Annotated in this window: 220 protein-coding genes, 4 tRNA genes, 1 other RNA gene and 2 pseudogenes (2 of these 227 cut by a window edge); 100 read left to right on the forward strand and 127 right to left on the reverse strand. The window is 55.9% G+C overall.

What is annotated here, in order from left to right:
- From rpsI to AC2FH0_RS03470, 4 genes are all read right to left on the reverse strand, one after another.
- Window positions 1-339, reverse strand: the 5' portion of a protein-coding gene (gene rpsI / locus AC2FH0_RS03455) for a 30S ribosomal protein S9 (protein ID WP_058271904.1). It extends 147 nt beyond the left edge of the window; the window shows 339 of its 486 coding nt (coding positions 1-339); its start codon is at window positions 337-339; the stop codon falls past the left edge of the window.
- A 5-nt stretch (window positions 340-344) separates the two neighbouring features.
- Window positions 345-803 (reverse strand): 50S ribosomal protein L13, encoded by a 459-nt coding sequence (rplM, locus tag AC2FH0_RS03460; RefSeq protein WP_058271592.1) that lies wholly within the window; start codon window positions 801-803, stop codon window positions 345-347.
- 147 nt (window positions 804-950) lie between these two features.
- Window positions 951-1,481, reverse strand: a complete 531-nt coding sequence (locus AC2FH0_RS03465; RefSeq protein ID WP_496691253.1) for a GNAT family N-acetyltransferase — start codon at window positions 1,479-1,481, stop codon at window positions 951-953.
- Window positions 1,482-1,492: 11 nt separating this feature from the next.
- A complete protein-coding gene (locus tag AC2FH0_RS03470; protein ID WP_496691254.1) occupies window positions 1,493-2,896 on the reverse strand; it encodes an aminotransferase-like domain-containing protein in 1,404 nt (467 codons plus the stop codon).
- Window positions 2,897-2,995: 99 nt separating this feature from the next.
- On the opposite strand from AC2FH0_RS03470, the gene AC2FH0_RS03475 reads away from it, so the two are divergent.
- Window positions 2,996-3,223, forward strand: a complete 228-nt coding sequence (locus AC2FH0_RS03475; protein ID WP_142633870.1) for a DUF1127 domain-containing protein — start codon at window positions 2,996-2,998, stop codon at window positions 3,221-3,223.
- A gap of 59 nt (window positions 3,224-3,282) precedes the next feature.
- On the opposite strand, the gene AC2FH0_RS03480 is transcribed toward AC2FH0_RS03475, so the two are convergent.
- Entirely contained in the window at window positions 3,283-3,726 is a 444-nt protein-coding gene (locus AC2FH0_RS03480) for a PaaI family thioesterase (RefSeq protein ID WP_142633872.1), read from the reverse strand.
- 58 nt (window positions 3,727-3,784) lie between these two features.
- Here AC2FH0_RS03480 and AC2FH0_RS03485 point away from each other — a divergent pair, with 58 nt between their 5' ends.
- The 4 genes from AC2FH0_RS03485 (at window position 3,785) to gluQRS (ending at window position 7,717) form a co-directional block, all read left to right on the forward strand.
- On the forward strand, window positions 3,785-4,570 hold the full coding sequence (locus tag AC2FH0_RS03485; RefSeq protein WP_282021264.1) for an enoyl-CoA hydratase: 786 nt from the start codon (window positions 3,785-3,787) through the stop codon (window positions 4,568-4,570).
- 261 nt (window positions 4,571-4,831) lie between these two features.
- Window positions 4,832-6,172 (forward strand): methylenetetrahydrofolate--tRNA-(uracil(54)-C(5))-methyltransferase (FADH(2)-oxidizing) TrmFO, encoded by a 1,341-nt coding sequence (gene trmFO, locus AC2FH0_RS03490; RefSeq protein WP_496700997.1) that lies wholly within the window; start codon window positions 4,832-4,834, stop codon window positions 6,170-6,172.
- 37 nt (window positions 6,173-6,209) lie between these two features.
- Window positions 6,210-6,824 (forward strand): class I SAM-dependent DNA methyltransferase, encoded by a 615-nt coding sequence (locus tag AC2FH0_RS03495; RefSeq protein ID WP_496707808.1) that lies wholly within the window; start codon window positions 6,210-6,212, stop codon window positions 6,822-6,824.
- The gene (gluQRS, locus tag AC2FH0_RS03500) at window positions 6,821-7,717 is read left to right on the forward strand and encodes a tRNA glutamyl-Q(34) synthetase GluQRS (protein ID WP_496788584.1); all 897 of its coding nucleotides are present in this window, start codon (window positions 6,821-6,823) and stop codon (window positions 7,715-7,717) included. Before AC2FH0_RS03495 ends, gluQRS begins: the two co-directional genes overlap by 4 nt.
- A gap of 4 nt (window positions 7,718-7,721) precedes the next feature.
- On the opposite strand, the gene hisI is transcribed toward gluQRS, so the two are convergent.
- Window positions 7,722-8,111 (reverse strand): phosphoribosyl-AMP cyclohydrolase, encoded by a 390-nt coding sequence (gene hisI, locus AC2FH0_RS03505; protein WP_496788587.1) that lies wholly within the window; start codon window positions 8,109-8,111, stop codon window positions 7,722-7,724.
- A 48-nt stretch (window positions 8,112-8,159) separates the two neighbouring features.
- Here hisI and AC2FH0_RS03510 point away from each other — a divergent pair, with 48 nt between their 5' ends.
- Window positions 8,160-8,612 carry an iron-sulfur cluster assembly scaffold protein gene (locus tag AC2FH0_RS03510; protein ID WP_496788589.1) on the forward strand — a complete coding sequence of 151 codons (453 nt, stop codon included), beginning with the start codon at window positions 8,160-8,162 and terminating at the stop codon, window positions 8,610-8,612.
- 60 nt (window positions 8,613-8,672) lie between these two features.
- Entirely contained in the window at window positions 8,673-9,311 is a 639-nt protein-coding gene (locus AC2FH0_RS03515) for a MarC family protein (RefSeq protein ID WP_496788590.1), read from the forward strand.
- A 186-nt stretch (window positions 9,312-9,497) separates the two neighbouring features.
- Here the strand turns inward: AC2FH0_RS03515 and AC2FH0_RS03520 are convergent, their stop codons facing one another.
- The 5 genes from AC2FH0_RS03520 to sciP form a co-directional block, all read right to left on the reverse strand.
- Window positions 9,498-9,782, reverse strand: coding sequence for a hypothetical protein (locus AC2FH0_RS03520; RefSeq protein WP_496788591.1), 285 nt, complete (start codon window positions 9,780-9,782; stop codon window positions 9,498-9,500).
- Window positions 9,734-11,824 carry an ATP-dependent DNA helicase RecG gene (gene recG, locus AC2FH0_RS03525; RefSeq protein ID WP_496788593.1) on the reverse strand — a complete coding sequence of 697 codons (2,091 nt, stop codon included), beginning with the start codon at window positions 11,822-11,824 and terminating at the stop codon, window positions 9,734-9,736. Before recG ends, AC2FH0_RS03520 begins: the two co-directional genes overlap by 49 nt.
- Window positions 11,821-13,947, reverse strand: coding sequence for an NAD-dependent DNA ligase LigA (ligA, locus tag AC2FH0_RS03530; protein WP_496700260.1), 2,127 nt, complete (start codon window positions 13,945-13,947; stop codon window positions 11,821-11,823). Before ligA ends, recG begins: the two co-directional genes overlap by 4 nt.
- Before the next feature lie 123 nt (window positions 13,948-14,070).
- Window positions 14,071-14,787: a response regulator transcription factor CtrA gene (ctrA, locus tag AC2FH0_RS03535; RefSeq protein WP_496691262.1), complete on the reverse strand. Its 717-nt coding sequence runs from the start codon at window positions 14,785-14,787 to the stop codon at window positions 14,071-14,073.
- Window positions 14,788-14,869: 82 nt separating this feature from the next.
- Complete coding sequence (gene sciP / locus AC2FH0_RS03540) at window positions 14,870-15,163, reverse strand: CtrA inhibitor SciP (RefSeq protein WP_281994636.1); 294 nt, start codon at window positions 15,161-15,163, stop codon at window positions 14,870-14,872.
- Window positions 15,164-15,292: 129 nt separating this feature from the next.
- On the opposite strand from sciP, the gene mnmA reads away from it, so the two are divergent.
- Window positions 15,293-16,438 (forward strand): tRNA 2-thiouridine(34) synthase MnmA, encoded by a 1,146-nt coding sequence (gene mnmA / locus AC2FH0_RS03545; protein ID WP_281994637.1) that lies wholly within the window; start codon window positions 15,293-15,295, stop codon window positions 16,436-16,438.
- Here mnmA and AC2FH0_RS03550 read toward each other — a convergent pair.
- From AC2FH0_RS03550 to AC2FH0_RS03630, 17 genes are all read right to left on the reverse strand, one after another.
- The gene (locus AC2FH0_RS03550; protein WP_496691263.1) at window positions 16,435-17,016 is read right to left on the reverse strand and encodes a hypothetical protein; all 582 of its coding nucleotides are present in this window, start codon (window positions 17,014-17,016) and stop codon (window positions 16,435-16,437) included. The two genes, mnmA and AC2FH0_RS03550, sit on opposite strands and share 4 nt — an antisense overlap.
- On the reverse strand, window positions 17,016-18,173 hold the full coding sequence (gene lpxB / locus AC2FH0_RS03555; protein WP_496788594.1) for a lipid-A-disaccharide synthase: 1,158 nt from the start codon (window positions 18,171-18,173) through the stop codon (window positions 17,016-17,018). Before lpxB ends, AC2FH0_RS03550 begins: the two co-directional genes overlap by 1 nt.
- Window positions 18,173-18,967, reverse strand: coding sequence for an LpxI family protein (locus AC2FH0_RS03560; RefSeq protein ID WP_496691265.1), 795 nt, complete (start codon window positions 18,965-18,967; stop codon window positions 18,173-18,175). The genes lpxB and AC2FH0_RS03560 overlap by 1 nt, the downstream gene beginning before the upstream one ends.
- 4 nt (window positions 18,968-18,971) lie before the next feature.
- Window positions 18,972-19,757 (reverse strand): acyl-ACP--UDP-N-acetylglucosamine O-acyltransferase, encoded by a 786-nt coding sequence (gene lpxA, locus AC2FH0_RS03565; RefSeq protein WP_271947043.1) that lies wholly within the window; start codon window positions 19,755-19,757, stop codon window positions 18,972-18,974.
- Complete coding sequence (gene fabZ, locus AC2FH0_RS03570) at window positions 19,754-20,227, reverse strand: 3-hydroxyacyl-ACP dehydratase FabZ (protein WP_496691266.1); 474 nt, start codon at window positions 20,225-20,227, stop codon at window positions 19,754-19,756. Before fabZ ends, lpxA begins: the two co-directional genes overlap by 4 nt.
- Before the next feature lie 72 nt (window positions 20,228-20,299).
- Window positions 20,300-20,884: an OmpH family outer membrane protein gene (locus AC2FH0_RS03575; protein ID WP_496691267.1), complete on the reverse strand. Its 585-nt coding sequence runs from the start codon at window positions 20,882-20,884 to the stop codon at window positions 20,300-20,302.
- Between the two features lie 6 nt (window positions 20,885-20,890).
- Window positions 20,891-23,251, reverse strand: a complete 2,361-nt coding sequence (gene bamA / locus AC2FH0_RS03580; protein ID WP_281972129.1) for an outer membrane protein assembly factor BamA — start codon at window positions 23,249-23,251, stop codon at window positions 20,891-20,893.
- 128 nt (window positions 23,252-23,379) lie between these two features.
- Entirely contained in the window at window positions 23,380-23,508 is a 129-nt protein-coding gene (locus AC2FH0_RS03585) for a hypothetical protein (protein ID WP_271947040.1), read from the reverse strand.
- A gap of 92 nt (window positions 23,509-23,600) precedes the next feature.
- Complete coding sequence (gene rseP / locus AC2FH0_RS03590; protein ID WP_496788596.1) at window positions 23,601-24,953, reverse strand: RIP metalloprotease RseP; 1,353 nt, start codon at window positions 24,951-24,953, stop codon at window positions 23,601-23,603.
- A 1-nt stretch (window position 24,954) separates the two neighbouring features.
- Window positions 24,955-26,130, reverse strand: a complete 1,176-nt coding sequence (dxr, locus tag AC2FH0_RS03595; protein WP_496700256.1) for a 1-deoxy-D-xylulose-5-phosphate reductoisomerase — start codon at window positions 26,128-26,130, stop codon at window positions 24,955-24,957.
- The gene (locus tag AC2FH0_RS03600; protein WP_496788597.1) at window positions 26,130-26,912 is read right to left on the reverse strand and encodes a phosphatidate cytidylyltransferase; all 783 of its coding nucleotides are present in this window, start codon (window positions 26,910-26,912) and stop codon (window positions 26,130-26,132) included. Before AC2FH0_RS03600 ends, dxr begins: the two co-directional genes overlap by 1 nt.
- Window positions 26,909-27,619, reverse strand: coding sequence for an undecaprenyl pyrophosphate synthase (gene uppS / locus AC2FH0_RS03605; RefSeq protein WP_496788598.1), 711 nt, complete (start codon window positions 27,617-27,619; stop codon window positions 26,909-26,911). Before uppS ends, AC2FH0_RS03600 begins: the two co-directional genes overlap by 4 nt.
- A 30-nt stretch (window positions 27,620-27,649) precedes the next feature.
- Window positions 27,650-28,213 carry a ribosome recycling factor gene (gene frr, locus AC2FH0_RS03610; protein ID WP_142633921.1) on the reverse strand — a complete coding sequence of 188 codons (564 nt, stop codon included), beginning with the start codon at window positions 28,211-28,213 and terminating at the stop codon, window positions 27,650-27,652.
- A gap of 186 nt (window positions 28,214-28,399) precedes the next feature.
- Entirely contained in the window at window positions 28,400-29,395 is a 996-nt protein-coding gene (gene acuI, locus AC2FH0_RS03615) for an acryloyl-CoA reductase (protein WP_496691270.1), read from the reverse strand.
- 85 nt (window positions 29,396-29,480) lie between these two features.
- Entirely contained in the window at window positions 29,481-30,584 is a 1,104-nt protein-coding gene (locus tag AC2FH0_RS03620) for a dimethylsulfoniopropionate demethylase (RefSeq protein WP_496788600.1), read from the reverse strand.
- Window positions 30,585-30,724: 140 nt separating this feature from the next.
- On the reverse strand, window positions 30,725-31,429 hold the full coding sequence (locus AC2FH0_RS03625; RefSeq protein WP_281994647.1) for a DUF1326 domain-containing protein: 705 nt from the start codon (window positions 31,427-31,429) through the stop codon (window positions 30,725-30,727).
- A 4-nt stretch (window positions 31,430-31,433) separates the two neighbouring features.
- Complete coding sequence (locus AC2FH0_RS03630) at window positions 31,434-32,225, reverse strand: DUF2182 domain-containing protein (protein ID WP_496688004.1); 792 nt, start codon at window positions 32,223-32,225, stop codon at window positions 31,434-31,436.
- A gap of 87 nt (window positions 32,226-32,312) precedes the next feature.
- On the opposite strand from AC2FH0_RS03630, the gene AC2FH0_RS03635 reads away from it, so the two are divergent.
- The 7 genes from AC2FH0_RS03635 to AC2FH0_RS03665 all read left to right on the forward strand — a co-directional run bounded on the left by AC2FH0_RS03635 (window position 32,313) and on the right by AC2FH0_RS03665 (window position 37,053).
- Window positions 32,313-33,047 (forward strand): FadR/GntR family transcriptional regulator, encoded by a 735-nt coding sequence (locus AC2FH0_RS03635; RefSeq protein ID WP_142633929.1) that lies wholly within the window; start codon window positions 32,313-32,315, stop codon window positions 33,045-33,047.
- A gap of 7 nt (window positions 33,048-33,054) precedes the next feature.
- Window positions 33,055-33,417 carry a DUF4345 family protein gene (locus AC2FH0_RS03640; RefSeq protein WP_496695385.1) on the forward strand — a complete coding sequence of 121 codons (363 nt, stop codon included), beginning with the start codon at window positions 33,055-33,057 and terminating at the stop codon, window positions 33,415-33,417.
- A 37-nt stretch (window positions 33,418-33,454) separates the two neighbouring features.
- Window positions 33,455-33,800, forward strand: a transfer-messenger RNA (tmRNA) gene (gene ssrA / locus AC2FH0_RS03645).
- A gap of 100 nt (window positions 33,801-33,900) precedes the next feature.
- Complete coding sequence (locus AC2FH0_RS03650) at window positions 33,901-34,332, forward strand: ester cyclase (protein ID WP_142633933.1); 432 nt, start codon at window positions 33,901-33,903, stop codon at window positions 34,330-34,332.
- Window positions 34,333-34,461: 129 nt separating this feature from the next.
- Window positions 34,462-35,265: a chromate resistance protein ChrB domain-containing protein gene (locus AC2FH0_RS03655; RefSeq protein WP_496788601.1), complete on the forward strand. Its 804-nt coding sequence runs from the start codon at window positions 34,462-34,464 to the stop codon at window positions 35,263-35,265.
- Entirely contained in the window at window positions 35,262-36,518 is a 1,257-nt protein-coding gene (gene chrA / locus AC2FH0_RS03660; protein ID WP_496708426.1) for a chromate efflux transporter, read from the forward strand. Before AC2FH0_RS03655 ends, chrA begins: the two co-directional genes overlap by 4 nt.
- A gap of 76 nt (window positions 36,519-36,594) precedes the next feature.
- Complete coding sequence (locus tag AC2FH0_RS03665) at window positions 36,595-37,053, forward strand: SspB family protein (protein WP_271947008.1); 459 nt, start codon at window positions 36,595-36,597, stop codon at window positions 37,051-37,053.
- Window positions 37,054-37,087: 34 nt separating this feature from the next.
- Here AC2FH0_RS03665 and AC2FH0_RS03670 read toward each other — a convergent pair whose 3' ends face one another.
- Complete coding sequence (locus AC2FH0_RS03670) at window positions 37,088-37,651, reverse strand: hypothetical protein (RefSeq protein WP_281972138.1); 564 nt, start codon at window positions 37,649-37,651, stop codon at window positions 37,088-37,090.
- A gap of 206 nt (window positions 37,652-37,857) precedes the next feature.
- Here AC2FH0_RS03670 and fumC point away from each other — a divergent pair, with 206 nt between their 5' ends.
- From fumC to AC2FH0_RS03690, 4 genes are all read left to right on the forward strand, one after another.
- Window positions 37,858-39,252 (forward strand): class II fumarate hydratase, encoded by a 1,395-nt coding sequence (gene fumC, locus AC2FH0_RS03675; RefSeq protein ID WP_496708425.1) that lies wholly within the window; start codon window positions 37,858-37,860, stop codon window positions 39,250-39,252.
- The gene (locus AC2FH0_RS03680) at window positions 39,252-39,428 is read left to right on the forward strand and encodes a DUF4169 family protein (RefSeq protein WP_281972139.1); all 177 of its coding nucleotides are present in this window, start codon (window positions 39,252-39,254) and stop codon (window positions 39,426-39,428) included. Before fumC ends, AC2FH0_RS03680 begins: the two co-directional genes overlap by 1 nt.
- Window positions 39,425-39,640: a ribbon-helix-helix domain-containing protein gene (locus tag AC2FH0_RS03685; protein ID WP_271947000.1), complete on the forward strand. Its 216-nt coding sequence runs from the start codon at window positions 39,425-39,427 to the stop codon at window positions 39,638-39,640. The genes AC2FH0_RS03680 and AC2FH0_RS03685 overlap by 4 nt, the downstream gene beginning before the upstream one ends.
- Before the next feature lie 68 nt (window positions 39,641-39,708).
- Window positions 39,709-40,311 (forward strand): DNA-3-methyladenine glycosylase I, encoded by a 603-nt coding sequence (locus AC2FH0_RS03690; RefSeq protein ID WP_496788602.1) that lies wholly within the window; start codon window positions 39,709-39,711, stop codon window positions 40,309-40,311.
- A gap of 6 nt (window positions 40,312-40,317) precedes the next feature.
- On the opposite strand, the gene AC2FH0_RS03695 is transcribed toward AC2FH0_RS03690, so the two are convergent.
- The 4 genes from AC2FH0_RS03695 to AC2FH0_RS03710 all read right to left on the reverse strand — a co-directional run bounded on the left by AC2FH0_RS03695 (window position 40,318) and on the right by AC2FH0_RS03710 (window position 44,648).
- Window positions 40,318-41,199: a fructose bisphosphate aldolase gene (locus AC2FH0_RS03695; protein WP_496691277.1), complete on the reverse strand. Its 882-nt coding sequence runs from the start codon at window positions 41,197-41,199 to the stop codon at window positions 40,318-40,320.
- A 72-nt stretch (window positions 41,200-41,271) separates the two neighbouring features.
- A complete protein-coding gene (locus AC2FH0_RS03700; protein WP_496788604.1) occupies window positions 41,272-42,621 on the reverse strand; it encodes a cytochrome P450 in 1,350 nt (449 codons plus the stop codon).
- Window positions 42,618-43,832, reverse strand: a complete 1,215-nt coding sequence (locus AC2FH0_RS03705) for a hypothetical protein (protein ID WP_496788605.1) — start codon at window positions 43,830-43,832, stop codon at window positions 42,618-42,620. The genes AC2FH0_RS03700 and AC2FH0_RS03705 overlap by 4 nt, the downstream gene beginning before the upstream one ends.
- Before the next feature lie 63 nt (window positions 43,833-43,895).
- Entirely contained in the window at window positions 43,896-44,648 is a 753-nt protein-coding gene (locus AC2FH0_RS03710; protein WP_271946989.1) for a cytochrome c biogenesis CcdA family protein, read from the reverse strand.
- A gap of 105 nt (window positions 44,649-44,753) precedes the next feature.
- Here AC2FH0_RS03710 and AC2FH0_RS03715 point away from each other — a divergent pair, with 105 nt between their 5' ends.
- Complete coding sequence (locus AC2FH0_RS03715) at window positions 44,754-44,987, forward strand: sulfurtransferase TusA family protein (RefSeq protein WP_271946987.1); 234 nt, start codon at window positions 44,754-44,756, stop codon at window positions 44,985-44,987.
- Between the two features lie 45 nt (window positions 44,988-45,032).
- Here AC2FH0_RS03715 and AC2FH0_RS03720 read toward each other — a convergent pair whose 3' ends face one another.
- The 7 genes from AC2FH0_RS03720 to purC form a co-directional block, all read right to left on the reverse strand.
- A complete protein-coding gene (locus AC2FH0_RS03720) occupies window positions 45,033-47,768 on the reverse strand; it encodes an Rne/Rng family ribonuclease (RefSeq protein ID WP_496788606.1) in 2,736 nt (911 codons plus the stop codon).
- Between the two features lie 505 nt (window positions 47,769-48,273).
- A complete protein-coding gene (locus AC2FH0_RS03725; RefSeq protein WP_142633961.1) occupies window positions 48,274-49,608 on the reverse strand; it encodes a sigma-54-dependent transcriptional regulator in 1,335 nt (444 codons plus the stop codon).
- Between the two features lie 12 nt (window positions 49,609-49,620).
- The gene (locus tag AC2FH0_RS03730) at window positions 49,621-51,399 is read right to left on the reverse strand and encodes a sensor histidine kinase (RefSeq protein WP_496788608.1); all 1,779 of its coding nucleotides are present in this window, start codon (window positions 51,397-51,399) and stop codon (window positions 49,621-49,623) included.
- A gap of 36 nt (window positions 51,400-51,435) precedes the next feature.
- The gene (purQ, locus tag AC2FH0_RS03735) at window positions 51,436-52,104 is read right to left on the reverse strand and encodes a phosphoribosylformylglycinamidine synthase subunit PurQ (RefSeq protein ID WP_496748984.1); all 669 of its coding nucleotides are present in this window, start codon (window positions 52,102-52,104) and stop codon (window positions 51,436-51,438) included.
- A 22-nt stretch (window positions 52,105-52,126) separates the two neighbouring features.
- Entirely contained in the window at window positions 52,127-52,357 is a 231-nt protein-coding gene (gene purS / locus AC2FH0_RS03740) for a phosphoribosylformylglycinamidine synthase subunit PurS (protein ID WP_142633967.1), read from the reverse strand.
- Window positions 52,358-52,452: 95 nt separating this feature from the next.
- A complete protein-coding gene (locus tag AC2FH0_RS03745; protein ID WP_496691286.1) occupies window positions 52,453-53,112 on the reverse strand; it encodes a MarC family protein in 660 nt (219 codons plus the stop codon).
- A 130-nt stretch (window positions 53,113-53,242) separates the two neighbouring features.
- Window positions 53,243-53,998: a phosphoribosylaminoimidazolesuccinocarboxamide synthase gene (gene purC / locus AC2FH0_RS03750; RefSeq protein ID WP_496708419.1), complete on the reverse strand. Its 756-nt coding sequence runs from the start codon at window positions 53,996-53,998 to the stop codon at window positions 53,243-53,245.
- Window positions 53,999-54,184: 186 nt separating this feature from the next.
- Here purC and AC2FH0_RS03755 point away from each other — a divergent pair, with 186 nt between their 5' ends.
- Complete coding sequence (locus AC2FH0_RS03755) at window positions 54,185-54,502, forward strand: DUF1476 domain-containing protein (protein ID WP_142633973.1); 318 nt, start codon at window positions 54,185-54,187, stop codon at window positions 54,500-54,502.
- A 118-nt stretch (window positions 54,503-54,620) separates the two neighbouring features.
- Window positions 54,621-55,634 carry a betaine--homocysteine S-methyltransferase gene (gene bmt, locus AC2FH0_RS03760; RefSeq protein WP_496788609.1) on the forward strand — a complete coding sequence of 338 codons (1,014 nt, stop codon included), beginning with the start codon at window positions 54,621-54,623 and terminating at the stop codon, window positions 55,632-55,634.
- A gap of 5 nt (window positions 55,635-55,639) precedes the next feature.
- On the opposite strand, the gene AC2FH0_RS03765 is transcribed toward bmt, so the two are convergent.
- The 10 genes from AC2FH0_RS03765 to AC2FH0_RS03810 all read right to left on the reverse strand — a co-directional run bounded on the left by AC2FH0_RS03765 (window position 55,640) and on the right by AC2FH0_RS03810 (window position 67,056).
- Window positions 55,640-56,416 (reverse strand): enoyl-CoA hydratase-related protein, encoded by a 777-nt coding sequence (locus AC2FH0_RS03765; protein ID WP_142633977.1) that lies wholly within the window; start codon window positions 56,414-56,416, stop codon window positions 55,640-55,642.
- 71 nt (window positions 56,417-56,487) lie between these two features.
- Window positions 56,488-56,946, reverse strand: coding sequence for a cytochrome c-type biogenesis protein (locus AC2FH0_RS03770; RefSeq protein ID WP_496788611.1), 459 nt, complete (start codon window positions 56,944-56,946; stop codon window positions 56,488-56,490).
- Window positions 56,943-58,907: a heme lyase CcmF/NrfE family subunit gene (locus tag AC2FH0_RS03775; protein WP_496788612.1), complete on the reverse strand. Its 1,965-nt coding sequence runs from the start codon at window positions 58,905-58,907 to the stop codon at window positions 56,943-56,945. Before AC2FH0_RS03775 ends, AC2FH0_RS03770 begins: the two co-directional genes overlap by 4 nt.
- Window positions 58,908-58,982: 75 nt before the next feature.
- On the reverse strand, window positions 58,983-59,561 hold the full coding sequence (locus AC2FH0_RS03780; protein ID WP_496788613.1) for a holin family protein: 579 nt from the start codon (window positions 59,559-59,561) through the stop codon (window positions 58,983-58,985).
- Window positions 59,552-60,163, reverse strand: a complete 612-nt coding sequence (locus AC2FH0_RS03785; protein WP_496788614.1) for a holin-associated N-acetylmuramidase — start codon at window positions 60,161-60,163, stop codon at window positions 59,552-59,554. The genes AC2FH0_RS03780 and AC2FH0_RS03785 overlap by 10 nt, the downstream gene beginning before the upstream one ends.
- 121 nt (window positions 60,164-60,284) lie before the next feature.
- The gene (gene ccmE, locus AC2FH0_RS03790) at window positions 60,285-60,731 is read right to left on the reverse strand and encodes a cytochrome c maturation protein CcmE (protein ID WP_142633987.1); all 447 of its coding nucleotides are present in this window, start codon (window positions 60,729-60,731) and stop codon (window positions 60,285-60,287) included.
- 7 nt (window positions 60,732-60,738) lie between these two features.
- Window positions 60,739-61,767, reverse strand: a complete 1,029-nt coding sequence (argC, locus tag AC2FH0_RS03795; RefSeq protein WP_496700241.1) for an N-acetyl-gamma-glutamyl-phosphate reductase — start codon at window positions 61,765-61,767, stop codon at window positions 60,739-60,741.
- A gap of 94 nt (window positions 61,768-61,861) precedes the next feature.
- On the reverse strand, window positions 61,862-62,671 hold the full coding sequence (gene murI, locus AC2FH0_RS03800) for a glutamate racemase (RefSeq protein ID WP_271946944.1): 810 nt from the start codon (window positions 62,669-62,671) through the stop codon (window positions 61,862-61,864).
- 8 nt (window positions 62,672-62,679) lie between these two features.
- Window positions 62,680-63,558: a lysophospholipid acyltransferase family protein gene (locus AC2FH0_RS03805; RefSeq protein WP_271946941.1), complete on the reverse strand. Its 879-nt coding sequence runs from the start codon at window positions 63,556-63,558 to the stop codon at window positions 62,680-62,682.
- Window positions 63,559-63,636: 78 nt separating this feature from the next.
- Window positions 63,637-67,056, reverse strand: coding sequence for an indolepyruvate ferredoxin oxidoreductase family protein (locus AC2FH0_RS03810; protein ID WP_496788616.1), 3,420 nt, complete (start codon window positions 67,054-67,056; stop codon window positions 63,637-63,639).
- A gap of 169 nt (window positions 67,057-67,225) precedes the next feature.
- On the opposite strand from AC2FH0_RS03810, the gene AC2FH0_RS03815 reads away from it, so the two are divergent.
- From AC2FH0_RS03815 to grxD, 6 genes are all read left to right on the forward strand, one after another.
- Window positions 67,226-68,131, forward strand: a complete 906-nt coding sequence (locus AC2FH0_RS03815; protein ID WP_142633997.1) for a LysR family transcriptional regulator — start codon at window positions 67,226-67,228, stop codon at window positions 68,129-68,131.
- A 277-nt stretch (window positions 68,132-68,408) separates the two neighbouring features.
- Window positions 68,409-70,658 (forward strand): mechanosensitive ion channel family protein, encoded by a 2,250-nt coding sequence (locus AC2FH0_RS03820; RefSeq protein WP_271946936.1) that lies wholly within the window; start codon window positions 68,409-68,411, stop codon window positions 70,656-70,658.
- A 234-nt stretch (window positions 70,659-70,892) separates the two neighbouring features.
- Window positions 70,893-73,052 carry a phosphoribosylformylglycinamidine synthase subunit PurL gene (gene purL / locus AC2FH0_RS03825; protein ID WP_496691347.1) on the forward strand — a complete coding sequence of 720 codons (2,160 nt, stop codon included), beginning with the start codon at window positions 70,893-70,895 and terminating at the stop codon, window positions 73,050-73,052.
- Between the two features lie 134 nt (window positions 73,053-73,186).
- Entirely contained in the window at window positions 73,187-73,423 is a 237-nt protein-coding gene (locus AC2FH0_RS03830; RefSeq protein WP_142634001.1) for a BolA/IbaG family iron-sulfur metabolism protein, read from the forward strand.
- Window positions 73,424-73,661: 238 nt separating this feature from the next.
- Window positions 73,662-73,937, forward strand: coding sequence for a hypothetical protein (locus AC2FH0_RS03835; RefSeq protein ID WP_282021284.1), 276 nt, complete (start codon window positions 73,662-73,664; stop codon window positions 73,935-73,937).
- Between the two features lies 1 nt (window position 73,938).
- Window positions 73,939-74,301: a Grx4 family monothiol glutaredoxin gene (gene grxD / locus AC2FH0_RS03840; protein WP_281972151.1), complete on the forward strand. Its 363-nt coding sequence runs from the start codon at window positions 73,939-73,941 to the stop codon at window positions 74,299-74,301.
- Here grxD and AC2FH0_RS03845 read toward each other — a convergent pair whose 3' ends face one another.
- Genes AC2FH0_RS03845 through AC2FH0_RS03855 form a run of 3 tightly spaced genes read right to left on the reverse strand, consistent with a single transcriptional unit; the run spans window position 74,302 to window position 75,793 of the window.
- A complete protein-coding gene (locus tag AC2FH0_RS03845; protein WP_496700237.1) occupies window positions 74,302-74,619 on the reverse strand; it encodes an MliC family protein in 318 nt (105 codons plus the stop codon). It abuts the gene before it with no gap.
- 32 nt (window positions 74,620-74,651) lie between these two features.
- Window positions 74,652-75,047 carry a cell division protein ZapA gene (locus tag AC2FH0_RS03850; RefSeq protein ID WP_281994664.1) on the reverse strand — a complete coding sequence of 132 codons (396 nt, stop codon included), beginning with the start codon at window positions 75,045-75,047 and terminating at the stop codon, window positions 74,652-74,654.
- A complete protein-coding gene (locus tag AC2FH0_RS03855; RefSeq protein ID WP_496788617.1) occupies window positions 75,047-75,793 on the reverse strand; it encodes a hypothetical protein in 747 nt (248 codons plus the stop codon). Before AC2FH0_RS03855 ends, AC2FH0_RS03850 begins: the two co-directional genes overlap by 1 nt.
- A gap of 234 nt (window positions 75,794-76,027) precedes the next feature.
- Here AC2FH0_RS03855 and tkt point away from each other — a divergent pair, with 234 nt between their 5' ends.
- Window positions 76,028-78,052: a transketolase gene (tkt, locus tag AC2FH0_RS03860; RefSeq protein ID WP_496788619.1), complete on the forward strand. Its 2,025-nt coding sequence runs from the start codon at window positions 76,028-76,030 to the stop codon at window positions 78,050-78,052.
- Between the two features lie 58 nt (window positions 78,053-78,110).
- Here the strand turns inward: tkt and AC2FH0_RS03865 are convergent, their stop codons facing one another.
- On the reverse strand, window positions 78,111-79,073 hold the full coding sequence (locus AC2FH0_RS03865; protein ID WP_142634015.1) for a DUF808 domain-containing protein: 963 nt from the start codon (window positions 79,071-79,073) through the stop codon (window positions 78,111-78,113).
- A 184-nt stretch (window positions 79,074-79,257) separates the two neighbouring features.
- Between AC2FH0_RS03865 and gap (AC2FH0_RS03870) the strand changes: the two genes are divergently transcribed.
- The 3 genes from gap (AC2FH0_RS03870) (at window position 79,258) to gap (AC2FH0_RS03880) (ending at window position 81,561) form a co-directional block, all read left to right on the forward strand.
- On the forward strand, window positions 79,258-80,259 hold the full coding sequence (gene gap / locus AC2FH0_RS03870) for a type I glyceraldehyde-3-phosphate dehydrogenase (RefSeq protein WP_142634017.1): 1,002 nt from the start codon (window positions 79,258-79,260) through the stop codon (window positions 80,257-80,259).
- A 71-nt stretch (window positions 80,260-80,330) separates the two neighbouring features.
- Window positions 80,331-80,474 (forward strand): hypothetical protein, encoded by a 144-nt coding sequence (locus tag AC2FH0_RS03875; protein ID WP_496679620.1) that lies wholly within the window; start codon window positions 80,331-80,333, stop codon window positions 80,472-80,474.
- Between the two features lie 82 nt (window positions 80,475-80,556).
- Window positions 80,557-81,561 (forward strand): type I glyceraldehyde-3-phosphate dehydrogenase, encoded by a 1,005-nt coding sequence (gene gap, locus AC2FH0_RS03880; RefSeq protein WP_496704677.1) that lies wholly within the window; start codon window positions 80,557-80,559, stop codon window positions 81,559-81,561.
- Here the strand turns inward: gap (AC2FH0_RS03880) and coaD are convergent.
- The 3 genes from coaD to AC2FH0_RS03895 all read right to left on the reverse strand — a co-directional run bounded on the left by coaD (window position 81,553) and on the right by AC2FH0_RS03895 (window position 83,530).
- Window positions 81,553-82,044: a pantetheine-phosphate adenylyltransferase gene (gene coaD / locus AC2FH0_RS03885; RefSeq protein ID WP_142634021.1), complete on the reverse strand. Its 492-nt coding sequence runs from the start codon at window positions 82,042-82,044 to the stop codon at window positions 81,553-81,555. The genes gap (AC2FH0_RS03880) and coaD overlap by 9 nt on opposite strands.
- Before the next feature lie 85 nt (window positions 82,045-82,129).
- Window positions 82,130-82,567 (reverse strand): CBS domain-containing protein, encoded by a 438-nt coding sequence (locus AC2FH0_RS03890; protein ID WP_496708411.1) that lies wholly within the window; start codon window positions 82,565-82,567, stop codon window positions 82,130-82,132.
- Window positions 82,568-82,627: 60 nt separating this feature from the next.
- A complete protein-coding gene (locus AC2FH0_RS03895) occupies window positions 82,628-83,530 on the reverse strand; it encodes a LysR family transcriptional regulator (protein ID WP_496788620.1) in 903 nt (300 codons plus the stop codon).
- A gap of 101 nt (window positions 83,531-83,631) precedes the next feature.
- Between AC2FH0_RS03895 and AC2FH0_RS03900 the strand changes: the two genes are divergently transcribed.
- A complete protein-coding gene (locus AC2FH0_RS03900) occupies window positions 83,632-85,131 on the forward strand; it encodes a CoA-acylating methylmalonate-semialdehyde dehydrogenase (RefSeq protein WP_281972157.1) in 1,500 nt (499 codons plus the stop codon).
- A 202-nt stretch (window positions 85,132-85,333) separates the two neighbouring features.
- Window positions 85,334-85,921, forward strand: a complete 588-nt coding sequence (locus tag AC2FH0_RS03905) for a L,D-transpeptidase (protein WP_185956612.1) — start codon at window positions 85,334-85,336, stop codon at window positions 85,919-85,921.
- Window positions 85,922-85,976: 55 nt separating this feature from the next.
- On the opposite strand, the gene AC2FH0_RS03910 is transcribed toward AC2FH0_RS03905, so the two are convergent.
- The gene (locus tag AC2FH0_RS03910; RefSeq protein ID WP_496788622.1) at window positions 85,977-86,453 is read right to left on the reverse strand and encodes a fasciclin domain-containing protein; all 477 of its coding nucleotides are present in this window, start codon (window positions 86,451-86,453) and stop codon (window positions 85,977-85,979) included.
- Between the two features lie 77 nt (window positions 86,454-86,530).
- Window positions 86,531-87,376: a class I SAM-dependent methyltransferase gene (locus AC2FH0_RS03915; RefSeq protein WP_496788625.1), complete on the reverse strand. Its 846-nt coding sequence runs from the start codon at window positions 87,374-87,376 to the stop codon at window positions 86,531-86,533.
- 144 nt (window positions 87,377-87,520) lie between these two features.
- Between AC2FH0_RS03915 and AC2FH0_RS03920 the strand changes: the two genes are divergently transcribed.
- The 6 genes from AC2FH0_RS03920 to AC2FH0_RS03945 all read left to right on the forward strand — a co-directional run bounded on the left by AC2FH0_RS03920 (window position 87,521) and on the right by AC2FH0_RS03945 (window position 93,129).
- The gene (locus AC2FH0_RS03920) at window positions 87,521-88,636 is read left to right on the forward strand and encodes a carboxylate-amine ligase (protein WP_142634035.1); all 1,116 of its coding nucleotides are present in this window, start codon (window positions 87,521-87,523) and stop codon (window positions 88,634-88,636) included.
- Window positions 88,637-88,764: 128 nt separating this feature from the next.
- Window positions 88,765-89,907, forward strand: a complete 1,143-nt coding sequence (locus tag AC2FH0_RS03925; protein ID WP_142634037.1) for an acyl-CoA dehydrogenase family protein — start codon at window positions 88,765-88,767, stop codon at window positions 89,905-89,907.
- Window positions 89,908-89,914: 7 nt separating this feature from the next.
- Window positions 89,915-90,955, forward strand: a complete 1,041-nt coding sequence (locus tag AC2FH0_RS03930; protein WP_496708408.1) for an enoyl-CoA hydratase/isomerase family protein — start codon at window positions 89,915-89,917, stop codon at window positions 90,953-90,955.
- A 3-nt stretch (window positions 90,956-90,958) separates the two neighbouring features.
- Window positions 90,959-91,831: a 3-hydroxyisobutyrate dehydrogenase gene (mmsB, locus tag AC2FH0_RS03935; protein WP_496679606.1), complete on the forward strand. Its 873-nt coding sequence runs from the start codon at window positions 90,959-90,961 to the stop codon at window positions 91,829-91,831.
- 94 nt (window positions 91,832-91,925) lie between these two features.
- Complete coding sequence (locus tag AC2FH0_RS03940) at window positions 91,926-92,324, forward strand: hypothetical protein (RefSeq protein WP_496695335.1); 399 nt, start codon at window positions 91,926-91,928, stop codon at window positions 92,322-92,324.
- 472 nt (window positions 92,325-92,796) lie between these two features.
- Window positions 92,797-93,129: a site-2 protease family protein gene (locus tag AC2FH0_RS03945; protein WP_496788626.1), complete on the forward strand. Its 333-nt coding sequence runs from the start codon at window positions 92,797-92,799 to the stop codon at window positions 93,127-93,129.
- 17 nt (window positions 93,130-93,146) lie between these two features.
- Here the strand turns inward: AC2FH0_RS03945 and uvrA are convergent, their stop codons facing one another.
- The 3 genes from uvrA to AC2FH0_RS03960 all read right to left on the reverse strand — a co-directional run bounded on the left by uvrA (window position 93,147) and on the right by AC2FH0_RS03960 (window position 96,371).
- Window positions 93,147-96,005, reverse strand: coding sequence for an excinuclease ABC subunit UvrA (gene uvrA, locus AC2FH0_RS03950; RefSeq protein ID WP_496691305.1), 2,859 nt, complete (start codon window positions 96,003-96,005; stop codon window positions 93,147-93,149).
- A 168-nt stretch (window positions 96,006-96,173) separates the two neighbouring features.
- Window positions 96,174-96,250: transfer RNA gene (locus AC2FH0_RS03955), tRNA-Asp, on the reverse strand.
- Window positions 96,251-96,294: 44 nt separating this feature from the next.
- A tRNA-Asp gene (locus AC2FH0_RS03960) sits at window positions 96,295-96,371 on the reverse strand.
- A 562-nt stretch (window positions 96,372-96,933) separates the two neighbouring features.
- Here AC2FH0_RS03960 and AC2FH0_RS03965 point away from each other — a divergent pair.
- Together AC2FH0_RS03965 and AC2FH0_RS03970 are read left to right on the forward strand one after the other, a co-directional pair.
- A complete protein-coding gene (locus AC2FH0_RS03965; RefSeq protein ID WP_496788628.1) occupies window positions 96,934-98,760 on the forward strand; it encodes a M10 family metallopeptidase C-terminal domain-containing protein in 1,827 nt (608 codons plus the stop codon).
- 143 nt (window positions 98,761-98,903) lie between these two features.
- Window positions 98,904-98,978, forward strand: a tRNA-Val gene (locus tag AC2FH0_RS03970).
- A gap of 111 nt (window positions 98,979-99,089) precedes the next feature.
- Here the strand turns inward: AC2FH0_RS03970 and lon are convergent.
- Window positions 99,090-101,498 carry an endopeptidase La gene (lon, locus tag AC2FH0_RS03975; RefSeq protein ID WP_281972166.1) on the reverse strand — a complete coding sequence of 803 codons (2,409 nt, stop codon included), beginning with the start codon at window positions 101,496-101,498 and terminating at the stop codon, window positions 99,090-99,092.
- A gap of 351 nt (window positions 101,499-101,849) precedes the next feature.
- Between lon and AC2FH0_RS03980 the strand changes: the two genes are divergently transcribed.
- Entirely contained in the window at window positions 101,850-103,019 is a 1,170-nt protein-coding gene (locus tag AC2FH0_RS03980; protein ID WP_496788630.1) for a sugar-transfer associated ATP-grasp domain-containing protein, read from the forward strand.
- Window positions 103,020-103,068: 49 nt separating this feature from the next.
- Here AC2FH0_RS03980 and tgt read toward each other — a convergent pair whose 3' ends face one another.
- On the reverse strand, window positions 103,069-104,199 hold the full coding sequence (gene tgt / locus AC2FH0_RS03985) for a tRNA guanosine(34) transglycosylase Tgt (RefSeq protein ID WP_496788631.1): 1,131 nt from the start codon (window positions 104,197-104,199) through the stop codon (window positions 103,069-103,071).
- A 63-nt stretch (window positions 104,200-104,262) separates the two neighbouring features.
- Entirely contained in the window at window positions 104,263-105,174 is a 912-nt protein-coding gene (locus AC2FH0_RS03990; RefSeq protein ID WP_496788632.1) for a nucleoside hydrolase, read from the reverse strand.
- Between the two features lie 173 nt (window positions 105,175-105,347).
- On the opposite strand from AC2FH0_RS03990, the gene AC2FH0_RS03995 reads away from it, so the two are divergent.
- The 3 genes from AC2FH0_RS03995 to AC2FH0_RS04005 all read left to right on the forward strand — a co-directional run bounded on the left by AC2FH0_RS03995 (window position 105,348) and on the right by AC2FH0_RS04005 (window position 106,976).
- A complete protein-coding gene (locus AC2FH0_RS03995) occupies window positions 105,348-106,238 on the forward strand; it encodes an SPFH domain-containing protein (RefSeq protein WP_142634059.1) in 891 nt (296 codons plus the stop codon).
- Complete coding sequence (locus tag AC2FH0_RS04000) at window positions 106,238-106,516, forward strand: NfeD family protein (RefSeq protein ID WP_496704697.1); 279 nt, start codon at window positions 106,238-106,240, stop codon at window positions 106,514-106,516. The genes AC2FH0_RS03995 and AC2FH0_RS04000 overlap by 1 nt, the downstream gene beginning before the upstream one ends.
- A gap of 97 nt (window positions 106,517-106,613) precedes the next feature.
- Window positions 106,614-106,976, forward strand: a complete 363-nt coding sequence (locus AC2FH0_RS04005) for an SUF system Fe-S cluster assembly protein (RefSeq protein ID WP_142634063.1) — start codon at window positions 106,614-106,616, stop codon at window positions 106,974-106,976.
- Between the two features lie 22 nt (window positions 106,977-106,998).
- On the opposite strand, the gene AC2FH0_RS04010 is transcribed toward AC2FH0_RS04005, so the two are convergent.
- Entirely contained in the window at window positions 106,999-107,328 is a 330-nt protein-coding gene (locus AC2FH0_RS04010; RefSeq protein ID WP_496691309.1) for a hypothetical protein, read from the reverse strand.
- Between the two features lie 200 nt (window positions 107,329-107,528).
- Here AC2FH0_RS04010 and AC2FH0_RS04015 point away from each other — a divergent pair, with 200 nt between their 5' ends.
- A complete protein-coding gene (locus AC2FH0_RS04015) occupies window positions 107,529-107,894 on the forward strand; it encodes a HesB/IscA family protein (RefSeq protein WP_142634067.1) in 366 nt (121 codons plus the stop codon).
- Here the strand turns inward: AC2FH0_RS04015 and AC2FH0_RS04020 are convergent.
- Window positions 107,891-108,814: an isopenicillin N synthase family dioxygenase gene (locus AC2FH0_RS04020; protein WP_496679576.1), complete on the reverse strand. Its 924-nt coding sequence runs from the start codon at window positions 108,812-108,814 to the stop codon at window positions 107,891-107,893. The two genes, AC2FH0_RS04015 and AC2FH0_RS04020, sit on opposite strands and share 4 nt — an antisense overlap.
- A gap of 116 nt (window positions 108,815-108,930) precedes the next feature.
- Here AC2FH0_RS04020 and tpiA point away from each other — a divergent pair, with 116 nt between their 5' ends.
- A complete protein-coding gene (gene tpiA / locus AC2FH0_RS04025) occupies window positions 108,931-109,680 on the forward strand; it encodes a triose-phosphate isomerase (RefSeq protein ID WP_496788634.1) in 750 nt (249 codons plus the stop codon).
- On the opposite strand, the gene AC2FH0_RS04030 is transcribed toward tpiA, so the two are convergent.
- The 6 genes from AC2FH0_RS04030 to AC2FH0_RS04055 form a co-directional block, all read right to left on the reverse strand.
- Window positions 109,681-109,992, reverse strand: a complete 312-nt coding sequence (locus AC2FH0_RS04030) for a DMT family transporter (RefSeq protein ID WP_142634071.1) — start codon at window positions 109,990-109,992, stop codon at window positions 109,681-109,683.
- A gap of 155 nt (window positions 109,993-110,147) precedes the next feature.
- Window positions 110,148-111,524, reverse strand: a complete 1,377-nt coding sequence (locus tag AC2FH0_RS04035; protein WP_271946870.1) for a TRAP transporter large permease — start codon at window positions 111,522-111,524, stop codon at window positions 110,148-110,150.
- Window positions 111,524-112,201, reverse strand: coding sequence for a TRAP transporter small permease (locus AC2FH0_RS04040; RefSeq protein ID WP_142634075.1), 678 nt, complete (start codon window positions 112,199-112,201; stop codon window positions 111,524-111,526). Before AC2FH0_RS04040 ends, AC2FH0_RS04035 begins: the two co-directional genes overlap by 1 nt.
- A gap of 113 nt (window positions 112,202-112,314) precedes the next feature.
- Window positions 112,315-113,316, reverse strand: a complete 1,002-nt coding sequence (locus AC2FH0_RS04045) for a DctP family TRAP transporter solute-binding subunit (protein ID WP_142634078.1) — start codon at window positions 113,314-113,316, stop codon at window positions 112,315-112,317.
- A gap of 363 nt (window positions 113,317-113,679) precedes the next feature.
- Entirely contained in the window at window positions 113,680-114,909 is a 1,230-nt protein-coding gene (locus AC2FH0_RS04050; protein WP_496788635.1) for a sigma-54-dependent transcriptional regulator, read from the reverse strand.
- Window positions 114,906-116,639, reverse strand: coding sequence for a sensor histidine kinase (locus AC2FH0_RS04055; RefSeq protein WP_496788637.1), 1,734 nt, complete (start codon window positions 116,637-116,639; stop codon window positions 114,906-114,908). The genes AC2FH0_RS04050 and AC2FH0_RS04055 overlap by 4 nt, the downstream gene beginning before the upstream one ends.
- 47 nt (window positions 116,640-116,686) lie before the next feature.
- Between AC2FH0_RS04055 and AC2FH0_RS04060 the strand changes: the two genes are divergently transcribed.
- Window positions 116,687-117,868, forward strand: coding sequence for a cytochrome P450 (locus AC2FH0_RS04060; RefSeq protein ID WP_496788638.1), 1,182 nt, complete (start codon window positions 116,687-116,689; stop codon window positions 117,866-117,868).
- A gap of 3 nt (window positions 117,869-117,871) precedes the next feature.
- On the opposite strand, the gene AC2FH0_RS04065 is transcribed toward AC2FH0_RS04060, so the two are convergent.
- Window positions 117,872-118,351, reverse strand: a complete 480-nt coding sequence (locus AC2FH0_RS04065; RefSeq protein ID WP_142634084.1) for an Lrp/AsnC family transcriptional regulator — start codon at window positions 118,349-118,351, stop codon at window positions 117,872-117,874.
- A 172-nt stretch (window positions 118,352-118,523) separates the two neighbouring features.
- Here AC2FH0_RS04065 and cobA point away from each other — a divergent pair.
- The 7 genes and pseudogenes from cobA to infC form a co-directional block, all read left to right on the forward strand.
- A pseudogene (cobA, locus tag AC2FH0_RS04070) lies at window positions 118,524-119,270 on the forward strand (uroporphyrinogen-III C-methyltransferase); the annotation flags it as partial.
- Window positions 119,270-119,584 carry a DUF2849 domain-containing protein gene (locus AC2FH0_RS04075; RefSeq protein WP_142634089.1) on the forward strand — a complete coding sequence of 105 codons (315 nt, stop codon included), beginning with the start codon at window positions 119,270-119,272 and terminating at the stop codon, window positions 119,582-119,584. The pseudogene cobA and the gene AC2FH0_RS04075, both read left to right, overlap by 1 nt.
- 65 nt (window positions 119,585-119,649) lie before the next feature.
- Complete coding sequence (locus tag AC2FH0_RS04080; protein ID WP_496788639.1) at window positions 119,650-121,314, forward strand: nitrite/sulfite reductase; 1,665 nt, start codon at window positions 119,650-119,652, stop codon at window positions 121,312-121,314.
- Window positions 121,304-122,065, forward strand: a complete 762-nt coding sequence (locus AC2FH0_RS04085) for a phosphoadenylyl-sulfate reductase (RefSeq protein ID WP_496691317.1) — start codon at window positions 121,304-121,306, stop codon at window positions 122,063-122,065. The genes AC2FH0_RS04080 and AC2FH0_RS04085 overlap by 11 nt, the downstream gene beginning before the upstream one ends.
- On the forward strand, window positions 122,062-122,469 hold the full coding sequence (locus AC2FH0_RS04090; protein ID WP_496695306.1) for a DUF934 domain-containing protein: 408 nt from the start codon (window positions 122,062-122,064) through the stop codon (window positions 122,467-122,469). The genes AC2FH0_RS04085 and AC2FH0_RS04090 overlap by 4 nt, the downstream gene beginning before the upstream one ends.
- A 109-nt stretch (window positions 122,470-122,578) precedes the next feature.
- Window positions 122,579-123,412 carry a ferredoxin--NADP reductase gene (locus AC2FH0_RS04095; protein WP_496788772.1) on the forward strand — a complete coding sequence of 278 codons (834 nt, stop codon included), beginning with the start codon at window positions 122,579-122,581 and terminating at the stop codon, window positions 123,410-123,412.
- A gap of 123 nt (window positions 123,413-123,535) precedes the next feature.
- On the forward strand, window positions 123,536-124,117 hold the full coding sequence (gene infC, locus AC2FH0_RS04100; RefSeq protein WP_246097134.1) for a translation initiation factor IF-3: 582 nt from the start codon (window positions 123,536-123,538) through the stop codon (window positions 124,115-124,117).
- Window positions 124,118-124,165: 48 nt separating this feature from the next.
- Here infC and AC2FH0_RS04105 read toward each other — a convergent pair whose 3' ends face one another.
- From AC2FH0_RS04105 to AC2FH0_RS04115, 3 genes are all read right to left on the reverse strand, one after another.
- Window positions 124,166-124,555 carry a hypothetical protein gene (locus AC2FH0_RS04105; RefSeq protein ID WP_142634097.1) on the reverse strand — a complete coding sequence of 130 codons (390 nt, stop codon included), beginning with the start codon at window positions 124,553-124,555 and terminating at the stop codon, window positions 124,166-124,168.
- A gap of 73 nt (window positions 124,556-124,628) precedes the next feature.
- Window positions 124,629-125,945, reverse strand: a complete 1,317-nt coding sequence (locus AC2FH0_RS04110; protein WP_496788640.1) for an aspartate aminotransferase family protein — start codon at window positions 125,943-125,945, stop codon at window positions 124,629-124,631.
- Window positions 125,942-126,709 (reverse strand): beta-keto acid cleavage family enzyme, encoded by a 768-nt coding sequence (locus AC2FH0_RS04115; protein WP_496788642.1) that lies wholly within the window; start codon window positions 126,707-126,709, stop codon window positions 125,942-125,944. Before AC2FH0_RS04115 ends, AC2FH0_RS04110 begins: the two co-directional genes overlap by 4 nt.
- Before the next feature lie 83 nt (window positions 126,710-126,792).
- Between AC2FH0_RS04115 and AC2FH0_RS04120 the strand changes: the two genes are divergently transcribed.
- On the forward strand, window positions 126,793-127,692 hold the full coding sequence (locus AC2FH0_RS04120) for a MurR/RpiR family transcriptional regulator (protein WP_496788643.1): 900 nt from the start codon (window positions 126,793-126,795) through the stop codon (window positions 127,690-127,692).
- A 52-nt stretch (window positions 127,693-127,744) separates the two neighbouring features.
- Here AC2FH0_RS04120 and AC2FH0_RS04125 read toward each other — a convergent pair whose 3' ends face one another.
- The 5 genes from AC2FH0_RS04125 to AC2FH0_RS04145 form a co-directional block, all read right to left on the reverse strand.
- Window positions 127,745-128,536 carry an FAD binding domain-containing protein gene (locus tag AC2FH0_RS04125; protein ID WP_142634105.1) on the reverse strand — a complete coding sequence of 264 codons (792 nt, stop codon included), beginning with the start codon at window positions 128,534-128,536 and terminating at the stop codon, window positions 127,745-127,747.
- 94 nt (window positions 128,537-128,630) lie between these two features.
- Complete coding sequence (locus AC2FH0_RS04130; protein WP_496691324.1) at window positions 128,631-130,991, reverse strand: xanthine dehydrogenase family protein molybdopterin-binding subunit; 2,361 nt, start codon at window positions 130,989-130,991, stop codon at window positions 128,631-128,633.
- A 54-nt stretch (window positions 130,992-131,045) separates the two neighbouring features.
- Entirely contained in the window at window positions 131,046-131,531 is a 486-nt protein-coding gene (locus tag AC2FH0_RS04135; RefSeq protein ID WP_142634109.1) for a (2Fe-2S)-binding protein, read from the reverse strand.
- Window positions 131,532-131,678: 147 nt separating this feature from the next.
- Complete coding sequence (locus tag AC2FH0_RS04140; RefSeq protein ID WP_142634111.1) at window positions 131,679-132,680, reverse strand: molybdopterin-binding protein; 1,002 nt, start codon at window positions 132,678-132,680, stop codon at window positions 131,679-131,681.
- Window positions 132,677-133,645 carry an XdhC family protein gene (locus tag AC2FH0_RS04145; RefSeq protein ID WP_496700211.1) on the reverse strand — a complete coding sequence of 323 codons (969 nt, stop codon included), beginning with the start codon at window positions 133,643-133,645 and terminating at the stop codon, window positions 132,677-132,679. Before AC2FH0_RS04145 ends, AC2FH0_RS04140 begins: the two co-directional genes overlap by 4 nt.
- A 225-nt stretch (window positions 133,646-133,870) precedes the next feature.
- On the opposite strand from AC2FH0_RS04145, the gene AC2FH0_RS04150 reads away from it, so the two are divergent.
- Complete coding sequence (locus tag AC2FH0_RS04150; RefSeq protein WP_246097135.1) at window positions 133,871-134,371, forward strand: hypothetical protein; 501 nt, start codon at window positions 133,871-133,873, stop codon at window positions 134,369-134,371.
- A gap of 3 nt (window positions 134,372-134,374) precedes the next feature.
- Here AC2FH0_RS04150 and AC2FH0_RS04155 read toward each other — a convergent pair whose 3' ends face one another.
- Window positions 134,375-135,631 (reverse strand): vWA domain-containing protein, encoded by a 1,257-nt coding sequence (locus AC2FH0_RS04155; protein ID WP_496788644.1) that lies wholly within the window; start codon window positions 135,629-135,631, stop codon window positions 134,375-134,377.
- Window positions 135,631-136,539 carry an AAA family ATPase gene (locus AC2FH0_RS04160; protein WP_271946832.1) on the reverse strand — a complete coding sequence of 303 codons (909 nt, stop codon included), beginning with the start codon at window positions 136,537-136,539 and terminating at the stop codon, window positions 135,631-135,633. Before AC2FH0_RS04160 ends, AC2FH0_RS04155 begins: the two co-directional genes overlap by 1 nt.
- 161 nt (window positions 136,540-136,700) lie before the next feature.
- Between AC2FH0_RS04160 and pyrC the strand changes: the two genes are divergently transcribed.
- Entirely contained in the window at window positions 136,701-137,738 is a 1,038-nt protein-coding gene (gene pyrC, locus AC2FH0_RS04165) for a dihydroorotase (RefSeq protein WP_496788646.1), read from the forward strand.
- Here pyrC and AC2FH0_RS04170 read toward each other — a convergent pair.
- Complete coding sequence (locus tag AC2FH0_RS04170; protein WP_496788647.1) at window positions 137,735-139,030, reverse strand: MmgE/PrpD family protein; 1,296 nt, start codon at window positions 139,028-139,030, stop codon at window positions 137,735-137,737. The two genes, pyrC and AC2FH0_RS04170, sit on opposite strands and share 4 nt — an antisense overlap.
- Window positions 139,031-139,068: 38 nt before the next feature.
- Complete coding sequence (locus tag AC2FH0_RS04175; RefSeq protein ID WP_142634123.1) at window positions 139,069-139,515, reverse strand: type II toxin-antitoxin system RatA family toxin; 447 nt, start codon at window positions 139,513-139,515, stop codon at window positions 139,069-139,071.
- A gap of 72 nt (window positions 139,516-139,587) precedes the next feature.
- Here AC2FH0_RS04175 and hpt point away from each other — a divergent pair, with 72 nt between their 5' ends.
- Both hpt and AC2FH0_RS04185 read left to right on the forward strand, forming a co-directional pair.
- A complete protein-coding gene (gene hpt / locus AC2FH0_RS04180; RefSeq protein ID WP_142634125.1) occupies window positions 139,588-140,130 on the forward strand; it encodes a hypoxanthine phosphoribosyltransferase in 543 nt (180 codons plus the stop codon).
- A 131-nt stretch (window positions 140,131-140,261) separates the two neighbouring features.
- Window positions 140,262-140,621 (forward strand): hypothetical protein, encoded by a 360-nt coding sequence (locus AC2FH0_RS04185; RefSeq protein WP_282118568.1) that lies wholly within the window; start codon window positions 140,262-140,264, stop codon window positions 140,619-140,621.
- Window positions 140,622-140,625: 4 nt separating this feature from the next.
- Here the strand turns inward: AC2FH0_RS04185 and AC2FH0_RS04190 are convergent, their stop codons facing one another.
- Both AC2FH0_RS04190 and lipA read right to left on the reverse strand, forming a co-directional pair.
- Window positions 140,626-141,768, reverse strand: a complete 1,143-nt coding sequence (locus tag AC2FH0_RS04190; RefSeq protein WP_496788648.1) for an amidohydrolase — start codon at window positions 141,766-141,768, stop codon at window positions 140,626-140,628.
- Entirely contained in the window at window positions 141,765-142,715 is a 951-nt protein-coding gene (lipA, locus tag AC2FH0_RS04195; RefSeq protein WP_496704730.1) for a lipoyl synthase, read from the reverse strand. The genes AC2FH0_RS04190 and lipA overlap by 4 nt, the downstream gene beginning before the upstream one ends.
- A gap of 265 nt (window positions 142,716-142,980) precedes the next feature.
- On the opposite strand from lipA, the gene AC2FH0_RS04200 reads away from it, so the two are divergent.
- Window positions 142,981-143,529, forward strand: coding sequence for a peroxiredoxin (locus tag AC2FH0_RS04200; RefSeq protein ID WP_496788649.1), 549 nt, complete (start codon window positions 142,981-142,983; stop codon window positions 143,527-143,529).
- 46 nt (window positions 143,530-143,575) lie between these two features.
- Here the strand turns inward: AC2FH0_RS04200 and AC2FH0_RS04205 are convergent, their stop codons facing one another.
- Window positions 143,576-144,496, reverse strand: coding sequence for a hydrogen peroxide-inducible genes activator (locus tag AC2FH0_RS04205; RefSeq protein ID WP_496691336.1), 921 nt, complete (start codon window positions 144,494-144,496; stop codon window positions 143,576-143,578).
- Between the two features lie 52 nt (window positions 144,497-144,548).
- Window positions 144,549-145,655 carry a DUF6456 domain-containing protein gene (locus AC2FH0_RS04210; RefSeq protein ID WP_496691337.1) on the reverse strand — a complete coding sequence of 369 codons (1,107 nt, stop codon included), beginning with the start codon at window positions 145,653-145,655 and terminating at the stop codon, window positions 144,549-144,551.
- Window positions 145,656-145,896: 241 nt separating this feature from the next.
- Between AC2FH0_RS04210 and AC2FH0_RS04215 the strand changes: the two genes are divergently transcribed.
- Entirely contained in the window at window positions 145,897-146,205 is a 309-nt protein-coding gene (locus AC2FH0_RS04215) for a DUF6477 family protein (protein WP_142634139.1), read from the forward strand.
- Here the strand turns inward: AC2FH0_RS04215 and AC2FH0_RS04220 are convergent.
- Window positions 146,198-147,742 (reverse strand): trimethylamine methyltransferase family protein, encoded by a 1,545-nt coding sequence (locus AC2FH0_RS04220; RefSeq protein ID WP_142634141.1) that lies wholly within the window; start codon window positions 147,740-147,742, stop codon window positions 146,198-146,200. The genes AC2FH0_RS04215 and AC2FH0_RS04220 overlap by 8 nt on opposite strands.
- 277 nt (window positions 147,743-148,019) lie before the next feature.
- On the opposite strand from AC2FH0_RS04220, the gene guaA reads away from it, so the two are divergent.
- The 8 genes from guaA (at window position 148,020) to AC2FH0_RS04260 (ending at window position 156,469) form a co-directional block, all read left to right on the forward strand.
- Complete coding sequence (gene guaA / locus AC2FH0_RS04225) at window positions 148,020-149,579, forward strand: glutamine-hydrolyzing GMP synthase (protein ID WP_496695267.1); 1,560 nt, start codon at window positions 148,020-148,022, stop codon at window positions 149,577-149,579.
- Between the two features lie 96 nt (window positions 149,580-149,675).
- Window positions 149,676-150,575: a DMT family transporter gene (locus AC2FH0_RS04230; protein WP_142634145.1), complete on the forward strand. Its 900-nt coding sequence runs from the start codon at window positions 149,676-149,678 to the stop codon at window positions 150,573-150,575.
- 125 nt (window positions 150,576-150,700) lie between these two features.
- Window positions 150,701-151,825, forward strand: a complete 1,125-nt coding sequence (locus AC2FH0_RS04235; RefSeq protein ID WP_496709994.1) for an OmpP1/FadL family transporter — start codon at window positions 150,701-150,703, stop codon at window positions 151,823-151,825.
- A 233-nt stretch (window positions 151,826-152,058) separates the two neighbouring features.
- On the forward strand, window positions 152,059-152,931 hold the full coding sequence (locus tag AC2FH0_RS04240) for an ATPase (RefSeq protein WP_496709993.1): 873 nt from the start codon (window positions 152,059-152,061) through the stop codon (window positions 152,929-152,931).
- 39 nt (window positions 152,932-152,970) lie between these two features.
- Window positions 152,971-153,888: a homoserine O-acetyltransferase MetA gene (metA, locus tag AC2FH0_RS04245; protein ID WP_496690640.1), complete on the forward strand. Its 918-nt coding sequence runs from the start codon at window positions 152,971-152,973 to the stop codon at window positions 153,886-153,888.
- Between the two features lie 58 nt (window positions 153,889-153,946).
- The gene (locus AC2FH0_RS04250) at window positions 153,947-154,831 is read left to right on the forward strand and encodes an alpha/beta fold hydrolase (RefSeq protein WP_496788651.1); all 885 of its coding nucleotides are present in this window, start codon (window positions 153,947-153,949) and stop codon (window positions 154,829-154,831) included.
- A 49-nt stretch (window positions 154,832-154,880) separates the two neighbouring features.
- Window positions 154,881-155,750, forward strand: coding sequence for a polyphosphate kinase 2 (gene ppk2 / locus AC2FH0_RS04255; RefSeq protein WP_281994702.1), 870 nt, complete (start codon window positions 154,881-154,883; stop codon window positions 155,748-155,750).
- A gap of 104 nt (window positions 155,751-155,854) precedes the next feature.
- A complete protein-coding gene (locus AC2FH0_RS04260) occupies window positions 155,855-156,469 on the forward strand; it encodes a TetR/AcrR family transcriptional regulator (protein WP_142634158.1) in 615 nt (204 codons plus the stop codon).
- A gap of 5 nt (window positions 156,470-156,474) precedes the next feature.
- On the opposite strand, the gene AC2FH0_RS04265 is transcribed toward AC2FH0_RS04260, so the two are convergent.
- The 3 genes from AC2FH0_RS04265 to AC2FH0_RS04275 form a co-directional block, all read right to left on the reverse strand.
- Window positions 156,475-157,533 (reverse strand): adenylate/guanylate cyclase domain-containing protein, encoded by a 1,059-nt coding sequence (locus tag AC2FH0_RS04265; RefSeq protein WP_496690642.1) that lies wholly within the window; start codon window positions 157,531-157,533, stop codon window positions 156,475-156,477.
- Complete coding sequence (locus AC2FH0_RS04270) at window positions 157,530-157,931, reverse strand: group I truncated hemoglobin (protein ID WP_345741800.1); 402 nt, start codon at window positions 157,929-157,931, stop codon at window positions 157,530-157,532. The genes AC2FH0_RS04265 and AC2FH0_RS04270 overlap by 4 nt, the downstream gene beginning before the upstream one ends.
- Window positions 157,932-158,025: 94 nt before the next feature.
- Window positions 158,026-158,868, reverse strand: coding sequence for a glycosyltransferase family 25 protein (locus AC2FH0_RS04275; RefSeq protein ID WP_496788653.1), 843 nt, complete (start codon window positions 158,866-158,868; stop codon window positions 158,026-158,028).
- Between the two features lie 132 nt (window positions 158,869-159,000).
- Between AC2FH0_RS04275 and speB the strand changes: the two genes are divergently transcribed.
- The gene (gene speB / locus AC2FH0_RS04280; RefSeq protein WP_496704741.1) at window positions 159,001-159,975 is read left to right on the forward strand and encodes an agmatinase; all 975 of its coding nucleotides are present in this window, start codon (window positions 159,001-159,003) and stop codon (window positions 159,973-159,975) included.
- Between the two features lie 21 nt (window positions 159,976-159,996).
- Here speB and AC2FH0_RS04285 read toward each other — a convergent pair whose 3' ends face one another.
- From AC2FH0_RS04285 to AC2FH0_RS04310, 6 genes are all read right to left on the reverse strand, one after another.
- Window positions 159,997-161,217 carry an aminopeptidase P family protein gene (locus AC2FH0_RS04285; RefSeq protein WP_496788655.1) on the reverse strand — a complete coding sequence of 407 codons (1,221 nt, stop codon included), beginning with the start codon at window positions 161,215-161,217 and terminating at the stop codon, window positions 159,997-159,999.
- A gap of 161 nt (window positions 161,218-161,378) precedes the next feature.
- Complete coding sequence (locus AC2FH0_RS04290; RefSeq protein ID WP_496704745.1) at window positions 161,379-162,590, reverse strand: ABC transporter permease; 1,212 nt, start codon at window positions 162,588-162,590, stop codon at window positions 161,379-161,381.
- Between the two features lie 5 nt (window positions 162,591-162,595).
- A complete protein-coding gene (locus tag AC2FH0_RS04295; protein WP_142634170.1) occupies window positions 162,596-163,870 on the reverse strand; it encodes an ABC transporter permease in 1,275 nt (424 codons plus the stop codon).
- A 70-nt stretch (window positions 163,871-163,940) separates the two neighbouring features.
- Entirely contained in the window at window positions 163,941-165,029 is a 1,089-nt protein-coding gene (locus tag AC2FH0_RS04300; protein WP_496788657.1) for an extracellular solute-binding protein, read from the reverse strand.
- A gap of 101 nt (window positions 165,030-165,130) precedes the next feature.
- Window positions 165,131-166,222, reverse strand: coding sequence for an ABC transporter ATP-binding protein (locus tag AC2FH0_RS04305; RefSeq protein ID WP_496709351.1), 1,092 nt, complete (start codon window positions 166,220-166,222; stop codon window positions 165,131-165,133).
- A gap of 576 nt (window positions 166,223-166,798) precedes the next feature.
- Entirely contained in the window at window positions 166,799-167,842 is a 1,044-nt protein-coding gene (locus tag AC2FH0_RS04310) for a pyridoxal-phosphate dependent enzyme (protein WP_496690648.1), read from the reverse strand.
- Between the two features lie 86 nt (window positions 167,843-167,928).
- Between AC2FH0_RS04310 and AC2FH0_RS04315 the strand changes: the two genes are divergently transcribed.
- The 3 genes and pseudogenes from AC2FH0_RS04315 (at window position 167,929) to argE (ending at window position 169,599) form a co-directional block, all read left to right on the forward strand.
- The gene (locus AC2FH0_RS04315; protein ID WP_465160558.1) at window positions 167,929-168,129 is read left to right on the forward strand and encodes an aminopeptidase P family N-terminal domain-containing protein; all 201 of its coding nucleotides are present in this window, start codon (window positions 167,929-167,931) and stop codon (window positions 168,127-168,129) included.
- 70 nt (window positions 168,130-168,199) lie between these two features.
- Window positions 168,200-168,445, forward strand: a pseudogene (locus tag AC2FH0_RS04320) (ectoine hydrolase DoeA); the annotation flags it as partial.
- Window positions 168,442-169,599: an acetylornithine deacetylase gene (gene argE / locus AC2FH0_RS04325; RefSeq protein WP_496788659.1), complete on the forward strand. Its 1,158-nt coding sequence runs from the start codon at window positions 168,442-168,444 to the stop codon at window positions 169,597-169,599. The pseudogene AC2FH0_RS04320 and the gene argE, both read left to right, overlap by 4 nt.
- On the opposite strand, the gene AC2FH0_RS04330 is transcribed toward argE, so the two are convergent.
- From AC2FH0_RS04330 to AC2FH0_RS04355, 6 genes are read right to left on the reverse strand one after another with little or no spacing between them, the layout of a single operon-like run.
- On the reverse strand, window positions 169,596-170,462 hold the full coding sequence (locus AC2FH0_RS04330; protein ID WP_496788660.1) for an urea carboxylase-associated family protein: 867 nt from the start codon (window positions 170,460-170,462) through the stop codon (window positions 169,596-169,598). The genes argE and AC2FH0_RS04330 overlap by 4 nt on opposite strands.
- A 32-nt stretch (window positions 170,463-170,494) precedes the next feature.
- Window positions 170,495-171,973: an aldehyde dehydrogenase gene (locus tag AC2FH0_RS04335; protein ID WP_496788661.1), complete on the reverse strand. Its 1,479-nt coding sequence runs from the start codon at window positions 171,971-171,973 to the stop codon at window positions 170,495-170,497.
- An 8-nt stretch (window positions 171,974-171,981) separates the two neighbouring features.
- Complete coding sequence (locus tag AC2FH0_RS04340) at window positions 171,982-173,016, reverse strand: LLM class flavin-dependent oxidoreductase (RefSeq protein WP_496677761.1); 1,035 nt, start codon at window positions 173,014-173,016, stop codon at window positions 171,982-171,984.
- A gap of 12 nt (window positions 173,017-173,028) precedes the next feature.
- The gene (locus AC2FH0_RS04345; RefSeq protein ID WP_496788663.1) at window positions 173,029-173,937 is read right to left on the reverse strand and encodes a flavin reductase family protein; all 909 of its coding nucleotides are present in this window, start codon (window positions 173,935-173,937) and stop codon (window positions 173,029-173,031) included.
- Window positions 173,934-174,713: an alpha/beta fold hydrolase gene (locus tag AC2FH0_RS04350; protein ID WP_496788664.1), complete on the reverse strand. Its 780-nt coding sequence runs from the start codon at window positions 174,711-174,713 to the stop codon at window positions 173,934-173,936. The genes AC2FH0_RS04345 and AC2FH0_RS04350 overlap by 4 nt, the downstream gene beginning before the upstream one ends.
- Window positions 174,685-175,284 (reverse strand): amino acid synthesis family protein, encoded by a 600-nt coding sequence (locus tag AC2FH0_RS04355; protein WP_496788665.1) that lies wholly within the window; start codon window positions 175,282-175,284, stop codon window positions 174,685-174,687. Before AC2FH0_RS04355 ends, AC2FH0_RS04350 begins: the two co-directional genes overlap by 29 nt.
- A 108-nt stretch (window positions 175,285-175,392) precedes the next feature.
- Between AC2FH0_RS04355 and AC2FH0_RS04360 the strand changes: the two genes are divergently transcribed.
- From AC2FH0_RS04360 to AC2FH0_RS04380, 5 genes are all read left to right on the forward strand, one after another.
- Window positions 175,393-176,241 (forward strand): LysR family transcriptional regulator, encoded by an 849-nt coding sequence (locus AC2FH0_RS04360; RefSeq protein ID WP_496788666.1) that lies wholly within the window; start codon window positions 175,393-175,395, stop codon window positions 176,239-176,241.
- A gap of 85 nt (window positions 176,242-176,326) precedes the next feature.
- Window positions 176,327-177,577 (forward strand): sarcosine oxidase subunit beta family protein, encoded by a 1,251-nt coding sequence (locus AC2FH0_RS04365; RefSeq protein WP_496749050.1) that lies wholly within the window; start codon window positions 176,327-176,329, stop codon window positions 177,575-177,577.
- A gap of 14 nt (window positions 177,578-177,591) precedes the next feature.
- Entirely contained in the window at window positions 177,592-177,879 is a 288-nt protein-coding gene (locus AC2FH0_RS04370; protein WP_496788668.1) for a sarcosine oxidase subunit delta, read from the forward strand.
- Window positions 177,876-180,821: a sarcosine oxidase subunit alpha family protein gene (locus tag AC2FH0_RS04375; RefSeq protein WP_496788669.1), complete on the forward strand. Its 2,946-nt coding sequence runs from the start codon at window positions 177,876-177,878 to the stop codon at window positions 180,819-180,821. The genes AC2FH0_RS04370 and AC2FH0_RS04375 overlap by 4 nt, the downstream gene beginning before the upstream one ends.
- Complete coding sequence (locus AC2FH0_RS04380) at window positions 180,814-181,374, forward strand: sarcosine oxidase subunit gamma (protein WP_496785255.1); 561 nt, start codon at window positions 180,814-180,816, stop codon at window positions 181,372-181,374. The genes AC2FH0_RS04375 and AC2FH0_RS04380 overlap by 8 nt, the downstream gene beginning before the upstream one ends.
- Before the next feature lie 7 nt (window positions 181,375-181,381).
- Here AC2FH0_RS04380 and AC2FH0_RS04385 read toward each other — a convergent pair whose 3' ends face one another.
- Entirely contained in the window at window positions 181,382-182,386 is a 1,005-nt protein-coding gene (locus AC2FH0_RS04385) for a GlxA family transcriptional regulator (RefSeq protein WP_271946744.1), read from the reverse strand.
- Window positions 182,387-182,429: 43 nt separating this feature from the next.
- Window positions 182,430-182,678, reverse strand: a complete 249-nt coding sequence (locus AC2FH0_RS04390; protein ID WP_142634203.1) for a hypothetical protein — start codon at window positions 182,676-182,678, stop codon at window positions 182,430-182,432.
- Window positions 182,679-182,889: 211 nt separating this feature from the next.
- Here AC2FH0_RS04390 and AC2FH0_RS04395 point away from each other — a divergent pair, with 211 nt between their 5' ends.
- The gene (locus tag AC2FH0_RS04395; protein WP_496700846.1) at window positions 182,890-183,768 is read left to right on the forward strand and encodes a LysR family transcriptional regulator; all 879 of its coding nucleotides are present in this window, start codon (window positions 182,890-182,892) and stop codon (window positions 183,766-183,768) included.
- Window positions 183,769-183,771: 3 nt separating this feature from the next.
- On the opposite strand, the gene AC2FH0_RS04400 is transcribed toward AC2FH0_RS04395, so the two are convergent.
- The 14 genes from AC2FH0_RS04400 to pyrH form a co-directional block, all read right to left on the reverse strand.
- Window positions 183,772-184,449 carry a YrbL family protein gene (locus AC2FH0_RS04400; protein WP_496709345.1) on the reverse strand — a complete coding sequence of 226 codons (678 nt, stop codon included), beginning with the start codon at window positions 184,447-184,449 and terminating at the stop codon, window positions 183,772-183,774.
- 40 nt (window positions 184,450-184,489) lie between these two features.
- The gene (locus AC2FH0_RS04405) at window positions 184,490-185,899 is read right to left on the reverse strand and encodes a hypothetical protein (protein WP_496788670.1); all 1,410 of its coding nucleotides are present in this window, start codon (window positions 185,897-185,899) and stop codon (window positions 184,490-184,492) included.
- Window positions 185,896-186,645 carry a methyltransferase domain-containing protein gene (locus AC2FH0_RS04410; RefSeq protein ID WP_496788671.1) on the reverse strand — a complete coding sequence of 250 codons (750 nt, stop codon included), beginning with the start codon at window positions 186,643-186,645 and terminating at the stop codon, window positions 185,896-185,898. The genes AC2FH0_RS04405 and AC2FH0_RS04410 overlap by 4 nt, the downstream gene beginning before the upstream one ends.
- Before the next feature lie 9 nt (window positions 186,646-186,654).
- Window positions 186,655-187,041 carry a GtrA family protein gene (locus tag AC2FH0_RS04415; protein WP_496709343.1) on the reverse strand — a complete coding sequence of 129 codons (387 nt, stop codon included), beginning with the start codon at window positions 187,039-187,041 and terminating at the stop codon, window positions 186,655-186,657.
- Window positions 187,038-187,997 (reverse strand): glycosyltransferase family 2 protein, encoded by a 960-nt coding sequence (locus AC2FH0_RS04420; RefSeq protein WP_496709342.1) that lies wholly within the window; start codon window positions 187,995-187,997, stop codon window positions 187,038-187,040. Before AC2FH0_RS04420 ends, AC2FH0_RS04415 begins: the two co-directional genes overlap by 4 nt.
- Window positions 187,998-188,360: 363 nt before the next feature.
- Window positions 188,361-188,450 (reverse strand) — tRNA-Ser (locus tag AC2FH0_RS04425).
- Between the two features lie 88 nt (window positions 188,451-188,538).
- Window positions 188,539-190,965: a DUF3772 domain-containing protein gene (locus AC2FH0_RS04430; RefSeq protein WP_496709341.1), complete on the reverse strand. Its 2,427-nt coding sequence runs from the start codon at window positions 190,963-190,965 to the stop codon at window positions 188,539-188,541.
- Complete coding sequence (locus AC2FH0_RS04435) at window positions 190,965-191,999, reverse strand: cysteine synthase A (protein ID WP_142634220.1); 1,035 nt, start codon at window positions 191,997-191,999, stop codon at window positions 190,965-190,967. Before AC2FH0_RS04435 ends, AC2FH0_RS04430 begins: the two co-directional genes overlap by 1 nt.
- Window positions 192,000-192,065: 66 nt before the next feature.
- Window positions 192,066-193,184, reverse strand: coding sequence for an NUDIX domain-containing protein (locus tag AC2FH0_RS04440; RefSeq protein ID WP_496788673.1), 1,119 nt, complete (start codon window positions 193,182-193,184; stop codon window positions 192,066-192,068).
- Window positions 193,185-193,212: 28 nt separating this feature from the next.
- Window positions 193,213-193,653, reverse strand: a complete 441-nt coding sequence (locus tag AC2FH0_RS04445) for a TrgA family protein (RefSeq protein ID WP_142634225.1) — start codon at window positions 193,651-193,653, stop codon at window positions 193,213-193,215.
- A 16-nt stretch (window positions 193,654-193,669) separates the two neighbouring features.
- Window positions 193,670-194,878, reverse strand: coding sequence for a class I SAM-dependent methyltransferase (locus tag AC2FH0_RS04450; protein ID WP_496687748.1), 1,209 nt, complete (start codon window positions 194,876-194,878; stop codon window positions 193,670-193,672).
- Between the two features lie 69 nt (window positions 194,879-194,947).
- Window positions 194,948-196,372: a cryptochrome/photolyase family protein gene (locus tag AC2FH0_RS04455; protein ID WP_496788675.1), complete on the reverse strand. Its 1,425-nt coding sequence runs from the start codon at window positions 196,370-196,372 to the stop codon at window positions 194,948-194,950.
- A 48-nt stretch (window positions 196,373-196,420) separates the two neighbouring features.
- Window positions 196,421-197,647, reverse strand: coding sequence for an aminotransferase class V-fold PLP-dependent enzyme (locus AC2FH0_RS04460; RefSeq protein WP_496788676.1), 1,227 nt, complete (start codon window positions 197,645-197,647; stop codon window positions 196,421-196,423).
- Window positions 197,648-197,897: 250 nt separating this feature from the next.
- Window positions 197,898-198,650, reverse strand: coding sequence for a UMP kinase (gene pyrH, locus AC2FH0_RS04465; protein WP_142634233.1), 753 nt, complete (start codon window positions 198,648-198,650; stop codon window positions 197,898-197,900).
- Window positions 198,651-198,745: 95 nt separating this feature from the next.
- Here pyrH and miaA point away from each other — a divergent pair, with 95 nt between their 5' ends.
- The 5 genes from miaA to AC2FH0_RS04490 all read left to right on the forward strand — a co-directional run bounded on the left by miaA (window position 198,746) and on the right by AC2FH0_RS04490 (window position 206,451).
- Complete coding sequence (miaA, locus tag AC2FH0_RS04470; protein WP_496788678.1) at window positions 198,746-199,639, forward strand: tRNA (adenosine(37)-N6)-dimethylallyltransferase MiaA; 894 nt, start codon at window positions 198,746-198,748, stop codon at window positions 199,637-199,639.
- Window positions 199,640-199,959: 320 nt separating this feature from the next.
- On the forward strand, window positions 199,960-201,630 hold the full coding sequence (locus AC2FH0_RS04475; protein ID WP_496690672.1) for an ABC transporter substrate-binding protein: 1,671 nt from the start codon (window positions 199,960-199,962) through the stop codon (window positions 201,628-201,630).
- Window positions 201,631-201,747: 117 nt separating this feature from the next.
- On the forward strand, window positions 201,748-202,794 hold the full coding sequence (locus AC2FH0_RS04480; RefSeq protein ID WP_142634237.1) for an ABC transporter permease: 1,047 nt from the start codon (window positions 201,748-201,750) through the stop codon (window positions 202,792-202,794).
- 13 nt (window positions 202,795-202,807) lie between these two features.
- Window positions 202,808-204,271 (forward strand): ABC transporter permease, encoded by a 1,464-nt coding sequence (locus tag AC2FH0_RS04485; protein ID WP_142634239.1) that lies wholly within the window; start codon window positions 202,808-202,810, stop codon window positions 204,269-204,271.
- A 92-nt stretch (window positions 204,272-204,363) separates the two neighbouring features.
- Complete coding sequence (locus AC2FH0_RS04490; protein ID WP_142634241.1) at window positions 204,364-206,451, forward strand: dipeptide ABC transporter ATP-binding protein; 2,088 nt, start codon at window positions 204,364-204,366, stop codon at window positions 206,449-206,451.
- Window positions 206,452-206,592: 141 nt separating this feature from the next.
- Here AC2FH0_RS04490 and AC2FH0_RS04495 read toward each other — a convergent pair whose 3' ends face one another.
- Complete coding sequence (locus tag AC2FH0_RS04495; RefSeq protein ID WP_271946701.1) at window positions 206,593-207,171, reverse strand: lytic transglycosylase domain-containing protein; 579 nt, start codon at window positions 207,169-207,171, stop codon at window positions 206,593-206,595.
- 207 nt (window positions 207,172-207,378) lie between these two features.
- Here AC2FH0_RS04495 and ssb point away from each other — a divergent pair, with 207 nt between their 5' ends.
- Complete coding sequence (gene ssb / locus AC2FH0_RS04500; protein ID WP_142634245.1) at window positions 207,379-207,876, forward strand: single-stranded DNA-binding protein; 498 nt, start codon at window positions 207,379-207,381, stop codon at window positions 207,874-207,876.
- Between the two features lie 18 nt (window positions 207,877-207,894).
- Complete coding sequence (locus tag AC2FH0_RS04505; RefSeq protein ID WP_496749062.1) at window positions 207,895-208,965, forward strand: site-2 protease family protein; 1,071 nt, start codon at window positions 207,895-207,897, stop codon at window positions 208,963-208,965.
- Here the strand turns inward: AC2FH0_RS04505 and aroB are convergent, their stop codons facing one another.
- Together aroB and AC2FH0_RS04515 are read right to left on the reverse strand one after the other, a co-directional pair.
- Window positions 208,966-210,072 (reverse strand): 3-dehydroquinate synthase, encoded by a 1,107-nt coding sequence (gene aroB, locus AC2FH0_RS04510; RefSeq protein WP_496788679.1) that lies wholly within the window; start codon window positions 210,070-210,072, stop codon window positions 208,966-208,968.
- Window positions 210,073-210,660 carry a shikimate kinase gene (locus tag AC2FH0_RS04515; protein ID WP_281972216.1) on the reverse strand — a complete coding sequence of 196 codons (588 nt, stop codon included), beginning with the start codon at window positions 210,658-210,660 and terminating at the stop codon, window positions 210,073-210,075.
- Window positions 210,661-210,739: 79 nt separating this feature from the next.
- Here AC2FH0_RS04515 and AC2FH0_RS04520 point away from each other — a divergent pair, with 79 nt between their 5' ends.
- The 10 genes from AC2FH0_RS04520 to AC2FH0_RS04565 all read left to right on the forward strand — a co-directional run bounded on the left by AC2FH0_RS04520 (window position 210,740) and on the right by AC2FH0_RS04565 (window position 222,710).
- Window positions 210,740-210,889: a hypothetical protein gene (locus AC2FH0_RS04520; protein WP_185956616.1), complete on the forward strand. Its 150-nt coding sequence runs from the start codon at window positions 210,740-210,742 to the stop codon at window positions 210,887-210,889.
- Window positions 210,879-212,402, forward strand: a complete 1,524-nt coding sequence (locus tag AC2FH0_RS04525) for a hypothetical protein (protein WP_496788680.1) — start codon at window positions 210,879-210,881, stop codon at window positions 212,400-212,402. The genes AC2FH0_RS04520 and AC2FH0_RS04525 overlap by 11 nt, the downstream gene beginning before the upstream one ends.
- Before the next feature lie 2 nt (window positions 212,403-212,404).
- Window positions 212,405-213,358 (forward strand): site-specific tyrosine recombinase XerD, encoded by a 954-nt coding sequence (locus tag AC2FH0_RS04530; RefSeq protein ID WP_496677775.1) that lies wholly within the window; start codon window positions 212,405-212,407, stop codon window positions 213,356-213,358.
- A gap of 63 nt (window positions 213,359-213,421) precedes the next feature.
- The gene (locus AC2FH0_RS04535; protein ID WP_142634257.1) at window positions 213,422-214,729 is read left to right on the forward strand and encodes an HlyC/CorC family transporter; all 1,308 of its coding nucleotides are present in this window, start codon (window positions 213,422-213,424) and stop codon (window positions 214,727-214,729) included.
- Window positions 214,730-214,822: 93 nt separating this feature from the next.
- On the forward strand, window positions 214,823-217,240 hold the full coding sequence (locus AC2FH0_RS04540) for a GcvT family protein (protein WP_496788682.1): 2,418 nt from the start codon (window positions 214,823-214,825) through the stop codon (window positions 217,238-217,240).
- Window positions 217,241-217,271: 31 nt separating this feature from the next.
- A complete protein-coding gene (locus AC2FH0_RS04545) occupies window positions 217,272-217,871 on the forward strand; it encodes a nucleotidyltransferase family protein (protein ID WP_496700819.1) in 600 nt (199 codons plus the stop codon).
- A gap of 753 nt (window positions 217,872-218,624) precedes the next feature.
- Window positions 218,625-220,061, forward strand: coding sequence for a Do family serine endopeptidase (locus AC2FH0_RS04550; protein ID WP_496788683.1), 1,437 nt, complete (start codon window positions 218,625-218,627; stop codon window positions 220,059-220,061).
- Window positions 220,062-220,244: 183 nt separating this feature from the next.
- Entirely contained in the window at window positions 220,245-220,925 is a 681-nt protein-coding gene (locus AC2FH0_RS04555; RefSeq protein ID WP_142634264.1) for a response regulator transcription factor, read from the forward strand.
- Window positions 220,918-222,288, forward strand: coding sequence for a sensor histidine kinase (locus tag AC2FH0_RS04560; RefSeq protein ID WP_496690682.1), 1,371 nt, complete (start codon window positions 220,918-220,920; stop codon window positions 222,286-222,288). Before AC2FH0_RS04555 ends, AC2FH0_RS04560 begins: the two co-directional genes overlap by 8 nt.
- 74 nt (window positions 222,289-222,362) lie before the next feature.
- A complete protein-coding gene (locus tag AC2FH0_RS04565; RefSeq protein ID WP_496687709.1) occupies window positions 222,363-222,710 on the forward strand; it encodes a TfoX/Sxy family protein in 348 nt (115 codons plus the stop codon).
- Window positions 222,711-222,764: 54 nt separating this feature from the next.
- Here the strand turns inward: AC2FH0_RS04565 and ndk are convergent, their stop codons facing one another.
- Together ndk and AC2FH0_RS04575 are read right to left on the reverse strand one after the other, a co-directional pair.
- Window positions 222,765-223,187 carry a nucleoside-diphosphate kinase gene (gene ndk / locus AC2FH0_RS04570; RefSeq protein WP_142634270.1) on the reverse strand — a complete coding sequence of 141 codons (423 nt, stop codon included), beginning with the start codon at window positions 223,185-223,187 and terminating at the stop codon, window positions 222,765-222,767.
- Between the two features lie 116 nt (window positions 223,188-223,303).
- Window positions 223,304-224,506 carry a multidrug effflux MFS transporter gene (locus AC2FH0_RS04575; RefSeq protein ID WP_496788684.1) on the reverse strand — a complete coding sequence of 401 codons (1,203 nt, stop codon included), beginning with the start codon at window positions 224,504-224,506 and terminating at the stop codon, window positions 223,304-223,306.
- 106 nt (window positions 224,507-224,612) lie between these two features.
- Here AC2FH0_RS04575 and AC2FH0_RS04580 point away from each other — a divergent pair, with 106 nt between their 5' ends.
- Both AC2FH0_RS04580 and AC2FH0_RS04585 read left to right on the forward strand, forming a co-directional pair.
- Window positions 224,613-226,466, forward strand: a complete 1,854-nt coding sequence (locus AC2FH0_RS04580; protein ID WP_496788686.1) for an ABC-F family ATP-binding cassette domain-containing protein — start codon at window positions 224,613-224,615, stop codon at window positions 226,464-226,466.
- Window positions 226,463-226,685 carry the 5' end (the start) of a MarC family protein gene (locus AC2FH0_RS04585; protein WP_142634274.1) on the forward strand. It continues 398 nt past the right edge of the window, so the window shows 223 of its 621 coding nt (coding positions 1-223); the start codon lies at window positions 226,463-226,465; its stop codon lies off the right edge, out of view. Before AC2FH0_RS04580 ends, AC2FH0_RS04585 begins: the two co-directional genes overlap by 4 nt.

Genomic DNA, 226,685 nt, shown 5'->3' on the forward strand with positions numbered 1-226,685 from the left:
GCCGTGCTTGACCGCACCGGCCTGACCGGTCAGGCCACCGCCTTTGACGGTTGCGACAACGTCGAATTCACCTTCAACACCGGCAACCTGGAACGGCTGGCGCAGGATCAGCTGCAGAACGGGACGCGCAAAATACTTGTCCTGATCCTTGCCGTTTACGGTGACCTTGCCGGAACCCGGCTTGATCCAAACGCGGGCAACAGCGTCTTTACGCTTGCCGGTGGCATAAGAGCGACCCAGTTCGTCACGTACGGGTTCGCGCACGATGACTTCTTCGGCCACAACCTCAACGCCTGCAACGGCGCTCAGCTCTTCGAGAGTATTGATCTGATCAGCCATGGTCATTAGCTCCGGGTGTTTTTCTTGTTCATGGATGCAACATCCAGAACTTCGGGCGACTGGGCTTCATGCGGGTGCTCAGCACCGGCATAAACACGCAGGTTGGTCATAACCTGACGCGACAGGCGGTTGCCAGGCAGCATGCGCTTGACCGCTTGGGTCACAACACGCTCGGGGTGCTTGCCCTCAAGGATCTGCTGCTTGGTGCGCGACTTGATGCCGCCCGGGTGGCCAGTGTGCCAGTAGAAGTTCTCTTCGCGCTTCTTGCCGGTCATCTGGATTTTGTCAGCGTTAATCACGATGACATTGTCGCCCATGTCCATGTTCGGGGTGAACGACGCTTTGTGCTTGCCACGCAGACGCATGGCGACGATCGAGGCAAGACGGCCCAGAACAACGCCCTCGGCGTCGATCAGGATCCATTTCTTGTCGATGTCTGCAGGTGTTGCAGAAAAGGTTTTCATGGCAGGATAGTCCTGTTTGATGTGAAAGACCGCCCCCATACGGAGCGGTCCGAATTCGATGGATGGGGTTTAAACCCACGCGAAAGGCGGGTCAATACACGCAAATCAGTTTTAACTTAGCAAAAACAATGTATTACAAAATAGGTATTATTTTACCCCATGTTTTTGCCAATCTTTTTCCGTCAATACCCAACGCATCCACTGCCCAGCCCCGGTACCAAGAACAAGTTGCTGGGTATCAACGTACCGCGCCCCAAGTTTCGCGGTCCCTTTTTGTGAACGCAAGTTGGTTGGGTCGATATGAAACCAGACCTCATCCAGTTCGCCGAACACCTGATTTACCATCAGCGATTTGATCGCCCGATTGCTGGCTCCGCCCCAGTGATCACGGGTGATAAAGCTGTATCCGATGCCGATGCCTCTGGGAACTTCGGGAGGCTCATAATAGCGAGAGCACCCGATGACCCGGCCTGTCGCCTCTTCGCGTACTGTCACTGACCCACCTGCGCTCAACAGAAAATCGAAATAAGGGGCGAAAACTTCTTTCTGATGGCGGGATTTGGCGGGATGCCCGGCCCAAATCAACGGATCGCTGGCTGCAAGGTGCAGGTCTTCGAAGTCACTTTCGAGCATAGGTGTGACGACAAATCCCCTGCCCCGCATTTCCCGAATATCCATTAAGCGTCCCCTTACACCGAAATTTGTTCGGGTGGATTATCCAGCAGACGCCTGAGACGCTGCATTGCGTCCTCGAATTGATCCAACGATACATGCCCGTTCATGGCAATGCGCACCGCATTGGGCGCGCGCCCGTCACGCAAAGCAAACTCATCGGCAGACCGCAGTTGAATTCCCTCTCGCTCCGCTGCGCGGCTGAACGCAGCTGCTCGCCAACCAGAAGGCAAGTTCAGCCAGACAAAAGGTACATCTGAGGCCCAGTTCAGGTCGAACCCACCCAGGGCGTTTACGGCCACGCGCACATATTCCCCCATCCGGGTCCGGACATCTTTTGCGATTTGGCGCGTCCGCGGATCAGACAACATCAGCCGCGCCAGTTCGGCAAGCGGCTGAGCAAGGCCAAAATAGCCATATTCCGCTGAACGGCGCAGATCAACGCTGCGCTCGCGCGGCGCTATGGCAAACCCGACACGCAGTGCGGGCGTCAAGATCTTCGAGATCGACGACACATGCCATCCCCTTTCCGGCGCCAAGGCGCGATAGCTGGGCGCTCTTGCATCACCCATGCGGTAGCAGTCGTCCTCGATTATCTGGACGCCGAACCGCCGCGCGATTTCCACAACTTCTTTGCGGCGTTCCAGTGGTGTATGTGAGCCGGTCGGATTTTGAACCTCGGGTGAGACACATATGGCCTGCGCCGCCGACTGGCGAAGGGCATGCTCCATAGCGTTTGGATCCACGCCCCATTTGTCCATCTTTACGCCAACGACCTCTGCACGCATCAACTCACCGGCCCGTCGGAACCCCGCATATGACAGATCCTCAACCAGAACGATCGGCTTTGGTCCGCGTAATATTGTCTGAAATACAAGGCAAAGGCCGTTTTGTCCGCCGTGGGTCAGAACGATATCGTCCTGCGAAATTGGTCCCAATGGCAAATCGGAAAGCCAATCTACAACAGCCTGTCGCATAGGTTTATACGCATCGCGGGTTGGATAGTTCATAAACAGGCGTGGATCGGATTGTGCCACTTTCTGCATACATTCGCGGATCAGGGCCACCTGCCCCATATCGGCGAGCCTTGGGCTGAACAGGCTGACATTGGCTTCATATTTGTCATCTCTGAGATGAAGTTGCCGAGCCCAGACATCATCGAGCAGAGGCGCCTTGGGCGGGGCCACAAATGTACCACGTCCTACTTCGGCGCTGAGCAGACCTTCGTCTGTGAGTATCGTATAGGCGCGCGCAACGGTGCCCGGTGTGATTTGTAACCTATAGGCAAGTTCCCGCACCGGCGGCAGCTTTGTACCAACTTCCAAAAGATTGTTATCTATAGCTTTTCGAATTGTATCGGCGACAAGTGTATATTTTGGCCCTTTGGATTTAGGCAGTGACTCTGGCCAAATTGTATCCATTACAATTCTTCCTTTGATTGCAGCACAATTCTGAATGTATCAAGTGTTCATACCGAACATATTACGTTTGTGTCAATACAATTTGAAAGGAACCCCAAGATGACACGCGCAATGCACAACCCCGCCCTGATAGCGCTTAACGACAGCCCCCGGCTGCCGCTGATTGCCGCACTGGCCGTGCGGTTTGCGGCGACGGTCACAAAATGGGAGCGGCAACGCCGCAGCCGAATTAACTTGTCCAATCTCGATGACAGGCTGCTGAAGGATGTGGGCCTGACTAATTATCAGGCCAGACGAGAGATCGAACGCCCTTTTTGGCAGGGCTAGGTAATCCCCAGTCCCTATATGGGACCTCTTCCTTGGCCGGGTTTATCCCGGCCATTTTTTCACCCAAAAGCTGCCGCAGCTGACCCCTCTGGTGGCAAAGAATAGGTCATCGTTGCGCGTGCGACGGGTTTGTCTGACCCTTCCGAAAATATTAGAACGTCACCTACGGCAAGGGTTTTTCCTAGCTTCAGCAAGGTGCAGCGCGCAATCAAATCTGCATTTCCATCCGGTTTACGCATGAAGTCCATTGAACAACCGGTTGTCACGGCCAGAGACTGCTGGCCCCTGCGCGCCAGGATCAGTGCGTAAACGCTTACATCAGCTAATCCAAACATAGACGGCCCCGAGACGGTCCCACCGGGGCGCAAATGACGATCGCCAACGGCAAGTCTCATGACGATGGACTCTTCGGTCAGATCCTGGACCGAATAATCCTGACTGACCTGGGGGAAGATTTGGCTCATATAATCCTCCAGTTCCTCCCGATTCATTGCCAATGACATACTTCCCCTCCTGGATTTGCCGACCTAGAGTTGGCCTCACATCAGATCGGAGGGCAAGATGGGAATTCTGGAACGAAATGACGCAGACGCCGTGGCTAGGCTTACAATGAATGCGCCAGACCGACTCAACGCCCTAAGTGACGAAATGCTGGCTGCGCTACAGACTGAACTTGATGCCCTGCGCGAAGACAGTTCCATCCGGGCGGTGATCCTTTCTGGTAAAGGCAAAGCTTTTTGTGCGGGTCATGATCTGAAACAGATGACAGCAGGGCGCCAATCTGAAGACGGCGGTAAAGCCTATTTCCAGGACCTATTCAATCGCTGTGCGAAAATGATGCTTTCAATTCAGTCGCTTCCGCAGCCGGTTATTGCCCAGGTGCACGGCATTGCTACGGCGGCCGGATGCCAGTTGGTTGCAACCTGCGATCTTGCTGTAGCTGCTGAAGGGACGCGGTTTGGCGTAAACGGTGTGAATATCGGGCTGTTCTGTTCGACTCCAATGGTTGCTCTTAGCCGAAACATTCCACGCAAACACGCCTTCGAGATGTTGACGACCGGGGATTTCATTCCGGCGTCACGAGCTGCTGAGCTGGGTCTTGTCAATCGCGTGGTGCCAGAAATGCTGTTGGAGCATGAGGCTGTTTCACTGGCCGAGCAGCTTGCCTCAAAACTGGGATCTGCCGTGAAAGTCGGAAAACAGGCCTTCTACCGCCAGTTGGATATGCCGTTGGATCAGGCCTATTCCTATACCGGCGAGGTAATGGCTCAGAATATGATGCATCGGGATACCGAAGAAGGAATATCTGCATTTATCGGAAAAAGAGATCCAAATTGGAGCCAATAAGGAATTTGTCATGCATATTTTTCCGCAATGTCGCCATTTTTGGACTTTTCAAATGGGCGTTACTGTGGCAATGCTGAGACGAGGCTAAGGCCTTGAACACTTTTTGGGTCGCCGTGGGCGGAAGGTCCCTCCGAGCTGGTTTCTCTCACTAGCGCAGACATTCCCGCATCGGCGACCCCAAAAATCCCTTGAAAACATGATTTCCCGTGCGCCATCGCTGCTGTGTTGCGTTGCGATCTTCTGTGCCCTATGTGGCAGCTTATGACACAGAAATTGCATATCGTGGGCGGCGGCATGGCCGGGTCCGAGGCCGCATGGCAGGCGGCGGAAATGGGCGTCGAGGTCGTGATTCACGAAATGCGCCCAAAAGTCGGAACTTTTGCGCATCAGACCGGCAACTTGGCCGAGATGGTCTGCTCGAACTCATTCCGGTCGGATGATGACGAACAGAACGCCGTTGGACTGCTGCATTGGGAAATGCGCGAGGCCGAAGGGTTGATCTTGAAAACGGCAGATGCGCACCGACTGCCGGCCGGGGGCGCATTGGCTGTGGATCGCGATCCGTTTGCTGAATCTGTGACGGCCAGGTTAAAGGCTCACCCCCTTGTCGAAATCACTGGAGAAGAAGTGACCGCCCTGCCCGATGACGGCCAATGGATTTTCGCCACCGGCCCACTGACCTCTGCCGCTTTGGGTGACGCAATCCGCGCGGAAACCGGCGCCGAGTCGTTAGCATTCTTTGATGCCATTGCACCGATCGTCTACGCAGACAGCATCGACATGAGCAAAGCGTGGATGCAATCGCGGTATGACAAGGGCGAAACCGAAGAAGAGCGGACCGCTTATCTGAATTGCCCGATGGACAAAGACCAGTACGACGCCTTCATCGACGCCCTGCTGGCCGCCGATAAGACCGAGTTCCATGAGGGCGAAACCGCAGGCTATTTCGATGGCTGTCTTCCGATAGAGGTTATGTCCGAGCGGGGTCGTGAAACGTTGCGCCACGGACCGATGAAGCCGGTCGGCCTGACGAACCCGCATCAGCCCGAGGTAAAGCCTCACGCGGTGGTTCAACTGCGCCGAGATAACGCGCTAGGAACATTGTTCAATATCGTCGGCTTTCAGACCAAGATGAAATACGGAGCGCAAACCGACGTGTTCCGCATGATACCCGGGCTAGAGAATGCCAGTTTCGCGCGGCTGGGCGGTATTCATCGCAATACGTTCATCAACTCTCCGACATTGCTGGATTCCCAGATGCGGCTGAAATCAAAGCCCAATATCAGGTTCGCTGGTCAGATTACCGGTGTCGAAGGTTATGTGGAAAGCGCCGCGATGGGTCTTTTGGCCGGACGCCTGGCTGCTGCCGAGTTGTTGGGCCGTACCGTTCCCGAAATTCCACAGGACAGTGCCATGGGCGCTTTGATCCACCACATCACAGGCGGTGCCGAGGCGAAGACATTCCAGCCTATGAACGTTAATTTCGGTCTGTTCCGCCCTGTCGATGGGTTGAAAGGCGGTCGGCGTGGCCGAAAAGACCGCTACAAGGCCTATACTGACCGGGCCAAGGAAGAATGGACCAAGTGGTTGGCGCATTGGTGACTGGACGGGTCCGGCCCCGACGTCCTAACATATCGGTATGAGCGATAAATTCCTAAAGGATGTCTATGGGCTGGATTCGCCTCAGGCGACCAAAGCACATTATCAAAAATGGGCCTCGTCTTATGATGATGAGGTTGGGTCAAACGGTTATGCGACCCCGGGACGTATCGCCCGGGCACTCTGGTCGCAACTGCCCGAGCCCAAAACCCCAATTCTGGACTATGGCTGCGGTACCGGCCTGTCAGGTGTCGCGCTGAACGCGGTCGGGTTTGAGGTCGTCGATGGAATAGACCCCACCCCGCAGATGTTAGAGGGCGCTCTGGCAAAGGGGGTTTATCGCAACCTGATCAGCTTTGACATCGCAGATCCCAGCCCGCTGCAGTCTGGCGCGTATAAGGTCATCACCGCAATCGGGGTCATCGGCGTGGGTGCCGCACCACCTGAGACTTTGGATATGCTCATCAACGCGTTACCGTCAGGCGGCCTTATTGCTTTTTCTTTTAATGATCATACGCTTGAAGATCACAGCTATACCGTTCGCCTAAGTGAGTGGCTGGATATGGGCGCAGCACGATTGCTGTTCCGGGAATATGGCCCGCACCTTCCTGGAATGGACATGAAGTCTGACATCTATATTGTTGAAAAAGTGTGACTTTAGTAACAAGATTTGCCCCTTCGCCGACAGGACCACTGCATCTGGGCCACGCGTATTCGGCGATTTTGGCTCATGATTTTGCAAAGTCGAAGGATGGCCAGTTTTTGCTGAGGATCGAGGATATCGACCGCTCACGCTCGCGTCCAGAATGGGAAACTCAGATTTACGATGATTTGCGCTGGCTTCGCCTGTCGTGGCCGGAACCGGTGCTCCGCCAATCCACGCGAGCTGCCGCCTATGATGCCGTGCTGGATAATCTGTGGTCGCGAGGGTTGCTGTACCCCTGCACCTGCAATCGAAAAGACATCGCCAACGCGGCCAGCGCTCCCCAGGAAGGAGCCCCACTTCTTGGTCCGGACGGGATTATCTATCCGGGGACGTGTCGCACACGTTGGAGACAACAGGGTTCATCGGGTCAACCACGCCCGCTGAATATTCCGTTGCGATTGGATATGGCGGCAGCTGTAGAACAAGCTAAAAGTCTGTTTCAGAACGATAATAACACCGCATCGTTTCAAGAGATTGGAGAAGATCCAGGCGCTGAGTTCGGCTGTGTCCGGTTCACACAGGCAGAGATGTTGGACACGATCGGGGATGTTGTTCTGTCGCGCCGCGATATGGGCACGTCGTATCACTTGTCGGTCGTTCTGGATGACGCTGCACAAAAAGTTACGCATGTGGTTCGCGGTCAGGATCTGTTCGAAGCCACACGTATCCACGTTCTGCTGCAGACGCTGTTGAGTTTGCCGACACCGATCTACCTGCATCACCGCCTGATACGCGATCAGGCCGGCAAACGGCTGGCTAAACGCGACGATGCGCGTGCCATTGCCAAGTTTCGCGACGAAGAGGCGACGCCCGAAGATATTCGGGCGATGGTGGGGCTTTGACCAATCAGGTCATGGGGGTCATGATTTCGACCTCGTCCCCGTCTCTGACCGCTGTGTAGAAACAAGATCGACGGTTGGTGTGGCAGGCCGGGCCGGTCTGGCGCACAAGGACAAGCAGGCAATCCCGGTCGCAATCCACGCGGAGATCAACCAATTCCTGCACATGGCCCGAGCTTTCGCCCTTGATCCAGAATGACTGGCGCGAGCGGGACCAATAGGTAACGCGTCTGGTTTCAAGTGTCTTTTCAATGGCGCTCTGGTTCATCCAGGCCATCATCAATACCTCGCCCGTATTTTCGTCCTGAGTGATGGCTGGAATCAGCCCGGCCTCGTTGAATTTCAAACTCGATGCATCGAACGCGACTGAGGAAGACATGACAAAAACCTTTTGCATCCCGGTGGATGGCCACTATGTATTGGGAACATTCAACGAGGGAAAGCCATGTCCGGCGAGAATGACCTGATAAAGCTATACTCTGGCCGAATTCTGGCCCTTGCTGCTGACATCCCACACCTATGCCGGCTTGATGATGCTGACGCTACGGTGAAAAAACGCTCGCCCCTATGCGGGTCGACCATCACGGTTGATGTCAAAGTTCAGGATGGCAGAATTTCAGAGTTCGGTCAGGACGTGAAAGCCTGCGCCCTGGGACAGGCCTCTGCTTCGGTCGTTGGCGGGGCGATCGTCGGCACAACGCGTGCTCAGGTCGAAAAGGCGCGCGAGCAACTATCCGCGATGCTGAAAAAGGATGGATCGACACCAGAGGCCCCATTTGATGGGCTAGAGGTTTTGATGCCCGCACGGGAATATAAGAACCGCCATGCCTCGATCCTGCTGGTTCTTGATGCAACCGCAGAGGCGTTTGAACAGGCGGAACGCGCAAATTGCGCCTAAACATGGTTTTGACGGGCGAAACGTTATAGCCTTTCGGAATAAACGAAGGGAATTCTAGTTTTGAACGGTTTACTTGAGCATTTTGTCACGCTTTGGGTTGTTATTGATCCTATTGGAACAATCCCGGTCTTCATCGCCGTTACCGCAGGGCTTGGGGCCGCCGCACGCCGTAAGATGGCGCTTGTGGCCTCGCTTATAAGCGCCGGGATTCTGTTGTTTTTCTTGATCTTCGGGCAACTGCTGATCGAGGCACTGGATATCGGCCTGAACTCTTTTCAAGTCGCTGGCGGCATTATCCTTTTCCTGTTCGCGCTGACCATGATTTTTGGCGAGCCCAAACAGGAAGTCGAGCAGCGCGCTGCCGAGGACGACATCAAAGACGAACTCCACAAACACAACCCAGCGATCTTTCCTCTTGCCGTCCCCTCGCTTGCCTCACCAGGTGCGATGCTGGCCATCGTCATCTTGACCGATAACAACAGGTACAGTGTTGCTGATCAGGGGATCACGGCTTTGGTCATGCTGTCGGTTGTTGCGATTGCCTTTGTCCTGATGTTGCTGGCCGAACCGATCATTCGGCTGATCGGCCATTCAGGTGCCGCCATCATCAGCCGTGTCATGGGAATGATCCTGGCATCGGTCGCAGTGAACTCGGTTCTGTCGGCGTTGTTGGAAATTATGAAAACCGGTCAGCTCTAAAAAAAACCGCCGCACCTTTCGGGCGGAAAGGGCGGCGGCAGGTAATGCGTTTCTCATGTGGGGTCCGGATATCCGCGCGGGGCCGAGGCATGGCCCTTCAAGGGTATTGGGACAGGCAGGTCACCCTTGATTGAAATGGGGATGACAAGCGCGGCGTGATCGGCATGAGATCGCAGGCAGAAAGACTTAATACGTTCCGGGAAGATGAAGTGCGACCATAAGTATGACCACCAGTGCAACCGCACCTGCTGCGTCCTGCAGCAGCGTCGACTGGGAACGATTTAGGGTGGTCTTGATCTGGGTCAGCATATGGGTTCCTCCGGTCAGGGTTTTAATCCTTTGTTGACCTTTTGTTCTCATATTTTGCTGTCTTGGTAAAGAACTTTTTGAGAACATTTGTGAACTAATGTTCCTGTTTTCGTCTAACCAACTGATATCAAACGAATTGCCTGATCCTGTTTCATCAGCCACAAAAGAACACGAGCCGCCTTGCCCCTTTGCGTTTCAAGTTTGGCGTCCACGCCCAGCAGAGCCCTTGCGTCAGACTGCGCAACTGCCATCAAACCGGCCTGCCTTTCCAAATCGGCGATACGGAACTTCGGCAGACCTGACTGCGCGGTACCGATCAGATCGCCCGCTCCACGCATTTGCAGATCCGTCTCTGAGATTCTGAACCCGTCTTCTGTTTCGCGCAGAACTTCCAGCCTTTTGCGCCCCCCTTCGCCGAGGGGTGGCTGATACATCAGCAGACATGTCGATTCTGCCTCGCCTCGCCCAACACGACCGCGAAGCTGATGCAGCTGCGCCAGGCCAAAAATCTCGGCCCTTTCGATGACCATGATCGAGGCATTTGGAACATTCACGCCAACCTCGATTACCGTGGTCGCCACCAGAACTTTGGTTTGCCCCTGCTGAAATGCCTTCATCGCTGCGTCTTTGTCGGCGGGCGGCATTTGGCCGTGAACCAGCCCCACTATCCCGTCCCCCAAAATGGCACGCAGCCTTTTGAACCGTTCCTCGGCAGCGGTCAGATCCGATACTTCGGATTCATCGACAAGCGGGCAGACCCAATAGCATTGGCGGCCCTCAGCAATAGCTTTTTGCAGATGCGAGACAACTTCTTGAATCCGTTCAGTGCTCACAACCGCTGTTTTGACAGGTTTTCGCCCCGGCGGCTTTTCATCAAGCACGGACACGTCCATGTCACCGTATTGAGTCAGGGCAAGACTGCGTGGAATAGGCGTTGCTGTCATGACCAAAACGTCCGCCCCCCTGCCTTTTTCCGACAGCTCCATGCGTTGACGGACCCCAAATCGGTGCTGTTCGTCGACGATTGCCAGCCGTAATTCCTGAAACGCGACATCGCTTTGAAATACGGCGTGAGTGCCCACCAGAATGTGAATATCACCCCGTTGAAGCGCCAACAGCTTGGCACGCCGATCCGCCCCCTTGTCGCGACCGGTCAGGATTTCCAGAACCACGCCCGCCTCTTCGGCGAGGGGGCGCAACCCTTCCAGATGCTGCTGAGCGAGTATCTCGGTAGGGGCCATCATGACGCCCTGCCCGCCCGCCTCGACCGCGACCAGCAGAGCCATGAACGCAACCAGAGTCTTGCCGGACCCAACATCCCCCTGAAGCAATCTGTTCATGCGCGTATCGGAGGCCATATCCCCGGCGATCTCTTGAATAGCGCGCTGTTGGGCGTTGGTGGGCTTGTATGGCAGGTTCGACAACACACGGGATTGCAGCTTGCCCGTACCAGCGCTGGCGATCCCCTTGACCCTGCGCTCTCGTTGGCGGGCCAATGCCAAGGTCAGTTGATGCGCGAACAGCTCATCATAGGCCAAACGCTCATGCGCTGGAGAAAAAGACGCTACATCATCCGCACCCTGCGGATTATGCGCTGCATGTACAGCGCTCAGCCAGTCTGGCCAGTTCTCTTTTGCGACCTGCGCGGGATCAATCCATTCCGTCAATTCCGGCGAGAGTGCAACCGCGCTACGCGCCGCCTTGAAGGCAGTTTTCTGGGTCAGCCCCTGGGTCAAATGATAGACAGGTTCAAACTCAGGGATATCCTTCGCATCCGCTGGCGGCAGCATGTGATCCGGGTGGACCATCTGAGCGATCCCGTCGAACAGCTCTAACTTGCCAGAAATCACCCTGCGCGCGCCCTGAGGGAGCACTTTTTGCAAGTAATCGCCGCGGGCATGAAAGAACACCAACTGAAATTCAGTCTGGCTGTCTTCAACATGGACACGATACGCACCTCCCTTGTTTCTAGGGGGGCGATGGATGCCAACGGTGACTTCTACGGTCAGCGTCGAGGGCAAATCGACGCCTTGAATGGTATCGCGCCTGCGCCGATCAATCACCGCATAAGGCAGCCCGAACAAGACGTCGCGCGGGGTCTCGACACCTGACTGCGCCAAGACCTGAGCCGTTTTCGGCCCCACGCCGTCAAGCGTTTCCAGCCGCGAAAACAGCGGGAACAGAGATTCGGGCCGACCACTCATTTGCCGTCGATCAGCTGCAACCAGCCATCTTCGTCGAGCGTCTCGATCCCAAGCTCAGCCGCCTTTTTCGCCTTTGATCCAGCGCCCGGTCCTGCAACCAAAAGATCGGTCTTTTTGCTCACTGACCCCGACACTTTAGCGCCCAGTGCCTCGGCACGTGCTTTGGCTTCGGCGCGGGTCATCTTTTCAAGCGTTCCCGTAAAAACCACTGTCTTTCCTGCAACAGGGCTGCCCGAGGTATCGGGCCGTTTCGCGTCTTGGACATCAAGCTGAGCCACAAGATCGTCGATGCTCTGCCGTTCGGCAGGTTGGGCGAAGGCTGAAACCAATGCGCGGGCCATAACCTCACCAACACCGTCAACGTTCAGCAGCTCATCCCATTCTGACCCGGTCTGACTATGCGCTATGGTAACCGCTTTTTCCAGCTCATCCCATGATCCGTAATGCGTTGCGATTAGGTTCGACGCTGCCTCGCCGACATGTCGAATGCCCAGTGCAAACAGCAACCGACCCAGTGGAATAACTCGTTTTTCATCAATCGCTTGCCACAGATTGGTGGCGCTCTGCGCCCCCCATCCCTTGCGATTAGCCAGCCTGTTCAGGTTTGCACTATCTCGTTGTTTCAGAGTAAAAATGTCAGCCGGGGTCCGAACTGGCAGATCGGGATCGTCATAGAACATCTCAATCTGCTTTGCTCCAAACCCTTCGATATCAAAGGCCTTGCGTGAGACGAAATGCTTCAATTTCTCAACGGCTTGTGCAGGGCAGATAACGCCGCCGGTACAGCGACGGACCGCGTCACCTTCCTCGCGGATCGCATCGCTGTGACATTCAGGGCATTTTTCCGGGAAGATGAACTTTTCGGCATCATCCGGACGTTTCGAAATGTCGACATCGGCAACCTTCGGGATCACATCGCCGGCGCGATAAACCTGAACCCAGTCGCCGATCCGAATGTCTTTGCCTTCGCGTATCTCGCCGCCTTTTGCGTCTTTACCAGAAATGTAATCTTCGTTGTGCAACGTTGCGTTCGACACGACCACACCGCCGACAGTAACCGGGTGCAGCCTGGCCACCGGGCTCAGCGCGCCGGTGCGGCCAACCTGAATGTCGATCGCTTCAAGACGGGTCCAGGCAAGCTCGGCCGGAAATTTATGCGCAATTGCCCAGCGGGGTGTGCTGGACCGGAACCCAAGCCGTGATTGCAGCGCAAGATCGTTTACCTTGTAGACCACACCATCAATGTCATATCCAAGCGTCGCACGCTGCAGCTCGATGCTGCGATAGTGATCCAGAATCTGCTTTGTATCCGCGCATAAACGGGTTAGCGGGTTGGTTGAAAATCCGAATTCCTTCAGGCGCTGTATGGCTTCGTATTGGGTGCTTGCCAAAGGCTCAGACAGCTCCCCCCAGGCATAAGCAAAAAACTTGAGGGGACGAGAACGGGTAATTGCGGAATCCAACTGACGAAGGGATCCTGCGGCGGCATTTCGCGGGTTGGCGAAGGTTTTTTCGCCTTTCTTGGACTGGCTCTCATTTAGACGATCAAAGTCGTCGTGAGACATATAGACCTCGCCGCGAACCTCAAGGATGTCTGGTGCGCCGGTGATTACCTGTGGAATATCCGAAATAGTCAGCGCATTTGCGGTAACATTTTCCCCGACTTCTCCGTCTCCCCGCGTGGCCGCCTGGACAAGCCTACCCCTCTCATACCGAAGCGAAAGGGAGAGACCGTCGATCTTGGGCTCAGCCGTATAGCTCAAACTCGTCTCGTCATCCAACCCTAGGTATTTTCGGACGGACCGATCGAAATCAGAGACGTCTTCGTCTTGAAAAGCGTTGCCCAAAGACAGCATGCGCACGGCATGTGAAATCTTGGAGAACCCATCGGCGGGGCGGGCACCAACGATATCCGATGGGCTGTCAGATCGCTTGAGTTGCGGAAATCGCGACTCGATTTCTGAGTTTCTGAGTTTCAGCGCATCATAGTCGGCATCAGAAATCTCGGGGGCGTCTTTCTGGTGATACAATGCGTTCGCATGATGTAAAAGCCCAGCCAGCCGCGCCAGTTCATTGCGTGCCTGATCTTCCGTCAGGTCTGATACAGAAATGGAATTGCTCATGCCCTCGCCCCGTCAACTGTTCTTGGAGTTCAGTGATAGGGCGAGGGCATGGCTAGGTCCAGACGTGCTGTTCAGTGAGCGAGGGTGTCGCCCCGGACCCTTGGCGACGTAAAACTTGCGCGCCTAGGCGCCAACCGCAATGCGAGGTTCGTCGACGCTGTTTTTCTGAGGATCTCGCAACACATATCCCCTGCCCCAGACGGTCTCGATATAATTTTCGCCGTCGGTGGCATTGCTAAGTTTTTTGCGCAATTTGCAGATAAAGACGTCAATGATTTTCAATTCGGGCTCATCCATTCCCCCATAGAGATGGTTAAGGAACATCTCTTTAGTCAGGGTTGTTCCCTTTCGAAGGCTCAGAAGTTCGAGCATTTGATATTCTTTGCCGGTCAGGTGAACAGCCTTGCCTTCCACTTCGACGGTTTTCGCATCCAGATTCACTGCAACGCGCCCGGTGTGGATTATGGATTGAGAATGCCCTTTTGAGCGGCGAATAATGGCGTGAATACGTGCAACCAATTCTTCTCTATGGAATGGTTTGGTCAGATAATCGTCAGCACCAAATCCGAAGCCTTTAATTTTACTTTCTGTATCGTCGGCCCCCGACAGGATCAGGATCGGCGTTTCCACCCGCGCAACCCGCAACTGGCGCAGCACTTCATGCCCGTTCATATCCGGAAGGTTGAGATCAAGGAGGATCAGGTCGTAATCGTAAAGTTTTGCGAGGTCGATCCCTTCTTCGCCTAAATCTGTCGCATATACGTTCAGATTGGCATGTGTCAGCATCAGTTCGATGCTTTTGGACGTGGTTGGATCATCCTCGACAAGAAGTATACGCATTTACTGCTCCAATTCAGCTCAATTTACCGATTAAAATCGAGCCTGCTCAAAAATGGTTAATCTGACGTTACCGTTGAATCATTTATTCACACTCTCCTTTAGGTTGTCGATATTTTTTTATCGTGGTGACCTTTAAAGCGTCCGTTCCGTGTTCTGCGACCGCAGAAACCCAGGAATTAAATTCTTCATCGCTGAGGCCATATTGGTTTTTGGCTTCTGAAAGCGTAATCAATCCGTAAAGAACGCCACGGACTACAATCGCTTTACGGGATGCCACCCAGCGGGTTGTCTCTTTTGGCGGCAGATCAGCCCGGGATAAAACCGTTCCATCCGGCAGGGTTACCGACCTGGGCCCCTCTACTTTGTGCAAATACATCTTTCGGTCCTCTTCGTGCTGCGACAAAGCTGACACCATGCTACTTAATGTGTTGTGAAACCGCCCCTTGAGAGTATCTAGAATTTTCCTATATTCTGCCGGTCTTTCTTAACCCGTACTGGAACCGTCATGGCCCTCGACACCGAGACACCGCTGAACTCTCTTGGCTTTGCCAAGCCCCCGTCTGAAACGCGGGTGGTAGTTGCCATGTCCGGAGGCGTGGACAGCTCGGTCGTGGCCGCGCATTTGGCGGATCAGGGGTATGACGTCATCGGCGTCACCCTGCAGCTGTATGACCACGGTGCTGCGCTGGCCAAAAAGGGGGCCTGCTGTGCAGGTATCGACATTCACGATGCGCGCCGCGTGGCCGAGGAACGCGGGTTTCCGCATTACGTTCTGGATTATGAGAACATCTTCAAGGACGCCGTGATCGACGAATTCGCCGACAGCTATCTGGCCGGTGCGACGCCGGTTCCCTGCATTCGCTGTAACGAACGGGTGAAATTCAAGGACCTGCTGGAAACCGCCAAGGATCTTGAGGCTGATTGCATGGCCACCGGCCATTATATTCAGCGCAAGACAGGCCCCAACGGGCCAGAGTTGCACAGCGCCGAGGATGCCAACCGCGACCAATCCTATTTCCTGTTCTCGACCACCCCGGAACAGCTGGATTTCCTGCGCTTTCCGCTGGGCCACCTGCCGTCCAAGGACGCGACGCGCGAAATGGCGGCGCAATATGGGTTGGCTGTTGCCGACAAGCCCGACAGTCAGGACATCTGTTTCGTGCCCAACGGCAACTATGCCAGCGTCATCGAAAAGCTGCGCCCCGGCGCGGCGGAACCGGGTGAGATCGTTCATGCGGATGGTCGTGTGCTGGCCCAGCATAACGGGGTAATCCACTATACCATTGGTCAGCGCCGCGGGCTTGGTATCGGAGGCCTCAGCGACCCGCTTTACGTGGTGAAGCTGGATGTCGACAAGAAACAGGTTGTGGTTGGCCCCAAAGAGATGTTGGCCACCCGCACTATTCCGGTGCGTGAGATCAACTGGCTGGGCGATGAGCCGTTTACGTCACGCGATGAATGGCACGTCCTGGTCAAGGTTCGCTCGACCCGACCCCCGCGTGAGGCCATCATCCGCCCGCTTTCGGAAACCACGGCCGAGGTCGAGTTGCTGACCCCGGAAGAAGGTGTGTCGCCCGGTCAGGCCTGTGTCTTCTATGCGTCCGAAGGCAGCCGCATCTTTGGCGGCGGCTGGATTTGGCGCGGATACTAAACTGCGTCGGTCCACGAGTTGCTGAGAATATAAAGACCAGCGCAGATCATCACGTAAGGAACAAGCATCTCAAGCTTGCGCGCGATGCGACCACTGATGAGCGGAGATTTGGCGCCCAGCAGCGCCAGCGTGGCCAATCCTACCACGGCAAGCCCTGCGCCGAAGGCTCCGGCGATCCGAAAGCCTGGCGTTGAATCCGCCAATAACGGCGCCAGAACGGCCAAAGTGTCCATCGACAGGCTGGTAAACAGTAAGGTTGTCACCAAAATTGATGCTCCGGCTTCGAGATGCGCAGGAGTGTCGACGCCCTGCCCGCGCCATTGGCGGATGGCGGCCAGACAGCCCAGTGTCAGCGGGATCATCCCCAGATACCCGGCCCAGCCCGGTATTACGCCCTCGATCCCCATGGCGAACAGCAAGGACGCCGAAATCACCAAGGCCTGTGCGAACAGAAAGCCAAAGACGGCCCGTATATCCCCTGACACCAAGATCAGCGCCACCAAGGCGGCAAGATTATCCAGATTGGTCAGTATCAATGCCAGAAAGGCCGAAAAACCAAAGAGGATGAACTCGGCCATCAGGACGGCATTCTGGCCAACACGGCCTTTGCGGCTCTGAAACCAGGGGCGTCGCCGCCACGGCCCAGGCGCTCCATTGTCAGATCCATCGCGTTGCGCTGCGCGTCAGGTTTCAGGGCGACCTCTCGTAGCGCTACGGCAATCTTGTCCGGCAGGCAGTCATCCAGCAGGCATTCCGGGATGGAACGCGTTTCCGAGACAAGATTGACCAATGTAACCGTGTCCAGATTGACCATACGTACTGCCAGTTTCTGGGTCAGCCAGCTGAGGCGGTAGGCAATCACCATGGGTGTTGCTTGAGCTGCAAGTTCAAGCGACACGGTACCCGATGCCGCCAGAGCAAGGTCCGCTGCGGCAAAGGCTGCGCGTTTCTTCTGAACCGCCTCTTCGGTCGGAACATTGCGCGGGTCGATCACGACGGGATTGCCTGGCCATGTCTGCAGATGTTCGGTTACGGCCTCGACCATATGCGCAACCGCCGGAACAATAACCCGCGTACCCGGCCGGTCGGCTAGGAACTGCCCCAAGGCCTGACCGAATACAGGGGCCAGACGGTCAACCTCACCCTTGCGCGACCCCGGCAAGGCAAGAACCAGCGGAGCTTCCCCAAGTTCATAGGCGGCGCGAAACTCCTGGATATCGCGATCAGACGCGATGGGTTCGCTTGCAACCGGATGGCCAACAAAATCACATTCCATCCCGGCGCGTTCCATATAGGGCGGCTCAAACGGAAGCAACGCCAGCACATGGTCGATGACCTTGGCCATCTTATCCGCACGCCCCGGTCGCCAGGCCCAAACGCTGGGGGCCACATAGTGGACGGTTCGAGTATCGCTTGCTGCTTTGACCAACTTGGCAACGCGCAACGAGAAGTCCGGACTGTCGATGGTGATCAATACGTCAGGTTTGGTGTCCAGAACGGCCTGCGCTGTCTCAGATATCCGGCGCTTGAGGTGAAAGAATTTTGGCAATACCTCGATCAGGCCCATCACTGACAATTCGGACATCGGAAAGCGGCTGTTCAGACCCTGGGCCTGCATCAATGGTCCGCCGACCCCGTCGAATGTAACATCTGGGACAAGGGCACGTAGCCCTTCCATCAACGCGCCGCCCAATCGATCGCCCGAAGGTTCGCCGGCGACCAGAAACACCCGCATCAGTTGGTTCGCTCACGCACATAAAGGAACAAACCCAGGCGATCGCACTCAGCAATTACACGTTGTCGCTGCAATACAAGCACCCCGCCCTTTTCGATCACGATCCCGGACAAACCAGCTGCGACGGCGCTGGAAATGGTTTCAGGTCCAATAGCTGGCAGATCCGCGCGAAAGTCCTGATCAGGCTTTGGACCCTTGAAAAGCACCCCACCCCCCGCATCGGGCCGTTGAGTCAGAGACTCGAGCATCCATGCGGTGCCAAAAATCCCTTCGATCGCCAAAGCCTGCCCTTTGGAAACTGCACAGGCCTGGCCGATATCAGCTGCCCCCATGGCACGCAGGATACCGGATGCCCGATCCGCATCTGCCCGATCCGCGTCTGAGGGCTGTGCCTCTGTCAAACAACCAAGCGGAGGCAGCAGTTCAGGCGCAATCTCATGCGCGGCACGGACATTCAGGCCTGAGTTTTCGAATATCCCAATGACAGCCCGTAATGCGCCGTCATCGCCGGACTGAATCGCCTGCACCAGAATAGGCACCAACGGCATCGTCGCGGCATCAATGCGCGACGGGTCAACGGCGGGACGTTGAACCGCTCCGGCCATACAGATTTCAGTTACGCCACGGGTTTTGAGATCCGCGATGAATGATCCAAGCTGTTCCAGCGGGAAAACGATGTCAGCAGACAGAGTATCCGGGGCAAAGCCTTCCATCGCGCAGATCAAGGGCCGTTCAGCCAGACAGGAAACCACTTCGTCCGGCAACACACCTGTTCCCGCGATCAGTGCCAACATGATGTTACTTCCTCGGTGTCAGAAAGGACCGATCCGAATCGCCGGTTACGAAATTGACGATTTCGCGGACATATTCGCTTTCGGCATCTTCACCCAAGCGCTTGGCGCGGTCCATAAAAGTTCCGTCACCATCGGACAATTCGCGAAACGCTGCGCGTAAAGCTGAAATATCAGCTCGTGCGACACCACGCCGTTTGAGGCCAACAAGATTCAGGCCGTCCAGCTCGCCGCGAGGCGCTTGAACAAGCCCATAGGGAATCACGTCGTTGGGCACCATCGTCAGCGCGCCGATAATCGCCCCTCGGCCCACACGAACCCATTGATGCAAACCCGAAATCCCACCGACGATAACATCGTCTTCGATAATGCAATGTCCCGCGGCACCAGAATGGTTCACCATGATCACGCGATTGCCAATCTGAACGTCGTGAGCCACGTGAACACCAGCCATCAGCAAACAGTCATCGCCAATCCGGGTTACACCGCCACCGCCGTCTGTTCCAGAATTCACTGTTACATGTTCACGGATACGGTTTCGTTTGCCAATTTCCAACCGCGTATCTTCACCGCCGAACTTAAGGTCTTGCGGGATTTCACCGATGACCGAAAAATTGAAGATTATGGTGTCTTCATCCACCTCGGTGTCACCGGTAACAACAACATGCGACTTCAGTTCTACCCGGTCTTTCAACCGCACCCTTGAACCAACAAAACAAAAAGGGCCGATGACACAGCCCTCTCCGATCTGAGCACCGTCTTCGATGATTGCGCTAGGGTGAATGCCACTCATGTTGTCTTTTCCATGTCCCAATCAACATAGGCTGAGAACTCAGCTTCGGCTGCGACCTCTCCATCAACCGTGGCCCTGCCAGAGAACTTGAAAATCTTGCCACCCTTCTTGCCGCGCACAGTTTCAACATGCATCTCGAGCACGTCACCGGGCACGACTTTGCGGCGGAACTTGCACTTGTCGATATTCATGAAATAGATCAACAAGTCGCTGTCGATGACATCCATCCCAACGCCAAGCATAACACCTGCGGTCTGCGCCATTGCTTCAACAATGGTCACACCAGGCATGATCGGCGTACCAGGAAAATGGCCCTGGAAATGCGGCTCGTTCATAGTGACGTTCTTGATGCCGACCGCTGACTGATAGCCTGAAATCTCGACCACCTTGTCGACCAGCAGAAACGGATAGCGGTGCGGCAATATCCGTTGAATCAGCTGAATGTCGGCGCTTTTGGTGTCCGTGCTCATAGTTCTGATATCCTGTTCTGGATTTCTCTTTTCAATGTGGTTAGCAACACCGCGACCCGAGGGCAAGCAAACCTATTCGCCTGTACCTTCGTCAAGTGTTGTTCCATCACCAATGGCTGTATCAATTCGGGTGATGGCGGCATCTGTCACATCGGACAGATCCGAACTGAGAAACACGCTGGAGCGTTGAATAATGACCGAGGCGCCAGATTCGCGCAAAAGATCGATCAAAACTGGGCGGGCGAGTTCAAAAAACATCTGTTGTGCATCTTCACTGCGACGCGCAAGGGCATCAAGCTTGGCGCGCTGCCCTTCTCGGTGGTTCTGAACCTTTCTGTCGAACGCCTCTGCGAGGGGACGAAATTCTTCAGCAGACAGAGAGGCGCGCTTTTCGGTGAGGTCCTTCTCCTCCGCGCTGAGCTCTGCAACGATCCGCTCGTTCTCAGCAGCCAACAGAGCCCCTTCTGCTTCGATCTCACTGAGAATGCGACGTCCAAACGCCGAGTCAGAAAACAGCCGTTCGCTGGAGATTGTCAGGACGCTGGCTTGTGTTACGCCAAGCTGCTGTCCGGTAACCGGTCCTGCCAGGGTTAAGGTCAGAAAAAGACACAGGGCCCGAATGGGGCCCTGCATATAGGTTTGAAGACTACCTCGCATCCGAGATCAGAACCTCGCCTGAATGGTCAGGTCGAAATTCTGTTCCTTGTCAAAGTCCTCTTTCTTGAGCGCTTGCGAAAAGTTAAAGCGCAGCGGGCCAAACGGTGTTTCCCATAGGACTGCAACACCCAGAACATGGCGGATAGACCCATCCGCACCGACAATGTTGGCACCCGAAGTGTTTACATCGTCGATATTGTACAGGTTACCGAAATCATAGAACACGCCTCCACGCAGGCCCAATTCTTCGGGCAAGCCCAGAGGAAAGTCCGATTCCAGACGCGCGACCCAATAGTAATTCCCGCCGATAGCGTCATCCTGACCATTTGACAGATCCCGTGGCCCCAAACCCGCTGGCTCGAACCCGCGGAATTTATTGGGGCCCAACACAAAGCGATCCAACGTCCGGCTGAAATCGTTGCCAGTCCAGTGCATTGCACCCATTTCAAGCGATGCACGAAGAACGACTTCTTCACTCAGAACGCGTGTTTGGGCAATCCCGCGTGCGCTGGTTTTGTAGAACTTGTTGTCCCCACCCAGCCCAGCGGCATCCAGGCCAACCTCAAACAAAACACCGGCATTGGGGTTAAGCCCACCAAGGCGGCTGTCATATACATAGGACACACCCAGAGAACTGGTCGTGCGTTCACCCTGATCAATCTCAGAGGCGATGACCGCGCCGTTTGCCTCGTTGTCCTGCTGCTTCATCTCGCTGTTTTCCCAGGCATAGCGTACGCGCAACGAAGACAGCTCTCCGATCGCATAGCTCAACTGAGGGTTAAAGAACACACGCTCGGTGTTATAGCTGGCAAAACTGGAGTCGGTCGACGCCAAACCCAGACCAAGATCAAAGCGAAGCTTGCGGCCCAAAAGATAGGGTTCGGTGAAATTCAGGGAGTACTCTTCTGAATCCTGTGCGGTCGAAATCGTAACCCCGACGGTCTGTCCACGGCCTAGAAAGTTTGACTCACTTAGGCCGATCGCAATGCCGAAACCGTCAGAGATCGAGTAGCTACCACCGAGGCTGAGCGAGCCTGTTGGCTGTTCTTCGACGTCGACATCCACGATCACTTGGCTGGGCGTCGAACCCTCGCGCGGTTCAACATCAGCGACGGCGAAATAGCCCAATGCCCGGATACGTTCAGCCGCCTGCCGGATTTCACGCGGGTTGAAAGGATCACCCTCAACGGTGTCGAATTGACGACGGATCACGCGGTCAAGCGTGGTGGTGTTGCCCTCGATGTCGATACGCTCGACAAAGATACGCGGTCCTTTGGTCAGAACGAATTCAACATCCAGCGTCAGATCACGTGCATTGCGCGTGACGCGCGGCTCAACCCGCAGAAAGTCCACCCCTTGCCGAATGCCCAAACGCTCTTGCCTGGCGATAGAGTTTTCGACCAGTGAAGGAGAATAGGTGACACCCGGCTTGACCTTGAGTGCGGCCTGATATTCGGCCGCATCCACACCGGGTATTTCGCTTACGGTGGTGATCTTGCCGAATGAGAATTTCTGACCTTCGGTTACATTCATCACCAGGAAAAACGCGTCGCGCTCACGTGTGAATTCAACATTGGCGCTGTTGACGCGGAAATCGACATAGCCACGCGACAAGTAGAAATCACGGATGACTTGTTTGTCGAACTCGATCCGGTCAGCGATAAAAGTATCGCCCCGCAGGAATGTACGCAGGAAATTGGCTTGCTTGGTTTCAAGCACACGGCGCAGACGCCGGTCGGAATAGGCCCGGTTGCCAACAAAGCTTACGCGCTCAACCTCGATCGTCGTACCTTCGGAGATTTCAAAAACGAGGTCTACCCGATTGTCGCTGCGGCGGATGATTCTGGGGATGACGGTTGCTGCAACACGTCCTTGAGCCAAATAGATTTCGGCAATCATGTCTGCGTCAGCTTCAGCGACCTGAGGCGTAAAGACCCGGCGGGGTTGAGACGAAACGGCATTGAGCAACAGCTCATCCTTGAGCCTCTTGTTACCCTCGATGCTGATCTGGTTGATCGTCGGATATTCCTGAACTTTGATGACCAAAGTGCTGCCACGAGGGGTCAAATCGACTGTTTCAAAAACACCACTGTCAAGCAGCCGTTGGAAGGCATCGTTGAGTTGTCCAGCTGTCACCGTCTGCCCAGGTTCGATTCCCGAACGTGCAATGATTGTCGATGTCTCGATGCGCCTGTTCCCCTCAACTTCGAACGAGTTGATGGTGTAGCTTTGCGCCTGAGCAGCCTGCGGCAGTGACAGCAAACTAACTGTGGCAAATAAGAAAAAGAATGTTAGGGCCTGCCACAAAATCTTGTTTACCGGCTTTTGCCCCCCGCAGGATGTGCCTGCGCCTCGCCTGTCGGTCATATTTTTCTCTACCCAGAATTTTAAGACTTTAAAGCTGAGTAACGGGATTGTCTGGCCTTGTCAAAAGCCGAAAAACAGAAAGCGGCCCATTGGGCCGCTGTTCAGCAAATAAAAAGAAAGGAACAGAATCACATGGTGATCAGATAAGCGCATCCACCCATAGCCAACGCAGTCGCGCCGAAAAACAAGATCGAGTCCCAGTTCAGCGCAAGCAGGAAGCTAAAGCTGCGATATGATTTTTTGATAGCATTCGCCATGATCGCCTCTGACAGACAAAATTATGAAACGAACACATCCTATGAGGGAATTGGGGCGGAATTGCGACTAGATTGTGCAAGCTCCGCCCAAATCAACAGAACAGGTCATTTGAGACGGAAAACAGCATCAGAGCCAGAATGATTGACACTCCGATGCCCATCAGAATCCGCAGCGCTTTGTCGCTGGGTGGTTTCCCAGAGATGGCCTCATATGCGTAAAATACCAAGTGTCCCCCATCCAAAGCCGGAATCGGAAACAGGTTTAGCAAACCGACAGCAGTTGACAGAACAGCGATAAAGAAGATGAAGTTCTGCGCACCCTGGCTGGCCATCGCACCCGAGGTTTCGGCGATTCCGATTGGGCCGGACATGTTGCAGGTGCTGATCGCTCCGGTCACCATGTGCCAGATACCTGAAAGAGACCCGTCAATAATTCGCAATGTTTGTCGCACACCGCCGCCAAGAGATGTCAGGATGCCCGCCCTTTCGGTTGCAGGTTCTAGCATCATGCCGCCGACGATCCCGATCCTCCAATGCGTTACAAAACCACCATCAGACTGCGGCTCATCCGTGCGGCGTGGAGCCAGGGCAAACTCCAGTTCCGCTCCGTCACGCCAGACATTCAACAGCAGTGGCCGCCCATCAGAGCTTTCCACATGGTCCTTGAGCTGTTCAAAGGCATAAACCGGGTCGCCATTAACCGCTGTTATGACATCCCCCTGTGCCAAGCTGATATCCATTGCTGCGCTGCGCGGAACAACCTGTTGAATCAGGGGGGGGAACAGCCAAGGTGCGGAAACGTCTAATGTGTCACCGTCACGAAGAACTGTGTAATCAAGAACGGGGTCAACGGGCAAAGAGTCTACGAACTCGCTCCACGATCCTTCTTGTTCGAAATCTGGCAGGTCAATACCTGAAATCGCGAGGATTTCATCACCTTCACGCAGCTCTTGAACTGTCCCCGGCAGAGGATGCAGAGACCCAACGGTCAGAGGGTCTCTGGTTGCGCCTTGCGTAAAGAAAATTAGGGCAAAGACCAGTATCGACATTGCGAAATTAAAGATTGGCCCTGCCGCAACAGTTGCCGTCCTGGCCCAAAGTGGCGCGCCATGCATTGTGCGGCGCAGCTCCTCCGGGCTTTGCTCAGAAATTTCGGACATTGCCGCTTCGTCTTTGCCGGATGCTGCATTGGCATCACCCAGAAACTTGACATACCCGCCGAATGGAAGCGCTGCGATCTGCCAGCGCGTTCCTCTTTTGTCGATACGGCTCCAGAGTACGGGACCGAAACCGATTGAGAACACTTCGGCGTAGATGCCGGACCAACGGCCAACGATGTAATGCCCGTATTCATGTACGGCTACGATGGCGGATAACGCGATCACAAAGGCGAATATGGTGTAAATCAAATTGCCGAACTGTGGGATCAGTGAGAGTACGTCCAATTTATTTTCCTGCTCGTTGCGCAACGGCGTTATCGACCCATATACGTGCCAGATGGTCGGTTTGCAGCACGTTATCAAGGGTCATTGGGGCGTCAATATGGTTGTCTTGTGCATCGAAACGATCCAAGACGGCGGCCACGATGTCTGCCATATCAAGAAAACCAATGCGACCTGCAATGAAATGGTCGAGTGCACATTCTTTGGCTCCGTTGAAAACCGCTCCGGACAGCCCGCCCCGCTCCATGACGTCGCGCGCTAACCGCAAAGCCGGATATCGGTTTTCGTCTGGTTCCTGAAATCGCAACTGTCCCAGCTTTGCAAGGTTCAGCCTTTCGACCGGAAGGGTCTGACGTTTTGGCCAATTCAGGGCATATCCGATCGCGTGGCGCATATCTGGCGCGCCCATATGGGCCATAACCGCTCCATCGTTAAACCCGACCATCGCATGAACGATGGATTCCGGATGCACAATCACTTCGATCATATCCGGGGATATTCCGAAGAATTCGCGTGTTTCGATCACCTCGAGCGCCTTGTTAAACATCGAAGCGCTATCAATCGTGATCCGCTGCCCCATATTCCAGTTCGGGTGGCTCGATGCCTGCTCAACCGTGGCCGAGGCCAATTTGCTCAGTGGCCAATCCCGGAAGGCGCCGCCGCTGGCAGTGATGATGATACGCTCGACCGATGCCATATCTTCACCGACCAGAGCCTGAAAAACGGCAGAATGTTCGCTGTCCACCGGTAGCAATCGGGCATTGTGCTTTCGGGCAGTATCCAGAACCAAAGAACCCGCGCAGACAAGCGTTTCTTTATTCGCCAAAGCCAGCGTCGCGCCCTGTTCAAGCGCCGTCAGCCCTGGTTGCAACCCCGCAGCCCCAACGATGGCAGACATGACCCAGTCAGCCGGTCGCGCCGCAGCTTCGGCCAGAGCATTCGCCCCGGCGGCGACCTCGACATCAGAACCGGCCAAGGCCACTCGCAGGTCCTCAAGCCGGTCTGGATGGGCTGTAATCGCGATATCCGCCTTCAAACGTTTGGCGTCACGCGCAAGTTGTTCGATATTGGCTCCACCGGTCAGGGCGACAACATCATACGCTGATGGATTTCGGTCAATCAGATCTATCGTGTTTTGCCCGATAGAACCCGTCGCGCCAAAAACAGAGATTTTGCGCATCACATGGCTCCGGGGGAATAAATCAACCCCACAAGCAGAACGAACAGAGCGGCCCCCATCATCCCATCGAATCGATCTAGGAAGCCGCCATGGCCGGGAATCAGGTTCGAACTGTCCTTGACGCCGAATTTTCGTTTGGCCGCGCTTTCGACAATATCGCCGGCCTGACTGGCCATTGACGCCAGAACCGAGATTACGATGAACCAAGTTCCGAAGCCGCCGTAAGCCGCAAAGGCTAAGCCAACAATGGCAGCCGCTACCCAGCCTCCCGCTGTTCCCGACCACGTCTTTTTCGGGCTGAATCGTGGCCAGAATTTTGGCCCACCCAATGCCTTTCCAACAAAATATCCGGCGACATCCGTAGCAACGACGACCGATATCAGCCAGACCATCCAGACAAATCCCATATTCGTCCGGATTGAGATAAAGCCCAGCCCCGCGGCCGCGATCCACAGCGCAAATAGGGTATAGATACCCCGGTACCGGCTGACCTGCCCTGCCCCGACCAGCGCCGGAGCAAGCAAGAAGGGAAGTTTATAGAGTGCCGGAAGATGGTAACTCAGCACCACCGCAAAACCGGTCAATATGGCAAGCTGGACCGCAACAGCTTTCCTGCCCGGGTCAATCATACGGACCAGTTCCCAGGTCATCAGCCCGCAAGCAATGGAAATGAAGGCTTCGAACCACAGACCGCCCAGCCAGACCTCGACAGCGCCAACGGCAACAAGGACACCCGCCGACAATACGCGGGCAGTCAGGTCGGACCAGCGTCCGTCACTCATGCCGGTACAGCTCCGAACCGTCGGTCTCGGCTGCCATAGCTCAGGCACAGGCGCTCAAGCTCTGCCGCAGTGAAGTCTGGCCAGAGCGTGTCGATGAATTCGTATTCCGAATAGGCGGATTGCCATAGCAGAAAATTGGAAATACGCGCCTCGCCGCTGGTTCGGATCACCAGATCAGGATCGGGAAGAACATGTGTGTCCAGATATTTCGGCAGCGTTTCTTCGTCTACATCATCAGGATGCAATCGCCCGTCAGCGACATCCTGTGCCAGACGTTTGGTAGCCCGCGCGACTTCATCCCGACCGCCATAGTTCAACGCAATGGTCAGGTGAACCAGATCATTTCCCTCGGTCTCGGCCTCAAGCGTATCCATCAATTCGATCAGTTTGGCATCCAACCTGACTCTGTCACCGATGAAACGCACCCGAACACCCGAGTCTCGGAGCGTCCGGGTTTCCTTTATAATATAGCGCCGAAACAAGCTCATCAGACCGGCAACTTCGACCTGAGTGCGTTTCCAGTTCTCGGTCGAAAACGCAAAAACAGTCAGATACTTAATACCAAGCCTTGGGCAGGCCTCGACCACATCGCGCACACGTCTTGCCCCGGCGTGGTGGCCAAACAGGCGAGGTCGCCCGCGGGCCTGCGCCCAGCGACCATTGCCATCCATGATGATCGCGACATGCTGGGGCCCTCTTTCGGGCATGGTATGCGAGGAAGAGGGCATCACCCGGTCTCAGACCTGCATGATTTCTGCCTGCTTGGTCTCAAGCGCGGCATCTACTACCTTGATCATCTGGTCGGTTAGATCCTGCACTTCGCTTTCCCAAAACTTCTGGTCATCTTCGGACATACCGTCGGCCTTGGCCTTCTTGATCTGATCCATCCCGTCTCGGCGCACATTGCGGATCGAAACGCGCGCGTGTTCGGCATATTGCCCGGCGACTTTGCCCAACTCGCGACGGCGTTCTTCGTTCAGTTCCGGGATCGGTAGCATGATGATCGTTCCGTTGAGCTGAGGGTTGATGCCCAGCCCACTTTCGCGGATCGCTTTTTCCACTTTGCCGACCAGCCCTTTATCCCAGACATTGACCGTAACCATACGCGGCTCGGGCACATTGACCGTTCCCACCTGGTTGATGGGCGTCATCGAACCATAGGCATCGACCATCACCGGCTCGAGCATCGAGGCCGAGGCGCGCCCGGTGCGCAGCGATGCAAATTCGGTTCTGAGGTTTGACATTGCGCCGTCCATACGGCGCTTCAGGTCGTCTGTGTCCAGTTCGAAATCGTCAGACATTCTGCTCACTCCCCGTCTTCAGGTACTGTTTGCATGGCTCATAAGCCATTCAATTTGGGATGTATAGCAATGATGATCCGTATTTACGCCATTGACCAGAGGTGTTTGCCGGATTTTCGCGAACCTGCAGCTACAAAATTAACCGACCGCAAATCAATGCGGTCGGTCAGACATATTCATTCCGGATCAGGCGTTTACGTCTACGACAACACGACCTTTAACCTGACCTTGCAGGATATCCGCCCCTAATTGGGGCAGATCGCTCAGCTTTGCGGGATGGATCATCGCCTCAAGCTTGTCCATCGGAAGGTCGGTTGCTATCCGCTGCCAGGCCCGCAGCCGATTTTCATAAGGCTGCATCACGCTGTCGATCCCCAACAGGTTCACACCGCGTAAAAGGAACGGGATAACAGTTGCCGGAAGGCCCGCGCCGCCAGCCAACCCCACGGCCGAGACCGAGGCACCGTATTTCATCTGCCCCAGAACGCGTGCCAGCATTGCGCCGCCAACTGCGTCCACACAGCCAGACCATGCCTCGCTTTCCAGGGGGCGCTTAGTTGTCTCGTTCAACTCTTCGCGTGGCACAATGGTCGTGGCGCCCAAAGACTTCAGGTAATCGCTGGTTTCCGGTCGTCCGGTGACGGCTGCCACTTCGTATCCCAAATTGGCAAGAATCGCCGTCGCGACCGAACCAACACCACCTGCTGCCCCTGTGACCAAAACCGGACCCTGCCCCGGTTTCAGCCCATGATCCTCAAGTGCCATAACTGCCAGCATCGCGGTGAACCCAGCGGTTCCGACGGCCATGGCCTGGCGGGGCTCCAACCCATCGGGCAGCGGAACCAACCAATCGGCACGGGCATTAGCTTTTTGTGAGTACCCACCCCAATGCGCCTCACCGACACGCCAACCGGTCAGGACCACTTTGTCACCCGGTTTATATCGCTCATCCGAAGACGATTCGACCGTCCCCGCATAGTCGATGCCAGGAACATGCGGATAGCTGCGTACCAGCCCCCCGCCTTTGGGCGACAGGCAAAGACCATCCTTATAATTTACCGTTGAATACTGAACCGCCACGGTAACCTCACCCTGCGGCAGATCCCCTTCCGAAAGCTGTTGAACCGAGGGGCTGGCCAGCCCGCTTTCCTCGTCTTTTTCCATCACCAGTGCGTTGAACATCAAAATGTCCTCCTGTTTTGGACGTCAGAGTACAGCCCCGACCCCGTGTAATAACCTGTTTCTGAACCCGATACGCCGCTTGCGATCATATCCAGAATTTTTCCCTTACAGTCGCCTCACGCATACCGTCGGGCGTTTCGACCTCTATCTTCGTGCCTTCGTCCCAATGGCTGAGCTTGAGCATCCCAATGGAAACATTGGTGTTGAAATCCGGAGACCAAGCGGCAGAAGTGATTTGACCAACCCGTTTCCCCTGAGCGTATACCGACCATGGAGCAACGCAGGCACCCACCGCCGGCCCAGCGATTTCAATCGGACGGATTTGCTGGATCGGCCCTTCTTTTGCGACCCGCAACAACGCGTCCCGGCCAATGCACCCAATCGCCGTGTGTGTGTTACAGAACTTGCCCAGGCCACATTCATGTGGGGTGTTGTCGTCGGTCATATCGTTTCCGTAGGACAGCAACCCAGCCTCAATGCGTTCGATCAGGTTGGGACAACCTGCGCGTATGTTCAAATCCTCGCCTGCCGAAAACAGCGCATTCCACAGCGTCATTCCGATATCGCTGCCCTCGACATAAATCTCGAACCCGCCCTGCTTTGAATACCCCGACCTGGCGATGGCCAGATCGCGGCCCGCAAACTCGAACATGTCGAACTTGAAAAACCGAATGTCTTTGACGCGCTCGCCAAATACGCGAGACATCAGTTCATCCGCCATGGGCCCCTGTACCGCCAAGGGTGAGACGTCTGGCTCATCCACCAGAACATCCAGCCGATAGCCGTTCGCGATTCCTTTGACCCATAACAACAAATCGCTATCCGCGATGGAGATCCACCAGCGGTCCTCGGACAGTTTCACCGCAACCGGATCATTCAACATTCCACCGGTCTCATCAACGATAGGGACGTAATAGCATTGGCCGGGCAACATGCCTCTCAAATCGCGTGGCGTCAGCATTTGCATAAGGCGTGCCGCGTCGGGACCTCTGAGTTCGACCTGTCGCTCACACGAGACATCCCAGACCTGCACATGCTTTTTTAAGTGCCGGTAATCAGCCTCGACGCTGTCGAATACAGTTGGCAATAGCATCCGGTTATAAACCGTGAATGCCTTTACGCCTGCGGCTTCGACCCCTTCAGAAAAAGGTGTGCGCCGCAACCGGCGAGAGAAGGAAATATTGGCCACTCAAGCCTCCTCGGGCATAATGCCAGATCACAATTCGAAGCCTGCGGTCCCGTCAGCATCTGGTGCAACAGGCCGCGATGGCGTGTCTGGCGATTGAAAATTTGGATCACGTATTGCACGTAATCCTTTGTGATTTTGTATTATTTCGGCCCCTGCCAGTCGATTGGACAAATTTCTGCGGATTTTCCACCGAAATCCCAGACCCGACCGTAATCGCGGACCTTGGATTTGGTGCCGCGCGCCACGATAATGTCCGGTCCCATCCAGTATTTCGAGTTTGAGACCATCACCGGATGCTCGGGGTCTTTGCCCGCCAACATCTCGATTTCGCCCTGGATTTTCCGACCAATCATGATGCGGCGCTTGGTCCCGTCGCGTTCGATCTGAACCGGGGCACGTTCGGCCCCGATAATTTCGCTGACCAGCATGGTAAACAAGCCGGTCGTGCCCCCGGCCTGACCGCTGAATATCTGGAGCAACCCGTTATAGGCCTTACCGCTGGCCCGTTCGTCGACATAGGCGGCAACTTTCCACTGCCCCTCACCCATGCGACCCGGAATATCGACCAGAAGGCCAACATTGAGGCCCGACAGATCTTCGCCCTCGTAATGGCCCTCATCGATGACAATCCCCATCCAGGCATGACAATGACCCTCGGTCGGAGGATGCGCGCCAAGCGATACGACACAGGGGCAGAACAGATCGCACGAGCAGTTAAGGATCAGCTCTCCCTTGATCGCCCAATTCGTCGGGCTCATCTCACGCCGCTTGGGGTTGGGCATGCGGCTGTCGATGCGTTGGCTGATCGGCAGGCGATCTGCCTCTGGTTTTTTGTTCTTAGCCAATAGCTTATCCTCCATAGATAAAGGGGTACACGAGCAAGGCACAGCCGCCCGCGATAAGAGCAAATCCCAGCGGTCGTGTAATCACGTGACCGATCTGGGGTAGTTTTTCGAGAACCATAAAAAAGGTCGCCAGACCCATCCACAGCAGGCTCATGACGCCACCCACAAAGCCGAGCGCCATAAAGCCCCAGCAGCATCCGACGCAGAACGCGCCAAGGCCCAGCCCCATGCGAAAACCGCCTGAAAACCCGGTTTTCCAGTGGCCAAGGAAATAGGTCATTGGCGCATGGCAGACCCCATGGCACAGCTCTTTGGCGCGGGTGAACTGAAAGGCGCCGACGGCGATCATCAACCCGCCCGCAACAAGCCCGGATTTCGCAATGCCCAGCATGTCGACAACGCCGCCAAACAGCAGAACCAGTTGCACCCCGGTAATGAGCGCGGCAAACCCGACCCAGACCACGAAGTAGCCAATCAAGACACCAATCCAGCCGGAGCGTGTGCCATTTGCACTGCGGATTAGATCGTCGTAGCTGCGCAGAGTTGGAATAATGGTCGGCAACATCATTGCGGCCATCATGATGGCCCACATCCAAAACAGCGGGCCGAACTCTGCCATGGGCATATACATGTCCATCCTGGGGTCCATGGCGCGCATCGCCTGCCCCATCGCTCCGGGACGGCCGATCCAATCCAGATCCATGGCGCGGTTCATCACGAACATCATCCACCACGCCCACAGGATCAGAGCGTAGAATCCCAGCCAAAACCCATTACGTAGAACTGCGCGACTCACTTGTCCCTCCCGACTCAGTCCTTGCAATTCAAATGTCAGACTTTTAAATGTCAGACAAATGAAATTTTGCCTGCGGCCCTGCTCAAAATGAAAATCGACCCCAAGAAACCTGCTGATCTTTCGGTTCAGATCGCCCAATCAATCCGCGATGCGATCATATCGGGTCGGTTGATTGTAGATGAACGCCTGCCTTCTGAGGCGGAGCTGTCCGACCAGTTTCAGGTGTCCCGACCAACCGTGCGTGAGGCCCTTAAACGCCTTGCGGCACAGTCCCTGATCCGCACCCAACGTGGCGCGACCGGTGGCGCATTTGTCAACCGGCTGAGCTATCAGGATGCGTATTCCCAACAGATCACCACATCCACGTTGCTGCTGTCCATGAATGCGGTCAGTTTTGAAACGGCTTGCGAGGCTCGGTATTCGCTGGAACGCGCCTGCGCTACTTTGTCAGCCGAACGCAGGACGGCGGATCATCTGGCGACGATGCGTGCCGAGATATTTCGGCAGGCTCAACCCGGGCTGACAGACGAAGCCTTTTGCGCCTCGGATGTGACCTTTCACCGGGCATTGGTCGATGGGGCCGGCAATCCGGTGTTGTCCTATCAACTGGCCGGCGCCGTCGAGGCGATGCAGCCTTTGATGAACATGATCACGTTTACGGCGCGGTCCCGAGAAGAGATCATCGTGCTGCACAACCAGATTGCCGATGCTTTGGATCGGCGGGACGCTGCTGCGGTAGATTCAGCACTGGTGGATCTCGAAGCTTATACCCGTAAGCTTGCCCTGGACGTCGCCAAACAGCGGCGCAAACCAACCGAATGAGGGTACAATGACGTCGATTTTGAATATTGCCGCGGCGGTTCTGACAATCGGTTTCGGCCTCTTTGGGTTTCTAGCACCCGCTTGGACCGCGGCCTCGCTGGACCTGGCGCCGACGAACAGCACCATGGGGTTAAGCGAATTGCGCGCCTCGGTCGGTGGGCTTTTTGTTGTCACCGGAATTGCGGTCATTTGGCTGAACACTCCCATGGCCTATGCTATGTTGGGCGTTGTTTATGCCGGCGCAGCCCTGGGCCGGTTTGTTTCCGTCATTCTGGATCACCCCCCTTTGATCAAAGCGATGACATTTGGGGGAATCGAGCTGATATTGGCGCTGTGGCTGATCCTGGCAAACATTAACCGACCAAGCTAAGGCGTTATTATATAATCCGTCTTTTCGTTGAAGTATGGGGTTTGCTTTCCCCTTGTGGCTCACCTATATAGGGGATGTCCTTCGGGACTATGGACATAAACGCGCTCGTAATAAGCGGATCGGACCCGGGGGCGGTACCCGGCGGCTCCACCAACATCCTTCATTTGAGGATCGCGGGGCCGAAATAGGATCGACGAACGTCTAAAGGGGTTAGCTTTGTCTCGGCGGGGTGCCACCGTACCGGCCCAAACAGTACAATTGCAAATGACAATCGTGCTCCGGTTGCAGTTGCTGCGTAAGCAGTAGCAAGACCGAAACTTAAGCCCTTGCGCCTAGCAGCGTAAGGCGGGGTTCGCAGGTACCTGGCAACAGAAACCTGCATTTTCCCTTAAATGTCTGCTGTTTAACCCTGTCTGTGTTCACGTTCAGAGTTTGTTCACTCATTCGCGTCATGCTCGGCCCGTGAGGAAAAGGAGAGCTGGGATGTCACACGCAGATATACTCAGAGAATGGTATTCAGAGGTTTGGGAAAACGGAAATACCGATGCGATTGATCGGTATTTCGCGCCGGAAACGACAGCCGAAGGACTGATTCCGGAAATGCAGGTGGGGGCCGATGATTTTCGGGATCTGGTCATGGCGTTTCGCCACATTCTGGGCGATATCCATGTTGAGCTGCCCAAAATCATCGAAAATGGCGATTGGGTATCGGCGATATTGCAGGTCAGCACAACACGCGCCGATAACGGCGCACCACTGCAGGCCTCTGGCAGTATGATTGGCCGCATTAAAGAAGGTCGTATTGTCGAGGCGTATAACCAGTTTGACTTCATTTCCTTATTTGAACAGCTTGGTCAGTTTCCCAAGGACACCCTGCCCGTATGCATGACTGGTCAACGGCTGGACTGGGCCTAGGAAATGAGCTCGCAATCTTGACCCCGACCGGCCTGTCGCGGTAGCAAAGCCTATGGGGTAAGATTGCGAACGCCCCGTGAGGCGACAGCCCAAGTTTCGCATGTATCCGTCGATCACAGGAGACATGCCATGCCTGCGCCTAATGCAATCACACCGAAACAACTGTTACGTCTGATCGGAACGCCTCGGGCGCCGGTTCTGGTGGATATCTGCACCGATGCCGATTTTGAACAGGACCCCTATCTGATACCGGGCTCGGTTCGTCACCCGGCGCAGGATCTGGATGGGTTGAAGGGGCTCATCGCTAACCGCCCCTGCATCATCATCTGCCAAAAGGGCAAAAAACTGAGTCAGGCCGTTGTTTCCTGGCTGAGGAGCGAAGGCATTGCCGCTGAGTATTTGGAAGGCGGCATATACGCATGGCGCGACACGCCCGATGCACCACGCATTCCATTTGCTGAAATACCGGCTACCCCGTCGCTCTGGGTCACGCGCCATCGGCCCAAGATTGATCGCATCGCCTGCCCCTGGTTGATCCGCCGTTTCATCGACCCCAACGCACGTTTTCTGTTTGTTGCCCCATCCGAAGTGGCAAAGGTATCCGAAGTCTTTAACGCCACCCCGTTCGATGTTGAGGGCGTCCGCTGGAGCCATCGTGGGGATAACTGCACATTTGATGCTTTGGTAAAAGATTTCCAGCTTGCTACGCCCGCAATGAACAGGCTTGCGACAGTTGTTCGGGCCGCGGATACGAACAGGCATGATCTGGCGCCCGAAGCAGCCGGGCTTCTTGCGGTCTCGGTGGGGCTATCGCGCCTATATAAAGACGACCATCAGGCCATCGAGGCCGGGATGCATCTGTACGATGCCTTGTATCTCTGGGCCCGCGACGGGTTTGACGAGAAACACGATTGGCCGGCAGTCGAAAAATGACCACACCAACATTCCCTGAACTCATCCAAGTGTTCGGCCGCATTGGATTGCTGTCCTTCGGCGGACCCGCAGCTCAGATTTCATTGATGCATCAGGAACTCGTCGAAAAGCGCCCCTGGCTGGATGAGGAAACCTATCTTCGGGCGCTGTCGCTGTGCATGTTGCTGCCCGGCCCCGAGGCGATGCAGCTTGCAACCTATTCCGGCTGGCGTCTGCGCGGCGTCTCGGGCGGTATGATCGCAGGCAGCCTGTTTGTTCTGCCCGGTGCGATCATTATCTCAGCATTGGTGGCACTATACGCGGCCTATGGCGCGCTTCCTCTGGTGCAGGCCGCGTTTCTGGGCGTGAAAGCTACGGTGATCATCATCGTGCTACAGGCCCTGCGAAACCTGTCCCGCAAAGCGCTGTCGGACGTCTCACATCGTGCGATCTCGGGCCTCGCGTTTCTGGCAATCTTTCTGTTCGACCTCCCCTTCCCCGCGATCATCGCGGCGGCAGCCCTTTGGGGGTATCTGAGCTTCAACGGCGTCGCCGCCCGACCGGTCGACACTCCCACCCCGCGCCTAAGCGAAGTGCTGCGGAACGCGTCGATCTGGTTGGTTCTGTGGCTTGGCCCGTTGTGGCTGTTAAGTCTTTCTGGTCAGAAACTTCTCAGCGATCTTGGCTGGTTCTTTGCCCGCCTCGCAGTTGTGACATTTGGCGGAGCCTACGCTGTTCTAGCTTACATGACGCAGACCGTTGTAGATCAATATAACTGGATATCCACAGATCAGATGATCGACGCGCTTGGTCTGGCGGAAACGACACCGGGGCCTTTGATTTTGGTAACACAATTTGTCGCTATGCTGACCGGTCAGATCTCGGGCGGATCGATGCTGGCCATCGCCGCAGGTATCGTTGCACTTTGGGCAACATTCGTTCCCTGCTTTCTGTGGATATTCCTCACAGCCCCCTATCTTGACCACATCGCTGCGCGGCCCCGGTTATCGGCGGCCCTGCAAGGTATTACCTCTGCTGTAGTTGGGGTGATTCTCAACCTATCCGTGTGGTTTGCCCTGAATGTGCTGTTTTCAGAACTGCCAAATAAAACCTTTGGACCAATCAGCCTGCCCTGGCCTGAATTGACCTCATTGGATGTGAAAGCCGCTGTGCTGACTGTCTTCGCCGGAGCGTTGATTTTTAAACTTAAATTCGGCATGGCGCTTACGCTAATGGTTATGTTAGCTGCTGGCACCGGCCTGTTTTTTCTCTGAACAGTCAGCGTGTAACCGGCCTTTCGTTTCCAAAGGAATCCCTTATGCTGAGGGAAGCCACTTTTGAGGATGACACATGTCGCAAGACATCGACTATGGGAACCTGATGCACACCGCCATGCGCGGGCTGATCAAGACGGTTCTGACCAGCGTTTCAGAAACTGGCCTGCCGGGTGCGCACCACTTTTTCATTACGTTTGACACCAGGTGTGACGGCGTGGAAATTGCCGACTGGCTGCATGATCGTTATCCGGAAGAGATGACTGTTGTGATGCAGCATTGGTTCGAAAATCTTGAGGTCGGCGAAAGCGGATTTGCCATCACGCTCAACTTTGGCGACGCGCCGGAACCATTGTACATCCCCTATGCCTCGATCAAAACATTCGTCGACCCCTCTGTGGAATTTGGCCTGCGTTTTGAAAGCCCGGATGAAGAGGATGACTTTGATCCGATGGACGATGAGATAATCGAGGTCGAAGAAGAACCGCAACAGCATGACGCTGATGTCGTGTCGCTGGACAGCTTCAGAAAATAGTATATGCGCTGGAAAGCCTCGCGGTTTGCGGGGCTTACTCTTTCGTCAGGAACGTCTCTACGGAACGTGATTTGGTACCGTTGCGGAAACGGGAAAATGACAGGTTCAGACCGCCTTCTGCCAGCGTTCTGTCATATTGCTGCAGCTCATAGCCGCCATTTTCTGCAATGAACAACGAAAACACGGTCAGAGTTTGACCCTCAATCCGGCCCCAGACGAACGGTTCCCCCTGCATCGGGTCAAGCGGAACTTCATGGCCGAATACATTGCGCTTCATGGCCGCGGAAAAGATGTCCGATCTGTCCGAGGTCTGAAAATCAATCGAGAACGCCTGTTCCTTGACGCGGCCATTCAGTTTGTAAGTTGTCGTCTTCCAACTAACATTGAACCCGTTCTTCAATTCCTGGATTGACACACTCATATCACGAGGTGTTTCGGTCCCGTTTGCATCGACAACATTGGCAGACCCAACGTAGCTGCCAACAAAGGGCTCAATATCTGCCGCATGAAGCGGATTTACCGCCAAGGAGGCCCACAGAACGGTGGCAAAAGAATAGATAATGAATTTCAGGCAAGTGGTCGGGTGATTCAGACGCATTGCGGCCTCCGGCGTGCTCTGACTCTATAGTAGCTCACCCACCGGCGCGTACAATGGCGGTGATGGCGATTGCGACGAGAAAAATGACGCAGCTCTGCGCCTATACCTTTGTCAGGCATAAGTTTATGGTGCGCGCAACTGGCCGATTGCACCGCGACGCTGCTGACTGTAATTGGCATGCAATGGTATACATGACGGAGTGACCGATGTCTCAAACCCGCACCGAATCCGACAGCTTTGGCCCGTTGGAAGTTCCCGCAGACAAATATTGGGGTGCACAGACCCAGCGTTCGATTATGAACTTCCCGATCGGATGGGAAAAACAGCCTGTGGCCATCGTGCGGGCATTGGGTGTGATCAAAAAAGCCTGCGCCATGCGGAACAAATCCACCGGAAAACTGGACGCGCGGATTGCGGATGCGGTCATTCAGGCCGCTGGTGAGGTTTTCGAAGGCAAGTTTGACGACAACTTTCCGCTGGTCGTTTGGCAAACCGGATCCGGCACCCAGTCGAACATGAACTCTAACGAGGTTATTGCGAACCGGGCTATCGAAATCCTGGGTGGTACAATCGGCACAAAAGACCCGGTTCATCCGAACGATCATTGCAACATGGGCCAGTCCTCGAACGACACGTTCCCGACAGCCATGCATATCGCCACAGGTATGAGCGTTCGGGACGTTCTGCTGCCGGGTCTGGAAAAGCTGGCCTCGGGGCTGGAGCAGAAGGCCGAAGAATTCAAAGACATCATCAAGATCGGCCGGACCCATACGCAGGATGCCACGCCGCTGACACTGGGTCAGGAATTTGGCGGCTACGCCCATCAAATTCGTCAGGGTATCGCACGGGTCAACGCCGCGATGCCTGGAATTTACGAGCTTGCCCAGGGCGGAACTGCTGTTGGTACTGGCCTAAACACTCAATCCGGGTGGAGCGAAGCGGTCGCTGCGAATATGGCAGATATCACCGGCCTGCCCTTTGTTACCGCTCCGAATAAGTTCGAGGCGCTCGCCGCCCATGATGCGATGGTTTTCCTATCGGGTGCTTTGGCGACCATTGCTGGCAGCTGTTATAAAATTGCAAATGATATCAGACTTTTGGGATCTGGACCGCGTTCCGGTCTGGGCGAATTGATCCTGCCTGAGAATGAGCCCGGATCGTCCATCATGCCAGGCAAGGTAAACCCAACACAAGCCGAAGCACTGACACAGGTCGCAGCACACGTCATGGGCAACGATGCCGCCATAAAATTCGCCGGCAGCCAGGGGCATTTCGAACTGAACGTCTATAACCCTATGATGTCCTACAATCTTTTGCAGTCGATCCAGTTGCTTGGTGATGCCACAGACAGCTTTACCGAGCGGATGTTGCTAGGCATTCAGGCCAACGAACCACGCATCGAAAAACTGATGAAGGAATCGCTGATGCTGGTCACCGCGCTGGCGCCAACCATTGGGTACGACAACGCAACGACTGTTGCCAAGACCGCGCATAAAAACGGCACCACCCTTAAGGAAGAGGCCATCGCGCTTGGCTTTGTCGACGCCGAAACCTTTGACGCGGTTGTGCGCCCCGAACAAATGATTGGACCCAAGGACTGATGGCAAAGCCGGTCAATCTGAACCGGTACAGAAAAGACAAGGCGCGGGCCGAGAAAAAGGCCCGCGCGGACCAAAACGCCGTGTCATTCGGGCGCAACAAAGCCGAGAAAGACGCCAGCAAAAAGCATCTGGATAAGTCGCGGCGCGATCTGGACGGACATGAGATCGACAAATGAGCGGACGTCCCATCAAACGCTCATTGACGCTTAAGGGCCATCGAACCTCGGTATCTCTTGAGGACGAGTTTTGGAAAGCCTTTCGTGCCATTGCAGCTGATAAGGATATGGCAATCAATGCCTTAGCTGCGGAAATTGATTTTAACCGTGACCCTGAGGTCGGATTGGCTTCGGCAATACGCGTTTATATTCTGAACTGGTATCGCGGCTGACTTTCCGTTCTTGATTTGGCCTCTGGAAAATGCCTATGCTCATACCAGAACAAAAAGGGAACTTAGTGATGAGCGAAACAGTTACCGGCCCAGACGGTCAACCGCGTTGTGCATGGTGTCAGTCTGCGCCAGAGTTTTTCGACTATCACGACAATGAATGGGGCTATCCGGTCAGCGACGATCAGCGTTTGTTTGAGAAGCTGTGCCTTGAAAGCTTTCAATCCGGCCTGAGCTGGCGGACTATTCTGTCCAAACGCGAGAACTTTCGGAATGCGTTTAAACGGTTTGATTACAATGCAATCGCGAAATTCGATGAGTCCGATGTCACCCGCCTTTTGCTGGATGCAGGCATCGTCAGGCATCGCGGAAAGATCGAAGCTGTCATCAACAATGCCCGGCGCGCGCAAGAACTGGTGGCGGCTCAGGGCTCGATTGCGGCCTATGTCTGGCGTTACGAGGCCAGCTCGCCTCCAGCGCCACAAACGGCCTCAACTTCGGCTGAATCCATCGCCATGTCCAAAGACCTGAAAAAGCGCGGCTGGAAATTTGTGGGCCCGACCACGGTTTTTGCCTTCATGCAGGCCATGGGCTTGGTTAACGATCATGCGATCGGATGTTCCATGCGTGAAAAAGCGGCGCAGATGCGCCGCGATTTCATTAAGCCGGAATAGTGTTGCTTAGGCCGAAGCGCCAAAAATCTTATCGATATTGCTGCCCAGAGCCGTATTGAACTCGGCATCTGACTGCTTTTTCGACAGCCCTTCGGTCAGCGCACGCGAGAATGACGCGATCATCTTGCCATTCTGCGCCAGCAGATCGCAGGCTTGCTCGGTCGAATATCCGCCCGACAGGGCCACGACCCGCAGGACTCTGGGGTGGTCAGCCAGATCGTCATACAGATTAGCCTGATTGGGGATGGTCAGCTTAAGCATGACATCCTGCCCATCATCCAACTGATCCAGATTCTGCAGGATTTCCGCTTTCAGAATGGCTTCGGCCTCGGCTTTGGTGGCCGAGTTGATGTTCACCTCAGGCTCGACAATCGGGACCATACCGGCGGCAACAACTTCACGCGCCACGTCGAACTGTTGCGCCACAACGTTTGCGATGCCTTTCGCGTTGGCCTCATGGATCACAGAACGTTCCTTGGTACCGAAAACGCCCTCGGCCTTTGCCAAAGTGTCGGCCAGACCGGGGATCGGTTTCATGACCTGAACGCCGTCTGCCTCATCCTCGAGGCCCTTGTCGATTTTCAGAAACGGAACGATGCCTTTTACGTTCCAAAGGAAATCAGCGACTTTACGGCCATCAATCTCTTCGCCGAGCGTGCGTTCGAACAGGATCGCGCCGATGACTTTGTCGTTTGTGAAGCCATCCGCCAGAATGATACGCGCGCGCATCTTCTGGATTTCGCCGAACATCTCTGCGTCCGAGCCGTATTCTGACGCGTCTACCCCATAAAGCGCCAGCGCCTTTGGGGTCGAGCCGCCACTTTGGTCCAGAGCAGCAATAAAACCGGCACCGTTGGACATCTGCTCGCGCTGTTGTGTTTTGGACATATGACTTTCCCGTTCGAAATGATTCCGCGTTTTTCAACCGCATACAGCATGGAGCATGCCGATGGTAGTTTGTTAGCGCTCAACCAGGCGCAACCAAATTCCATCTTTGGATCTGACGGTCAGATGAGCCACCGGAACCGGCTCTGGCGTGTCCGAGATTTCGAACCTGAACTTCCGCAGTAGTGACGACAGCAATAAGGGACCTTCGACCATTGCAAAACCGGCACCGATGCAAATGCGCGACCCGGCCGAGAATGGGATGAATGCCTCTCTGGGACAACTTTCCTCATTGCCCTTGGCCCAGCGGGACGGGTCGAACCCGTCGGGGTCTGCCCACAGACGTTCGTGCCGATGCAGGTGCCATGGGCTGATGACTATCTGCGAGCCCGGTTTAATAGCCCGGCCCCTGAAGTATTCGCGGCATGTGGCCTCTCGCACCATCATCGGGACCGGAGGGTACAGGCGCAGCGTTTCCCGAAACACATCGCGGCTGAGCTTCAGCAGCGATACGGAGGTAAAATCGGATAGGTCCAGCCCTTGCGCCTCGGCCGCCAGCTTGTCCTGCCAATCCGGGTGGGTCGCCAAAAGGTACAATGCCCAAGCCAACGCAGAAGCGCTGGTCTCGTGGCCTGCCAGAAAGAAGATCGCCACCTGATCAGCCATCTCCTGCGTGTCAAAACACTTGCCGGTCTTGGGATCAGCCGTTGTCATGATCTTTGTCGCCAGATCATGCGGCGCCTGCCCGGCCTCAATCATCCTCGCGCGTTGAGCGGTCATTTCGGTGATCAGCATCCTGATTTCACGCGCGGTCTTGCGAGTTTTTCTGGAATGTAGCCGCGGCATCCATTTGGGCAGAGGCAGAAACGCCGCCAAGTTCAACAGCGGTTGCTCTCTTTGATAGGTTCGGAATTTCTCAAAAACCTGAGACGCAACGCGGTCTTCAATCGGTACAGAAAAAAGCGTTCGAAAGATCACATCCGCGGCGACGTGACTGGTGACCTCTTCGCACTCGATGACAGAACCGGCCTGCCCGCGCAGACGCGCGACGCAGGCCTCTGCCGCCTGGACCATGGCCGGATAGGTATCTTTCAGGCGCCCGCCCTCAAACGCCGGGTCGATAACCCGGCGCTGGCGTTTCCAGTTTTCACCATTGGTCAGAAAGACCGAATTCCCCAGCAACGGCCGCAGACCCTCGCCAATACGGTCTGATTTCGGAAAATCATCGGGGCGTTTTTTCAGAACGGTTTCAACAAGTTCTGGTTGGTTCGTCAGATATGATCGAAAGAACGGCGTCTTAAACTCGGCCATCCATGCGCGGTACAATCGCTGCGGCTGTGCCGAGAGGATGTCCTTGCGAAACAACCTGAAATAGCGCCACAGCGAAACCCTGTCTGGCCGCGATGTGGGCTTTGGCGGGGTCATGCTTGCACCGAAACATACTTGGATACAGATCGCACAATCCGTGATCCCGAGGGTTTACGCCCTGCGAACCGATGCCCAAGCGACAGAGACCCGGCAGTCACGCGGAAATAATCATACCTGTCCGGGTGATCAAAGGCGCAGAGATATTGGAAATGCAGTCTGAAAAACCGCCACCTCAGGGCGCGCCACCGTTCTGCTGACAGCGTTTGCGTAAACGCAGCAGATAGCACCAAAGGCCAGCGCTGATCGGCATCCGCGACCCCGCTTACAGCGACAGGATCACACAGAGCGAATGCGCAGCCGTCCCCGGGTGCAGAAATGTCGACCCAAGCCAAGTCTTCGCGTTTCGAAAGAAACCTCAGGTCCGCGCGCAGATCATATGCGTTGGGCAGGAACGAGACCATGGGAACCACCTGCCCCAATGTCAGAAAGGACAGCTCAGGCCCGTCTGTGCCCACCCGTCCGGATCGGATCAGATCGGCCAGAACCGTGACACCCAGATGAGCGCCGGAACTGTGGCCGACGATCAGAACCTCATCCGTCTCATCGGTAAGAGCTGCGGCAATCGCATTTGTGAACTCCGATAGGCGTCCGGCCAATTCAGGAGGTGTTTTACCGCCTGAAGCCGCTGAATAGGCGTAATCGTGCATCAGGTAATAGACGAACAGCCTGTTGTCGATTTTCCGGAACCACAGCATCAGCACATAGGCAACACCAATAGACAGAACCAACGCCACCAAAGACAGGACCGGCGCAAGCAGAACCGTCAATCCGATGACCACAGCCATTGCGACCAAAAGCTGTGCGATCAGCATCACGATCGGGTAAAGCGCGGCTATCACCGGACCTTTGCGCAATCGCATCAGGCGCCATAACACGCCCGTCGAGATATAGATCCATGCCGTACGCAGCATCTGCAGATAGGTGGCCGCAATCGAGTTCGACATGCTGGAGCGTACGATGTCGGACCAGACCAGCACCTCGACATCTGTGTGAACTTCAGCCCCGTCCTGAACCGAATGGACGTGCCATCCATACAAGCCCTCTCCGGTTTTGGGCGAGACCGAGATTTCATACCCTGAAATAGCCGCCTGTCTTGCGCTTTCACTGCGGTAAAGCTCGCGATAGCGCCGTGGGGGGATCGGGTCATATCCGGGAATATAGAATACCCTACGCCGTTTCACCCGAGGCTGATTTGTCTGACTGCTCATGGTCTTACCTTCTGCGACGCAGGTTAGCGCAGCATTACAGCCAAAGTAAGTCAGATAAGAGGGTTACCCAAAGTTTGCCAGCGCGGGGAAGGCTTCCAACAGCCACCAGCTGAACTCAGTGAACAGGCCGGTGATCAGCATGATACCAACAAACAGCAACAGTCCACCCATGATCCTCTCGATCAGTGCCATATGGGGCTTTATTCGGTTCATCACCGACATGGATCGGTTCAGGAACATCGCGGCGAGCAGGAAAGGTATGCCAAGACCCGCTGCATAGACGCCCAACAACAATGTCCCACGTGCGACGGATGCCTCGGAGGCAGCCAGCGACAGGATCGCACCCAGTTGCGGGCCGATACAGGGTGTCCAGCCAAAGGCGAAGGCCAGACCCAGAATATAGGCCCCAAAGACAGACCCGCCGCTGTCGCCGGCTTCGATCCGGGCCTCACGGTCAAGGAATGGGATGCGGAAAACGTTCAGGAAATGCAGGCCAAAGACTATGACAACCGCGCCCGAGATCTTGGCGAACAGCACCTGGTTCTGCAGCACGAACGCCCCAAACGCAGAGGCTGTGAAGCCAAGCAACAGAAACACCGTGGACAGCCCCATAACAAAGAACAGCGCCGAAAGTGTCGCCTTTCTGCGTGCACGGGCCTCATCCTGCATCTCGTTGATCGTGACGCCACTCATATAGGCGAGATAGGGCGGCACAATCGGTAGCACGCAGGGCGATAAAAAGCTGATCAACCCACCGAGCAATGCGATGAACATGGCGGGCAACAGCCCTGCGTCAATGATATCAATTCCGAACATGTTTCAGCACATATGTCATGAAGTCGCCCGCGTCACGGGGCCATTCGGTCACATCCTCGTGGTTGCACGCTGGACACCGTCTGAAAGTGGAAATATCTCAGGTACATGTCAAACCAAACCGAGACACTGGACGCGTTGGGGCTGCTGTGCCCTCTGCCCGTCCTGAAGGCCCGTAAACGGCTCAAGTCAATGCCCGCGGGAGCGGTCTTGAAAGTGCTAGCGGATGATCCCGCTGCAGTCATTGATGTTCCACATTTCTGCATGGAAAGTGGACATCGATTGCTGTCACAGGAAGAATCTGACGGGCATCAGGTCTACACCATCCAGAAGTCCGTTTGAGGCCTATCAAAGAAAAAGGCGGGCTCTGAGGCCCGCCTTTTCAAGTTACTGGCCCAACGACCACCAACCGCGCCGTTTTGGCTTGGCAGGCTCCGATGGCGTTTCCGGTTCATCCGCAACCACTTCCAGCACAGGCTCTGTGACTTCTACTGCTGGTTCCTCAGTGGCTTCAACCGCAACAACCTCTTGAACAGGCTCTGCCGCTTCCGGCGTTTCTTCTGTCGGCACGGCAGTTTCCGAAACCGTTTCCTGTTTCGGTGCTGCTTCGGCTTCGACAGTTTCGATTTCTGCCGGAGCTTCCGTTTCAGATTCGACCTTGGCCTCTGGTTCAGCTTTGACGACCTGTTCGGTTATCGTCTCGGCATCTCCGGCGTCCTTCTTCTTGCGACGCGGAGCCCGGCGGCGTTTAGGCTTGGCAGGCGCTTCTTCCTGCGCCTCTTCCACCGCTACTACGGTATCTGTTGCAGGTTCTTCCACAGCTTCCTCGGACGCTTCAGCTGTATCTTCATCAGCCTCCTGCCCGTTAGAATCCTGCCCCTCGGCACCACCATTGCCCTTCTTGCGACGACGCCGACGGCGCTTGCGCTTGGGTTTGGTTTCATCTTCAGCCTGCGGCGTTTCTTCTTCGACGGTCTCTTCTTCAGAGGCGTCGACCATTTCCATCAGCGTGGCATCAACCGATACAACCGGCGCACTGGCTTCTGGAACAATCCGGCTGGCGGTCTTGAACTTCTCCATCGAGAAATCAGGGCTTACCAGATGCACATCCCCTTCGATGCGAACCGACAGACCATAGCGCGCTTCAATCTGTGCGATATGCTCGCGCTTTTGGTTCATCAGGAAGTTGGCGATGCTGACCGGGCAGCGCACCAGCACCTCGCGTGAGCGACGGCGCGTGCCTTCTTCCTCGATCTGGCGCAGAATGCTCAGCGCCATGTTGTCATCCGAACGGATCAGGCCGGTGCCATGGCATGCCGGACAAGGCTGTGTCGTTGCCTCCAACATACCGGGACGCAGGCGCTGTCGGCTCATTTCCATCAGACCAAAACCAGATATACGACCAACCTGGATGCGCGCACGATCTGTTTTCAGCTTTTCTTTCAGGCGTTTTTCGACAGCGGCGTTGTTCTTCCGCTCGTCCATATCGATAAAGTCGATGACGATCAGACCGGCCAGATCACGCAGGCGCAACTGGCGAGCCACCTCTTCGGCGGCCTCAAGGTTGGTCTTCAGTGCCGTTTCCTCGATCGAACCTTCTTTGGTTGCCCGACCCGAGTTCACATCGACCGCGACAAGCGCTTCGGTTACGCCGATCACGATATAGCCACCCGATCTCAGCTGTACCGTCGGGTTGAACATCCCCGCCAGATAGCTTTCCACCTGATAGCGCGCGAACAATGGCAGCGCGTCTTCGTACCGCTGCACATTCTTGGCGTGCGACGGCATGATCATTTTCATGAAGTCCTTGGCGATGCGATATCCGCCCTCGCCTTCGACAAGTACCTCGTCGATGTCACGATTATAGAGATCACGGATCGACCGTTTGATCAGGTCGCCTTCTTCATAGATCTTCGCAGGCGCGATGGATTTCAACGTCAGCTCGCGGATCTGCTCCCACATACGTTGCAGATATTCGTAATCGCGCTTGATTTCGGATTTGGTGCGTTTCGCCCCGGCGGTCCGAATGATAAGACCCGCCCCTGTCGGGACGTCAATCTCAGCCGCAATTTCCTTAAGCTTTTTGCGATCAGGCGCGTTGGTAATCTTTCGGCTGATGCCGCCGCCCCGCGCGGTGTTCGGCATCAAAACACAATATCGGCCAGCAAGTGACAAATAAGTGGTCAGAGCTGCTCCTTTGTTGCCACGCTCTTCCTTGACGACCTGCACAAGCAGAACCTGGCGTACTTTGACGACTTCTTGAATCTTGTACCGGCGCGCGCGCGGTTTGCGCGGAGGACGGATGTCTTCGCTGTCATCTTCGTCGGCAACCGACTCAATAGTCTCGTCTTTTGCGGTGGCGTCCGTACGGGTGTTTTCTTCTTCGTCGTCGCCAACCTCGTCAGAGGCGTCCTCGGCGTTGGCTTCAGCGCTTGTCGCGTCATCCGCGTCCGTCTCAGTCGCGGCGCTTTCCTGCGCCCCGGCCTCTTCGTCCGTGCCGACTTGATCAGCGCTAGCATCTGATTGGTCGACTTCTTCCGCAGGCGCGTCTTCAGTCTCTGCGGTTGCTTCTTCCGCCTCCGGTTCGTCCGTCGGCTCTTCTACCGGAGTTTCTGCCACATGATCGGCCGGAGATGTTCCTTCTTCTACAGAAGGATCATTGGCCTCATCGCTCTCATCCAGGTCAATCGTTTCCATGCCTGTGGGTTCGGACGAGACCTCGACCGATTCCACTGCATCATCCGATTTGATATCGGCGGCCTTGGCCCGCGAGCGCGAACGGCGTCTTTTGGGCTTGGTTTCCTCAGCCTCATCACGCGCACGCATTGCCTCGGCATAGGCGCGCTCTTCTTCCATCAGAGCTTCGCGATCAGCGACGGGAATCTGATAATAGTCGGGATGAATTTCGGAGAACGCCAGGAATCCGTGGCGATTTCCGCCATAGTCAACAAAAGCTGCCTGCAGCGAGGGTTCGACCCGTGTAACTTTTGCTAGATATATGTTGCCAGCAAGCTGACGTTTGTTTTCGGATTCAAAATCAAATTCCTCGACCTTGTTTCCATCAACCACCACGACGCGGGTTTCTTCCGCGTGGGTGGCATCGATAAGCATTTTCTTAGCCATGTTTCCTTGGTGCACCGCGCCAAACGCGTTGTCCTAACCCGTCCAGGAGGACAGGTGCTTTTGGGGTGGTGTCTTGTCAGGGCGATTTCAGACGGCGCGCTGCAGGGTCTGGCACTGTGGCCCCCTGCCCGTACACTCAGTCGTTGCGCGCGCGTCATCGCGGTTCTTCTCCGACAGGCGCGAACGACCGCTGCCTGCCCATTATTCCTTTCGCCCGCTTTTCTGCGGGCTCAGGCGTTCAATCACCCCGTTAAGGGGCACAATCGGTCTGCTTGGCCAGTGTGGGACCTGGTCTCCACCAGTGGCGTTGCAGCGAATCTCAAAGATCGGGACTTTTCGGCGTCAAATCCGCCCGGCCCGTCTGGTTACAATAAAAGCAGTCCTGTGGAAAAGACAATGGGCAAACTGCATTGAAGACCCCGACCACCGGTCGGGATCTCGTTATCCAGCTAAAAACATTACTTGGTATCACCCAAAGGGCGACAAAGGCATCGCCTCAAGCCCGTCACAGGTAATCGGAACGTTGCAGGCCATATTTGGCCATCTTCTCATTCAATGTCCGACGCGGCAGGCATAGTTCATCCATAACCGAGGCAATCGACCCCTTATGCCGCCGCATGGTATTGTCGATCAGCATCCGCTCGAATGCCTCGACATATTCCTTGAGCGGCTTGCCTTCGGTCGTCATCACGGGCTGCATTTCTTCGTGATCAGACATCAACAGGGACGCGATCGTCCCCGATCCGCGACGAGATTGCAGCACGGCACGTTCCGCGATGTTTATCAGCTGCCGTACGTTTCCGGGCCACGGCGCTTGCAAAAGCTGAGCCGCCTCTTGCGCACTGACCTGAGGTGCATCGCAGCCGTATTCTTCGGCGAATTGCTCGCTCAGCCGTGTGAACAGGGTCAGAATGTCTTCGCCGCGCTGACGCAGCGGCGGCATTGTGATCCGCAACGCTGCAAGCCGGTAGAAAAGATCGGGGCGCAGAACGTCCTCGCTGGTTTTCCCAGCTTCCTGAAGGTTGGAAATGGCGACGATGCGGGTTTCAGCAGGCGTGCCCTGATCGTTCATGACACTCAGCAGTTTCGCCTGAAGCGTATCGCTGAGCGCCTCGACATCCTCCAGAACCAGGGTTCCACCCCGGGCTTCTTCAATCGCGGGCAGTTGGCTGTCTTCGGGCATCATCGGGCCGAACAGACGCTTCCCCAACGCCTCTTCCTCAAGCGCGGCACAGGAAACCAGGACAAATTTCTTGCCGGCGCGGCTGCCAACGGCATGCAACGCATGTGCGACCAGAGTTTTGCCGGTGCCGGTCTCTCCGTCGATCAGAACATGACCGTCGGCCTGCCCCAGATCCAGAATATCCTCACGCAGGCGCTCCATCACGGGGCTGGCACCGATAAGCTTGTTCATGATCTGAGTGCCACCGGACAGCTCGCGGCGCAGGGCCCGGTTGTCCAGCGTCAACCGGCGGGCGTTGCTGGCACGTTTGGCCAGTTCGGACATCCGATCAGGGTTAAACGGCTTTTCCAGGAAATCAAACGCGCCAACGCGCATGGCCTCAACCGCCATTGGCACGTCACCGTGGCCTGTGATCATGATCACCGGCAAGGTGCTGTCCGCGCCCATCAGCTTTTTCAACAGCTGGATACCGTCCATACCAGGCATCTTGATGTCCGATATGACGATACCCGGATAATCCGGACCCAGAACTTTCAGTGCATCCTCGGCACTGGAAAAGGTTTCAGTGTCATAACCCGACAGTGCCAGCCATTGGCTGATCGACTGGCGCATGTCCTGTTCGTCATCAACAATGGCGATTTTCATGGCCTGTGCCATATTCATTCCTCGTTATTCAGCGGCCTCAAGGCCATCGCTTCCAAGTATCGGCAGTTGCATCTCAAACACCGCGCCACCGTGCTGGCTGTTGCGCGCGGTCAGCCGTCCCCCATGGTCGTTCACGATACCGGATGAGATGGCAAGCCCCAGACCGACTCCATCGCCGGGTTGTTTGGTCGTGTAGAACGGCTCAAACAGGTTTTCGATGTCTTCAATCCCATAGCCATTATCGCGTACAGTCAGCACCGCCTGGTCACCCGCGGCCAGTATGATTTCAACATCCGGTTCCGATACAGACTTGGTGGCGTCCAAGGCATTACGCAAGAGGTTCACCATCACCTGTTCGATCCGCATGCGGTCGCCCATGACCAGTACGGTTTCTTCCGGTAGTATCTGCGTAATCTTGACGTGCCTCTGACGCAGTTGCGGCTCCATCATTGAGAGGGATGAAGCGAGCGCTTCGCTAAGGTTAACTGGTGAAAACGCATCCGCACCCTTGCGGGCATAGGACTTGAGCTGGCGTGTTATTGCGCCCATCCGTTCAATCAGGCCGTCGATGCGGCCAAAGCTGGCCAGCGCCTCTTCGGGGCGGTTCCGCCGCAGCAGCAATCGCGCGCCGGCAAGATAGGTCTTCATTGCAGCCAAAGGTTGATTCAGCTCGTGGCTGACGGCCGCAGACATCTCGCCCAGGGCCGCGAGTTTCGAGCTTTGGGCCAGCGTCTGCTCGGCTACTTCCAGCGTCTTTTCAACCCGTTCCCTCTCAGCGATTTCCCGCTGTAGCCTTGCGTTCAATGCGCGAAGCTCTGCCGACTCGCGCTGGAACAAGGCCATTCTGAACGTGGCCCTACGGCTGAGCGCATAGAAGGCAAGCGCCAACAGAATCGCAAAACCCATGATTTCCAATGCAAGAACGCTGTTTACCTTCTCACGGATCGAGGCGTAGGTCGTGAACGAGGTCATGGTCCAGCCGCGGAATGGAATGCGTGTCTCCATGCGGATCACCGCCTCGCCCTGTAAATAGGCGTCAGGGGGCAGAGCCGTCCAATCGGTCGTGGCCCTGATAGCGCGCTGGATGGCACTTTGCGGCGGCTGCCGCAGCATGGCGGCCCCCTCCTCTACTCCGCGCCATTGCGGTTCAGTCGACAGAATAATGGTGCCCGTACTGTCAGCGACCAGAACAGCATCGGAGATCCCTGCCCAGGCGCGTTCGAATTTCTGCAGATCAACCTCGACAACGATGACACCAAGGATGTCCGACGAGGCCTCCATCCGGCGCGAATAGATAAAGCTGTAACCACCGGATTCCTTTTCAATCACGGTGAAGATGGTCGAGTTTGACCGAATGGAATCTACAAAATACGGCGCGTTTCTGTGCGTCTCGCCCAACCGGTTGCGATCAGTTGCGGCAACAGATCGGCCATCCCGATCCAAAAGCATCAAGGATGCGGCGCCTATCTCTTCGACAAAAGAAATAAGTCGCTGCGTAGACAGTGTAAAATCGCTGGATTGCAACGCCGAGATCAGCGTCGGATCCCGCGCCAGCAGCTGCGGTACAATCGCATTTCTGCGCAGCTCGCTCAGCAGGTTTCCGGAATACAGCGCAAGGCGCAGCTCGGCCCGGTTTCGCGTGGATTCAGTAAACCGATCCGTCAGCAGACTGTTGGTTATCCATATCGTCGCAACCGTTGCCAGCAAAAGCACCAGAACAGCCGCGCGCAAAGGCCAGCCAAGAGGCGCAGCGCGGAGCGGTTTGAACAGTGCAGACCAGGTAGAGCGTGTGTCGGAACTCATCCCCGAAAGTTACGCGGGCTAAGATGCAAGCTCAAGTCACGCAGGTGCGACAATGCCCGACAATGCGCGAAACAATGCCGTTCCATCGGTGCCACCATGCCCTTCGTCTGCCGCTCGTTCGGGATGCGGCATCATACCAAGAACACGGCGGTTTTCAGACAGAATGCCCGCAATGTCGCCAACCGAGCCGTTCGGATTCTCGGTATAGGTGAATGCGATCCGGTCGTGATCCCTGAGCGCGGACAATGTAGCCTCATCCGCGAAATAGTTTCCATCATGATGCGCAATCGGAATGCCGATCACATCGCCAGCGTTATAGCCTTGGGTAAAGGCGCTGTCGCTGGTTGCGACCTTCAGGCCTACGGTACGACAGATATATTTCAGGTTCGCATTGCGCAGCAGAGCGCCGGGCAGAATGCCCGTTTCGGTCAGGATCTGAAAACCGTTACAGATACCAACCGCATACCCACCCCGTTCGGTGTGGTCCACCACGGCCTTGCAGATCGGGGATTGTGCGGCAATCGCTCCGCAGCGCAGGTAGTCTCCATAAGAAAACCCGCCGGGGACACCGACAATGTCCAAGCCCTTGGGCAGAGCGGCATCTTTATGCCAGACCATGTCTACCTGGAATCCGGCCTGTTCAAAGGCAACGGCAAGATCCCGATCACAGTTGGAACCGGGGAAAACGATGACAGCTGCGCGCATGGCTAGCCCTCCTGCAAGCGGTTCAGACCAGTTCGATCTCGTAGCGTTCGATGACCGTGTTAGCCAACAGTTTTTCGCACATCTCGGTGACGTCCGATTCCGTCGCACCCTCGGCGAGTTCAAGATCAATCACCTTGCCCTGACGGACGCCTTCGACCTGATCAAAACCCATGGCACCCAATGCGTGGCGCACCGCTTCACCCTGCGGGTCAAGTACCCCGGTTTTCAGCATCACATGCACACGTGCTTTCATTTACTGCAACTCCAGCTGAGGGCCGGTAATTGAGGCCCGTTCCGTTGTGCGCGGGGATAGCGCGACTGTCGGCGTTCGACAACCCTTGTCAGCACCTACCCGGAACCCTTTAGCGCGGGATAATGCGTATCTATTGCGTTGAAGGTCCCTGTCAGAACCATTTCAACCGCTACGGCAACCAAAATGATGGCCATAACACGGGTGATCACATTGATCATTGTCGGCCCAAAGAACCTGGAAATAGGGTCAGCGAATAACAATCCCAGCCCGACAATAGCGCAGGCAATCAAAACGGCCGCCCCCAACGTTACTACCTCGGCGCCGTCGGGCAAACTATGCGCGAACACAATGGTTGTCGCGATAGTGCCGGGCCCAATCGTCAACGGGATAGCCAGGGGAACAACCGCAATGTTCTTCTTCTGCGCGCCATATTTAACGGCTTTCTGATCGCTTTCTGACCGGTCAGACGCGTTCAGCATCGACATGCCAACCCCAAGAATGATCAACCCACCAGCGATGCGAAAAGACGGAATGTCGATACCGAAAAGCGCCAGAATTTCTTCGCCGATCAGTACCGAAATCAGTGATACAATCACCACCGTGGCTGTCACAACCATTGCAACGCGTTTACGTTCTGGCGGGCTGTACCCCTCGGTCATGCTGAGGAAGATCGGGATGCCGTATAGCGGGTTGAAGATCGCCAGCAGCGCAGCGAGGAACTTTAAAAATACTGCCTGATCAAATAGCTCGGCCATTTTTTTTCACCCGATTACGCTTGTTCAACAGACAATGCCGGACAAGCTGCGGCCCTGTCAAATACCCGATCTCAATTAAAAAACGCCGCCCGGTATTGGCGGCGTTTTTGCATTGTTCTTCGGCTTTCGATCAGTTGATCAGGGTCGGTTTGGTCACATTGCTTTTCGGCAGAACACCTAGGCGACGCGCAACTTCCGAGTAGGCGTCGGTCAGGCTGCCCAGGTCGCGGCGGAACACGTCCTTGTCCAGCTTCTGGCCGGTTTCGATATCCCAAAGACGGCAGCTGTCTGGGCTGATTTCATCCGCTATGATCAGGCGCTGGAAGTCACCTTCATAGACGCGACCGATTTCAATTTTGAAATCGACCAGACGAATGCCAACCGCCAGCATCACACCGCTCATGAAATCATTCACCCGCAATGCTAGGCTAAGAATGTCTTCCATGTCCTGCTGGCTGGCCCAGCCAAAGGCGGCGATATGTTCTTCGGTGACAAGAGGATCACCCAACGCATCGTCCTTGTAGCAGTATTCTACTATCGGGCGCGGCAGCTGTGTCCCCTCGGCAATGCCAAGGCGTTTGGACATCGTGCCAGCCGCGAAATTGCGAACAATAACTTCAAGCGGTACGATTTCGCAGTTGCGGACCAACTGTTCGCGCATGTTCAGGCGACGGATGAAATGGGTCGGCACACCGATTTGATTCAACCCGTTCATGAAGTATTCGCTCAGGCGGTTGTTCAGCACACCTTTCCCGTCGATTACGTCCTTCTTTTCAGCGTTGAAGGCGGTGGCGTCATCCTTGAAATACTGCACGATTGTACCCGGTTCAGGGCCTTCATACAAAATCTTGGCCTTACCTTCGTAAATTTTCTTGCGACGCGCCATGAGCGACCTTTCCAGACTGTCGCGAGGGAAAAAGTTCCTTCGCCTTGGCGCTCTCTTAGTCCAACCCCCACCTTCCCGCAAGTTCCGAGGACCGAGAGGCTTTGACGCAGCGCAAATACCTTGCACCCGGATCGTCGTATCGTCATATCATTAAGGAAAGAACTACCAACCCAAGGGGTCCAACTGATGACTACGTTTGACGAGCGCGAAAATGCATTCGAAGCAAAATTCGCCCATGATGAAGAAATGCAGTTCAAAGCACAGGCGCGTTGCAACAAACTGCTTGGCCTTTGGGCGGCCGAAAAACTGGGCAAAACCGGTAATGAAGCCGATGAATACGCAAAATCCGTTGTGATTTCAGACCTGGAAGAAACCGGGCACGAGGATGTCGTGCGCAAAGTTTCCGGCGATCTCGGGGATCTGTCTTCGGATGACGATATCCGCGCAAAAATGGCCGAGTTTCTGGTCGAGGCCAAAGCACAGGTTCTCAACGAAACCAACTAAGGTCTCCCCGCAATATTCATGATCTTCATGAGATTTATGAATTTGATTTGACGCCCCGGTCATGAGACACGGGGCGTCTCGCATTTTTAGCGCGGCTCGCCAGTTTCGGAATATTCTTATGACAAATGCGCTCAGCAAACTTCTGGACTCCAACACGACTCTTTTGGCGGATGGAGCAACAGGTACAAACCTATTCAACATGGGCCTGCAGTCGGGCGATGCTCCCGAGCTTTGGAACGTGGATGCGCCGGAAAAAATCCGCGCGCTTTATCAGGGTTCGGTGGACGCAGGCAGCGACCTTTTCCTGACCAACACATTCGGCGGGACATCTGCGCGTCTCAAACTGCACGAGGCTCAGAACCGGGTCGCTGAACTGAACCGCGCAGGCGCAGAACTTGGCCGTGAGGTTGCTGACAAAGCCAACCGTCCGGTTATCGTCGCGGGATCGGTCGGACCAACCGGCGAGATCATGCAGCCTGTTGGCGCCCTGTCCCATGCCGATGCCGTGGAAATGTTCCACGAACAGGCGCAGGCATTGAAGGACGGCGGTGTCGATGTTCTTTGGGTCGAAACCATCAGCGCCCCAGAAGAGTTCAGGGCCGCGGCAGAAGCCTTTGCGCTGGTTGATATGCCTTGGTGTGGCACGATGAGCTTTGACACGGCTGGCCGCACCATGATGGGTGTCACATCCGCCGACTTTGCTCAGTTGGTTGAAACGCTCCCTAACCCGCCGGTTGCCTTTGGCGCAAATTGCGGGACTGGCGCGTCTGATATTCTGCGCACTGTCCTTGGATTTGTCGCACAAGGTACGGAACGGCCGCTGATATCAAAAGGTAATGCCGGTATTCCGAAATATGTGGATGGACATATTCATTATGACGGCACGCCGGAACTGATGGCTCATTATGCGACCATGGCGCGAGAGGCCGGCGCAAGCATTATCGGCGGATGTTGCGGCACAATGCCCGAGCATCTGCGGCACATGAGAGCTGCGCTTGACGCTGCCCCCTCCGGTATACGCCCAACCCTTGATCAGATCACGGACGCGCTGGGCCCGTTCTCATCCGCAACTGACGGGACTGGCGAGTCTGCCCTTCCGGAACGCCGCGTGCGTAAACGCCGCCGCGCCTGACAACCTCAACGCCCTTCGAATTTCGGGGGGCGTTTTTGCATGAAGGCAACGACGCCTTCGGAAAAGTCTCGGCTGCGGCCACATTCACCTTGCAGATGCGCCTCTGCCTCGAGCTGTTGCGGCAGAGTGTTTTCATAGGTGCCGCGAATAGCCTTTTTGATGGCGCCAAACCCTGAGGTTGGACCTTTGGCCAGATACATGGCCCGCTTGCGCCAATGCGCTTCGAACTCCGCGTCGGGAACGGCTTCCCAGATCAGGCCCCAGTCGTCGGCCTGACGAGCACTGATCTTATCGGCAAAAAGAGCAGCGCCCATGGCTTTGGCGAACCCCATCTGGCGCGGCATAAACCAGGTGCCTCCAGCGTCGGGCAACAGGCCGATACGGGCAAAAGCCTGCAGGAAATAAGCACTCTCCGTCGCGATCACGATATCCGCGCATAGCGCCAGATTGGCCCCTGCCCCCGCAGCAGCGCCATTTACTGCGGCGATTGTTGGAACCGGGCAATTATAGATTGCTTCAAGCATGGGCTCGTATTCGTCGCGCAGCGTGCGCTCAAGATCAATCTTCCCGGTGCTTGAGGCATCACCTAAATCCTGACCCGAGCAAAAAGCGTTTCCCTTACCGGTCAAAACAATCGCGCGGGCATGGGTGGCAGCGTGTTTCATCGCGTGCGTGACTTCGGCCCGCAACTGAGCGGTCATTGCGTTCAACTTCTCTGGGCGGTTCAGAGTTACCACTGCTAGATCATCCGCAATGTCCAACAGGATCGCTTCGTATTCCATCCACCCCTCCAAGGTTCGCTGCGCCTGCGACCCTGCCTCAATTTCCAATGAAGGAAAAGGTGAACCGAAGGTCAATCTTTGAGGATTTCGCGTAATCGTTCTTTCTCGGCGTCGCTAAGGAGGCCGTCACCTTCCCTTCGGTCCTGTTCCGCCGATCTTTTGCGTAAAAAGCTGAAACCAGTCGCCACAGCGATCAAAAGCATGATCGGACCGGCCAGCCACAAAAGGATGTTCGATCCTGACGTTGTTGGCCTTAGCAAAACATATTCGCCGTAGCGATCAACGATAAAGTCAATCGCCTCTCCATCTGTGTCGCCGGCCACCAGGCGTTCGCGCAATAACAGGCGCAAGTCACGGGCCAATCCTGCATTGCTTTCGTCTATGCTTTCGTTGCGGCAAACCAGACAGCGCAAGCCGGAACTCAGATCCCGCGCCCTCTGTTCCAGGATCGGATCATCAAGCACCTCGTCAGGTTGGACAGCCATGCTTGGCGTTGCCAGTAAAAGCAGTATCAGTAGAAACCGTTTCATTCCGCCGGAACCCCCTGCGTCGGCGTCTTGCGCGCGCCTGCCGCAACGCGAAAACGCCTGTCGCACAGGCTAAGAACGCCTCCGAGCGCCATCAGTAGGCACCCGCCCCAAATCCAATTCGCTAAAGGCTTGATATAAGTCCGCACGACCCAGCCACCATTTGTCTGCTGATCTCCAATGACGACGTAAAGATCCCTGAGAAACCGATAGTCGATCGCAGCCTCAGTCGTTGGCATCCTTGAAACTGGGTAGTCGCGTTTTTCCGGATGCAGTGTTGCGATTGTTCGACCGGCCTGTTCGACCTTTATATCGGCTGTAGTTGAGAAATAGTTGGGCCCCTCGACATTCCGAACCTGTTCAAGTGTCAGGGTGAACTGGCCAACCTCGAAAGGCTGCCCCGTCTGCGCAACGCGGATATCCTCGACCTCCCATGCGGTCAGCCCGGCGATGGCAAAGATCGTAACCCCCAGTCCGGTATGGGCTGCAGCCTTGCCCCAATCGGCACCGGGCAGTCTGAACAGACGCTGCAGGTTGTTTTTTCTTCCAGTACGGCTCCAAAGGTCCACAATAGCGCCAAATGTGATCCAGGCCCCCAGAAACAGCCCCACGGGTCCCAATGCGCTGCGACCGGTCTGCATGACCCAAACGAGCAAGCCAAGCGCAACCGCCAGAAGGAATGCGAACCGCAACGAATGCGCCGCCTTGCCAAGCTTTCCACGTTTCCACGGAAGCATTGCACCAAGCGGTAATACAATCCCCAGCGCAACCATGAACGGTGTGAACGCCGCATTAAAGAACGGCGCACCGACCGAGAGTTTGCGATCAAATGCCATCTCGGCCACCATCGGCCACAAGGTTCCGAAGAACACCACGAAACAGCTGACCGCCAGTAGAATATTGTTCAACACCAGGGCGCTTTCGCGGCTGACCATACCAAACACGCCCTTGGCCTCCATCGCTTGCGCGCGTGCCGCATAGAGTGTCAACGCACCGCCAATGAAGACCACAAGAATGATCAGGATAAACACGCCGCGTTCAGGATCATTGGCAAAGGCATGTACCGAAGTCAAAAGCCCCGATCGCACAATGAACGTCCCGATCAGCGAAAAGCCAAAGGCGATGATCGCCAGAAGGATGGTCCAGCTCTTCAGCGCTTCACGCTTTTCGACCACGATAGCAGAATGCAACAGGGCTGCCGCCAATAGCCACGGCATGAAAGAAGCGTTTTCGACCGGATCCCAGAACCAGAACCCGCCCCAGCCCAGCTCGTAGTAGGCCCACCAGGATCCAAGCGCGATCCCAATGGTCAGAAAAATCCATGCGGCCAGCGTCCAGGGACGCACCCACCTCCCCCAAGAGGCATCCACGCGCCCTTCGATCAGCGCGGCCACTGCAAAGCTGAATGCCATGCTCAGGCCGACATAGCCCAGATACAGAAACGGCGGGTGGAATGCCAAGCCTGGATCTTGCAACAATGGGTTGAGATCCCGCCCATCGAACGGCGCGATAATCAGACGGTCAAATGGGTTCGAGGTGAGCAGGATAAAAGCGTAAAACGCCACCCCTACGGCCGCCTGAACCGCCAGCACGCGCGCTTTGAGCGTCGGAGGTAACCCTGCGCCAAAAAAAGCGGCCATGGCCCCGAAAACTGCAACGATCAGGACCCACAGCAACATTGACCCTTCGTGGTTGCCCCACGTGCCGCTGATTTTATACAGCATCGGTTTGGCGGAATGGCTGTTTTCAACTACTATCCGCAATGAGAAATCAGAGGTGGTAAAAGCCCAGACCAACGCCGCGAAAGAGAAGGCGACTAACAGAAACTGTGCAATAGCGGCGGTTTCTGCAAAGGACATCCAGCCAGTCCACCGTTTCGCAGCCCCTATCAGCGGAATGACCGTCTGAACGATGGCGACGAGAAAGGCGAGTATCAGCGCGAAGTGACCAAGTTCTGTAATCATGGTCCCGCATATATTCCTGTTGAGGGACAATCACCAATCACTTTCGCCTCTGCAGGACGCACATAGTGTCGCGGGTCAGGCGGACCGACCCCGCCGCCAATCCTCGAGCGCAGGGTTGAAATCGGGTTTTAGGACCTCATCGGCCAAGCCTGCATCTGTCCCAGTATCAGCGACCCCGACCAAACGTTCCCGCATCTCTGCCAGTGTTTCGATGTTTTCCATAACTTTCGGAGTACGTGTCATCGTTGCCGAAATTTCACGCTGCAGATCCTGCACTTTGGTCTGGTGTCTTGCGCCGAAATAGAACGAGACGACCACGCCCAACAACCACCACAAGGGCTCAGGCACCAACGCAATCCCCTGCATCCGAACGGCAAACCAAAGCGGATCTACCATAGCGGCGATAAACAGCCCCAATGTTCCCAAGGCCATGGCGGGGCGCGGCAGCCGATTGAGCCCGTCCATAAAACGGTCAAATGCACCTTTTTGAGCCCGCTCGAACTCAGCCCTATACTGTTCCAGTACTCCCTGTTGTCGCGTCAGGTCGCGTTTAGCGCCATGCTCAGCATTTTCACGAAAGACTTCCGCTGTTTCACGCACGACATTTCGACCCTCGCCAAACAAGAACGCAAATATTCCCGAGATCAGCCCCATTCGGAAACCCTCCTTTGAAACTCTGCGTCGCTAAGATGATAGGTCGGTGACAGGAATTCCTCAGCGCGTCGTATCCAGCCACCTTTTGCCCCAGACCGGGACCGAGCATATTTGCGAGAGGCTGGAAGCCGTTCCGCTATCCGGAAATAATAGTTTCTCCTGGCAACGCCATAGGCATCCCGCAGCGCGACAGGGTCCGGTTCAGACGCAGCACTACATGCCTGCGCCGTCTGCGGGCCTACAACGCCATCTACGACGACATGATACCCCATTTCACGCAGCAAATGTTGCATAATTTTAACAGCTTGAGCGCCTGAATTCACGTACATGTCGAAAACAGATGGCTGCAGAATGTTAGGCAGTAGGTGTAATCGTGGTTTTGAGAAATAGTGGCGGATAAAGATTTCAACGGCCTGCGGCCGGCTCAGCCGCCTTACATCGGATACATCAACGTTCCCGTCCTGCGTCAGGTCCAGTTGCAATCTGCGCATGGTATGGATTGTTACGCCGAATTTTGTCGCTCCACCCGGATCGTCGGGGTCATCGACAAAACCACCTTCACGCGTAACTATCTGTTCCGCGATCTGCCGAACCGTCTGCATGTACTGTTCTCCAACTTGGGACAGACAGACGCTCGGACAATTCTGTTAATACAGCGAAAATAGAAAGGGCGTTGCATGTCGATCCACGCAACGCCCGAATTCCGATCTCAAAGCCTATGGCTCAGCTCTCGCCGGCCTCCTTGTAAATACCTTGTTCTTTCAACGCGTCCACAACCTCTTTTGGCATATAGGTCTCATCGTGTTTCGCAAGAATTTCTGAGGCTTCAAAGACTCCGTTTACGTAGCTTCCGGTGCCAATCATACCCTGGTTTTCCGAGAACAAATCAGGCAAAACCCCAGTAAACGTGACCGGCACACTTTCGCCTCCGTCCGTCACCACAAAACGCACGGTTTCCCCTTGCCCCCGCACGATCGAACCCTCTTCGACCAGACCACCGATCCGGAATACTTCAGTCGGTTTTGGCGGCTCTGCCATTACTTCACTGGGCGAGCGGAAGAAATTGATGCCGTCCTGCATAGCGTATCCGATCAACGCCGTAGACACTGCCAAAGCAACGATTGACAGAAGGATGATCTGAACGCGACGACGTTTCTTGAGCGTTTTCATTTGTTCCTCATGGGAAAAGTGGGGCCATCATCAGACCCGCAGTTTCAGCTTCACCTAACATTAGGTTAGCGTTCTGCAAGGCTTGGCCACTGCTACCTTTTGTCAGGTTATCCAGTGCTCCGATCACAATGGCGCGCCTCTCGATCCGGTCGCTGACCACGCCGATATGGCAGAAATTCGAGCCGCGCACATGGTGGGTCGAGGGTGTTTCGCCAAATGGCAGAATCTGGATAAATGGTTCGCTTTCATAGGTTTTCACGAGCGCTTCATAAACGCTCGTGGGGTCACCTTTGACATATGTAGTGGCTAGGATACCCCGGTTTGCTGGAACCAGATGCGGAGTGAACTGAACATTGACCGGGCGCCCTGCAAGGGCAGAAAATTCTTGATCGAATTCCCCCAAATGCCGATGCGTACCGCCAACAGCATATGCGTTATACCCTTCGCTAAGTTCGGCATGCAGCAGGTTTTCTTTCAGCGACCGCCCGGCACCAGACACCGCGCATTTGAGGTCCAGAATGATGTCATCCAGATCAATGACACCAGCCGAAATCAAGGGGCGCAAAACATATTGTCCGGTGGCGGCGTTGCAGCCTGTTCCGGCAACCAAGCGGGCCGTGCGAATTTGATTGCGATAAAACTCGGTCAGGCCGTAAACGGCCTCCTCCTGCTGCTCCAAAGCCGCATGAGGGTTGCCATACCATTTTTCATATTCCTCAGGGTCGCGTAGCCGGAAATCGGCGGACAGGTCGATGATTTTAAGGTCCTTCGGCAGATCGCGGATAACTTCCTGGCTGGTTTTATGTGGCAGCGCGCAAAAGCACAGGTCGATCCCTGAAAAGTCGATTTCCGAAATCTTGCAAAGAACCGGTAATTCCAGGTGCCGCAAATGTGGAAATACCTGCGCCATCGGCTGTCCGGCTTTCCGCTCGGCAGAAAGTGCAGCGATTTCCATATTCGGATGCTCGGCGATCAACCGAACCAGTTCAGCGCCGGTATAACCCGAAGCGCCCAGAATTGCGATTTTGTGGGTCATCTTGGACCTCTTGAAACTGTATGCCACTGTTCATGCCCGCCACTGTGACGGTCATGGGATTACGGGTTCTTTCAGGCCGCGTCTTTGACCAAAGTCAGACAGCCTCGAAAGTAATTTGTCGTCGGAGGAACTGGGTGGCGCGATCACTGACAACGCCTGGCTTACCAGTGGTCAGATAACCGCCCTTTGCCGCACCCTGCATGTTCGGGTGCCGCTGCAAATAGTCTGCCAGACTTTCTGCAACCAGATCACCCTGGCTGAACACCTCAACGTCGGGTCCTAAGGCCTTCTGAAACGCCTCAGCCATTAAGGGATAGTGCGTACAGCCCAGAATTGCGGCCTGAGGCTCTGGCATCTTGCGTTTCAGGGCGTCCACATGGCTTCGCACCAGCGCTTCGGCCAGGATCATGTCGCCTTCCTCGATTGCATCAACGACCCCACCGCAGGCCTGCGCCTCAACATCTACGCCAATCGCACGAAAGGCCAATTCGCGTTGAAACGCGCGACTGGATACGGTGGCCGGGGTCGCAAACAAAGCGACATGTTTGACCGCGACTTCACGCGGCGGACTGTTGTCGCCCCATTGCCGCTCAGTCAGCGCTTCAATCAATGGAACAAAAACGCCCAAGACGCGCTTGCCTTGAGGCACGCCCTCTTCTTGCATCCGCCGCAAAGCAGCAGCGCTGGCCGTATTGCAGGCCAGAATCACTAGATCACATCCCCGGTTCCAGAGGTCGTTCACCGCACCCCGGGTCAGCTCATAGATATTCTCTACATCACGCACCCCGTATGGCGCATGTGCGCTGTCCGCGTAATACAGGAAATCAACGTCGGGAAGACGTTTCTGCGCGGCGTTCAGAACGGTCAGACCGCCCAAACCAGAATCAAAAATGCCTACTGCCATTTGCCCCTTTAGGCGCGATGCCGTTCCTCAAATTCATAGCCATAGTCATAAGATTTTAGTGGCTTTGGAGACAGCTCATACGTTGCTTTGCGCAAGAAATCCATCATCTTGCGCGTATCCTTGGCCAACGGGTCCAGAACGTCGCGGCCGATGGGCTCTCCGATCACCACTTGGACCGGGGTATCAACGCGTTTTTTGAATTCCTTGATCAGCAATCCCATGCGCAATGTATTGTGCAGATGGCTGGCGATCTGAAACAGGCGTGAGGTATGACCGTCAAAAAAGACCGGCACAACTGTCGCGTCTGATTTGGCAACCATCCGCGCCGTGAAGCCACGCCAGCCCGGGTCCATCGGGTACGAGAAAGGCTTTGCCCCTGTGCTGACGGTACCGCCGGGAAATATGCCAATCGCACCGCCCTCGCCCAGATAGTTCAAAGCTTTCTTGCGGGTCTCCAGGTTCTGCTTCATCGCAGCTTTTGTATCGTCGAATGAAATCGGCAGAACGACCCGATTCAGATCCTCTGCCTTACGAAACACATGGTTGGCCAGAATGCGAAAATCCCCACGCGTACTGGACAACATGTGCCCCATCATCAACCCATCCAGAATTCCATATGGGTGATTGGCAATCAGAATCAGAGGGCCATCACGGGGAATATTAGACAATGACCCGCCAACCACATCCAGAGACAAACCGTATCTCTCAACCATGACCGACCAGAAATCTCGCCCGTTGGCCACGTCTTTTTCGTACCCATCAGCACGCCTGATAAGGCGCAGGCGGCCTGTGGTGTTCTCCATAAGCTTGATGACCATCCGTCCGCTTTTGGTTTCAGCGGAATAGGCATAAGAAATGTCACGTGCAACATGGCGTCGCGAGGGCATGGAAGTCTCCGGTTTTGTACCTGCATTTTAAATGCAAGTAACAATTTTGCCTAGCTGTCGTGACACGGTTGTGACGAATTACTCGGCGGCGGCCTGTAATTCAGGTCCTCCGTTCCGTATCGTGGTCAACAATTCCTCTCTGCGTTTGGCGGCGCTCGCCTCATTCGCCTTAAGGACGGGTCCAAAACCTTTGATATCCAAGGGCAACTTAGCGAGCGAAATTACGGCATCCTTTGTTTGGATGGAAATCAGCGGATTGATCTCTCTGAGATCACGCTCATATTGCTTGATCAGCTCACGCTCCATTCGACGTTCGACACTATAGCCAAAGATATCCAGCGGAGTACCTCGAAGAACTTTTAGCCGAGACATGAATTTCAGCGGCTTCAGCATCCATTCGCCGAAACTCCGTTTGCGGGGTCGGCCATCTGGTCCTTTGCCACCAAGCAGCGGTGGGGCAAGGTGGAATGTCATTTTGAATTCGCCATCAAATTCAGCGGCGGCTTTCTCCCGACTGGACAGTAACAACCGGGCCACTTCGTATTCGTCTTTGTAAGACAACAGCTTATGATACCCTTTTGCGACAGCATCACGAATTTCTGCATCCTCAAACGAGTCAACGATTTTGCGGTAGCGTTTCGCCAAACGAGCGCTTTGATACTGGGTCAGATGATCTGCGCGGAACGCGATGACCTGCTCTGGTGATTTCGGGAGGTCGGAAACACTTGGCCGTAGAATCTCATCGACTTTTTCCGGGTGTAAAACCGCCCAACGACCGATCTCAAAGGCTCTTTTATTGCGTTCTACCGCCGTTCCGTTCAGATCAATGGCTGCAATCACCGCATCGAGGCTGACGGGTATCAGCCCGCGCTGCCATGCGGCCCCAAAAACCATCATGTTCGAATAGATTGAATCTCCCATCACTGCGCGCGCAAGCTCAGTGGCATCAAACAGGGAAACATCTTCTTTCAATCGTGCTTGCAGCGCCAGTTCCAGCCTCTCACCAGGAATCCTAAACTTAGTGTCGCGCGTGAAATCGCCGGTAACGGTTTCGTGGCTGTTGACCACCGCTCCGGTCTGACCCAAGCGTGTCAGGCCAAGTGTTTTGGCCCCGGCGGAAACAACCAAATCACCACCGATCAATGTGTCGGCTTCACCCGTTGCCACACGTATTGCACTGATATCATCTGGCCGGTTGGCTATACGGCAATGAATATGAACCGCACCGCCTTTCTGAGCCAAGCCTGCCATCTCCATCATTCCGGCGCCTTTGCCGTCAATCTGGGCCGCCTGTGCCAGAATCGCCCCGAGCGTGACAACTCCGGTCCCACCGATGCCGGTAATGACAACATTATGTGTGCCCATGATTTCAGGCAGCTCGGGCATCGGAAGATCGGGCAGATCAAGTTCGGTCGTCGCTTCTTTGCGAATCTTCGCGCCTTCCAGCGTTACAAAGGAGGGGCAGAACCCACTCAGACACGAAAAATCCTTGTTACAGCTCGATTGGTCAATCGCGCGCTTCCGGCCAAGTTCGGTTTCCTTGGGAACAATCGAAACACAGTTCGATTGGATGCCGCAGTCACCGCAGCCCTCACAGACATCCGTATTGATAAAGACCCTTTTGTCCGGGTCGGGAAAGGTTCCGCGTTTACGGCGACGGCGTTTCTCAGCGGCACAGGTCTGGACATAGACGATGACCGAGACGCCCTCATAGGTGCGGAATTTCTCTTGCACAGTCATCAGTTCGGCACGCTCAAAGCTCTCTACTCCTGCGGGTAAGGCTTTGAAGTTTACATCTTCTTTTTCGTCATAGACCAGCGCGACATGTGTGACGCCCATAGCCTTGACCTCGGCCGCGATCCTTTCGGCGGTCAGATCACCCTCATTGCCCTGCCCGCCCGTCATTGCGACTGCATCGTTGAACAGAATCTTGAAGGTGATGTTCGTACCCGCCGACAAAGCTGCCCGGATCGCCTGAACACCGGAATGGTTATAGGTGCCGTCTCCGAGGTTCTGGAACACATGATTGGTGGTCGAGAACGGCTCTTCCCCGATCCAGTTTGCCCCTTCGCCACCCATCTGAGTAAAGCCAAATGTGCTTCGATCCATCCACTGAACCATGTAATGGCATCCGATGCCCGCATAGGCCCGGCTTCCGTCTGGTACCTTGGTCGAACTGTTATGCGGGCATCCAGAACAGAAATACGGAAGGCGCGAGGCTATTTCCTCGGCATTGTCCGCCCGGCGCGCTTCGGTCAGCTTGGTCAAACCTGCGCGGACCCCGTCGGTATCACGGCCTTCTTCAATCAGGATACCGCCCAGCTTTTCTGCGATCATGTTCGGATCAAGGGCACCGCGGGTGGGAAACAGCTCTTCCCGATGCAGCGTCCCAGCACCGCCCTTGTACCAGCCATAGACTCGTCGACCACGGCGGTCGTCGAAGATCGCTTCTTTGACCTGAACCTCGATCAGCTTGCGTTTTTCCTCAACGATTACGATCAGGTCCAGACCCTCTGCCCAGTCGTGAAATCCGGCCATGTCCAGTGGGAACGTCTGTCCGACCTTATAGGTCGTGATGCCAAGGCGCTCGGCTTCGGCCTCATTAATATTCAGCAGGGAAAGCGCATGGGCGAGGTCCAGCCAGTTCTTGCCAGCGGCCACCAGTCCGATCTTTGCACCGGGTTTGCCCCAGACACGTTTGTCCATCCGGTTGGCCCGTGAAAACGTTTCAGCCGCAAAACGCTTGTAATCAATAATGCGCTCTTCCTGCAGATGAGGCGTATCGCCAAGCCGGATGTTCAGCCCTCCTTCGGGCATATCAAACTCGGGCACCACGACATTCATGCGATCGGGGTTGCCATCAACAACCGAAGTCACCTCTATCGTGTCCTTCATGGTCTTGAGGCCGACCCAGACACCGGCGAACCGGCTGAGCGCGAATCCGTAAACGCCGTAGTCGAGTATCTCCTGTACTCCGGCCGGGCTGACCACTGGCATGTACATATCAACCAACGACCACTCGGACTGATGCAGAACGGTCGAACTTTCGCCCGTGTGATCATCCCCCATGGCCATCAGAACGCCACCATGCGCCGCCGTCCCTGCCATATTGGCATGGCGCATCACGTCGCCTGACCGATCTACACCAGGTCCTTTTCCATACCACAGGCCAAAGACGCCATCGAACTTGCCGTCTCCCCTTAACCCTGCCTGCTGACTGCCCCAAAGCGCGGTTGCCGCAAGATCCTCATTCAGACCGTATTGAAAAGTGACATCGCTTTCTGTCAGCTGTTTCTGCGCGCGCATCATCTGCTGGTCGACCGCTCCAAGAGGCGATCCGCGGTATCCCGTCACCAATCCTGCAGTGTTCAGACCCGATTTCGTATCGCGCGCCTTTTGCATCAGCATAAGGCGCACAAGCGCCTGAGTGCCGTTCAATAAAACCGTGTTTTTGCTTAAGTCGAAACGGTCGTTCAAAGAAATTTGTGGCTTACTCATCAAACGCCTCCCCTCGTCAGATCAGTGTGCTTCATCTGCTTCCATATTAGGTCATAATAACTGACCTGCCTAGAGCTTATCCTCTGAAACGCAAGGATTTCGCCGTTTGAATGTGGAAGTTGTCACCTATTTCATATAGGCGTTCGGCAGGATAACGAAAGTTGCGGCGATGGATTGGGACAAGCTTAGGATATTTCACGCGGTTGCAGATGCGGGCAGCCTGACACATGCAGGCGATAAGCTGAACCTATCTCAATCGGCAGTCAGCAGACAAATTCGGGCATTGGAAGAGTCACTTGATTCGACGTTGTTCCATCGTCACGCCCGCGGTCTGATTCTGACCGAACAGGGTGAGCTGCTGTTCGACGCCACCTCGGCAATGTCCAAGCGACTGGACGCGGCAGCGGCGCGCATACGAGACAGCGAAGAAGAAGTCTTTGGTGTGCTCCGGGTCACAACCACATTTGGCTTTGGGACCCTATGGCTCGCTCCGAGGTTGCCAAAGCTGTATGAACAATACCCGGACCTAAATATCGACCTCATGCTTGAGGAACGCGTTCTTGACCTGCCAATGCGCGAGGCCGATGTCGCCATCCGTATGAAAGAGCCTAGCCAGGCTGATCTGGTGCGCAAGCGCCTGATGACAGTACAGATGCTGCTTTATGCTACCCCGGAATATCTAAAGGAAAGCGGTCAACCTGCCTCCCTCGAAGAAATCTCGAGCCATCGACTTATCTGTCAGACCCCCTCAGCCCCCCAAGTAGGGGCCAGTGCGGCAATGGTACGGCATCTGATGACCTATAACCCGGCGTCGTTGCTGACAGTGAACAACTATTTCGGTGTCTTGCAGGGCGTACTGCACAATCTGGGAATTGGCTTGCTGCCCGATTATGTCACGCATGATTTCCCACATCTGCTGCCGGTACTTTCAGACATCGAAACGGCTGACGTTCCTGTTTATCTCGCCTACCCCGAAGAGTTACGCCATTCCAAACGCGTGGCAGCCTTCCGCGATTTTGTGCAGGACGAGATCATCGCGCAGCGTAAACACCTGAAGAAAATGGGGAAACTATAGCTATGCGTCAACGTCATAGCGGACATGACGGACTATCACACTGAAACGCCTTGATCGTTATCAAACCGATGCCTAAATGAGCACTCGAAGGCGGTGATGCTGTAACGCTCATCATCTTCATACCTCCCTGTTGGACTACGGCCGAGCTTAGTGCTCGGCCTTTTTTTTGGTCCTGGCTTAATCGGTGACACCGAACAGCCGAAAACTGCTGGGAAATTTCCACCTCCGCGCCTATGATCCCGTAAAAGATCAAAAATTCGTGTTCGAGGGAAAATTCATGCACCATCCACTCCGCCTATTACTGGCGTTGATTTCCGCCATTCTTCTTGCGGTACCAGTACACGCACAAGACAGTGGGACCGCGTCGTCTACGGTCACAATTCCAGAGGACCTGACGCCCGATCAGGTTGATGGCTTGGTGGCACGTATGTCCGACGATCAGGTTCGCGCCATTTTGCTGGAACGGCTCGACGCGGTTGCAGAAAAGCAGGCGGCAGCAAACGAAAACCATGAAGATCCGCTTACCGAAATCAGTGAAATCTGGGCCGAGATGGTTACCTCTTGGACGCAGGTTTTGACCACATTGCCAAATATCGTCAGCGCCCAGGTTGAGGCGTTCAGCAATTTCTCAGCGAAATTCGGATCTACCGGGGTGTTTGGCCTGTTTGGGCTGATTCTAGCAGTTCTGGTGGCCGGATACGCTGCTGAAAAATTGTTTGGGTTTCTCACCCGCAAATGGCACGAAGAGCCCGATGGGAATTCCGATGCCGATCTTTGGAGCGCGGTACGTTACTTGTTCCGCCGTTTCTGCCGGGAAATCGCAGGACTTGTTGTGTTCTATGTTGTTATCCGGGCGATTGGACGGGGCTTGCTGACGACGGAACAGCTTACCTATGCCGCCCCATTCGTTTTCTACCTGATTTGGATTCCGCGTCTGGGCGCAGCCGCCTCACGCTTTGTGCTGGCGCCCAAAAAGCCACATTACCGGTTGGTTAACATAGACGATCATTGGGCCAAATATCTGCATCGCAACCTGATTGGCCTTCTTCTATTGATCGGCCTCACGCTCTTTATCGTACGGTTCAACTTGCTTAACGGTATCACCCCGGCCGATACGCGTATCGGTTTCTGGCTGAACGCTGGCATCCATATATACATTGGGATCATCGCCTGGACCGCGCGCGAAGGGTTGTCTCAGATGATGTTGGGCACGGACCCGGATCACACCAAATTCGATGAAAAGGTCGCTCATTACTATCCCTACTTCGCTATCGGCGTTTCGGTGGTGATATGGTTCCTGGTCGAATTCCTGATCGCACAGCGTGATCCCAGAACACTTGCCCTGCTTGGCAAAGGGCCACATTTCACGACGATGTTCTGGCTGCTGATCGCTCCAGCGCTTGATACGCTGATCCGTGGCCTCGTGCGCCATCTTCAACCCCCAATGTTGGGCGACGGACCATTGGCCGAACGCGCCTATAAATCAGCCAAGCGCAGCTATATCCGGATCGGTCGCGTGCTGGCGGGCCTGTTTGTGGTCTTTATGATCGCGCGGGTCTGGCAGCTTGATCTTCGACATGTCGCCTCTGCCGGGATCGGAACCGACGTTGGCGGTACGGTTATCGAATTCCTGATGATCATCGCTGTCGGATACATCTTGAACGAGGTCGTCTCACTATGGATCAACCGTCGTCTTGCCAAAGAACAGACAACGGCAGAAGAGCTGGATGAAGAGGCCGGTGGCGAGGGTGGCGGCGCAGGCGGCTCACGTCTGGCGACGGTTCTTCCCCTGCTGCGGATCACGGCGCAAGTCACGATTGCGGTCATCTTCGGCCTGCTCGCATTGGGCGCGCTGGGCATCAACATCACCCCACTTCTGGCAGGTGCCGGTGTCCTTGGTCTTGCGATCGGTTTCGGCGCTCAGAAGCTGGTGGCTGATATCGTCGGTGGTGTCTTCTTCCTTATCGACGATGCGTTTCGCGTAGGTGAATATGTCGATGTCGGCGGCACCATGGGCACCGTCGAGAAAATCTCGATCCGTTCGATGCAGCTCCGCCATCACCGTGGGCCCGTTCACACGATCCCCTATGGCGAGATTCAAAAGCTGACCAATTTCAGCCGTGACTGGGTGATCATGAAGCTAAAGTTCACCGTGCCGTTTGACACTGATCCCAACAAGGTGAAAAAGATCTTCAAGAAGATCGGCGCCGAGATGATGGCGGACGAAACCCACAAAGAAGGCTTCTTGCAACCCTTCAAATCGCAAGGTGTGTTCGACTTTGATGATGTTGGCATGATCATCCGCGGTAAGTTCATGGCCAAGCCGGGCAAGCAGTTCACGCTGCGCAAGGAAATCTTCAACCGGGTGAAGGCCGAGTTCAATGCCAATGGCATCGACTTTGCCCGCCGCGAAGTTCGCGTAGCAATTCCTGGTCTGGAAGAGGCCGAGAACCTTACCGAACAGCAAAAAGCTGCTGTTGGGGCCGCTGCGGCGGACTCGATCAACAAGGGAGAAACCCCAGCTTAAAGACCAGATACAGACGCCAAGCGGCTTTTGGGCCGCCTGGCAGGAAATACTATAGACGGAACCGGCCACTGGCGCGGTTCCGTTTCTTTTTCTGGGTACACAAAGCGCAGAAAAGCTCGAAATTGGCATATGCCGGTTACGTTATTCGACCCTGCGCTGACTTGGCCCTTCCCACAGACGCGCCCTTGCCCTACAAGGCCCGCAATCTCGGCCACCATGGATACAGGACAAACGATGCAAGAGCCCGCCATCACACCGGATCTGATTGCCGCGCACGGGTTGAAACCCGAAGAATACGAGATGATCCTGGAGATTATCGGGCGCGAGCCAACCTTTACCGAGTTGGGCATTTTCTCGGCCATGTGGAACGAGCATTGTTCCTACAAATCCTCCAAGAAATGGCTGCGCACCCTGCCCACCTCTGGACCCCAGGTGATCTGCGGACCGGGTGAAAATGCAGGTGTGGTCGATATCGGCGATGGTCAGGCCGTGGTCTTCAAGATGGAAAGCCACAACCATCCGTCTTACATCGAACCCTATCAAGGTGCAGCCACAGGTGTTGGAGGTATCCTGCGCGATGTTTTCACCATGGGTGCGCGCCCAATCGCCTCGATGAACGCGCTGTCTTTTGGTGAACCCGGCCACCACAAGACCCGTCAGCTGGTCAATGGCGTGGTCGAAGGTATCGGCGGCTATGGCAACTGTTTCGGCGTGCCTTGCGTTGGCGGCGAAGTCCGCTTTCACCCGGCCTATAACGGCAACTGCCTTGTGAATGCCTTTGCCGCTGGTCTGGCTGACAGTGATAAGATCTTTTACTCGGCGGCCTCTGGCGTCGGCATGCCCGTGGTCTATCTCGGTGCGAAAACCGGACGCGACGGCGTGGGCGGAGCCACCATGGCCAGCGCCGAATTTGACGACACGATCGAGGAAAAGCGCCCCACCGTTCAGGTTGGCGACCCGTTCACCGAAAAACGCCTGATGGAAGCGACGCTGGAGCTGATGCAGACCGGCGCGGTGATCTCGATCCAGGATATGGGCGCGGCGGGTCTGACCTGCTCGGCCGTGGAAATGGGCGACAAAGGCGGTCTGGGCGTGCGGCTTGATCTGGAAAACGTCCCCCAGCGCGAAGAGAACATGACAGCCTATGAGATGATGCTGTCGGAATCCCAAGAACGCATGTTGATGGTTCTCAAACCCGAGCTTGAGGCCGAAGCTCGCGCCGTTTTCGATAAATGGGACCTGGATTTCGCCATCGTCGGTGAAACCCTCGCCGAAGATCGCTTTCTGATCATGCATAATGGTGAGGTCAAAGCTGATCTGGTTCTGTCCAAGCTCTCGTCCACTGCGCCCGAATATGACCGCCCGTGGGAGGCTACTCCGCAGGCAGAAGACCTGGCCGACGTGCCTCAGATCGACCCGATCGACGGTCTGCGCGCCCTGCTCGCTTCGCCAAACTATGCGGGCAAGCAATGGGTTTACGAGCAGTATGACACCATGGTTATGGCTGATTCCGTGCGTACGCCTGGTCTGGGCGCCGGCATGGTTCGTGTACACGGCACCGACAAAGTTCTTGCTTTCACCAGTGACGTTACCCCGCGCTATGTGCGAGCCAACCCTGTAGAAGGCGGCAAGCAAGCTGTTGCCGAAGCTTATCGCAACCTGACCGCCGTCGGGGCATTGCCGCTGGCGACCACTGACAACCTGAATTTTGGCAACCCGGAAAAGCCCGAGATCATGGGCCAGTTCGTCGGTGCCATCCAAGGCATTGGTAAGGCCGTCGCAGCGTTGGATATGCCCATCGTGTCCGGCAACGTGTCACTTTACAACGAAACCGACGGTCAGGCGATCCTGCCGACCCCGACAATTGGAGCGGTCGGCCTTCTGGCGCACACGGACGAGATCATAGGTAATGAGGTCCGCGACGGCCACGTGGCTCTGGTCATCGGCGATACGCAGGGGCATCTGGGCCAATCCGCCCTTCTGGCCGAAGTGTTCAACCGCGAAGATGGCGACGCACCGCATGTCGATCTGGATGCCGAAAAGCGCAACGGAGAGTTCATCCGCGCAAACCGAGAGATGATCAAAGCCTGCACCGATCTTGGCGATGGTGGTCTGGCATTGGCGGCCTTCGAACTGGCCGAGGCAACCGGTGTCGGCATAACGCTTGACGACGCCTCGACCGAATTCCTGTTTGGCGAGGATCAGGCCCGTTATCTGGTCGCCTGCAACTTTGACCAGGCCGAAGCCCTGATGATTGCCGCAGGTCAGGCTGGCGTTCCACTGGTATCGGTCGGGCGGTTCACGGGCGACAGCGTCCGCATCGGCTCTTCTGAGGCCTTGCTTGATGAACTGACTGCCACTTTCCGCAACAGCTTCGCCGAAGCCGTCGCCTGATTTTGGGGCCTGCGCTTCTGAAAACCTGCACTTTGACAAGTGCAGGTTTTTGTCATTTCGGGGCGTCTATCTGACCCTTGCGCGCCCCGCCCCGGCGCACTACATCTTGAGAAAGACTTTCAGGAGAAACCTACATGCCGATGAGCGCCCACGAGATTGAGAACCTGCTGCGCGACGCGTTTCCCGATGCGGACATTCAGGTCGGCGGCAGCGACGGCGTACATATGTCGGCCATGGTCGTGGATGAGAGCTTTCGTGGCAAAAACCGGGTGCAACAACAGCGAGCAGTTTATGCAGCCCTCAAAGGCAAGATGGACGGCCCGGATGGCGACTTGCACGCGCTGGCTCTGACGACGAAAGTGCCTGAGTGAGCACGACTTTCTGGATTTACGGGATTTGCTCTTTGGTGGCGCTGGTTGGGTGCATATTGGTTGTTCGATCAGCTTTTTTGCCCGGCACCAATAAGAAAGCTCGCGGAAGCGAACCCGGCCAAGGAGATCAACTAATAACTCATGGCGTGCATACGGGCGGCCCAGGCGGTGGACACCCGACTGTGGCGAGGGTGACCCGAGATCCGCAGCAATACGCTAAAGCCATGGCTCCAAAAAAATGAGTACATGGCTGGCTTGGATATCAGCAATCGCGGCTTTGATAGTTGCCGCCGCGCTGATCGAGGCCTATGTGAAGCGAAACAGAAAGCGTAAACTGGTCGACATGCGTCCAAACCCGGACAAAATCAGCAAGGTTGACGGCATCGAGAGATACGGGCTGAATCCGCTGGCCCTGGCGCAGGCCGAACACCGACGGCTGGAAAAGGAAGGATGGGTCGCCGCCCCATCACAGGATGAAACGACCGCCCCGGATGCGGATGACAAGGAAAAGTAACATGACCGACGTGAAAACCCAGATCGACGAGACCGTCAAAGCCAATGATGTGGTGCTATATATGAAAGGCACCAAGGAAATGCCGCAATGCGGATTCTCCTCGCGCGTGGCAGGCGTGCTGAACTACATGGGCGTAGAATTTGCTGACGTGAATGTACTGGCCGACGAAGGCTTGCGTCAGGGGATCAAGGACTATTCTGACTGGCCGACTGTTCCGCAACTCTATGTCAAAGGCGAGTTCGTAGGCGGATGCGACATCATCACCGAGATGACCCTGTCAGGTGAGCTGGACACCTTGTTTGATGACAACGGTGTCGGCTACAACAAGGAAGCCGCTGATAAAATCAGGGAAGCAAACGCCTGATCAGCGACTGACGCAATTTCCCAATAAGACCTGCTCGCTGGCGGCATCTGCACCTGTCGCCAGAAAGCTCACCGTGGCGTCCCAGCCTTTGGAGCGCAGGATGTAAGTGCCAGTTGTTCCGTCGGATTCATAGCGGATACCAGAGCCGCTCTGAGCTTGGTGCAAAGTCACCAGCTTATTGTCGACCATCATGGCTGCCGCGCTGGATCCATCCTCGGCATTGAAATAGGCAACCTCAAGTGGCACGCCGTTATCACAAGTAAATGTGACGGGCAGAATATCGATCCCAGCCCAGGAAACCTGCGCTGACACAGACATGAAAGTTGCAATAGCAATAGTACGCATATTTATCATTTCGTTGACTTTTCTTCTATGAATGCCGCCATTGCCTCGGCCCGAGCAGCCAACTCTGCCAAGGTGTCAGTGACCGAAGGTGGAACCACGGCAACTTCAATTCTTTCCGGCTCGGGCTGTGGCATGCTACGCAGGTTCCGAAGCTCGGCTTCGGCCTCCGCCAGCTTATTTTCCAGCGAGTTGATTTTGTCACCTGTGGCGGCGGCTTTGTCTGCCAACATCAATCCAGCCATCAAAAGCATCCGGGATTCAGGCATCCGACCGATCTGATCCGACAATACCTGCGCTTCATCATCCAGCAATTTTGCAGCAGCTTGCAGGAAAACCTCTTCGCCTTCTTGGCACGAAACCTCAAAGCCGCGCCCCCCGATTTGAATGGTCAATTCAGGCATTATTCCACCTCTCCTTCGGCCAATTTCGCCTGAGACAGCAACGGTTCCAACCGGGCCAGCACGGCATGTGCTTCGGCCGCATCGGTGGCCTGTGCTGCGCGCGTTGCCTCAAGCTCGGCAGCTGTGGCACGGTTCAACAGATCCGCATCGGTCATTCCGTCTTCTGCAGCTGCGCGCAGCTCTTCGACCGACATTCGTAGTTGTTCGTTGGCTTTGCGCATGCGCTGTAGATCATCATCCAGACGCGACATCGCCGAGCCATGGCTACTGCGTTCGGCGCGCAGCATCTCTAACTCAGCGCTGAGTTCCGCCACGCGTTCACTATCCGCCAATTCCGAACGAAGACGGGCATTTTCGGCTTTCAGTTCTTCGACAACATCCTGATCTTCCAATGCTGCCTTTGCGCTTGCCAACTCGGCCCGTGCGGCTTCGACCGAGGCAAGCTGTGCCCTGGCATCGTCGAGTTGCTCGCGCAGCGCTGCACTTTCCTGATTATCGGACGGGGTATTACGCAAGCCTTCGATTTCTAGGCGCATGGCATCGACTTCGGAATCGTGTCTTTCTTTTAATGATCTGAGACGCTCTTCAAGTTGAGCATTCGCAACCCTCTCATCATCCAGAGCTACACGCAGAGTGTTATCTTCTCCACCGCTGCCTGCGCCAACTTCCGCCATTGTCGCAATGCCGGATCCAATCCGATCCATCGCGGCCACAATACGGCGTTGTAGTTCTTCGATCTGGCTCATGCCCCTGCCACCTTTTTATCAAGGTTCCTTGTTTCGCGAGGTTATCCGAATCAACCTTGTACGCGTCTTGGCCTAGTCTAACCCAATGGCATCGAAAATACCCACTGTTTGCTTTCAACGACTTGGGTCACATTCTTGATCCAGCAAAACCCTGCAGCACCCAGTTCTACTTGCACTTTGAGGGCTGAATGGTATTGAGCGGCCATCTGCCTGTAATCCAAAGGAACAACACCCGTGGACCTGACTGCGCTGCGCAATGCCAACCCCGAACACTGGGACAAAGCTGCGGCCATCCGCACATTGACCCTCGACGCCGTCGCCGCCGCCAATTCCGGCCATTCCGGTATGCCAATGGGCATGGCCGATGTCGCGACTGTACTGTTCGAAAAGCACCTGAAATTCGACGCCTCGGCCCCAAACTGGCCCGACCGCGACCGGTTTATCCTGTCCGCCGGTCACGGCTCGATGCTGATCTATTCGCTGTTGTATCTCACTGGGAACGCTGACGTTACGCTGGAACAGATCAAGAATTTCCGTCAGCTGGGCGCAAAAACTGCAGGTCACCCCGAGAACTTCCTTGTCAACGGGATCGAAACCACAACCGGCCCGCTGGGTCAGGGGATCTCGAACGCCGTTGGTTTTGCCATGGCCGAGGAAATTCAGCGCGCTCATTACGGCAAGAAGATCGTAGATCACTATACCTATGTCATCGCGGGCGACGGCTGCCTTATGGAAGGCGTTAGCCAAGAGGCCATCACGCTGGCCGGCCGTCACGAGCTGGGTAAGCTGATCGTGTTCTGGGACAACAACAACATCACCATCGACGGCACGGTCGACATAGCTGACCGGACCGATCAGGTGAAACGTTTTGCCGCCTCGGGCTGGCAGGTCATCGAGATTGATGGTCATGATCCGCAGGCCATCGACGAGGCCATCACCAAGGCGAAATCGTCAAACAAGCCGACCATGATCGCCTGTGAAAGCCATATTGCTTTGGGTCACGCGGCGCAGGATACCTCAAAAGGCCACGGCGCCCTGACCGATCAGGAACAGCTGAAAGCGGCCAAAGAGGCCTATGCCGCCCCGCATGGCGCGTTCGAAATTCCGGCAAATGTCAAAACTGCCTGGGAAGCAATCGGTTCCCGCGGCGCGGCCGAGCGGTCTGCGTGGGAGGAGCGTTTCGCGCAGATCTCTGAACGCAAACAGGCCGAGTTCAACCGCTCTTATGCGTTCGAGGCACCCAAAAAGCTGGCCGGTGCCATCCGCTCGTTCAAAAAGCAGATGTCGGAAGATCAGCCCAAACTGGCCACCCGCGCCTCGTCCGAGAAAGTTCTGAACGCGGTCAACCCGATCATGCCGGAAACTATTGGCGGCTCTGCTGACCTGACCGGTTCGAACAACACGAAATCGGCCGATATGGGCGTGTTCCTGCCGGAAAACCGCAAGGGTCGCTATATCCACTACGGAATCCGCGAACATGGCATGGCCGCCGCGATGAACGGTATGGCGCTGCATGGCGGCATCCGCCCCTATGGCGGTACCTTCATGGCGTTCACCGACTATGCGCGGCCCTCGATGCGGCTTGCAGCGCTGATGAAGATACCTACGGTCTTTGTGATGACCCATGACTCGATCGGTCTGGGCGAAGACGGCCCGACCCACCAGCCGGTCGAGCATCTGGCGATCTCACGCGCGACACCGAATACCTATGTTTTCCGCCCGGCGGATGCCGTTGAAACAGCTGAATCCTGGGAATTGGCGCTGACCTTCAAGGACAGCCCTTCGGTCCTGTCTCTGACCCGCCAGGGCGTGCCGACCGTACGCAAGGATCACAAAACCAAAAACCTGACTGCACAAGGCGGCTATGTTCTTGCCGAAGCCGAAGGCAAGCGTCAGGCAATCCTGATCGCAACCGGTTCGGAAGTGTCGCTGGCGATGGAAGCCAAGGCGATGCTCGAGGCCGAAGGCATTGGCACGCGCGTCGTGTCGATGCCATGCATGGAACTGTTCGCCGAGCAGGATGAAGCGTATCGCAAGCGGGTTCTGCCCGGTGGAGCCGTCCGTGTCGGCATCGAGGCCGCCGTCCGCGCCGGAGGCTGGGACCGCTGGCTGCTGGGTGAACGCGGCCGTGACGCCAAGGCGGGCTTCATCGGCATGTCGGGCTTTGGCGCGTCTGCGCCCGCTGATGAACTGTATAAACATTTCGACATCACTGCAGAGGCCACAGTTGCAAAGGTCAAGGAATTGCTGGAGCTATAATTCCCAATTTCAAACATCAAGCGAAGGGCGGCCATGCGCCGCCCTTTTCGTTTTCTGATTAATGCGTTTCAGATTTCCGAGACAAAATCGGCGCGACCACTTTGGTTGCAATCGGGATCAGCACGAACCCCCAGGCCAGTCCGAATATGCCATCCATCGTGGCTTTGGAAATCCACTCCACGGCACCTTCCCATTGCGCCGAAACCGCATGCCCGGCTGCATAGGCCATGTCATGGATCTGATGCCCCAACCAGCCAAAACCCAGAACCTCAAGCCCGTGAATGATGATCGAGCCGCCAACCCACAGCATCGCAGCTGTGCCGACAATCGACAGCACTTTCATGACAACCGGCATCGCCTTGACCAATCCACGCCCCAATCCGCGTCCGATCGGCGTTGGTGCGTTCCGCGCCAGGAAAAGGCCCACATCGTCCATCTTCACGATCAAGGCGACCGAGCCATAAACGGCCAGAGTCACACCTAGTCCAACAACGGCCAGCGTTGCCGCCTGCATCCAGATATTCGGCGCCTCGATGGCGGCAAGGGCGATTGTCATGATCTCGGCGGACAGGATGAAATCGGTTTTGATCGCACCCTTGACCTTCTGCTCTTCCAGATGGCCCGGGTCTTTGACCTTCATATCTTCGTCTATAACGTGGCTGCCATGAGGGAAAAGCAGGTGAAATATCTTTTCTGCCCCTTCGAAGCACAAATAGGACCCGCCAAGCATCAACAAGGGCGTTATCAACCAGGGTGCAAAATTGGCCAGCAACAAGGCGACTGGCAACAGCAGGATAATCTTGTTGAAAATCGAGCCGCGCGCTATGCGCCAGATGATCGGCAATTCCCGCGCCGGGGCAAAGCCCTGCACATATTTCGGAGTAACTGCTGCATCGTCGATGATCACGCCCGCAGTCTTGGCCCCGGCCTTGCCGGCGGCAGCGACCACATCGTCCACTGACGCCGCAGCAACCTTCGCTATGCCAGCAACATCATCCAACAGTGCCAACAAACCACTCATGCGTGTTTCCTCTTATCTCACCTGTCGCCAGGGGACCCTACCCGATCCGACGGCTAGCGCAAGCGTTAGCGCAACCGGCGAAGGTTTGCGCTAACACGTTAAGAATATGTCACTTTTGCCCTTTTGAGAAAGCGTCTGTGCCGCTATATGCCCCGCAGAGCAAGCGCATTTTTGGAGACGTCAGATGACCATCAAGGTCGGCATCAATGGATTTGGCCGTATCGGCCGCTGCACCCTGTCGCATATTGCGGCATCGGCCCGCAACGACATCGAAGTGATCAAGGTCAACGCGACCGGCCCATTGGAAACTACCGCCCACCTGCTGAAATACGACAGCATCCACGGCCGCTTTCCCCGCGATGTTTCGATCGAAGGCAACACCATGGATTTGGGCCGCGGCCCAATGGAGGTGTTCTCGACTTACGATATGAACGAGCTTGACTGGGAAGGTTGTGACGTCGTTTTGGAATGCACCGGAAAATTCAACGATGGCCTGAAAGCCAAAACGCATCTGGAACGCGGTGCTCAGAAGGTTCTTTTGTCTGCGCCAGGTAAGAATGTTGATAAAACCATTGTCTATGGCGTGAACCACAACAGCCTGGTTACTGAAGATAGAATGGTTTCGAATGGCTCTTGCACTACGAACTGCCTTGCTCCGCTTGCCAAGGTGCTGGACGAAGGTATCGGGATCGAACACGGTATCATGACTACGATCCATGCCTATACCGGCGACCAGCCGACACTGGATCGCCGTCATAGTGACCTGTATCGCGCGCGCGCTGCGGCAATGTCCATGATCCCAACTTCAACAGGTGCAGCCAAAGCTCTGGGCGAAGTTCTGCCGAACCTGAAGGGTCGTTTGGACGGCTCGGCTATCCGTGTACCAACACCAAACGTTTCTGCTGTCGACCTGACTTTCCATGCGGCGCGTGACGTCACTGTTGAAGATGTTAATGCCATCGTTCGTGAAGCATCACGGGGATCAATGCAGCGCGTCGTGGGCTATGAGCCCGCGCCGCTGGTCTCGACCGATTTCAATCATACCGAAGAAAGCTCGATTTTCGCACCAGACCAGACACGGGTTGTTAACAACCGCATGGTTCGTGTTCTGGCTTGGTATGACAACGAATGGGCCTTCTCGGTCCGTATGGCAGACGTCGCCGTTGCCATGGGACGGCTTAACTAAAACGCCGTAGAAATGTTGTACCTTTACACCCGCTCAGTTTATCTGGGCGGGTGTTTTCATTCGGGGCCAACATGACCAATCAAATTGCTATCTGGCTTGGCCTTCTAATACTTGGCTGTCTGCTAGTCGATTACGCAATGTTCGACTCTGAGAACCTGATCTTCCTGGGAAAGAAACTTTACACCTTCCTGGACTGGCTCGCCTTCTGGCGCTGACAGAGGTTTTTCTTGACTTTTTCCTTGATCTAGCTTTGTTAGCGCTAACTTTGCAATAACAGACACCCAGACGGAGCAGACCATGACACTCAAGTTGGCAATCAATGGATTTGGACGGATCGGGCGCGGTGTTTTGCGGGCCTTGATGGAATCTGGGCGGACCGACGTTCAGATCGTGGCCATAAACGATTTGGCCAAGCCCGAAATTAACGCGCATCTCTTTGAATTCGACAGTGTGCATGGACGTTATACAAAGCCCGTTTCCCTGACCGACGCCGGTTTGGATGTCGGTGCAGGCCCGATCCGCCTAACCAGCGAACGTGAGCCTGAGAAACTCGATTGGTCCGATATTGACGTTGTTCTCGAATGCACAGGCGTGTTCCGCACGCGCGAAGCCGCGGCGCGCCATTTTGACAACGGCGCCAAAAAAGTTTTGATTTCTGCTCCTGCCCGCGGGGATGGTGCGGTCAAAACCATCGTCTTCGGGGTAAATGACCATGAGCTGACCGTCGAGGATACGATCGTTTCGAACGCATCCTGCACGACCAACTGTTTGTCGCCCGTTGCTGCGGCGCTGGACGAGGGTTTGGGCATTGTCCACGGAAACATGACAACCGTTCATGCCTATACAGCCAGCCAACCAGTTCACGATACCGCCGGAAAAGACCCGTATCTGTCACGCGCGGCTGCGTTGTCGATGATTCCCACCACTACGGGGGCAGCCTCAGCCGTAGGTCTCGTATTGCCCCAGTTGGCAGGTAAATTGACTGGACAGGCAATCCGTGTTCCCACTCCGAACGTCTCGGTTGTGGATCTGGTGACCGAAGTGTCGCGCCCAACAACCGAAGAAGAGGTCAACCAGTTGTTCATTGATGCCGCGGCCAATATTCCTGGTGTCCTGGCTGCGGAAAACCGCCCACTAGTGTCGATCGACTTCAATCACGACGCACACAGTTCGACCGTCTCTTTGGCTGAAACCAAGGTGACAGACGGCACGTTGGTCCGGGTGCTGGCCTGGTACGACAATGAATGGGGCTTTTCGAACCGGATGCTGGACACGGCGGCCGCGATGGGCGCGCTATCCTAAGCGCGCACGCAGCGCGTCATTTACGCGGGGCGTGACGAAATTCGACACGTCCCCGTTCAATCGCGCGATCTCTTTCACCAGTTTCGAGGCAATCGCCTGATGGCGGGCCTCAGCCATAAGGAACACCGTCTCGATCGAGTCGTCCAATGCGCGGTTCATACCGACCATCTGGAACTCATACTCGAAATCCGCAACAGCACGCAGGCCTCTGACAATGACCTGAGCACCTACGTCGCGGGCACAGTTGATAAGCAGGTTTTCAAAAGGATGGGCAACAATTTCAGTTCCGGTCTGTTCGGAAAGAAAGGAACATTCGGCTTCGATCATCTCGACCCGTTCTTCCAACGAAAATAACGGCCCCTTTTCCCGATTGATCGCCACCCCAATCACGAGCTTGTCAACCAGAGCGGCCGCGCGACGGATGATATCAATATGACCCAGGGTGATCGGATCAAATGTTCCGGGATACAATCCAACCCTCATTGCCGCCTCCTGCGCAACGAAATTTCTGCGCAAGCAAACATAACTTGGCTATGGGTGCAAGTAGTTGCGTCGCGTTTCTATGGGCTTAATGGCCCATGATCATGCCTTCCAATGCGTCTTTTTCCATTGCCAGTTCGGAAAGTTGTGCTTTGACAACGTCGCCTAGGGTGACAATGCCAACGAGGTTACCGTCCTCAACAACCGGCATATGGCGAAAGCGCCCTTCGGTCATCCGCGACATTATATCCTGGACAGTATCCTGTTGCGTCGCTGTCACCAGCTCGCGGGTCATATACGCGCTTACGGGTTTTGATAGGCATCCGCTGCCGCTTGCGGCCAGTTCGCGAACAATGTCACGTTCTGATAAGATGCCTGATGCGGTCTTACCGCCATCTTCTGATACAACCACCGTTCCGATGCGCTTTTCTGCAAGGATTCCTGCAACCTCTGAAATTGTGCGCGAAGGAGCAACTGTCACCACGCCTCCGGTGGCTTTGGATTTCAGAATGGCCTGAACAAGCATTGACGTAACCTCCGAAATAACTTCGTGTTTTCCAAAGCGTTGCCGGAATGAAATAGCCTGTCAAGGTGAAGCTTCAGCCTCAAGCCGCTCAACTTCATCGCGAATCCCTTGGGACAGGGCCTGCGCGAACCGATTCAGCCGCTCGTTTCGTTGGTCACCTTGATGTCGGACCAGATGAAAACTGCGTGTCAAACTCACTTGATCAACCAATATTTTCTTCAACTTCGGGTGAAATGGCAGTGTGAAATCATGCGCAATGCAGATCCCTGATCCCTGCGAAACCTGCCGCAGTTGGACAGAGACCGAATTCGAGGCCAGCGCGACACGGTCAACACCCAGATCGACCAGATAGTCCAGTTCGCGGTCGAATATCATATCAGGTATGTATCCGATCATACGATGCCCCCCTAACGTGCTGATGGAATAAACCGCAGGGTGATCGGCAAGGTATTCCTGCGTTGCGACAAGATGAAGTTTGTAATCGGTAATTTTCTGTACAAACAGTTTTCCAGCGGTCGGTGCGCTGACGGTCACGGCCATATCGGCTTCACGGCGGGAAAGGTTGATGACGCGCGGCAAGGCCAGAATTTGTATGTCCAGATTGGGATTGGTGTCACAAATCTTGCCACACACCTGCGGCAACAAGTAATTCGCACAACCGTCCGGTGCGCCGATCCGGATTTGCCCGCTCAGCCTCTCAGATGGTTCTGCCATGGCGCCTGCTGCAGCGCGCATCGCCTCTTCGGCTTTCAGACCGTGGTCCATCAAACGCTCACCAGCTGAGGTCAGCACATATCCCTGCTGCGATTTGGTGAACAGCGGCGCATCCAGAGACGCTTCCAACCGCGCTACACGGCGTCCGACCGTAGCCGGGTCAATCCGAAGTAATCGTCCCGCCGCCGAAAGGCTTTCTTCGCGGGCTACGGCCAGAAAGACCCTCATATCATCCCAATTAGGTGTCACGCTTCACCTTTGCAATTTTGCAAAACACCTTTGGGACATTGCCTCTGTTCAAGCCATTTATGCAAGCCTATTCTGCGCGCAGACCTTCGGAGGAATTCGCAATGAACGAACTGTCCCATTTCATCAACGGTGAGAATGTCGCCGGCACGTCCGGCCGATATGATGACGTGTTCAACCCCGCTACCGGCGAGGTACAGTACAAATGCCCGATGGCAAGTGCTGCCGAGACCACAGCAGCCATTGCTAGCGCCGCAGCCGCACAACCGGCCTGGGGTGCAACGAACCCGCAAAAACGCGGGCGCGTGATGATGGCGATGGTTCACCTGATGAACCGCGACATGGACAAGCTGGCCGAAGCGCTCAGCCGCGAGCACGGCAAGACGATCCCTGACGCGAAAGGCGATCTGCAGCGCGGTCTGGAAGTGATCGAATACTGCATCGGTGCTCCGCAGATGTTGAAAGGCGAATTCACCGACAGTGCGGGCCCAGGCATCGACATGTATTCTATGCGCCAGCCTTTAGGGGTTGTGGCCTCGATCATGCCGTTCAACTTCCCGGCCATGATGCCTCTGTGGCATGTGGGCCCTGCCCTGGCCTGTGGCAACGCTGTTGTTCTGAAACCGTCCGAGCGCGATCCTTCAGTACCATTGATGCTGGCGGAACTTTTCGTTGAGGCAGGTTTGCCCAAAGGTGTGTTCCAGGTGGTCAATGGCGACAAAGAGGCCGTGGACACGCTGTTGGACAGCGAGATCATTCAGGGCGTTTCCTTTGTGGGCTCGACCCCAATCGCGCAGTACATCTATTCGCGCGCCACGGCCAACGGCAAACGCGCGCAGTGTTTCGGCGGTGCCAAGAACCACATGATCGTCATGCCCGACGCCGATCTTGACCAGGCAGCAGATGCCCTGGTTGGCGCCGGTTTCGGCGCGGCTGGCGAACGCTGCATGGCCGTATCGGTTGCGGTCCCGGTCGGAGAGGATACCGCCGACGCGCTGATCGAAAAGCTTATTCCGCGTATCGAGAAACTGAAGGTCGGCCCCTACACTGCCGGCGATGATGTTGACATGGGACCGGTCGTGACCGGTGCTGCCAAAGAGCGCATTTTGGGACTGATCAGCTCGGGCGTTGAACAAGGTGCCAAACTGGTTGTCGATAATCGCGACTTTAGCCTGCAGGGCTATGAGGACGGCTTCTTCGTCGGCCCTCACCTGTTTGACCACGTGACGCCCGACATGGACATCTATAAGCAAGAGATCTTTGGTCCGGTTTTGTCGACCGTCCGCGCAGGATCGTACGAAGAAGCGATTGGCTTGGCTATGGATCACGAATACGGCAATGGCACGGCGATTTTCACCCGCGATGGAGATACCGCGCGTGACTTTGCCAGCCGGATCAATATTGGCATGGTCGGTATCAACGTTCCGATCCCGGTTCCGTTGGCCTATCACACCTTTGGCGGCTGGAAGAAATCCATGTTCGGTGACCTGAACCAGCATGGTGCGGATAGCTTCAAATTCTATACACGCACAAAAACGGTCACCGCGCGTTGGCCGTCAGGCATCAAAGAAGGCGGCGAGTTCAACTTCAAAGCCATGGACTGATTCAAACGAAAGCGGCGGATCCACACAGCCCGGCCACCACTGGCCGGGCTTTTTTCAATACACGGCCAAGTTTCGCTTGTGATGTTCGCTTCACAATAAATTCACTCAACACTCCCTAGGAAATCTGATCAGCAAAACATAAGTTACACGCAGTTTCGCGCGAGCAGTTCCTGAACCGGAGGCCAATTTGTCAGATCCCCGCATGACCCGTCGCTCTGCATTGTTAGGTGCAGCGTCTCTGTTGATGACACCTGCACTGGTGCGCGCACAAAGCAGCGCCGATGCTTTCCCGCTTGACGAAGAGGCGATCAGCACACAGCTAGCTGTGCGGCGGAATGTCTCTTCATTCTCGCACCAGAATTGGCAGGATCACTTCGATGAGTTAGGTGTCGGCTGCCTGCTGGCAGATATCACAAGCCGCGCTGTACACTATTGGGGGGCTGACGGGACGTACAAACTGTACCCCAGCTCAGTCCCTATGAGCGAAGAACTCACAAGGCGTGGTTATACCGAAGTAGTACGCAAGCGCGAAAACCCAAGCTGGACCCCGACCGCCTCAATGCGCGAGCGCGACCCGAACCTGCCCATCCGAATAGAAGGTGGCGAGTCCGGAAATCCGCTGGGTACGCGGGCGATGTATCTGGGCTGGCCAGCATATCTGGTGCACGGCACGCATGATACACGCAAGATTGGACGCCAAAGTTCTTCTGGATGTATTGGCCTTTATAATCAACATGTTGAAGAGTTATATCCGCTGGTTCAGGTGGGCACCAAGGTCAGATTGGTCTGACAGAATTCCCCGGCCATAACGGCCGGGGTTTTTGCTTGATCACGGTGGTTGCCAATTATTCCGGCAGGATCACCGCATCGACGACGTGGATCACGCCATTGCTGGCCTCGATATCGGCCTGCACAACCTTGGCGCCATTCACTTTGACGCCGTTTTTACCATTCACACTCAGGCGATCACCCTGCACGGTCAGCACTTTGGCGCGCTTGCCAGCGATGTCACCTGACATGACCTTTGCAGGAACCACGTGATAGGTCAGGATTGCGACCAGTTGGTCTTTGTTCTCGGGCAGTAGCAGCGTTTCCACCGTCCCTTCGGGCAGTGCGGCAAAGGCCTCATCCGTGGGGGCAAAAACGGTGAACGGACCCTCCCCTTTCAGCGTATCGACCAGACCCGCCGCTTGAACCGCCGCGACCAGAGTGGTGAATGATCCGGCAGATACGGCGGTATCCACGATATCGGCGGCCTTCGCTTGAACCGGCAAGGTAAGTGCGATTGCGGCGGCGGCGCTCAGGAAAGTACGGCGAAACATATTTGAGATCTCCTATCCAGGTTGTTATGGAAAGGGGTACGGGCGTTTCGCTGCACCGGATCAATTTGGTGTCAGATTTATTTGACCTGAACCCAAATACTTTGCGCGCGCCCATCTTTCAAAAACGGTAGCGCCTCGACCGCATCTTGGCGATCCTGTTGCAAGAAGTATCCAGGCCAAAGCATTGAATATGCACTAGATTGCAACAATGCATGCAACATATATTGCTCGCCCCATCCCGGGCAGTCATAGAAGAACCGCTTGGGGTATTCGTAGGGTAGAAAAACATCGTGCACATGGATCACAACGCCTGGTTTTAAGGCCGGTATGATGCGACAGAACAGATGCGCGACATCATTGCTCATCCGGACAACATGGCTGGAATCGATGAACAGGATGTCACCCGCTTCAAGCTGTTCGAAGAGGGCTGGATCGACCTCTTCCAACCGTTTCTGTTCGAATTGATCGACTACATGCGCGATGTCCGCGCGCGGATAAGGATCAATCGCGGTGATTTGCGTCTGCAGCCCGCCATCCAATACAGCCTGCCGTGTCACGCGCGTTGAATTACCGCAGCCAACCTCAATCACCCGCTTGGGTTTGAAACGACGGACCATAAGATACAACGCATCCGCATCTGGGCTGTCATAATACCCGTTGCCGATCCTATACCCGGTTTGATTGCGGGACGGATCTTTCAATGCAGCCAAAGCGGCGGCATGTTCATCATATTCGGCTACCAGCTGCGAGATGTCGAAATCGGCCATTCCCGGTGACAACGCATAAGCCGGACGGGTCAGCCCGCCTGCCCTTTCGAACGCCTCCAGCCGGGCGCGCTCGTCCCGTTCCGTGACTTTGTCAATCAGCCTGACACCAAATCGGTCGAGAACGGCATTCAGCCGGGGGAATTTCCTGGGTTTCACACAAAGGCTCCGGGGTTCTTCTGAACTTTGACCCGTTCCTTACCGTTGCTAGCCCGATGACCGCAAGGACTCTACCGGTAAACACTTGGCAAAAAGCGTATTTCCGTATTCACTGTTTCGCATAAAGCTAGAAAGAGGGCCGCCATGCAGCAGGAATACACGCTGGGCATTGAGGAAGAGTATCTTCTGGTCGACCGCGACAGCCTTGAACTTGCCCAAGCACCCGCTGCCCTGATGGAAGCCTGCCAGGCCGATTTTCAGGGCCAGGTCAGCCCTGAGTTTCTGCAGTGCCAGATCGAGGTTGGCACCCGCCCCCATGCGACGATCCGCACGGCCCGAGAAGATTTGAAACGCCTGAGGGCGGGTGTGGCGGATCGGTCCGCCGAATACAATCTGGCCCCGATTGCTGTGTCCTGCCACCCCTTTGCGGACTGGAAGAAACAGCACCACACGCGCCGAGAGCGCTATGACGCCTTGCAGCATGCCCTGGGCGGTGTCGCGCGACGGATGCTGATCTGCGGGATGCATGTGCATGTCGGTGTTGAAGAACCATCCTTGCGGGCCGACCTGATGCCGCAGCTTTCCTATTTCCTGCCGCATCTGTTGGCGCTCTCCACATCCTCGCCCTATTGGAACGGAGAGGATACCGGCCTGTCTTCCTATCGTCTGACCGTGTTCGACAACCTGCCCCGCACCGGATTACCACCGGTCCTGGCAAGTTGGTCGGAATATGAACGTACGACAGGCATTCTGGTCGAACTTGGCGTGATAGAGGATACCTCGAAAATCTGGTGGGATTTGCGACCTTCTCATCGCTTTCCAACGCTCGAAACACGCATAATGGACGTGCAGCCGAGGTTGGAGCACACATTGTCGCTGGCCGCCATGGTGCAGGCGCTGGTTCGAATGTTGTGCCGTCTGAAAGACCGCAATTTGCGTTGGCGGCAATATGACAGGTTCCTGATTGGTGAAAACCGGTGGCGTGCGCAGCGTTACGGAGTCGGCGAAGGCATGATTGATTTCGGGGATCGATCCATCAAGCCCATGCCGGAACTTATGGGTGAACTGATGGGTATGCTGGCCGAAGATGCCGAAGCACTGGGCACCATGACTGAACTTGCCCGGCTACAGCAAATCGCACAAAACGGCACATCTGCCACGCGGCAACGACGTGTTCACGCTGAAGCGACGGCCAAAGGTGCGGATGCAGGCAGGGCTGTGGTTCAGCATCTGATCGAAGAATTCCATCAGGATTTATGACCTGCCTCGAAGTATGATCTAATCGTTTTCGCAATATCCCTGTCAGGAATTGCTGGGCGTGCAAAATTTCTGTAAGAATCAGGAAATAAACACTCGTTCAATTCATCCGGCGACGTGGGAGGAAACCAATGGATTTTGCACCAACCGAAGAGCAAACTGCTATCTTCGATATGGCCTATGAGTTCGGGCAGGAGCATATCGCACCCTTCGCCCGTCAATGGGAAGCAGATGGCACTATTCCCAAAGACCTTTGGCCCCGTGTAGGAGAGCTTGGTTTTGGCGGTCTCTATGTGTCCGAAGATAGTGGCGGTTCCGGTCTTAGTAGGCTGGATGCGACGATGGTGTTCGAGGCCCTTTCGATGGCTTGCCCTTCAGTCGCGGCCTTCCTGACGATCCACAACATGTGCGCCAAGATGTTGGACACATTTGCCGCGGATGAGCTGAAATCGCGGATCATGCCGGATATTCTTAACCTGAACACAGTCCTCAGCTACTGCCTGACCGAACCCGGATCAGGCTCGGACGCCGCCGCGCTGAAAACTCGCGCCGAACGCACGAACGAAGGTTATACGCTGAACGGAACAAAGGCCTTCATCTCGGGCGGCGGATACTCAGATGCTTATGTCTGTATGGTGCGCACCGGACAGGATGGTCCCAAAGGGATTTCAACCCTGTATGTCGAAGATGGCACTCCAGGTCTTAGCTTTGGCGCGCTTGAACAAAAGATGGGCTGGAAAAGCCAACCAACGGCGCAGGTTCAGTTTGACGACTGCAAAGTTCCGGCGGGCAATCTGGTGGGTACAGAAGGTGACGGATTCAAATATGCGATGATGGGCCTGGATGGCGGTCGCTTGAATATTGCCTCATGTTCTTTGGGGGCGGCACAAGCAGGTCTGAACATGACGCTTCAGTATATGTCCGAGCGTCAGGCATTCGGGAAGTCGATTGATCAGTTTCAAGCGCTGCAGTTCAGGCTTGCGGATATGGAAATAGAATTGCAGGCGGCCCGGACGTTCTTGCGTCAGGCAGCCTGGAAACTGGACACGGGCGCACCGGACGCCACCAAGTTTTGTGCAATGGCCAAGAAATTCGTGACTGAAACCGGATCAAAAGTGGTCGACCAATGCCTGCAACTGCACGGCGGTTATGGGTATCTCGCCGATTACGGTATCGAAAAGCTTGTCCGCGACTTGCGCGTTCATCAAATTCTGGAAGGCACAAACGAGATCATGCGCGTCATTGTTTCTCGTCAGATGCTTGCCCAACGCTGAGACCCCGATGTCAGATATTGAAATTCACACTACCGGCCGCGCTGGACGCATCACTCTGACACGCCCCAAGTCTTTGAACGCGCTGAGTTATGACATGTGCATGGCGATAGATACGGTCATGCGCAACTGGCGCGAGGACGAGTCAGTTGACCTGATCATACTGGACGCCGTTGGCGATAAAGCATTTTGCGCCGGGGGAGATATCGCAGAGCTTTATGATACCGGGTGCAAAGGCGACTTTGCCTATGGGCAGACTTTCTGGCGCGATGAATACAGGCTGAATGCACTGATTTTCGAATACCCCAAGCCCGTGGTCAGTTTCCTACAAGGGTTTACTATGGGTGGCGGCGTCGGAATTGGGTGCCATGGAAGCCACCGCATAGTCGGTGAAACATCTCAGATTGCCCTGCCCGAGTGCTCTATCGGTTTGGTGCCGGATGTTGGTGGCTCTCTGATGCTCGCGCTGGCTCCGGGTCGACTGGGAGAATACTTGGGCACAACAGGTCACCGAATGGGCCCTGCGGACGCCATTTATGCGGGCTTTGCCGACCATTTTATCCCCATTGAAGAATGGCCCGGCCTGATCGAACTGCTCGAAGCTTCCGGGAACACAGACCTGTTGGTCGAGCATTCCCAGATGCCACCCACAGGTAACCTTGAAAAGGTCCAGGCGGAAATCGACGTGCTTTTCAATGGCGAGGGGTTGAACGACATCCTCAACGCGTTGCGCTTCTCCGAAACCCCGTTCTCTGACGCGGCGCAAAAGTTGATGGGCCGCAACTCTCCACTATCGGTGGCTTGTACCATTGAAATGATTCATCGGCTTAAGGCGCTGGATCTGTCGATCCGAAAAGCCCTGGAGATGGAGTACCGTTTTACGGCGCGCGCCATGGAACACGGAGATTTTCTGGAAGGTATCCGCGCACAGATCATAGACAAGGATCGCTCTCCTAATTGGCGTCACCATGGCAAACCTGTTCCCGCCGTGGATATTTCCGCAATGCTGCGGCCCCTGGGCAGCGTCGCCCTGACATTCGAGGAGGATTAAAGAATGAAAATCGGGTTTATCGGCCTTGGAAACATGGGCAATCCAATGGCAGTCAATCTTGCCAATGCCGGGCATGAAGTCGCTGGGTTTGATATGGCCGAGGTGTCGGTTTCCGGTGTTACTTTGACTGGGTCAGGGGCCGACGCTGCAAAAGACGCAGACATCGTCATCACCATGCTTCCGAATGGCCAGATACTTCGATCCGTCGCAAATGAGATCATTCCAGCGATGAATGAAGGGGCCGTCTGGGTCGATTGTTCGACAGTGGATGTCGACAGCGCCCGAGCTGTTGCCGATATGGCATTGGCTGCGGGAGTTTTGGCCGTCGACGCGCCCGTCTCGGGCGGTATCGGAGGCGCCTCGGCTGGGACGCTGACATTCATGGCAGGTGGAAGCGCCGAGGCATTCGAAAAAGCCCGGCCCTTGTTCGACATCATGGGGCAAAAGGCAGTACATTGCGGAGACGCGGGCGCGGGTCAGGCGGCCAAGATCTGCAACAACATGATTTTGGGCGTCACCATGATTGCAACCTGCGAGGCCTTCGCGCTGGCCGACAAGTTGGGGCTGGACCGGCAGAAAATGTTCGACGTTGTCAGCACCTCCTCGGGCTATAGCTGGACGATGAACGCATACTGCCCTGCCCCCGGTATCGGCCCGCAAAGCCCGGCCGACAATGGTTATCAACCCGGCTTTGCCGCCGAACTGATGTTGAAAGACCTGCGCCTCAGTCAGCAGGCGGCGGAAAGCTCGGATGCCGACACCCCAATGGGGATGATGGCGACCGAGCTGTATCAGCAATTCGTCGAAAGCGAAGATGGGCTGGGGCTGGACTTCTCGGCCATGCTTCCGCGATTTGAAAAGCGCGGTCGGAACTAGGATGCCCTTGGGCGGCTTCCTGCCCATAGGGTTGACCCCTTTCCTGCCGATGTCCATCTAATGGAGAGGTTCAGCATCGATTCTTGGGGCTACGATGACGCATAATTTGGTCAAAGCGCTTACTGTTCTTGCTCTGGTCGTGACCCCGGTGGCGGCCATGGCCGGTAACGGGAAGGGAAACGGCAAGAACAAGAATAGCAATAAGGTCATCCGCATTGCGCCTCAGGGCGGTATTGTTGCAACTGGAAACGCCGTCCACTGCCCGCCGGGTCTGGCCAAGAAAAACGTACCCTGTGTCCCTCCGGGACAGGCCAAAAAGCTGTACAGAAATGGCGAGTTTATCAATGGCGATTATCGCTGGATTGATGATCCGTTTCGGTATGGGCTGAATAGGGGAAGCTATGTCCGCGCAGGCGACTACGTGTATCGGGTCGACCCAGATACACGCAAAGTTCTGAACCTGATCGGCGCGGTTGCAGACATCCTGAACTGACAAGCGCGGCCTGAATTCAAGCGGGCGAAAACCAACCTCAGTCGATTTGAGAAAGTAAGCAGGCTCGGGCGTTTTCCGGCCTGTTTTCAAAATATTGACGCGATCTAACATCATCATAAACCTCACTATTTCGAGGTTTTATTATGAATACTGAAAACGTGCTATTTGAGCCCCGCGGCCGATGGAACGTACCGATACATTTCAGCCAAAGCCTTATTTTTCTGGTTTTGATCGTTGTCGGATTTAACGCCGCTCCGGTCAACCTGCCCTATGCGCTCGCCTTCGTGGCGATTTAGTTGATTTCGATTCTCCTGCAGGAGTTGGGCCACGCATGGGGCTGTCTTGTGCAGGGCGTGCCCGTCAATCGAGTCGTCCTTTATGGGGGCGGCGGATTCTGCGAACATCGCCGGTCAACCTCGGCATATGAAGACGAATTGATTGTGGCCATGGGGCCGATTGTGAACCTGACCCTGTGGACCGTGTGTTCATTGCTGGAACCGTTTCCAACTCGCCCGAAATTGGCTGGGTTCTGGTGGTGAGGGTAGAGCTAAACCTATGGCTGGCGCTGTTTAACATGCTGCCCCTGATGCCGCTGGATGGGGGGCGTCTGCTCTTTGCTTTGCTCACGCGCATTATGTCGGCGAACTCAGCCGCGCGTGTTTCCGGGATTATTGGGCTGGTTGGCGTTCTGCTATGGATCCCGATGATGATTTTTGCCCATGTCAGCTTCGGCTTCGGCTTCGTGTTACTGTTCTTTCCGCCAATACTGCGCCACTGGCAGACGCTGCGATACGCCAGATACTGAAGTTGCCGCGACGGAGGTTATTCCGCCGCGACCCGCTCGGGGTTCAGCAACTGTTTCAAATACCTGCCCGTATGGCTGCGTTCCACAGCAACAACATCTTCGGGCGTTCCCGTGGCGACAATTTCACCACCACCGTCACCGCCTTCTGGCCCGATATCAATGATGTGGTCGGCCGTTTTGACAACATCCAGATTGTGTTCAATCACAACAACCGTGTTACCCTGATCAACCAATTCATGCAGCACTTCCAACAGCTTGCGGACGTCTTCGAAATGAAGACCGGTCGTCGGCTCATCCAGAATGTAAAGCGTCCGACCAGTTGAGCGTTTGGAGAGTTCCTTTGACAGCTTCACCCGCTGCGCTTCACCGCCCGACAGGGTTGTCGCCTGTTGCCCGACCTTGATATACCCCAGACCGACCCGCGCCAGCGCGTCCATCTTATCGCGGATCGACGGCACGGCTTTGAAGAACTCTTGTGCATCTTCCACTGTCATATCAAGGACATCCGCGATGGACTTGCCTTTGAACTTGATCTCGAGCGTTTCCCGATTGTACCGCGCGCCTTTGCAGGTTTCGCAGGTTACATAGACATCGGGCAGAAAGTGCATTTCGATCTTGATGACGCCGTCGCCCTGACAAGCCTCGCACCGACCGCCTTTGACGTTAAAGCTGAACCGGCCAGGCTTGTACCCGCGCGCCTTGGACTCGGGCAGACCGGCGAACCAGTCACGGATCGGCGTGAACGCCCCCGTATACGTGGCCGGGTTGGAGCGTGGTGTACGCCCGATGGGCCGCTGGTCGATGTCGATCACCTTATCCAGATGCTCGAGCCCCTTGATCGTCTCGCACGGCGCGGGTGTCTGCCGCGCGCCGTTCAGCCGCATCGAGGCTGTCTTGAATAGGGTTTCAATCGTCAGGGTCGATTTGCCACCGCCGGATACGCCGGTCACACAGACGAACTTGCCCAGAGGAAAATCAGCGGTCACCTTCTTCAGATTGTTCCCGGTGGCCTTGACCACAGTAACTTTCTTTTTGTTCCCCTTCCGCCGCTCGGACGGCACCGGGATTTCGCGGGTGCCTGACAGGTATTGGCCGGTGATTGAGGCTGCATCGGTCGCGATCTCGGACGGGGTACCATGGCTAACCACCTGCCCACCATGCACACCCGCACCCGGACCGATGTCAAAGACATAGTCGGCTTCGCGGATGGCTTCCTCGTCATGTTCTACGACGATGACCGTGTTCCCCTGATCCCTCAGGTTTTTGAGCGTACCCAGCAAGCGGTCATTGTCGCGCTGATGCAACCCGATCGAAGGTTCGTCCAGTACATACAACACCCCGGTCAGACCCGAACCGATCTGGCTGGCCAGACGGATACGCTGACTTTCCCCGCCCGAAAGCGTTCCACTTGAACGTGACAACGTAAGATATTCCAGACCAACGTTATTCAAGAACCCAAGCCGCTCACGAATCTCCTTGAGTATCACCCGCGCGATTTCATTTTTCTGAGCGCTCAGATGGTTTGGCGCATCCTCAACCCACGCCAGCGCCTCGCGGATCGACATCTGCACGACCTGCCCGACATGCAATCCGGCGATCTTGACGGCCAACGCCTCGGCCCGCAGTCGATAGCCTTCGCAACTGCCGCAGGACCGGTTGTTTTGATAGCGTTCGAATTCTTCGCGTATCCAGGCGCTGTCAGTCTCGCGATAGCGGCGCTCCATATTCGGGATAACGCCTTCGAAACTGCGGGTTACCTGATATACCCGGCCACCCTCGTCATAGCGGAACTGGATTTCTTCCTCACCCGACCCGCGCAGGAAAACCTGCTGCACCTTTTCGGGCAAATCTTTCCACGGCGTGTTTTTGTCGAACTCATAATGTCGCGCGATGGCTTCGATGGTCTGCAGAAAATACGGCGACTTACCTTTGCGCCAGGGTGCCAAGGCGCCGTCATACAGTTTCAGTGTCTGATCCGGAACGACAAGGCGTTCATCAAAGAACAGCTCGACACCCAGCCCGTCGCAATCCTGACAGGCCCCAAAGGGTGCATTGAAGGAAAACAGGCGTGGTTCAATCTCGGGGATGGTGAAGCCACTGACAGGACAGGCAAAATTCTCGCTGAACGTAATCCGCTCCGGGTCGCCTTCACGCGGTGCGGTTTCCAAAATCGCAATGCCATCGGCCAAATCAAGCGCCGTGCGCAAGCTGTCCGCCAACCGCGTTTCCATACCTTCGCGCACGACCAACCGGTCGACCACAACGTCGATGTCATGGCGGAATTTCTTGTCCAGTGTCGGCGGCTCGTCCAGCTCATGAAACGCGCCATCAACCTTGACGCGTTGAAACCCCTGCTTGCGCAGCTCCAGAAACTCTTTCTTATACTCGCCCTTTCGGTCCCGAACGATCGGGGCCAGGAGATACCCTCGCGTGCCCTCCTCCATCGTCATGATCCGGTCGACCATATCCTGCACCTGCTGGGCTTCGATCGGCTTGCCCGTGGCAGGGCTGAACGGTGTACCAGCGCGGGCAAACAGCAGGCGCAGATAGTCGTAAATCTCGGTCACGGTTCCCACGGTAGACCGTGGGTTCTTTGAGGTCGTCTTCTGTTCGATGGAAATAGCCGGAGATAGACCACTGATATGGTCCACATCTGGCTTTTCCATCATATCCAGAAATTGCCGGGCATAGGCCGACAGGCTTTCGACATACCGGCGCTGCCCTTCCGCATAGATCGTGTCAAAGGCAAGCGACGACTTGCCCGAGCCTGACAGACCAGTGATGACCACAAGCTGGTCACGCGGAATATCCACGTCAATGCCTTTGAGGTTATGTTCGCGCGCGCCGCGCACCTCGATATTCTTCAGCTCAGCCATGTTTGGCCCCCAACACATAAGTGTCCTAGAGATAAGCGAGCCACACTGAGTCTCCAACAGAAAAGTTAGAACAAAATGTGAACGAGAGAGATGTTGCCGCCACCTACTGACAACAAAACCAATAGAGTCACCCGGTAAACGGCATGATTTCTGAAAACTAGTGGAAAATGGCGCGGTTGACGGGGCTCGAACCCGCGACCCCCGGCGTGACAGGCCGGTACTCTAACCAGCTGAGCTACAACCGCGCATCTATTTCGTGGCCTTTACCCTGGACCAAGGATGGCAGCGATGGCGCGGTTGACGGGGCTCGAACCCGCGACCCCCGGCGTGACAGGCCGGTACTCTAACCAACTGAGCTACAACCGCCCGCTGCCCGTTCGTTGCTGAACGTTGGGGTGTATTATGGCCACGCCCGGACATCGTCAAGCGGCGAATTGAAGTTTTTTCTCAGAACGTAATTTTTGTTAGAGATGTTTTCTCGTCACACGACGAATGGCCAAACAGAAACCAGCCGATAATTCACGACCCGCTGCCTTTGGCCAGACAAAAATATTCTGAAACCTTGCGCAGCACATCACCTGGCACGGGTCCGCTAGATCCAGATCTCAGGACAGCCCCCAAACTCTTCCCCAAGCTTATTCTGGCATAAACCCAAAGCGAACAGTCATATCACCTTACTGGCAGAGAGTTACCCAAAGCTTGCCGCGTTCTGCCTCATTTCAACCACAAATGGTCTGCAAGACGATTACAAACACCTCTGCCAAAAGAGACTTCATACGCTCGGTTGGTCCTCGGGCCAAAACGTTGGAAATTTCTGATGCCAAAGGAAGAATTACCGATTCTAGAACCGGTCAAAATATACGGCGCCAATTTTGTATTCCGGAAAAACCGGGAACAAACGGCGTGTTAGACAAGGAAGAAATTTAAGATGTCAGTTGCCAGCACAACTTCTCCGGGTGCAAATGTTACCGGTCATGTTTATGTAGACAGCCTGATTTGGGGCACATCTTGGGACACCAGCGCCGGAGGCGTCAGTGCTCCGGGCACAATCACGTACTCCTTCGATGATGGATCGTTAGGTCGCCGTGGCTTTGCCTCCTACATGAAGGAAGCAATCCGCAAAGCATTTGCAATTATCGAAACGATCATTCCGATCGAGTTCAACGAAGTCGGCTTTCTGACACCAGCAGGCGAGATTAATGACGTTAACATCACCTACGCTTTGCTGACCCAAAACGATCTTGGCGGACCCGGATCTCTTGGTGTCCATCAAGTTCCGGGTGACGACCCTCTGCTGCAGGATTCTGGCATCGACGCCCTGTTCGGCATCTTTGCCTATGATACGCCTCTGTTTAGCAAAGAGGCCTTACGCAAAGGCGGTGAAGGCTTCGCGACAATCATTCATGAGATTCTTCACGGCCTTGGTCTAGCCCACCCACATGATGAAGGCGGCAGCTCGACTATTTTTCCGGGGGTTACGCAGCCCTTCGACGATTACGGGACAGATGGGCAGAACCAGGGTGTTTACACGATCATGTCCTACAACTCGGGCTATCCCGAAGTTGTTCCACTGAAGACATATAAGGCTGGCGGCACGGCCTCGCCCATGGCCCTTGATATAGCTGCACTGCAGGCGATCTACGGAACGACGGACCACAACACCGACGACAACGTCTATAAAATCAAAGGCAAAAATGGCGCCGGGACCTTCTGGACATCCATCTGGGACACCGATGGGGTCGATACGATTTCAGCAAATGGTGTTAAGCGCAGCGTCACGATCAACCTCAATGACGCGGATCTTGATGGCAGCGATGCAGGCGGCACTCCATCCCATGCCAAAGGCATAACCGGCGGATTTACGATCGCAAATGGAGTCGTCATTGAGAATGCTGTGGGCGGCAAAAAGGGCGATCTCATCGTCGGGAATGAAGCTGATAACCTATTGGTGGGTGTCGGCGGTAGCGATGTTATTTCTGCTGGCGAGGGTAATGACATTGTTCTTGGGGGTGGCGGCAATGACACCCTGACCGGAGGTCTTGGAAACGACGAACTGTACGGCCACAAGGGCACGGACAACTTTGTAGCCGAGGACAGCGACGGCGACGATATCATTAACGGCGGAGAGGGCCTGGATTGGTTGCGTTATATCGGCACAAGCGCCGTAACCGTTGATTTGTCTGACACCAATGCACAGGCAACCGGTTACGGAACCGATACCATTACGGGTGTCGAAAACGTCGATGGGTCCGAGCAAAATGACGACATTACAGGTACGGACGGTCGAAACATCCTGCAGGGTAATGGAGGGTCTGACCGCCTGGACGGGGGCCTTGGCAAAGATACACTGAATGGTGGCGCAGGCAGCGACACTTTGATCGGTGGTGCCGGAAGGGACATCATGACCGGCGGTGAAGGTGCCGATGACTTTGTGTTTACGTCAACAGATGAAAGTTCACGCAAAGCGAAATATGCCGACCGGATTACCGATTTCACTCAGGGTGAAGACAAGATCGACCTAAGTGCGATCGACGCAAGCACCGTAATTGACGGCGATGATTCATTTGTCTTCAACGGTACAACACCGGCCCAGACGTCGGACGAAGGCGAAATCTATTACGTCAAGAAAAACAACGCAGGCACCAAGAACGACTTCACACTTGTTCTTGTGGATACTGACGGCGACAAAAATCCTGAGATGGTTATCAAGATCTCTGGCTTGCACGATCTGACCCAGGACGATTTCATTCTTTGACATCAAAAAAGTGAAAGGGCGGCCCCACAAGGCCGCCCGTTTATGGGCACCTCGACTGGGCATTTGCGGGGTAATCCCCGGGGCCCAAAAGGCGCAAAGACCTCTTGCGGCTTTGCTGAACTCCTTATAAGACCCCTGCTCACGGGTGATTAGCTCAGTGGTAGAGCGCTTCGTTCACATCGAAGATGTCAGGAGTTCAAATCTCTTATCACCCACCATTTCACAATCTGCGATCCGACATGCAAAGCCAGTAATTGGCTGACTATTTGGTCTGACCAAAGAAAAAGGGCGAGGTGCTAACCCCGCCCCTAATTGCCATATTCTGACCTTTAGTGCGCCCTGGCGGACGGGGACGTGTTCTCAGCCGTTTTGGCCGCAGCCGCGGCGGCCTCTTCTGCGGCTTCGTCCCATTCGACAGGTTCAGGATCCCGAACCAGAGCGTGTTTCAGAACTTCCGAAACATGCGTGACCGGGATGATTTTCAGCCCCTCCTTCACGTTGTCAGGAATTTCGGCCAGGTCTTTCTCATTCTCTTCTGGAATCAGAACAGTCTTGATCCCGCCGCGCAGAGCCGCCAGCAGCTTTTCCTTCAAACCACCGATGGGCATCGCATTGCCGCGCAGGGAAACCTCTCCTGTCATGGCAATATCCTTGTGCACCGGGATACCCGTCAGAACCGATACGATTGAGGTCACCATCGCCAGGCCGGCCGAAGGACCATCCTTGGGCGTTGCCCCGTCCGGTACGTGGACGTGGATGTCCAGGTTGTCGAATTTGGGCGGCTTAACCCCGATCTTAGGTGAGATTGACCGCACATAAGATGAGGCCGCATCGATGGATTCCTTCATCACATCGCCCAGCTTACCCGTGGTCTTCATCCGCCCCTTACCGGGCAGTTTCAGCGCCTCAATATGCAGCAGATCGCCGCCAACGGAGGTCCAGGCCAGACCGGTTACAACCCCAACCTGATCGTCCTGTTCGGCCAGACCATAGCGGAACTTGGGCACGCCCAAGAATTCATCCAGATTGTCCGGCGTCACCGTGACCGACTCCGCCTCTTTCTTGATGATCTTGGTCAGCGACTTCCGCGCCACCTTGGCGATTTCGCGTTCAAGGTTCCGCACGCCAGCTTCTCGGGTGTAGGTGCGGATAATCGATTGCAGCGCCTCATCGGATAGTTCGAACTCTTTGGCTTTCAGACCGTGGTTCTTGATCTGCTTACTGATCAGGTGCTGCTTGGCGATCTCGCTCTTTTCATCTTCGGTGTAGCCCGCCAGAGGAATGATCTCCATCCGGTCGAGCAAAGGCCCGGGCATGTTATAGCTGTTGGAGGTGGTCAGGAACATCACGTTGGACAGGTCATATTCAACCTCAAGGTAGTGATCCATGAACGTGCTGTTCTGTTCCGGGTCCAACACTTCCAGCATGGCCGAGGCCGGATCACCGCGGAAATCCTGCCCCATCTTGTCGATTTCATCCAACAAGATCAGCGGGTTCGTAGTTTTGGCCTTTTTCAGCGCCTGGATAATCTTGCCGGGCATTGAGCCGATATAGGTCCGGCGGTGGCCGCGAATCTCGGATTCGTCGCGCACGCCGCCGAGGCTGATGCGAATGAACTCGCGCCCAGTGGCTTTGGCAACGGATTTACCCAGCGACGTTTTACCAACGCCCGGAGGGCCAACAAGACACAGGATCGGGCCTTTCAGCTTCTTCGAACGCTGTTGAACCGCCAGATATTCGACGATCCGTTCCTTGACCTTCTCAAGCCCATAGTGATCGTCATCCAGAATTTCCTGTGCGCGGCCCAGATCCTTTTTAACGCGGGACTTGGTGCCCCAAGGCAGAGCCAAAATCCAGTCGAGGTAATTGCGCACAACAGTAGCTTCAGCCGACATCGGGCTCATATTGCGCAGCTTCTTCAGCTCACCTTCGGCCTTTTCACGCGCCTCTTTCGACAGCTTGGTTTCGGCGATTTTCTCTTCCAGCTCGGCCACTTCGTTCGAGCCGTCATCGCCATCGCCAAGTTCCTTCTGAATGGCCTTCATCTGCTCATTCAGATAATATTCACGTTGTGTCTTCTCCATCTGAGTTTTGACACGGGTCTTGATCTTTTTCTCGACCTGCAGAACCGACATCTCGCCCTGCATCAGGCCATAGACCTTTTCAAGCCGTTCGCTGACCGACAGTGTTTCCAGCAGTTCCTGCTTTTGCTCGACCTCGATACCTAGATGCCCCGACACAAGGTCGGCCAACTTGGCGGGTTCGGCGGTTTCGCCAACAGCGGTCAGTGCTTCTTCGGGAATGTTCTTGCGGACTTTGGCATAGCGCTCGAACTCGTCGGCAACGGTGCGAAGCAACGCTTGTGTAGTGGTCACATCACCCGGAATCTCGGTCAGATATTCTGCACGAGCCTCAAAAAACTCTTCGTTATCAAGGTATTCTGTAATCTGTACGCGCGCTTGCCCCTCGACCAGAACTTTCACGGTTCCATCTGGAAGCTTCAGCAGCTGCAGCACATTCGCCAGCACGCCCGAGCGATAGATTCCGTCGATTTCCGGATCGTCATCACCTGGATCAATCTGGCTAGACAGCAGAATTTGCTTATCGTCCTGCATCACTTCCTCAAGTGCGCGGACAGACCTTTCCCGACCCACGAACAAAGGCACGATCATATGAGGAAAAACCACAATGTCGCGTAGCGGAAGTACTGGGTATGAGGAATTCAGGGGCTCTTGCATGCTCAATCCTTATCTTTGGCAAGACGGCACTGGTCCCTCATCTAGGCAACCCCCGGCCGTCTCCTGTCTGGAAGGTAAAGGTGGTGCGCCAAGCGTCCTATTTCAACCTTACCTGTAGTGGACCTAACAATGACCGGAAGGTTGCGCCTCCGCAAGACGATAACATGATCGGTCTTGTCAAATTCTCAATTTGACCCCGCTTGGTTTCTTCGGCGAATGTCTGCCTGGAAATTCAGAAACCAACAGCAAAAGTACAACACTATCTAACAGGCAGCTGCCCAAAGCCTGCCATCATTGCAAACAATATGATTGCATACCCCAACTTCTGATCGATTACTGTGAGTCGTAGAGATGACAAATCCAAAAAATATCAATGCTGCGGAATCCGACCATCAACGGTACCTATCTGCCCGCGACTCCGATCATGCGACTCTTTTAGCGCATGCCGCCAAAAGCTCTGGGCGCTCAGTTTTACAAGTCCAACGGAGCTTCAATCAAATGGCAAAGCCTCCCAGCCGTTTGAATATGGTCGAGTATGTGCGCAATGGCCTTCATCACGAAGACCGCTTTACCGACGCCGAACGCGCGGCATACATCTCCAATGATCTCCATTGGCCCATCGCCCACAAGTGTAACCATCATGGTTGGAACAGTGCCGCAGAAGACAAGATACTGGCTTCTACTTTGCTTGAAACAGCGGGTGTACCTGTCCCGGAAACCGTTGGCGTCATCGACCGTTCGAACCGACACTACCCCGGGGTTACGAAAATCAACACTCCTGAGGCGTTGCGCGATCTCGTTTGCAACCATCTGGAAGGTGGTCTTTTTGGAAAGATCGTCGAGGGGATGGTAAGCTTTGGGGCCTTTTTGATCGAGGACGCGGATCAATCCACTATCACTTGTGCAGGCCAACCGCCGATCACCTATGAGGCATTCCTAGACGAGTTCATTGGGCAGAATTCATATGTCGTGCAACCTTTGCTCAAAAATCACTCTGCAATCCAAGACTACGCTTCAGCCCTTGCAACGGTGCGAATGGTTACTCTGGTAAGAGAAAACGACGTCTTTTGCCCAGTTGCCGTTATTAAACTTCCGCAGGGCCCCAATATTGCGGACGCCTTCTGGAGACCGGGGAACCTTGCTTGTTCGATCAATATCGAAACCGGTGTTATCGAAACCGTCGCGCGCCGCGCCAAGATGGAAACAGAATTCCTGGATGACCATCCTGACAACCCCGGTTTAATGGGCTTGAAACTGCCTTTTTGGGACGAATTGATCGAAATAAATGACCGTGCTGCAAGAACCTTTCAGCCAATTCGATATCAGTCGACCGACATTGCTATAACCGAGTCTGGTCCGGTCGTTGTCGAGCTGAACTATGGCGGTGGCTTCGACCTGCCTCAATATGCAAGTGGCCGTGGGATGTTGACACCAGAAGTTCGTAGCTTTTTCGAAGGGTTTGGCTACGACCTTGATGCAAAACCACAAAAGAAGCGCTGGCTGTTCGGTAAACGCAGGTAAAGCGCCCTCAATCTGGTGTCTTGTTAGGTCGACTGAAAAAGCGCTGAACCTAAATCTGTTCAATATCCCCTTGCGCGCGCTGCGCATGGAAGGTCTCCTGCCAGACATCGAATGTGCCAGCAGCAATGGCATCGCGCATACCCTGCATGATTTCCTGAAAATAGTGCAGATTATGCCAGGTCAGCAGCATGCCCGAGATCATCTCGTTCGAGCGGAACACGTGGTGTAGATAGGCGCGAGAGTAGTTCGAACAAGCCGGGCATGAGCAGGCCTCATCCAGCGGGCGCGGGTCATCTGCGTGGCGGGCATTCTTTATGTTGACCACGCCGTAACGAGTGAACACCTGTCCTGTGCGACCGGACCGTGAGGGTAAGACACAATCCATCATGTCGATCCCGCGGGCGACAGCTCCGACAATGTCGTCAGGCTTTCCAACGCCCATCAAATAGCGCGGTCTGTCGGCTGGCAGAAAGTCAGGAGCGTAGTCGAGGCAACCAAACATTGCCTCCTGACCTTCGCCCACGGCCAGACCGCCAACCGCGTAACCCTCAAATCCGATCGCTTTCAGCGCCTCGGCACTTTCTTCGCGTAAATCCTGTTCCAGCCCGCCTTGCATGATCCCAAACAACGCATGTCCAGGACGGTCGCCGAAAGCCTGTCGCGATCGATCGGCCCATCGCATCGACAGGCGCATTGATTCAGCAATTCGATCCCGATCTGCGGGTAGGGCCGGACATTCGTCAAAACACATCACGATGTCCGACCCCAACAGGCGCTGTATCTCCATCGAGCGTTCCGGGGTCAGCTCGTGCTTGGACCCATCCACGTGAGATTTGAAGGTCACGCCCTTTTCGGTCAGTTTGCGCAGACCAGCCAGGGACATGACCTGAAATCCACCAGAATCGGTCAGGATCGGGCGATCCCAGTTCATAAATTTATGCAACCCACCCAAACGGTCAATGCGTTCAGCCGTAGGGCGCAGCATCAGGTGATAGGTGTTCCCCAACAAGATATCGGCACCGGTTGCGCGGACACTCTCCGGCATCATCGCCTTGACCGTCGCAGCAGTGCCTACGGGCATGAACGCCGGAGTACGCACTTCACCGCGCGGCGTGTGGATCACTCCGGCGCGGGCCTTGCCGTCGGTGGCCTTCAGGTCAAATGAGAAACGGTCTGTCATTGGGCATCCTTGGTTCGCTGAACCGGGCAGGATTTGCCCGATCTGTTCAGCCATTGCAAGTTGTCAGGGTAAAGAGGCAACCTGCCGGGTAAACAGATCAACAACCCCCGCCCCGTCAACATCCCGGCATACCAGCACAGCCGGTCGCGTCGAGACCGGACGCGTAGCGCCGGATTCCGTACCGCCTACAATTACCTCAACCCCGGTTTCGACCATCTCGAACATCGTGCCATGGGTGCAGGCGATCACAGCAGTCGAGTCATGCAGGCCGCAGCCCTCCAACCCGCCGATATCCTTGTAGAATTTCAGGTAAAATACCGAGATGTCGCGCAGGAAAGCCCCCATATCGGGCGAGCGTTGGGCCAGACCGTCAAAATCCGCACTTTTGTACAGCGTTTTCAAGGTGACATCCAAACCAACCACAACGGTCGCCGGCGGTGCTGCAAACACTTCATTTGCGGCAAGGGCATCGTGATAGATGTTTGCTTCGGCATGTTCCGTGATGTTGCCTGGGCAGAAAACCGCCCCACCCATGATCACCAACTGTTTGATGTTTTGCGAAAACTCAGGATCCAGACGCATCGCCGCAGCAATATTAGTCAAGGGGCCGATTGCACAAACCGTCAGCTCTCCCTTGTTGCGGCGCGCCATTTCAACCAGGAATTCCGTGGCATTCAATTCATGGTTCGCCCCGATTTCCGGGATATCGGTAATATCCCCAAAACCTTCGGGACCGTGAACATGTTCGGACGGTGCGTGGTGCCCTGTTCCCTGTGGATAGGCCGCGCCTTGGGCGACGGGAATGTCCAACCCAAGTTTATCCACCAAAAACCGTGCATTGCGGCTGGATTGATGAACGTGGGTGTTGCCAAAAACGGTCGTCAGGCCGATCAAGTCAATCTCGGGGGCTGCAGCGGCATATGCAATGGCCATCGCATCGTCGATGCCGGGGTCTGTATCAATAATCAGTTTCATCCCAGCCCGATAGCGCAAACGCGAGGGGATGCAAAGCGGTCACAATAGCAAAAACTAACCAAAATCCATGGATCAGCGTTTTGAATCCAAGCACAATCCCTCCATACCAGAGTTGAAAAAGGGCGATTCAACCCCCAAATGTATACTATCGTACACAATAAAAGAGGACAGATATGACCGAAGACCAAATCATTGGATTGCTTTCTTCGAACATAATTTACCTGCTCGCGGCGGCATTGATCGTCATCATCACGCTAAAAGGCATTAAAATCGTGCCGCAATCAGAAAAGTATGTGGTCGAACGGTTCGGGCGCTTGCATTCGGTGCTTGGCCCTGGCATCAACTTTATCGTTCCTTTACTGGATGTTGCGCGGCACAAGATATCCATTCTGGAACGCCAACTTCCCAATGCAACGCAGGACGCAATCACCAAAGATAACGTTCTGGTCCAAATCGACACTTCGGTCTTTTACCGCATCCTAGAGCCGGAAAAGACAGTCTACCGCATCCGCGATGTAGATGGTGCTATCGCGACGACCGTTGCCGGTATCGTCCGGGCGGAAATCGGCAAGATGGACCTGGACGAAGTTCAGTCGAACCGTGCTCAACTGATCACTCAGATTCAAGGAAGCGTCGAAACCGCAGTGGATGACTGGGGGATCGAAGTGACGCGCGCCGAGATTTTGGACGTTAACCTCGATCAGGCGACCCGTGACGCGATGCTGCAACAGTTGAATGCTGAGCGCGCGCGCCGCGCGCAGGTGACCGAGGCTGAGGGCAAGAAACGTTCTGTTGAGCTTCAGGCCGACGCCGAACTCTATGCGGCAGAACAAACGGCCAAAGCGCGCCGCATTCAAGCCGAAGCCGAAGCCTATGCAACCAGTGTTGTTGCCCAGGCGATTAAGGAAAACGGTATCGAAGCGGCTCAGTACCAGGTTGCATTGAAACAGGTTGAGGCATTGAACACGCTGGGCACCGGCAATGGCTCGCAGACTATCGTTGTACCTGCCAATGCGCTTGAAGCTTTCGGAAACGCCTTCAACATGCTGAAAGGACGTACATAATGGTTGATCCCTTTTGGTTAACATGGTGGCTATGGCTGGCTGGCGCGTTGGCTTTGGGCATCCTCGAATTAGTCCTACCTGGGTTCATCTTTCTGGGTTTCGCCATCGGGGCCGGGCTGACGGGTATTCTGCTGGCAATCCCTGGCATAGTACCGTCGCTGCCGATCCTGCTTATGATCTTTGCGACTTTGTCGCTGATTGCCTGGCTGATCCTGCGCCGCGTCTTTGCTCTGCCCCATGGCCAGGTGAAGAAGTTCAGACATGACATAAACGACTAAACTCTTATGGCACCCCTTAAGGGGGTGTCATTGTGCCTCTGGACGCTGCCCGAGGCTTTCCCTATATAATTCGTCAGGTAACAAACCCGAGGCACGAATGACTCACCCGAGCGAACAGTTTGAAGGCACACCTCTTATTGCCCCTTCAACGATTGAACACCCTCTTTATGAGCCGGTGGTCGACGCCTGCCGAACGGTTTATGACCCCGAAATCCCTGTAAACATCTATGATCTGGGTCTGATCTATACGATCGACATCACCCAGGAAAACGCGGTCAAGGTCATCATGACACTGACCGCGCCCGGCTGCCCGGTTGCCGGCGAAATGCCTGGGTGGATCGTCGAGGCAATCGAACCCGTGGCCGGCGTAAAAGAAGTTGACGTGGAACTGACCTGGGAGCCCCCCTGGGGCATGGAAATGATGTCAGACGAAGCGCGCCTGGAACTTGGATTTATGTAAGGCCAAGTGCGATGGCCTGCTGTTATTGAATTCCGCAGGTCGATTTGATTTCGTCCGACCTCTGGTTAAGCTTCTCTATGTAATCTCCTGATAACATAGTTAGTCTTTTCTTTTCGGTTCCAGTCACAAGGCCTAGAAGCGCCCCAGCAGGTGTAATGGCAATTACACTTTTGGCCTGCTCTTCCTCTGCATGTTTTCGTTCGGTTGCAATCGCGCGCAAATCACCTTCAGCCGTTGCACAGTTTACCGGATGTTGCTTTTCTTCTGCGATCGCCGTCTGAGCCAAAAACACAGACAGCATCAGAGAAGGAATTGTAAGAATTTCTTTTTTTCTAAACCAAAGTCTTTTCATGCTATTCAACCTCAAATATTTTCCAAAAGTGGATCATGGGTCAGGCTATGACGAGTGTAATTTGCAAAGCAAGCCTTGCTTACCGACTCAGGCGGGAAATCTAATCCGACAGTAAAAGTTAGGTAAGAAAACCTGCTATGTCTTGAGCCTGATGCCTCGCGGCACTACATTAGCAACAACGAACAACGACGGAGATCATGATGTTCGGCATCCCCGGCAAACAGGCCGTAACAATGACACCAAAGGCTGCAGAGCAGATTGCCCGCCTGATGACTTCGGGCGGCCATGCTGGTTTGCGTATTGGCGTCAAGAAAGGCGGCTGTGCCGGGATGGAATACACCATGGACTATGTCGACCAGCCTGACACCAATGATGAAGTGGTCGAGCAGGACGGCGCGCGGATCATGATCGCCCCGATGGCACAGATGTTCCTGTTTGGAACAGAGATCGACTATGAGGTCTCGCTGCTTGAATCCGGTTTCAAGTTCCGCAACCCGAATGTTGTAGATGCCTGCGGTTGCGGAGAATCCATCAAGTTCGACGAAAGCATTGCAACTCAGCCTTAAGACGCTGCCTGCAAGTGCACATAGGTCTCGTTGAAACGACGCGTCAAGTGCTCTCCTGCCTGGATGACATTCTCTGAATGTGGCGGGGCAACATTGGTGTCATAAGACGGGTTGAAGAACAAAGGAACCGACAGCCTTTCAGCAGATCCACCGATCACACGGTGCAGAGTTGCCTTGACCGCCCCTGCCGTCCAGAATTCCAGCATCTCCCCAAAATTGATAATGAATGTTCCGGGCTGCGCTTGGACCTGAGCCCAACTCTGGTCCGGCATCTGTACCTCTAACCCTGCTCGACCATCGGTGGCCAGCAGGGTCAGACAGCCATAATCAGTGTGCGCTCCGATACCGAAATCCTTTTCGCCTGCCCAGACTGGACGTTGCGGGTAATAATTGCCGCGCAAAAGGGCCATGGGCGTGTCGAAGGCAGTGTCAAAGCTGTTGGCATCCTTGCCCAATGCCACCGAAATGGCGCGCAACACCCGCATGGCAACCGAACAGGCGTCACCATAATAGGCCTCGATGATTGATCGAAACTCGGGCACAGTCTCCGGCCATTGGTTCGGGGCATAAACCGAGAGGTTCTTGCCAAAGTACCTATTGGTCTCAGCTAGCTCGTATCCGCAATCGAACACCTCTTTGAAGTCAGGATTTGCAGCTGGATCTACCTGTTCCGAGCGCGAGGCGCCCCACCCACGGTTGGACCCGGTCACAGCCATATCAACACGCCGTTTCTCGGCCTCTGGCAGCCGGAAGAATGCGTGATATGCCGAGATGACCCGTTCTACCCGACAGGCGGAGATACCAGTATTGGACACGGTCAGAAACCCAACTTCACCGACGGCGCGGGTCAATTTGGCCAATTCCGCCGTGTCGCACCGATCCAGTTTTTCAAGATCAAGATGTTCGATCATATTGCTCATTCCTCATCGCGGCGGAAACTGCCGTTTTGCAACGGGCTCTGCAACCGGAATTGTCAGACCTGACTGGCAATGATATCCGGTCACCAGAAAACCGATTTATTTCAAGGGGACGCGATATGCGGCGCAAACTGGCGGCTGGAAACTGGAAGATGAATGGTAATGCTGCCGACTTGAGAGAGCTTCAGGCCCTTTCTCACATGCATGCTGCCCCGGCAGTTGATATTCTGATCTGCCCACCTGCCAGCTTGATCCATCGGGCCAAAGAGAAGGTCCCGGGCGGAAACATCCAGATAGGCGGTCAGGATTGCCACGCGGCAAACTCGGGCGCGCATACAGGTGACATTAGCGCCCAGATGCTGGCCGACGCCGGAGCGTCAGCCGTCATTCTTGGCCATTCTGAACGCCGCGAAGATCATGGTGAACAGAATGAAGATGTTCGTGCTAAGTCTATTGCCGCTATGAATGGTGGGCTAAAGGCAATCATCTGCGTCGGTGAAAGCCTGGAACAGCGCGAGGCCGCCAATACCCTGGATATAATCGGCGGTCAGATGTCCGGCTCGATCCCGGATCAGGCAACGGGCGAAAACCTAATAGTCGCCTACGAACCGATCTGGGCCATTGGCACGGGCAAAGTGCCCACTCTGGATGAAATCGGTCAGGTGCATGACTTTATCCGCGCGCGGCTGGAACGGCGCTTTGGCGAAGGCGTTGGACGTTCGGTCCGGCTGCTTTATGGCGGCTCGGTCAAGCCATCAAACGCCGCCGAGATTTTCGCCGTATCGAACGTGGATGGCGCATTGGTGGGCGGGGCGAGCCTGAAGGCTGACGATTTTTCGGGCATCATTCAGGCTCTGGAAAAGGCCTGATCAGGCCATTTTCATCGTCACCATCCCGGCTATGATCAAGACTGCCGCGCAGATCCGCGTGGCGGTCAGGGCTTCGCCCAGAAAAAGAATACCAAAGGTAAACGCGCCAACCGCTCCTATTCCCGTCCAGATGACATAGGCTGTTCCCAAAGGCAGCGTCCGCATGGCCAGCGCCAGCAAGGTGAACGAACCCAGCATCGAAACCGCCATCAGGGCGGTCGGCCAGAACCGGGTGAACCCGGCAGATTGTTTCATCGCCACGGCCCAGACAATTTCAAGCAGGCCAGCAAACAACAGGATAATCCAGGGCATAGAAGAGACCTCTGATCAGTCCGGGTCGTCCCGGATACTGTCCCGTGATGGAGAGGTCGTCCTCTGCCTTTAGATAATCCCCATGGCGCCCCGTTCAAGACGCAGTGACCGGGCAGAGATCCCCTGCCCGGTCTTTTTCTCAGCGGTTGGACCCGCTAGTTTGTTATGATCTCCGGCCCCATGAAGGTGTTGGGCAGGAAGGTGGATATCCACGGGATATAGGTCACCATGATCAGGAAGACGAACAGGACCGCCAGGAATGGCAGGGCCGCCCGGACAACGCCCATCATCGGCATGCCCGCCACGCCCGAGGTCACGAACAGGTTCAAGCCGACCGGCGGTGTAATCATCCCGATCTCCATGTTCACAACCATGATGATGCCTAGGTGAATCGGGTCGATGCCCAGCTCGATTGCAATCGGGAACACCAGTGGTGCTACGATAACCAGCAGGCCCGAAGGCTCCATGAACTGGCCGCCGATCAGCAAGATCACATTGACCACGATCAGGAAAGTCACCGGTCCCAGACCTGCCGACAGCATGGCAGTTGCTATGTGCTGCGGTACCTGTTCATCCGTTAGAACATGTTTCAGGATCAGGGCGTTGGCGATAACGAACAGCAGGGTAACGGTCAGTTTCCCAGCTTCGAACAACGTCTGCTTGGTGTCGGGGTGAAAAATCGCCGTGATCAGCGCATAAGGCTTTCTGAGCAAAGAGATATTCTTTTCCTCACCCTCGGTGCTGAGGGGACCCATGTCCTTGTAGACGAAGCTGGCAATCAAAAATGCATAGACTGCGGCCACCGCAGCGGCCTCGGTCGGGGTAAAGATACCCCCATAGATGCCACCCAGAATGATCACGATCAGGAACAGACCCCAACCTGCTTCGCGTGCCGAGACAAGGATTTCGCCCCAGCCTTTCCATTCACCCTTGGGTAGGTTCTTGACCTTGGCCATCACATAGATGGTAATCATCAGCATCAGCCCAGCCAACAGACCGGGGATCACACCGGCGAGGAACATGCGCCCGACAGAAACTTCGACAGCGGCGGCATAGACCACCATCACGATCGACGGCGGAATCAGAATACCCAGCGTCCCTGCGTTACAGATAACGCCAGCGGCGAATTCCTTGGAATAGCCAACCTGCCGCATACCAGCGATCACAATCGAACCAATGGCCACCACCGTAGCCGGAGACGACCCCGACAGGGCCGCAAACAGCATACAGGCGAACACGCCCGCAATCGCCAGACCTCCGGGCAAGTGCCCCACGCAGGCAATCGAGAAACGGATGATGCGCCGAGCCACGCCGCCCGTGGTCATGAAGGACGAGGCCAGAATGAAGAAAGGGATCGCCAGCAGGGTAAAATGCCCTTCGAAAGCCTCAAACAAGGTACCTGCGACCGAAGCGAGCGAACTGTCGGAATAGATCAGCAGAAACAGGGTCGAACTGAGCCCCAGAGCCACCGCAATCGGTACACCGATCAACAGCAAGCCTACGACCATCGAGAACAGAAGAATGACATCCATCAGTTGTGCTCTCCTTGCTGAGCGCGGACTTCTTCAATCTCGTCCTCGACTTCGTGGCTAGCGACCATCCGATCGGCTTCGCCGCGCCAAATCTGTACCGCAACCTGCGCAAAGCGGATCACCAAAAGCAGCATCGACACGGGCAGAACCAGATACGGCACCACCTTGGGCAGTTTTTCATAGCCCTCGCCATAGTTGATCAGATCCTCAAGAAACCGCAGCGGGGCAACCATCGGAATGTCGTCGACCTCATAAAAGCTCTGACTGCGTGCATCGAAGTTGAACCCGGTAGGGAACCATCGCCCCGATGTGGGCGGCAGATCCGCGAACACGGCCCAATAGTCATATGCGCCTTTTAGCATCAGCAGAGAAAACACCAGACAGCAGGCTACAGCGATCAGAGCCAAAATCCGTCGAGGCGCCGGGCTGAGCATGTTCAGGATGGCGTCCACTCCCAGATGAGCGTGTTTCTTGACGGCATAAGACGCCCCAAGCAGCACCAACCAGCCGAAGGCGAATACCGTCAGCTCCAGTGCCCATAGGATATTGGAATTAAAGAAATACCTTGCGATCACATTGGCAAATGTCACAGCCGTCATCAGGCCCAGCAACGATGCGATCAAGGTTTCTTCGATATGGTCGACCAGCCCGCCTTGGCCGGATTGCGCACCAGACATCTATCTGTCCCCACATTTTTTTGAGATAAGTGCTGTTTGGGCGGGCCAAATCGGCCCACCCTGCCTGCGCGTCGAATACTCCCCAGTCCCCGGACGCGCGGCGTATACCAGGATCAGAACCCGGCGTTGATAGCCTGTGCGGCGTCGATCTTTTCTTGACCCACGTCACCGGCGAACTGTTCCCAGACAGGTTTCATGGCGTCGATCCAGGCCTGACGCTGTTCAGGGTTAAGTTCACGGATGATACCGCCCGCATTTGTGATCGAGACCTTGGCTTCCTCGTTCACCGAGAAGGATTCTTTGTTCCGCTGTTCTGTCACTTCGCCCAGAATGGTCAGGAACTGTTCGCGCACCGCAGGATCCAGGCTGTCCAGCCAGTCAACCGATGTCACGACCAGATAGTCGATGACACCGTGGTTGGTTTCAGTGATACCGTCCTGAACCTCAAAGAACTTCTTGCCGTAGATGTTGGACCAAGTGTTTTCCTGTCCGTCGACGACACCTTGCTGCAACGCACCATAAACCTCTGAGAAAGCCATTTTCTGCGGGCTTCCGCCAATCGCCTCCATCTGCGCGACCAGCACGTCAGAAGATTGGACGCGGAATTTCAGGCCATTGGCATCCGACGGATCGACCAGCGGTTTGTTGGCCGACATCTGTTTCATGCCATTGTGCCAGAATGCCAGCCCCTGCAGGCCACGGCGCTGCATGCTGTCTTTCATCGCCTGACCATCAGCCGAAGCCTGAAATGCGTCTACCGCGTCAATGTTCTTGAACATGAACGGCAGGTCGAACAGGCGGAATTGCTTGGTGAACTTCTCGAACTTGGACAATGACGGGGCCGCCAGTTGCACATCGCCCTGCAACATCGCCTCAAGGACTTTATCGTCGTTATAGAGCGTGGAGTTCGGGTAGACCTCCATGCACATCACGCCGTTCATCTCATCATTAACGCGCTGTTCCAGCAACGAGGCTGCAATACCCTTGGGATGTTTATCGGTATTGGTCACATGCGCGAATTTCACGACGATTTCGCCGTCTTCACAAGCGGCCATGCCTGCGGTTGCTGTTACGGTTAGAGCGACGGCGGTCGCTGCCGTTGTCAGAAATTTCATCAGTCGAGTTCTCCCAGATACTTCACTACGTCTCCGGACGTGCCGAAGTCGTCCCATGGCGGCGAGTGAACCGAATCGGGCTCACGCTCTCAACTTTTTGTGGGAATCGCCGCCGGTTGACATTTTGTCATTTATTTACTTGATGTTACACGCATTCAACCAAGTCTCTGTTTGAGCCTGCAAGAAAGCCGTGCGAGAATCCGCACATATATCTGCGCCATTGTGTGGATTTCCGCACAAATAACGATTCGCCGAATCCGAATCGATTGCCGGGCATTTGGTTCGCCCCGCAGTCCGCGTCAGCGGACTGCCACGCCCAACAGCTTAACCGCATGACAATGCGGGAAAAGCTGGCGGGAGCCTTTACCTCCGGTAGTCTTCAGGACGAATGTGGTATCGCGCCAGCTTGTCGTAGAAGGTTTTGCGAGGCAGCTTTAGCGCCTTTGCGGCTTCTGATGCCTTGCCGTTATGCCGGCCAAGGGCAGCAATCAGCAGAGATCTTTCGACCCGTGCCATCTGCTCGCTCAACCCCAGTTCTGCGGCCTGCGAGACATCTTCAGGCATTCCCAGCACAAACCTCATTGCGGCTGACATCAGCGACCGTGCGTTGCCCGGCCAGTCTCTGGTCATCAGCGATGCCAGATGGTCCGACGTGATTTCCGGTTCCTTTATCCCGGCCTGTTCGGCTGCCTGTGCTACATAGTGGCGGAAGATTACAGGTATATCCTCGGGGCGCTCGGCAAGCGACGGTATGCGAACGCGCATCACATCCAAACGATAGAACAAATCCGCAAGAAACCGTCCATCCGAAGACAATTCGGCCAGGTCAGTGGTCGTGCCCGCCAGAATTCGGGCGCCTACACCCTGTTCAACCATCTCCAGTGCTGCATATTGCGTGGCCTCGGGCATGGCCGAGATTTCGTCCAGAAAAAGGGAACCACCGGCTGCATCTTCGCAGACATGAACCAGATCGCTGGTCGACAGGCCGGCGGATGGACGTTTGACAAATGGGCCCTGACTTTGCGGCGACATTAGGTGAACGACCTCGGCAACTTTGGACACTCCGCTGCCAGCCGGTCCGGTGACCAAAACTTCGGCCCCTGTCTGGGCTACTGTACGAACCCTTTCCCTCAGTTCTTCGGCCTTTGATGAGAGACCGAACAGCAGGCGTGCCGCTGGATCGCCGCGTTCGAGTTCGCTTTTCATTGCGCGTTGTTGCAGGACATGTTTTCGCGCTTCGGATGCCTTGCCCAACACCTTTAGCAGATCTGCCGCGGCGCAGGGCTTTTCCAAAAAGTCGAATGCACCCTGCCCCATGGCCTGCACTGCCATTGGTATGTCGCCTTCTCCAGTCAACAGGATGACAGGCAGATCAGCATCCATATCGCGGGTGTAGGTCAACAGGTGAAACCCGTCCCGACCAGGCATCCGGATATCCGACACGATCACTCCCGCGAAATCCGCCCGGATATGATCCTTCGCCGCCACGAAGGACCCTGCTGTCACAGGTTCGTAATCGGCAAGCTCTAACGTTTGGGCCAGCGCTTCGCGCACTGCCGAGTCGTCATCGACCAAAAGCACTTTGCGGGTCATGCTGCCCCTACGTCCTTGAAATGTTCCAGTTCCACAGTGAATACCGCACCTGTCGGAGCGTTGGTGCCCCGAATATTACCACCAAAGCTTTGAACCAGACCATAAGAGATCGACAACCCCAGCCCCATGCCCTCAGACGAACCGACAGCTTTGGTGGTATAGAACGGCTCGAACAGCTTCTCCGAGTTCTCGATCCCCGGACCTGTGTCGCTGACCGTGACCGTCAGGGTCTTGTCACTGTTTATCGCGATCTTGATCATGCGTTGTTGTTGCTCACTCATGGCATCGGCGGCGTTGTTAATCAGATTTACGAACACCTGCACCAATCTCACTTCGCCACCCCAAGCATAGATAGGGACATCTGGAGCCTGCCATTCCATACGAACGTTTTCCGAATTCAGCCGGGCCTCGGTCAATTCCAACGCCGTTTCTATTACCTGAACCAGATCAACTCTGCCCATGGGCTCGTTTTCATTGCGGGCAAAAGCCCTGAGGTTCTTGATAATTCGCGCCATTCGCGCGGCCAAATCGGAAATTCTGGTGAGGTTCTCGGCGGCTTTTGACTCGTCACCTCTGGTCAGAAAAGCCGTTCCATTCTCGGCGAATTGGCGAATGGCCATCAGCGGCTGGTTCAACTCATGGCTAATGCCCGCCGACATCTGCCCGAGCGCACTCAACTTCCCGGCCTGTATAAGCTCTTCCTGCGCATGTTTCAGCGCCACCTCTGCCTCTTCCCGTTCATGGACCTCGCGCCGCAGGGCGGAGTTCGCGGCGGTAAGTGCATGGGTTCTGCGCGTCACGCGGCTTTCCAGCACCGCATTGGCCTCAGCAAGCGCGCGCCGGCGTTCGGTTGCCATAAACAAAAGCGCCCCGAAGGCCAGACAGATCGCAGCTACCGCCGCTGCTTGCAAATTCGCCAGACGGCGCGCCGGGGCCACATCCACCAGCACCTCGGCTGTCATGTCTATCACCGGTAGATCAAGTGTAAGGTGTAACGCACGCTGTGGCAGATACCGGCCCCAATTCAAGGTCCAAAGCTCGTGTCGTCCGATCAGATTCGACGAGAAATCGACCGTCTGCCCCTCGGGCGGCACCAGCCCCGGTTGACCTTCGGTCCGACGCCAGAACAACAGGTCGGATCGGTTCGAGATGAACACCACACCTTCCCCATCAATAAAGAAAATGGCCTCGGTACTGCCCCGCCAAGTCTGTTCGACATCCTGCACATCGGCTATAACCATCAATGCGCCTTCGACTATACCGGTGGGACCAAAGGCAGGAGCTGCATAGGAATAGGTTCGATCGCCGCTTGTGGACTCGACCCCGTGGGCACTGCCCATAGCACCCTGCATGGCGCGCCTGAATGCGGGATGGTCTGCCATCGTCAATTCAGGCACCGGGTGGGCGGCTGCAAGTACCCTGCCCAGACGGTCCAGATAGACAATGTTAACGGCGGCAGTTTTGTCTGCCACGTCCAGCAACACAGCCTGCGCGATGGCGCGATCGCTCGGCGTGACAAGCGTTCGAACAGCCGGGTGGCTGGCCATCAAGACAGCCAGTTCCTGATAGACCTGCATTTGTGTGCTAAGGCGGTCGGCGGCCAATTCCAGATCGGCCTCAGCCTTATCGCTCAGCGGCGACAAAGCCTGACGAAAGCCGTATGACCACACTCCAACAGAGAGCAGCCCAACAGCAATCAGAAATGTCGAAATTAACCATACCCTTTGCATGACATTGGGTCTTGCATTCAACGCGCCTCATGGCAAGTGTGCCCGCCATGAAGACTTTGCATCAATCCCCTGTTGACCCGAATTTTGTCCAGAACCCTTATCCGTTTTATGATGCGGCCCGCGCGCATGGCGACCTTGTGTATTGGGCCGACTACCGGATGCACGCTGCTGTATCCCACCGGGCGGTTCAGGCCTTGCTGAAGGACCGTCGTTTCGGTCGCGAAGTACCGGCGGAAATGCAACGTCCAGGTCCTGCGCATCTAGCCCCCTGGCTGATGGTCGAATCTCATTCGTTGTTAGAAGCAGAGCCGCCGCGCCACACCCGGCTTCGACGCCTGGTCATGCGCGCCTTTACGTCACGTGCCATTGCGGCACTGGAACCAACGATCCAAGACCTCAGCCACAAGCTGATCGACGCCTTTCCCAAAGCGCCCTTCGATCTGCTGGGTACCTATTGCACGCAAGTTCCGGTCGTCACGATCTGCCGCCTTCTTGGCGTTCCCGAAGAGATGTCTCCGCAGCTTTTGCGCTGGTCCCATGACATGGTGGCGATGTATCAGGCCAGCCGCACACGCCAGACCGAGGATGCGGCGGCGGCCTCGGCAAAAGAGTTCACCGACTTTCTCTCGTCTTACGTCGAAAAGCGCCGGTCTGACCCACAGGATGACCTGATTACCCGGTTGATTGCCGCTGAAGAAGATGGTGAAAAACTGTCACGTGACGAGTTGGTGGCAACTTGCATTCTGCTCTTAAATGCCGGTCATGAAGCCACGGTTCATTCGCTAGGAAATGGGCTCAGGACCGTATTGCACCAAGGTGTAAAAGCCGATGCCTTTCAGCCTGAAACCATTGACGCCACCGTCGAAGAAATCCTGCGCTTTGACCCGCCGCTGCATATGTTCACGCGCTATGCCTATGAAGAGATCGACCTGTTCGGGCACAGTTTTAAACGCGGTGACGAAGTCGCTTTGTTGCTTGGAGCCGCGAACCGTGATCCACAAGTCTGGGCCGAACCTCATAAGTTCGATCCAACCCGCCCCATCCTGACCAACAGCAGCTTTGGCGCGGGTCTGCATTTCTGCGTCGGAGCACCGTTGGCCCGACTCGAAATGCTAATAGCGCTGGCGGCACTGTTCGAACGCTGTCCCAACCTAGCGCTCAGCGCGGAACCGGAATATTCCAACAGCTACCATTTTCACGGGCTAAAGCGGTTGATGGTTCAGGTCTGACCGCTAGTTCTCGATCAGGGCATTCAGCGGCAGCATGGTCGTCGACTTGATCTCTTCCATCGACAGCAGAGCCGTCACATTGTGGACGCGCACCTCGGAAATCAGAGTCTGATAGAACACGTCATAGGCGCGCGCGTTCTTAACCCGCACCTTGAGGATATAGTCGATATCCCCAGCCAGCCGGTGCGCCTCTTGTACTTCGGGGCGGTCCCGCAGGGCTTTGAGGAACTTTCGCTGCCAATCCGCCTCGTGTTCAGAGGTGCGGATCAGCACGAAGAACGTCGCCTCAAAACCAAGCGCCTCGGCATCCAATAATACCGTCTGCTGACCGATCACCCCGGCCCCTTTCAGCTTGCGGATGCGATTCCAGACAGGCGTCTTGGAACTGCCGACCCGGGCTGCTATTTCGTCCAGCGATTGGCTGGCGTCGCGCTGCAGCTCAACCAGAATTTTCCGATCCGTGTCATCAATCCGCACTGACATTCCAATTTCTTCCTCGTTTCGAAACTTTCGTATCGCTTGACCAACACAGCGAAACGCTTGTTCTTTTTTATGCGCACATATGGCGCAATACCGGGAATATTTCCTATATTGAGGGTCAAGTCAAACCAACCCGGACCGAAACATGCAAGTGACGCAAACATATCAGGACGCAGGCCATGTCGACTTTGTCGGCGCAGGCCCTGGTGATCCCGAATTGCTGACGCTCAAAGCTCTGCGCGCGTTCGAGTGCGCGGATGTGGTCCTGCATGACCGGCTGATCAGCGCCGAGGTGCTGACCCTAGCCGGGCAAACGGCCGTTCTGGTCGATGTTGGCAAAGCCGGGTTCGGCCCCTCGTGGAAACAAGAAGACATCGACGCGCTGCTGGTAGAGTACGCTCTGAAGGGTCTACGCGTTGTACGCCTGAAATCCGGTGACCCCACCGTATTTGGTCGTTTGGACGAAGAAATCGACGCCGTCGAAGCAGCTGGCATCTCGTGGCAGATTATCCCCGGCATCACCGCAGCCTCGGCCGCAGTTGCAGGCATCGGGCAAAGCCAGACGCGCCGCGGGCGCAATTCTTCGATCCGTTTCCTGACCGGGCACGACATGAAGGGGTTCGCCGATCACGATTGGAGCGCCCTGGCGCAGCCCGGTTCGGTGGCGGCGATCTATATGGGCAAAAAGTCTGCCCGGTTTATTCAGGGCCGCCTGATCATGCACGGCGCCGACCGGGCCACACCTGTGACGCTGATCGAAAACGCGTCGCGTCCCGATCAGCGCATATTGACCACGACGCTGGATCACATGTCCGCCGATCTGAGCGCCTCGGACATGGACGGCCCCACCCTTACTTTTTACGGCCTTGCCCCCCGCCAGGCAGCCAAGGCCCTGACTGAATTCAAAAAGGAGCACGCCTGATGGCCCGCGCTTTTACCCCCAAAGTGGTAACCGCCAACGATCTGTTGGAAGGTGACGTCATCTATCTGACCGAGGACGACCGCTGGTCGCGTGAGTTATCCGAGGCAGAGCTGATCACAGACGAAGCCCACGCACAGATCCGCCTTCTGGATGCCGAACGTCAGGCAGGCAAGATTGTCGGTGCCTATCTGGCGGATGCCATAGCTGGCGACGAAGGCCCAGAACCAACTCATTTTCGGGAAGACTTCCGCCGGACTGGTCCGTCCAACTATGCCCACGGCAAACAGGAAACTTCCCCGCAGCCCCGGGCCTGATCCCTGGCCCTCTCTCTCCCCTACATTGGCCCCAGGATCGGGGCTGCACTTAAGGACAGCTAATCATGTATCGCTACTCCGAGTTCGACACAGCATTTTTGGCAGAACGCAACAGGCAGTTCCGCGCCCAGGTCGAGCGCCGCATTGACGGATCGCTGACCGAGGATGAGTTCAAGCCGCTGCGGCTGATGAACGGCCTGTATCTGCAGCTGCACGCCTATATGCTGCGGGTCGCCATTCCTTACGGCACGCTGAACAGTGCGCAGATGCGCCAACTGGCCCTGCTGGCTGAAAAGTGGGACAAGGGCTATGGCCATTTCACTACCCGTCAGAACATCCAGTACAACTGGCCCAAGCTGAATGACGTGCCGGATATGCTGGACGCGCTGGCCGAGGTTGGCATGCACGCCATCCAGACCAGCGGCAACACCATCCGCAACGTGACCGCCGACCATTTCGCCGGTGCCGCCGCGGATGAGGTCGCCGACCCGCGCCCCTATGCGGAATTGCTGCGCCAGTGGTCGACCGACCACCCGGAATTCCAGTTCATGCCGCGCAAGTTCAAGATCGCCATCACCGGGTCTGAAAATGACCGCGCCGTGATCAAGGCACATGACATCGGCCTGCAACTGGTCGAGCGTGACGGCGTTCTGGGTGCTCGTGTCATCGTTGGTGGCGGCCTGGGCCGTACGCCCATGATCGGCAAAGAACTGTCTGACTTCGTCGCCTTTGACGATCTGCTGGCCTACCTTGAGGCCACCGTGTCCGTGTGGAACCAGATCGGCCGCCGTGACAACAAGTACAAGGCGCGCATCAAGATCACCGTGCATGAACACGGCATCGACGCCATCCGCGCCAAGGTGAACGAGCGTTTCCTGCAGGTCCGCCCGCAGTTCAAAGGCGCGGATCTGAACCTGCTGGAAGAGATCAAGGGCCACTTCGCTGCACCCACCTTCCGCGAAGCGTCGGTTGCGTCGTTTGAAGGTGCATACACCAACGATCCGGTCTTCCGCTCGTGGGTCGATACCAACATCGCGCCGCACAAGAATGCGGACCACGCGATTGTCACCATCTCGATCAAGAAGCACGGCGCAACGCCGGGTGATGCAACTGCCGAACAGATGCGCGTGATGGCCGATCTGGCAGAAGAGTTCGCCTATGACGAGCTGCGCATCAGCCATGAGCAGAACGTGATCCTGCCGCATGTCCACAAATCGGACCTGCCCGCGATCCATGCCAAGCTGAAGGAATACGAACTGGCGACCGCCAATATCGGTCTGATCAGCGACATCATCGCCTGCCCCGGCATGGACTATTGCGCTCTGGCAACGGCGCGTTCGATCCCGGTTGCACAGGAAATCGCCACTCGGTTCGAAGACCTCAAACTGGAGCATGATATCGGCCACCTGAAGATCAAGATCTCGGGCTGCATCAACGCCTGTGGTCACCACCATGTCGGCCATATCGGCATTCTGGGTCTGGATCGTGCGGGCGTCGAAAACTACCAGATCACTCTGGGTGGCGACGGCACGGAAAACGCCACAATCGGCGATCGTACGGGTCCGGGCTTTGCCTATGATGAGATCGTTCCGGCCGTTGAGCGCATAGTCGAAACCTTTCTGGAGCAGCGTGAGGGCGCCGAAGAAACCTTCCTCGAGACCTATCGCCGTGTCGGAATGACTCCGTTCAAGGCGGCTCTCTACCCCGAGGCGCGAGCGAATGCCGCTTGATCTGATCCAGACTGAACTGGGCCGGGATAGACGTGAACTGACCGAACGGGTCAGTGAGTTGAACGCCCGGTTCCGCCACCACAGTGCGCATGACGTGATGCACGGAGCAATGGAAGAGATCGATGATCTCGCTCTGGTCTCAAGTTTTGGTGCGGAATCGGTGGTGTTGCTGCATATGGCGGCCGTGGTCGACAAGATGATCCCGGTGCTGTTCATCGACACGCAGATGCTGTTCACCGAAACGCTGGAGTATCAGCAGGAAGTGAGCGAGCGGTTGGGGTTGCGAAACGTCAAGATCATCCGCGCGGATGAAGAGGATGTTCAACGCGACGACCCCTATGGCGCGCTGCGTCTGCGGGACATGGATGCGTGCTGTAACCTGCGCAAGACCTTCCCGCTGCAACAGGCGTTGCTGGGATATGATGGCTGGATCACCGGGCGCAAACGGTTTCAGGCCGGGTCCCGCGCCACGCTTGATTTCTTTGAGGTCGAGGACGGCACAGGCCGGATCAAGGTCAACCCGCTGGCCCATTGGGCGCCCGAAGATGTGCGCGCCTATATGGAAGAGAACAACTTGCCCAGGCACCCGCTGGTGGCCAAAGGATACCCTTCGATCGGCTGTGCGCCCTGTACTTCGCCGGTCAAACAGGGCGAAGACCCCCGCGCCGGACGCTGGCGCGATCAGAACAAGGAAGAATGCGGCATTCATTTTGTAGATGGCAAGATGATGCGCGCCGGAGAGAACACATGAACGTTATCGTAACCGATGAGGGGTTCGCCCCCGATGATTGGACTGATGGCTATGTCACGCTGGAAGACGCGGCCAATGATGTGGTCGCGCTGGATGTCAGCTCAGACACGGATCCCGATGAGCTTGCCGAACGGCTGGGCTGCGCCAAGATGGTGCGTGTCGATTTCCCGTCCTTTGCGGATGGGCGCGGCTTTACCATCGCGCGGACCCTGCGCCTGAAAGGCTATACCGGTCGCTTGCGCGCCAAAGGTCATGTCCTTGCCGACCAGTATGCCATGGCGCGGCGCAGCGGCTTTGATGAGGTCGAGATTGAAGACACTCTGGCCGATCGTCAGCCCGAAGATCAATGGGTGGCTCGCGCCAACTGGCAGGACAACAACTATCAGGCCCGCCTGCGCGGCTAAAATCGCCTTTCGCAGCCTCAAATAGGAACGTAGGGGCAAGAGCCCCCTTTTCCTGACTTGGATCAAAGATTAAACGGAGATGTCGGTTTACTCCACCGGCAGTGAAACGATGACAGAGATGAAACCCGTGACCGAAGCAACCGCCGTGAAGGCACCCGTTCTGCCGGACGCCCAGACTGTGACAGACGTCAAGCATTGGACTGACAGCCTGTTCTCATTCAAAGTGTCGCGCCCCGCGTCCTTGCGGTTCCGCTCGGGCGAGTTTGTGATGATCGGCCTGCTGGGCGACAACGGCAAACCCCTGCTGCGCGCCTATTCCATCGCCTCGCCGTCCTGGGATGAGGAATTGGAGTTCTACTCGATCAAGGTACAAGACGGTCCTCTGACCTCGAAACTACAGCACATCAAACCCGGCGATCAGATCATCCTGCGGCCCAAACCCGTTGGCACGCTGGTCCATGACGCTCTGCTGCCCGGCAAGCGCCTGTGGTTCTTTGCCACCGGCACCGGCTTTGCACCCTTCGCCTCTCTGCTGCGCGAACCGCAGACCTATGAGGATTATGACGAGATCATCATCACTCATACCTGCCGCGAAGTGGCCGAGCTGGAATATGGTCGTCAACTGATTGAAGACATTCGTCAGGACGAATTGCTGGCCGAACTGATGGGCGAAGGTTTTGCGGACAAGATTCGTTACTACCCGACCACCACACGCGAACAGAGCCCCAAGATGGGCCGCATTACCGAGCTGTTGAAAGACGGCACAGTATTTGCCGATCTGGCGATTGAGGGCGGCATCCAGCCGGATACGGACCGCGCGATGGTTTGCGGATCATTGGCTTTCAACCTGGATATCAAAAAAATCCTCGAGGATTTCGGACTGCGCGAAGGCGCAAATTCCGACCCCAAGGAATTCGTCATTGAAAAGGCCTTTGTTGGCTAATCCGGTTTGCCGGTCTGATATGCGACATCAGATCGGCAAAAACGCGGGAATATCATGGGAAATTCACGCTGGTGGTCACTTATGCCGCTTGAAACGTCCCGCAGCCCAGTCTAAATTCCGGGCTTGAAATTCTGCAATCATCAAAGGAATGAACCCATAGCTCGCAGACCTCACAACGCGCCGCCTCAGAGAGACACCGGCCCGCGCGTCAATGATAAGATCCGTGCCCCCGAAATTCGCCTTATCGGCGCCGAAGGTGAAAATGTCGGGGTGGTTCATCCCGCCAAAGCCATGCAACTCGCGGACGAAGCCGGCCTGGATCTGGTCGAGATTTCGCCGAATGCAAACCCTCCGGTTTGCAAAATCATGGACTTTGGTAAATTCAAATACGAAACACAGAAACGCGAGGCCGAAGCGCGCAAAAAGCAAAAAGTCATTGAGGTGAAAGAGGTCAAGTTCCGGCCCAACACCGATACTCATGACTATGAAGTCAAAATGCGCAACGTGTTCAAATTCCTTGAAAACGGCGACAAGGTAAAAGTGACTCTGCGCTTCCGTGGTCGTGAGATGGCACACCAGAATCTGGGCCGTGAGCTGCTGGAACGTGTTGCCGTGGACACCAAGGAAATCGGCAAGGTCGAGAACATGCCCAAGATGGAAGGTCGTCAGATGATCATGATGATAGGCCCGCTGCCGCAGAAGTAAGCCCTGCGACAACTGCGTTATTCGAAACCCCCTCGGATTGAGGGGGTTTTATTTTGCGCTTCGGCTTTTGAGCCAGACCCTTGCGTCATTCACATCAAATGCCAGCGAAATCAGGTCAATAACCAGTAGAAACACTAGAAATTTCGCATATCCGGTCGCCAGTTCAGCTTCGCTTGCAAATGCTGCAATCACGACGAAAACCATTGGCACCCAACATATTAGATGCGGAAATGCCATCGCTTTGCTCATCCCTCGTGTCGCCAGCATGATCGGAAGATTCAATGCCATCCCACCGATTGAGAGTGCTGCGATTAGAATACCATTTGGCTGATCCAGATACGCCAGAGGTGCCAGATTGGTCGGGATGAGCAGCACCACCAACCAGATCTGTACCCAGGCGGGCAAGTCCCGAAAACTCTTCCAGATGTCGACAATCATCATCGCTCCTTCAGGAATTGACCTTTTGTCGATACCCTATTGAGTAAAAAGAGAAAGTCAGATCAAAAGAGCGTCAGATCGCGGCTTTGAGTGCAACCTCCAGCTTATCAACCAATTCCTCAATCTGTGCGTCTTCGATAATGAAAGGCGGCGCCAACAGAATATGGTCGCCACTTCGACCATCGCGCGTGCCAGACATGGGGTAACAGATCAGACCAGCGTTTAACGCCGCCTTCTTGATCTTGCCCGCGAGACCAAGTGAGGGATCAAACGGTGTTTTTCCGGCCCGATCCGAGACCAGCTCGATACCGCGGAACAGCCCGCGGCCCCGAATATCGCCGACATTAGGGTGCTCGCTGAACGCAGTTTCCAGCGCATATTGCAGTCTATGCCCCATAAAATCGGCGCGCTGGGGCAGTTGTTGGCTCGTCAATTCCTTCAGCACCGCCAATGCCGCCGCAGTTGCCACCGGATGGCCGACATAGGTATGCCCGTGCTGGAAAAACCCTGACCCATTTTGGATCGCCTTATATATCCGGCTCGTACACAACATTGAGCCGATGGGTTGATAACCCGCACCCAAACCCTTGGCGATGCACAGAATATCCGGGGCAATTCCATCGTGATCGCAGGCAAACAAATGCCCGGTGCGCCCCATACCGCACATGACCTCATCGAGGATCAGCAAAACGCCATATTGATCACAGATTTCACGTATGCGCCTAAAATACCCTTCGACCGCCGGGACCGCCCCCAGCGTTGCCCCCACGACTGGCTCGGCCATAAACGCCATGACGGTTTCAGGGCCAAGACGCAAAATTTCGGCCTCCAACTCGTCGGCCACCCGTTGACCATAGGCGTGGCTGCTCTCACCATCTTGCTTTTCGGCATATTCGTAGCAGGGCGCGATATGGGTCATTTCGATCAGCATCGGTGCGAATTGCGCACGGCGCCAGGCATTTCCCCCCGCTGACAAGGCCCCCAAAGTGTTTCCATGATAGCTTTGGCGGCGCGCGATGACGTGGCGGCGCTCGGGCTGACCGATCTCAAGAAAATACTGCCGCGCCAGTTTGATGGCGGCCTCTGTTGCTTCGGACCCTCCGGATACGAAGTAAACGCGATCCAAATCCCCGGGCGCATGATCAATCAGAAGGTCCGCAAGGGCTTCGGCAGGTTCGGACGTCATAAACCCGGTATGCGCAAAGGCGATCTTTTCAACCTGGCTTTGAACCGCCTCGATCACCGCCCGGTTTGAGTGGCCAAGACAGGACACAGCAGCATCACCGCAATCCAGATACCGCTTACCTTCAGCATCGATCAGATAGCAGCCTTCGCCGCCAACCGCGACTGGCAGCTGAGATTTCGTATGGCGTGGGAAAACGTGGCTCATGATCTATCCTCTTTCAATCTGGCGACAAGGGCCGCGACTGAGGCGGCGTTATTGTCCCAAGTGTCTCCGTTCCGATCTGCGATGCTGTTTTCAAATCCGACCCGAACATCACCGCCCAAGGACGCCGCATGTACCAGACAGTCATGCTCTTGTTTTCCAAAGGCACAGATCATCCAGGGCGAATCCCCGTCCGGAAACGCATCCAGATCCGAGGGCTTAGATTCCTGATCAGTCCGATAGCGCCCCAGAACAAGCAAACGGTCGGATTGCTGTTCGCGCACAACACCACGCTTTTGCCACCGTGTTAATAGGGCCGCATCTTCAGCGTCGTAAAGAATATGCTGAACCCGCGTCCCCTGATCCGCGCAAATACCATAGATCCGGTCAGCCAGATCGTTATCGCGCGCGATCTCGCGGACCGAGATCGACGCCCAAGCCGGTCTAACCTTCCTCAGACATTCGAACTGGCTGCTTACATCAAAAATCCCTGCCGCCTCGGTTGTGATCTGGATGTCCAGGGCCGGAACCCGCCGCCGAAGTTCAGCAAGTGTTTCCAGATACTGTCCCGCATCCAAAGAGTGACGGCCTTCTGTGTCCCGAATGTGCAGATGAAGACCGGCCGCACCGGCCTCATGGCATGCTCTGGCCGCTTCAAGAATTTGCGAGGTTGTGACAGGCAGGGCTGGGTGATCTGCCGCACCTCGGCGCGCACCATTGGGCGCCGCCAGAATGTAGGGTTCAGATTTCGACCGATGCTGTGACATTCCCTGCCCCCGATTACCTGTTGCCGCATCTATGCAAGCGGCCTATGTTTTACACCTCCTTCTTTCATAACATATGTTTTTTCATGATAGAGACCCAACGCCAGCTGACAGATAACCTGAGGAAAAACATCGACCAGATGCCGCCCAGACTTCAGGCGGCAGCCAAATACATCATAGATCACCCCGCGGATTTTGGCCTCGACCCGATACGGGTAACTGCCGAGAAGATCGGTGTCAGCGCAAATGTCCTTGTCCGACTGGCCCAGCATATGGGCTATGGTGGGTTTCAGGCCTTTCGCTCTCCGTTCCGTCAAAATCTGGCGACGGATAACGAAGAATTCCTTGGCCCTGCCTGGCAAACCCACATGCACGCCGAAGGAGCCCATGGTCAACTTCAAGCCAAGCTTGCCCGCAACGAACAGAATGTCGTTGTCAGGTCGCTGCGATTGATGAGGCCCGACACAGCGCATCTGGCCATTGAACATATACTCGGGTCCCGCCGATGCTTCGTAACAGCCACTCGTGCGAGTTACGCGCTGGCCTATTATTTCTCCTATAACGGGCGCATGGCGCACCCGGGCATTCAGTTGATCCCCCGCCACATTGGCTCGGCCACTGATGATCTGCTGGACGCGGATGACAAGGATTGCCTGCTGGCAATCACCGTAAGCCCCTATTCGGCCGAAACGATAAAATCCGTGAGGTACGCCCGGGAAAAAGGACTTCGGGTCATCCTGATCTCGGATAGCGAAGTAATTGCGCCGGGTGTCGAGCCGGATGTCGTCTTTACCGTCAGCACAAGGTCACAACATCACACCTCAAGTTTTACCGGGGTCATGGCCGTGCTCGAATGCCTCATCGGCCATCTATTTGAGGCAGGCGGCGAAACCGCAGCCCACCGCGTCGAGGCCTATCAAAAAGCGCGCGAAGATACCGGAGCTTATTGGCAACCAAACAAACTTCCGAAAATACACCGAAAATAGAAAAAGCCCCGAGGGACACACCCCGGGGCTTTGCGACTAAAAGCCGATTTAATTACATGCAGGCCAGCACAGCCCGCTTGGTCATCACACTGACCAGATGCGCGCGATACGCTTTGCTGCCATGAAGATCGCCAATCATGTTGGCCGGGTTGATGTTCAGCCCCATCAACGCGTCCGGTCGGAATTCAGTATTCAGCGCCTGTTCTGCTTCGGACCAGCGGAACACACCATCCTCGCTGGCGCCCGTGACCGCCACACGCACACCGTCGGCGAACCGGGCCAGATAGACGCCCACCAGCGCAAAGCGCGAGGCTGGCTGCAAGAACTTCTGATAGCTCGCGGCCTGTGGCACCGGAAAGCGGATGGAAGTGATGATCTCACCCTCATCCAGTGCGGTCGAGAACATGCCATCAAAAAACGCATCCGCCGCAATCTGACGGGCGTTGGTCACGATTGTGGCCCCCGATCCCAGAACGCCCGCAGGGTAACACGCCGCCGGATCGTTATTCGCAACCGAGCCGCCAATCGTGCCGCGGTTGCGCACCGCCGGATCACCGATCTGACCGGCTAATGCGGCCAGCGCCGGGTATGATCCCGCTGCCTCTTGCGCAACAACTGCATGCGGCGTTGCGCCACCGATAGAAACCGACCCGTCATCCCCAACACAGACTCCCTGCATTTCGGGAATTCCGCTGAGCGAGACGAGTGCCGATGGCGCCGCCAATCGTTGTTTCAGCGTCGGGATCAGGGTTTGCCCACCACCCAACGCCTGTGCATCCTCAGCCCCTAAAGCGGCAACCGCGTCGGCTATGGTCGAGGGTTTCTCAAATTCGAAATTGTACATTTCGTCTTCCTTTCCGAAAGGCGCTGATCCGCCCTTCATCTGGCTATAAATATCTCGGGGAGCGCGAGGGGTTGACCCCTCGCACCCCAACCTCTCACCCGTGCATCGCGGTCCAGACACGCGATGGACTCACCGGCATATCGATATGATCGATGGCTTTGCCGCCTGAATTCAACGCATCCAGCACCGCGTTGACCACCGCAGGTGGTGAACCGATTGCCCCGGCCTCACCACAGCCCTTCACACCCAACGGGTTATGCGTACAGGGCGTCTGGCTCGAGTGGTCCACCGCATAGAACGGCACATCATCGGCACGCGGCATGGCGTAATCCATAAAGGACGCGCTCAGCAGCTGACCGTTTTCGTCATAGGCACAGTTTTCAAGCAATGCCTGACCGATGCCCTGACCGATGCCGCCATGCACCTGACCATCCACGATCATCGGGTTGACGATATTGCCAAAGTCATCAGCGGCGGTGAAGGCTTCGATGGTGACCCGACCGGTTTCGGGGTCAACCTCGACCTCACAGGCATAGGCGCCAGCCGGGAAGGTAAAGTTGGCCGGGTCATAAAAGGCGGTCTCCTCCAGCCCGGGCTCGACCTCCAGCGGAAAGTTATGCGGCACATAGGCCGTCAGGGTGACATCACCCCAGGCCACCGACTTGTCGGTCCCTGCCACGCTGAACTGACCGTCCTTCAGCTCGATATCAGCCTCGGACGCCTCCAACAGATGCGCCGCGATCTTCTTGGCCTTGTCGATCACTTTCTCAGTTGCCTTTACCATCGCCGATCCACAGACCGCCAAAGACCGCGAGCCATAGGTGCCCATGCCAAACGGAATCTTCGACGTGTCGCCATGTACGATCTCGATCATCGACTCGTCGATACCGATCATGTCCGCCACAACCTGCGGGAAGGCCGTTTCATGCCCCTGCCCGTGGCTATGGGCACCTACCATGACGCTGATCGAGCCGGTGGCATTCACCCGCACAGTCGCCGCATCATACAGACCCGCACGGGCCCCCAGCATACCAACGATGTTCGAGGGCGCGATGCCGCAAGCCTCGATATAGCAGTTGACGCCCAGACCCCGCAGCTTGCCCTTGGCCTCGCTTTCAGCGCGACGCGCGGCAAAGCCTGCCAGATCAGCAGCGGCTTCAAGCTTGTCCATCGTCCCATTATAATCGCCTGTGTCATAGGTCAGCGCCACCGGTGTGTCATAGGGGAACTGGGTGATGAAGTTCTGCCGTCGAAGGGCGATAGGATCGACACCCAGTTCACGCGCTGCCTTGTCCACGACCCGCTCCAACTGGAACGTCGCCTCAGGACGGCCCGCGCCGCGATAGGCATCCACCGGGACGGTATTGGTGAACATCGCCTTGACGTTGACCTGAATGACCGGCGTCTTGTAGTTGCCCGCCATCAGCGTCCCGTGCAGCCATGTCGGAACCGAGCTGGAGAAGGTCGACAGATACGCACCCATATTTGCATAGGTGTTGGTGCGCAGACCGATAAAGTTATTGTCCGCATCCAGCGCCAGTTCGATCTGTCCGACATGGTCGCGCCCATGCGCGTCAGACATGAACGCCTCGGACCGGCTCGAGGTCCATTTGACCGGGCGGTTACAAGCCTTGGCGGCGAAGGTGCAGAACGCCTCTTCGGCATAGTGGAAGATCTTGGTGCCAAAGCCGCCACCCACATCCGGCGCGACCACGCGAACCTTGTGTTCGGGCAGGCCCAGAACGAAGGCACACATCAACAGGCGGATCACATGCGGGTTCTGCGACGTGGTATAAAGTGTGTATTCTTCGGTGCCGCGGCTGTACTCGCCAACCGCCACACGCGGCTCCATCGGATTGGCAACCAGACGGTTGTTCACCAGATCCAGCGTGGTGACATGGGCCGCATTGGCAAAGACCTCATTGACCTTGGCATCATCGGTTTCGCCCAGCTGCCAATCATAGCAGATGTTGTTTTTCAGATCGTCATGGACCAGCGTCGCGCCTTCTTGCGCGGCGGCCTTCATGTCGATCACGGCGGGCAGCTCCTCGATATCAAGCTCGATCGCCTCAGCCGCGTCGCGGGCCTGTTCCAGGCTGTCGGCGACCACAGCAGCAATCGGATCGCCCACATGGCGCACTTTGCCCTGTGCCAAAATGGGATGCGGAGGTTCCTGCATCGGTGCGCCGTGCTTGTCGGTCACTTCCCAGCCACAGGGCATGCCGCCCACGCCTTCGAAATCCTTGCCGGTAAACACTTTGACCACGCCCGGCATGGCCTCGGCAGCAGAGGTGTCGATGCTTTTGATCCGGCCATGCGCGATGTCGGACCGCAGAAAATGCACATAGGCCTGGCCATGCACGTTGATATCGTCGGTGTAATTGCCTGCTCCGGTTAAAAAGCGCACGTCCTCGCGCCGTTTGGAACTGGCTCCGATGCCACTGTCTTTGGGCATTGCTTGTTCTCCTCCCTGAAAAAGAATTTTCGTCGAAAATTCTTTACGTCGGTATTACTCGGCAGCGATGCCGCTTACGTCCTGACCCGATGCGGCCATGATCGCTTTGACAATGTTGTGATAGCCTGTGCAGCGGCACAGGTTGCCTTCCAGATACTTTCGAATCTCGGCTTCGCTCGGGCGCGGGTTCTCTTTGAGCAAGGCGGCGGCGCTCATCACCATGCCCGGCGTACAAAATCCGCATTGCAACCCGTGATGATCCTGAAACGCCTGCTGAATCACGTTCAAAGACCCATCCTCAGCGGCCTGGCCCTCAATCGTGGCGACCTCAGACCCGTCCGCTTCCAGCGCAAGCATGTTGCACGACTTCACCGCCGCGCCATTCACATGAACAACACACGCCCCACATTGCGCAGTGTCACATCCAACATGCGTTCCGGTCAGCGACAGATGATCACGTAAAAATCCAGACAACAACGTCCGACCCTCAACCTCTCCGCTAACAGACCTCCCGTTCACGGTCATGGTGACCTGTGTCATAAGTTCCTCCCATGTCATATTTTTCTCTGTCGAGTTAAACACGGGACTTATTGTTTGAGAACAAAAAATTCGCAGGGCGCCGTTTAGGACAGATCACAATGCCGAACAAAGCGGCCCGATCTGGGTCTTAAATTGATGTCAAACGCCTTACCGCTTGATAGATGCGCGTGGCTGTGGCCGGGTCGGGATTTCCTTGAGCAATCCACCGACCCCCATGCCTGCAATATGCGCCGCTGTCGTTTCAATCCCGCAAGCCACGCGCGACAAAACCCAATCCGCACCGTTCAGTGCGGGAGAACGCGCACACCCCGGCAAACCGATTACAGGTCTGGCGTCCAGCAGACCGGTGAACAACAGGTTGCCCGGATCTACCGGCATTCCAAACCGATCCACCTGACCGCCTGCAACACGAACGGCCTGCGGCGCGACATCATGTGCATCCGAAGTTGCTGAGCCCGTCAAGATCAGGACAATATCCCCTTTAACGCCCGTCAATGCAGCAGACAGCGCCTGAATCTCATGTGGCACCACCCGAATGTCATCCAAACCCATACCCAGGGCTTCGACTCGCCCTCGGATTGCGGCAATACCCTTGTCGTTCGAAACACCTCCGGGGATGTCTGTGACGATCAGGCCAGCACTGCGAAACACCGGGCCAGACAGGCGCACCGCCCCTTGTGCCAGCGCCGAGGCACGCACCACATCTTCGCCGGGGACGGCATAAGAAATGACTTTAATTGTCGCCACCATCCCGCCTGATCCCATCTGTTGATATTGGGGAACTGTGGCCACGGTAATCATCGGGTTAACCAAGTTGAACGCTTCCAGCGCCTGTACGTCCAGAACAGCGACTCCGGGGCCTCTCGCCAAGAGGTTAACGCGCCCTGTGAACGGCTCGGTGACGCGCAATCCCACGGTTGCCGGGTCCGGGGCCAAAGCCTCTGCCAAACTCCGGGCAGCGTCGTTTTCGTGACAATCACCGGGTTCCAGCTGCGCAACAGTGACCGAGGTCAACCCGGCGGCGGCCATTTCATCCAGATGAGTTTGCGTGAGCAAAAGGCCCTTACGCAGCTTTGTGTCTTGGGCTTTCACTGAATGCGCCAGAATTGCACCGGCGGCCTCGCGCAGAGGAACCGAGCCAAACTTCATGCTTTGCCCCGCAACACCGCGGTCATTTCGGCCAATATGGAAACCGCAATTTCCGCAGGATCGGCGGCACCGATATCCAAGCCTACGGGACCGTGAATCTGTGAAATCTGCCCTTCAGTAAATCCGGCTTCTTTCATCCGGGTGACGCGTTTCGCATGCGTTCGATTAGACCCCAGCGCCCCAATATAGAACACACCGGCTCTCAGGGCGGCCTCTAACGCGGGATCATCCAGTTTTGGATCATGGGTCAGCAAGACAACAGCCGTTCGCGCATCCATTCCAAGCTTTGCAACGGCCTCATCCGGCCAATCCGTCAGCACGGTTTCCTGAGGGAATCTTGCGGCGGTTGCAAACGCGTCTCGCGGATCCACAATCGCAGGGTCGTACCCCGCAATTCGCGCCATCGGGACCAGGGCCTGAGCAATATGAACGGCCCCGACCACTATCAACCGCAAGGGCGGATTGTGGACCGAAACAAATGTCTTCGCATCCTCTTCGAAACCGGACCGGTCCATGCGCATGCGTTCGGGATAACGATCGCGCTGCAACGCACGATGACCGGATTCGATATTCACTTCATAAGCCACAGGCTCGCGCTGCGCGCGTGCAGCGACCAGATCGCGCAATATGCTTTCAGGAAGGACCGATCCGATAGGTTCGACCAGTACCCGAATTGTTCCGCCACAGGCCAGCCCGACCGCAAAAGCATCTTCGTCACTGACCCCGAATTCAAGTAGGCGCGCTTCACCCTCTTCGATCGCTTCCAACGCCTCGACAACAACCGCACCTTCGACACAGCCACCCGATACTGACCCCTCAAAGCGGCCATCACCTGCTATCACAAGCTGAGCACCAACACGTCTGGGGGCACTGCCCCAGGTCTGAACAACCGTAGCCAGCGCAACTGGCTTTCCCGTTTCATACCAATCCAGAGCAGTCTCGGGGCTGTTGTCGAATCTGTCCATATCGCCCTCCTGGCGTTTCCCGCACCAACATAGGCAGGTTTGGCAGGATGAAAAGTAAACCATCAGGCTAACTCATGGGCCTTGAAAGAAATTCCAAATGCTATGCAAAGCCCCGCGGGTTTCAGCCGAACATCCCAAGCATTGATTGCCAGCCCTCCCGATTCTGACCTAAACGCGGATCATGCGCAGCTGTGACGCAGATTATTTTCAAAAGGAGACAGAGACTTGAAACACATTATTACACTCGGATCAGTATTGGGAATGCTAGCGGCGACAGTGGCCAGCGCAGATACCTTCCTGCGCTATGGCGAAGTGGACGGATGGAAAATCTTCATCGACGAAGACAAGAAATCCTGCCTGATCGAAGCTGTCGATGACGCGGAAAACGTGGTTCAAATGGGCCTGACCGAAGACCGCGGCGTGGGATATGTTGGCGTATTCACCAAAGCTGAAACCAACATCAAGCGTGGCGAAACCGAGGCTGTGGCGATCCTGCTGGGCGAAAACCTGTATCTTGGAGAAGCCACCGGCATGAAGGGCAACATCACCAAAGGCTATTCGGGTGGCTATGTGCTGTCGGATGACCCCAAGTTTGCCGAAGACCTTGCCAAACAGAAAGTTATGGTTGTGTTCCCCGAAAAGGAATTCGCCTTCACCGTTGATCTGACCGGTACGTACAAAGCGATGGAAATGGCGCGTAAGTGCAACGAAGAACAGCTTGGTTGAGACCTACTTCGAAAGCGCGGCCATCAACCGCGCTTTCTCACCCATGTCATCCGGTTTTGAGATGACTTTGGCCAGATCTTCCAGCGACGCAATGGAATGACCGGCCCGAAAGCTGTCAACATGGGGAAGCATCGCCGCCACCCCCTGCGCTTTTGGCGCAAAGCCATCCCAACGCAACAAAGGGTTCAGCCAGATCAAACGGCGGGCTGACAGATGCAGGCGCTGGATTTCTTTTCCAAGCACCTCGGGTTCGCCCCGATCCAGACCATCCGTAATCAACAACACCACCGCACCCTGCCCCAGAACCCGACGCGACCAGTCACGGTTAAAAGCGTGCAGGCATTCCCCGATCCGCGTGCCACCCTCCCAATCTTGCGCCTCGGCCCCTGCCGCCGACAGGGCAGCATCTACATCGCGTTGGCGCAGGTGCCGGGTGATATTCGTCAACCTCGTGCCGAAGGTAAACGCATGAACCTTGGCCCACCCCGCGCCTTTGACGTTTGAAACCGCATGCAGGAAATGCAGGATGATACGAGAGTACTGGCTCATAGATCCTGAAATATCGCAGAGAACGACAAGGTTCGGCCACCGTTGTTTCGGCTTCAAATACGCGATGTCCCGCAGTTCACCACCCTGCCGCATGGATGCGCGCAGCGTGCGGGCGCGGTCGACCCGATGCCCAAGGTGGCTGGCTTGGCCTCGGCGCGACTCGATTGGTTTTACCGGCAATTTGAGCTGTGCCAGAATGCGCTTGGCCAAGGCAATTTCTTCGGTGCTCATTTGCTCAAAGTCTAGATTGCGCAACCGTTCTTCCGAGGACGCGGTCCGCGACGCATCTATCTCCAGCTCAGTTTCTTCCTCGATGTCAGAGCTGTCAGGCAAGTCCCGTTCGACGCCGTCCAGCAGAGCCTCGGCCGCGCGTTTCTCTGCAGCTTCGGCCTTGCGCTCTTCCTGAACGCCGCGGATCGCGGGCAGCATCATGGACATCATGTGTTCCATGTAACGTGGGTCGCGCCAATACATGCGGAAAATCTGCGCAAATACTGCCCGATGCTCGGGTCGGGTCACGAAACAAGCGTGCAACGTCCAGTAAAAATCCCGCTTTTCCGAGAAGCCCGCAACCTGAACCGCCCGGATCGCATCCACAACCCGCCCGGTGCCAATCGGCAGCCCTGCCTTGCGCAAAGCCCGCGCGAAATGAGTGATATTCTGCGCCAGTTTTGGGTTGTCGGGGATTTCGAGAGGGAGCTGTTCAGCCATCAGGCAGGTTCCAGCGACGCCTTGGCTTCATCCAGAATGCGTTTCGCCTCGGACCCTTGCAGTTGCTGGATATCGTCCTGATATTTCAGGATCGCCCCCAGCGTGTCGCCGATCACTTCGGGGCTAAGGTTGATGACGTCCAGCGCCAGCAGGCATTTGGCCCAGTCGATGGTCTCGGCCACGCCTGGTTTCTTGAACAGATCCTCTGTGCGCAGGTGTTGGACAAAGGCGACGACCTCTCGGCTTAGCGCCTCGGCGACCTCGGGTGCGCGGGCGTTCAGAATTTCAATTTCACGGTCAAAATCCGGGTAATCGACCCAATGGTACAAGCAACGGCGTTTCAGGGCGTCATGCACCTCTCGCGTTCGGTTCGATGTAACGATGACAATCGGTGGCTCCGGCGCTTTGACAGTGCCCAATTCGGGGATGGTGACCTGAAAATCGCTGAGCGCTTCCAGCAGGAAGGCCTCAAACGGTTCATCCGTGCGGTCAAGTTCATCAATCAACAGGACGGGTGCCCCGTTTTCATCCGGACGCATGGCCTGCAACAACGGACGCTCGATCAGGTAGTCGTCAGAAAACAATTCGGTCTGCAACGAACCCCGGTCAGCGCCGCCCGAGGCTTCGGCGGTTCGGATCGCAACCATTTGCGCCGGGAAATTCCATTCGTAAACCGCCGAGGAGGCGTCCAGCCCTTCATAACACTGCAGGCGGATCAGGCGACGGTTCAGACCAGCGGCCAGCGCTTTGGCAATCTCGGTTTTCCCGACACCTGCCTCACCCTCAAGAAATAGCGGGCGGCCCAGTTTAAGCGACAAAAACACCACTGTCGCCAAGGCTCGACCGCATACGTAACCTTGCGAGCCCAGCATTTGCTGCACGGTATCAATGGAATCTTGCTGCGTCATGGAACCCTCTTTCTTTCGTTGCTTAACAGGTCATGCAAGCGCAGGGGCGTCAAGGCCCCGGCCCCGCCACCCAGACGCCATCGCCGCAAATAGGTGAAGTTTTTGCACCAGATCCTCACGGTTTGGTTGGTCTTTGGCCGAGGCTGTGCTAGCGGGTGCGCATGACTGATACGCTGACCATTCGCCGCCCCGATGACTGGCATCTGCATTTGCGCGATGGCGCCATGTTGCAGGCCGTTCTGCCCGAAACCGCACGCCATTTTGCCCGAGCGATCATTATGCCAAACCTCGATCCGCCAGTTGTGCGCGGCGATCAGGCCGCCGCATATCGCGACCGCATTCTGGCCGCCCTGCCCGAAGGCATGCCGTTCGAGCCACTGATGACCTTGTACCTGACCGAAGACACCGACGCCGAGGATGTCGCCGCAGCCCATGCAAGTGGGCTGATCAAGGCCGTAAAGCTGTATCCCGCAGGCGCAACCACCAATTCCGCCTCGGGCGTGCGTGATTTCGACAAGGTCCGCCCGGTGCTTGAGAGAATGGCTGAGATCGGTCTGCCGATGTGTGTCCATGGTGAAGTCACCGATGCCGAGGTCGACATTTTCGACCGCGAAGAGGTTTTCATCGATACGATACTTGATCCACTGCGCCAGGCGACTCCTGGTTTGCGGGTGGTGATGGAACACATCACGACGGCTCAGGGTGCGATTTATGCGCAATCCGGTGGAGATGATCTTGCTGCAACAATCACGGCCCATCACCTGATCATCAACCGCAATCACATCCTGGTGGGCGGGATCAAACCGCATTACTACTGCCTACCCGTGGCCAAGCGCGAGACCCATCGCCAGGCTTTGATGAGCGCCGCAACTTCTGGGATGTCTTGCTACTTCCTTGGCACCGACAGCGCGCCGCACACAGACGCGAACAAGGAAATGGCCTGTGGCTGTGCGGGATGCTTCACCGCTACAAACACAATGTCCCTTGTGGCTGAGATGTTTGACAAAGCCAGTGCGCTGGACACGCTGGAAGGGTTCACATCATTGAACGGACCTGCGTTTTATGACCTGCCGGTGAATAAAGAAACCATCACCCTTACCAAGGGCGACCCCGTTGAATATCCCGACAAGATCGAAACTGACGACGGCCCGGTAACAGTATTCGAACCCGGGTTCCCCTTGCACTGGCGCGTCGTCTAACGCGCCAGCATTTTCGCCAGATCACGGGTGCGGCCACCGGTACGTAGCATCGACCAGATCGCGTCTGCGTCCTCGGCACCGATCAGCTTGGCCGCCTTGCTTCTGACCCGATCTTCCCGGTCGGCCAATGTCATAGGGCCAAGCAAATCGTGGCTGGCCTGTTTTCGTGCCCCATCGCGGCGCAGCAAAGACAGATCCGCTTGAGTTTCAGACAGCGACTCATCGGCTTCGACTGAAATCCGGTCCCGCAGCGATTGCAGGCGCCTATCCGCACATACCTTATCCGAAAAATTGTCTGGCAAGGCTGTGTCATATCCCAACGCTTGCATAGCAATAACCGTCCGGTAGGAAAACTTGGCCCCCAACCCGGTGGTCGGAGAGGTTTGATTACACACTGTCATCCAGCGCGGGTGGGTCCTGATCCTGATCTCGGCTACTTCGGGTTCAGCAATATCCAGGTCACGTGCGGCCTCTAATGCGGCGTGCAACCCATGACAGCAGGCATGAAACTTATGGCTTACATCTTTGAACAGCCACGTCTCTCCGATTCCATCCAGAGCAGCGGCCTGTTCGGACTGACCCATATGGGTTGCACCAAAACCATAGGGCCCCTCAAGCGCATCCGAGTTGGGATCAAACCCCTTGGACACCAACAGCGCAGCCTCAACCCCTGCAGCGGCAGCTAGCCCGGCATTATAGGGCTTCCCCATCGTGCCGAAATGAGCTTTCAGCCCTGCGGCGCGGGTGGCAGCCAGACCAAGAACCCGGCGCATCTTTTCCGTATCGAACCGCAGCACCCGGCCAGCGGCGACCGCCGCACCAAAGGCACCTGACGTCGCGGTCTGATGGAACCCGCCCTGGTAATGCGCACGCCCCAGCCAAAGCCCTACGCGGATCGAAACCTCCATCCCGACAAGAGCGGCCTCAAGGACATCGACAAGAATCCGGTCGTCCCAATCACAAAGGGCAAAGGCCGCAGGCATAACCGCGACCGAAGGGTGCCCGATATGCGCAAAATGCGTGTCATCATAATCCAAAGCGTGGGAAATGGTTCCGTTAACCAAACCAGCTGCCCTGACGGGAGCCAGCCCCCCGCCAAATAGATGGGCCTGCGGGTTGCCCCCTTCATCCAGAACCAGCGCGCGCACGGTCTGAGATACGGGTTCGCTAACACCGACGCGGCCAACAGCTACCCAATCCAGCGCAGACAGAGAGGTTACGAGACGGGCCTCTGACGAGGTCGCAACAGGCCCCGAGGCAAAATCGGCCAATGCTGTGGTAAAATCAGTCATGTGGCGCAGTCTAGCAAGCGCCGCTTTCGGGTAAAGACTTAGCTGTACAATTCCTCTGCCCGGCCCTCGAACGCCCTCACGATCCTGTGCATCGCCTCATTGAAGACCACTCCGATGATACCCTGAAGAATGGCATTCTTGAATTCGAAATCAACATGGAACGAAACGTTGCACCCGCCTTCTGCCGCGTCCTCGAAATGCCAGTCCGACTTCATGTATTTGAAGGGCCCATCCAGATATTCCGTGTCGATCCTGCGTTGTTCGGCAAACAGGGTAACCCGGCTGCCAAAGCGTTCGCGGAACACTTTGAACGAAATGATCAGGTCAGCTTCCATCACCTGTGCCTCTCCTGCTGCATATGAGCGTCGGATACGTGCAGCCGCACACCAGGGCAAAAACTCGGGATACTTTGCTACATCGGCAACCAGATCGTACATCTGTTGCGCAGTGTAAGGCAGGTGTCGCGTTTCCGAATGTATAGGCATGGCGTCCGGTTTTTGCAGGTGACAATGGCGCGTCATGTCGTATGTTGCGCGCCAAAGATCAAGGGGGCAGTGATGAGCCAGCGCGGATATGTGATTGATGAGATGATCTCGGCAAAGGCCATTGCCGCCAGGATCGAAGAACTTTGCCGCGAAATCACTGCCGAATTCGACGGAACCGACAAGCTGGTTGTTGTCGGCCTGCTGCGTGGTAGCTTTGTCTTTATCGCCGATCTGGTGCGCGAATTGGACTTGCCCATTGAAGTGGATTTCCTTGAGGCGTCATCCTACGGGGATGCGATGGAAAGCAGCCGGGAAGTCCGCATTCTAAAAGACCTGCGCGGCGCTATTGAGGGTCGCGACGTTCTGGTAGTCGAGGATATCGTCGACACCGGGCACACGCTTAACCATGTTACTCATCTGCTGCAAAGCCGCGATCCTGGAAAACTTCGCTCGATCGCACTACTGGACAAGCCCAGCCGGCGCGAAGTCGATTTCCGTTCGGACTGGATCGGGTTTGAAATTCCTGATGAGTTTGTTGTGGGTTACGGGATCGACTACGCACAGCGCAATCGCAACTTGCCATTTATTGGTAAGGTTCGTTTTATCGAAGACTGAGAAGGGTAAAAATAGACCCAGATTCCAATAGTCAAAGTTGCTGCGCACCTTTGCATTCACTTAATTGAATACCATTGGACAACGCCCTCAACAACAGATTACCCTCCAATCATCTTGGGAGGATTCTGCTTATGAAAGTAATGTCTATTGGGCTTCTGGCGACTTGCGCAGTCGCCGCAACGGTTGGTCTTGCGGACGCAAAAGACAACAAGGGCAAAGGGAAAGGTCCAGACAAGTCGAAAATCGAAAAGTCGATAAAGACCAATAATGGCGTTGGTGTACCGCCCGGACAGATCAAGCGTTATACGCGAGGTCAGAAACTCCCTAACGATCTGAATTTTGACTATCTTGATGACCTAGACGGCTGGAAGTTGAAGCCCCTACCCGCCGGTCAGCGATATATCCGCGTGGATGACGAAATCCTGTCGATATCTGATGACACTAAGACAGTCATTGATGCCGTTGGAATAGTGAGCGATCTCGTAAACTGAAGTTTCAGCCATTAAGTGATCGAATTGCGGCAACAAATACGTCTACTCCTACCGGGATAAGTGCGTCTGGGAAATCATAGTCAGGGTTATGCAATTGCGGATGATCCTGCCCCGACCCCAGCCAGAACATGGCCGTTTTCGCGCCTTTCCCAAATTGCCCGAAATCTTCTGAGAACTTTTGCGGCGTCTTTGTTGAATGGCACGGTACTCCACGCTCGGCGCAGGCCGTTGCGATGATGCTCACCGCGTCGCTGTGATTGACGCAGGCCTCGAAGACATCGTCATAGGTGATCTCAACCTCCAGACTGTCAGCGGATGCGGCGCGGCGCGCCAGTGCCTCGGCCTCGGTCATCAGCGTCTGCATCCGGGCATCTGAAACGGTGCGCAAGGTTACCCAGATCTCGGCCTGTCCCGGAGCGACGCCGAAAGTCGGCTCTCCCAAACGGGCATGCGTCACAGTTGTCAGCGCAAAATCGGCATCCAACGCGCCGCCTGCGCCCAAACCCGCCAGTTGCAACATCAATTCAGACATTGCCCGAGCCGGAGAAACCCCATCCTGAGGCGCAGCCGCATGGGACGTCTTGCCGGTCAGGATGATTTTCATCCCGCGCGAGGCGCAGTTAGCCGAACTCTGACACAACTCAACAGCACCAAGTTCCAACCCCGGCAGGTTGTGCAAAGAGAACACGTAATCCGGCGCGATCTTCGCGAATTGAGGGTCCGCGCGAAAGGCGATGGCGCCCTGCCCGGTTTCTTCAGCCGGTTGAAAGATCAAAACCACCCGACCCTTTTGGGGTCGGTGACGCGCCAGGTCTTCGGCAACGCCAAGCACCATCGCCATGTGCCCATCATGGCCACACAGATGCCCTTTGCCCGAAACCTTCGACACATATAGGTGCGTGCCAAGTTCTTGAATCGGCAGCCCATCCAATTCGCACCGGATACCAACGGTTGGCCCAGCCTGCCCACTGTCAAAAACCGCGGCAACGCCATGCCCTCCCAGTCCGGTAAGCACATGGTCCGCACCGAACCCCCGCAAAAGATCTGTTATGCGGGCAGCGGTCTCACGCTCGTGCCCGGATAGTTCGGGATATTGATGCAGGTCGTGGCGCAGGCGTGTCAGCCGCGCGTACGTTTCGGGTGTCACCCCTGTTCCAGCTTTTTCTGGCGAGCCTCACGCAACCGGGCAAAGTCATCCCCCGCGTGGTAAGACGACCGGGTCAGTGGTGTCGCGGACACCATCAGGAACCCTTTGCCATAAGCTGCCTTTTCATAGGATGCGAATTCTTCCGGCGTTACGAACCGATCGACTCCGTGGTGTTTGGGCGTGGGCTGCAGATACTGACCGATGGTCAGGAAATCAATTTCAGCGGCGCGCATATCATCCATGACCTGCCGGACCTGCTGACCATCCTCACCCAAACCAACCATGATCCCGGATTTGGTAAAGACCGACGGATCCAGCTCTTTGACGCGCTGCAACAGCCGCAGCGAGTGGAAATAGCGCGCACCGGGACGCACTTCGAGGTACAGGCCAGGTACGGTTTCCAGGTTGTGGTTGAACACGTCCGGCTTGGCCTCGACGACAGTTTCAAGAACGGAAGAGTCACATTTCAGGAAATCAGGTGTCAGGATTTCAATGGTCGTCTTCGGCGACCGGTGCCGCACCGCGCGTATCGTCTGCGCGAAATGATCGGCACCGCCGTCTTTCAGATCGTCGCGGTCAACGGATGTAATCACGACGTGGTTCAAACCCAGCTTTTCGACCGCATGTGCCACGCGCCCTGGTTCAAACGCATCCAACGAGTCCGGACGTCCCGTTGCAATGTTACAGAAGGTACAGCCGCGCGTGCAGATCTCGCCCATGATCATCATGGTGGCGTGGCCCTGGCTCCAGCATTCGCCAACATTTGGGCATCCGGCCTCTTCACAGACAGTGACCAGATTATTCTCGCGCATGATCTTGTGCGTCTCGGCATAACCCTGACCACCGGGCGCTTTGACGCGTATCCAACTGGGCTTTTTCGGCTGCGAATTGTCGGGCCGATGAGCCTTTTCTGGGTGTCTTTGTTCGGGAATGTTCAGATCGCGCACGGCCTGTCTTTCTGACTTTGGGTCAATTCGGTTTACCCATAACATAAACTGACCTCTGCTATTACACCACCCATGCATAGCCGCTATGCATCAGGGTGAAAGACTTTGACGTCTCAGGGCCAAAATTCTAAATAATTTCCTATGATTAACTGCAACTTACGCGTTCATGGGTCGATTCTGACGCAGCTGGAACATCGGCCATTGAAGCCGATTTAGAATCCTTTTAAGTCCACGAAAACCGCATGTGATTCACAGGAGTTCGATCATGAAATCTGGCGCCAAACTGCCCGAAGTGACCTTTCACACCCGCGTCCGCGACGCCGCAATCGAGGGACCAAACCCGTTCCGCTGGGAAGACAAAACCACGGCGGATTACTTCTCGGGCAAGCGCGTAATTCTGTTCTCGCTGCCGGGCGCATTCACCCCGACATGCTCGACCTATCAGCTGCCTGGTTTCGAAAACAGATACGCAGATTTCCAGGCCGCTGGGGTCGATGAGATTTACTGCATGTCCGTGAACGACAGCTTTGTCATGAACAAATGGGCACAGGATCAGGGCCTGAAAAACGTCAAAGTCATCCCTGATGGCTCGGGCGAGTTCACACGCAAAATGGGTATGTTGGTCGACAAGGACAATCTGGGTTTTGGTATGCGGTCCTGGCGCTATGCGGCCATCATCAATGACGGCGTCGTCGAAGCCTGGTTCGAAGAGCCCGGACTGATGGATAACTGCCCCGAGGACCCCTATGGCGTTTCGTCACCGGAAAACCTGATGAAACATCTAAACGAAGTCAAAGAGCCGGAACTGGCTTGAGTTCGTCCTCAACAGAAAAGCCCGCTTCAGGCGGGCTTTTTTGTGACTAGCGCGTTTGCGTGACAATGCTCTCGCCGACGGTGCGAATGGTATCCGCCAGGCTTTCGAACCAATCTTCCTGCGAGGTAGAAGATCGACGAACTAGCCCCACTGTCCTTGCCGGCTGCGGCGAGGCAAATCGCATCAGCTCAAGACCCGGTACCGCGTCGGATTCGGAACGGGCGGCAAGCTCTGGCATGAGCGTCAATCCAAACCCTTCGGCAACCAAACGGGATAATGTCGCCAAAGACGAGGCACCCATGTTAATCAGACCGCTGCTGCGGTCCTGACCACAAACCTCCAGGGCCTGATCCGTCAGGCAGTGCCCATCATCCAGTAGCATAAGCTGTGCATTTTGAAGGTCCAAAGGGCGCAAACGCTCTGTATCGCTGGAAAAATTGCGCAACCGTGCCGAACTTCCAGCCAATAAGAACCGATCCTCGAACAAGGGAAGTTCGAACAATTCGCTTCCCCCGGAGGGCAGCGCGACCACACCTGCGTCGATCTCACCAGCGCGCAGCATCGTCAACAGGCGCTCTGTCCGCGCTTCGCGTATCTGCACTCTCAAAGAAACATCGGCCGCCCTTAACCCCGCCAGAACACCTGGCAGAACATAGGGCGCAATCGTCGGGATTATTCCGATCGACAAAGACCGATGCCCGCTTGAGTGATCCTTGGCAAATTGGTCGAGCCTGTCCGAGGCACCAAGTATCTGACGTGCATATTCAAGCACATCCCGCCCCAAAGGGGTAAGCAATATGTCACGGGCCTTACGCTCGAACAGGGCAGCACCGAGGGTCTCTTCTAACGCCTTGATCTGAACCGATAATGCCGGTTGCGAAACGTTACACATCTGCGCCGCCCGCCCAAAGTTGCGCTGCTGCGCAACGGCGTTAAAGTATAGGAGCTGTCGAAGGGTAAAGTTCATAACCCCTAGCTATCACTCCACCCTGAAACCGCAACCAAAACCGATCAAAGTGTTATCCGATCATACGGCTTCGCTCTTCCTGATCCTGGTAGTGACGTTTCAGGCGCTGTAATGCGATACGCAAAACGATTTTGCCGGACCGCGCTGACCACCCCATTCGCTTTTCCGCCAATTCCAACCCCTCCAGATAGCAACAGCAGCGCAAAGCCACGTCGCTCAGCCCCGGTCCAAGGTCAGACAATGCACGCTCTACGCGGTCGCGCGCTTCTGAAGAACCCCGGTTGCCAGTGTCGTCGCTTCCAAAACTTCCGCGCCCACCGGCAGTCAGGAAATGGTCCCAGTTCTGTGCAACCTGAGGTCCGATCTGAGCCAGTTCAAAATCCTCACGTAGGCGCTCTCCTGCCCCGACAAGTGCTTCATCTAAAAACGGCTTTCCATCCCGGTCCCGGCGTCTGGCCAGCGCGATAAGCGGGCTTTCCGCGGCGCTATAGCGCATTCTTCTGGAACGTTCTGGATAGGCGCGATTTGTCGTCGCGTGAGAGGGCGCCCCATGAAACGAAGCAGGCGCGTCTGCCATTCCATGTTCGTTTCGAGACCTTGCCTGGTTCTCGAAGTCGGCCATTAACTGGCTCAGTGCCGTACGGCCCGCGCTGGTAATCCGGTAGCGCGATATCCGGCCTGGGTTGTCGCAGGAAATCCAATCCTTCAACGCCAATGCCTGTGCGATCCTGCAATCAACCACTGCAGTCCTGGTCGCGGCGGCGTCGCCGGTATCGCGCACCACCACTGCTTTGTTCATTTCTTCAGCGACAGCCAGGACCGAACCGGTCTCACACAGTCTGCGCAGTACCCTTAGGGCCTCGTGGTTGAATTCCTCTTCTTTTTCGACGTGTGAATCATGACTGAACGCTGAAACCGTGCGATCAGAAACATCATTGACCGAAAAATGTTCTTCGGCCAACGACTGCAAAGCCGCATCCACCAATGGATCGTCACGGCGCATCTCAATTCGGCGGATTTGTCTAAGAATGGTCGAAGCATGGCACCCCGCAGATCGCGCAATATCGCGGATCGACTGGCCGGTTTCTGTGTGGGCCAGGTATCGTTGTGCCCCCTCAGGTACCCAAGCCGGAATGGTGAAAGCCATGTTGTTTTCCATAGTTCTGTGCCCTCATCGACGAAACAATCTGTTCTCTATCGCCCCCGGTGACTTTGTTAACCAATTCTAACTAGAGTCGCTTTCGTTACTCGTTCGTTAACTGCCGGAGGTGAAGACCAGATTTCATTCAAATTCATAAACACTCATGAAGCGTGAGTTCGGGGAGAACCCGATTAAGGCAACACCCGCTTAGGTTGTGAAACAAATGGGCCAACGTTAATCCGACAAGTGGAGCCCAAATATGCAGGACCTGATGACCATGATTTCCGCCCTCCGCCGCCCCCGCCTATTGGCACGGGCAGCCAAGCACGGGGCGCAGGACTATGATCGGGACCGCCACCTGCAACGCATACTTGGGTACGGATCGCTGCCTGGGTCGGGCGCGGCGCTGATGCGTTTGATGGATATTGAACGAGAGGTTAACGCGCAGAGACTGGCAGAAGATGCAGGCTATTCGCTGGTCCGTCATTTGGACCTTCTGATCGCGCTATTGGGTGAGGCGCAGCTGTACAAAGCCAGCCGCGCCTCACAGTTTTCAGTTATCAGCTGAAAGCGTCCGGCATAGAGGCCTTTTTCTTTTCAACATATTCGGTCAAAGCGCTGTGAATTCCCGGGTCGAGTTCCGGTTGCTTGTAGTTGGCAATCAAATGCTCGACCCGAGACGAGGCCAACTGCCGCGTATCGCGCGCGCCCTCGTCTTCCCAGGTTTCGTAAGGTTTGTAGTCCAGCAGGTCGGACTTCCAGAACGCCTCTTTGAAGTTTGCCTGCGTATGGGCACATCCCAGATAGTGGCCACCCGGGCCGACCTCGCGGATTGCGTCCATGGCCTGAGCGTTCTCATCATAGGCCACACCCTTGGCCAGACCGTGCAGAACGCCAAGTTGATCTGCGTCCATGACGAACTTTTCAAAGTCCGCAACCAGGCCGCCTTCAAGCCAGCCGCAGGAATGCAGCATGAAGTTCACACCCGCCATCAGCCCCATGTTCAGCGAGTTCGCGGTCTCATAAGCGGCCTGCGCATCGGGCAGTTTCGAGCCACAGAACGACCCGGCTGAGCGGAACGGCAGACCCAGACGCCGCGCCAGCTGTCCCGCGCCATAGGTAACCATTGACGCCTCGGGTGTGCCAAAGGTTGGCGCGCCTGAGTTCATGTCGATCGACGAAACGAAAGCACCAAAGATAGCAGGCGCTCCCGGGCGGATGATCTGACTGTACGCGACACCGGCCAAAACTTCGGCCAGAACCTGTGTCAATGTCCCCGCTATCGAAACCGGCGCCATCGCACCACCGACGATGAACGGCGAGATGATGCAGGCCTGATTATTCCTGGCGTAGACTTCCAGCGACCCCATCATCACATCGTCGAAGGTCATCGGCGAGTTGATGTTGGTCAGCGAAGTCATGACCGTGTTTTCCTGAACAAACTCTTTGCCGAACAGGATCTCACACATTTCCACTGAATCCTGAGCGCGGCTGGGATCGGTGACCGAGCCCATGAATGGCTTGTCCGATAAGGTCATATGCGCCATCAGCATGTCCAGGTGACGCTTGTTCACCGGAACGTCTGTGGGTTCGCACACAGTACCGCCCGAGTGGTGCAGCCACTTTGACATGTAAGCCAGTTTCACGAACTTGTTGAAATCGTCCATGGTCGCATAGCGACGGCCACCTTGCGCATCACGCACGAACGGAGGGCCATAGACCGGCGCCAGAACCAGATTGCGACCGCCGATGACCACGGACTTTTCAGGGTTTCTTGCGTGCTGCGTGAACTCGCTTGGCGCAGTTTTGATCAACTCGCGCGCAAGGCCGCGTGGGATGCGCACCCGTTCGCCATCCACATCGGCGCCCGCGTCTTTCCAACGTTCCAGCGCCGCAGGGTTGTCGACAAAATTGACGCCGACTTCGGCCAGAAGCGTTTCCGCATTTGTTTCGATGATCTGCAACGCTTCTTCGTTGAGAACCTCGAAATTCGGAATATTGCGTTCGATGTACTTTGCGGTCTCGATACGAACCGCTGTACGTTCGGCCCGGCGGGCAGCGCCACCGCCACCTCTCGCCCTGCGCCGGGTGTTTGCCTCTGTCATGAGAAAATCCCGTATCAGTTGTTGAATTTACATGTGTGTTACAGGAACCCGCCGCAATGGCAGTCGTGGATAACGGCGCTATAGGGGAAAAAGCGACAAAATGTCGGGGACAACCGCCACAAAATGACCCAGCACATGTTTTTGAAGTCGCGCGGCTCTTCGTCATTCGCTTCGGGACCGTCCACCAGACAAGCTGGCCCTAACCGCGACCAACTGGCGTGTCTATACCACTTGAAATCCCTTGCGCTTATCATCTTCGCAACCTAGTAGCAGACCCATGACCCAAGACACCCATGACCGCCTTCTGATCATCGACTTCGGCAGCCAGGTAACGCAACTGATTGCGCGCCGCCTGCGTGAGCTGAATGTTTATTGTGAAATCCATCCTTATCAGAATGTTACGACGGACTTTGTTCGGAAAATGGCCCCAAAGGCCGTTATTTTCTCGGGCGGTCCCGATAGCGTGACACGAGAAGGGTCTCCGCGGGTCCCGCAGGAAATCTTTGACATTGGCGTTCCTATCCTTGGTATCTGCTATGGGCAGCAAGTGATGATGCACCAGTTGGGCGGCAAGGTCGAAAGCGGCCATGGCACCGCAGAGTTCGGCCGCGCCTTTGTGACCCCTAAAGGCCAACTGGATATTCTCGATGGTTGGTTCACCGACGGAGATGAACAGGTCTGGATGAGTCACGGCGACCATGTCAGTGAAATCGCGCCGGGGTTTCAGGTTTATGGCACCTCGCCCAACGCACCGTTTGCGATCACCGCAGACACGTCCCGCCATTTTTATGCAGTTCAGTTCCATCCCGAGGTGCACCACACACCAAAGGGCGCCAAGCTTTATGAGAATTTTGTAAAGCTCGCCGGATTCAGCGGCGATTGGACCATGGGTGCCTATCGCGAGCAGATGATCGCGACGATCCGCGAACAAGTGGGCGATAAACAAGTGATCTGCGGTCTGTCCGGAGGTGTCGATAGTTCAGTCGCGGCGATCCTGATCCACGAGGCGATTGGCGACCAGCTGACCTGTGTGTTCGTTGATCACGGCCTGTTGCGCAAGAACGAGGCTGACGAAGTCGTCGGCATGTTCCGCGACAACTATAATATTCGGCTGATCCACGCCGATGAAAGCGATCTGTTCCTAGGTGAGCTTGAGGGGCAAAGCGACCCGGAAACCAAGCGCAAGATAATTGGCAAGCTATTCATCGACGTGTTCCAGAAACATGCCGACACGATCGACGGGGCCGAATTCCTGGCCCAAGGTACCCTCTACCCTGATGTGATTGAATCCGTTTCGTTCTCGGGCGGGCCTTCGGTCACGATCAAAAGCCACCACAATGTTGGTGGTCTGCCAGAGAAAATGGGCCTGAAACTGGTCGAGCCGCTGCGCGAACTGTTCAAAGACGAGGTCCGCGCATTGGGACGCGAGCTGGGTCTGCCCCAAAGCTTTATCGGCCGCCACCCCTTCCCCGGCCCTGGTCTGGCAATCCGTTGCCCCGGTGAAATCACCCGCGAAAAACTAGATATCCTGCGCGAAGCCGATGCGATCTATATCGACCAGATTCGCAGACACGGGCTTTATGATGATATCTGGCAGGCCTTCGTGGCGATCCTGCCGGTTCGAACCGTCGGTGTCATGGGCGATGGCCGCACGTACGACTATGCCTGCGCCCTGCGGGCAGTTACCTCAGTCGACGGAATGACCGCCGACTATTACCCGTTCAGTCATGAATTCCTGGGCGAAACCGCCACCCGGATCATCAATGAGGTCAAAGGCATCAACCGATGCACCTATGACATCACGTCGAAGCCTCCGGGCACAATCGAGTGGGAATGAAAACAAGCCGGGCCAGTGCCCGGCTTTTTTGTTTCTGCGACACAAATATTTAGTTACCAATCAACATCGTAGAACTCCTAATGCGCGGGCAACTCAATGGAAAGCAGCAAACCCCAAATCGGCAAAGCCGCGCTGTGGATGATCGGGGCAATCGCATCTTTTACGTCTATGGCCGTGGCCGGACGTGAGCTGAGCGTCACCCATGACACCTTTGAAATCATGTTTTATCGCAGCCTGGTCGGCATGTGCGTGGTCAGCCTTGTCCTGACGGTTACCGGAAAGTGGCATCAGGTATCGACCGAACGGATTGGCCTTCACGGGGTACGAAATACCCTGCATTTCACCGGTCAGAATCTCTGGTTCTACGCTGTTTCCGTGGCACCACTGGCACAGGTCTTTGCACTTGAGTTTACGCAACCGATCTGGGTGATCCTGCTGTCCCCGATGCTTCTCGCCGAGCGGTTGACAGTCGTGCGGGTCCTTTCAGCACTTATCGGTTTTGCTGGTATCCTTATAGTCGCACGACCGGGGGCTGTTCCGTTAAGCGCAGGAATTGTCGCCGCCGCGATGTCGGCGGTGTTCTTCGCTTTGACTACAATTTCCACCAAAAAACTCACGCGTTCTGCAAGCATCGGGTGCATCATGTTCTGGCTGACCGTTATACAGGCTGGTCTTGGGCTGGCAGCCTCTGCGATCGACGGAGAACTTGCGTTACCAACGATGGCAACCGCGCCTTGGCTTTTGCTTGTAGGGCTTGCAGGCCTATTAGCGCATTTCTGCATTACGAATGCACTCTCAATCGCACCGGCTACGGTTGTGATCCCATTCGATTTTGCGCGCCTTCCTACAATCGCGATTGTCGGTATGCTTTTCTATCATGAGGCTCTCGATCAGTGGACGCTCGTGGGGGCTGCTGTCATTTTTGTGGGTATCTTCCTTAACGTTCAGTCGGAAAACCGTAACAGTTTAGCAACAGATTCTCGCAACACTCACTAAGGGTAACGTTCAGTCACCCGTTGACCAGCTATTGTTGAGAGAGTGAAATCCACCTGTAAGAATAACTCGGTTGTGCGCAGACACCACAAATTCGCGCAACTTAGCGATATAATTGGGAGGAATGGATGAAGAAGACGCTTCTACAGGCGTGTGCTTTGTGCGTGGGCGCAACAAGCATTCAAGCCGGTGGTCTGGACCGTAGTGGACAGGGAATCAATATCATTTTCGAAGAGGGATCCGTGGTCCAACTTCGTCTTGGATATGCGTCACCTGACGTAAGCGGTGAACAAAATGGCGTAGAATCAGGTGATGTGTCGAATGCTTTCTTCTCACCGGGCCTGGCTTACAAACGTTCATTTACTGACAAACTGGACTTTGCGCTGATCTATGACGAACCATTCGGTGCGGATATTGGGTATTCCGCCGACTATCCCCTGTCGCAGAATCCAACTGCAGCGTTTGGAGGACGCAGCGGGATTCTGAGAGCCAGCGCTGATGTCGACTCCCTCACCGCATTGCTGCGCTACAAGCTTGACGGTGGCTTCAGCGCCATTGGCGGGATTCGCGCGCAGCGTGCTAGCGCAAAAGTCGTTGTACCGGCAGCAGCCGGATACGAATTTGACGCGGATGCCGATACTGACTTTGGTTATCTCGTCGGGGTTTCCTGGGAAAAACCTGAAATCGCAGCTCGGGTTTCGCTGGTCTACAACTCCAAGATCACTCACGATCTGTCGTCGACCGAATCGTTCAACGTAGTGCCGCCCGTCCCCGCCGGGTTGCAAACAATCGATGACACGACCAGGGTCGAGACACCGCAATCCATCAACCTGGATTTCCAGACCGGGGTTGCCCCAAAAACGCTGGTGTTCGGATCGATCCGCTGGGTTGACTGGCCTCAGACAGTAGTGGCACCTGCCGCCTATGTCGGGATCGTTGGGGACAACCTCGTCGACTTTGACGACGACACATTCACCTATACTCTTGGAATGGGATATCAGTTCTCAGAGGCTTTTTCTGGCGCGATATCCACATCTTACGAAAAGTCGAATGGTACCGAAGTATCAAACTTGGGGCCGACTGACGGTTTCTGGAGCATTGGCGTAGGCGGTACTTACACCGTGGAAAATGCTCAGATCTCGGGCGGTGTCCGTTATACGGACATTGGCGATGCGACAACCACCACGGGTGGTGAATTCAGCGGCAACTCTGCCTGGAGCGTCGGCCTTCAGTTGACCTACTCTCTGAACTGATCAGCGGCAAAACTGTTCACAAGGCTCCGCCCTCCGGCGGAGCCTTTTTTGCATAGATCCGCATGATCACGAATTGAGATGATGCGGTCCTGCGTGGCAAGGAACAGATATCTACTCCCATTCTGGCATAACGAAACCTGTGCCCAAGACTGTTGGTTCTAAACAACCGCTGCACGCGCGATTGACGCCGCCCCCCGCCCGTTTTAGCAAGGTTGGAAAAGGGATAGTGGACAATGATCTACAACTCGGCAAATGACTGGCGGGAAGCCGCGCGCAAAAAGGTGCTGTTTTTTGGCATGTCAGGCCTGGGAAAGACCTATGTGTCCAACGTTCTGCGCGATTCCGGGGACTGGTTCCACTATTCGGTCGATTACCGGATCGGCACGCGATACATGGGCGAGTATATCATCGACAACGCCAAAGCCGAGGCCATGAAGGTCCCTTTCCTGCGTGACCTGCTGTTGTCTGATTCCATTTACATCGGATCAAATATCTCGTTCGAGAACTTGACCCCTGTCGCCGCTTATCTGGGAAAACCGGGCAACCCGGCACAGGGCGGCATGGAGCTGACAGAGTATAAACGCCGTCAGGAACAATTCCGTTTGGCAGAAATTCACGCTCTGCTGGATACCGAGTATTTCGTGGATCGGGCGCAGAGATTGTACCAATACCCGCATTTCATTTGCGATACTGGCGGTTCGATATGCGAATGGGTTGACCCCAATGATCCGCGGGATCAGGTCCTGACTGAGCTGTCGCGCCACACGCTGATGATTTGGATCAAAGGTGATGACGACCACACGTCCGAGCTGGTCAGGCGCTTTGACCGTGCGCCCAAGCCCATGTCCTATCAGCCCGAATTCCTGACACGTGTCTGGGACGAATATCTGACCCAACAGGGCTGTTCCGCCGAACAGGTCGATCCCAACGCCTTCATTCGTTGGACCTATGCCAAAGCTCTTGCGCACCGGCAACCGAGATACAGGGCGATGGCCGACAACTGGGGTCTGACGATCGCTGCCAGCGACATGCACAGTATTCGCGACGACGGTGATTTCGATGAGTTGATCGAACGTGCACTTGAGACCCGGCCAAAGCGCGATTAACTACGGCACTTACACACTCAAACCAAAGGCTTGCATCCGATGCCGATCAAGATTCCCTCTGACCTGCCCGCATATGACGTTCTCACCAATGAGGGCGTCATGGTCATGTCCGAGGATCAGGCAATGCGTCAGGATATTCGCCCCCTTCGGATTGGGTTGCTGAATCTGATGCCCAAGAAGATTCAGACCGAAAACCAGTTCGCGCGACTCATCGGTGCAACCCCTCTGCAGATCGACCTGTCGCTGATCCGTATGACCGAACATCGGACCAAGAACACCGCAGCCGAGCATATGGCCGAGTTCTACCGCCCGTTTCAGGAGGTAAGGGACCGAAAATTTGACGGCCTGATCATCACCGGCGCCCCGATCGAACATCTTGAATTCGAGGATGTCACCTATTGGGAAGAGATCAGCGAAGTATTTGACTGGACCCAGACAAATGTCCATTCGACCTTTGGCGTGTGCTGGGGCGGAATGGCGATGATCAACCATTTCCATGGGGTGCGTAAGCATATGTTGGACGCCAAGGCTTTCGGATGTTTCCGGCACCGCAATCTGGCTCCCTCCTCACCGTTTCTGCGCGGGTTTTCCGATGATTGCGTAATCCCGGTCAGCCGGTGGACCGAGATGAAGCAGGCCGAAATCGACAGCGCTACGGGCCTGACCACCTTGCTGGGTAGTGATGAGGCAGGCCCCTGCTTAGTCGAAGATAAGGACCATCGTGCGATTTATATCTTTAACCACTTTGAATATGACAGTGATACGCTCAAGCAGGAATATGATCGCGATATCGACAACGGCACACCGATAAACGTGCCGATGAACTACTATCCAGACGACGACCCCTCGCGCCAGCCTCAGAACAGATGGCGCAGCCATGCGCACCTGCTCTATGGCAACTGGATTAACGAAATCTATCAGACAACACCGTTCGATATGGATCAAATTGGTTCTTAAAACCATCATAGCTCTTGCCCTGCTGATTGCTGGCCTAGCCACCGTAACAACTTGGCGCGTGTCACGGAACGAAGCTGTAGCCGAGGCCAGTTTCCCACCCGAGGGTCAGCTGATCGACGTCGATGGAGTCAGCGTTCATGCCGTAGTCATGGGGCACGGGCCCGATGTCGTGCTGATCCACGGGTCCAGTGGCAACACTCGGGACATGACTTTTGCCCTCGCACCAATTCTGGCAGAAGATTTCCGTGTCATTGTTTTTGACCGGCCCGGACTGGGGTATTCCGACAGCTTCAATCCGGACGGAGAAACCCTTGAAGAACAAGCCGAAATCCTACGCCGTGCAGCTGTCAAGCTGGGCGCGGACAAACCCATTGTTGCAGGGCAAAGCTATGGCGGGTCGGTGTCGCTGGCCTGGGCGGTTACACAGCCCGAACACATCTCGGCGCTGGTGTTGATTGCCCCCGCCGCGATCCCTTGGGAAACGCCGCTGGATGGTTTCAACCGAATGGCCGCGACCAAGCCCGGAAACGCGCTTGTGCTGCCGTTGATCAACGCCTTTGTCCCCGATTGGTATGTCGAGCAGGCCCTAGACGGTGTCTTTTCCCCCCAAACTGCACCCGAAGGCTATGCCGAACATTTCGGCCCCGGGCTGACCATGCGCCCGGCTTCGATGCATGCCAACGCAATGCAACGCGCCAATCTGTTGGACGAAGTTCGTGCGCTGCAGCCGCGCTATAAGAATATTTCGGTCCCGACCGAAGTTGTGCATGGCACCGCCGACACAACGGTCGGGTTGGAATGGCATGCGGAACCCCTGATCGACCAAATCCCCGGCGCTGAACTGATCGAATTGCCGGGAATTGGCCATATGCCACAGATCGTTGCCGCACCCGAAGTAGCGGCCGCAATCATCCGGGCTGCTCAGCGGGCGGGTTTGCGTTAATTCCGAGGCTAATCCATAGTAAGATATGGATTTTATCGCGAGGTGACTCATGACACGAACTGGCAAAGGCACCATCGAGGAATATTACAAAAAACGTGCACCAGAAGAAGTCCGGAACGAGATCAAAGAGGCCGATAAGGATGACATTCTGAACCCTACATACCCCTATGACGAACGCATGAAGCGTAAGGCGTATGAGAAACAAATGCAGTCCCTGCAGATCGAGCTTGTGAAAATGCAGCTTTGGGTGAAGGAAACCGGCCAGCGTGTCGCTGTTATCTTCGAAGGCCGTGATGCCGCTGGAAAAGGCGGGACAATCAAGCGGTTCCGTGAGAACCTGAACCCGCGTGGGGCCCGGAACGTTGCGCTCAGCAAGCCATCGGATCAAGAGCGCAGCCAATGGTATTTTCAGCGCTATATCCCACATCTGCCCGCAGCCGGAGAAATCGTGTTCTTTGACCGCAGCTGGTATAACCGCGGCGTGGTGGAAAATGTGTTTGGGTTCTGCAACACAGAACAGCGTGAACGCTTCTTCCGACAGGTTCTGCCGTTAGAGACCGGCCTGTGTGACGATGGTATCCGCTTGTTCAAGTTCTGGTTGAACGTCGGACGGGCCGAGCAGTTGAACCGGTTTCTTGCGCGCGAAACGGACCCATTGAAACACTGGAAACTAAGCCCAATCGATATCGCTGGTTTGGACAAATGGGATGAATACTCTGCTTCGATTTCCGAAACCCTTACACGCAGTCACAGCGAAGCCTGCCCCTGGACCATAGTTCGTTCCGACGACAAGAAACGGGCAAGGCTGGCAGCAATCCGAACCGTGCTTCATGCGCTGGACTATGATGAAAAGGACAAAAATGCGATTGGCGATATCGACACCAAGATATGTGGCGGGCCAGATATCTGGGATGCCTGATCTTTCTTGCCGGCCAATATCATCACAAAGATTGGACGAATACGTGCTACCGGTTTATGTCTTAGTTCCTCAAGAATTGTACAAAAAAGGCGTCTGAATCAGGGATGACAAAACGCGGGTATCACCACGGCAACCTGAAACAGGCTCTGATCGACGCAGCTCTGTCCCTGATCGAGGAAAAGGGTCCGACCGGGTTCACCCTGTCAGAGGCTGCAAAAGCGGCAGGCGTCACGCCTGCAGCTGTTTATCGCCACTATCACGGGCGCGAGGACCTGATCGCCGAGGCGGCGCGTCAGGGGTTCGAGATGTTCGCCGATCTAATTCAATTCGCTTATGACAAAGGCCAGCCTTCGGCGCTGGCTGCATTCGAAGCAACCGGGCGAGCCTATCTGGCCTTTGCTCGCAAGAATCCTGGCCACTATATCGCGATGTTCGAAAGTGGGATTTCCGTCAACCGCACCCCAGAACTTGCCCTGGCTGCAAACCGGGCCAGAGATGTTCTAGAAAAAGCTGCAGCCGATCTGTCGCAACATATTCCGCCGGAAAAACGTCCGCCGGCTTCAATGTTCAGCGCACATATCTGGGCGCTGAGTCACGGTGTAGTCGAATTGTTTGCCCGTAACACCGGCGCCACCGCACCCTTCCCGCCCGAAGATCTTTTGGAAACGGGGATCGGTATTTATCTGCGGGGACTAGGGCTGGTGCCTCCGGACGAATAAGGCCGTCAGAACACCGGTTTCCGTTGCGGAATGCTGAGACCGGATGTGACATTAATCAGATCCATCTCACCCATACCCTTGATGTCCACACGCCCGATATCAGAGACCTGAAACTCGTCAATCAGGGCGTATTTCATTTCTTCAGGCGCAACAATATTCATTGGGTTTGCAAAGACTTGTAACCGGGAAGCGATGTTCACGGCGGGCCCGAAAACATCATAGACATATTTCTGAATACCAACCACAGATCCTACCGCTGGCCCCATACCCAGCCCCACACGTGCCTGCCACTTGTGCGGATGGCTTTCATTTCTCCGCTCAAGATAGCGAAGGAACCTGACTGCACAATGGGCAGCAGCAGTCGCATGATCTGGCGTAGCATCCGGCATGCCTGACACCGCAAGATAAGCATCGCCAATAGTCTTGATCCGCTCACATCCGAACTGTTCGACGATCCGGTCAAAGGCCGTAAAGATGTCATTCAACTCGCTTAGGGTAACCGTCGGGTCCGTCTTGGCGGCAAAATCCGTGAACCCCACAAAGTCCAGCATCACAACTGACACCTGATCGTAAAGCTGCGGCGTGACCACACCGAATGTCTTGAATTCTTCATAAACAGCGCGCGGCATCAGGTTCAGCAACAGCCTTTCAACCCGCTCCTTCTCACGCTCCAACTCGCGCGTGTTGCGTTCGACCATAGTCGAGTAGCTGTCAATCATGCTTTCAAGTTCGCGGATTTTGGTGATGTTCTGAAACTCGATGACCAGAACCTGTTCCGAAAGACCGTTTGCCAGAGAAACTGCCGTTGCGAAAACCAGTGTCCTGCGTTTCGGCTTGATCTGCAATTCGACCGAGTATCTGAGCCCAGATTGCTTTACGTCTTCAAGTTCACGCGCATCAAGGTCAGGAAAAAAATCCAACAATGTCTGTCCATCAGCCGGAGGGCCAAACCATTCCTGAAAAGGGCCGTTGCAGAATACGAATGTAAGATCCGAAGCCCGAACCACTGCGACACCAACACCGATCGCGCGCAGCAGTTGTTCATTGATCGCAAGAATGCTCATGCCGCATCGCGCGTAACAATAATTGCACGTTTGGATTCGATCGCTCCCAAGGCAATCTTTACGTGCCGATCTTCCATTCCATGTAACGCCAGCGCTTCACCAAACAGATCTGCCATTTCGTCGAAATCTGCGTGCGAGATGTTCAGATTTCTGTGAACCGCTTCAATTCGATCATCACTAAAAGATGTCGGGCCACCGATCAGAGACGATACGAACTTGGTCTGGTGATCAATTAGCCTTGGCATGTCGATATCTTCGAAATGGTCACCGATCTGATCAGACTCCAGTGCCATTTCGTAAAAGGTCATAACGATCCGGCTGATCGTTTTGAAACCGCCATAATGCTCATAGATTGTCTGACCCACACCAACCCCAAACCGGAAAAACACCAACAACACTGGAAGATTATATCAATTTGACAGTTTTGTTAACGCTTATCGAGAATTACTATTTTTGCTTGGTTGGAAAGCCGTGATCAGCCTATGATATAAACTAAACCCTCAGGTCTTCGGCACAGGGGATAAATCCGACATACCCCCCGCTTTCAAGCAATCGGGCTTCGCCTCTCTGGCGCCAATACAACTTGCGTTTCGCGGCCTGCAATTCGCGACGAATGCGAAACCACAGGGGTCCCTTATCCAGACCGCTATTGGTCTTTCTGTTTTGTGAACGTTCACTGACTTTCACGGAATCTTCAGCCTGATCCTGCTGTTTCGACCAGATCATTTGAACGCCGACTGCTGGAAAACACTGATACATTTGCCAATCCGGGCGGGGGATAGATACGAAATCATCCAGGTGATCCGAGTATTTCTCGGACCACTTCAGCAATTTACGGCAGGCCGCCTGCGACAGGATATATGCGGCCGCGCTGGGTGCCATTTCCAGCATCGGGCGAGCCGGTACGCCGGATATCTGCTGTTCCGGGCCAAACCTCAGCGACCGAGGGGAATAGTCCAGCTTTAGGAAGTCGAACCCTGACCCTGCTTCGAGCAATCTGGCAATCACACCGCCAGCTTGGGTCGACATTTCAACATCGTCTTCAAAGATCGCAACAGCCTTCAGGTCTTGCTGAACGGCACGCTTCCAAACGGCGCGATGGCTTTCGAAACAAGCGACTTCACTTTGTTTCAGACCCCAGCGGCTGCCAGAACCGGGAACATAACCATTTCCAACCAGAGCGCCCTCTTGTTGTGCATCGGTCGCACTAAAGCGTTTGGCCCCAATCAATCCAGTATGCGCAAACTGCGCCTCCATAAAGTTACGCCGTTCGGGTACCCGATCCAGATTGATATAGTAGACGCCCGTTCCCGGTGGCAGTTCATGATGGCCCACGGCTGTTCCTTTTTAATGCCTGCACCAGATACACATCGCACAATCGGACAATCAAGCCCACAGCCCCCACCTATCGCAGCTTTGAATTCCTGTCTAAGCTGCCGTTGAACAGCAAGAAACGGGAAACTCGCCATGTCATCACATGGGTATAGCGGTGGGCGGCTTAATCTGCCTTTTGTCGGCATTTCGACCTTCGGCAAAGCGCCGTATGTCGAGGATTGGGACAATATCGACGCGGATGTCGCAGTCATAGGGGCGCCTTTCGACTTTGGCACTCAATGGAGGTCCGGCGCGCGCTTTGGGCCGCGTGCGGTGCGCGAGGCCTCGACCCTGTTCAGCTTTGGCCATGCCGGGGCCTATGACCATGAGGATGACGCTACCTATCTGGATGGATCGGTGCGGATGGTCGATATTGGGGATGCCGATATTATCCACACCAAGACAGATGAGAGCCACGCCAATATTCAATACGGCGTCGAACGTATTCTGTCCGCAGGCGCCCTGCCCGTCACCATCGGCGGCGATCATTCGGTGAATATCCCCTGCATCAACGCCTTTGCCACAGATTGCGCGCAGAACGGTCCGATCCATGTGGTCCAGATCGACGCGCATCTAGATTTCGTTGACGAACGTCATGGCGTCACTATTGGCCACGGCAATCCGATGCGGCGGGCGATTGAAAAGCCGTACGTCTCGGGCATGACCCAGCTGGGCATTCGCAACGTGTCGTCGACCGCTAAGGAAGGGTATGAGGATGCCCGCGCCCGCGGATCAGACATCCTGTCAGTGCGGCAGGTGCGCAAACTGGGCACCGAGGGCGTGGTTGAACGCATTCCCGAAGGCGCGCGGTATTACGTTACGATTGATATCGACGCGTTCTGCCCCTCGATCGCGCCAGGCACCGGGACGCCCAGCCATGGCGGGTTTTTGTATTACGATGTGCTGGAAATTCTTCAGGGGCTGGCGAAACGCGGTGACGTGGTCGGGATCGACCTTGTTGAAGTCGCCCCAAGTTACGACCCAACCGAAAGCACGCAGATTCTGGCGGCACAGGTGCTGCTGAACTTTATCGGGTTTATCTTTCACGAACGGGGCAAGAAGGGCTGAACGCCCTTCCCGCCCATACGATCAGGCGCTGATCGTGTTGTGTTCAGGCCCATAGGGGAAGCCGGTGATGTTTTCAGCTCCGGCCTCTTCGACCACTAGAATGTCATGCTCACGATAGCCACCGGCACCGGGCTGTCCTTCGGGAATCCACAGCATCGGCTCGATGGACACGACCATGCCCGGCTCCAGCACCGTGTCGATATCCTCGCGCAGTTCAAGACCCGCCTCACGACCGTAATAGTGGCTGAGGATGCCGAATGAGTGCCCATAGCCGAATGAGCGGTACTGCAGCAGGCCCTCATCAGCAAAGAATCGATTGATCTCAGCCGTGATCCCAGAGCAGGTCGCGCCCGGTTTGATCAGGCTCAGCCCCAACTCATGCGCGGCGACGTTTGCCTTCCAGATGCGCAGGCTATCGGCGTCGGGTTCGCCCAGAAACAAGGTGCGTTCCAGCGCAGTGTAATAGCCCGAGATCATCGGGAATGTGTTCAGCGACAGGATATCGCCCTTTTGCAGCGCCCGCTTGGTGACCGGGTTATGTGCGCCATCAGTGTTCAGGCCGGATTGGAACCAGACCCAGGTGTCGCGGTACTCGGCTTCTGGATAAGCACGAGCAATCTCGGCCTCCATCGCGTCACGGCCCGCCATGGCGATTTCGATCTCGGTTGCGCCTTCGCGGATCGCCGCGTGAATGGCTGCGCCGCCCACATCTGCAGTGTGTGCGCCGCCTTTGATAAGCGCGATCTCTTCGGCGGATTTCACCATGCGTGCGGCCATTGTGTCAGGTGCGATATCAACCAGTTCAGGCTGGCCCAGCATATCCAGTGCGGTGTCGCGCATTGCCAGGGTCATGTGATCGCCTTCGATCCCGACCCGACCGGCTGATCCAATCAGATCAGCCACCGCGCGCCAGTAATTGTTCCGCTTCCAGTCGGTATAGATCACGTTGTCTTCAACCGAGCGACGCCAAGGCTGGCCGGCGTCGATATTGGCCGACACGGTGGTGCATTTGTCCTGAGTGACAACGCAACCGTAGGGACGCCCGAACGAGCAATACAAGAAGCCCGAGTAATAGGCGATGTTTTGCATGGAAGTCAGCAGAACTGCTGGAATATCGCGGGCGGCCATCGTGGCGCGCAAACTGGCCAGACGGCGTGCATATTCCGCCTTACTAAAGGGCAAAGGCGCCTTGTCACCGTTGTGGCAGGTAAAGAATTCGGGGCGATTGTTTAGATCATTCATCTTGGTCTCTCCTCGATGCCGGACAGGCAAAGCCCGGCCACAAGTCCCGGCGTTCAGGACAAGCGGCCTCGGGAACCGAGAGCCATGCACCCGCCTAGATGTCACGACGCCATCGTGACCGGGGTGCATGGTGAAATCGCTAAATCACCTTGTGAGTCGCGTCAAGCGGGACTGAGCCCCCGCAGGCGTTCAGACCGCCGCCGCAGCAGCTCTACCGTGGTCAACAGCGCAATCGAGATCACCACAAGGATGGTCGCTACTGCCAGAATGGTCGGGCTGATCTGTTCGCGCAGGCCGGTGAACATCTGCCATGGCAGTGTCTTCTGGCTGGCAGAGCCAACGAACAGCACCACAACCACCTCATCGAACGAGGTGATAAAGGCGAAGAGGCCGCCCGAGATCACGCCCGGCAGGATCAGGGGCATCTGAATCTTGAAAAACGTCCGCACCGGGCCCGCGCCCATATTCGCCGCCGCCCGCGTCAGAGAGCGATCAAAGCCCACCAGCGTCGCAGTCACGGTGATGATGACGAAAGGGATGCCCAGAACGGCGTGGGCAAGGACAACTTTCACATAGCCCACGAAGTTCTTGTTCATGCCCAGCGTGCCTTCCATGAAGCGACCGATATCGCTGTAGAAGAAGAACATGCCGGTGGCCGAGATGATCAACGGCACGATCATCGGCGAGATCAGGACGCCCATGATGACGCGGCGGCCGGGTACGTGGCTCTGGCTGAGGCCGATGGCCGCCAACGTGCCCAGCGAGACCGAGATGATCGTCGCAATCGGCGCGATGATCAGCGAGTTCTTGAAGCTGCGCTGCCATTCATTGTTGGTGAAAAAATCGCGGTAATGCTTTAGCGAATACCCTTCGGGGTCCAGACTCAGCATCTCAGGGGTGAAGGTAAAGAAGTCCTGCGCGTTGAACGACAGCGGCAGAACCACAAGGATCGGGGTGATCAGGAACACGAAGATCGCACCGCAGATAACCCGAAACAGATAGTGATAGAACACCTGTTTTGGCGTCAGATAGCTGAGCAGTTTGCGGCGATACCGGCCTTCATAGAGCCAATAGATAAAGAAGATAAAAAACCAACCGCCCAACAGGCCCAGAATGCCACCCATCGGACCTGACAACAGGAAACCGATGACGCCGAAACCCAGGATATTGATCCAGCGCGCCAGTTTTTCGTTCTTCAGAACGTTGATGTAGACCCAGGCCAGCGCGGCGATCAGAGCTGCGCCACCCAGAATGCCCAAAAGGATCGAGCCGTTGCCCGCGCCGACAAAGACGCCGGCGAAGGCACCCGCCAAGGCGACACTGGGCAGAACCATGGAGAGCGGTTTGCGGGATATCGGTGTAAGTGCAGCCATGTCGATTATCCCAACTTCACGTTATCAATGCCCACGATCTTGTCGTAGACCCAGTAGAGCAGCATGACGACACCCAGCAGGATCGTACCCAAGGCCGCAGCCAGTCCCCAGTTCAGCGAGGACGAGATGTGATAGGCGATCCGGTTCGAGATGAAGACACCCTTTGTGCCGCCAACGATTTCAGGCGTGATGTAGTATCCGATCGACAGAATGAATACGAGGATCGAGCCCGCTCCGATACCCGGAATGGATTGTGGGAAGTAGATGCGCCAGAACGTCGTCCAGTTGGTCGCGCCCATTGATTTCGCCGCGCGCGTGTAAGTCACCGGGATCGTCTGCATCACTGAATACATCGGCAGGATCATGAACGGCAGCAGGATATGCGTCATCGCAATGATCGTGCCGATCTGGTTATTGATGATCACCAGTCGTGCATCATCGGCCACAAGTCCAAGCCAGACCAATGTTTCATTAATCACGCCCTGCTGTTGCAACATCACTTTCCACGCCGAGGTCCGCACCAGAAGTGAGGTCCAGAAAGGCAAGAGGACAAGGATCATCAGCAGGTTCGACACCCGCATCGGTAGGGTCGCCAGCAGGTAGCTAACCGGATAGGCCAGCAGGATACAGGACACTGTAATCACCAGTGACATGAACAATGTGCGGCCAAACAGCTTGATCAGAATCTGCTTGTCTTCAGGCTGCGACTGCGCGCCTTCGGGCGTGCGGCGCATATCGACCGCGTTCAGGAAATAACCATTGGTAACCGTTGGCGAATGGGTCTTGATCACGGCCCACGTCTTAGGATCGCCCCAGCCCTCGTGAATCTCGATGATCTGGTCCTTGAATGGTCCATCGGTTTCAGGGTCAAGCTTGCCCATTTTCCGGCCAGAGCGGCGGAACAAAGAAGACATGCCAGTCTCTTCGTAGTTCAGACGCGAGCCAAGGCGGGTGTGGGTTTTGCTATCAACGGCAACGACCATGTCGCGAACGAATGCATCGTATACTGCTTCGTCCGGAAGCTCACCGCTTTGGGCGTCCCAGCTTTGCAGGGCTTCCACAGTAAGCGGGAGGGTCTCTGAAACCATGCTGTTTTCAACCGAGCGGAACAGCATTGAAGCAATCGGCACGATAAAGGAAAACATGACAAATAGCAGAAGCGGAGCGACGAGCATCAATGCTCGTAACTTTTGCCGCCGCAGTGAACGTGCCAGCGATTGCTTGAGCGGCGTTCCGTCCGCTGCCAGCATCGGCCCCGCATTTTGGCTTGCGTCAGTCATCTGTGCCCCTTGACTCTGCTTGGGTCTGGGGGCGGCGCACCGCCCCCGACTGTTTCATGAAATCAAACGATTATTTCGCAAGCCAAGCCTGGAATTTCGCTTCGATGTCATCGCGGTAATCCGCCCAGAACTCGTAGTTATACAGGAACGTGTTCTTGGCGTTTTCCGGATCGGTCGGCATGTGCGGCGCCATATCGATGCCAAGCTCGGCATGCTGACCAACCAGCGGAGCCGACGAGGCACGGGCCGGACCGTACGAGATGTACTTGGCCTGATCCGCCAGACGCTGCGTGTCCGTTGCGAACATGATGTAGTCCAGCGCACGCTGCTGACGCTCTTCGCTCAGACCGGCGGGGATAATCCAGCCGTCCAGGTCAAAGATCTGCGCGTCCCACAGCATGGCAACGGGTTGCTTCTGCTCTTCGATCACGCTGAACAGACGGCCGTTATAGGTCGAGCCCATGATGATCTCGCCATCGGCCAGAAGCTGCGGCGTGTCGGCACCCGCGGACCACCAGACGACGTTGTCCTTGATGGTTCCCAGTTTCGCCAACGCCTGATCCTGACCTTCTGGAGTCGCCAGAACGTCATAAACGTCATCTTTGGCGACGCCGTCACAGATCAGCGCCCATTCCATGTTGTTGATGGCGCGCTTTTCCAGTGAACGCTTGCCCGGATAGGCCTCCAGATCAAATACGGCGCAGACATCAGTCGGAGGTGTGTCACCTACCAGGTCCGTACGATAGCCGAATGTAGTCGAATACACGATCTGCGGGATAAAGCATTCGCTGACCAGCAGGTCACCGAAATCATCGGCAGCCGAGGTGCCGTCGGGCGCCGGGGCCAGCATGGTGTCGGGGTCGATCTCCATCGCCAGACCTTCGTCACACAGACGAATTGCGTCCGCAGCAACAACATCCACTACGTCCCAGGTGATGTTGCCCGCTTCGTTCATTGCCCTCAGCTTGGCGACCGCTTCAGCCGAGCTGTCGTCATTCAGGATAGTGACACCGCTCTTTTCCGAATAGGGCTCGTGATAAGCCTTCAACTGCGACTTGGAATAGGCGCCGCCCCAAGACACGATAGTCATTTCTTCGGCCATGGCGCCGCCGGCCACAGCAACAATGGCGCTTGCCATCAAAGTGGTCTTAACTTTCATTGTTAACTCCCTGTTATACCCGTAAATTTCTGAACAGACCGGATCACGGGGCAACCCGGCCGCCATTTACCCCCCAGCGATCCACCAGGGGACGTTCTTCATCAGGCGTCAAGTGCCCGGCAATCATGGGCCAACCAGCCAATCTCGACTTCTTGGCCGGGCGACAACCGAACCGCATCGGGAGCGTTTCGGGTCTTGATGATAAAGTCTTCATTGCCCGCCACAGATAGGCGGAACCGGAAGACATCACCCATATAGATGAATTCTTTGACAGTCGCCTTTAGCGTATGCGCATCGGCATGCAGGCGATCTTTGTTGAACTCCACCCGTTCGGGGCGGATTGAAACTTTGGTCCGTTCACCAGCAGCGCTGACATTGACCGGTTTGGCGTCAATTTCTGATCCATCATCCAGTGCAACCACGCACGAGTCGCCGTCGATTGACTTAACAACGCCTTCCAAGGTGTTGTTTTCACCAATGAACTGGGCAACAAAGCTATTTTCGGGCTCTTCATAGAGCAGATCCGGCGGCGCAAGCTGCTGGATGCGTCCGTCGTCGAACACGGCCACGCGATCCGACATCGTCAGCGCCTCTGTCTGGTCGTGGGTCACGTAAACTGTCGTAATCCCCAGCTCATGCGCCAGACGGGTAATCTCGAACTGCATATGTTCGCGCAATTGCTTGTCCAGCGCGCCCAGCGGTTCGTCCATCAAAACTAGCTCAGGCTCGAACACCAAAGCACGGGCCAAGGCGATCCGCTGCTGCTGACCGCCGGACAGTTGCGCCGGACGACGGCTGCCAAAGGCGCCCATCTGGACCATATCCAGCGCACGCTTCACTTTTTCTTCCCGATCGCTTTTGCCGATGTTGCGCACTTCAAGCGGGAACGAAAGGTTTTCAGCCACAGTCATATGCGGGAACAATGCATAGTTTTGGAACACCATGCCAATCCCGCGCTTATGTGGTGGAATGTTGTTGATCGGGCGTCCGTCCAACATGATTTCGCCATGAGTAGCGGTTTCAAATCCGGCCAACATCATTAGGCAAGTTGTCTTGCCTGACCCCGAGGGGCCGAGCATAGTTAGAAACTCACCCTTTGGCATCGAGAGATTAAGGTCTTTTACGACGAGTATCTCGCCGTCATAAGATTTTTGAACACGCTGAAATTCGACGAACGCTGCGTCATTTGACATTACCAACTTGGCTCCCCTGTGCGGTCTTTGCTTGCCCGGTTCATCCGGATCTCAAAGACCAGTCCACCCTATTTAAGGACATGGGGTACCAACCACGCAACCATAAATGTGACAGCTAGGCGACAAAGAATCCTGAAATTCACTTCTGCTCAACTGATACTTCGATATCTCGCCCGCAACGCAAGGCCTTGAATCGCGTAATTAACCTGCTTCATTCGCCTCTATTCAACTTCCTAACCCACAACATTAATATAATATTTTGAATGGGTTATAATCACAACCTAAACCACCACATCTCACAGCCCAGACCTCGAGATCGATACTGAGTTGCTGAGAGATTTGCATGTCGAAATTCCTCGACCGATTGGAAAACGCTAAAATTATCTGGTGCAATCCAATCTAAAAACCGCGCTTTGGGGGGCAATTAATCTCATTTTGATAGGGCGGAGGTGCGGATTTGCGCACCTCCCGTTTTCAGGCGCAATCGGATTCTGCCTTTGGGGGCAGTTGCACCCTCTTAACTTGCGGCTTCCTGCGCTTATTCCGGGGCAAGATTCAGATGTTTCTTGACCTTCTTCAATCCGGCACTTCGGATAAAATGCACAGAACTTGGGCATCGCTCCCAATGTTCAGGGCCTCGCAGACATCTGCATTCATCGCTGCTGCGACGCCCGCCCCGCCCGAAGCAGTTGTCGCCAACCCAGCCTCTGCCATAGCCGGTAAATACCGCACCACGTCGTCATCCGAGAGCGTCAGAAAACAGTCTGCATCCCGCGCCAGACCATTCAGCGCGATCAGCGAGGGTTCTTTACAGTCCAGCCGTCCCATGATGCTGTCAGGCCCATCCGCAAAGACGCAGGTACCTGCTTCGATACTGGCTTGCAACGCAGGGGCCGCTTCGGGTTCCACGACAATGATCTTGGGTCCATCACCCCAGGCATGGCGCGCATAAGCTGCAACCGCCCCTGCCAGCCCACCTACCCCGGCCTGCAAAATGATATGCGTGGGCGCATTTGGGCATTGGCGCACCGCTTCTGCAGCCATCTGCAGATATCCCTCCATCAGGGTGTGCGGCAGCTCGTAATACCCGTCCCACGAACTGTCAGATAGCAATGTCCAACCGTTAGCCTGCGCCGCTTTGCCAGCAGCCTCCATACTGGCGGCATAATCCGTGCCTTGACGAACGACCCTGGCTTTTTGCGCACGAAGGCGTTCCGCGAAACTTTCAGGTACGGTTTCGGCGATATAGACCACTGCATCAGCCCCAAATATCCGTGCACCTGCTGCTACACTCATCCCGTGGTTACCCGCGCTAGCGGTGACATAGGTTTTCCCGCGTAAAGTAGACTTATCCGGTGTCTGCGCCAGATCAGCAGCGTGACGGGCGATGACATAGGCAGCCCCCAAAGCCTTGAATGACCCGAGGTTCATGCGCCCACGCTCATCTTTGACCCATAGATCGGCGACATTGGCCAAATCCTTGGCTTCAACCAGATTGGTTTCTGCTGCTGCAGGGCATACTGTTAACAAATCAGCTACGCGAGCCGCGTTTATCGAAGGAAATGGAGCATCAGGAATCAATTTTTCCTTGCCGCGGTGTGGGTTTGAACTGAGTTTCAACAGTATTTCCTTCCTGAGTTGTCCATTGACGTGATCGGATTCGTAAAGTTCTGTCAACACGTCTCTAATCACGACACGAGGATCCGATGAGCCAAGTGAATCCGGCATTCATGCGGGGGGAATTTGACCGTCGGCTGTCCAAAACACGAAAAGCCGTGACCGAGGTCGGGCTGGACGCGCTGTTCTTCGAAGATCCTTCGAACATGACGTGGCTAACCGGATACGAGGGGTGGTCGTTCTACGTCCATCAAGGCGTTTTGGTCTTTCATGACGCAGACCCGATCTAGTGGGGACGCAATCAGGATACGAATGGGGAACGACGTACAGTGTGGATGCCTGATTGTCAGATACGTCCACATTGAAAGCCGCGCGTGCTGCGGCTATCCAGTAGGTCTGAGCTATCTCCCGGACTGGGGTGAGCGCACGGTATCTCTGCGTCCCGAGGATGAGACAATCCTGGAACCTGGCAAGACGTTTCACTTTATGCCTGGCCTCTGGTTGAATGACTGGGGGTTAGAGATCACCGTGTCGATCCTGATCACCGATACCGGTCCTGCCGAATGTTTCTGTAACCGCCCAAGAAAGCTGTTTGTAAAGCCATGACCCTGCAAAGAACCCAAGATATCCTCGCCGATCTGATCGCGTTTGAAACGGTATCTGCAGACAGCAATCTTCAGATCATCAGCTATCTAAGGGACAGGTTGCAAGCCTTGGGTGCACGCTGCATCGAAACCCGGGATGATACTGGCACCAAGGCCAATGTATTTGCTTCCATAGGCGCAGACATTCCCGGCGGCATCCTGTTATCCGGCCACACGGACGTGGTTCCCGTCGCGGATCAGAACTGGACATCAGACCCGTTTTTGATGACCGAGAAAGATGGCAGACTTTACGGACGTGGCACCTGTGACATGAAGGGCTTCATCGCCGCCGCACTTGCACTTGCCGAAACGCTGGATGCCAGAAAACTGACCCACCCGCTGCACTTTGCCTTCACCTATGATGAAGAAACCGGATGTTTGGGCGCGCAGAACATGGTGAACGATCTTTCCGAACGAGGAATTGTGCCAGATATCGCAATAATCGGAGAGCCCACCGAAATGTGCCTGATCGAAGGGCATAAGGGGTGCTATGAATACACGACACGATTTGTCGGGCTCGAAGGACACAGCTCGGCCCCCGATGATGGGGTTAATGCGGCGGAATACGCGGCACGCTATGTAGGAAAACTTCTGGAACTGCGCCAGATATTGAAATCCCGCGCGCCAACAAACAGCCCCTTCGAGCCACCCTGGACCACTATAAACGTGGGGTTCTTCAATAGCGGCGTCGCCCATAACGTCATTGCCAGCAAAGCCGATGTCGGGTGGGAAATGCGCCCGGTTCAAGCCAGCGATGCGGATTTCGTTAAGCAAGCCCTGTCAGACTATGTGACCCACAGCCTGCTGCCCGAAATGCAGGCCGTCCATAGTGAAGCCAGCATCACGCAGGATATCACGGCCGAGGTTGCAGGCCTTGAGCCCATGGAAGAAAACGCCGCCCGCAAACTGGTTGCCGAGCTGACCGGGGCGAACGGAACAGGTGTTGTGTCATTCGCCACTGAAGCTGGCCTGTTTCAGCAGCTTGGCACCCACGCGATTGTCTGCGGTCCCGGCTCGATCACACAGGCCCATAAAGCAGATGAGTACGTCGAGATCGAACAGCTCGACCTATGCTGTCGGATGCTGGACCGGCTTGGGCAACGCCTGACCTCTTAACCTGCCCCATGGGTGCGATCATAAGCAGATCGCTTGGGCTGAATATGCGCGTTTCGGATGTCTTCACCGGGGTCATAGGCTTCCATAACCAATGGATAACAGGCGGCTGCGTCCGAGGAATGCTCGGACGAGCAATCGCCCCCGGGACAAGCTGAAAGGCCGACGATCAGGTCAATCTCGGCGTAGAATTCCAGATAATCACCCGGACGCACCGGGCTTGCCTTCATGAAGTATTGGCCTGTGTCCTGCGTAAATCCGGTGCACATGAAGACGTTCAACACGTCGTGGACGTGCATTTCGGCCTCATGCAGCGGCAGGCCACAATGGCTGGCCAATGCCCGTGTCAGGTTGGAATGGCAGCAATAATGGTAGTCATCGCCAAACAGCAGTCGCCCGGTATAGGGGTCACAGCGGGTCCCGATTACGTCATGCACGGATCCGCCGTATGAATCGAACCCATACCAATCCAGAGTATCCGTAACGATGGTCGCCATGGGCCGCATATTCGGAAAACTTGACCACATCCGATCCCCGGTCGACAGATGCGTGCCATGCAGCGCGCGGGTTTTGCCGGAATAGAACCGTTCGGTCAGGTCGTGCTTGTACCACATGTTCAGATCACCGACCTGCGCGCCATCGACCGACACCACCCGAATAAAGGCCCCCGCGGGCACTTCAATACAGGCCGCATCACGCGGGGCTGCTATGACTTCGGCGGTTTTCACCGCGCGCTGCCTCAGGTCAGTCAACGCAGCCAGATCAGGTTGCGGTATCGTTTCGGGCGGATAGCAAATGACCGGCGGGATCGCCCTCCGGTCATTTGCGTCTGCCGGAGGTTCAAAATTCGGATGTTTCAACTTCATGACCGCGCTCCGATATCTGTCTGACAACAGACCTAGCGCATCACAAACGGGTTCGCCATCGGCTCTTGCGAGGTGCTGATCCAGGTGGTCTTGGTCCGGGTGTAATCCAGGATCGCCTCAACCCCGGCTTCACGGCCATACCCTGATTGATTGAATCCGCCAAACGGCGCGATAGGAGAGATCGCGCGATAGGTATTAACCCAACAAATCCCGGACTTGATCCGCTTGGACACCCGATGCGCCCGCGCCAGGTTCTGCGTGAACACACCTGAACCCAACCCAAAGACTGTGCTATTGGCCAATGCGATGGCCTCTTCTTCGGTATCGAAGGGCAGCAGAGACATAACCGGGCCAAACATCTCAACTTTCAACGTCTCGGTCTCGGGCGATATGCACTCGACCAGTGTTGGGTTCATGTAATTGCCGGGCCGATCCGCAGGTTGCCCGCCGAAATGGACCACGGCCCCCTGCTCCGCTGACTTGGCCAGGGTCTCTTCGATCTTGTTCACTTGCGCCATGGTACATAGCGGTCCGACATGGGTACCGGCATCCAGCGGGTCACCCAGAACGATTGCACCCGCCTTTTCTTTGATGCGGCCGATCAGGCCTTGCAGAACGGATCGCTGCACAAGCCCGCGCGTGCCCGCAACGCAACTTTGCCCCGACGCGCCAAAGTTTCCGGCGATCAGGCCATTTGCGGCCCCATCCAGATCCGCGTCTTCAAAAACAAGTATCGGCGACTTGCCACCAAGCTCCAGCGAGGTGACGGCGAAGTTTTCGGCAGAATTCCTGACCACATGGCGCGCTGTCTCGGGGCCACCGGTAAAGGCGATGCGATCCAGATCGGGATGGCGGGTCAGTGGAATTGCACAGTTTTCCGCATCCCCGGTGATGACCGAGACAACGCCCGCGGGGAATCCGGCCTGTTCAATCAAACGCGCGAACTCCAGCATCGGGGCCGGCGCAATTTCGGATGCCTTCAGCACGACGGTACACCCAGCCGCAAGCGCCGGGCCCAACTTAGTCGCCGTCAGGAACATTTGTGCATTCCAGGGCACAATAGCCGCGACAACACCAATGGGTTCGCGCGTGGTAAACACATGCATATCCGGCTTGTCGATGGGCAGAACCGTCCCTTCAACCTTATCCGCAAGCCCTGCGAAATAGCGGTAGTAATCCGCGACATACCCAGTTTGCGCCGAGGTTTCTGCCAGCAGTTTACCGCTGTCTGTTGTCTCAAATTCTCCAAGCCGTGCAGCGTTTTCGGCAACTAGGTCGGCCAGGCGATAAAGAAGCTTGCCGCGCGCGGTGGCCGTCATGTCGCGCCATTGCGGATCATCAAGCGCACGTTTGGCGGCGGCGACTGCCCTGTCGACATCCTCAGGTGCCGCACAGGAAAACGTAGCCCACCCCTGCCCAGTTGCGGGATTTGCAGATGTCATAACCTGAGACGTCGCCCCCTCAGACCAGGCGCCATCAATGAAAAGCTGAAAATGCGGTAGATTTCCCATAGTGTTCCTCACTGAAAGGCTGGCATGACATCGTCGATGAACCGCGCCAAAGAGGCACGTTTTCGCTCGTTCGTCATCCCGCTGTCGACCCAGAACGAAAACTCATCATAGCCCAAATCTTCATAACGTTTGATCCGGTCGATAACCTGCTGCGCTGTACCAACCGTCAGGTCGCGCGCCAGCTTATCACTTGTGTACATCTGGTTGGCATCCATCTCGTCCGGGGTGATCCGTTGGATCAACCCTTGCTCGACCGGGCGTTTGTTCATGAACCAGGCACCGAAATAGTTGTAATACCGGCGCAATTCCTGAACGCCTTGCGCAACATCGTCTGTGTCCTTGCCAACATATGTATGATGCAACAGCATGATTTTGGGGCGCGGTCCGGTATGGCTGTCGCAGGCTGCATTGAAGCGGTCCATCAGCGTTTCAATCTCTTCCATGCCCTGCCACAGGGGAGTGACCTGGATGTTAAACCCGTTGTGGACACCGAATTCATGACTATTGGGGTCCCGCGCCGCGATCCAGATCGGCGGACCGTTTTTCTGAAACGGTTTCGGCGCAGATGTGGTCGCCGGAAAGGAATAAAACTCACCCTCATGCGCGCAATCGCCCTGCCAGATTTGCGGAAGCAGAGGGGTGGTTTCTCGCATCCGCTGGCCCGCCTCCCAGGCATCCATCCCCGGCATCAGGCGCTCATACTCGTACGAATATGCGCCGCGTGCGATCCCCAGTTCGATCCGGCCTTTGGTAATCTGATCTGCCGCGGCGGCCTCTCCGGCCAATTTGATCGGATGCCAGAACGGGGCGACTACCGTACCCGTCCCCAGCCGTACATTCCGGGTGTGATGAGCCAGATCGACTAGCGAGATAAAGGGGTTGGGCGCGATGGTGAACTCCATCCCGTGATGCTCACCCGTCCAGACGGCGCGCATCCCGCCCTCGTCCGCCATTTTCACAAGGCTGACGAATTCGTCATACAGAACGTCATGCGGCTGATCTGGCGACAAACGTTCCATATGGGCAAACAGGGAAAATTCCATTGACCTGCTCCTTTATCGTATGCTGTGAATGTCGCCTTGCGAGGCGTCACCAAGGTAGAGAGAAAAATCCCCCTCTTTGGCTTCCATCGCATAGCGGGTCATCATGTGGCGGACACCGCCGGACACGTATTTCAGGTTCGGAAGGACATCCGTTCTGATCCATTCGGCGCCCTCAAGCGGCGTTGGTCGGGAACAGCTGGCCAGAAAATAGGTGTAATGCTGCTTTGTTTCCGCATCGTCGAATGAGGAATAGACCTGTTCGACCTCTACCTTCAGTCCACGTTCTGACAAGCCCTGGGTCAATCGGTTTCGCTGCCCACCCCGCTCGACCCCGGCGATTTGAACGGGACGATAGGCACCGTTGCTCTGCTCCAGCAAAACACTGTCATCTTTGCGGATGATCGCGCCGCATATCGTCGGTACCATGGCGTCGATTTCACGTTCGAGCCCCAGGCTGAAATACGACCCTCCGACATATCCAAGACCCTGCCCGACCGAGTGCGAGAACTCTGCCACTTCACCGATCAATAAGGTATGATCACCGGCGGGAAGGACCTGATGGGTCTTGCAGCAAAACTGCGCCAGCGCCCCGTCGATTAGGGGTAGATCAAAAAGGCCATTGCTGTGCGCGACCTTTGCAAACCGGTCCCCTTTATACCCAGCGAAAGTGTTCGATATCTCTTGCTGTCCATCTGCAAGCACATTCACTGCAAACCGGGTGCAGTTGGCGAAAATATCGTGACTGGACAGAAACTTCCCCGGACACACCAGCAGCAATGGCGGGTCAAGCGATACGGACGAAAACGAGTTTGCGGTGAACCCAACTGGCGCGCCCTGCGGATCCCGTGCCGTCACCACTGTCACCCCGGTCATAAAGCTGCCAAAGGCGTCACGCAAAGCTCGGGGGTCCATACTTGTCATGGCTGGCACCCCCCCACAAATTCCAACAGCTGTGCGTTTACTTCGGCGGGATGAGTCATCGGCAACATATGTGCGGCACCTGCGATGATTGCCGCTTGTCCCGAGGGAACCAAACGCGCCATGTCCCGAGACATTTCAGGCGTCGAATTCGGCTCATCCGCGCCGGTCATGAACAAGGCGGGACAAGCGATACGGGCCAGTTCATCATCGGAAGGACCGTCCGTTTCAGCAAAAGCGGTATATGCGGATTTGTAGGCCGCCGGATCAACCTCAGTCAGCCAGCGCCTGCAGGCCTGTCGCTCGGCGGACGAGGCTTCGCCAAACCAACGTTGCAACGTGACCGTGGGATCATTTGGCCCCGACACGTCCAAGGCCGAGGCACGTGCGACGACGGCCTTGTGCGCGGCAACCGGACGCCGATGGATCGCATTCAATGCCGCAACGCCAAGAACGCTATCTGGCACATCCGCCGCCAGTCGGAGCGCAATCAGGGCGCCCATTGAATGGCCGATCAAGACAGCGGGCTCTGTCAGCACGGACGCAGTGCGGTGCACGTATGCCTCCAAACCAGTCGGATGATCAAAGCTCGACTGACCATGTCCTGGCATATCCGGGCACAAGACACGATACCCCGCCGCGACCAGAGCGTCGATCTGCGCACCCCACGCCTCGGCCCGCAGGCCAACCCCGTGCAGCAGAATAACCAGCGGCCCTTGGCCCTGATCAATCACCGCCAGGGTGCTGAGTTCAGACCGAGGCCGGGTTGTCCACGTCATGGCCCAAATCCTTGAGGTCCTGATAACGGTCGCCGATCCGATGATGGGGACGGCCCGAGGTTGCGCCACCCAGCACGACCACAATTTCATCCGCGCGCGGTGCGTCGGGGATTGCAAACTGCAGCGTCAGATAATGCGATCTACGCCCGGCATCATTCTTGTCCATCATGGGCACCACGATCGGAGTGTTCGCCGGACCGCGGGTATTGGTGAAGGACAGATAGGACTTGGCCCCAACCGCTTGACGATAGTAATTCCCGAAATGCAGCGTGTGGATCAGGCCCGAGGCATGTTCGACCTCGCCATCCAGCCCAACAACCGCCGCTTTGCCATAGGCTTCGATCACCTCGCCGCCACCTGCAAGCGTGACCATTCGGTCAGTCAACATTTGCCCCAGCACAGGCCCATAGGCCAGAATTTCCGGTCTCAGATCCTCGACATACCGACCAGCCCAGGGGTTCGACACAACCGCCGCAACGGCAAACATGCGCCACGGGCGTTCCGCTGCCCGAAATCCTTCTACCAGAACCTCTTCGTCGAAAGTCACTATTTTTCTGATATTTGGTTGCACAAGCGCCTCCCCAAAACTGCTTGAGGAAATATCACCGTTAGAAACATCTTTTGACAAACGAAAGAACTTGAGCCTTAGGTATTAACAACACTAATAGGCCGGTTACCGATGGCAAAAACACTCCCTCCCCTGACGTGGTTCCGGTCGTTCGAAGCAGCGGCGCGGCGGCTTAGTTCAACTGCTGCAGCGGATGAGATCGGGCTGACGCAATCCGCCGTCAGCCAACAAATCAGAGCACTGGAAACCCGGCTGGGCGTTGTCCTGTTCCACCGCCATGCGCGCGGCCTGTCTTTGACCGATGAGGGGCGGAAGCTGTTGCCGCAGGTCGAGACGGCCTTGGACATGCTGCACTCCGCCGCCTCACCCTATTTGGCCGAGGAAAAGGCACGCCATATCACGGTCGCAGCCTCCATCAGTATTATCGAATGGGTCATCTCGCCGGCATTACCCGAATTTCAGGCCCAGCACCCGGAAACCTCACTCCGATTTGTCAGCACGATCTGGCCTGACGAATACGCAGCATCGCGCGCCGATATTGAGGTACGCTTTGGTTCAGAAAAACAAGTCGGGAAAAATGCGAAACCGTTGAATCCCAATCGCCTTGTCCCGGTGGTGTCGCCGAATCTAAGCGGCAATTGGCTTGATCTGCCTCTGATCGAATCCGTTGGCACATCGGACAGTTGGGCGTCATGGGGTGAAATCACCGGCCAGAAACTGCGCAAGCCATCATATTTTGTGGATTCCTATGGCCTCGCCCTGCAACTTTCTGTTTCAGGCAGCGGTGTTGCGCTGGTGAACTCTATCATCGCAGAGCACGCCCTGAAATCAGGCAAAGTCCGCCTTGCCAGCAAAGATTCCGCACCCGCCAGTGAGGGCTATTTTTTATCCGTCCTTCGCAACTCAGCCGAGGTATCGGATTTCACCGATTGGTTTTCCGGCCTTATTTCTTGTGCCTGAGGGTCTGATTCAGACACACCCATGTCGCATATGGGGATATCGCCGCGCCCGAAAATAATGAAGTTTGGAAGAAAAGGTCCGATTCATGAGATATTCCGGCTTTCGAGTTTTCAAAGAGGCGCTAACCGGCCACAAAGGGTGGAAACCGGTTTGGCGTGAACCTGAACCTAAGGCCCATTACGACATCATCGTAATCGGCGGCGGCGGGCATGGTCTGGCAACCGCGCATTACCTTTCCAAAATCTACGGCCAACGAAATGTTGCCGTAATCGAGAAAGGCTGGATCGGTGGCGGAAATGTGGGCCGAAACACCACGATCATTCGCTCGAACTACCTGCTGGATGGGAATGAGCCGTTCTATGAGTTCTCGCTGAAGCTGTGGGAAGGGCTCGAGCAGGACCTGAACTATAACGCAATGGTCAGTCAGCGCGGTATCGTCAATCTGTTCCATACAGACGGACAGCGTGACGCCTATACGCGACGTGGCAATGCGATGATCCTGAACGGGGCCGATGCCGAATTGCTGGACGCAGATCAGGTGCGGCGCGAACACCCTTATCTGAATTTCGACGACGCTCGCTTTCCGATCAAGGGCGGCCTTGTTCAACGGCGCGGCGGCACCGTGCGCCATGATGCAGTGGCCTGGGGCTATGCCCGGTCAGCCGACCTGCATGGCGTCGATATTATCCAGAACTGTGAAGTTACCGGGCTGCGGATCGAAGATGGCAAATGTCTTGGGGTCGAAACGACTAAGGGCTTTATCGGCGCCTCCAAAGTCGGATGCGCAGTTGCGGGCAGTTCGGGGCGCGTTATGGGGATGGCCGGACTGCGCCTGCCTATCGAAAGCCACGTTCTACAAGCCTTTGTATCTGAGGGGCTAAAGCCTGTCCTGCCCAGTGTCATCACCTATGGCGCGGGGCATTTTTATGTCAGTCAGTCCGACAAGGGCGGGCTGGTGTTTGGTGGCGATCTTGACGGCTATAACACCTATGCCCAACGCGGCAACTTGCCCGTGGTCGAGGATGTTTGCGAAGGTGGCATGGCATTGATGCCGATGATCGGACGCGCCCGGTTGCTGCGGATGTGGGGTGGCGTGATGGACATGTCGATGGATGGCTCTCCGATCATTGACCAAACGCCGGTCGAGGGCCTCTATTTCAACGGGGGCTGGTGCTATGGCGGGTTCAAGGCAACTCCGGCTTCGGGCTATTGCTTTGCACATCTGCTTGCGAAGGACGAACCGCACCCTGTCGCAACGGCCTATCGGTTGGACCGGTTCCGCACCGGCCGGATGATCGACGAAAAAGGCGCGGGCAATCAGCCCAACCTGCATTAAAGGGGACAGCAGACATGATAATCAACCACCCCCTTCTTGGGCCTCGCGACGCATCGGAATTCACCTATCTGGGCGACGCCGCGCTGATTGACCGCCCCGATTGGCAGGCGGAAAATGCCGCCGAGGTCTTTCACGACTATGCCTATCTGCGCGACAACCCGGCAGGCGAACACCGAGAGCTTTGGTACCACGAAACAGGCGACCGATCCTGGCTGGTCGTGACGCGCAACACGCTGACCCACGAGATTTCAAAGGTGGAACTGGCCCGCGATGTGGCCCGCGCACGGGGGCGCTCCAAATGACGCAGGTGAACCGGCTGAACGGCGGACAGATCGACCGCAATACAACGCTGAACTTCCGCTTTGACGGGCGCAGCTATACCGCCCATCCCGGCGACACTTTGGCATCTGCCCTGCTGGCCAATGATGTGCGTCTGATCGGGCGGTCTTTCAAATACCACCGTCCGCGCGGATTGCTGACCGCAGGATCCGAAGAGCCGAACGGCCTGGTCGAACTACGCTCGGGTGCCCGCAAAGAGCCCAATACCCGCGCAACAACCATCGAGATGTTCGAGGGGCTTGAGGCGCGATCACAGAACCGCTGGCCCAGCCTGAAATTCGACGCGCTGGCCGTGAATGACATGTTTTCCAACTTCCTGTCTGCGGGTTTCTACTACAAGACTTTCATGTGGCCTGCAGCCTTCTGGGAAAAGCTGTACGAGCCTACAATCCGTCGCGCAGCCGGGCTTGGATCGCTTTCGATGCAAGAGGACCCGGACGAATACGACAAGGGCTTTCGCCATTGCGATCTGCTGATCATCGGTGCCGGACCAGCCGGGCTTATGGCCGCTTTGACCGCTGGTCGTGCGGGCTCGGACGTCATTCTGGCGGATGAGGATTTCGCCCTTGGCGGTCGCCTGAACAGCGAAACACTCATCATTGACGATGCTGCGGCGTCTGACTGGGCGGCGCAGGCTGTGGCCGAGCTGTCCGCGCTTCCCAATGTGCGCCTGATGCCGCGCACCACGGTCATCGGCGCGTTTGACCACGGAATTTATGGCGCAGTCGAGCGTACGGGCGATCATCTGCCCAGTCTGCCCGCAGGCAAACCCCGGCAAATCCTGTGGCGTATCTATACCCAAAAGGCGCTGCTGTGCGCAGGCGCGACCGAGCGGCCAATCGCGTTCGAAAACAATGATCGCCCCGGCATCATGACAGCCAGCGCCCTGCGGACCTATGCCAACCGGTTTGGAGCAGCGGTATCGCAGCGCGTCGCGGTCTTTACCAACAATGATGACGGTCACCGCACCGCAGCTGATCTGCACGCCAAAGGTGTGAAAATCACCGCGGTGATCGATGTACGCAAGGACGCGCCAATCAGCCACGAATACGAAGTTCTACAGGGCGCTCAGGTCACAAATACCAAGGGCCGTCTGGGGCTGAGTTTTGTCGAAGTCGCCCTGCCCGATGGCTCAACCCGGACATTGGAATGTGGTGCCTTGGGCGTTTCTGGTGGGTGGAACCCGAATGTCCACATGACCTGTCATCAGCGGGGCCGCCCCACCTGGGATGAGACGCTGGCCGCCTTTGTTCCCGGCGCAGACCTGCCGGTTGGCATGTCCGTCGCCGGTGCGGCAAACGGCGATATGTCCACCCACGGCGCGCTGCGTTCTGGCGCCGAGGCCGCAATCGCCGCTTTGGACCTGACCAGCGCCAAACCCGATCTGCCCGAGGCCGAGGACGCACCCATCGCGCAGACCCCATTCTGGTACGTGCAGGGCTGCAAACGCGCCTGGCTTGACCAGCAGAACGATGTGACGGTCAAGGATGTCCGTCTCAGCTATCAGGAGGGCTTCCGTTCGGTCGAGCATCTGAAACGCTATACCACGCTGGGCATGGCCACGGACCAGGGCAAGACCTCGAATATCGGCGGGCTGGCGATCATGGCCGAGCTGGCCGGTAAGTCGATCCCCGAGACCGGTACCACCATCTTCCGCCCGCCCTACACTCCTGTTCCGATTGCTACTTTCGCAGGCCGGATGAAGGGCAAAGAGTTCCACCCTACCCGCCTGACGCCCTCACATCACTGGGCCGAAGAACGCGGCGCGGTGTTTGTCGAGGTTGGCAACTGGCTGCGCGCGCAGTGGTTCCCCCTGCCCGGCGAGACCCATTGGCGCGAGAGCGTGGACCGTGAAGTGCGCCAGACCCGCGCCTCGGTCGGGGTGTGCGATTGTACGACTTTGGGCAAAATCGACGTCCAGGGCACCGATGCGGCAGCGTTCCTGAACCGCGTCTATGCCAATGCTTTCGCCAAGCTGGCAGTCGGCAAAACCCGCTATGGCCTGATGCTGCGCGAAGATGGCATAGCCATGGATGACGGCACCGCCGCGCGACTGGCCGAGGATCATTTCGTCGTAACCACAACGACCGCAAATGCCGTATTGGTCTATCGCCACATGGAGTTCGTGCGCCAGTGCCTGTGCCCGGACATGGACGTGCAGTTGATTTCCACCACCGAGGGATGGGCGCAATATGCGGTCGCCGGGCCCAATTCGCGCAAGCTGTTGCAAAAGATCGTCGACCCGGAATTCGACATCTCGAATGAGGGCTTCCCTTTCATGGCCTGCGGCACCATCACCGTGTGTGGCGGCCATCGGGCGCGGCTGTTCCGGATTTCGTTCTCTGGCGAGTTGGCATTCGAAATCGCGGTTCCCTCTCGCTATGGCGACGCGCTGATGCGGCGGCTGATGACCGAGGGCGAAGAGTTCGACGTTGTCCCCTATGGCACCGAAGCACTGGGCGTCATGCGGGTCGAAAAAGGCCATGCTGCAGGCAGCGAGTTGAACGGCACCACAACCGCCCTGAACCTGGGAATGGGCCGCATGGTGTCCAAAAAGAAAGACAGTATCGGATCAACCCTGTCGGAACGCGAGGCCCTGAACCAACCGGACGCGCTGATGCTGGTCGGGATCAAGCCGTTGGAACCCGAAAACAAGGTAACCGCCGGTGGCCACCTGATGAACACTGACGGCCCGGTCGATGCAGCCCATGATCAGGGCTATGTCACCTCAGCCGTCTACTCGCCCATTCTGAACAGTAGCATCGGGCTGGGATTGTTGAAAAACGGCAGCGACAGGCTGGGCGAAAAAATGCGCCTTGTCTCTCCGCTGACGGACCTGACGGTCGAGGTGGAAATTGTCTCGGCCCATTTCGTTGACCCAGAAGGAGAACGTCTGCGTGGATAATCTGGTTGCGATAACCGCCCTCGGCGCGGCTGACCCTCGGGTAGACACGGTTGGGCCTGTCACCTGTTCCGAGATACCGGGCGTGGCGTTGGCATCAGTCGCGGCGCGGCTCGGTCAGGAAACAGCGGCCAAAGCCGCATTGAAGAAACTAATTGGTGCTGAGGCACCAAAGGTCCAGAGGTTTGAAGGAACCGCAATCACCGCCTTTTGGGCGGGGCCAGAGCAATGGATGGTTGAAGCACCGCATGACACGCACGAGGACCTTGCTACGCAAGTTAAATCTGCCATTGGGTCTGCGGCCTCGGTCACGGAACAGACCGATGCCTGGGTGCGTTTCGACCTGGCTGGTGCGAACATTCAAGCAGTGCTGGAGCTTTTGTGCCAGTTGGATCTGCGCATATTGACTAAGGGAACGGCGGCGCGCAGCTCGATCCACCATATTGGCTGTTTCGTGCTGTGTCGTGGTTCGGATCACTACAGCCTCTATGGCCCGCGCTCGTCCGCCAAATCTCTGCACCATGCGATCCTGACGGCGATGCGATCGGCGCTTTAGTCAGCGCCTAGACCGAGGGCAAAGGGGCGTTATCCTCAACCCGGAAACGGTTTATGCGGCGCCTGTCCTCGCTGGGGCTCAGGCCAAAAGCCGACCGGTAATGCGTCACCAAGGGCGCGACAGATCCATAGCCGACAGCGGCCGCGATCTGGGAAATGGGGTCTTTGGTATAAACCACCATCTGACGCGCCGCCTTCATCCGCATTGCGCGGTAATAATGGCTGGGGCTGTGTCCGGTTGCCTGTTTGAATGCCCGCTCGATCTGACGAGGTGTGACGCCCATTTGTTTCGCAACTTCGGCAATCGAGATCGCTTGACCTATATTGGCGGCAAACATTTCAACGCTGCGTGAAACAAGCGGTGGAAGGCGGTCTCCCGTTTTCGGCGCTGTCGCATTGGGCACCTGCTGACGCACTGCCGCACCGCGCATCATCGGATGTTGAAACCAGCACGCAACCTCATGCGCAATGTCACCGCCCAAGCGGTCGTGAACCAAATGCAGTGCCAGGTCGAACCCTGCCGCTGCACCGGCGGCGGTATAGCGCGTCACGGTGCGCACGATCACTTCGCTCCGGGCGTCCATATCGGGAAACTCGGCCTCAAATGCCGCCTCATAGCACCAGTGGACCGAGACCGGCTGACCTGCCATTGCACCGGATCGCACAAGAGGGAATACGCCACCGCTGATCCCGCCCAGAACTGTTCCGTGCCTCCCAAGACCACGCAGCAAGGCATTGCCGCTAACAGCGTTGTCAAAGACCGAAGACGGGCTGCTGAGCAGGAATAGAATGTCGATATTCCTGCAGTCCGCCAACGCGCGATCTGCTTCGAACCCAACCCCTGCGCTTGACTGAACCTTTTGACCACGTTCAGAAACCAGCGACCATCTAAACGCTTGATGACCTGCGATTTCATTGGCCGCCCGCAGGGGTTCGATCACCGATGTCAAACAAGCCATCGGAAAGCCATCAAACAGCAGAAAGCCGATATCGATTCTGTCCTGATCCGTCATAGATCCGTCCTAACAAGTTCCTGGCGGCAACCCTACACCAAGTTTATGCCCAACGGATCAGTCCAATAATGGCAGAGGTCGCATAGAACGCCTGCAACAGCAAAAACGTCCAGCGCCGATCAATCAATGCCCATGCGGCAAACAGTGCAGACGACACCAACAGTAGAGAGAATCCAAGAATCTCAGCGCCAATATTCGAAGCAATCAGCAAGGCATAAGCCATGGCCAGAACCGATCCGGTGATCTCAAACAGTGTTGTCAGGCGGCGGTTAGCTGTTCTGTCTTCCGTCATCAGTTACACTTTCCTTTGCCGAAAGAAGAAGACAGCGTCAGCAAACCAGATTTGCATGCCGACTGATGTTCGAAGTCTGTGATATCCTCCGGGTATAGATTGTTCATTTCGAAGCTCCGCGTACATTGTGTTCGCGATACCTAATCTGACATTTGCCTTTGCCGCAAATGAATGATTATCATTCAATGATCAAAATCTGTCATGGGAAATCATGAACGAACGTTTGGAAATAGACGCCTTGCGCGCGCTGCTCGCAATCGCGACCTATGGTGGTGTAACCCGTGCGGCCCGACATCTGGCGCTTTCGCAATCGGCAGTCAGCCATAAGATCGGCCGTTTAGAGCGCGCACTGAATTGCAAACTGCTGACTCGTCGCAAAGGTGCCCCCCTGTTCACCGAAGACGGGCTGCGTCTTTGTGAATACGCCCGTCGAATTACCACTCTGCATGACGAAGCGGTGGCCTCACTTGGTAACAGGCCGCTCACCGGCCACTTGCGGCTTGGCATGACCGAGGATGCGACAACCAGCGGGATCGCCCAAATTCTTGGACGTTTCACACGGCTGTACCCCGATGTTCGCGTACGAACCCGCACTGGTCAAAGCCTGAATGTTCAGGATTGGTTGAAGGCTGGTGAATTAGACTTGGCGGTGATTCAGATATTTCGCAACGACGTGCAGCCCGAAGATCTGATCCTGTTTCAGGATTCCCTTCATTGGGTCAAATCACCCGACTATCGTCTGAATCTGTCAGAACCGGTTCCGTTTCTGTCCTTTGACACACAGTGTTTCTACCGAAGATGGGGAATGGAAGACAGTCAGCAGCAGGACCACCGTTTTGACAATATCCTGGAATGTCCAAGTGCAGCAGGAATCCAGTCGGCTGTTCGATCTGGGCTGGGCATAGCGCTATTGAACGGGATGCACATTACACCAGACATGGAAGTCATCAACGATGTCTTTCCTACCCCTCCAGAGCTTGCCTATGTCGCACGGGTTCAGATGAACAACCGCAACGCCGTGACAAAAGCCCTGATTGCGGAGATAGCAAAAGAGGTCGAACGCGCGTTTCCCCTGCGCGTAGCAGTTTAGTGGTCAGGTCTTCATTAAACCAAAGCCACTCGACATCCTCTGTCGCCGGCGGTCGATTGACTTGCGGAACGCTGTTTCGCTGACCAGTGACAGCGGAAAAAGAACCCTCTCGCCAACGCCGTCAATCACGGTCAGCTTGCCGCTTCTTTCCTGCGCACGAACGATGTTTTCGAACCCCATGTCACCCACAATGATCCGGCCGCTTTCGAGATCGTCAAACAGTTCCATCAATTCAGCATGAAGACGTTCACGTCCGGCTTGATCCTTGGCCAGCGCGACGCGTTCCGAATGCAGGGTTGGCGCAAGATCTCCGTCCGGGCCGGTCAGTTTTTCCACCACTATCGCCGGGCCCGCTGATGTTGGCGCATATCCCATGAATTGCGCCAACCTCTCGATCTCGGGGCATCCACGGTTGAGCGCCGCCAGATATTCGTTTGCTTCGCGGTTCCATTGGCGCAGATTGCCATAGCGCCATTCGGCATAACGCGGCAGAAAATGGCTACGCACAGGTTCGTCCACCCGCACTTTCAGCAGCGCCCCTTCGACCTCGGGGTGCTGATAAATCAGATAGTTGCGACTTTTTCGCAGGGGTTTGTGGTCGCTCAGGTCAATCATGTCCGGGTGTTCCAACAGGGGTTGGGGTATGTGTCCTTGAATGCCGGACAGCCCAAGTGGGCGCATTCATAGAATTTTCTCAAACCTGTTACAACTCACCTTTTGATCAGGGCCCAAGATTAGGACGCGGCAAAAGGATAAAGGCCTGGTCACCAGTTGATACGACAACAGGCGTCGAGACCCAGTCGCCTGGATCGAACGGAGGTGTAATCCCATCGCATCTATCGGGCTGCTTCCAGCACATGATGATCTCGGCCCCGGTCAGATAGTTGAACCGCAACCGCAGCCCCCGTTCGAATTGAACTCTGGCGTCTGCCGCACCATTCACGCCAAGAAAATGTCCATAAATATACACGGTTTCGGCCTGTTCAGGCAGGCTTTGCGCCAATGCGCGCGTTGCTTTTTGCCAAGGCGGGATGAACATAAACGATGTTTTGCCAATGAGCATCAAATTGATCATCAACACGCACATCAACAAGATACGCGAAACACTTAACCATCTTTTTGAAGACTGCAGAAACTGAACCCCACACGTGGTAAGCACGACCCCAAACAAGATCCAAAGCCAGTTCAATGCCCGGACAGGGACCTGCACCCCCGACATCATCGCCTTGAGGATAAGCGGTGCCAGGCCAGCAATTGCAGCCATCAGGATCGCGACGGCAAACAGCCGTCTTCGGGTAAACAGGAACCCCCAGGCGCCTGCAAATAGGGCCAAGAGCATCAAGCCATAGCTGATTGTCCCTCCGCCCATTGTATAGATGATGGATCGGAGGAATACTTTGACCTTGGTAAGGTTCAGCAGCAGGTCATCGACCGAATTTACTTCGTTCGGCCCACGCCATTCAGCAACCGGAATACCGAATATGCCATGGTAGAAGTAGTTCAGGGTGTAAACACACAGGAGCGCCAGAACCAGGCTGACAAAGAAAATGATCAACGTAACAGCGACGTTTGTATAGGTTTTTGGTGCCTTGTTTGACAGCAGGATCAGTGTCAGCAACAGGAACGGATAGGTCGTGTAGGCCATGAAGGATAAGGGCACTGCTAGAACCAACAGGGCCAGCGACACACGATGCGGAAGAAACAGAACTGCCAGGCTGTACAAGGTGATAACCCAGATCCCCGGCAGCAACGTGTTGAACCAGTATGAAATCAGGAATGCTGGAACCGAAAACGCAATGAATAGCGCAAGATAACCTTTGTACCAGATCGGGTCCGAACGCTCCATGATCGCGACTGCCGCCGCAGCCGAGAACAAGCCCCAGGCTATGTTATAGAGATACATGCTTATTTGTGAGGGCCATAGAAATGGCCGGAACTGCCACCAGTAGTTCAACCAACGACCTTCATCCAAGGCCTTGTTGTAGGCAATCTCGGTCCAGCCCAGCAGCGCCGGGAAATCATCATGACGTACGAAAGGGTCGAAAAGCTGTGGCCAGTTGATCAGGAACAACGCAGCGGTGCAAAGCAGGGACAGAAAAAGAAACTCCTGCCGAGGTGTTTTTTCCGTCATGATTTGTCGCCATATGACCTTGCAATAGCAGAGGCCCGGACCTGAGCGATAGCGGTGACAGCCGACCGGGGCAAGGCACGCACAACCAGCTTGCGTAGGGTCCAGCCTAAACTGCCGACCTCTTTCAACGCGCCGGGCGCGACTTTGGTATCCAGCACGTCCTGAGACAGCCGGGCTGCCCCTGATTGGTTCGCATAGAGGACAGAATTATACCGATACCAGGGTTCGATCGATTGATCCCCGAACATCTCAGGCCGCAAACAATCATAGGCCGTGTATCCCCGTTCAGCGAACAAACCCTGCCAAAAGGACAGGCGCTGTTCATTTATGTGAAACTCGCCGCCCTGCCCCGGAACGGCGGCTGAGAACAGGACCAGATCGCTATGTGTGGTCAGGCTCTGAACCAGGCTGGCCGACGCGTCATGCGGCAAGTGTTCACCGACCTCAAGCGACTGAGCCAAATCAAACTGGCGTCCAAGCTCGACCGGTTCGGACAGATCTGCACCGATAAACGCCTCAGCCGGTATCGCAAGCTTGTCACGATCCACATAGTCGCCATCGACACCGGCAATATCCTTACAACCCGCGGCCTGCCACTCCGACAGCCACACACCCCGCCCGCAGCCAAAGTCCACGACACTGTCCGCAGAGATTTTTCCTAGAAGGCAAGCAATTAGCCTGTTTGCGGACCGCCGGGCGCCCTGGTCAATATAGTCAAAGAACTCGTTTGAATAGATATGCGACATTGCCAATCTCTAGGTTGAATTCTGCGGTTTATAGACCCACAGCCGTAGGAACGCGAAGTTGATCACAGGTAGAACAACTACAACGACAGCGGCCGAGACAACTTCGCTCAGGCCAAAACGAGGGCCGGCCAGTCCGGTAATCGCAGCTGAAACCAGCAGCCCAATTCCGACCATGCAAAGAAACCGCCCAAACTGTGCAGGAACCACCAGCGCCTGCCCGAAGGTCCAGACTGTTTGCCCAATATATTGGATCAGGATTGCGGACCCAAAAGCCAATGCATTGGCGATCCAGGGCGAATGAAACACGCGCAACAGGCCCAGATAAGCCAGCATGTAGTAACCAGCCACGCATAAGCCCACGATGGCAAACCGGATTATGCGGCGCCGTTCGCTCATTTCTGCGCGGTCTTCTCTTCTACTATGGTGTCCAAAATCTCTGAGGTCTCTTGATCTACAAAATAGAGTGGTCGGTTTTTGGCCTCGATATACAGACGTCCGAGATATTCCCCCATGATTCCAAGCGTCAACAGCTGGATACCCGAGAAGAAACTGATCACCAGAACCGTCGACGCCCAACCCGCAACTGCGTTGTAAAGGATCAAGGACCAAAAGACGTAGACCGCCATCAGCGCGGCGATAATCAGTGTCAGAAAGGCCATTCGTGTGGCGATCTGCAGCGGTTTGATCGAAAAACTCGCCAGTGCATCAAGCGCAAAGCGGATCATCTTGGACATCGGGTATTTGGTCTCGCCCGCGATCCGTGGGTCGCGGATGTATTCGATCCCGATTTGACGGAAACCAACCCAAGCGAACATGCCCCGAACGAACCGCGCGCGTTCCGGCATACTCAGAACCGCATCCAGCGCCCGACGGCTAACAAGCCGGAAATCACCCGTGTCATTTGGAATGGGTACGTCCGAAAGCCGGTTCAATATGCGGTAGAAACCATGAGCTGTTACTTTCTTAATCCAACTTTCGCCTTTTCGCTCACTCCGACGCCCATAAACCACATCATAACCCTGATCCATCATCGCCATCATGTCCGACAAAAGCTCCGGCGGGTCTTGCAGATCAGCATCCAACATGAAAATCCGCTGCCCTAGGGCTGCATTCAGCCCCGCTGTCAGAGCGATCTGGTGACCGCGGTTACCCGATAGCTTCAAACCGCGAATACGCGGGTGAAACTCGCTTTGGGCACAGATTGCGCGCCATGTTTCGTCATTAGACCCATCATCCACCAGAATAATCTCGGATTCGGCGTTCCACTGTTCAGTCGCAGCGATCAGGCGCTCCACCAGTAAGGGGATCGACTCCTCTTCGTTCATGCATGGAATGACGACAGACAGTAACATCTAACCTCCGGGCGCAATTTTGCGGCGCACCTATCGCAAAACGGACCAGCCAAGGAATAGCGTTCACTTGGCGTTGTAGATGTATTGATATCCCAACAGACGCATCAGCGAACAAGCCGAGCGCCGAGTTTTCACCTGTAGTTACCCAACCGACACAGGAATAGGCCCTACCCAACAGTTTGGCTGCCTCTCATCCTGAAATTCCCTTGCCTGCAAGAAACAGTAATTCTGGGCCATCTAAATTGGATGAATTCGCTCAACATGGGTTATGTGAATCGCTTACCGAGCCTTTTTTGCTGGGGGGCTCGAAAACAATGTCTGAGATGTGAAACACCTAAGCGTCCAAGACAAGAGCTGGTGTTGTGGCGGAGAGACAGGGATTCGAACCCTGGAGACGGTCTCCCGCCTACACACTTTCCAGGCGTGCGCCTTCGACCACTCGGCCACCTCTCCGTGCGGGCGTTATTTGGACTATCGCCTGAGGATTTGCAAGGCCCGATTAGCGTAAAATTCTCTGGCTCGTTTCAGGTCCGAACTTGCCTCAGGGTTCGTCACCATCTCCGTCGGAAAGATCAGCCTCGGTCAATTCGGCGGGCGAAGAGGCCGGGGGCGCTTTTGTCGCTGAAACAGGCTCAGATGGGGGCATTTGCGCATTACCTGACGATTGAAGGGCCTCGGGGTTTCGCAGCCAGACATCACGCTGAGCAAACGGAATCTCGATCCCCTCTTCGACAAAGCGGCGATTGATCTCATGGTTCATGTCGGACTTCACCGAAAGAACCCAATTCACATCCCGCAAAATGGCGCGGATTTCAAAGTCCAGAGAATCCGCACCGAACCCCTGAAACACAACGCTGGGTGCCGGATTCGCCAATACCATCGGATGTGCGTTGGCGATTTCGCCCAGGATTGTCTCAACCACGCGGGTATCGGTACCATAGGCCACCCCGACCGGGACAATGACGCGTCCGATCGTATTTCCACGGGTATAGTTGGTGACAACACCGCTGATCAGGTCCGAGTTCGGGACAATGACATCTGTTCGATCGAAGGTCTCAATCCGGGTCGAGCGTACCGAGATGTCGCGCACATAACCCATCATCCCGTTTACGTCGATCCAATCGCCTTTTGAGATCGGACGTTCGACCAAAAGGATAATGCCGGACACAAAGTTCGAGACAATGGTTTGCAGACCAAATCCGATCCCGACAGAGAGCGCCCCGGCCACGATGGCCAGAGACGACAGATCGAAACCCGCAACCATGATAGCGACCAAGGCTGCCAGAAAGATACCGACATACCCCGTCCCTGAAACAATCGCGTTTTGACCACCGGGATCAATGCTCGTCTTTGGCAACAAAGAGGTCCGCAACCCACCCTGCAGGGCGCGTGTCAGTCCGTATCCGATCAGGAAAACCACCAGAAAAGTAAAGAAATTACTGGGCGAGACGGTCACGCCCCCAATGTCGAACCCCAAAAGGAGCCGCGACCATGCCTCTAACAAATCGGTCTCGCGTGCGCCCCAGATCAGCGCCAGAACCGGCAGGGCCAAAATGGCCATGGCAAAGCCAATCAGAACCGAAAACAATGTGTCCCGGGCTGCCTCACCCTTGCGGGTTATCAATCCATAAACCGAAGTCAGGAATCGTTGAAGGATGATCAGTGCGGCAATCAGGATCAACGATTTTACCGCTGGAAAAACAATGGCCTCAGCCGCGTTGTTATAACCGATGGCAGCCAGAACTGGGCTGACAACTCCCAACAGGAACAATGCTCGGCGCAAGAATTCGACCAGCTGGATGACCCCGGTTCCACGGGCATTGCCATCAGGTTCTGCCTGCACCTCGGCAAGCCGTATCTGCCGCGCACGCAACAGAACCAGAGCAGTTGCAAGAATAACTGGGAAGCCCACAACCGCGCGCGTCGCATCCGAAGTATTCTCGATCTGTTCGAAAAGGTTCCCAAGATCATGCAAAATGAGAAAAACGGCAAGCAGATCCAGGTAGATTCGAAGCTCGGTGATCCGCTTTGGCGAGAGCTTTCTGAAACCCTGCGCCTGCTGCATTACATAGACCTGACGACCAATCCAGTCGTAGTACAGAACAATGGCCGCCCAGAACGGTACGTTTTGTATCAGAAGGGTTCCCCGCAATCCCAATATCCCCGTCAAGACGACGGCTTTTACCAGCAACAAAACACCCAGCCATGGCAGAATTATCCGAAACAGCGATGTCAGGAATGTCCATACGCCAGTTCCCTGCCCCCCTATGGTACGCAGATAGTTCCCAGCAGCCTCGGACCAACGTTTTCCATAGCCCAGCAAAACAATGGCCACGAAGACCAGCAAAAGAATTCCAAGCCCCTGTTTGCGAAGCTGCTCATGCACCACGTCTGTTTGGTAGTTCTGCACAGCCTCGTTGAAAAGGCTTCGGCCCGCTTCAGTCAGGTCAACCCAGGCTGGTCGCCAATAGCTGGGGTTCAGTGGCGATGGGCCGCGCTCCAACAGCTCTTTTTTCTGCCTATTTCGCAGGATCTGGTCAATTTCTGCGATCAGTCCGTTGGCGCGACTGAAGGCCTCGTCGGAAATGATATGCGGCACCCGCAGCGCGTTCAGTTGGTTTTCAAGATGTGAACGCAGCGTAGCAATGTCTTCCGGTTCGGTTGCATCACCTTCCGGTCCGGGACCCAAAGCCTTGATCTGGCTTTCAAGGGTCTGAATACGTTCGGTATTTGCACCACGCGCGCTGTTGAAAACATCTCGATAGGTATGAATTTCCGATCGCAGATTTTCCAGCGAAGCGTTCGAGGCCCGATTGGCCTCGATCACATCTTCGGCCCGATCCGCCGTTTTTACCCAACCCTGATAGTAGTCACTTTGCCGATCCGAAAGCTGGGCCGTTGCAGGGCCAGACAGAACTGCAAACAAAAGTGAAACAAGGGCCAGAAACAGGCGGACCTGCCGCAACATCATACGTCCTCGAAAACGCCCGGAATGCTACGCGGCGCCTCGGTCATCCAATCAGGAACAGGCAATTCTTTTTCGCGCAGGAACTCCGGGTTGAACAGCTTGGATTGATAGCGCGTGCCATAATCACACAGAATCGTAACAATGGTATGGCCCGGACCCAGATCCTTGGCCAGGCGCACGGCGCCAGCCATGTTGATGGCGGTCGATCCGCCCATGACCAGACCTTCGTCGCGCAGAAGGTCAAAAATATATGGCAACGCTTCGTTATCCGTCATCTGATAGGCGAAATCCGGTTTGAACCCCTCAAGGTTCTTGGTGATCCGCACCTGCCCGATACCTTCCGCGATCGAGCTTCCCTCCATCGCGATCTCACCGGTTTTGTAATAGGAATACAACCCGGCCCCCATCGGATCGACCAATGCGATCTTGACGCCTTTGGGCTGCAGGGCCTCGGCCACACCGGCCAACGTGCCACCTGAACCAACCGCACTGACAAAGCCGTCGACCTTACCGCCGGTTTGCTCCCAGATCTCGGGGCCGGTGGTCTCGACATGGCTCTGACGGTTGGCGACGTTGTCGAACTGATTGGCCCAGATTGCGCCATTGGGTTCCGTCTGCGCCAGTTCTTCAGCCAGACGGCGAGAGTAATGTACAAAGTTGTTCGGGTTGCGATACGGCGCTGCCGGGACCTGAACCAACTGTGCACCCGCAAGACGCAGCATGTCTTTCTTTTCTTCGGACTGGGTCTCCGGGATCACGATCACGGTCTTGAAGCCCATCGACGCCCCGACAAGCGCCAGACCGATACCGGTGTTTCCAGCGGTGCCTTCAACGATGGTGCCCCCAGGTTTCAGGTCGCCCCGTGCTATGGCATCGCGAATGATATAAAGAGCGGCACGGTCCTTGACCGATTGACCAGGATTCATGAACTCGGCCTTGCCAAGAATTTCACACCCGGTTTCCTCACTGATACGGCGCAGCCGGATCAACGGAGTTTTCCCTACTGCGTCGGCAAGGTCTTTCGCAATGCGCATGGCGCCCTCATTTCTTTACGTATCAACGAAGATTTACAGATGCTGCGCAACAACCACAAGCCGCGATCACGCCCCACGCAGCCTGTCTCTGTGCCGAGCCAGCCAATGCGCCAGTGACAATAGCGGCAAATCCTTGAACCCATGCCCGTCGACTTGATCCATGAACTGAGCAAAGGGAATGATTTTGGTGCGGATATCCTCACCTTCCGAGGCAAGCCCGCCATCGTCTATCGTTTTCTCAAGATCGGCCAACCCTACGTAAAGATAGACGTATTCGGTGGACGATCCGCTGGACGAATAGGCCTCTCCGGCAAATTCAAGCGACTTGAGGCTGATCTGGGCCTCTTCCATCGCCTCACGCCGCGCTGCCTGTTGCGGCGTTTCACCCGGGTCAATCATGCCTGCAACGGGTTCCCACATCCACGGCTCGGGGTCTTCGATCAGGAAAACCGGTGTCCGAAATTGTTCAACCAAAAGCACCGCATCACGCCTCGGATCATATGGCAGAACCACCACAGCACTGCCCTGCATCAATCCGTTGCGGTTCAGCACCGACCCCATCGTGCCGTCATTCCTTCGGTGTTGAAGCTGAACCTCCTGCATGCCGAAATAGTCAATATAGGCATGGGTATGCTCGTGTACGATCACATCCTTCTTCGGATCACGCGCGTCACCGGTTCCGCGTTTGCGTGCAGCCAGCTTGGCCCAGGCGCGGGTTCGGATCGATGGAAAACTGCGCGCGATCTTGAGGGCATCGGCCTTGCCGTAATAGCCCATGACCTCTTGCGCGGCGGTTAGGGTCAAATCCGCCCACGCGTCTGCCCAGTCCTGCAAGGACCATAGCTCACCGGGCGACCACAGGTCAGGCTCGGGAAAGAACACGCTGACTTCGACAACAGAGCCATCGGGCAGTTCAACGGGCTGCAGCTGCAGATCATAATCAAACCCCCCTTCATAGAAAATCAGTCGCCTGAAATCCTCGGGTTCGAGGCCCTGAACCAGAAGGCCATCCGCAACGCCCCCACGTTCTGGCTGGATCATCGGAAATGCCTCGTCGCGCACGCTGTAAACCGCGTGATCCTTCAGCTTGGCCTCTGACAAAGTCAAGCGTGACAGCGGACGGCCAAGCACCAGTTGCAGCAGTGGCAGATGCCGAAGCGTGCCATAGAAAAACAGATCGTTCACAAAGGTATCTCGCGTTGGTATTTGGGTGCTAGCGCCAGCGGCGGCTTGCTTCTTCCGTCGCCAAACCGGCGATAAGAGCGCCAATAGCCAAAGTCCACAGAATTTCCGGAGCTAACAACTGTTCGCCATAGCCAACGCCAATCTTGAATATCGCCATAAGGGCCTCGAACGGGCCGTCATAGCGGTGGCGCATGGCCAAGCGGAACATCTCATAGGTGCCCTGAACGAAAAGACCCCAAAACACCAGCGAGGCAATGCCTGTCAGTCCGTTATTGACGGCAGCGGTCCACCCTTTGCCGGTTCGCTTACCCATGATTTTCCAACCACACGCGACCCCAAGGGCCATGTTGACGACAGTGAAGTAGCCATAGCTTTTGCCTTCTTCACCATTTGCTATGATCATGCTGGAAACCAGAAATGCCACCACCGCCAGACAAAGGGCTGCGACAAGACGTGAGGCGCTGGGCATTCTAAAGGTCCGTTTACTAAGTAGGTTTCGCTATGGTGATCTGTGTCACATCACAGTTGCCGGTGTCAAAGGCCGCGCCGCAAGCGGTCAAATAATAATTCCACATGCGGCGAAAACGCTCATCAAACCCCATTCCCGAAATCTCGTCCCATTTGTCATTGAACGTCTCGTACCAGCGGCGCAGTGTCAGATCATAGCTTTTGCCGAATTCTTTTGACTTCACCACGGTCAGACCCGCATTCTCCACCTGCTCCTGCAGAATTGTCGGAGCCGGAAGCATCCCCCCCGGAAAGATATATTTCTGAATGAAATCAACACCATTCTTATACACATCCCAGCGATGATCGCCGACGGTAATGATTTGCAAGGTTGCCTGTGCGCCAGGTTTTAAGCGATCACGGATAGTGTCGAAATAGACCGGCCAATATTTCTGACCAACCGCCTCGAACATCTCAATAGAGGCGATCCCGTCATATTGGCCCCGTTCGTCACGATAATCCTGCAGCTTCAGATCAACTAAATCTGTAAGTCCTTCTTTTTCAATGCGTTGACGGGCAAAGCTCAACTGTTCCTTGCTGATCGTCAAGCCTGTGACCCGCAGGCCACGCTCTTTTGCTGCATATTCGGCGAAACCACCCCATCCGCAGCCAATTTCCAGAATATGGTCACCGGGTTTGGCACCCATTTCATCAACCAGACTGGCGTATTTAGCGGTTTGTGCCTTTTCCAAGCTTTCCTGTCCGGTTTCGAACAAGGCACTGGAATAGGTCATGGTATCATCTAGCCATAACCCATAGAATTCATTACCTAAATCGTAATGATAAGAGATATTCTTTTTAGCCTGTCGACGGTTGTTTCGATGCAACCAAAAGCGCAGGCGTTCATAGGCCTGTACCAGAAATTTCCCGGTGAAATCGTCGTACACGGTCTCGGTACCCAGATGCACTAGATCCATGAAGGCACGCAGATCTGGTGTGCTCCAATCGCCTTCCAGATATCCGTCTGAAAACCCCAGCTCACCCTCCCGGATAAGTCGTGCAAATACGTCCGGATTGTGAATATCGACCCGTGCGACAGGCCCAGGGCGTTTGCCTTCGGTTCGAAATACACGACCGTCTGGCAAGGCAATATCAAGCTGCCCCTGCTCCATCTGGTTCAGCATATTCAGAACATGTGCAAAATATCTTGGCAGGTCTGTCTGCCCTTCGATTGTAGTTAGAACCATCCGCTCTCCCCTGTGCGGTTGTTGTAGAAGGCTAAAACGAGTTTGTGTTTCTGGCAAGTTTTCAGTTCTTTACCGGCTTTTTCGGCCCTCGTAGGCCGACAAGGCGCGCGCGCGCCCTTCGGCCAAACCCACAACAGGGTTTGGGTATGGCGCGGACGGATCAAGACCCCACTTGCAGGGAATGGCTTCAAAATAATCAAGTGCGCTTGAGGGCGGGTTTGATTGTCCTTCGGCCACCCATTTCCGCACATAGTCGCAATAGGGATCATATTTTTTTTGCTGCGCCTCGGGGTTAAAAATACGGAAAAACGGGGACGCATCTGGGCCGGACCCAGCAACCCATTGCCAACCCATCGCATTTGAGGCCGGATCCCAATCGGTCAGGCAATCGGAAAACCAGCCCATACCGATTTTCCAGTGCGCCATCAGATGTTTGGTCAAATAACTGGCGACAATCATCCGTGCGCGATTGTGCATGCGACCTGTGACGTACATCTGTCGCAACCCAGCATCGACCACGGGAATGCCTGTCCTTGCCTGCTTCCAAGCAATGATCTCGGGGCTAGAGACGTTCTGGCCCCAAGGGAACTGATCCCATTCCGGTTTCCAGTTGTTGCTTAACAAATGAGGCGTATGGAACATCAAATGATAGGCAAATTCACGCCAAACCAACTGCCGCAAATAGGCTTCGGTACCGGACATGCCGAACATCTCTGCGCCCTGGAGGGCGTGCCAGACGCTACGCGGTCCAATCTCACCCAGCGATAAATATTCGGAAATGCCCGACGTTCCATCCTCGGCCAGTTGATCCCGGGCTTCGGGATACCCCGAAAGCCGTTCCAAGAACCGATGGAGCGTTTTGAACGCTGCGTCTTCCCCTGGCTGTACATAGCGGGCGCAAACTGATGCCCCGCGGTTCATTCCCGCGGCCAATCCCCACGACTCCAGAGTATCTGTATGCGGCCATTCCTTCGGCGGGGCCAGCGCGGCGGGTCGCGCATGTGGAAATGGAACCTCGCGTCTCTGTACCGATCGCCACATTGGTGTAAACACGCGAAAAGGCGTTCCGGTATTGGTCTGGACGGTCCAGGGCTCAAAAAGCAGGTGCCCGGAAAACGATTTGGGCTGTACGCCCAGTTTGGTCAGAGCCGTCTTGATCCTTGTATCTCGGGCAATCGTGTCCGGATCGTAAGCCCGAGACCAATAGACCTCGGTGGATCCGGTTTCCTTGATCAGGTTTTGCATAACCTCCAACGCATCCCCGCGCCGCAAGATCAGACGGCTTCCCAACTGCGCCAACGCGCGGTCAAACACCTCAAGGCCCTTGCCGAGGCGCCATTTAGGAGCCGCACCCAAGGCCTGCCCGAGATCGTCGAAAATATAGACCGGAATGATTGGCCGCCCCGTTGCCGAAGCAGCGCTGAGTGCAGGATGGTCCGACAGTCGCAAATCCTGTCGGAACCACATAATTATCGGCGGGCTCTTGGGTCCCATGACTGCTCCGTATTGTTTACCTTTCTACGCAGCAGTGCCAGAACTGGATCACAAAACAGCGTCCAACGCATTCAAAAGCTGATCAATTTCCCGTTTCGATGTGTAATGCGTAAAGCTGACTCGCAAAACACCTTGATCCAGATCCACACCCATGGCCTGCAAAGGACGCACGGCATAGAAATCTCCGCCACCGGCCATAACCCCATGCGATGCAAGACTGGCAGCAACAGATTCAGCATTTCGGTTCAGCGCCAGCGCGACCGTTGGCGCACGCCGCGAGGCATCAGAGGTTCCGATCAGACGGACTGCATTGCGATCTTTAACCGCATCCAGAACCGGTTGTAGCAGGGCGATCTCGTGCCCGCGCATCAGGTCGTGGACAAACGCCCCCCGCGCTGCAGCACCAGTTCCGGGTCCGTCATGATGTTCGCATAAAAGATCGACGTAATCCGCCATCCCCGCACTGGCGGCGATCTGTGCGTGATCCGGCCCTGCAGGGGTAAAGCGTTGATAAAGAACATCGCCGTTGAAATAGTGCCCCTGATTGGGCAACAGCTCACCCAATGCCCGGCGGATCACCATGCATCCCTGATGAGGGCCATAGGTTTTATACGCCGAAAACAGATAGATATCCGGTCCCAGATCACCGATATTCGGAAATCCATGCGGCGCGTAAGAGACACCGTCGACGCAGACAAACGCGCCTGCCGCATGTGCAATCGCAGTTATCTCGGTAACCGGATTGATTTCCCCGACCACGTTCGAACAATGCGGAAAACAGACCAGACGCACCTTTTCGTCCAGAATGTCCTCAAGATCCTGCGGGTTCAGAGATCCGGATTCGGGGTCTATCTGCCATTCGCGAACCTCTATGCCTTCATCAGCAAGACGGCGCCAAGGCCCCGAATTGGCCTCATGATCTTGATTTGTCACGACAATCGCATCACCCGGCTGCATCCACTGTCGGAATGCCTGCGCCAGAACATAGGTGTTCTGCGTGGTCGACGGGCCAAAGCTCAGTTCATCTGCATCCACACCCATGATCGCAGCCATTCGGGCGCGGGCCTCGTCCATTTCCTCTCCGGCCAGACGGCTGGCATCATAGGGGGCATAGGGCTGAACCTTGCGCTGGGTGTAATAGCGCGTCAAACGATCAAGCACCGGCTTGCAAGTATATGATCCACCAGCATTTTCGAAAAATGCCTGTCCCTGTAGGCTGGGTTCGGAAAAAGCTGGGAACTGCGACCGAACGAAATTGATATCCAGAGTGCTCATGGCACGTGCCTCCTTGATCATGCTTGCCTATCCAAGAGGTGCCCGAGCATGATTTCGGAACCCTCAGAAATCATGGCAGGTCTTCCAGCCCAGCCGACACGTTCAGGTGCCCGCAGAACCTGCGCCTTTGCCGCGCAAGTACGCCGACAAATTGCCCACAGCTTTTGCCATCGTCAAGAACACTGTGCCCTGAACCAAAGAAAAAGCCGGGCAATCATGCCCAGCCTTGAAAATGAGTACCGTTCGGGTGTCAGCCTTGAACTTTTGTGTAGGTTCCCTCACCGGCCAGGATACCGCGGAAACCGCCCGGCTCATCCAATCCGAATACGATCAGAGGCAGGTTATTGTCGCGCGCTAGCGCAATGGCCGATGCATCCATGACTTTCAGCCGCTTTGCCAACACGTCATCGTAGCTGACCGAGTCATAACGCACCGCGTCCGAATGTTCTTTGGGGTCTTTGTCATAGACACCGTCCACGCCGTTCTTACCCATAAAGATCGCCTCGCAAGCCATCTCATTGGCGCGCAGTGTCGCTGCGGTATCTGTGGTGAAATACGGATTCCCTGTTCCAGCGGCAAAGATGCAGACCCGTTTCTTTTCCAGATGCCGCACAGCGCGGCGGCGGATGTAAGGCTCGCAAACCTCATCCATACGAATGGCCGAGATCACACGAGTAAACACGCCAACCTCCTCAAGCGCCGATTGCATGCCAAGCGCATTCATTACCGTAGCCAGCATACCCATGTAATCCGCCGTCGTCCGTTCCATCCCCTGAGCTGAACCGCTGAGACCGCGAAAGATGTTGCCACCACCGATGACCATACAAATCTCGACCCCTAGATCGTGAACTGACTTCACCTCTTGCGCGATGCGCTGAACGGTGGGCGGATGCAGGCCAAAACCCTGATCTCCCATCAGCGCCTCGCCCGAAATCTTCAGCATCACTCGGCTGTATTTCGCCTTGGTTGTATCGACAGTGTCGGTTGTGGGGGAAAGGGTCATGTTGCGCTCCGGGCTGGCACGGGTTTAATTCCGGCGCAAAATGAAGCAAAAGCTCCGCGGGTTCAATGCGGATGATGAGGAATGAGGCAACCTGAATGGCCAATGCCAAGATGACGCAGTTTTGGGACCGCCTTCCCCCTATTCCTGACGACAAACCCGTCTTGATCGCCGGGCCCACCGCATCGGGGAAATCAGCATTGGCGCTGAAGATCGCCGAAACGTTCGGCGGCGTGATCGTCAATGCAGACGCAAGCCAGGTTTATGATTGCTGGCGCGTGATCTCGGCGCGTCCCTCCGCCGAGGAAGAAGCCCGCGCGCCACATCTGCTTTATGGTCATGTGCCTTATGATCAGAACTATTCGACTGGCCACTGGTTGCGCGAGGTCAAGCCATTGCTGTCCGGCGGAAAGCGCCCCATCATTGTGGGCGGTACAGGTTTGTATTTTTCTGCCCTGACCGAAGGTATGGCCGATATCCCGGCGACTCCGACCAAAGTTCGGGCTGCCGCGGATCAACTGGACCTAGCTACACTGATTGATGGGGTCGATGCCAAAACCCTGGCCGGGATTGACACCCGGAATCGCGCCCGCGTTCAACGTGCGTGGGAAGTTCAGCAAGCCACCGGGCGCAGCTTGCGGGACTGGCAAGCCGACACCCCACCTCCGGTTCTGAACCCGCAAGACGCCGTGCCCATTGTGTTTGATGTCGACAAAGAATGGCTATTGAATCGGATCAGGCGCCGGTTTGACCTGATGCTGGAAAGTGGTGCTTTGGAAGAAGTTGAGGCGATGCGAAACCGGTATGACGCCTCGCTGCCGTCTTTCAAGGCCATCGGCGTTCCCGAGTTGGTAGCCTATCTTGAAGGCCGTATCACACTGGATGACGCGCGCGAGCGCGCCACAATCTCGACCCGTCAATTTGCCAAACGTCAGCGCACGTGGTTTCGCGCTCGCATGAGAAACTGGATTCGCGCTGATTTATCAAAGTGATACTTAAAGTCGTTACAAACCCATTTTCAGGACACCAACCGAAGATTCGAAGTGATCGAATCTGATTGGCGGTCACTTATTCGAATTACCTAGAGCACAGATTAAGCATCCGCGATGACGGAAACTTCGGCCCCAGCATGTCGCTTTTGTGCAGTTGATGACGATTTCCGACATTGACCTCATGGGAAATCTGGTGCCGAATGACGCCATGGGGATGCTGCTTATCCAAAAAAGAACACACGAACCTGCTGCCTGGCACCAACTGGTCTGAGCGGTTCAGAGCTACTTCATCAAAATCGATGTCACAGGGAGAGACATTAATGAAACACCAAACCATTACCGGAGCGCCGATCCATCGTGCCGCGGAAATGCACGCGCAAGAGTACCGCGACGGGCAACTAAGCCGCCGCGAGTTTTTGGCGCGCGTGACGGCATTGGGGGTTACCGTCCCCGCCGCCTATGGAATGATCGGCCTGGCGTCTCCGGCACAAGCACAAGAGCCACCGCGCGGTGGAACTATCCGCTATCAGATGGAAGTGCGCGGCCTGAAAGATCCACGTACTTATGACTGGACGCAAATTGCGACCTTCACGGCTGGCTGGCTGGAATATCTGGTCGAATACAACAATGACGGTTCGTTCAAGCCGATGTTGCTGGAAAGCTGGGAATCCAACGATGACGCGACTGAGCACACGCTGAACGTTCGCAAAGGCGTCAAGTGGAACAATGGTGATGACTTCACCGCAGCGGATGTCGCCCGCAACATCGAAATGTGGTGTGACGCGGCAGTCGAGGGGAACTCGATGGCATCGCGCATGTCATCCCTGGTTGACGAGGCAACCCAGAAAGCGGGTGAAGGTGCAATCACTGTGGTCGATGATCACACGGTCAAGCTGACCTGCAACACGCCCGATATCACGATCATTCCAGGTATGGCCGACTATCCGGCAGCCATCGTGCACAGCAGCCACGATCCCAACAATATGCTGGCCAATCCGATTGGCACTGGCTTCATGATCCCTGAAAGCCACGAAGTGGGCGTAAAGGGTGTACTGGTCCGCAATGAAGAGCACGACTGGTGGGGATATGCTGCGGGCAAGGGTGGCTATATCGATCGGATCGAATTCATCGACTACGGCACCGACCCTGCGGCCTTCCTGGCTGCTTATGAGGCCGAAGAGATCGACATGAACTGGGAGTCGGTCGGCGAATTCGTAGACATCTTTGACAGCATCGGTCTGACACGGTCCGAGATCCCATCGGGCTTTACCATCGTCATCCGCCCGAACCAGCTGGCCGAAGATGCCGACGGCAACAAGATCTACGCCGACAAACGTGTGCGGCAGGCCCTGGCCATGGCCGTCGACAACGCCGTCTGCCTGGAGCTGGGCATGTCAGGATACGGCATTCCTGCCGACAACTGCCATGTTGGCCCGATGCACCCGGAATATGACTCGGCTGTGACCCGCCTGCCCTTTGATCCCGCAGCGGCCAAAGCGCTGATGGACGAGGCCGGAATGGGTGACTTCGAGCATGAGGTTCAGTCCATCGACGACGACTGGCGCCGCAACACGACCGCGGCCGTGGTCGCTCAGTTGAACGATGCTGGCATCAAGGCACGTCATACAGTTCTTCCGGGTTCGACCTTCTGGAACGACTGGACGAAATACGCCTTCTCGTCGACCAACTGGAACCACCGCCCGCTGGGCACGCAGGTTCTGGCGCTGGCCTACAAATCGGGCGTAGCCTGGAACGAGGCTGGTTTCGCCAATGACGAGTTCGACGCGCTTCTGGCCGAGGCAAACTCGATCGCGGATGTCGACAAACGTCGCGAAGTCATGGCCAAGCTGCAGGCGATCATGATCGAAGAAGGCGTGACCATCCAACCCTATTGGCGGACGGCGATGCGTCACCACCGGGACAATATGGTTGGGGTTGAAAAGCACATCGCCGACCTGCCACAAATCTATAAGTTCGGCATTCTTTCCTAAGCCGACATATACAAGCCGCGCCGATTGGGCGCGGCTTTTTCGTCCGTATCGTGGCGACCAAAAAACAGCGAAGTGTGGGGCTTTTGACACCTGCACTGGCCACCAACAGGGGCTAATATGGGACTATTCATTCTAAAGCGTGTCGGCATCATGCTCATCACAGCTTTGTGCCTGACATTCTTGGTCTTCTTCCTCACCAACCTGTATCCAAACCTCGAAAAGCTTGCGAAAACGCAGGGCAATTTTCGGATGTCCGACGAACAGGTTGAAAGCTATCTTCTGAAAAACGGGTATCTGCAGCCGACGCCGATCAAATACGGCGAGTGGTTGGGCGTGCTGCCATCCTATCGGCACACCAACGAAGACGGCAGCGTACAAGGAAGATGTATCCTGCCCGGTGAAACCGCAGAAAGCTCGCCAAGCTTCTGTGGCATCCTGCAGGGATACTGGGGATACTCGTCCGTTTTCAAAGAGGAAGTTTCGAAAGTTGTTGGCACCCGGTTGGCTCTGACCGGTCGGTTGATGCTTTGGGTTATGTTGCTGATGGTCCCTTCGGCGCTGATCCTTGGGGTGCTTGCGGGTATGAAAGAAGGATCGGCCACCGACCGGACCCTTTCAACATTCGCCATCACGACGACAGCGACCCCGGAATATGTCTCGGGCGTGATCTTTATCGCGATCTTCACTTCGTCCGCCGTTGGCCTGAAATGGTTCAAAGGCACCGCGACACAGGCGATGGAGAACCCAACCTTTGAAAACTTCTTCCTACCGGTACTGACTATTGCTCTCTACGGGATGGGCTATATCGCTCGTATGACCCGCGCCTCGATGACCGAGGTGATGACGGCGCAATATATCCGTACCGCGCGGCTCAAAGGTGTTTCCTTCCCGAATATCGTTATGAAGCACGCGCTGCGAAACGCGCTGATCGCACCGTTCACAGTCATCATGCTGCAGTTTCCCTGGCTGCTGAACGGCGTGGTGATCGTCGAGACCCTGTTTAACTATAAAGGTTTCGGCTGGGCGCTGGTTCAGGCAGCAGGCAATAACGACATCCAGCTTCTGCTGGCGATTTCGGTAGTGTCGGTCTTTGTGGTGCTAGTAACGCAGCTGATCTCGGATATCGGCTATGTCTACCTCAACCCACGCATCCGAATTTCGTAAGGAGGGACAGAACATGGAACCACTTACCTGGACCGGCTCTATCGCCATTCTGAACCCCTTGCTGATGATCGCATTGGTTGCACTAGGGGTATCAATCATCGTCTGGATCTTGGGCAGCATCGTGTTGCCCGAAACGCCGGTCGTCGTGAATATCGACGGCACAATCAATGCAGATACCGGCCTGCGCGGCCTTACGCAGATCGCGCTGAGATACAGCTTTTTCGCCTGCGTTGCACTGTGTCTGGCCTATGTAGTGCTTGGCATTTTGATGGGGACAAGCGCCGGGATTATCGGAGCGATCTCTCGGCAGTTTTTACCTGTCTGGATGTCGCTGATCATCCTGTTTGCAATGTCGATCGCCTTCAAGCGCAAGCTGGGCCTTTACGGCAAACTGTTTGACAGCCCCATCGGCATGATCGGTTTTGGCCTTGTGATGTTCTGGGTCTTTACCGGCATTTTTGGTGCGTTGGACCTGATCGTCACGCATGATCCGCTGGCGCAAGTTTCAGGTATGAAGAACAAGTTGCCCGGAACTCCAATGCCCAGCACTGAGGACGGAACATATTCCTGGTATCTACTGGGTGGGGACAATCTGGCCCGCGATGTGTTCAGCCGGATGGTCAAAGGGGCATGGATCGTGGTGCAGATCGCACCGATGGCAACCATATTTGCCTTCATGGTCGGGATTACTCTGGGCCTGCCTGCGGGGTTTTATGGCGGACGTCTGGACACGTTCCTGTCCTTCCTGGCAAACCTGATCCTGGCCTTCCCGGTAATCCTGCTGTTCTATCTGCTGGTCACGCCCGAGATCGTGGCAACCGGTGTGCCAAACTATATGGCAGCTGTGTTGTTCGTCTTTCCGATCCTGTTTCTTTGCGTCCTGCTGAATTCGCGGTTCTATACGCGGCCCAATTTCCGCACACCTCTGCTGATCGGAGTGTTGGGCATCGCGATGTGGCTCTATCTATCTCTGATTTCAACAGACGGCTACATCATCGAAACCAACAGCTACAACATCTGGGGACTGCCCACCTATCTGGACCTGTTCAATATCCCCGGCGGCATTCTGGTCGTGTTCGTTTCGGTGGTTTTCGTAAACTCACCCACGGTATTCCGCATCGTGCGTGGCCTGGCGTTGGACATCAAAACCCGCGATTATGTTGCCGCAGCGCAAACCCGTGGTGAAGGTCCATGGTACATCATGCTTTGGGAAATCCTGCCCAATGCGCGCGGGCCGCTGATCGTCGATTTCTGTCTGCGCATTGGCTATACGACCATCCTTTTGGGAACCTTGGGATTCTTTGGCCTCGGGCTACCACCCGAAAGTCCCGATTGGGGGTCGACGATCAATGAAGGGCGCAAGCTCTTGTCGATCTATCTGCACCCTGCCCTGCCACCTGCGCTGGCGCTGTTGACACTGGTTCTTGGGTTGAACCTGTTGGCTGATGGCCTGCGCGAAGAAAGTCTGAAGGACTGATGTATGAGCGGCCGGGGGCCCTGCCCCCGGACCCCCGAGGTATTTTTGGCCAGATGAAGGGGATCCCCGGGATCTGGTGAGGAGCAACACAGATGACCAAACTTGCGTCCTATGAGGGCCCGATATTGGAGATCGACAAGCTGTCGATTTCGTTTTTCACGCGGTTGCGCGAGATCCCTGCAGTGATGGATTTTTCGGTCAGCGTGCAGCCTGGTGAAGCTGTGGGGCTGGTTGGGGAATCGGGGTGCGGGAAATCCACCGTTGCGTTGGGCGTGATGCAGGATCTGGGCAAGAACGGGCGTGTTGTTGGCGGATCCATCAAGTTCAAGGGTCGTGACCTATCCGAGATGACGGCCGAAGAACTGCGCGATATTCGCGGCAATGAAATAGCCATGATCTATCAGGAACCTATGGCCAGCCTGAATCCCGCGATGAAGATCGGTCGGCAGCTGATGGAAGTACCGATGATCCACGAGGGCGTCAGCAAGGACGAGGCCTATGCCCGTGCGCTGGAAGTGGTCACCGATGTACGCCTGCCCGACCCTGAACGGATGCTGAATTCTTTCCCCCACCAGCTGTCGGGAGGCCAGCAACAGCGCATCGTGATCGCGATGGCGCTGATGTCCAAGCCATCGTTGCTGATCCTGGACGAGCCCACCACCGCGCTTGACGTGACCGTCGAGGCCGCGGTGGTCGAGCTGGTCAAGGATCTGGGCAAGAAATACGGCACCTCTATGCTGTTCATCAGCCACAATCTGGGGCTGGTGCTGGAAACCTGCGACCGGCTGTGCGTAATGTATTCCGGCGAAGCGGTCGAGCGCGGCTCGATCAAGGATGTGTTCGACGAAATGCAGCACCCCTATACACAGGCGCTCTTCCGGTCGATTCCACTGCCGGGTGCGGACAAGAACGCGCGCCCGCTGGTGGCCATTCCGGGCAATTTCCCCCTGCCACATGAGCGCCCTCCGGGCTGCAACTTTGGCCCACGCTGCGACTATTTCGAGGAAGGTCGCTGTGACGCGCAGAACATTCTGATGGAGGCCGTGCCAGGCAATGACCGGCATCATACCCGCTGTCTGAAATTTCAGGAGATCGACTGGAACGCGCCCATCACCCTGGCCGAGCAAAAGGAAAAAGGTGAGATTGGCCGCGTTGTTCTGAAGATGGAAAATCTCAAGAAATACTATGAGGTTGCGGCAAATGCACTGTTCGGCGGCGGCGAAGCGAAGGTAGTCAAAGCCAACGAAACGCTGAGCTTTGAGGCGCATGAATCCGAGACACTCGCCATTGTGGGCGAATCCGGCTGCGGCAAATCCACCTTTGCCAAAGTTCTTATGGGGTTGGAGACGGCCACGGACGGGCAGATCCTGCTGGACAACCGCAATATCGAGGACGTGCCCATCGAAGAGCGCGACGCCAAGACGGTGGGCGAGGTTCAGATGGTGTTCCAGAATCCATTCGACACATTGAATCCTTCGATGACCGTGGGCCGTCAGATCATCCGCGCTCTGGAAATCTTTGGCGTCGGTAAGTCCGAGGCCGAGCGCAAGAAGCGGATGCTCGAACTGTTGGACTTGGTGAAACTGCCCCGCGCCTTTGCCGAGCGGATGCCACGACAGCTTTCGGGTGGTCAGAAACAGCGTGTCGGCATCGCCCGCGCCTTTGCCGGGGATGCGCGGATCGTGGTGGCGGATGAGCCGGTCTCGGCGCTGGATGTATCGGTGCAGGCGGCGGTAACCGACCTGCTGATGGAGATCCAACGCGAGCACAAAACCACACTGCTGTTCATCAGCCACGACCTGTCGATCGTACGCTATCTCAGCGACCGGGTGATGGTGATGTATCTGGGCCATGTGGTCGAGCTGGGCACCACTGATCAGGTGTTTGCACCGCCCTATCATCCCTATACAGAAGCCTTGCTGAGCGCGGTCCCCATCGCCGATACATCGGTCGAGAAGCAGCACATCGTCTTGGAAGGCGACATCCCATCAGCGATGAACCCGCCTCCTGGCTGTCCGTTTCAGACCCGCTGTCGCTGGAAATCCGAAGTCCCCAACGGTCTTTGCGAAAGAGATGTCCCACCCGTGAAAACTCTGGCAGACGGTCATCAGGTCAAATGCCATCTGGCAGACGACATCCTGGCACGTATGGAACCCGTCATAAAAATCGCCGCTGAGTAATGGGATTGGGTACGCAACAAGGGCGTCGGTAAGGTGGTTCCGGCGCCCTAATTAAGCGACACGACCTCGAGCAGCCTGTCACTGAACGCGCTGATTTGGCCAAGCCGCATCACCTGTTGATCCGGCAATTCATCGGGCGGCCTAACCGCCCCAAATCACCTTCACGTAATTCTGGGTTTCCTTGTAGGGTGGTACGCCACCGTGTTTTTCAACAGCCTGAGGTCCGGCATTATAGGCGGCCAGCGCAAGCCGCCAGGATTTGAACTTGCGGTATTGCCAGGACAGATACCGGGCCCCACCTTCAAGATTCTGTTTCGGGTCGCGCGGGTTCACGCCCAATAATTGCGCGGTCCCGGGCATCAACTGGGCCAGACCCAACGCACCTTTATGTGACACGGCATGCGGATTCCATCCACTTTCCTGCTGAACAAGGCGCAGGAACAGCTCTTCGGGAACATCGTGTTTACGAGCCGCTTGCCGCGCCATCGTCAGGTACTCACCCCGATAGTTGCCGGAATATCGTTTACTGAATTGTGGTTGAGGCGTCTTAGGTTTCAACCGATCTGAATCGCGGTACTGGGTGGCCGCACGGCCGTCCAAATATTTGGATTGCTTCAGAAAGATGTCCTTACGGCTTTTGGTAGACAGCGTATCCGCCGCAGCGAGTCCACAGGTCAACGCAAAGCAAAGAACCGATAAAAAACCAAATCTGAAACGCATTAATGCCTGTCCCGCACTGTCACGAACCCGAGTGAGTATATGTATTTCAGCCAATAATGAAAGCATGGTAAATTTTCTCTGTGCAAACTCCCGACCAGTTCATTTCTCATGATCCATGTTCCAACCATGGTTCAGGGCGTATAGGGTCTCAGAAATACACAGCGCCAGATTCGGGCGCACTCAAGTCAGTTAAGAACGGGGAAATACATGGCGGGTTCTGTCAACAAGGTCATTCTGGTAGGAAATCTGGGGCGCGATCCCGAGGTACGGTCGTTCCAGAACGGTGGCAAGGTTTGCAATCTGCGCATCGCCACTTCCGAGACCTGGAAAGACCGCAACACCGGCGAACGCCGCGAGCGGACAGAATGGCACTCGGTCGCGATTTTTTCAGAACCATTGGCCCGCATTGCCGAGCAATATCTGCGCAAGGGCAGCAAAGTTTATATCGAAGGTCAGCTGGAAACCCGCAAGTGGCAGGATCAGTCCGGTCAGGACCGCTATAGCACTGAGGTGGTTTTGCGCCCCTATCGCGGCGAGCTGACTTTGCTGGATGCGCGTGGAGAAGGCGGCGGCGGTGGCGGTGGTCAATCCGGCGGTTACGGTGGCGGCCAGGCAGGTGGTGGCTATGGTGACCCCTATGGCGGACAATCCAGCGCCCCGGCACCCGCATCTGGTGGAATAGACGACGACGAGATTCCGTTCTAGGCACACCGGAGACACATCATGACATGGTCCTTCTCGCTCGGCCGACTATTGGGGTCGGAACTGAAGGTCCATGTCACTTTTTTCCTCTTGTTGGCATGGGTTGGATTCGCTGCCTATTCTACCGGAGGGATGCAGGCCGCGATCGGGAACCTGATTTTCGTGCTTGCCCTTTTTGCATGTGTGGTCGCGCATGAGTTTGGTCATGCGCTGATGGCGCGGCGCTATGGCATAAAAACTCCGGACATTACTTTATTGCCGATCGGCGGTCTTGCCCGATTGGAACGGATGCCAGAGAACCCCATGCAAGAGGTATCGGTGGCTTTGGCCGGTCCTGCGGTAAACGTCGTCATCTGGATCACCCTCGTCTTTTTGGGCGCAGGAATGCCATTTGAAACACTCGCCAAAATTGATTCACCCGAGACCGGGCTTTTGAACCGCCTCGCCTATGTGAACCTTCTTCTGGCCGCATTTAATCTCATCCCCGCATTCCCGATGGATGGTGGACGCGTTTTTCGCGCGCTGCTCTGCCTGAGGATGGATCGGGTCAAGGCCACGCGCATTGCCGCATTTGCCGGTCAGATAGTGGCGGTAGGATTGGGGTTTCTGGGGCTAAGCACAGGCAATCCGTTGTTGGTTCTGATCGCGGTTTTTGTATTCGTTGCCGCCAATGCAGAAAGCCAGGACGTCGCAATGCGATCAGTGGCGCGTCAGGTTCTGGCCCGCGACGCTATGATCACCGAGTTTCACGCCCTATCGCCAACCGACACGCTTGCGACCGCCGCTCAAGCAGTTATTCACACCACTCAGCATGAATTTCCATTGTTGGACGCAACAGGGAAACTGCAGGGCTTTGTCACGCGCGACCGGCTGTTTGCTGCCCTCGCCAAAGATATTCCCCGGTCAGAATTGGCCAGTTCAATCATGGTTGAGGATATCCCGACAGTGACCCTGAGCAGCGGGTTGGAAGCGGTTCTGAAACAGTTCCACGGGGGTGCCCCCGCAGTTGCCGTCTGCACGCGGTCAGATCAAATGGTCGGCTATATTACCCGTGAAAATATTGGCGAGTTAATGATCATTCGCGGACGTTGATCAACCCAGCGCGTCCTTGAGGACACTCAAAACCGCATCCCGCGGAACATCCGACGTGACAAATGCCTGCCCGATGCCTCGGGCCAGAATGAAACGCAGTTGGCCATCGATAACCTTCTTGTCTTGCGCCATCAGCTCGACCAGCGCTTCGGCGTCGGGCAAATCCCCGTGGATATCGGAAATGTCGGTTTTCATGCCCATCGCACGCAGATGTGCCCGAACCCGGCTTGGGTCCTCTTGCGAACATAATCCAAGTCGCGCCGACAGTTCGAATGCCAGTGCGCATCCAATCGCAACGCCTTCTCCATGCAGCAAACGATCAGAATACCCGGTAGCAGCCTCAAGCGCATGACAGTACGTATGCCCGAGATTCAGCAGGGCGCGATCCCCCTGTTCGGTCTCATCACGAGCGACGATGTCGGCTTTCATCTGAACGGATCGGGTGACGGCCCGAACCCGCGCGGCCATATCCCCGCCCGAGACATCGGGGCCATGGCCCTCAAGCCATTCAAAAAATGCCGCATCCCCCAACAGCCCGTATTTTACGACCTCACCATAACCGGACAGGAAATCCCTGTCGGTCATTGTGCCCAGAACCGAAGTATCCGCCAGCACCAGTGAGGGTTGATGAAATGCGCCAATCAGGTTCTTGCCCTGCGGTGCGTTGATCCCGGTTTTGCCGCCGACCGAACTGTCGACCTGCGCAAGCAGCGAAGTTGGTATCTGAACAAACCGTACGCCCCGGCGCAAAACGGCCGCGGCAAATCCGGCGAGATCACCTATAACACCACCTCCGAGCGCAACCACCACGTCACGCCGCTCGATTTTCTCGGCTAACAACCATTCGACCGCACGCTCAAAATGCGGCCAGCTTTTGGTCGCTTCGCCCGCGGGCAGCGCCAATGCGGACATTTCGATCCCTGCGCTGGCCAACCCATCCCGCAACGCGTCAAGATGCAGGCTCGCCACGTTTTCATCGGTCAGAACCGCTACTTTGGGTCGCGGTAGCAAAGGCGCTATGCGCTGACCGGCCTGCGTAAGCAGATCGGGGCCGATCTCGACATCATAGGACCGATCCCCAAGCTCAACATGTACGGTTTGGTGCATCTAATTCCGTTCCAAAACATCAGGTCGCGTCATCAGAGCTTTGACGACACGCTCTACCATATCTTCAATCGAGACATCCCCGTCGGACGAAACCGCCAGATCGGCGCGTTCATAGATCGGAACACGCTGATCGTACAATGCACGAAGGGTCGCAAACGGGTTTTCGGTGCGCAAAAGCGGGCGCGTATCCTTGTGACGAACGCGGTTCCACAACACACCCAAATCGGCGCGCAACCAAACGGACACCCCGCGTTGAGTGATCATGTCGCGGTTTTGTTCGGTCATAAAGGCACCGCCGCCGGTAGAAAGGATACCTTTTTCCTCGACCAAAAGCCGCCCGATGACCTGGCTTTCCTTGCTGCGAAAAAAGGCTTCGCCATCACGCTCGAATATCTCGGGGATGGTCATGTTGGCCGCTGATTCGATTTCGGCATCGCTATCGAGGAAAGGAACCCGTAACCGAGCGGCCAAAGCGCGGCCTACGGCGGTCTTTCCGGCCCCCATCATACCTACAAGCACCACTGTTTTGTGCAGTGTATAGTCCGAAACGGCAGATGCCGCATGGGTGTTATGCTTAATTTCGCTCATTTCATCGTGAATGACGTGATCTTAGGAAAAATGCCAGTTATAACTTGGTCAAAAGAGAAAATTGAGGCAGCGTTTGACCATGGGCCGTCTGATCAAGTTCCTGATATATCTGATTTGCCTGTGTTTCATCGGGCTGGTGGGATATGTCTACCTGGGTGAGTTTTTTGGTGCAGATTTCTCTGCGCCGCAAAGCGAGGTCAGGGAGCCGGTAATACTGAATGTCGAATAAAGTGGCGGTGGTTGCACTGTTTCTTGCAGGAACAGCGCAGGCGCAGCAGGAACCCCTTTCTGTTATTGAATGGCTGGCCAATCCTCCGGAAAACCTTCCGGGGACGGTTTTGCTTGAGCCACCCGTGGCGCAGCCCGGCGGTCAGCCCGATGTTCTTGTGACCCCGCTTCAGGCATTGTCACAACCCCTGGGCCTGGTTGCTTCGACTGTCACAGGATTGCCTGTCGACATGTGGCAGAACAGCGATCCCCAACGCTTGTCCGAACTGATCGAAAGCGTCCCGGTCAAGTACAACCCTGCAATGCAGCGTTTGCTGTTCACGTTGCTTTTAACCGAAGCTCGGGCACCGACGTCCAGTAAAGGGGAAGAGATTTTGCTTTTGGCGCGGCTCGACCGCCTCATGCATCTTGGCGCTGCGGACCCCACGCAATCATTGGTACAGCTGGCAGGCCCGACGAACAGTCTTGACCGGTTTCAACGCTGGTTCGACGCCACCCTTCTGACCGGGGATGAAGATCGCAGTTGCACGGCGCTGATTGCTCAGCCGCATTTGTCACGGGACTATGCCGCTCAGATTTTCTGCAAGGCCCGGCGTGGGGATTGGGACTCGGCCGCTCTCACGCTTGAGGCAGCCCATGCCCTACAGGTTCTGGCACCACAAGAGCTGGAGGTTCTGGACAGGTTTCTAAGCCCTGAACTGTACGAAGACGCCGAGTATCTGCCGCAACCGGACGACCCCTCGCCCCTGATGTTCCGCTTGTTCGAAGCTATTGGCGAACGTTTGCCCTCGGCTGCTTTGCCCCGCGTCTTCGCAAATGCGGATCTGCGGGATGTTGCGGGCTGGAAGGCTCAGGTCGAAGCCGCAGAACGGCTGACCCGCGTCGGCGCGCTGACGCCCAATCAACTGCTCGGGCTCTATACAGAGCGGTCTCCGGCGGCGTCTGGTGCTGTATGGGATCGAGTATCGTCGATACAGCGGTTCGAAAAGGCGCTGGATTCGGGCAATCCGGCCAAGATCGCCAAAACGCTGCCGGTGGTCTGGGGGCAGATGCGCAATGTCGGTCTGGAAGTGCCCTTTGCCGAACTTTTCGCCGGACGCCTGTCACAGATCAAGCTGCAGGACCCCAAGGCCGAGGCTCTGCGCTGGCGCGTTCTGTTGCTGTCAGACCTCTATGAAACAGCGGCCTTGTCGTCTCCGGACAGTTCAGAAGAAGGTCAGTTCCTGGCGGCGCTGGCCCAAGGTGATCCCGGTCGCGCACCCTCCCCTTCACCGCTGGCGGATGCCATTGCGGAGGGGTTCGCATGGGCGGCACCGGTGCCGACCGATATCAGCAACATGCTGGACGAAGGCCGCCTGGGCGAAGCGCTGCTCGAGACGATGGTTCTGTTTGCCCATGGCTCGCGGGGAAATCTGGTCGACCTGACAGCTGCCATGGCAACCCTGCGCCGGGTCGGTCTAGAAGATACCGCGCGCCGCGCCGCGCTGAACCTGCTGATCCTGCAGGGCAAGTGATCATGACGTCTCCGGGCTCTGACGAAATCTGGATTTCGACCTTTCTGGAAGCACAGGCCGCCGAGTTAGGCGCTGCCCAAAATACGCTTGTTGCCTATGGCCGCGATCTCAAGGATTTTGCGGCCTGGCTGCGGCGCCGGAAAATTGGGTTTGCCGAGGCCGACGCCAAGCAGGTTGAGGATTACCTGATCAGTTGCGACGCACAGGGATTGGCTCAATCCACCCGCGCCCGCCGTTTGTCTGCCATAAAACAGATTTATCGGTTCGCATTCGAGGAAGGCTGGCGTTCGACAAACCCCGCGATCAAGATCAAAGGCCCAGGACGGCCAAAGCGGCTGCCGAAAACTCTGGATGTATCCGAGGTGGACCGGTTATTGGTTGCTGCGCGCGAAAGCGGGCGAAACAACATCGAAAAGCTGCGCAATACCTGCCTGATGGAAATCCTGTATGCCACCGGGATGCGTGTCACTGAACTGGTATCGTTGCCGGTGTCATCGGCGCGCGGCGATCCGAGGATGCTCTTGGTATTGGGAAAAGGCGGCAAAGAGCGGATGGTTCCACTGTCCCCTCCGGCTCGACAGGCGCTTTCGGCATGGTTGGCGGCTCGGGATGAGACTGAGGAAAAGCGTGTTACAAAGGGTGGGCAGAGTTCCCGATTTCTTTTTCCCTCACGTGGCAAGGCCGGGCATCTGACACGGCATATGTTCTATCATCTGATCAAGGAACTGGCGGTTCACGGTGGGGTTTCGCCCGAAAAGGTTACACCTCACACCTTGCGTCACGCTTTTGCGACACATCTTCTTGCCAACGGTGCCGATTTGCGATCGATCCAAACATTGCTTGGTCACGCGGATGTGGCGACCACAGAAATCTATACTCATGTCCTGGAAGAACGGCTGGCTGAACTGGTGTTGCAGCATCACCCATTAGCTAAAGATCCAGTTGAAAAGGGCTAACTCCTTGATCCAGTCAAGCCGCGCCCCCATAACAGACGCAGAAACACAAGCAGCTAAGGACCGATGGAACCCTCAACTTCTCTGATCGACGGCACATTCTGGCTTACGTCCGGTGCCATATTGCTATTGCTCTTCTTATCGGGGTTTTTCTCGGGTTCTGAAACGGCTCTGACGGCCTCGTCACGCGGCAAGCTGCGGGCGCAGGCGGACAAAGGGTCGCGCGGGGCGCAGAAGGCGCTGGACATCACCGACGACAACGAACGGCTGATCGGATCGGTTTTGCTGGGCAACAATCTGGTCAACATTCTTGCGGCCTCGTTGGCCACAGCGATGTTCACGCGCCTCTTTGGCGAAAGCGGCGTAGCGTTGGCAACCCTGGTCATGACCTTGCTGGTTCTGATTTTTGCTGAAGTTTTGCCCAAGACTTATGCCATAACCAATTCGGAAAAAGCGGCATCCGCCGTTGCTCCGATCATCAGCGTGGTTGTCACCCTATTCTCACCGGTCGTTTCGGCCGTACGCCTATTGGTACGGGGAGTTTTACGCCTCTTCGGTGTACAGATCGACCCGGATAGCAACATTCTGGCCGTGCGCGACGAAATCGTTGGGGCCCTGCATTTGGGCCATTCCGAAGGCGTGGTCGAGAAGGAAGACCGTGACCGCATTCTGGGCGCTTTGGATCTGGGTGAACGTGCGGTTGAAGAGATCATGCTCCATCGTTCGAATATCGAGATGGTTGATGCGGATGACGCTCCCGAGGCGATCCTGAAACAATGCCTTGAAAGCCCCCATACACGCCTGCCTGTCTTTAGGGACGAACCAGAAAACATCGTTGGGGTTGTTCACGCCAAAGACCTGTTCCGCGCTATGTATGCTCATGCAGGAAGCAGCGAACGTGAAAACAACCGACTGAAAGAGTTCGATGTCTCAAAGGTAGCGAACGCCCCTTATTTTGTGCCTGAAACGACCACTCTGGACGATCAGATGCGGGAATTCCTGCGGATGCATAGCCATTTTGCGCTGGTGGTCGACGAATATGGTTCACTCAGGGGTCTAATCACGCTTGAAGATATCCTCGAAGAAATCGTCGGCGAGATTGCTGATGAGTTTGATATTGATGAGGACGTCCCGGTAACGCGAACCGAAGACGGCCAGTACCTTGTTGAAGGCGCCATGACGATCCGCGATGTAAACCGCGCGATGGAATGGTCTTTGCCCGACGAAGAGGCCAATACCGTGGCCGGTCTGGTCATCCACGAAGCGCAGATGATTCCGATTACAGGTCAGGTATTCTCGTTCCACGGGTTCAGGTTCGAAGTCGTCGCGCGCGAAGGCAACAGGATCACAGAGCTGAAGATCCGTCCCCTCTGATCCTCTCGCCGCGACAGCCTATGTCGTGAACGGAACAGTATCCCTGGTTCTGCGATTGCAGGCTTTGACTATATCGCAAGGGGAGACTGTGACGTGAAGACAACAACTCAGGTAGCTGTAATCGGTGGCGGCGTTGTCGGGTGTTCGGTTCTTTATCACCTGACCAAGCTGGGCTGGTCGGATGTGATGCTGCTGGAGCGGTCCGAATTGACCAGTGGCTCGACCTGGCACGCGGCGGGTGGTTTCCACACGTTGAACGGCGACACCAATATGGCCGCACTGCAAGGCTATACGATCCGGCTGTATAAAGAGCTGGAAGAGATCACCGGCATGTCCTGTGGCCTGCACCACGTTGGCGGCATAACGTTGGCCGATGACCGCGACCGGTTTGACATGCTCCTGGCCGAACGTGCCAAGCACCGCTTTATGGGGTTAGAGACCGAAATCGTGGGCCCTGAAGAGATAAGGAAAATCGCACCGATCACCAATACCGACGGCATCATCGGCGCGCTCTATGATCCGCTGGACGGGCATCTTGATCCGTCCGGAACCACCCATGCCTATGCCAAAGCGGCGCGGATGGGCGGCGCAACAATCGAAACCCAGTGCATGGTGCACGAAACAAATCAGCGCGCCGATGGCACCTGGGATGTGGTCACCAACAAGGGCACGATTCATGCTGAACATGTGGTCAACGCTGGTGGGCTCTGGGCGCGCGAGGTTGGCGCCATGGCCGGTGTCTATTTCCCGCTGCATCCGATGGAACATCAGTACCTGGTCACCGACTCGATCCCCCAAATCGAGGCAATTATCGACGCAGGCGGCGAACATCCCCATGTCATGGATCCCGCCGGCGAAAGCTATCTGCGGCAAGAGGGACGCGGTCTGTGCATCGGCTTTTATGAACAAACCTGCAGGCCCTGGGCTGTCGACGGCACCTCGTGGGATTTCGGTCACGAGCTTCTTCCCGATGATTTCGACAAGATCACCGATAGTATTGAATTCGCCTATCGCCGCTTTCCTGTTCTGGCCGAGGCTGGTGTGAAATCGGTGATCCACGGGCCGTTTACCTTTGCACCGGACGGCAATCCTCTGGTCGGGCCGGTTCCGGGGTTGCGCAACTATTGGTCGGCCTGCGGCGTGATGGCCGGGTTCAGCCAGGGCGGCGGCGTTGGTCTGACACTGGCGCAATGGATGATTGAGGGTGAGCCAGAGCGCGACGTCTTTGCGATGGACGTGGCGCGGTTCGGGGATTGGATCAGCCCGGGCTATACCCGTCCAAAGGTCATCGAGAACTATCAGAAGCGGTTCAGCGTCTCTTATCCGAACGAGGAATTGCCGGCAGCCCGCCCAGCCCGCACAACGCCGATGTATGATATCTTTACCGATCTTGGTGCTGTGTGGGGTCAGCAATACGGGCTTGAGGTGCCCAATTACTTTGCCCAAGGGGATGAACCGGGCTATGAAACGCCCTCGTTCCGCCGATCCAACGCATTCGATGCCACCGGGCGCGAAGTTCGGGCCGTGCGATCAGGTGTTGGCATCAACGAAGTGCACAATTTTGGTAAATACCGCATTGTTGGACCTGCTGCCCGTGATTGGCTGGATCGGATCATGGCGGGCCGAATCCCGAAACCGGGCCGCGTGTCGCTAACCCCGATGCTATCACCAAAGGGCAAGCTGATCGGTGATTTTACCGTTTCCTGTCTTTATGAGACCGAGTTCCGCCTAACCGCCTCCTACGGCTCTCAGGCGTTTCACATGCGCTGGTTCCTGCAAAATGCGCAGGATGGCGTAGCTGTCGAAAACATCAGCGATCGGCAGAACGGGTTCCAGATCGCCGGCCCAAAAGCCACGCAGGTTCTGGCGGCCTGCACCCGTGATGACCTGAGCGGATTTCGGTTCCTCGATCTGCGCCGCATGACCGTTGGGATGGCCGAATGTATCGTCCAGCGCGTCAGCTATACCGGCGATTTGGGGTACGAGATCTACTGCGATCCCATGGCACAAAGGCAGTTGTGGTGGACATTATGGCTGGCCGGGCAAGAACACGGCATCGTTCCATTTGGCATGCGCGCGATGATGAGCCTGCGTCTGGACAAGTTCTTTGGCTCCTGGATGCGAGAATTCTCGCCTGATTACACAGCCGCGGAAACCGGTCTGGATCGGTTCATTTCATTCTCTAAGAACGCCGATTTCATTGGCCGCGCAGCTGCCGAGGCGGAACGCACCTCAGGCCCTGCCCGTCGGCTGGTCGCGTTCGAGGTCGATGCCGAGGACGCTGATGTCAACGCGTATGAGCCGATTTGGCTGGACGGAAAAGTCGCCGGGTTCTGCACTTCGGGTGGCTATTCACACTATGCAGGCAAGTCCATTGCCATGGGGTTTCTGCCAACAGACCGCGCTGTGGACGGGCTGGAAGTAAAAATCGAAATACTTGGCCAGTTGTGCAAGGCACGTGTGATCTCAGAACCGTTATTCGACGCCGATGGCGCGCGTATGAGGGGATGACACTGCTTTCATACGTCTGCATTGTCGGCGCATGACGCGAATACCCATCATCCTTCTGGCCGCCGGACAATCCCGGCGTATGCGAGGCGCAGATAAGCTGCTGCAAGAGATTGATGGCTGCCCGCTGCTGCTCCGTTCCGCCCAGACAGCACGGGCCGCATCGTCGGTTATTGTTGCCCTGCCGTCCAAACCTCATCCCAGGTACGACGTGTTGCAAGGGCTGGACCTGCATCTGGTCGAAATCGCAGATGCGGAGGAAGGTATGAATGCCAGCTTACGAGGGGCTCTGTCCGCTGTTGGGCCAGAGGCCGAAGCCGTCATGGTTCTGCTAGCTGACCTGCCTGAAATCACTCTGGATGACCTTCAGACGCTGATCAAGGCGACTAAGGCGTATCCGGACAAGCTGATCTGGCGCGGGTCGACCGCGTCAGGACAGCCTGGCCACCCTGTGATTTTCAGCCGTCTCCTGTTTGATCAAATCAGCCGCCTGACCGGAGACGAAGGCGCACAATCTGTGGTTCGGGACCATCGGGACAAGGTCCATCTATGTGTGCTCCCCGGCCAACATGCCGTGCTGGATCTGGACACGCCCGAAGCATGGGATATCTGGACAAAAAATCGCAACAGTTAAAACGAGTACGGCCCGGTCAATGAAGACCGGGCCGGTTACCCAATTAAGGACTACCACTTTTCACTGATCCTGAAAGCGCGTCCAGAACACACTAGGCATTCCGAATATTCCGCAACCGAACCTAAACAAGACCCCCTCGTTAACATGCCGCTCAGCGCTTCCAGAGACTGTGACAAGCCGTTGGCACCCCCTAGTGCCGCCGACTTCCCTTCGCTTGGGCAAGACCATCGTCACCTATCAGATGCTCTCAAACAACGTAAAATTGGCCTAAACTTGCATTTTCTGATGTTTCAGTTTGGTTTTTACGCAACATCTCCCTCAATGCATTTCTACTATAGGTTGTTCGTCCGTGAAAATCTAAAAGCAAGTACTCTCAATTTATCACAGACCATATATATAACATGTTCATAATATGATATGTTTCCGGCAAATTCAGCCTATGAGACCAGATCCACTCACAACCAATGGCTGTGTCATAAATCCATCAATTTCTGAGAGCTCGTTTTGTTTATCAAACAGATTTAATTCAACTAAAATCATCATTTGACTGCCGAACAGGCAACAATCCACCGATTCTCACCTTATGATTCGGAAGATTTCCGCGAATCTTTGCCACCCGACGCCGGGATAGAGCCTCTCGTTTGTGGCAAAATTAAGATTTATTAACCAACCAATCAGGAAAGTCACAGACTGATGCAGCATCTCTTGATCCAAGGCGCGGCCAGTGTCGCGTGCTTCAATCAGGAGACCAAAATGAGCATCCGTAAATCCTCTCTTCTTATGCCACGCACATCAAACTGGATAGGCGTCTCAGCGCTGAGTGCGGCATTATTGGCGACGACCGCCCTGCCCTCGAAAGCTGACGAAGCGCTGGCTGATTTAGTTGAGAGCGTGTCACCTTCTGTCGTGACCATCATCGCGGAACAAAACGCCGCCAAGGGCCCGGAAAATGGACAGCAGTTTGATTTCGAAGGCCAACCATTCGGTGAATTCTTCAAACGCTTTGGCGTGCCTGAAGGGTTCGATGCCCCGCGTCGTGGTCCGTCTCAGGGTTTGGGGTCAGGTTTTGTACTGGATGAAGCCGGGTACATCATTACGAACCATCACGTGGTCGACGATGCCGCGACCGTGACCGTGCGCCTGAATGATGACCGAACTTTTGAGGCTGAGGTGATCGGTACCGACCCGTTGACCGATATCGCGGTTCTCAAGATCGACGCGGGCGAGCCACTTCAGGCCGTAGAGCTTGGCAATAGCGATGTAATCCGTGTGGGCGAGGATGTCGTCGCCATCGGAAACCCGTTTGGCCTCAGCTCGACCGTGACGACCGGGATTGTATCGGCCAAGGACCGCAATATTTCGCAGGGACCTTATGCCGAGTTCATCCAGACGGATGCGGCCATCAACAAAGGCAATTCCGGTGGCCCGCTGTTCAACATGGATGGTGAGGTTATCGGCGTGAACTCGGCCATCTATTCCCCGAGCGGTGGGTCGGTCGGGTTGGGTTTTGCCGTCACGTCGAACATTGTGGACCATATTGCCGCGGATCTGCGCGATGATGGCCAGGTCAGCCGCGGTTGGCTGGGTGTGTCAATCCAGAATGTCAGCCCTCAGATCGCTGCGGCGATGGGAATTGATGCCTCTAACGGCGCATTGGTTTCGGACGTTGTTGCCAACAGCCCTGCCGAAGGCATCCTGGAACAGGGCGACGTCATCCTGACCTTTAACGGCGAACCCGTCGCGTCCAGCAGCGACCTGCCGATCCTTGTCGGGACTACCAAGGTTGGAACAGAAAGCACGCTTACAGTTTTACGCAACGGCAGTGAGCAAGACATAAAGTTGACGATTGGACAACATCAGTCCGCATCGGCCGAAATGGACAAGTCAGTGGATGAAGGCATTTCGGGCACCGCCCTGGGCGTCACCGTTGCACCACTAACAGAAACCAATCGTGCGGAACTGGGCGTGGCCGAGAATATTGACGGTGTGATCGTCACGGACCTGAAACCGGACAGCCCTGCAGCAAAAGCCGGTCTTCAGCGTGGCGACGTGATCGTGAAGCTGGGCAACCAGGATACGGCCACACCTGACGCGCTGAAAGAAGCGCTGGATAGCGAAAAAACCGATCCCGCGCTTGTCCTGATCAACCGTGGCGGCAACCAGATCTTTGTTGCGGTGGAAATCGCCTGATCGAACACCTGCGCGCGCCACGTGATGGGGAGATCTGGCGGGCGCCTCTCTGGCATGATTGAATTGTCCGCAATCTGCCGGAGCAGCCGGGTGCGCAACGACGCACCCGGCATCTAAACCGGTCAAATCTTGTACTTTGTTTGAAAAATTGTGTTTAAGTTCCGGTAGAAAGGATTTCAGATCATGAGCCGACGCCTGTTGATCGTTGAAGATGATGAAGACACCCGGGAATTCATAGCAAAAGGATTCAGCGAGGAAGGATATGTCGTCGAACAGGCCGCGGATGGGCGCGAAGGGCTGTATCACGCCACAGATGGTGGCTTTGACGCCATCGTTCTGGACCGAATGCTGCCCGGTCTAGACGGCCTGTCACTGATCAAATCCATGCGCGCCGCGGGTCTGAAAACTCCGGTTCTGATGTTAACCGCAATGAGCGCGGTCGATGAGAGAGTCAAAGGCCTGAGGGCCGGTGCAGATGATTATCTGGTCAAACCGTTCTCTTTTCAGGAACTGCATGCGCGGATCGAAGCTCTGTTAAGACGCCCGCAGGAATCTGAGGAAAACCCGACCCTGACCTGCCGCGATCTGGATATGGATTTGCTGACCCGCAAAGTCACTCGCAACGGGCGAGAGATTACCCTGACACCGCGTGAATTTCAGATTTTGGAGTTCTTCCTGAGACGCAAGAACCGCGTGGTGTCACGCACTATGTTGCTGGAAGGTGTCTGGGATTATCATTTCGACCCGAACACCAATGTGGTTGACGTCCATATCTCGAAACTGCGCCGCCAATTGGATGAAGGCGGAGAGATCCCGTTGATTGAAACAGTCCGGGGCGCAGGTTACATGATATCTGATGGATAACCTGCGGCTTTCGTTCAATAATTCCAGAACACGTTTGGTTCTGGCCAGCATGGTTCTGAGCACATTGCTGACAGCCACCGTGCTGGCCCTTGTCTATGTCACCGCAAATCGCAGTATCGAAAGCGAAACCCGCTCGGTGGTTTCCGCGGAATTGACCGGTCTGGCCGATGAATACGAAAGGCGCGGGCTCATCGGTTTGCTGACAGCCATCGAACGCCGTATTCCCACCGCCTCTGAACGGGATGCCCTCTACTTATTGACCGACCGCAACGGGTCGAAATTGGCTGGCAACCTGAGGCAATGGCCCGATGACATCACTGCCGGAAGTGGTTGGGTCCAACTTGAGCTGCGACGCTCGGACAGCGAACAGCTGGTGCCAATCTCGGCTGCATCCATTCGTCTGCCGGGCGGAGAACGCCTGCTTGTCGGGCGGGATGCGTTGGCACGACAGCAGTTTGACCGTGTTCTTTTACGCTCGGTCGGCTTCGCGCTGGCAATCGCGCTGGCGCTGAGCGTCCTGACAGGCTGGCTGTTTACCAGGCTCGTCTTTTCGCGCTTGTCTGACATCGCCTCGACCGCAGAAAATATCGTTTCAGGCGACCTGTCGCGCAGGATGCCCTTGCGCGGGACCGGTGATGAATTCGATCAAGTTTCAGGTACGCTCAATACGATGTTGGACCGGATCGAGGAGTTGGTCAGCAATCTACGGACGACCTCGAATTCGATCGCGCATGATCTACGCTCTCCTTTGTCGCGGTTGAAACAGCGGGTCGAATCCCTGTCAGATAGCCGCAAATCCGAACAGGATCGCGAAATCGACATCGCGCGCGCGACGACCGAGGTTGATCATGTCCTGCGGGTTCTGGGCCAACTGACTGAGATTTCGCGTGCCGAAGCAGGTGTCGGGCGAGAGCAGTTCGAAGATGTCGACCTTAAGCAACTCGTGGCGGACGTGGTCGAGCTCTATGATCCGGTTGCCACGGATCAGGGCGTAACACTTGAAGTTACAGGGTCAACTGCCCCCCTTCCCGGCCACCGCCCCCTTTTGTCTCAGGCACTGTCCAACCTGTTAGAAAATGCTCTGCGATACGCGCCTGATGGTTCGACCATCACGATCAATATTGCGGATGACGGCCTGTATACCAACCTCAGCGTGCGGGATCACGGCCCCGGTGTACCACAGGACGATCTGGCCCGCCTGCAGATGCCCTTTGTGACACTTGATCCCGCCCGGACCGAGCGCAATGCAGGTCTGGGCCTGGCTTTGGTCGCAGCGATATCGCATATGCACAAAGGCATGTTCGACGCCCGCAACTGTGATCCGGGCCTTGAAGCTACTATTCGTCTTTCGCGCAAACCCTGATCCGGTAATCATGAACCGCAAAGGTAAAAAAGGATCGGGTGACAGTAATTCTGACACCGGTTAAAACGTCGATTATGTCTGACCCGATCTCAACTATCCGTAATCTCGGCCCGGCCTATGAACAGGCTTGTGCGCGTGCCGGTATCCACTCGGCCCAGCAACTGCGCGAGATAGGCCCCGACGCGGCCTATGCAAAACTTTTGCAGGCAGGATCGCGCCCTCATTTCATCGGCTATTATGTTTTGGTGATGGGGCTGCAAGGCCGCCCCTGGAACGATTGCAAAGGCGAAGAGAAAAAGGCCCTGCGGCAAAGGTTCGACGCAATCAAAGCCAGCAACAGCACTGCGCCGCAAACGAAGATGATCGCCGACTTGGATGCGATCGGCGTCCGGATATCTTCGGACGACTTGAAACCCGCATAGGAAAAGCCGCCCCCGACCCCGGGAGCGGCTTTATAGGCTTGATCTTAAAACAGATTAGCCGACCAGTTCGATGCCCGAGAAGAAATAGGCGATCTCAACCGCTGCGGTTTCCGGTGCGTCTGAACCGTGGACCGAGTTCTCGCCAACCGATTCAGCGAACTCAGCGCGGATGGTGCCGGGGGCCGCATCTGCGGGGTTGGTTGCGCCCATGACTTCGCGGTTCTTGGCAATGGCGCCTTCGCCTTCCAGAACCTGTACAATAACCGGCTCGGACGACATGAATTCGCACAGTTCGTCATAGAACGGGCGCTCGGCGTGGACGTCATAGAACTTGCCAGCTTGTGCTTTGGTCATGTGAATGCGCTTTTGCGCTACGATGCGCAGACCGGCCTCTTCAAACTTGGCGTTGATCTTGCCAGTCAGGTTGCGGCGGGTTGCATCGGGTTTGATGATCGAGAATGTGCGTTCCAGTGCCATGTCGGCCTCTCCTTAAAATAGGGCGCGGGGCCCGCGCCGAAATCCATCGCGGGCCGCGTATCATGGTCTGTAGCTTATGAAAAGTGTTATGATGCCCTGCTCCGGCGCTTTGCCGGTCACAATGTGCCGGGCAACGGGTCCAGACGGTCGATCCTACGAACATAGAGCACGGCCAGAAGGCCGATAAAGCTGCACCCGCACATCATGCCAAGCACAAGAAAGGGTCCGTTTTCCGGGCTGACAAAGGCGCCGGTGATCGTGGTCAGAACCGCCCCCAGCGCAACGATCATTGCACCTGACAGGCCCGCCGCGCTGCCTGCCAGTTTGGGACGAACCGACATCACGCCCGACGATGCATTGGCGTTGGTCAGTCCATTGCCGAAACCGACACAGATGGCCGAGCCGAAAAAGACCCAAACCGTACCAAGCCCGACCCAAAACAGAAGCAGCCCGCAAAGCGGCCCTGCCGTGGCCACATTCCGCCCTATCAGGATCATCGTTGTTAACTGCGTCCGCGCCGCCAATCGGCCAGTGACAAAATTCCCGACCATGAACCCGCCGGTGATAATGCCGATCCCAAGACCCAGCATCGCGGGGCTCAGATCAAACCAAGCAGCTGCAACCAACGGTGCACCGGTGATAAAACTGAAAAAGCCGCCGATCGAAAATGCCGCGCATAGGGCATAACCCCAAAACCTTCGGGCGCGGAACAGATGCGGATATTCCTTCAGCTGCGCCGCGAATGTTGGGGCGCGGTTTATATTGGTCTCTCCCATATCAAACCACAGCAAAGCCAGCAGACCGGTGCCAAGTACGGAATACAGAACAAACCCCGAGCGCCAGCCAAACAGCATGTCCAACGCGCCGCCCAACATCGGTCCCAGCATTGGCGCCAGCGCCATAGCCATTGCGACATAGCCCAGCTTGCTGGCCGCCTCGTTGGGGGGATAGCGGTCTCGGATTGAGGCGCTGGACAGCACAGACCCGGCGACAACCACAGCCTGAACGAGGCGAAAACCCAGAAACACCCAGATTGACCCAGCCAGCACACAGCCGATGGATGCGACCACGAAGATCGACATGCAGATCAACAGGACCGGCCTGCGCCCATATCGATCCGACAGAGGACCCATGATCAGTTGCAGCACAGCAGAAACCGCCAGATATCCCGCAACCGCCAGATTCATAAGGCCGTAATCCACCTGAAAGTCCGCGCTCATATGCGCCAGCGATGGCAGGAACATATTCAGCGTCAGTACCGACAACGCCGTGGCAAAGACCAGCGTGACCAACGACGGAGGTGTTCGGGCTGTATGCATGATGGAACCGTGTGAAAACTTCAGGCAAATCAGCGCTAACACATCGAATGCCGGTTGAACATGCAAGCCGCTGGCGGCGGCATAACGGCTCTGCTAAGAGCAGCATATGTTACGGATTCAAGACATCACCTATGCCGTTGAAGGCCGCCCTTTGTTCGAGGGCGCAAGCGCAACCATCCCCGATGGCCACAAGGTTGGACTAGTGGGGCGCAATGGCACCGGCAAGACCACGCTGTTTCGCTTGATCCGGGGGGAACTGGCGCTGGAATCGGGTAGTATCGCTGTCCCGAAACGGGCGCGTATTGGTGGCGTGGCGCAAGAGGTGCCCTCGTCCGATGCCTCACTGATCAATACCGTTCTGGCCGCCGATACCGAGCGCAGCGCACTGATGACTGAAGCCGATAGTGCCACGGACCCCGGACGCATCGCCGATATTCAGACCCGGCTGGCCGATATAGACGCCTGGTCGGCCGAAGCGCGCGCAGCCTCGATCCTCAAAGGGTTGGGGTTCGATGACGAGGATCAACTGAAACCCTGTTCGGACTTTTCCGGCGGCTGGCGCATGCGCGTCGCGCTAGCAGCGGTGCTGTTCTCGCAGCCTGATCTGTTGCTGCTGGACGAACCGACCAACTATCTGGATCTGGAAGGCGCGCTGTGGCTGGAAAGCTATCTGGCGAAATATCCGCACACGGTGATCATAATCAGCCATGACCGCGGGTTGCTGAACCGCGCTGTGGGGTCAATCCTGCATCTGGAAGATCGCAAGCTGACCTATTACGCGGTGCCTTACGATAAATTCGCGGAACGCCGCGCCGAACGTCTGGCACAGGCGGAATCGGAAAACACCAAGGCCAAGGCGCGCATCGCGCATCTGCAAAGCTTCGTGGATCGCTTTCGCTATAAGGCGTCCAAAGCAGTTCAGGCTCAGTCGCGCCTGAAGATGATCGAACGCATTCAGTTGGTCTCGACCCCGCAAGAGGCTGCTCTGCGCGCTTTTTCCTTCCCAGAACCCGAAGAACTGTCGCCCCCGATCATTCAGATCGAAGGCGGTGTGACGGGATACGGCGAGACCGAGGTGCTGCGCAAACTGAACCTGCGCATTGATCAGGATGACCGTATCGCGCTGCTGGGCAAGAACGGTCAGGGCAAATCGACCCTGTCCAAGCTGCTGTCTGATCGTCTGCCGTTGATGGCTGGCAAGATGAGCCGCAGCACCAAACTGCGCATCGGCTATTTTGCACAGCATCAGGTGGATGAGCTGCATGTGGACGAGACGCCCTTGGATCATCTGCGCCGATTGCGCCCGAATGAAGCACCGGGCAAGTGGCGCTCGCGTTTGGCCGGGTTCGGATTGAATGCCGATCAGGCAGAAACCAAGGTCGGGCGGCTGTCCGGCGGTCAAAAGGCGCGCCTGTCGCTGCTGCTGGCCACCATCGACGCCCCGCATATGCTGATTCTGGACGAACCGACCAACCATCTGGACATCGAAAGCCGCGAGGCGCTGGTTGAGGCATTGACCGCCTATTCCGGGGCCGTGGTGCTGGTCAGTCATGACATGCACCTACTGTCGCTGGTGGCGGACCACCTCTGGCTGGTCTCGGACGGATCCGTCAAACAGTTTGACGGGGATCTGGAATCTTATCGGTCCCTACTGCTGGGCCGCGACAAACCTGTTAAGGAAAAGCCGCTGACGGCCAAGCCCAAACGCCCATCGCGCGAGGCGGTTCTGAACCTGCGCGCCGATCTGCGCAAATGCGAGGAACGGATCGAGAAATTGACGGATATGCACGAAAAGCTCTCGGCCAAACTGGCGGACCCCAGTTTGTATGAAGACGACAAGATCAACGACCTGGCGACCTGGAACCGGAAATTTGCCGAGGTGGTCGAGGCAATGCAAAAAGCCGAGGCGCTTTGGGTGGTTGCGGCAGAGCGGTTGGAACAGGCAGAGACCGCAGCATGATGGATACAGCCTTTCTCATAACCTCGTTTACAACATTGCTTGTGGTCATTGATCCGCCAGCACAAACGCCGATCTTTGTGGCCCTGACACAAGGCATGGATCGGCATGCGCGCTATACAATAGCGGTGCGCGCCTGTCTGACGGCGGCTGGGATTCTGGCCATGTTCGCCGCATTCGGCGAGGCGGTTCTGGGCTTTATTGGCATCTCGATGGAGGCGT

The sequence above is a fragment of the Ruegeria sp. CDSC051 genome, assembly GCF_059610665.1.

What these genes read in the sequence shown, in the direction of transcription:
- rplM (WP_058271592.1), bottom strand. Translation starts at nt 803, where the DNA reads ATGAAAACCTTTTCTGCAACACCTGCAGACATCGACAAGAAATGGATC.
- AC2FH0_RS03465 (WP_496691253.1), bottom strand. Translation starts at nt 1,481, where the DNA reads ATGGATATTCGGGAAATGCGGGGCAGGGGATTTGTCGTCACACCTATG.
- AC2FH0_RS03470 (WP_496691254.1), bottom strand. Translation starts at nt 2,896, where the DNA reads ATGGATACAATTTGGCCAGAGTCACTGCCTAAATCCAAAGGGCCAAAA.
- AC2FH0_RS03475 (WP_142633870.1), top strand. Translation starts at nt 2,996, where the DNA reads ATGACACGCGCAATGCACAACCCCGCCCTGATAGCGCTTAACGACAGC.
- AC2FH0_RS03480 (WP_142633872.1), bottom strand. Translation starts at nt 3,726, where the DNA reads ATGTCATTGGCAATGAATCGGGAGGAACTGGAGGATTATATGAGCCAA.
- AC2FH0_RS03485 (WP_282021264.1), top strand. Translation starts at nt 3,785, where the DNA reads ATGGGAATTCTGGAACGAAATGACGCAGACGCCGTGGCTAGGCTTACA.
- trmFO (WP_496700997.1), top strand. Translation starts at nt 4,832, where the DNA reads ATGACACAGAAATTGCATATCGTGGGCGGCGGCATGGCCGGGTCCGAG.
- AC2FH0_RS03495 (WP_496707808.1), top strand. Translation starts at nt 6,210, where the DNA reads ATGAGCGATAAATTCCTAAAGGATGTCTATGGGCTGGATTCGCCTCAG.
- hisI (WP_496788587.1), bottom strand. Translation starts at nt 8,111, where the DNA reads ATGCAAAAGGTTTTTGTCATGTCTTCCTCAGTCGCGTTCGATGCATCG.
- AC2FH0_RS03510 (WP_496788589.1), top strand. Translation starts at nt 8,160, where the DNA reads ATGTCCGGCGAGAATGACCTGATAAAGCTATACTCTGGCCGAATTCTG.
- recG (WP_496788593.1), bottom strand. Translation starts at nt 11,824, where the DNA reads ATGAGTGGTCGGCCCGAATCTCTGTTCCCGCTGTTTTCGCGGCTGGAA.
- ligA (WP_496700260.1), bottom strand. Translation starts at nt 13,947, where the DNA reads ATGAGCAATTCCATTTCTGTATCAGACCTGACGGAAGATCAGGCACGC.
- ctrA (WP_496691262.1), bottom strand. Translation starts at nt 14,787, where the DNA reads ATGCGTATACTTCTTGTCGAGGATGATCCAACCACGTCCAAAAGCATC.
- sciP (WP_281994636.1), bottom strand. Translation starts at nt 15,163, where the DNA reads ATGTATTTGCACAAAGTAGAGGGGCCCAGGTCGGTAACCCTGCCGGAT.
- mnmA (WP_281994637.1), top strand. Translation starts at nt 15,293, where the DNA reads ATGGCCCTCGACACCGAGACACCGCTGAACTCTCTTGGCTTTGCCAAG.
- AC2FH0_RS03550 (WP_496691263.1), bottom strand. Translation starts at nt 17,016, where the DNA reads ATGGCCGAGTTCATCCTCTTTGGTTTTTCGGCCTTTCTGGCATTGATA.
- lpxB (WP_496788594.1), bottom strand. Translation starts at nt 18,173, where the DNA reads ATGCGGGTGTTTCTGGTCGCCGGCGAACCTTCGGGCGATCGATTGGGC.
- AC2FH0_RS03560 (WP_496691265.1), bottom strand. Translation starts at nt 18,967, where the DNA reads ATGTTGGCACTGATCGCGGGAACAGGTGTGTTGCCGGACGAAGTGGTT.
- lpxA (WP_271947043.1), bottom strand. Translation starts at nt 19,757, where the DNA reads ATGAGTGGCATTCACCCTAGCGCAATCATCGAAGACGGTGCTCAGATC.
- fabZ (WP_496691266.1), bottom strand. Translation starts at nt 20,227, where the DNA reads ATGAGCACGGACACCAAAAGCGCCGACATTCAGCTGATTCAACGGATA.
- AC2FH0_RS03575 (WP_496691267.1), bottom strand. Translation starts at nt 20,884, where the DNA reads ATGCGAGGTAGTCTTCAAACCTATATGCAGGGCCCCATTCGGGCCCTG.
- bamA (WP_281972129.1), bottom strand. Translation starts at nt 23,251, where the DNA reads ATGACCGACAGGCGAGGCGCAGGCACATCCTGCGGGGGGCAAAAGCCG.
- AC2FH0_RS03585 (WP_271947040.1), bottom strand. Translation starts at nt 23,508, where the DNA reads ATGGCGAATGCTATCAAAAAATCATATCGCAGCTTTAGCTTCCTGCTT.
- dxr (WP_496700256.1), bottom strand. Translation starts at nt 26,130, where the DNA reads ATGCGCAAAATCTCTGTTTTTGGCGCGACGGGTTCTATCGGGCAAAAC.
- AC2FH0_RS03600 (WP_496788597.1), bottom strand. Translation starts at nt 26,912, where the DNA reads ATGAGTGACGGACGCTGGTCCGACCTGACTGCCCGCGTATTGTCGGCG.
- uppS (WP_496788598.1), bottom strand. Translation starts at nt 27,619, where the DNA reads ATGCCCGAAAGAGGGCCCCAGCATGTCGCGATCATCATGGATGGCAAT.
- frr (WP_142633921.1), bottom strand. Translation starts at nt 28,213, where the DNA reads ATGTCTGACGATTTCGAACTGGACACAGACGACCTGAAGCGCCGTATG.
- acuI (WP_496691270.1), bottom strand. Translation starts at nt 29,395, where the DNA reads ATGTTCAACGCACTGGTGATGGAAAAAGACGAGGAAAGCGGGCTGGCC.
- AC2FH0_RS03635 (WP_142633929.1), top strand. Translation starts at nt 32,313, where the DNA reads ATGAAAATCGACCCCAAGAAACCTGCTGATCTTTCGGTTCAGATCGCC.
- AC2FH0_RS03640 (WP_496695385.1), top strand. Translation starts at nt 33,055, where the DNA reads ATGACGTCGATTTTGAATATTGCCGCGGCGGTTCTGACAATCGGTTTC.
- AC2FH0_RS03650 (WP_142633933.1), top strand. Translation starts at nt 33,901, where the DNA reads ATGTCACACGCAGATATACTCAGAGAATGGTATTCAGAGGTTTGGGAA.
- AC2FH0_RS03655 (WP_496788601.1), top strand. Translation starts at nt 34,462, where the DNA reads ATGCCTGCGCCTAATGCAATCACACCGAAACAACTGTTACGTCTGATC.
- chrA (WP_496708426.1), top strand. Translation starts at nt 35,262, where the DNA reads ATGACCACACCAACATTCCCTGAACTCATCCAAGTGTTCGGCCGCATT.
- AC2FH0_RS03665 (WP_271947008.1), top strand. Translation starts at nt 36,595, where the DNA reads ATGTCGCAAGACATCGACTATGGGAACCTGATGCACACCGCCATGCGC.
- AC2FH0_RS03670 (WP_281972138.1), bottom strand. Translation starts at nt 37,651, where the DNA reads ATGCGTCTGAATCACCCGACCACTTGCCTGAAATTCATTATCTATTCT.
- fumC (WP_496708425.1), top strand. Translation starts at nt 37,858, where the DNA reads ATGTCTCAAACCCGCACCGAATCCGACAGCTTTGGCCCGTTGGAAGTT.
- AC2FH0_RS03680 (WP_281972139.1), top strand. Translation starts at nt 39,252, where the DNA reads ATGGCAAAGCCGGTCAATCTGAACCGGTACAGAAAAGACAAGGCGCGG.
- AC2FH0_RS03685 (WP_271947000.1), top strand. Translation starts at nt 39,425, where the DNA reads ATGAGCGGACGTCCCATCAAACGCTCATTGACGCTTAAGGGCCATCGA.
- AC2FH0_RS03690 (WP_496788602.1), top strand. Translation starts at nt 39,709, where the DNA reads ATGAGCGAAACAGTTACCGGCCCAGACGGTCAACCGCGTTGTGCATGG.
- AC2FH0_RS03695 (WP_496691277.1), bottom strand. Translation starts at nt 41,199, where the DNA reads ATGTCCAAAACACAACAGCGCGAGCAGATGTCCAACGGTGCCGGTTTT.
- AC2FH0_RS03700 (WP_496788604.1), bottom strand. Translation starts at nt 42,621, where the DNA reads ATGACCCCGCCAAAGCCCACATCGCGGCCAGACAGGGTTTCGCTGTGG.
- AC2FH0_RS03705 (WP_496788605.1), bottom strand. Translation starts at nt 43,832, where the DNA reads ATGAGCAGTCAGACAAATCAGCCTCGGGTGAAACGGCGTAGGGTATTC.
- AC2FH0_RS03710 (WP_271946989.1), bottom strand. Translation starts at nt 44,648, where the DNA reads ATGTTCGGAATTGATATCATTGACGCAGGGCTGTTGCCCGCCATGTTC.
- AC2FH0_RS03715 (WP_271946987.1), top strand. Translation starts at nt 44,754, where the DNA reads ATGTCAAACCAAACCGAGACACTGGACGCGTTGGGGCTGCTGTGCCCT.
- AC2FH0_RS03720 (WP_496788606.1), bottom strand. Translation starts at nt 47,768, where the DNA reads ATGGCTAAGAAAATGCTTATCGATGCCACCCACGCGGAAGAAACCCGC.
- AC2FH0_RS03725 (WP_142633961.1), bottom strand. Translation starts at nt 49,608, where the DNA reads ATGGCACAGGCCATGAAAATCGCCATTGTTGATGACGAACAGGACATG.
- AC2FH0_RS03730 (WP_496788608.1), bottom strand. Translation starts at nt 51,399, where the DNA reads ATGAGTTCCGACACACGCTCTACCTGGTCTGCACTGTTCAAACCGCTC.
- purQ (WP_496748984.1), bottom strand. Translation starts at nt 52,104, where the DNA reads ATGCGCGCAGCTGTCATCGTTTTCCCCGGTTCCAACTGTGATCGGGAT.
- purS (WP_142633967.1), bottom strand. Translation starts at nt 52,357, where the DNA reads ATGAAAGCACGTGTGCATGTGATGCTGAAAACCGGGGTACTTGACCCG.
- AC2FH0_RS03745 (WP_496691286.1), bottom strand. Translation starts at nt 53,112, where the DNA reads ATGGCCGAGCTATTTGATCAGGCAGTATTTTTAAAGTTCCTCGCTGCG.
- purC (WP_496708419.1), bottom strand. Translation starts at nt 53,998, where the DNA reads ATGGCGCGTCGCAAGAAAATTTACGAAGGTAAGGCCAAGATTTTGTAT.
- AC2FH0_RS03755 (WP_142633973.1), top strand. Translation starts at nt 54,185, where the DNA reads ATGACTACGTTTGACGAGCGCGAAAATGCATTCGAAGCAAAATTCGCC.
- bmt (WP_496788609.1), top strand. Translation starts at nt 54,621, where the DNA reads ATGACAAATGCGCTCAGCAAACTTCTGGACTCCAACACGACTCTTTTG.
- AC2FH0_RS03765 (WP_142633977.1), bottom strand. Translation starts at nt 56,416, where the DNA reads ATGGAATACGAAGCGATCCTGTTGGACATTGCGGATGATCTAGCAGTG.
- AC2FH0_RS03770 (WP_496788611.1), bottom strand. Translation starts at nt 56,946, where the DNA reads ATGAAACGGTTTCTACTGATACTGCTTTTACTGGCAACGCCAAGCATG.
- AC2FH0_RS03775 (WP_496788612.1), bottom strand. Translation starts at nt 58,907, where the DNA reads ATGATTACAGAACTTGGTCACTTCGCGCTGATACTCGCCTTTCTCGTC.
- AC2FH0_RS03780 (WP_496788613.1), bottom strand. Translation starts at nt 59,561, where the DNA reads ATGGGGCTGATCTCGGGAATATTTGCGTTCTTGTTTGGCGAGGGTCGA.
- AC2FH0_RS03785 (WP_496788614.1), bottom strand. Translation starts at nt 60,163, where the DNA reads ATGCAGACGGTTCGGCAGATCGCGGAACAGATAGTTACGCGTGAAGGT.
- ccmE (WP_142633987.1), bottom strand. Translation starts at nt 60,731, where the DNA reads ATGAAAACGCTCAAGAAACGTCGTCGCGTTCAGATCATCCTTCTGTCA.
- argC (WP_496700241.1), bottom strand. Translation starts at nt 61,767, where the DNA reads ATGACCCACAAAATCGCAATTCTGGGCGCTTCGGGTTATACCGGCGCT.
- murI (WP_271946944.1), bottom strand. Translation starts at nt 62,671, where the DNA reads ATGGCAGTAGGCATTTTTGATTCTGGTTTGGGCGGTCTGACCGTTCTG.
- AC2FH0_RS03805 (WP_271946941.1), bottom strand. Translation starts at nt 63,558, where the DNA reads ATGCCCTCGCGACGCCATGTTGCACGTGACATTTCTTATGCCTATTCC.
- AC2FH0_RS03810 (WP_496788616.1), bottom strand. Translation starts at nt 67,056, where the DNA reads ATGAGTAAGCCACAAATTTCTTTGAACGACCGTTTCGACTTAAGCAAA.
- AC2FH0_RS03815 (WP_142633997.1), top strand. Translation starts at nt 67,226, where the DNA reads ATGGATTGGGACAAGCTTAGGATATTTCACGCGGTTGCAGATGCGGGC.
- AC2FH0_RS03820 (WP_271946936.1), top strand. Translation starts at nt 68,409, where the DNA reads ATGCACCATCCACTCCGCCTATTACTGGCGTTGATTTCCGCCATTCTT.
- purL (WP_496691347.1), top strand. Translation starts at nt 70,893, where the DNA reads ATGCAAGAGCCCGCCATCACACCGGATCTGATTGCCGCGCACGGGTTG.
- AC2FH0_RS03830 (WP_142634001.1), top strand. Translation starts at nt 73,187, where the DNA reads ATGCCGATGAGCGCCCACGAGATTGAGAACCTGCTGCGCGACGCGTTT.
- AC2FH0_RS03835 (WP_282021284.1), top strand. Translation starts at nt 73,662, where the DNA reads ATGAGTACATGGCTGGCTTGGATATCAGCAATCGCGGCTTTGATAGTT.
- grxD (WP_281972151.1), top strand. Translation starts at nt 73,939, where the DNA reads ATGACCGACGTGAAAACCCAGATCGACGAGACCGTCAAAGCCAATGAT.
- AC2FH0_RS03845 (WP_496700237.1), bottom strand. Translation starts at nt 74,619, where the DNA reads ATGTCTGTGTCAGCGCAGGTTTCCTGGGCTGGGATCGATATTCTGCCC.
- AC2FH0_RS03850 (WP_281994664.1), bottom strand. Translation starts at nt 75,047, where the DNA reads ATGCCTGAATTGACCATTCAAATCGGGGGGCGCGGCTTTGAGGTTTCG.
- AC2FH0_RS03855 (WP_496788617.1), bottom strand. Translation starts at nt 75,793, where the DNA reads ATGAGCCAGATCGAAGAACTACAACGCCGTATTGTGGCCGCGATGGAT.
- AC2FH0_RS03865 (WP_142634015.1), bottom strand. Translation starts at nt 79,073, where the DNA reads ATGAGTGGTTTGTTGGCACTGTTGGATGATGTTGCTGGCATAGCGAAG.
- gap (WP_142634017.1), top strand. Translation starts at nt 79,258, where the DNA reads ATGACCATCAAGGTCGGCATCAATGGATTTGGCCGTATCGGCCGCTGC.
- AC2FH0_RS03875 (WP_496679620.1), top strand. Translation starts at nt 80,331, where the DNA reads ATGACCAATCAAATTGCTATCTGGCTTGGCCTTCTAATACTTGGCTGT.
- gap (WP_496704677.1), top strand. Translation starts at nt 80,557, where the DNA reads ATGACACTCAAGTTGGCAATCAATGGATTTGGACGGATCGGGCGCGGT.
- coaD (WP_142634021.1), bottom strand. Translation starts at nt 82,044, where the DNA reads ATGAGGGTTGGATTGTATCCCGGAACATTTGATCCGATCACCCTGGGT.
- AC2FH0_RS03890 (WP_496708411.1), bottom strand. Translation starts at nt 82,567, where the DNA reads ATGCTTGTTCAGGCCATTCTGAAATCCAAAGCCACCGGAGGCGTGGTG.
- AC2FH0_RS03900 (WP_281972157.1), top strand. Translation starts at nt 83,632, where the DNA reads ATGAACGAACTGTCCCATTTCATCAACGGTGAGAATGTCGCCGGCACG.
- AC2FH0_RS03905 (WP_185956612.1), top strand. Translation starts at nt 85,334, where the DNA reads ATGACCCGTCGCTCTGCATTGTTAGGTGCAGCGTCTCTGTTGATGACA.
- AC2FH0_RS03910 (WP_496788622.1), bottom strand. Translation starts at nt 86,453, where the DNA reads ATGTTTCGCCGTACTTTCCTGAGCGCCGCCGCCGCAATCGCACTTACC.
- AC2FH0_RS03920 (WP_142634035.1), top strand. Translation starts at nt 87,521, where the DNA reads ATGCAGCAGGAATACACGCTGGGCATTGAGGAAGAGTATCTTCTGGTC.
- AC2FH0_RS03925 (WP_142634037.1), top strand. Translation starts at nt 88,765, where the DNA reads ATGGATTTTGCACCAACCGAAGAGCAAACTGCTATCTTCGATATGGCC.
- AC2FH0_RS03930 (WP_496708408.1), top strand. Translation starts at nt 89,915, where the DNA reads ATGTCAGATATTGAAATTCACACTACCGGCCGCGCTGGACGCATCACT.
- mmsB (WP_496679606.1), top strand. Translation starts at nt 90,959, where the DNA reads ATGAAAATCGGGTTTATCGGCCTTGGAAACATGGGCAATCCAATGGCA.
- AC2FH0_RS03940 (WP_496695335.1), top strand. Translation starts at nt 91,926, where the DNA reads ATGACGCATAATTTGGTCAAAGCGCTTACTGTTCTTGCTCTGGTCGTG.
- uvrA (WP_496691305.1), bottom strand. Translation starts at nt 96,005, where the DNA reads ATGGCTGAGCTGAAGAATATCGAGGTGCGCGGCGCGCGCGAACATAAC.
- AC2FH0_RS03965 (WP_496788628.1), top strand. Translation starts at nt 96,934, where the DNA reads ATGTCAGTTGCCAGCACAACTTCTCCGGGTGCAAATGTTACCGGTCAT.
- lon (WP_281972166.1), bottom strand. Translation starts at nt 101,498, where the DNA reads ATGCAAGAGCCCCTGAATTCCTCATACCCAGTACTTCCGCTACGCGAC.
- AC2FH0_RS03980 (WP_496788630.1), top strand. Translation starts at nt 101,850, where the DNA reads ATGACAAATCCAAAAAATATCAATGCTGCGGAATCCGACCATCAACGG.
- tgt (WP_496788631.1), bottom strand. Translation starts at nt 104,199, where the DNA reads ATGACAGACCGTTTCTCATTTGACCTGAAGGCCACCGACGGCAAGGCC.
- AC2FH0_RS03990 (WP_496788632.1), bottom strand. Translation starts at nt 105,174, where the DNA reads ATGAAACTGATTATTGATACAGACCCCGGCATCGACGATGCGATGGCC.
- AC2FH0_RS03995 (WP_142634059.1), top strand. Translation starts at nt 105,348, where the DNA reads ATGACCGAAGACCAAATCATTGGATTGCTTTCTTCGAACATAATTTAC.
- AC2FH0_RS04000 (WP_496704697.1), top strand. Translation starts at nt 106,238, where the DNA reads ATGGTTGATCCCTTTTGGTTAACATGGTGGCTATGGCTGGCTGGCGCG.
- AC2FH0_RS04005 (WP_142634063.1), top strand. Translation starts at nt 106,614, where the DNA reads ATGACTCACCCGAGCGAACAGTTTGAAGGCACACCTCTTATTGCCCCT.
- AC2FH0_RS04010 (WP_496691309.1), bottom strand. Translation starts at nt 107,328, where the DNA reads ATGAAAAGACTTTGGTTTAGAAAAAAAGAAATTCTTACAATTCCTTCT.
- AC2FH0_RS04015 (WP_142634067.1), top strand. Translation starts at nt 107,529, where the DNA reads ATGTTCGGCATCCCCGGCAAACAGGCCGTAACAATGACACCAAAGGCT.
- AC2FH0_RS04020 (WP_496679576.1), bottom strand. Translation starts at nt 108,814, where the DNA reads ATGAGCAATATGATCGAACATCTTGATCTTGAAAAACTGGATCGGTGC.
- tpiA (WP_496788634.1), top strand. Translation starts at nt 108,931, where the DNA reads ATGCGGCGCAAACTGGCGGCTGGAAACTGGAAGATGAATGGTAATGCT.
- AC2FH0_RS04030 (WP_142634071.1), bottom strand. Translation starts at nt 109,992, where the DNA reads ATGCCCTGGATTATCCTGTTGTTTGCTGGCCTGCTTGAAATTGTCTGG.
- AC2FH0_RS04035 (WP_271946870.1), bottom strand. Translation starts at nt 111,524, where the DNA reads ATGGATGTCATTCTTCTGTTCTCGATGGTCGTAGGCTTGCTGTTGATC.
- AC2FH0_RS04040 (WP_142634075.1), bottom strand. Translation starts at nt 112,201, where the DNA reads ATGTCTGGTGCGCAATCCGGCCAAGGCGGGCTGGTCGACCATATCGAA.
- AC2FH0_RS04045 (WP_142634078.1), bottom strand. Translation starts at nt 113,316, where the DNA reads ATGAAATTTCTGACAACGGCAGCGACCGCCGTCGCTCTAACCGTAACA.
- AC2FH0_RS04050 (WP_496788635.1), bottom strand. Translation starts at nt 114,909, where the DNA reads ATGACCCGCAAAGTGCTTTTGGTCGATGACGACTCGGCAGTGCGCGAA.
- AC2FH0_RS04055 (WP_496788637.1), bottom strand. Translation starts at nt 116,639, where the DNA reads ATGCAAAGGGTATGGTTAATTTCGACATTTCTGATTGCTGTTGGGCTG.
- AC2FH0_RS04060 (WP_496788638.1), top strand. Translation starts at nt 116,687, where the DNA reads ATGAAGACTTTGCATCAATCCCCTGTTGACCCGAATTTTGTCCAGAAC.
- AC2FH0_RS04065 (WP_142634084.1), bottom strand. Translation starts at nt 118,351, where the DNA reads ATGTCAGTGCGGATTGATGACACGGATCGGAAAATTCTGGTTGAGCTG.
- AC2FH0_RS04075 (WP_142634089.1), top strand. Translation starts at nt 119,270, where the DNA reads ATGGCCCGCGCTTTTACCCCCAAAGTGGTAACCGCCAACGATCTGTTG.
- AC2FH0_RS04080 (WP_496788639.1), top strand. Translation starts at nt 119,650, where the DNA reads ATGTATCGCTACTCCGAGTTCGACACAGCATTTTTGGCAGAACGCAAC.
- AC2FH0_RS04085 (WP_496691317.1), top strand. Translation starts at nt 121,304, where the DNA reads ATGCCGCTTGATCTGATCCAGACTGAACTGGGCCGGGATAGACGTGAA.
- AC2FH0_RS04090 (WP_496695306.1), top strand. Translation starts at nt 122,062, where the DNA reads ATGAACGTTATCGTAACCGATGAGGGGTTCGCCCCCGATGATTGGACT.
- AC2FH0_RS04095 (WP_496788772.1), top strand. Translation starts at nt 122,579, where the DNA reads ATGACAGAGATGAAACCCGTGACCGAAGCAACCGCCGTGAAGGCACCC.
- AC2FH0_RS04105 (WP_142634097.1), bottom strand. Translation starts at nt 124,555, where the DNA reads ATGATTGTCGACATCTGGAAGAGTTTTCGGGACTTGCCCGCCTGGGTA.
- AC2FH0_RS04110 (WP_496788640.1), bottom strand. Translation starts at nt 125,945, where the DNA reads ATGAGCCACGTTTTCCCACGCCATACGAAATCTCAGCTGCCAGTCGCG.
- AC2FH0_RS04115 (WP_496788642.1), bottom strand. Translation starts at nt 126,709, where the DNA reads ATGTCACAGCATCGGTCGAAATCTGAACCCTACATTCTGGCGGCGCCC.
- AC2FH0_RS04120 (WP_496788643.1), top strand. Translation starts at nt 126,793, where the DNA reads ATGATAGAGACCCAACGCCAGCTGACAGATAACCTGAGGAAAAACATC.
- AC2FH0_RS04125 (WP_142634105.1), bottom strand. Translation starts at nt 128,536, where the DNA reads ATGTACAATTTCGAATTTGAGAAACCCTCGACCATAGCCGACGCGGTT.
- AC2FH0_RS04130 (WP_496691324.1), bottom strand. Translation starts at nt 130,991, where the DNA reads ATGCCCAAAGACAGTGGCATCGGAGCCAGTTCCAAACGGCGCGAGGAC.
- AC2FH0_RS04135 (WP_142634109.1), bottom strand. Translation starts at nt 131,531, where the DNA reads ATGACACAGGTCACCATGACCGTGAACGGGAGGTCTGTTAGCGGAGAG.
- AC2FH0_RS04140 (WP_142634111.1), bottom strand. Translation starts at nt 132,680, where the DNA reads ATGAAGTTTGGCTCGGTTCCTCTGCGCGAGGCCGCCGGTGCAATTCTG.
- AC2FH0_RS04145 (WP_496700211.1), bottom strand. Translation starts at nt 133,645, where the DNA reads ATGGACAGATTCGACAACAGCCCCGAGACTGCTCTGGATTGGTATGAA.
- AC2FH0_RS04155 (WP_496788644.1), bottom strand. Translation starts at nt 135,631, where the DNA reads ATGGCTGAACAGCTCCCTCTCGAAATCCCCGACAACCCAAAACTGGCG.
- AC2FH0_RS04160 (WP_271946832.1), bottom strand. Translation starts at nt 136,539, where the DNA reads ATGACGCAGCAAGATTCCATTGATACCGTGCAGCAAATGCTGGGCTCG.
- pyrC (WP_496788646.1), top strand. Translation starts at nt 136,701, where the DNA reads ATGACTGATACGCTGACCATTCGCCGCCCCGATGACTGGCATCTGCAT.
- AC2FH0_RS04170 (WP_496788647.1), bottom strand. Translation starts at nt 139,030, where the DNA reads ATGACTGATTTTACCACAGCATTGGCCGATTTTGCCTCGGGGCCTGTT.
- AC2FH0_RS04175 (WP_142634123.1), bottom strand. Translation starts at nt 139,515, where the DNA reads ATGCCTATACATTCGGAAACGCGACACCTGCCTTACACTGCGCAACAG.
- hpt (WP_142634125.1), top strand. Translation starts at nt 139,588, where the DNA reads ATGAGCCAGCGCGGATATGTGATTGATGAGATGATCTCGGCAAAGGCC.
- AC2FH0_RS04185 (WP_282118568.1), top strand. Translation starts at nt 140,262, where the DNA reads ATGAAAGTAATGTCTATTGGGCTTCTGGCGACTTGCGCAGTCGCCGCA.
- AC2FH0_RS04200 (WP_496788649.1), top strand. Translation starts at nt 142,981, where the DNA reads ATGAAATCTGGCGCCAAACTGCCCGAAGTGACCTTTCACACCCGCGTC.
- AC2FH0_RS04205 (WP_496691336.1), bottom strand. Translation starts at nt 144,496, where the DNA reads ATGAACTTTACCCTTCGACAGCTCCTATACTTTAACGCCGTTGCGCAG.
- AC2FH0_RS04210 (WP_496691337.1), bottom strand. Translation starts at nt 145,655, where the DNA reads ATGGAAAACAACATGGCTTTCACCATTCCGGCTTGGGTACCTGAGGGG.
- AC2FH0_RS04215 (WP_142634139.1), top strand. Translation starts at nt 145,897, where the DNA reads ATGCAGGACCTGATGACCATGATTTCCGCCCTCCGCCGCCCCCGCCTA.
- AC2FH0_RS04220 (WP_142634141.1), bottom strand. Translation starts at nt 147,742, where the DNA reads ATGACAGAGGCAAACACCCGGCGCAGGGCGAGAGGTGGCGGTGGCGCT.
- guaA (WP_496695267.1), top strand. Translation starts at nt 148,020, where the DNA reads ATGACCCAAGACACCCATGACCGCCTTCTGATCATCGACTTCGGCAGC.
- AC2FH0_RS04230 (WP_142634145.1), top strand. Translation starts at nt 149,676, where the DNA reads ATGGAAAGCAGCAAACCCCAAATCGGCAAAGCCGCGCTGTGGATGATC.
- AC2FH0_RS04235 (WP_496709994.1), top strand. Translation starts at nt 150,701, where the DNA reads ATGAAGAAGACGCTTCTACAGGCGTGTGCTTTGTGCGTGGGCGCAACA.
- AC2FH0_RS04240 (WP_496709993.1), top strand. Translation starts at nt 152,059, where the DNA reads ATGATCTACAACTCGGCAAATGACTGGCGGGAAGCCGCGCGCAAAAAG.
- metA (WP_496690640.1), top strand. Translation starts at nt 152,971, where the DNA reads ATGCCGATCAAGATTCCCTCTGACCTGCCCGCATATGACGTTCTCACC.
- ppk2 (WP_281994702.1), top strand. Translation starts at nt 154,881, where the DNA reads ATGACACGAACTGGCAAAGGCACCATCGAGGAATATTACAAAAAACGT.
- AC2FH0_RS04260 (WP_142634158.1), top strand. Translation starts at nt 155,855, where the DNA reads ATGACAAAACGCGGGTATCACCACGGCAACCTGAAACAGGCTCTGATC.
- AC2FH0_RS04265 (WP_496690642.1), bottom strand. Translation starts at nt 157,533, where the DNA reads ATGAGCATTCTTGCGATCAATGAACAACTGCTGCGCGCGATCGGTGTT.
- speB (WP_496704741.1), top strand. Translation starts at nt 159,001, where the DNA reads ATGTCATCACATGGGTATAGCGGTGGGCGGCTTAATCTGCCTTTTGTC.
- AC2FH0_RS04285 (WP_496788655.1), bottom strand. Translation starts at nt 161,217, where the DNA reads ATGAATGATCTAAACAATCGCCCCGAATTCTTTACCTGCCACAACGGT.
- AC2FH0_RS04290 (WP_496704745.1), bottom strand. Translation starts at nt 162,590, where the DNA reads ATGGCTGCACTTACACCGATATCCCGCAAACCGCTCTCCATGGTTCTG.
- AC2FH0_RS04295 (WP_142634170.1), bottom strand. Translation starts at nt 163,870, where the DNA reads ATGACTGACGCAAGCCAAAATGCGGGGCCGATGCTGGCAGCGGACGGA.
- AC2FH0_RS04300 (WP_496788657.1), bottom strand. Translation starts at nt 165,029, where the DNA reads ATGAAAGTTAAGACCACTTTGATGGCAAGCGCCATTGTTGCTGTGGCC.
- AC2FH0_RS04305 (WP_496709351.1), bottom strand. Translation starts at nt 166,222, where the DNA reads ATGTCAAATGACGCAGCGTTCGTCGAATTTCAGCGTGTTCAAAAATCT.
- AC2FH0_RS04315 (WP_465160558.1), top strand. Translation starts at nt 167,929, where the DNA reads ATGAGCCAAGTGAATCCGGCATTCATGCGGGGGGAATTTGACCGTCGG.
- argE (WP_496788659.1), top strand. Translation starts at nt 168,442, where the DNA reads ATGACCCTGCAAAGAACCCAAGATATCCTCGCCGATCTGATCGCGTTT.
- AC2FH0_RS04330 (WP_496788660.1), bottom strand. Translation starts at nt 170,462, where the DNA reads ATGAAGTTGAAACATCCGAATTTTGAACCTCCGGCAGACGCAAATGAC.
- AC2FH0_RS04335 (WP_496788661.1), bottom strand. Translation starts at nt 171,973, where the DNA reads ATGGGAAATCTACCGCATTTTCAGCTTTTCATTGATGGCGCCTGGTCT.
- AC2FH0_RS04340 (WP_496677761.1), bottom strand. Translation starts at nt 173,016, where the DNA reads ATGGAATTTTCCCTGTTTGCCCATATGGAACGTTTGTCGCCAGATCAG.
- AC2FH0_RS04345 (WP_496788663.1), bottom strand. Translation starts at nt 173,937, where the DNA reads ATGACAAGTATGGACCCCCGAGCTTTGCGTGACGCCTTTGGCAGCTTT.
- AC2FH0_RS04350 (WP_496788664.1), bottom strand. Translation starts at nt 174,713, where the DNA reads ATGACGTGGACAACCCGGCCTCGGTCTGAACTCAGCACCCTGGCGGTG.
- AC2FH0_RS04360 (WP_496788666.1), top strand. Translation starts at nt 175,393, where the DNA reads ATGGCAAAAACACTCCCTCCCCTGACGTGGTTCCGGTCGTTCGAAGCA.
- AC2FH0_RS04365 (WP_496749050.1), top strand. Translation starts at nt 176,327, where the DNA reads ATGAGATATTCCGGCTTTCGAGTTTTCAAAGAGGCGCTAACCGGCCAC.
- AC2FH0_RS04370 (WP_496788668.1), top strand. Translation starts at nt 177,592, where the DNA reads ATGATAATCAACCACCCCCTTCTTGGGCCTCGCGACGCATCGGAATTC.
- AC2FH0_RS04375 (WP_496788669.1), top strand. Translation starts at nt 177,876, where the DNA reads ATGACGCAGGTGAACCGGCTGAACGGCGGACAGATCGACCGCAATACA.
- AC2FH0_RS04385 (WP_271946744.1), bottom strand. Translation starts at nt 182,386, where the DNA reads ATGACGGATCAGGACAGAATCGATATCGGCTTTCTGCTGTTTGATGGC.
- AC2FH0_RS04390 (WP_142634203.1), bottom strand. Translation starts at nt 182,678, where the DNA reads ATGACGGAAGACAGAACAGCTAACCGCCGCCTGACAACACTGTTTGAG.
- AC2FH0_RS04395 (WP_496700846.1), top strand. Translation starts at nt 182,890, where the DNA reads ATGAACGAACGTTTGGAAATAGACGCCTTGCGCGCGCTGCTCGCAATC.
- AC2FH0_RS04400 (WP_496709345.1), bottom strand. Translation starts at nt 184,449, where the DNA reads ATGCGCCCACTTGGGCTGTCCGGCATTCAAGGACACATACCCCAACCC.
- AC2FH0_RS04405 (WP_496788670.1), bottom strand. Translation starts at nt 185,899, where the DNA reads ATGACGGAAAAAACACCTCGGCAGGAGTTTCTTTTTCTGTCCCTGCTT.
- AC2FH0_RS04410 (WP_496788671.1), bottom strand. Translation starts at nt 186,645, where the DNA reads ATGTCGCATATCTATTCAAACGAGTTCTTTGACTATATTGACCAGGGC.
- AC2FH0_RS04415 (WP_496709343.1), bottom strand. Translation starts at nt 187,041, where the DNA reads ATGAGCGAACGGCGCCGCATAATCCGGTTTGCCATCGTGGGCTTATGC.
- AC2FH0_RS04420 (WP_496709342.1), bottom strand. Translation starts at nt 187,997, where the DNA reads ATGTTACTGTCTGTCGTCATTCCATGCATGAACGAAGAGGAGTCGATC.
- AC2FH0_RS04430 (WP_496709341.1), bottom strand. Translation starts at nt 190,965, where the DNA reads ATGTTGCGGCAGGTCCGCCTGTTTCTGGCCCTTGTTTCACTTTTGTTT.
- AC2FH0_RS04435 (WP_142634220.1), bottom strand. Translation starts at nt 191,999, where the DNA reads ATGCGCATTGCGAAAGACCTTGCCGACGCAGTAGGGAAAACTCCGTTG.
- AC2FH0_RS04445 (WP_142634225.1), bottom strand. Translation starts at nt 193,653, where the DNA reads ATGCCCAGCGCCTCACGTCTTGTCGCAGCCCTTTGTCTGGCGGTGGTG.
- AC2FH0_RS04450 (WP_496687748.1), bottom strand. Translation starts at nt 194,878, where the DNA reads ATGGTTCTAACTACAATCGAAGGGCAGACAGACCTGCCAAGATATTTT.
- AC2FH0_RS04455 (WP_496788675.1), bottom strand. Translation starts at nt 196,372, where the DNA reads ATGGGACCCAAGAGCCCGCCGATAATTATGTGGTTCCGACAGGATTTG.
- AC2FH0_RS04460 (WP_496788676.1), bottom strand. Translation starts at nt 197,647, where the DNA reads ATGAGCACTCTGGATATCAATTTCGTTCGGTCGCAGTTCCCAGCTTTT.
- pyrH (WP_142634233.1), bottom strand. Translation starts at nt 198,650, where the DNA reads ATGACCCTTTCCCCCACAACCGACACTGTCGATACAACCAAGGCGAAA.
- miaA (WP_496788678.1), top strand. Translation starts at nt 198,746, where the DNA reads ATGGCCAATGCCAAGATGACGCAGTTTTGGGACCGCCTTCCCCCTATT.
- AC2FH0_RS04475 (WP_496690672.1), top strand. Translation starts at nt 199,960, where the DNA reads ATGAAACACCAAACCATTACCGGAGCGCCGATCCATCGTGCCGCGGAA.
- AC2FH0_RS04480 (WP_142634237.1), top strand. Translation starts at nt 201,748, where the DNA reads ATGGGACTATTCATTCTAAAGCGTGTCGGCATCATGCTCATCACAGCT.
- AC2FH0_RS04485 (WP_142634239.1), top strand. Translation starts at nt 202,808, where the DNA reads ATGGAACCACTTACCTGGACCGGCTCTATCGCCATTCTGAACCCCTTG.
- AC2FH0_RS04490 (WP_142634241.1), top strand. Translation starts at nt 204,364, where the DNA reads ATGACCAAACTTGCGTCCTATGAGGGCCCGATATTGGAGATCGACAAG.
- AC2FH0_RS04495 (WP_271946701.1), bottom strand. Translation starts at nt 207,171, where the DNA reads ATGCGTTTCAGATTTGGTTTTTTATCGGTTCTTTGCTTTGCGTTGACC.
- ssb (WP_142634245.1), top strand. Translation starts at nt 207,379, where the DNA reads ATGGCGGGTTCTGTCAACAAGGTCATTCTGGTAGGAAATCTGGGGCGC.
- AC2FH0_RS04505 (WP_496749062.1), top strand. Translation starts at nt 207,895, where the DNA reads ATGACATGGTCCTTCTCGCTCGGCCGACTATTGGGGTCGGAACTGAAG.
- aroB (WP_496788679.1), bottom strand. Translation starts at nt 210,072, where the DNA reads ATGCACCAAACCGTACATGTTGAGCTTGGGGATCGGTCCTATGATGTC.
- AC2FH0_RS04515 (WP_281972216.1), bottom strand. Translation starts at nt 210,660, where the DNA reads ATGAGCGAAATTAAGCATAACACCCATGCGGCATCTGCCGTTTCGGAC.
- AC2FH0_RS04520 (WP_185956616.1), top strand. Translation starts at nt 210,740, where the DNA reads ATGGGCCGTCTGATCAAGTTCCTGATATATCTGATTTGCCTGTGTTTC.
- AC2FH0_RS04525 (WP_496788680.1), top strand. Translation starts at nt 210,879, where the DNA reads ATGTCGAATAAAGTGGCGGTGGTTGCACTGTTTCTTGCAGGAACAGCG.
- AC2FH0_RS04530 (WP_496677775.1), top strand. Translation starts at nt 212,405, where the DNA reads ATGACGTCTCCGGGCTCTGACGAAATCTGGATTTCGACCTTTCTGGAA.
- AC2FH0_RS04535 (WP_142634257.1), top strand. Translation starts at nt 213,422, where the DNA reads ATGGAACCCTCAACTTCTCTGATCGACGGCACATTCTGGCTTACGTCC.
- AC2FH0_RS04545 (WP_496700819.1), top strand. Translation starts at nt 217,272, where the DNA reads ATGACGCGAATACCCATCATCCTTCTGGCCGCCGGACAATCCCGGCGT.
- AC2FH0_RS04550 (WP_496788683.1), top strand. Translation starts at nt 218,625, where the DNA reads ATGAGCATCCGTAAATCCTCTCTTCTTATGCCACGCACATCAAACTGG.
- AC2FH0_RS04555 (WP_142634264.1), top strand. Translation starts at nt 220,245, where the DNA reads ATGAGCCGACGCCTGTTGATCGTTGAAGATGATGAAGACACCCGGGAA.
- AC2FH0_RS04560 (WP_496690682.1), top strand. Translation starts at nt 220,918, where the DNA reads ATGGATAACCTGCGGCTTTCGTTCAATAATTCCAGAACACGTTTGGTT.
- AC2FH0_RS04565 (WP_496687709.1), top strand. Translation starts at nt 222,363, where the DNA reads ATGTCTGACCCGATCTCAACTATCCGTAATCTCGGCCCGGCCTATGAA.
- ndk (WP_142634270.1), bottom strand. Translation starts at nt 223,187, where the DNA reads ATGGCACTGGAACGCACATTCTCGATCATCAAACCCGATGCAACCCGC.
- AC2FH0_RS04575 (WP_496788684.1), bottom strand. Translation starts at nt 224,506, where the DNA reads ATGCATACAGCCCGAACACCTCCGTCGTTGGTCACGCTGGTCTTTGCC.
- AC2FH0_RS04580 (WP_496788686.1), top strand. Translation starts at nt 224,613, where the DNA reads ATGTTACGGATTCAAGACATCACCTATGCCGTTGAAGGCCGCCCTTTG.